At 38.6% G+C, this 194,695-nt stretch carries 164 protein-coding genes, 1 other RNA gene, 5 pseudogenes and 1 riboswitch (1 of these 171 running past the window's edge); of the genes and pseudogenes, 139 read left to right on the plus strand and 31 right to left on the minus strand.

What is annotated here, in order from left to right:
- From ACIQ0C_RS05265 to ACIQ0C_RS05280, 4 genes are all read left to right on the plus strand, one after another.
- Positions 1-926: the 3' portion of a UxaA family hydrolase gene (locus tag ACIQ0C_RS05265; protein WP_403057717.1), read on the plus strand. Its footprint begins 580 nt before the window's first position; the window shows 926 of its 1,506 coding nt (coding positions 581-1,506); the start codon falls outside the window, past its left edge; it ends in the stop codon at positions 924-926.
- Between the two features lie 44 nt (positions 927-970).
- A complete protein-coding gene (locus ACIQ0C_RS05270; protein WP_403057720.1) occupies positions 971-1,984 on the plus strand; it encodes a zinc-binding alcohol dehydrogenase family protein in 1,014 nt (337 codons plus the stop codon).
- A gap of 66 nt (positions 1,985-2,050) precedes the next feature.
- Positions 2,051-3,538 (plus strand): tagaturonate reductase, encoded by a 1,488-nt coding sequence (locus ACIQ0C_RS05275; RefSeq protein WP_403057723.1) that lies wholly within the window; start codon positions 2,051-2,053, stop codon positions 3,536-3,538.
- 321 nt (positions 3,539-3,859) lie between these two features.
- On the plus strand, positions 3,860-4,564 hold the full coding sequence (locus tag ACIQ0C_RS05280; RefSeq protein WP_402837435.1) for a TerC family protein: 705 nt from the start codon (positions 3,860-3,862) through the stop codon (positions 4,562-4,564).
- Positions 4,565-4,755: 191 nt separating this feature from the next.
- Here ACIQ0C_RS05280 and ACIQ0C_RS05285 read toward each other — a convergent pair whose 3' ends face one another.
- On the minus strand, positions 4,756-6,237 hold the full coding sequence (locus tag ACIQ0C_RS05285; protein WP_403057726.1) for an aldehyde dehydrogenase family protein: 1,482 nt from the start codon (positions 6,235-6,237) through the stop codon (positions 4,756-4,758).
- 507 nt (positions 6,238-6,744) lie between these two features.
- Here ACIQ0C_RS05285 and ACIQ0C_RS05290 point away from each other — a divergent pair.
- The 8 genes from ACIQ0C_RS05290 (at position 6,745) to ACIQ0C_RS05325 (ending at position 19,285) form a co-directional block, all read left to right on the plus strand.
- Entirely contained in the window at positions 6,745-8,577 is a 1,833-nt protein-coding gene (locus tag ACIQ0C_RS05290; protein ID WP_403057729.1) for a sigma-54-dependent Fis family transcriptional regulator, read from the plus strand.
- A 242-nt stretch (positions 8,578-8,819) separates the two neighbouring features.
- Positions 8,820-9,965, plus strand: coding sequence for a histidine kinase N-terminal domain-containing protein (locus tag ACIQ0C_RS05295; protein WP_403057732.1), 1,146 nt, complete (start codon positions 8,820-8,822; stop codon positions 9,963-9,965).
- An 804-nt stretch (positions 9,966-10,769) separates the two neighbouring features.
- On the plus strand, positions 10,770-12,182 hold the full coding sequence (locus ACIQ0C_RS05300; RefSeq protein WP_403058091.1) for an amino acid permease: 1,413 nt from the start codon (positions 10,770-10,772) through the stop codon (positions 12,180-12,182).
- A gap of 232 nt (positions 12,183-12,414) precedes the next feature.
- On the plus strand, positions 12,415-13,167 hold the full coding sequence (locus ACIQ0C_RS05305; RefSeq protein WP_403057735.1) for a hypothetical protein: 753 nt from the start codon (positions 12,415-12,417) through the stop codon (positions 13,165-13,167).
- A 269-nt stretch (positions 13,168-13,436) separates the two neighbouring features.
- Positions 13,437-14,432, plus strand: a complete 996-nt coding sequence (locus tag ACIQ0C_RS05310; protein WP_402837426.1) for a cation diffusion facilitator family transporter — start codon at positions 13,437-13,439, stop codon at positions 14,430-14,432.
- Between the two features lie 167 nt (positions 14,433-14,599).
- A complete protein-coding gene (locus ACIQ0C_RS05315) occupies positions 14,600-15,343 on the plus strand; it encodes a Cof-type HAD-IIB family hydrolase (protein ID WP_403057738.1) in 744 nt (247 codons plus the stop codon).
- A gap of 169 nt (positions 15,344-15,512) precedes the next feature.
- The gene (locus ACIQ0C_RS05320; RefSeq protein ID WP_403057741.1) at positions 15,513-16,511 is read left to right on the plus strand and encodes an NAD(P)H-dependent flavin oxidoreductase; all 999 of its coding nucleotides are present in this window, start codon (positions 15,513-15,515) and stop codon (positions 16,509-16,511) included.
- A 410-nt stretch (positions 16,512-16,921) separates the two neighbouring features.
- Entirely contained in the window at positions 16,922-19,285 is a 2,364-nt protein-coding gene (locus ACIQ0C_RS05325; RefSeq protein ID WP_403057744.1) for a YhgE/Pip family protein, read from the plus strand.
- Between the two features lie 227 nt (positions 19,286-19,512).
- Here ACIQ0C_RS05325 and ACIQ0C_RS05330 read toward each other — a convergent pair whose 3' ends face one another.
- The 3 genes from ACIQ0C_RS05330 to ACIQ0C_RS05340 form a co-directional block, all read right to left on the minus strand.
- Entirely contained in the window at positions 19,513-20,112 is a 600-nt protein-coding gene (locus ACIQ0C_RS05330; RefSeq protein WP_402837418.1) for an exonuclease domain-containing protein, read from the minus strand.
- A 171-nt stretch (positions 20,113-20,283) separates the two neighbouring features.
- Complete coding sequence (locus ACIQ0C_RS05335; RefSeq protein ID WP_403057747.1) at positions 20,284-21,165, minus strand: helix-turn-helix domain-containing protein; 882 nt, start codon at positions 21,163-21,165, stop codon at positions 20,284-20,286.
- 604 nt (positions 21,166-21,769) lie between these two features.
- Positions 21,770-22,396 (minus strand): CAP domain-containing protein, encoded by a 627-nt coding sequence (locus tag ACIQ0C_RS05340; RefSeq protein ID WP_402837414.1) that lies wholly within the window; start codon positions 22,394-22,396, stop codon positions 21,770-21,772.
- Between the two features lie 421 nt (positions 22,397-22,817).
- Here ACIQ0C_RS05340 and ACIQ0C_RS05345 point away from each other — a divergent pair, with 421 nt between their 5' ends.
- The 11 genes from ACIQ0C_RS05345 to ACIQ0C_RS05395 all read left to right on the plus strand — a co-directional run bounded on the left by ACIQ0C_RS05345 (position 22,818) and on the right by ACIQ0C_RS05395 (position 32,640).
- Positions 22,818-23,075 carry an FAD-dependent oxidoreductase gene (locus ACIQ0C_RS05345; protein WP_403058094.1) on the plus strand — a complete coding sequence of 86 codons (258 nt, stop codon included), beginning with the start codon at positions 22,818-22,820 and terminating at the stop codon, positions 23,073-23,075.
- 100 nt (positions 23,076-23,175) lie between these two features.
- Positions 23,176-23,541 carry an FAD-dependent oxidoreductase gene (locus tag ACIQ0C_RS05350; protein WP_403057751.1) on the plus strand — a complete coding sequence of 122 codons (366 nt, stop codon included), beginning with the start codon at positions 23,176-23,178 and terminating at the stop codon, positions 23,539-23,541.
- A 132-nt stretch (positions 23,542-23,673) separates the two neighbouring features.
- Positions 23,674-23,859, plus strand: a complete 186-nt coding sequence (locus ACIQ0C_RS05355; RefSeq protein ID WP_403057754.1) for a hypothetical protein — start codon at positions 23,674-23,676, stop codon at positions 23,857-23,859.
- Between the two features lie 139 nt (positions 23,860-23,998).
- Entirely contained in the window at positions 23,999-24,577 is a 579-nt protein-coding gene (locus ACIQ0C_RS05360; protein WP_403057757.1) for a GNAT family N-acetyltransferase, read from the plus strand.
- Between the two features lie 154 nt (positions 24,578-24,731).
- The gene (locus ACIQ0C_RS05365; protein WP_402837408.1) at positions 24,732-25,166 is read left to right on the plus strand and encodes a DMT family transporter; all 435 of its coding nucleotides are present in this window, start codon (positions 24,732-24,734) and stop codon (positions 25,164-25,166) included.
- Between the two features lie 702 nt (positions 25,167-25,868).
- The gene (locus ACIQ0C_RS05370) at positions 25,869-27,503 is read left to right on the plus strand and encodes a peptide ABC transporter substrate-binding protein (protein ID WP_402837406.1); all 1,635 of its coding nucleotides are present in this window, start codon (positions 25,869-25,871) and stop codon (positions 27,501-27,503) included.
- Between the two features lie 133 nt (positions 27,504-27,636).
- Positions 27,637-28,566 carry an ABC transporter permease gene (locus tag ACIQ0C_RS05375; protein ID WP_402837404.1) on the plus strand — a complete coding sequence of 310 codons (930 nt, stop codon included), beginning with the start codon at positions 27,637-27,639 and terminating at the stop codon, positions 28,564-28,566.
- A complete protein-coding gene (locus ACIQ0C_RS05380; RefSeq protein ID WP_403057760.1) occupies positions 28,566-29,495 on the plus strand; it encodes an ABC transporter permease in 930 nt (309 codons plus the stop codon). Before ACIQ0C_RS05375 ends, ACIQ0C_RS05380 begins: the two co-directional genes overlap by 1 nt.
- 56 nt (positions 29,496-29,551) lie before the next feature.
- Positions 29,552-30,565 carry an ABC transporter ATP-binding protein gene (locus ACIQ0C_RS05385; RefSeq protein WP_403058097.1) on the plus strand — a complete coding sequence of 338 codons (1,014 nt, stop codon included), beginning with the start codon at positions 29,552-29,554 and terminating at the stop codon, positions 30,563-30,565.
- Positions 30,566-30,578: 13 nt separating this feature from the next.
- Positions 30,579-31,571, plus strand: coding sequence for an ABC transporter ATP-binding protein (locus ACIQ0C_RS05390; protein WP_403057763.1), 993 nt, complete (start codon positions 30,579-30,581; stop codon positions 31,569-31,571).
- Positions 31,572-31,785: 214 nt separating this feature from the next.
- Positions 31,786-32,640 carry a crotonase/enoyl-CoA hydratase family protein gene (locus tag ACIQ0C_RS05395; RefSeq protein ID WP_402837399.1) on the plus strand — a complete coding sequence of 285 codons (855 nt, stop codon included), beginning with the start codon at positions 31,786-31,788 and terminating at the stop codon, positions 32,638-32,640.
- A gap of 221 nt (positions 32,641-32,861) precedes the next feature.
- On the opposite strand, the gene ACIQ0C_RS05400 is transcribed toward ACIQ0C_RS05395, so the two are convergent.
- Positions 32,862-33,062: a cold-shock protein gene (locus tag ACIQ0C_RS05400; protein WP_029714163.1), complete on the minus strand. Its 201-nt coding sequence runs from the start codon at positions 33,060-33,062 to the stop codon at positions 32,862-32,864.
- A gap of 184 nt (positions 33,063-33,246) precedes the next feature.
- A pseudogene (locus tag ACIQ0C_RS05405) lies at positions 33,247-34,203 on the minus strand (D-2-hydroxyacid dehydrogenase).
- A gap of 119 nt (positions 34,204-34,322) precedes the next feature.
- Here ACIQ0C_RS05405 and ACIQ0C_RS05410 point away from each other — a divergent pair.
- The 5 genes from ACIQ0C_RS05410 to ACIQ0C_RS05430 all read left to right on the plus strand — a co-directional run bounded on the left by ACIQ0C_RS05410 (position 34,323) and on the right by ACIQ0C_RS05430 (position 39,751).
- Positions 34,323-34,871, plus strand: a complete 549-nt coding sequence (locus ACIQ0C_RS05410) for a GNAT family N-acetyltransferase (protein WP_403057766.1) — start codon at positions 34,323-34,325, stop codon at positions 34,869-34,871.
- Positions 34,872-35,090: 219 nt separating this feature from the next.
- A complete protein-coding gene (locus tag ACIQ0C_RS05415) occupies positions 35,091-36,548 on the plus strand; it encodes a CoA-acylating methylmalonate-semialdehyde dehydrogenase (protein WP_402837395.1) in 1,458 nt (485 codons plus the stop codon).
- A gap of 71 nt (positions 36,549-36,619) precedes the next feature.
- Positions 36,620-37,960: an aspartate aminotransferase family protein gene (locus ACIQ0C_RS05420; RefSeq protein ID WP_403057769.1), complete on the plus strand. Its 1,341-nt coding sequence runs from the start codon at positions 36,620-36,622 to the stop codon at positions 37,958-37,960.
- 284 nt (positions 37,961-38,244) lie between these two features.
- Positions 38,245-38,859: an NUDIX hydrolase gene (locus tag ACIQ0C_RS05425; protein WP_403057772.1), complete on the plus strand. Its 615-nt coding sequence runs from the start codon at positions 38,245-38,247 to the stop codon at positions 38,857-38,859.
- A 94-nt stretch (positions 38,860-38,953) separates the two neighbouring features.
- The gene (locus ACIQ0C_RS05430; protein ID WP_403057775.1) at positions 38,954-39,751 is read left to right on the plus strand and encodes an endonuclease I family protein; all 798 of its coding nucleotides are present in this window, start codon (positions 38,954-38,956) and stop codon (positions 39,749-39,751) included.
- 62 nt (positions 39,752-39,813) lie between these two features.
- Here the strand turns inward: ACIQ0C_RS05430 and ACIQ0C_RS05435 are convergent, their stop codons facing one another.
- The 3 genes from ACIQ0C_RS05435 to ACIQ0C_RS05445 form a co-directional block, all read right to left on the minus strand.
- Positions 39,814-40,872 carry a lactonase family protein gene (locus ACIQ0C_RS05435; RefSeq protein ID WP_403057778.1) on the minus strand — a complete coding sequence of 353 codons (1,059 nt, stop codon included), beginning with the start codon at positions 40,870-40,872 and terminating at the stop codon, positions 39,814-39,816.
- 143 nt (positions 40,873-41,015) lie between these two features.
- Complete coding sequence (ade, locus tag ACIQ0C_RS05440) at positions 41,016-42,779, minus strand: adenine deaminase (RefSeq protein ID WP_403057781.1); 1,764 nt, start codon at positions 42,777-42,779, stop codon at positions 41,016-41,018.
- A gap of 25 nt (positions 42,780-42,804) precedes the next feature.
- Positions 42,805-43,290, minus strand: a complete 486-nt coding sequence (locus tag ACIQ0C_RS05445; protein ID WP_402837383.1) for a nucleoside deaminase — start codon at positions 43,288-43,290, stop codon at positions 42,805-42,807.
- 227 nt (positions 43,291-43,517) lie between these two features.
- On the opposite strand from ACIQ0C_RS05445, the gene ACIQ0C_RS05450 reads away from it, so the two are divergent.
- The 10 genes from ACIQ0C_RS05450 to ACIQ0C_RS05495 all read left to right on the plus strand — a co-directional run bounded on the left by ACIQ0C_RS05450 (position 43,518) and on the right by ACIQ0C_RS05495 (position 50,701).
- Entirely contained in the window at positions 43,518-44,420 is a 903-nt protein-coding gene (locus ACIQ0C_RS05450; RefSeq protein ID WP_402837381.1) for an AEC family transporter, read from the plus strand.
- Between the two features lie 263 nt (positions 44,421-44,683).
- Complete coding sequence (locus tag ACIQ0C_RS05455) at positions 44,684-45,094, plus strand: hypothetical protein (protein ID WP_403057784.1); 411 nt, start codon at positions 44,684-44,686, stop codon at positions 45,092-45,094.
- Between the two features lie 439 nt (positions 45,095-45,533).
- Positions 45,534-46,262 carry an amino acid ABC transporter ATP-binding protein gene (locus ACIQ0C_RS05460; RefSeq protein WP_403057788.1) on the plus strand — a complete coding sequence of 243 codons (729 nt, stop codon included), beginning with the start codon at positions 45,534-45,536 and terminating at the stop codon, positions 46,260-46,262.
- A gap of 22 nt (positions 46,263-46,284) precedes the next feature.
- Entirely contained in the window at positions 46,285-47,112 is an 828-nt protein-coding gene (locus ACIQ0C_RS05465; RefSeq protein ID WP_402837376.1) for a transporter substrate-binding domain-containing protein, read from the plus strand.
- Positions 47,113-47,219: 107 nt separating this feature from the next.
- Positions 47,220-47,858, plus strand: coding sequence for an amino acid ABC transporter permease (locus tag ACIQ0C_RS05470; RefSeq protein ID WP_402837374.1), 639 nt, complete (start codon positions 47,220-47,222; stop codon positions 47,856-47,858).
- A gap of 14 nt (positions 47,859-47,872) precedes the next feature.
- Positions 47,873-48,523 (plus strand): amino acid ABC transporter permease, encoded by a 651-nt coding sequence (locus ACIQ0C_RS05475; protein WP_034307000.1) that lies wholly within the window; start codon positions 47,873-47,875, stop codon positions 48,521-48,523.
- Between the two features lie 491 nt (positions 48,524-49,014).
- Complete coding sequence (locus ACIQ0C_RS05480) at positions 49,015-49,296, plus strand: DUF4190 domain-containing protein (protein ID WP_402837371.1); 282 nt, start codon at positions 49,015-49,017, stop codon at positions 49,294-49,296.
- Positions 49,297-49,406: 110 nt separating this feature from the next.
- Positions 49,407-49,727 (plus strand): type II toxin-antitoxin system HicB family antitoxin, encoded by a 321-nt coding sequence (locus tag ACIQ0C_RS05485; protein ID WP_403057792.1) that lies wholly within the window; start codon positions 49,407-49,409, stop codon positions 49,725-49,727.
- 312 nt (positions 49,728-50,039) lie between these two features.
- Positions 50,040-50,462: a nucleoside 2-deoxyribosyltransferase gene (locus tag ACIQ0C_RS05490; RefSeq protein ID WP_402837367.1), complete on the plus strand. Its 423-nt coding sequence runs from the start codon at positions 50,040-50,042 to the stop codon at positions 50,460-50,462.
- Positions 50,463-50,572: 110 nt separating this feature from the next.
- Positions 50,573-50,701, plus strand: a complete 129-nt coding sequence (locus tag ACIQ0C_RS05495) for a hypothetical protein (RefSeq protein ID WP_402837365.1) — start codon at positions 50,573-50,575, stop codon at positions 50,699-50,701.
- 398 nt (positions 50,702-51,099) lie between these two features.
- Here ACIQ0C_RS05495 and ACIQ0C_RS05500 read toward each other — a convergent pair whose 3' ends face one another.
- On the minus strand, positions 51,100-51,843 hold the full coding sequence (locus ACIQ0C_RS05500) for a L,D-transpeptidase family protein (RefSeq protein WP_402837363.1): 744 nt from the start codon (positions 51,841-51,843) through the stop codon (positions 51,100-51,102).
- 225 nt (positions 51,844-52,068) lie between these two features.
- Between ACIQ0C_RS05500 and ACIQ0C_RS05505 the strand changes: the two genes are divergently transcribed.
- A complete protein-coding gene (locus tag ACIQ0C_RS05505; RefSeq protein WP_403057795.1) occupies positions 52,069-52,521 on the plus strand; it encodes a YueI family protein in 453 nt (150 codons plus the stop codon).
- A 191-nt stretch (positions 52,522-52,712) separates the two neighbouring features.
- Here ACIQ0C_RS05505 and ACIQ0C_RS05510 read toward each other — a convergent pair whose 3' ends face one another.
- Positions 52,713-53,780 carry an AI-2E family transporter gene (locus ACIQ0C_RS05510; protein ID WP_403057798.1) on the minus strand — a complete coding sequence of 356 codons (1,068 nt, stop codon included), beginning with the start codon at positions 53,778-53,780 and terminating at the stop codon, positions 52,713-52,715.
- 604 nt (positions 53,781-54,384) lie between these two features.
- Positions 54,385-55,653, minus strand: a complete 1,269-nt coding sequence (locus ACIQ0C_RS05515) for an L-lactate MFS transporter (protein WP_403057801.1) — start codon at positions 55,651-55,653, stop codon at positions 54,385-54,387.
- A 688-nt stretch (positions 55,654-56,341) separates the two neighbouring features.
- Here ACIQ0C_RS05515 and ACIQ0C_RS05520 point away from each other — a divergent pair.
- On the plus strand, positions 56,342-57,430 hold the full coding sequence (locus tag ACIQ0C_RS05520) for a branched-chain amino acid aminotransferase (RefSeq protein WP_402837354.1): 1,089 nt from the start codon (positions 56,342-56,344) through the stop codon (positions 57,428-57,430).
- A gap of 40 nt (positions 57,431-57,470) precedes the next feature.
- Here ACIQ0C_RS05520 and ACIQ0C_RS05525 read toward each other — a convergent pair whose 3' ends face one another.
- Complete coding sequence (locus tag ACIQ0C_RS05525) at positions 57,471-58,157, minus strand: response regulator transcription factor (RefSeq protein WP_403057804.1); 687 nt, start codon at positions 58,155-58,157, stop codon at positions 57,471-57,473.
- A gap of 140 nt (positions 58,158-58,297) precedes the next feature.
- Here ACIQ0C_RS05525 and ACIQ0C_RS05530 point away from each other — a divergent pair, with 140 nt between their 5' ends.
- Both ACIQ0C_RS05530 and ACIQ0C_RS05535 read left to right on the plus strand, forming a co-directional pair.
- Complete coding sequence (locus ACIQ0C_RS05530; RefSeq protein ID WP_403057807.1) at positions 58,298-59,185, plus strand: R2-like ligand-binding oxidase; 888 nt, start codon at positions 58,298-58,300, stop codon at positions 59,183-59,185.
- A 125-nt stretch (positions 59,186-59,310) separates the two neighbouring features.
- Positions 59,311-60,522, plus strand: coding sequence for an iron-containing alcohol dehydrogenase (locus ACIQ0C_RS05535; RefSeq protein WP_402837348.1), 1,212 nt, complete (start codon positions 59,311-59,313; stop codon positions 60,520-60,522).
- An 87-nt stretch (positions 60,523-60,609) separates the two neighbouring features.
- Here the strand turns inward: ACIQ0C_RS05535 and ACIQ0C_RS05540 are convergent, their stop codons facing one another.
- Positions 60,610-60,864 (minus strand): alpha/beta-type small acid-soluble spore protein, encoded by a 255-nt coding sequence (locus tag ACIQ0C_RS05540; RefSeq protein WP_403057810.1) that lies wholly within the window; start codon positions 60,862-60,864, stop codon positions 60,610-60,612.
- A 199-nt stretch (positions 60,865-61,063) separates the two neighbouring features.
- Here ACIQ0C_RS05540 and ACIQ0C_RS05545 point away from each other — a divergent pair, with 199 nt between their 5' ends.
- From ACIQ0C_RS05545 to ACIQ0C_RS05580, 8 genes are all read left to right on the plus strand, one after another.
- Positions 61,064-61,798: a YqcI/YcgG family protein gene (locus tag ACIQ0C_RS05545; RefSeq protein ID WP_402837890.1), complete on the plus strand. Its 735-nt coding sequence runs from the start codon at positions 61,064-61,066 to the stop codon at positions 61,796-61,798.
- Between the two features lie 211 nt (positions 61,799-62,009).
- A complete protein-coding gene (locus ACIQ0C_RS05550; protein ID WP_403057813.1) occupies positions 62,010-62,636 on the plus strand; it encodes an FMN-dependent NADH-azoreductase in 627 nt (208 codons plus the stop codon).
- A 116-nt stretch (positions 62,637-62,752) separates the two neighbouring features.
- Positions 62,753-64,549 carry an oligoendopeptidase F gene (gene pepF / locus ACIQ0C_RS05555; RefSeq protein ID WP_402837888.1) on the plus strand — a complete coding sequence of 599 codons (1,797 nt, stop codon included), beginning with the start codon at positions 62,753-62,755 and terminating at the stop codon, positions 64,547-64,549.
- Between the two features lie 233 nt (positions 64,550-64,782).
- Positions 64,783-67,029 (plus strand): AAA domain-containing protein, encoded by a 2,247-nt coding sequence (locus tag ACIQ0C_RS05560; protein WP_403057816.1) that lies wholly within the window; start codon positions 64,783-64,785, stop codon positions 67,027-67,029.
- 282 nt (positions 67,030-67,311) lie between these two features.
- Positions 67,312-68,310 (plus strand): LLM class flavin-dependent oxidoreductase, encoded by a 999-nt coding sequence (locus ACIQ0C_RS05565; RefSeq protein ID WP_403057819.1) that lies wholly within the window; start codon positions 67,312-67,314, stop codon positions 68,308-68,310.
- Positions 68,311-68,403: 93 nt separating this feature from the next.
- Positions 68,404-69,426: an LLM class flavin-dependent oxidoreductase gene (locus ACIQ0C_RS05570; protein WP_403057822.1), complete on the plus strand. Its 1,023-nt coding sequence runs from the start codon at positions 68,404-68,406 to the stop codon at positions 69,424-69,426.
- Positions 69,427-69,518: 92 nt separating this feature from the next.
- Entirely contained in the window at positions 69,519-71,267 is a 1,749-nt protein-coding gene (pabB, locus tag ACIQ0C_RS05575) for an aminodeoxychorismate synthase component I (RefSeq protein WP_403057825.1), read from the plus strand.
- 100 nt (positions 71,268-71,367) lie between these two features.
- A complete protein-coding gene (locus ACIQ0C_RS05580; RefSeq protein ID WP_403058100.1) occupies positions 71,368-72,699 on the plus strand; it encodes a D-serine ammonia-lyase in 1,332 nt (443 codons plus the stop codon).
- 330 nt (positions 72,700-73,029) lie between these two features.
- Here the strand turns inward: ACIQ0C_RS05580 and pdxR are convergent, their stop codons facing one another.
- Positions 73,030-74,424: a MocR-like pyridoxine biosynthesis transcription factor PdxR gene (gene pdxR, locus ACIQ0C_RS05585; RefSeq protein WP_403057828.1), complete on the minus strand. Its 1,395-nt coding sequence runs from the start codon at positions 74,422-74,424 to the stop codon at positions 73,030-73,032.
- 134 nt (positions 74,425-74,558) lie between these two features.
- Between pdxR and pdxS the strand changes: the two genes are divergently transcribed.
- The 24 genes from pdxS (at position 74,559) to ACIQ0C_RS05705 (ending at position 98,963) form a co-directional block, all read left to right on the plus strand.
- Positions 74,559-75,446 (plus strand): pyridoxal 5'-phosphate synthase lyase subunit PdxS, encoded by an 888-nt coding sequence (gene pdxS / locus ACIQ0C_RS05590; protein WP_402837333.1) that lies wholly within the window; start codon positions 74,559-74,561, stop codon positions 75,444-75,446.
- 1 nt (position 75,447) lies between these two features.
- A complete protein-coding gene (gene pdxT / locus ACIQ0C_RS05595) occupies positions 75,448-76,047 on the plus strand; it encodes a pyridoxal 5'-phosphate synthase glutaminase subunit PdxT (protein WP_403058103.1) in 600 nt (199 codons plus the stop codon).
- A 145-nt stretch (positions 76,048-76,192) separates the two neighbouring features.
- Positions 76,193-76,939 (plus strand): SDR family NAD(P)-dependent oxidoreductase, encoded by a 747-nt coding sequence (locus tag ACIQ0C_RS05600; RefSeq protein WP_403057831.1) that lies wholly within the window; start codon positions 76,193-76,195, stop codon positions 76,937-76,939.
- A gap of 173 nt (positions 76,940-77,112) precedes the next feature.
- Positions 77,113-77,700: a TetR/AcrR family transcriptional regulator gene (locus ACIQ0C_RS05605; RefSeq protein WP_403057834.1), complete on the plus strand. Its 588-nt coding sequence runs from the start codon at positions 77,113-77,115 to the stop codon at positions 77,698-77,700.
- Positions 77,701-77,887: 187 nt separating this feature from the next.
- A complete protein-coding gene (gene ssuE, locus ACIQ0C_RS05610; protein ID WP_249597777.1) occupies positions 77,888-78,421 on the plus strand; it encodes an NADPH-dependent FMN reductase in 534 nt (177 codons plus the stop codon).
- Between the two features lie 279 nt (positions 78,422-78,700).
- A riboswitch (SAM riboswitch) is annotated at positions 78,701-78,809 on the plus strand.
- A gap of 156 nt (positions 78,810-78,965) precedes the next feature.
- A complete protein-coding gene (locus tag ACIQ0C_RS05615) occupies positions 78,966-79,109 on the plus strand; it encodes a YezD family protein (protein ID WP_072273036.1) in 144 nt (47 codons plus the stop codon).
- A gap of 169 nt (positions 79,110-79,278) precedes the next feature.
- Positions 79,279-79,995 (plus strand): phosphoadenylyl-sulfate reductase, encoded by a 717-nt coding sequence (locus tag ACIQ0C_RS05620; RefSeq protein ID WP_402837324.1) that lies wholly within the window; start codon positions 79,279-79,281, stop codon positions 79,993-79,995.
- Positions 79,996-80,024: 29 nt separating this feature from the next.
- On the plus strand, positions 80,025-81,173 hold the full coding sequence (sat, locus tag ACIQ0C_RS05625; RefSeq protein WP_403057837.1) for a sulfate adenylyltransferase: 1,149 nt from the start codon (positions 80,025-80,027) through the stop codon (positions 81,171-81,173).
- Between the two features lie 43 nt (positions 81,174-81,216).
- Positions 81,217-81,816, plus strand: coding sequence for an adenylyl-sulfate kinase (gene cysC, locus ACIQ0C_RS05630; RefSeq protein ID WP_098185935.1), 600 nt, complete (start codon positions 81,217-81,219; stop codon positions 81,814-81,816).
- Positions 81,817-81,832: 16 nt separating this feature from the next.
- Positions 81,833-83,458, plus strand: a complete 1,626-nt coding sequence (locus ACIQ0C_RS05635; protein ID WP_403057840.1) for a nitrite/sulfite reductase — start codon at positions 81,833-81,835, stop codon at positions 83,456-83,458.
- 20 nt (positions 83,459-83,478) lie between these two features.
- A complete protein-coding gene (locus tag ACIQ0C_RS05640; RefSeq protein ID WP_034306935.1) occupies positions 83,479-83,694 on the plus strand; it encodes a DUF3906 family protein in 216 nt (71 codons plus the stop codon).
- 19 nt (positions 83,695-83,713) lie between these two features.
- Positions 83,714-84,490, plus strand: a complete 777-nt coding sequence (gene cobA / locus ACIQ0C_RS05645) for a uroporphyrinogen-III C-methyltransferase (protein WP_403057843.1) — start codon at positions 83,714-83,716, stop codon at positions 84,488-84,490.
- Positions 84,490-85,251, plus strand: coding sequence for a sirohydrochlorin chelatase (locus ACIQ0C_RS05650; protein ID WP_403057846.1), 762 nt, complete (start codon positions 84,490-84,492; stop codon positions 85,249-85,251). The genes cobA (ACIQ0C_RS05645) and ACIQ0C_RS05650 overlap by 1 nt, the downstream gene beginning before the upstream one ends.
- Positions 85,232-85,864, plus strand: coding sequence for an NAD(P)-binding protein (locus ACIQ0C_RS05655; protein WP_403057849.1), 633 nt, complete (start codon positions 85,232-85,234; stop codon positions 85,862-85,864). Before ACIQ0C_RS05650 ends, ACIQ0C_RS05655 begins: the two co-directional genes overlap by 20 nt.
- A gap of 152 nt (positions 85,865-86,016) precedes the next feature.
- A complete protein-coding gene (locus ACIQ0C_RS05660; protein ID WP_402837310.1) occupies positions 86,017-86,916 on the plus strand; it encodes a sulfite exporter TauE/SafE family protein in 900 nt (299 codons plus the stop codon).
- A 1,061-nt stretch (positions 86,917-87,977) separates the two neighbouring features.
- Positions 87,978-88,496: a mismatch-specific DNA-glycosylase gene (locus ACIQ0C_RS05665; protein WP_403057852.1), complete on the plus strand. Its 519-nt coding sequence runs from the start codon at positions 87,978-87,980 to the stop codon at positions 88,494-88,496.
- Positions 88,497-89,089: 593 nt separating this feature from the next.
- Positions 89,090-90,103: a glycoside hydrolase family 15 protein gene (locus ACIQ0C_RS05670; protein ID WP_403057855.1), complete on the plus strand. Its 1,014-nt coding sequence runs from the start codon at positions 89,090-89,092 to the stop codon at positions 90,101-90,103.
- Between the two features lie 246 nt (positions 90,104-90,349).
- A complete protein-coding gene (glgB, locus tag ACIQ0C_RS05675) occupies positions 90,350-92,290 on the plus strand; it encodes a 1,4-alpha-glucan branching protein GlgB (protein WP_403057858.1) in 1,941 nt (646 codons plus the stop codon).
- Complete coding sequence (locus tag ACIQ0C_RS05680) at positions 92,290-93,456, plus strand: glucose-1-phosphate adenylyltransferase (protein ID WP_053535126.1); 1,167 nt, start codon at positions 92,290-92,292, stop codon at positions 93,454-93,456. Before glgB ends, ACIQ0C_RS05680 begins: the two co-directional genes overlap by 1 nt.
- Before the next feature lie 17 nt (positions 93,457-93,473).
- Positions 93,474-94,580 carry a glucose-1-phosphate adenylyltransferase subunit GlgD gene (glgD, locus tag ACIQ0C_RS05685; RefSeq protein ID WP_402837302.1) on the plus strand — a complete coding sequence of 369 codons (1,107 nt, stop codon included), beginning with the start codon at positions 93,474-93,476 and terminating at the stop codon, positions 94,578-94,580.
- 16 nt (positions 94,581-94,596) lie between these two features.
- Positions 94,597-96,033 carry a glycogen synthase GlgA gene (gene glgA, locus ACIQ0C_RS05690; RefSeq protein ID WP_403057861.1) on the plus strand — a complete coding sequence of 479 codons (1,437 nt, stop codon included), beginning with the start codon at positions 94,597-94,599 and terminating at the stop codon, positions 96,031-96,033.
- A 125-nt stretch (positions 96,034-96,158) separates the two neighbouring features.
- Positions 96,159-97,664, plus strand: a complete 1,506-nt coding sequence (gene cls / locus ACIQ0C_RS05695; RefSeq protein WP_403057864.1) for a cardiolipin synthase — start codon at positions 96,159-96,161, stop codon at positions 97,662-97,664.
- A gap of 75 nt (positions 97,665-97,739) precedes the next feature.
- Positions 97,740-98,495, plus strand: a complete 756-nt coding sequence (locus tag ACIQ0C_RS05700) for an exodeoxyribonuclease III (protein ID WP_403057867.1) — start codon at positions 97,740-97,742, stop codon at positions 98,493-98,495.
- 63 nt (positions 98,496-98,558) lie between these two features.
- A complete protein-coding gene (locus ACIQ0C_RS05705; protein ID WP_403057870.1) occupies positions 98,559-98,963 on the plus strand; it encodes a cytosolic protein in 405 nt (134 codons plus the stop codon).
- 303 nt (positions 98,964-99,266) lie between these two features.
- On the opposite strand, the gene ACIQ0C_RS05710 is transcribed toward ACIQ0C_RS05705, so the two are convergent.
- Positions 99,267-99,788: a DUF2179 domain-containing protein gene (locus ACIQ0C_RS05710; RefSeq protein WP_034306915.1), complete on the minus strand. Its 522-nt coding sequence runs from the start codon at positions 99,786-99,788 to the stop codon at positions 99,267-99,269.
- Positions 99,789-100,025: 237 nt separating this feature from the next.
- Between ACIQ0C_RS05710 and ACIQ0C_RS05715 the strand changes: the two genes are divergently transcribed.
- The 3 genes from ACIQ0C_RS05715 (at position 100,026) to ACIQ0C_RS05725 (ending at position 101,719) form a co-directional block, all read left to right on the plus strand.
- Entirely contained in the window at positions 100,026-100,370 is a 345-nt protein-coding gene (locus tag ACIQ0C_RS05715) for an avidin-fold protein (RefSeq protein ID WP_403057873.1), read from the plus strand.
- Positions 100,371-100,397: 27 nt separating this feature from the next.
- Positions 100,398-100,967, plus strand: a complete 570-nt coding sequence (locus tag ACIQ0C_RS05720) for a histidine phosphatase family protein (RefSeq protein WP_403058105.1) — start codon at positions 100,398-100,400, stop codon at positions 100,965-100,967.
- A 71-nt stretch (positions 100,968-101,038) separates the two neighbouring features.
- Complete coding sequence (locus ACIQ0C_RS05725; protein WP_403057876.1) at positions 101,039-101,719, plus strand: NAD(P)H-binding protein; 681 nt, start codon at positions 101,039-101,041, stop codon at positions 101,717-101,719.
- Positions 101,720-101,966: 247 nt separating this feature from the next.
- Here ACIQ0C_RS05725 and ACIQ0C_RS05730 read toward each other — a convergent pair.
- Positions 101,967-102,161 (minus strand): annotated as a pseudogene (locus ACIQ0C_RS05730) (DUF4180 domain-containing protein); the annotation flags it as partial.
- A 500-nt stretch (positions 102,162-102,661) separates the two neighbouring features.
- On the opposite strand from ACIQ0C_RS05730, the gene ACIQ0C_RS05735 reads away from it, so the two are divergent.
- The 5 genes from ACIQ0C_RS05735 to ACIQ0C_RS05755 all read left to right on the plus strand — a co-directional run bounded on the left by ACIQ0C_RS05735 (position 102,662) and on the right by ACIQ0C_RS05755 (position 106,632).
- Positions 102,662-103,078 carry a BlaI/MecI/CopY family transcriptional regulator gene (locus tag ACIQ0C_RS05735; RefSeq protein ID WP_402837286.1) on the plus strand — a complete coding sequence of 139 codons (417 nt, stop codon included), beginning with the start codon at positions 102,662-102,664 and terminating at the stop codon, positions 103,076-103,078.
- Positions 103,078-103,929: a M56 family metallopeptidase gene (locus ACIQ0C_RS05740; protein WP_403057879.1), complete on the plus strand. Its 852-nt coding sequence runs from the start codon at positions 103,078-103,080 to the stop codon at positions 103,927-103,929. Before ACIQ0C_RS05735 ends, ACIQ0C_RS05740 begins: the two co-directional genes overlap by 1 nt.
- A gap of 72 nt (positions 103,930-104,001) precedes the next feature.
- Complete coding sequence (locus ACIQ0C_RS05745) at positions 104,002-104,430, plus strand: DoxX family protein (protein WP_403057882.1); 429 nt, start codon at positions 104,002-104,004, stop codon at positions 104,428-104,430.
- 416 nt (positions 104,431-104,846) lie between these two features.
- Complete coding sequence (locus tag ACIQ0C_RS05750; protein ID WP_403057885.1) at positions 104,847-105,272, plus strand: VOC family protein; 426 nt, start codon at positions 104,847-104,849, stop codon at positions 105,270-105,272.
- 697 nt (positions 105,273-105,969) lie between these two features.
- Complete coding sequence (locus ACIQ0C_RS05755) at positions 105,970-106,632, plus strand: hypothetical protein (RefSeq protein ID WP_403057888.1); 663 nt, start codon at positions 105,970-105,972, stop codon at positions 106,630-106,632.
- A gap of 245 nt (positions 106,633-106,877) precedes the next feature.
- Here ACIQ0C_RS05755 and ACIQ0C_RS05760 read toward each other — a convergent pair whose 3' ends face one another.
- Complete coding sequence (locus ACIQ0C_RS05760; RefSeq protein WP_403057890.1) at positions 106,878-107,531, minus strand: 2OG-Fe(II) oxygenase; 654 nt, start codon at positions 107,529-107,531, stop codon at positions 106,878-106,880.
- A 505-nt stretch (positions 107,532-108,036) separates the two neighbouring features.
- Here ACIQ0C_RS05760 and ACIQ0C_RS05765 point away from each other — a divergent pair.
- Positions 108,037-108,606 carry a kinase gene (locus ACIQ0C_RS05765; RefSeq protein ID WP_403057893.1) on the plus strand — a complete coding sequence of 190 codons (570 nt, stop codon included), beginning with the start codon at positions 108,037-108,039 and terminating at the stop codon, positions 108,604-108,606.
- A gap of 63 nt (positions 108,607-108,669) precedes the next feature.
- Here the strand turns inward: ACIQ0C_RS05765 and ACIQ0C_RS05770 are convergent, their stop codons facing one another.
- From ACIQ0C_RS05770 to ACIQ0C_RS05780, 3 genes are all read right to left on the minus strand, one after another.
- Complete coding sequence (locus ACIQ0C_RS05770) at positions 108,670-109,458, minus strand: HipA family kinase (RefSeq protein ID WP_403057896.1); 789 nt, start codon at positions 109,456-109,458, stop codon at positions 108,670-108,672.
- A 787-nt stretch (positions 109,459-110,245) separates the two neighbouring features.
- Positions 110,246-111,334 (minus strand): glycosyltransferase, encoded by a 1,089-nt coding sequence (locus ACIQ0C_RS05775; RefSeq protein WP_403057899.1) that lies wholly within the window; start codon positions 111,332-111,334, stop codon positions 110,246-110,248.
- The gene (locus tag ACIQ0C_RS05780) at positions 111,334-111,807 is read right to left on the minus strand and encodes an NUDIX hydrolase (protein WP_403057902.1); all 474 of its coding nucleotides are present in this window, start codon (positions 111,805-111,807) and stop codon (positions 111,334-111,336) included. Before ACIQ0C_RS05780 ends, ACIQ0C_RS05775 begins: the two co-directional genes overlap by 1 nt.
- A gap of 337 nt (positions 111,808-112,144) precedes the next feature.
- Between ACIQ0C_RS05780 and ACIQ0C_RS05785 the strand changes: the two genes are divergently transcribed.
- From ACIQ0C_RS05785 to ACIQ0C_RS05835, 11 genes are all read left to right on the plus strand, one after another.
- Positions 112,145-112,741 carry a serine/threonine protein kinase gene (locus ACIQ0C_RS05785; RefSeq protein WP_402837266.1) on the plus strand — a complete coding sequence of 199 codons (597 nt, stop codon included), beginning with the start codon at positions 112,145-112,147 and terminating at the stop codon, positions 112,739-112,741.
- Positions 112,742-113,828: 1,087 nt separating this feature from the next.
- Positions 113,829-114,446 (plus strand): hypothetical protein, encoded by a 618-nt coding sequence (locus tag ACIQ0C_RS05790; protein ID WP_403057905.1) that lies wholly within the window; start codon positions 113,829-113,831, stop codon positions 114,444-114,446.
- An 879-nt stretch (positions 114,447-115,325) separates the two neighbouring features.
- Positions 115,326-116,231, plus strand: coding sequence for a UTP--glucose-1-phosphate uridylyltransferase GalU (galU, locus tag ACIQ0C_RS05795; RefSeq protein WP_402837262.1), 906 nt, complete (start codon positions 115,326-115,328; stop codon positions 116,229-116,231).
- Position 116,232: 1 nt separating this feature from the next.
- The gene (locus ACIQ0C_RS05800; RefSeq protein WP_403057908.1) at positions 116,233-117,552 is read left to right on the plus strand and encodes a UDP-glucose dehydrogenase family protein; all 1,320 of its coding nucleotides are present in this window, start codon (positions 116,233-116,235) and stop codon (positions 117,550-117,552) included.
- A gap of 382 nt (positions 117,553-117,934) precedes the next feature.
- Positions 117,935-119,440 (plus strand): glycosyltransferase, encoded by a 1,506-nt coding sequence (locus ACIQ0C_RS05805; RefSeq protein ID WP_403057911.1) that lies wholly within the window; start codon positions 117,935-117,937, stop codon positions 119,438-119,440.
- Positions 119,427-120,608, plus strand: coding sequence for a hypothetical protein (locus ACIQ0C_RS05810; RefSeq protein ID WP_403057914.1), 1,182 nt, complete (start codon positions 119,427-119,429; stop codon positions 120,606-120,608). The genes ACIQ0C_RS05805 and ACIQ0C_RS05810 overlap by 14 nt, the downstream gene beginning before the upstream one ends.
- A 390-nt stretch (positions 120,609-120,998) precedes the next feature.
- Positions 120,999-122,003: an NAD-dependent epimerase gene (locus ACIQ0C_RS05815; RefSeq protein ID WP_403057917.1), complete on the plus strand. Its 1,005-nt coding sequence runs from the start codon at positions 120,999-121,001 to the stop codon at positions 122,001-122,003.
- 350 nt (positions 122,004-122,353) lie between these two features.
- Positions 122,354-122,659, plus strand: a complete 306-nt coding sequence (locus ACIQ0C_RS05820; RefSeq protein WP_403057920.1) for a hypothetical protein — start codon at positions 122,354-122,356, stop codon at positions 122,657-122,659.
- The gene (locus tag ACIQ0C_RS05825) at positions 122,656-123,918 is read left to right on the plus strand and encodes a glycosyltransferase (protein WP_403057923.1); all 1,263 of its coding nucleotides are present in this window, start codon (positions 122,656-122,658) and stop codon (positions 123,916-123,918) included. Before ACIQ0C_RS05820 ends, ACIQ0C_RS05825 begins: the two co-directional genes overlap by 4 nt.
- A gap of 346 nt (positions 123,919-124,264) precedes the next feature.
- Entirely contained in the window at positions 124,265-125,995 is a 1,731-nt protein-coding gene (locus ACIQ0C_RS05830) for a phospho-sugar mutase (protein ID WP_403057926.1), read from the plus strand.
- Between the two features lie 1,443 nt (positions 125,996-127,438).
- A complete protein-coding gene (locus ACIQ0C_RS05835) occupies positions 127,439-127,825 on the plus strand; it encodes a DUF192 domain-containing protein (protein WP_403057929.1) in 387 nt (128 codons plus the stop codon).
- Positions 127,826-128,417: 592 nt separating this feature from the next.
- Here the strand turns inward: ACIQ0C_RS05835 and ACIQ0C_RS05840 are convergent.
- Together ACIQ0C_RS05840 and ACIQ0C_RS05845 are read right to left on the minus strand one after the other, a co-directional pair.
- A pseudogene (locus ACIQ0C_RS05840) lies at positions 128,418-128,969 on the minus strand (DUF418 domain-containing protein); the annotation flags it as partial.
- Between the two features lie 226 nt (positions 128,970-129,195).
- Complete coding sequence (locus tag ACIQ0C_RS05845; RefSeq protein WP_403057932.1) at positions 129,196-130,386, minus strand: MFS transporter; 1,191 nt, start codon at positions 130,384-130,386, stop codon at positions 129,196-129,198.
- Positions 130,387-130,684: 298 nt separating this feature from the next.
- Here ACIQ0C_RS05845 and ACIQ0C_RS05850 point away from each other — a divergent pair, with 298 nt between their 5' ends.
- The 9 genes from ACIQ0C_RS05850 (at position 130,685) to speD (ending at position 139,096) form a co-directional block, all read left to right on the plus strand.
- Complete coding sequence (locus ACIQ0C_RS05850) at positions 130,685-130,900, plus strand: hypothetical protein (RefSeq protein ID WP_402837240.1); 216 nt, start codon at positions 130,685-130,687, stop codon at positions 130,898-130,900.
- Positions 130,901-131,269: 369 nt separating this feature from the next.
- Positions 131,270-131,668 carry a hypothetical protein gene (locus ACIQ0C_RS05855; protein WP_403057935.1) on the plus strand — a complete coding sequence of 133 codons (399 nt, stop codon included), beginning with the start codon at positions 131,270-131,272 and terminating at the stop codon, positions 131,666-131,668.
- A gap of 70 nt (positions 131,669-131,738) precedes the next feature.
- Positions 131,739-132,200 (plus strand): flavodoxin, encoded by a 462-nt coding sequence (locus ACIQ0C_RS05860; RefSeq protein ID WP_403057938.1) that lies wholly within the window; start codon positions 131,739-131,741, stop codon positions 132,198-132,200.
- A gap of 1,101 nt (positions 132,201-133,301) precedes the next feature.
- Positions 133,302-134,477, plus strand: a complete 1,176-nt coding sequence (locus ACIQ0C_RS05865) for an acyl-CoA dehydrogenase family protein (protein ID WP_403057941.1) — start codon at positions 133,302-133,304, stop codon at positions 134,475-134,477.
- Between the two features lie 205 nt (positions 134,478-134,682).
- Positions 134,683-135,837, plus strand: coding sequence for a betaine/proline/choline family ABC transporter ATP-binding protein (locus ACIQ0C_RS05870; protein ID WP_403057944.1), 1,155 nt, complete (start codon positions 134,683-134,685; stop codon positions 135,835-135,837).
- Between the two features lie 12 nt (positions 135,838-135,849).
- Positions 135,850-136,503 (plus strand): ABC transporter permease, encoded by a 654-nt coding sequence (locus ACIQ0C_RS05875; protein ID WP_402837220.1) that lies wholly within the window; start codon positions 135,850-135,852, stop codon positions 136,501-136,503.
- Positions 136,504-136,514: 11 nt separating this feature from the next.
- Positions 136,515-137,432 carry an osmoprotectant ABC transporter substrate-binding protein gene (locus ACIQ0C_RS05880; RefSeq protein WP_403057947.1) on the plus strand — a complete coding sequence of 306 codons (918 nt, stop codon included), beginning with the start codon at positions 136,515-136,517 and terminating at the stop codon, positions 137,430-137,432.
- A gap of 17 nt (positions 137,433-137,449) precedes the next feature.
- Positions 137,450-138,112: an ABC transporter permease gene (locus ACIQ0C_RS05885; protein ID WP_403057950.1), complete on the plus strand. Its 663-nt coding sequence runs from the start codon at positions 137,450-137,452 to the stop codon at positions 138,110-138,112.
- A 147-nt stretch (positions 138,113-138,259) separates the two neighbouring features.
- Positions 138,260-139,096 carry an adenosylmethionine decarboxylase gene (speD, locus tag ACIQ0C_RS05890; protein WP_264897294.1) on the plus strand — a complete coding sequence of 279 codons (837 nt, stop codon included), beginning with the start codon at positions 138,260-138,262 and terminating at the stop codon, positions 139,094-139,096.
- A gap of 24 nt (positions 139,097-139,120) precedes the next feature.
- On the opposite strand, the gene ACIQ0C_RS05895 is transcribed toward speD, so the two are convergent.
- Positions 139,121-140,146 (minus strand): YeiH family protein, encoded by a 1,026-nt coding sequence (locus tag ACIQ0C_RS05895; protein WP_403058107.1) that lies wholly within the window; start codon positions 140,144-140,146, stop codon positions 139,121-139,123.
- 133 nt (positions 140,147-140,279) lie between these two features.
- Here ACIQ0C_RS05895 and ACIQ0C_RS05900 point away from each other — a divergent pair, with 133 nt between their 5' ends.
- The 11 genes and pseudogenes from ACIQ0C_RS05900 (at position 140,280) to ACIQ0C_RS05950 (ending at position 155,852) form a co-directional block, all read left to right on the plus strand.
- Positions 140,280-141,173, plus strand: coding sequence for a selenium metabolism-associated LysR family transcriptional regulator (locus ACIQ0C_RS05900; protein ID WP_403057955.1), 894 nt, complete (start codon positions 140,280-140,282; stop codon positions 141,171-141,173).
- A 238-nt stretch (positions 141,174-141,411) separates the two neighbouring features.
- Positions 141,412-142,317: a hypothetical protein gene (locus ACIQ0C_RS05905; protein ID WP_402837210.1), complete on the plus strand. Its 906-nt coding sequence runs from the start codon at positions 141,412-141,414 to the stop codon at positions 142,315-142,317.
- A gap of 499 nt (positions 142,318-142,816) precedes the next feature.
- Positions 142,817-143,443: a metal-dependent hydrolase gene (locus ACIQ0C_RS05910; protein WP_403057958.1), complete on the plus strand. Its 627-nt coding sequence runs from the start codon at positions 142,817-142,819 to the stop codon at positions 143,441-143,443.
- A gap of 223 nt (positions 143,444-143,666) precedes the next feature.
- Positions 143,667-144,110 (plus strand): C40 family peptidase, encoded by a 444-nt coding sequence (locus ACIQ0C_RS05915; RefSeq protein WP_403057961.1) that lies wholly within the window; start codon positions 143,667-143,669, stop codon positions 144,108-144,110.
- 388 nt (positions 144,111-144,498) lie between these two features.
- Positions 144,499-146,628, plus strand: coding sequence for an ATP-dependent Clp protease ATP-binding subunit (locus ACIQ0C_RS05920; RefSeq protein ID WP_403057964.1), 2,130 nt, complete (start codon positions 144,499-144,501; stop codon positions 146,626-146,628).
- Between the two features lie 385 nt (positions 146,629-147,013).
- Positions 147,014-148,900 (plus strand): annotated as a pseudogene (gene pulA, locus ACIQ0C_RS05925) (type I pullulanase); the annotation flags it as partial.
- A 178-nt stretch (positions 148,901-149,078) separates the two neighbouring features.
- A pseudogene (fdhF, locus tag ACIQ0C_RS05930) lies at positions 149,079-152,042 on the plus strand (formate dehydrogenase subunit alpha).
- Positions 152,035-152,724, plus strand: a complete 690-nt coding sequence (locus ACIQ0C_RS05935) for a helical membrane plugin domain-containing protein (protein WP_403057967.1) — start codon at positions 152,035-152,037, stop codon at positions 152,722-152,724. Before fdhF ends, ACIQ0C_RS05935 begins: the two are co-directional and overlap by 8 nt.
- A gap of 413 nt (positions 152,725-153,137) precedes the next feature.
- Entirely contained in the window at positions 153,138-153,641 is a 504-nt protein-coding gene (locus ACIQ0C_RS05940) for a PCYCGC motif-containing (lipo)protein (RefSeq protein ID WP_403057970.1), read from the plus strand.
- A gap of 179 nt (positions 153,642-153,820) precedes the next feature.
- Positions 153,821-154,792 (plus strand): UV DNA damage repair endonuclease UvsE, encoded by a 972-nt coding sequence (uvsE, locus tag ACIQ0C_RS05945; protein WP_403057973.1) that lies wholly within the window; start codon positions 153,821-153,823, stop codon positions 154,790-154,792.
- Positions 154,793-155,279: 487 nt separating this feature from the next.
- The gene (locus ACIQ0C_RS05950; protein ID WP_403057976.1) at positions 155,280-155,852 is read left to right on the plus strand and encodes a tyrosine-type recombinase/integrase; all 573 of its coding nucleotides are present in this window, start codon (positions 155,280-155,282) and stop codon (positions 155,850-155,852) included.
- A 494-nt stretch (positions 155,853-156,346) separates the two neighbouring features.
- On the opposite strand, the gene ACIQ0C_RS05955 is transcribed toward ACIQ0C_RS05950, so the two are convergent.
- Positions 156,347-157,057, minus strand: a complete 711-nt coding sequence (locus ACIQ0C_RS05955) for a Dph6-related ATP pyrophosphatase (RefSeq protein ID WP_403057979.1) — start codon at positions 157,055-157,057, stop codon at positions 156,347-156,349.
- Positions 157,058-158,001: 944 nt separating this feature from the next.
- Here ACIQ0C_RS05955 and ACIQ0C_RS05960 point away from each other — a divergent pair.
- The 5 genes from ACIQ0C_RS05960 (at position 158,002) to ACIQ0C_RS05980 (ending at position 162,525) form a co-directional block, all read left to right on the plus strand.
- A complete protein-coding gene (locus ACIQ0C_RS05960) occupies positions 158,002-158,676 on the plus strand; it encodes a GntR family transcriptional regulator (RefSeq protein ID WP_403057982.1) in 675 nt (224 codons plus the stop codon).
- 14 nt (positions 158,677-158,690) lie between these two features.
- Complete coding sequence (lhgO, locus tag ACIQ0C_RS05965) at positions 158,691-159,908, plus strand: L-2-hydroxyglutarate oxidase (RefSeq protein ID WP_403057985.1); 1,218 nt, start codon at positions 158,691-158,693, stop codon at positions 159,906-159,908.
- Between the two features lie 27 nt (positions 159,909-159,935).
- Positions 159,936-160,277 (plus strand): DUF3870 domain-containing protein, encoded by a 342-nt coding sequence (locus ACIQ0C_RS05970; RefSeq protein ID WP_403057988.1) that lies wholly within the window; start codon positions 159,936-159,938, stop codon positions 160,275-160,277.
- Positions 160,278-160,606: 329 nt separating this feature from the next.
- Entirely contained in the window at positions 160,607-161,545 is a 939-nt protein-coding gene (gene glaH / locus ACIQ0C_RS05975; protein ID WP_403057991.1) for a glutarate dioxygenase GlaH, read from the plus strand.
- Positions 161,546-161,763: 218 nt separating this feature from the next.
- The gene (locus tag ACIQ0C_RS05980; protein ID WP_403057994.1) at positions 161,764-162,525 is read left to right on the plus strand and encodes a uracil-DNA glycosylase family protein; all 762 of its coding nucleotides are present in this window, start codon (positions 161,764-161,766) and stop codon (positions 162,523-162,525) included.
- A gap of 606 nt (positions 162,526-163,131) precedes the next feature.
- On the opposite strand, the gene ACIQ0C_RS05985 is transcribed toward ACIQ0C_RS05980, so the two are convergent.
- On the minus strand, positions 163,132-164,250 hold the full coding sequence (locus tag ACIQ0C_RS05985) for an NAD(P)/FAD-dependent oxidoreductase (protein WP_403057997.1): 1,119 nt from the start codon (positions 164,248-164,250) through the stop codon (positions 163,132-163,134).
- A gap of 173 nt (positions 164,251-164,423) precedes the next feature.
- On the opposite strand from ACIQ0C_RS05985, the gene ACIQ0C_RS05990 reads away from it, so the two are divergent.
- The 3 genes from ACIQ0C_RS05990 to ACIQ0C_RS06000 all read left to right on the plus strand — a co-directional run bounded on the left by ACIQ0C_RS05990 (position 164,424) and on the right by ACIQ0C_RS06000 (position 166,195).
- Positions 164,424-165,017 carry a branched-chain amino acid aminotransferase gene (locus ACIQ0C_RS05990; RefSeq protein WP_403058000.1) on the plus strand — a complete coding sequence of 198 codons (594 nt, stop codon included), beginning with the start codon at positions 164,424-164,426 and terminating at the stop codon, positions 165,015-165,017.
- A 240-nt stretch (positions 165,018-165,257) separates the two neighbouring features.
- Entirely contained in the window at positions 165,258-165,494 is a 237-nt protein-coding gene (locus tag ACIQ0C_RS05995) for an MBL fold metallo-hydrolase (protein WP_403058003.1), read from the plus strand.
- Between the two features lie 17 nt (positions 165,495-165,511).
- Positions 165,512-166,195, plus strand: a complete 684-nt coding sequence (locus tag ACIQ0C_RS06000) for an MBL fold metallo-hydrolase (RefSeq protein WP_403058006.1) — start codon at positions 165,512-165,514, stop codon at positions 166,193-166,195.
- Positions 166,196-166,394: 199 nt separating this feature from the next.
- On the opposite strand, the gene ACIQ0C_RS06005 is transcribed toward ACIQ0C_RS06000, so the two are convergent.
- Both ACIQ0C_RS06005 and ACIQ0C_RS06010 read right to left on the minus strand, forming a co-directional pair.
- Positions 166,395-168,002 carry an FMN-binding glutamate synthase family protein gene (locus ACIQ0C_RS06005; protein WP_402842123.1) on the minus strand — a complete coding sequence of 536 codons (1,608 nt, stop codon included), beginning with the start codon at positions 168,000-168,002 and terminating at the stop codon, positions 166,395-166,397.
- Positions 168,003-168,119: 117 nt separating this feature from the next.
- The gene (locus ACIQ0C_RS06010) at positions 168,120-169,214 is read right to left on the minus strand and encodes a CdaR family transcriptional regulator (protein WP_403058009.1); all 1,095 of its coding nucleotides are present in this window, start codon (positions 169,212-169,214) and stop codon (positions 168,120-168,122) included.
- A 313-nt stretch (positions 169,215-169,527) separates the two neighbouring features.
- On the opposite strand from ACIQ0C_RS06010, the gene ACIQ0C_RS06015 reads away from it, so the two are divergent.
- From ACIQ0C_RS06015 to ACIQ0C_RS06030, 4 genes are all read left to right on the plus strand, one after another.
- The gene (locus ACIQ0C_RS06015; RefSeq protein WP_402842117.1) at positions 169,528-170,673 is read left to right on the plus strand and encodes a glycerate kinase; all 1,146 of its coding nucleotides are present in this window, start codon (positions 169,528-169,530) and stop codon (positions 170,671-170,673) included.
- A 4-nt stretch (positions 170,674-170,677) separates the two neighbouring features.
- Positions 170,678-172,024: a GntP family permease gene (locus ACIQ0C_RS06020; RefSeq protein ID WP_403058012.1), complete on the plus strand. Its 1,347-nt coding sequence runs from the start codon at positions 170,678-170,680 to the stop codon at positions 172,022-172,024.
- Positions 172,025-172,180: 156 nt separating this feature from the next.
- Complete coding sequence (locus ACIQ0C_RS06025; protein WP_403058015.1) at positions 172,181-172,528, plus strand: PadR family transcriptional regulator; 348 nt, start codon at positions 172,181-172,183, stop codon at positions 172,526-172,528.
- Complete coding sequence (locus ACIQ0C_RS06030) at positions 172,515-173,504, plus strand: HAAS signaling domain-containing protein (RefSeq protein ID WP_402842114.1); 990 nt, start codon at positions 172,515-172,517, stop codon at positions 173,502-173,504. Before ACIQ0C_RS06025 ends, ACIQ0C_RS06030 begins: the two co-directional genes overlap by 14 nt.
- 147 nt (positions 173,505-173,651) lie before the next feature.
- On the opposite strand, the gene ACIQ0C_RS06035 is transcribed toward ACIQ0C_RS06030, so the two are convergent.
- Positions 173,652-174,185, minus strand: a complete 534-nt coding sequence (locus tag ACIQ0C_RS06035; protein WP_402842111.1) for an IseA DL-endopeptidase inhibitor family protein — start codon at positions 174,183-174,185, stop codon at positions 173,652-173,654.
- 662 nt (positions 174,186-174,847) lie between these two features.
- Here ACIQ0C_RS06035 and ACIQ0C_RS06040 point away from each other — a divergent pair.
- The 5 genes from ACIQ0C_RS06040 (at position 174,848) to ssrS (ending at position 179,811) form a co-directional block, all read left to right on the plus strand.
- Complete coding sequence (locus tag ACIQ0C_RS06040; RefSeq protein WP_403058018.1) at positions 174,848-175,240, plus strand: sporulation protein; 393 nt, start codon at positions 174,848-174,850, stop codon at positions 175,238-175,240.
- 22 nt (positions 175,241-175,262) lie between these two features.
- The gene (locus ACIQ0C_RS06045; protein ID WP_403058021.1) at positions 175,263-176,144 is read left to right on the plus strand and encodes a mechanosensitive ion channel family protein; all 882 of its coding nucleotides are present in this window, start codon (positions 175,263-175,265) and stop codon (positions 176,142-176,144) included.
- A 472-nt stretch (positions 176,145-176,616) separates the two neighbouring features.
- The gene (locus tag ACIQ0C_RS06050) at positions 176,617-177,825 is read left to right on the plus strand and encodes an MFS transporter (RefSeq protein WP_402842167.1); all 1,209 of its coding nucleotides are present in this window, start codon (positions 176,617-176,619) and stop codon (positions 177,823-177,825) included.
- 173 nt (positions 177,826-177,998) lie between these two features.
- Positions 177,999-179,501 carry a UDP-N-acetylmuramoyl-L-alanyl-D-glutamate--2,6-diaminopimelate ligase gene (locus ACIQ0C_RS06055; protein WP_403058024.1) on the plus strand — a complete coding sequence of 501 codons (1,503 nt, stop codon included), beginning with the start codon at positions 177,999-178,001 and terminating at the stop codon, positions 179,499-179,501.
- Positions 179,502-179,624: 123 nt separating this feature from the next.
- Positions 179,625-179,811, plus strand: a non-coding RNA gene (ssrS, locus tag ACIQ0C_RS06060) — 6S RNA.
- 151 nt (positions 179,812-179,962) lie between these two features.
- On the opposite strand, the gene ACIQ0C_RS06065 is transcribed toward ssrS, so the two are convergent.
- The gene (locus ACIQ0C_RS06065; RefSeq protein WP_403058027.1) at positions 179,963-180,505 is read right to left on the minus strand and encodes a ribonuclease H-like YkuK family protein; all 543 of its coding nucleotides are present in this window, start codon (positions 180,503-180,505) and stop codon (positions 179,963-179,965) included.
- 946 nt (positions 180,506-181,451) lie between these two features.
- Here ACIQ0C_RS06065 and ACIQ0C_RS06070 point away from each other — a divergent pair.
- The 4 genes from ACIQ0C_RS06070 (at position 181,452) to cobA (ACIQ0C_RS06085) (ending at position 188,187) form a co-directional block, all read left to right on the plus strand.
- The gene (locus tag ACIQ0C_RS06070) at positions 181,452-182,657 is read left to right on the plus strand and encodes a nitrate/nitrite transporter (RefSeq protein ID WP_402842099.1); all 1,206 of its coding nucleotides are present in this window, start codon (positions 181,452-181,454) and stop codon (positions 182,655-182,657) included.
- Positions 182,658-182,708: 51 nt separating this feature from the next.
- The gene (gene nirB, locus ACIQ0C_RS06075) at positions 182,709-185,075 is read left to right on the plus strand and encodes a nitrite reductase large subunit NirB (RefSeq protein ID WP_403058030.1); all 2,367 of its coding nucleotides are present in this window, start codon (positions 182,709-182,711) and stop codon (positions 185,073-185,075) included.
- Positions 185,076-185,137: 62 nt separating this feature from the next.
- Positions 185,138-187,288, plus strand: a complete 2,151-nt coding sequence (gene nasC / locus ACIQ0C_RS06080) for an assimilatory nitrate reductase catalytic subunit NasC (protein WP_403058033.1) — start codon at positions 185,138-185,140, stop codon at positions 187,286-187,288.
- Between the two features lie 128 nt (positions 187,289-187,416).
- Positions 187,417-188,187 carry a uroporphyrinogen-III C-methyltransferase gene (gene cobA / locus ACIQ0C_RS06085; RefSeq protein WP_403058036.1) on the plus strand — a complete coding sequence of 257 codons (771 nt, stop codon included), beginning with the start codon at positions 187,417-187,419 and terminating at the stop codon, positions 188,185-188,187.
- Positions 188,188-188,361: 174 nt separating this feature from the next.
- On the opposite strand, the gene ACIQ0C_RS06090 is transcribed toward cobA (ACIQ0C_RS06085), so the two are convergent.
- Positions 188,362-188,688, minus strand: coding sequence for a MerR family transcriptional regulator (locus tag ACIQ0C_RS06090; RefSeq protein WP_403058110.1), 327 nt, complete (start codon positions 188,686-188,688; stop codon positions 188,362-188,364).
- A gap of 204 nt (positions 188,689-188,892) precedes the next feature.
- Between ACIQ0C_RS06090 and nirB (ACIQ0C_RS06095) the strand changes: the two genes are divergently transcribed.
- From nirB (ACIQ0C_RS06095) to ACIQ0C_RS06110, 4 genes are all read left to right on the plus strand, one after another.
- Complete coding sequence (nirB, locus tag ACIQ0C_RS06095) at positions 188,893-191,307, plus strand: nitrite reductase large subunit NirB (protein ID WP_403058039.1); 2,415 nt, start codon at positions 188,893-188,895, stop codon at positions 191,305-191,307.
- A gap of 17 nt (positions 191,308-191,324) precedes the next feature.
- Entirely contained in the window at positions 191,325-191,642 is a 318-nt protein-coding gene (gene nirD, locus ACIQ0C_RS06100; RefSeq protein ID WP_403058042.1) for a nitrite reductase small subunit NirD, read from the plus strand.
- Positions 191,643-191,864: 222 nt separating this feature from the next.
- Entirely contained in the window at positions 191,865-193,481 is a 1,617-nt protein-coding gene (locus ACIQ0C_RS06105) for a family 14 glycosylhydrolase (RefSeq protein ID WP_403058045.1), read from the plus strand.
- A 625-nt stretch (positions 193,482-194,106) separates the two neighbouring features.
- Positions 194,107-194,532 (plus strand): OsmC family protein, encoded by a 426-nt coding sequence (locus tag ACIQ0C_RS06110; protein WP_403058048.1) that lies wholly within the window; start codon positions 194,107-194,109, stop codon positions 194,530-194,532.
- Positions 194,533-194,695 lie beyond the last annotated feature (163 nt).

Below are 194,695 nucleotides of genomic sequence, written 5' to 3' on the forward strand. Positions count from 1 at the left end.
CAGCAGGGGTTTTAGTTGTAGGATTAGGGTGTGAGAACAATCAAATCGAATCATTTAAAGAAGTCATAGGTGAATTTCCTCCTAGTCGGATTAAATTTTTAAAAGCCCAGGAGGTTCAAGATGAACTGGAGAGCGGCTTACGTATATTGGGGGAATTAGTGGAATATGCGGAAGGGTTCGTACGCCGGAACGTACCGGTTTCAAAGTTGAAAATCGGCTTGAAATGCGGGGGTTCCGATGGTTTTTCAGGCATTACAGCTAATCCGCTGGTTGGTGCGGTTTCCGACCTTATTGTAGAGAATGGAGGGACCACGATATTGACAGAGGTGCCTGAGATGTTTGGAGCGGAAACGATATTGATGAACAGGGCAAGAGATGAAGAAACCTTTAATAAAATCGTTGGCCTTATTAATGATTTCAAACAGTATTTCATTCGTCATGATCAAGAAATCTATGAAAACCCTTCGCCTGGAAACAAGGAAGGCGGCATAAGTACATTGGAGGAAAAATCACTTGGATGCACACAAAAAGGGGGCCATGCCACTGTAGTGGATGTAAGACCATATGGAGAACGAGTGGTGAAGCATGGTTTGAATTTAATCAATTCCCCTGGAAATGATTTGATTTCGGTGACGGCTTTGGCAGCAGCGGGCGCACATATCGTTCTATTCACTACGGGAAGAGGAACACCATTTGGTGGACCGGTGCCAACTGTAAAAATAGCTACGAATTCGGAATTAGCCGATGGTAAAAAGCATTGGATTGATTATAATGCCGGGCGGTTGATTGAAGGCAAAGAGATCGAGGAATTAAAGGAAGAGTTATTCCAATACATTCTTGAGCTTTCATCCGGTAAAAAGAAAACGAATAATGAAAAATTCGGATATAGGGAGATAAGCATCTTTAAAGAAGGTGTCATTCTTTAATAGTACACGGTTTCTATTAAGTTATAAAAAAGGAGTGTTATTCAGTGAAAAGTATCGTTTGTGAACAACCTTTTGAATTTAAGATGATCGAATTGGAAAAACCTTTTCCAAACTCAGGGGAAGCTTTGATTCGTGTGCGGCGTATAGGGATTTGCGGTACGGATATTCATGCCTATGGAGGTAATCAGCCCTTTTTTAGCTATCCTCGAATACTTGGTCATGAATTATCCGGCTTTATTGAGTCCATACCGGAAAATGAATCAGGGCTTAAAGTCGGGGATCAGGTATCGATCATCCCCTATATGGAATGTGGAAAATGCCTGGCTTGCAGAAGTGGAAAAACCAACTGCTGTACGGATATGAAAGTGTTGGGTGTACATGCTGAAGGAGGCATGAGTGAGTGGATTACGGTTCCTTATAATCATTTGGTGAGAACAGAGGGTCTCACACTTGATCAATCCGCAATGATAGAGCCTTTAAGTATAGGGGCTCACGCAGTTAGGCGCGCTGCTATTCATAAAGGGGAATTTGCGCTAGTAATTGGTGCTGGTCCAATTGGTTTGGGAGTCATGGCATTCGCTAAAGAACAGGGTGCGAAGGTGATCGCAATGGATGTAAATGATGAACGCCTTGCATTTGCTTGCAAATGGGCAAATGTCGATCATACTTTGAATGTTATGGAGAATCCACTGGAGAAATTAGCCCAATTGACGAATGGAGATATGCCAAGCGCGGTATTTGATGCGACTGGTAATGCTAAGTCAATGATGGACTCATTTAAATATCCTGCTCACGGCGGAAGATTGATTTATGTAGGTTTAGTTAAAGCGGATATTACCTTTAATGATCCTGAATTCCACAGTAAAGAGCTTACATTAATGGGAAGCCGTAATGCAACAAAGGATGACTTTGATTATGTCGTGAATACGCTGAAGAATGACAAACTGGATATGAGCCAGTTTATTACACACCGCACACATATGGATGAAATGATCAATCAGTTTGAAGGGTGGATAACTCCTGAAGCTAAAGTGATCAAGGCTATTGTCGAAATATAAGCATTAGGTATGCTGTTAAATCGTACTCTGAAATGGATATTTCAATAAGAAAGGAGTTCCTTGATCATGAACATAAATAATAGTCAACTAAAGCGTCTAAGTAAAGATACAAAAGCTGTCCAATATTCACATATGATGGATTTTCCCATAAAAGTATTGCAAATTGGGGAGGGGAATTTTCTTCGAGGCTTCTTTGATTGGATGATTTATGAATGTAATAAACAAGGTCATTTCAAGGGAAGCATTGCAGTTACCCAGCCTCGGCCCGCAGGAAAAGGGAAAATAGAGGAAGTAAAGCGGCAAGATGGACTGTATACATTAATGTTACATGGTTTTCACCAAGGGGAGAAAGTGGAACATACAGAGATCATTTCCGTTTTTTCGAAGGCAATTGATCCATATGAAGAATGGATGGAATTTTTAGCACTAGCAGAAAATCCTGAATTGGAATTTGTAATTTCCAACACGACTGAAGCAGGGATTAAATATCAGCCGATTCCTTTGGTAGAAGGAAAGCCGATTGAATCTTTTCCAGGAAAACTGACTGCTTTTTTGTATCATCGTTATCTTCATTTCAATGGAAATGCGAAAAAAGGAATGATCATGCTTCCATGTGAGCTTTTGGAGAGAAATGGTGATTCATTGAAGCAATGTGTTCTTAAGCATAGCAGGGATTGGGATTTACCAAAGTCATTCATTGAGTGGTTGGACCGGGACAACCTCTTCCTTAACTCGCTGGTAGACCGTATCGTTACAGGATTCCCAGCCAATGAGTCGGAAAAACTATTTGCGGCATGGGGATATAAGGATACTCTGCTAAATACGGCAGAACCCTACCATTTATGGGCTATTGAAGGTGACATTTGTATTGATCAACGTCTTCCTTTACAAAAATCCGGATTGAATGTGCGTTGGGTAAAAGATTTAACGCCTTATCAAATGAGGAAGGTACGGATACTTAATGGTTCACATACCTTGTTGGCTCCTTTAGGGATTTTATCTGGATTGGAAGAAGTAAAACAGGCAATCGATCATCCGGAACTCAACCAATTTCTGAGCAATGCCATCGAAAAGGAAATAATTCCTTCATTACCTTTTGATCAAAATGAGATGATGCTATATGGGGAAAGTGTTCTTGAGCGATTTAAGAATCCTTTTGTACATCACCTCCTGGCCGATATTTCGCTGAATAGCATTTCGAAGTTCAAGGTTCGTCTCCTGCCTACCTTAGAGGAATATCATAGGGCGAAAGGCAGGCTGCCCGACTGTATCGTACGAGGTTTTTCGGGCCTGATCCGATTTTACAAGGTTAATGAAATGAAGGGGAGTTATCTTGGTAAAAGCTTTGCGGGTAAAGACTATGTCGTTGAAGACGATATAAAGACAATTGAATTTTTCAGTGAACAATGGCTTAGTTATGAGAATGGGGAAATCCCGCTTAGACAATTGATAGAGGCGACCTTAAGTAATCAATATCTATGGGGGAAGGATTTGAGCGATATCCCGAACCTTGGAAACGAATTATGCCAATATCTAGAAGGGATGATTGACTGAAATTATCCTTTAAAAGGATTTAGGCAAGATTAATTTCATGAATATTCTCCCTATCTCTTATTTTTTTCTTTATTTTATTTGTATTTTTGGTATACTGAATTAGTGATATTTTTTCTTGGTAGTTTCCTAATGGAAAGATTTTAAAGAATTACATATTCTTTATTCCCGTGAAGGGGAGTAGCGTCAGGGATAACCTGAAATAAAGTCGTCATTACGTGGGAATCCCACCGGCTTTATTGGCCTAATTCATTTAGTGCTTAGCGAGACCTTTGCCATATATGGCAGAGGTCTCTTTATTTTTGTAAAAGGGAGGAAATTGTGTTGGATTTTTTAACAGGTGAATTCATTTCAGGACTTTTAGCGATCATTATGATAGATTTGGTTCTAGCCGGTGATAATGCGATCCTTATTGGATTGGCTGCAAGAAAGCTTCCAAAAGAACAGCAAAAAAAGGTGATAATATGGGGAGCGGTCGGGGCAATAGTGATAAGGATCATCGCAACGCTGCTGGTTGTTTGGCTATTAGAGGTGCCAGGACTGCATTTAATAGGGGGATTACTCCTCGTATGGATTGCTTATAAGCTCCTTATCGATGAAGAAGAACATGATGTGAAGCCTGCAGACTCGATGTGGGCTGCTATAAAAACTATCATTATTGCAGATGCATTGATGGGATTGGACAATGTCCTAGCTGTTGCAGGTGCTTCTCATGGTAACTTCACTTTAGTGGTAATCGGTTTACTTGTATCAATTCCAGTAGTGATGTATGGAAGCACTTTGATCCTGAAACTGATCGAACGCTTCCCAGTCATCATAATAATTGGTGCGGGAATACTAGGCTGGACTTCTGCTAAAATGATCGTAGCTGAACCCTTCATGCACGACTACTTTACAAATCCCTTCATTAAATATGGATTTGAAGCAATAGTGGTGATTGGAATCCTGGTAGCCGGAACTTCAAGACAGAAAAATATCGAAAAAGAAAAAGCAAACAGAGAAAAAATGCAAATCGAACGTAATGGATGATGGATACAAAAAGACCTTTCAAAAATGAAAGGTCTTTTCTTTTATCTAAGCCCTTTAAGTTACAAAACAAGAAAAAGGTGTACCAAAGTCCGCACTTTGGTACACCTTTTTGCGATTATTAAAGGGAACGATAACATGCATTCAATCACGATATCTGAGCCGAATGATCATATGCAGCGTTCACTCTTTTTTTAATTTAAGTTAATCCAGACACTTTTGACTTCCGTATAATTATCCAAAGCATAACTGCCCATTTCCCGACCGATTCCACTTTGTTTATACCCGCCAAATGGAGAAGCTGCATCAAAGGCGTTATAGCAGTTTACCCAAACTGTACCTGCTTTTAATTCATTAGCCACATAATGGGCTTTTTTTACATCTTGTGTCCATAAACCTGCAGCCAATCCATATTCTGAGTTATTTGCACGGTTAATCACATCATCCAAATCATCAAAAGGCATGGCAGCTACAACAGGGCCGAAGATTTCTTCTTTAGCGATTGTCATTTCATCTTCAACGCCTGCAAATATTGTAGGTGTTACAAAATAACCCTCTCCTTGTCCGTAATTGCCCCCGGTAACCACCTCAGCTCCTTCAGACTTTCCTTTTTCGATATAACTGCCCACTCTCTCCAATTGTTCACTGGAAACCAAAGGCCCTATCTGGGTAGTTGGATCAAGACCCGCCCCTTGTTTAATGTTTTTTGCATGGGACACTAAGTCAGCCACCACGTTGTCATAGGATTTCTTTTGAATGTACAGGCGGGAACCGGCACAGCATACTTGTCCTTGATTGAACATGATGCCCATTAATGCACCGGGAATGGCTTTACTCATATCTGCATCCGGTAGAATGATATTAGGTGATTTACCGCCTAATTCCAACGAGATTTTTTTCACAGTTCCCGAAGCTTGGCGCATGATCATTTTTCCTACTGAGGTTGAACCGGTAAAGGCAATTTTATCGACTTCTGGATGGTCTACAAGCGGTGACCCTGCTGTTTCACCAAATCCAGGTATGACATTGAGAACGCCAGGAGGAAAACCTGCTTCAAGCGCCAATTGACCTAAATATAATGCTGAAAGCGGTGTTTGCTCCGCTGGTTTTAAAACGATCGTACATCCAGTTGCAAGGGCTGCGCCTAATTTCCATACGGCCATAAGTAGAGGGAAATTCCAAGGGATGATTTGTCCTACCACTCCAACCGCTTCATGACGGGTATAATTGAAGTAATTCCCAGCAACAGGTATTGTTTGTCCTACTATCTTAGTGGTCCATCCAGCATAATAACGGAAGTGTTCGATTGCAAGGGGGACATCGGCATTAGTGGTTTCGCCAATTGGCTTGCCATTATCCAGGGTATCCAATTGTGCTAACGCCTCTTTATGTTCCTCCATGAGGTCCGCTAGTTTATAAATGAGGCGACTGCGTTCCGATGCACTCATTTTTTTCCAAGGACCGTTGTCGAAAGCCGTACGGGCTGCTTTGACCGCTTTATCTACATCTTCCGGACCTGCTTCACTCACAACCGCTAAAACCTTGCCGTTTGAAGGATCGAGAGTCTCAAAGGTTTTTCCTGAAGTAGCTTCCACCAATTCCCCATTTATCAAAAGCTTTTTAGTGCCTTTCAAGAATTCTTGCACCCGTGGATTAAGTTTAATAGTTTGTTCCATGTATAATACCCCTTTTCATTTGGATTTTAAGTTCTATATCTGTTTGGACAATGGCTCTAAGTAAAAGGATCAGGCATACTATTATGTTTTTTATACAATTCCCTTTGGCAGACTTGCAGCAATTCTGGATCTCTTTTAAATCTGGATTACTTGATTTCTTTCCCCCCTTTATCAAATGGAATCAATTTCTCGACATGTAATTATGCAAGACTTATGCCATAAACAAAAAACCCGATGAAATCAGCTAAAGAAGATGGTAGAGGGATATGGGAAGGTGCCTTACTGTTCCATATTGGAGCAGGCAGGTGTTCCAATATGGGACAAAAAAAGTTTAGTAGTTCCCTTTAGGCTGTTTTCATTTTGGTGAATATCTGAATTTTCTGTTATAATTAAATAGAATGAACGAACCCTGAATGCTCTGAAGCTTTGAATCACATAGAGTTTAAATGAAATTGAATAAAAAACAGAAGCCGATTTACTGGATTATACATACGGGAGGATTATTCAATGTCTGTTAATATAAGCGCGGATAAAGGAACCATACCGGCATTTATTCAAGAATCATGGCAGCGGTGCATTTCGAAGGGACTTCAGCCAAGCATGATGGATAAGGAAGATATGCTTGGTGCATTTGAGTTGGCTGAATACCACGATCGATATGCGGAACTCCTGTACCATTCTTCTCCCATTTTAGAAGAAGTTTATCACTCGATTAATGGTTTGGAGTCCATTTTATTACTTGCTGCTCCTGAAGGATATATCATCGAAACAGTTGGGGATCCAGCTTTCATCCGTCATGCAGATAATGTTTCCCTAAGGAAAGGGGCCAATTGGCTAGAGGAATCAAAAGGAACAAATGCAATAGGAACAGCCATTGTGGAGAAAAACCCTGTATTGATTCATGGCAGTCAGCACTTTCATCAGGATAACCATTTCCTTACTTGTGCCGCATCGCCCATTTATCACCCAGATGGGCACCTGCTTGGTGTTTTGAACTTAAGCAGTCATCAACAGAATTATCATCCTTTTTCCATTAGCTTAGTTCAGAGGGTGGCTGATAGCATCAAACAATCACTCTTATTGTCCCATACACAAAAAAGGGAGAAAAACCTTTATTTTATATATGATTCATACCCTGATCCGTTAATTACCCTTGATAAAGAGGGGAAAGTTACAGATCTCAATTCAGCGGCGTCACATGTTATCGGCACACTGGAAAAACCGGTATCGAATATTGTATCAGGAATAGACCCACTTGTTTTAGAACAGAGAGTTTCAATTAAAGACCAGGAGTTCTTGGTTCAAACCCTTGGCAAAAATATAGAACATCAATCATCCGTGATCGTGCGGTTAAAAAAACAGAAATTGATTGATGGATTAACAACTAATCGTTATCAATTTACCGATATAATAAGTAATGATCCGCAAATGAATCAAACCATATCCATTGCTAAAAGAGCTTCAGCGCTTGATATCAGCCTGCTAATCACTGGAGAAAGCGGAACGGGAAAAGAACTGTTCGCTCAATCCATTCATGGGTATAGCTTAAGAAGTGATAAGCCATTCATCGCCATCAATTGCAGCGCAATTCCTGAAAACTTATTGGAAAGTGAGTTATTTGGTTATGAAAAGGGTGCCTTTACTGGAGCAAAAAGCGGCGGGCATAAGGGGAAGTTCGAAGCTGCAGATGGCGGAACCTTGTTTTTGGATGAAATCGGGGACATGCCGCTTCAAGCTCAGGCGACTCTGCTCCGTGTGCTTCAGGAACGATGCGTGACGCGTGTCGGCGGACATGCTTCCATTCCAATCGATGTTAGGGTCATTGCTGCCACCAACAAAGACTTACAAAAAGAAATTGAAGCCGGAGAATTCCGTGCAGATCTATTTTTCCGCCTTTGTGGATTATCTTTAAAACTTCCAAATCTGAGGAGTCGTAACGATTTATTGCTGTTAGCAGAATACATTTTAGCGGATTTACCTTATAAGAGCGAACATACCGAACTAACTGACGAAGCAAAAACATTCATTTTGGAATATTCGTGGCCGGGAAATTTCCGTGAATTGCAAAACGTGCTCGGACAGGCTGCATTCCTAGCTGATAATGGCCCGATTACAAGAGACTTGTTTGTTGCACTTTGTCCTGTTTCTTTCATTACAAATGAGGAAGGGGCAAATGCCGATCGAGAACCAAGAAACTTTCAAGAACAAGAAACCCAACTTATTCGACATGCATTGGAACGAACAAATGGAAATATCAGTAACGCCGCGAAACAACTTGACATCGGCCGAAATACGCTTTATAGAAAAATGAAAAAATATGGAATCAACTTTCAAAGGTAATAGTTTCTTAGTATATAAAAAAAAGATGAATGATGAGTTTGTTTTTTATGAAAATCTCAGATTCCCGACCTGATTTGGTCGGTTCTTTGTTATTGCAAGTAACTATCATACCTTGTCTCCTTATAAGCTATATTTCACCTGAAAAACAATGAATAATGAAGTGCAGGAAATCAAAATCTCATTTAGAATGATGTAATTGATATAGTATCTAAAATTCCGTAAGGGGATGTGTGGTCAATAGTATGGAGTTGTCATCTGAACATAAGAAGTATAAACATGTATTGATTCAATATTTGGAAGAAAATGAATCTGTGTTTTTAAATGAATGGAACGAGACTATTAAGATCAATGAAATAGACCCCTACAAAGAAAAGATTAAAGAAAATGGTTATGGGATGTACTCACTGGTCATCCAAACGTTCAAGGAGGTACTCTCTGAAGATGTGCTGATAAAATTGGCTTACCAGGTTGCAAAAGAACGTCTTGAAGCAAATATCAACATTGGGGATTTTCTTTATAATATCAATTTGGGGAGAAATATCATAATCAGAAATCTCTTTGGTGCAAATGTCCCAATTAATTATATGCAGAAATTCATTAATGACATCAACTTGCACTTTGATACGTTCAGCTACCATGCAGTAACGAGATATACGAATCTTACAAATGAAGTGATTGAGGAAAAAAAGTCTTATATTAGTGAAAACCACAAAGATAAATTAGCGGTACTCGGTCAGATATCATCAAGCTTTGTACATGAGTTCCGAAACCCTCTAACAGCTATCATGGGCTTCAATAAATTACTGAAGAGGGAGAACCCGGGCTTAAAATATTTGGATATCATTGATTATGAATTAAATCAGCTGAATTTCAGGATAACCCAATTCCTCCATACCTCTAAATCAGATTTTAATGAGGAACAAAGAGAGGAAATTTCAGTGTTAAAGTTAATTGAAGAAATACAAGAACTGACATATGCAAATATTGTGGATGCCAGTGTTAATGTGGAAATAGATATTTATCCAAACTTCGTCATGACAGCGAGCAAGGATGGGTTAAAACAAGTGTTCTTGAATCTATTTATAAATTCGATTGATGCCTTAAAGGATAAGGAACATCCAAGAATTTTGAGGATTAACTCTTTAATTGAGGCGAATGAAAGAATAATTAGAATTTCAAATAATGGACCGGCCATTGCCAGTGAATTGATCGAATCTATTTTTGAACCCTTTGTCACAACGAAAGAGTTAGGAACGGGAATTGGGTTATACGTATGTAAAAAGATCATTGAAAGTAATGATGGATATATGAATTGTGACTCCAATGAAAATTCAACCACATTCAGCATCCATTTCCCTAAAGTACAGAATGAATTTATAAGGGTTTAATACATATCATATAGTGACTTTACATTTAGCATTATATACATATCGATATTTTTCGAAGCATATACGCAGATCTTTGATTAATAGGGAAGGGATTCCGGCTCTGCCGGTATTTTACATAAAACCATTCTCACTGAAAATAAATATATGGAAGATGCCAAGAAATCATAATTTGGTTTTTAGCATCTTCTTTTTATCTCTGTTATTTTTTAGTATGTATATTTGTCGAAATGAAAAAAGAAAACAGTTAAATTGTCATTTTTTAATTCGATTGTGAATCAAAAAGGGTCAATAATTAGTATATGAATCAATAAATATATTTATGATGCAATAATGAATCGTTTTGGATTCATAAAAGCGTTAAACCCTAATAAAATAACTATCCTTTTTTTGGCATGGATATTGCTTTTATTATATATGTATAAAATTTTAGTGAGAGAGGGTGCTTTTATAAAAAAGAATAGTGAGGTAAAGAAAGAATAGAGCTGGGTAACTATATTTTTACATAAAAGGACTTCACTCAACAAAAAGCGAAAGTGCAAAATCAACAAGGTCATTGTACTTTCCGTGTTTTTAGTTGAGGGGCTGATGTAGTAAAGAGGGAGTATAAATAGAAAAGCATTACGGTTAATAGAATATACGCTGTGCAATATACATATAACGATTGTGAATTTGGCCTAATTAAAACTATTGATGAAACGGGGATAGGACTGTAAACATTGTTTTTGAATGAAAGATTTCTACTAGGTTACCCTTGAGTAGTGGTTTACTGCTTACGAAACGGTAAATTGACAGTTTTAAAGGATGGTGACAATAGTGGCACTTCAAACAAATGAATTGAAACATGGTCTCAAGACCAGGCACGTCACAATGATTTCTATTGGCGGGGTAATTGGGGCAGGACTATTTATCGGAAGCGGAACAATAATTGATTCAGCAGGACCTGGTGCTATTTTATCTTATATAATCGCAGGATTGATGATTGTGCTTATTATGCGTATGCTGGGTGAAATGGCTGTGGTAAATCCTGATAGCGGATCCTTTTCAACATATGCACATCAAGCATTCGGTCCTTGGGCCGGTTACACGATCGGCTGGTTATACTGGTTCAACTGGGTAATCATCATTGCCATTGAAACTACGTTATTAGGTACTATGATTCATGATTGGTTTCCTGGTATACCTATGTGGGCTGCCAGTCTATCTTTCCCTATATTAATGATGATTACGAATATCTATTCAGTCAAAGCTTATGGGGAATTTGAATACTGGTTAGCTTTCATGAAAGTGGCTGCCATTGTAATATTCCTCATCCTGGGTGCGGCCATGATATTTGGATTTGTTCCGGGATTTGATTCACCAGGCCTTTCAAACATTACTGGAGATGGAGGATTTTTACCAAAAGGTTTTCTGCCTGTCCTTCTTAGTGTGATATTCATTACTTTCTCTTTATCGGGAAGTGAGGTAGCTGCCATTGCTGCAGGAGAGTCTGAAAACCCTGAAAAAAATATTATTAGAGCCATAAACAGTGTTGTGTGGCGTCTCCTTCTTTTCTTTGTTGGTTCAGTGACCGTGTTGGTTCTCGTAATTCCCCAAGGGGCAGAAGATTTACTGAAAACCCCCTATGCAAGCGTATTTGACATGGCAGGCCTGCCGGCAGCGGGTCAAATCATGAATATCGTAATCTTCACTTCATTGCTTTCTGTTTTGAATTCAGGACTATATACAAGCTCTCGTATGTTATATTCTTTATCAAAAAAAGGTGATGCACCGAAAATCCTTTCCCGAGTGAATAAACGGGGAATCCCGATTTGGGCGTTAATGGCAAGTGTTTTCTTTGCTTATGTGTTCACGACTTTTAAATTTGTTTCTCCAGATAAATTGTTTGCTTTTCTCGCAAACAGCTCTGGAGGAGTCACGATGATCATGTATATCTTTATCGCCTTTTCTCATCTATATTTACGAAAAAAGACCGAAAAAGAAAATCCGGGGACACTCAAAGTGAAAATGTGGCTTTTCCCTTATTTAACCTACGCGACCATTGCCGTATTATTTATTATATTCGTTGCTCAGGCGTTTATTGATTCCATGAGATTGCAATTCTTTCTTACAACCCTTCTCACGATTCTAGTTATTGGGTCATACTTTTTGTTTTATCATAAGAAAAACGTAATTACTCCTGAACGAGAAGGAAACCTAAAAAAAATTCACGTTAAGTAAGGGCAAGGGATGTAGTCGTTTTTGTCCGATTATAGAAAGAAATGATTGACTATTCAAACAAAAAGGCTGCTCTTAGTGGGCAGCCTTTTTTCTGCTTCCTTTTATGGGGGCATTTAAGCTTGATTGTAACCGTGACTGCCATCCCCTCTGAACAATTATGATACTCATTCATTTGCAACTTTGAAATCCTTTGCTAGAATATAATCTATAGAAAAGATTAGGAGTGGTGACTGTGGCTGAAACTCCAGCTGAAGATTTGATTCATTATATTGCACCAAAAGGAGAGTATGTCCCTTTTTTGGATGATACGGACTATATCGCTAAAGGATTGGAATGGAAATTATTCACTGCCCGTTCGGTTAAAAGGGAACTATTATATAAAAGCGGCAGTTTTCAAGCAAAAGTCAAATTGGTTGGTTATGAACAATATGGAAATGGTCTTGACACTATAGTCGTTGAATTTGAAAATGGTAAGCTTAGCTGCATTCACCCTTCTTATTTAAAGGAAATGCAAAGCTCCAGTTTCGGAAAAGAATTGTTGAGTGGACCGGTTTCCGAAACATCCGCAGATTCAAATGATAGTGATCAGGTGATGGAAGCACCAATTACGGAAAACTCCGATCAGCTAAATGAAGAACCCAAAAAAGCAAAAACCAAAACTAAAAAGACGACAGCAAAACCTAAGTTGGACTTGCCTGCGGAGAAAGTGCATTTCACCGCGACTGTCAAGGAGTTCACTGCGAAAATGAACCATTTCACTGGAGAAGAAGATGAAGTCATACTCTTGGAGAATGTCAAAGTGACAACGGAGCCTGAATTGACTATTGGCGATGCTTGGTGTGGATATAGCAAGACATTAAAAAAAGCTGAGCTCGAAGAAGGAGACGCAATCGAATTTGATGGAAAAGTGGTCGACAAAAAATACAATAAAGAAATACGCTATAAAGTGAATAATCCATCTAAGTTAGTGAAAAAGGAAGGATAACGCTTGAAGTTATTGGATGATATGGAGTAAGCCGCAGCTTACTCCTTTTTTTGTTGCAGTATTCAGTCTTCTAATGAATGCTTTTCATTGTGAACTTATTAGAATAGATGCGTCCACTCCTGGAATATATTCGTTTGTGGGAGATACAACTTATAACCATTCTCCAATCGTATAGGTTGGGGTTTGAGTTTTGTGGTTTCATATTTTCCGGTGTTGGGGATAATACATTATGATAATGAATTAATAAAAAGATTAGGGGGGATTTTTAGATGAAAGAATTATTTCGGTTATTGAAACAAGGTAATAAATCGGCGTTCATTGCTGCCTGTGTGAATAGTATCATCGCTGTGCTAAAGGGGATTGCCTATTTCATGACGGGGAATGTCGCTATGTTTGCTGAAACTTTACATACTTTGGGCGATGCTGCGAATCAGTTTTTCGTCTTCATTGGTTCCGCACTTAGTAAAAAGTCACCAACTGATCGATTCCCAGATGGTTTTGGACGTTTGGTTAACCTTGTATTACTAGGGGCAGTATTGGTTGTCGGGATCATGTCCTATGAAACGATTAAAGAAGGGTTCCATCACATTTTGCATCCTGCAGAATCAACTGGTATCCTTATTAACTTGTCCGTCCTTTCGTTAGCGGTTGTGCTCGAATCATATGTATTATTTAAAGCGATGAAAGAAGTGGTACATGAAACTGGAATCGAAGCTAAAGGAGCAGCCGTCATATTCAAGAGCTTCTCTGGTTTAAAAAGGGCAAAACCGGCGACGAAATTAGTATTCATGGAAGATATGGTAGCGACCGGTGGCGGAGTACTCGCGATAATTGCCATTTTATTAGCAAACTTCACGCCTTTCATCCAAGCGGAAGGAGTTGCTTCCGTCATGATCGGTCTCGGTATGTTCTATGTTGTTGGAAGGGTTTTTCTTGACAATGCTGCAGGTGCTCTTGGGGAAGCCGATATTGAAATGCGGCAAAAAATCGGAACGATGGTCATGGATGATCCAGATGTAAGGGATATACAGAAACTGGCCGTAATAAAAGAAGGGGAAGATTTTCATGTTGAACTTGAAGTTGAACTTGATCCCCATATTTCAATCGAACAGGCGGACGACATAAAAGATCGGCTGTTTAATCAGATTTTCAAGGAAAGAGGGGTAACGGATGTCATTATAGAATTTGATGAAAATGATGGTGTCCCAAAATGGGAAGGTCAGATAAAAAAAGAATTGAATGAAATGAAAAAAGACAGGGAGTAGAAATAATGGCAGAATGCTAAGTGTCATGATCAGGATATTTGTTTGATTATAAAACATGACACAGATGTTAATGCCTGTTTAATTCATCACTTACTTTCCTTGGGTATGCATTATAAGCTATCATGGACTTAGTTACATAAAGAAGGATTATGGAAGGGTGAATAAGAATGGAGAAACAAGATATTAAGCTAGTTGCACTTGATATGGATGGCACGCTTCTCAATAAGGCTGGAGAGATATCTGACGAAAATCGGAGAGTGATAAAAGAAGCCGAAAATCAAGGGGTTTTTGTGGTATTGAGCACAGGAAGATCCTATGCGACATGCAGTGATTTTGCAAAGTCAATGGAACTTCAATCATACCTCATTACAGTAAACGGAAGCGAAATTTACGATAATCAAGGAAAACTGGTGGAAAGGAATATCGTCGATAGTGAATCCATACAATGGATGTGGGAATTAAGCCAAAAACATGGTACACATTTTTGGGCAATTAGCTGCGATAATATTTACAGGGCTGAAATGCCTGAAAAAATCCATGATTCGCAATGGCTTAAATTCGGTTTTGATACAAATGATGAAAACATCCGCCAAATCATCATGGATGAACTGGTATCAAAAGGAACCTTTGAAATAAGCAATTCAAGCCCGACGAATATTGAAGTGAATGCCATGGGCGTCAATAAAGCGAAAGCGATAAAGCTCGTATGTTCATTGCTCGATATTACCATGGATAATGTTATGGCAGTGGGTGACAGCCTTAATGACCTTGCGATGATTTCCGAAGCAAAAGTGGGTGTGGCAATGGGAAACGCCCAGGAAAGTGTGAAAGAAAAAGCAGATTGGATTACAGCGACAAATGAAGAAGATGGTGTGGCTAAGGCCATTCGTAAATGGGTGCTTTCAAATTGAATCGAAACTGTATATGGGACGTATTCCATATACAGTTTTTTTGAAATGGAGCTGCATGACAATTAAATTTTAGCTGCTGAATTAATTTCTTGAAAATTGTGTCTTTTAGAAGTATGATAATCTAGTAGTGTTATATTTTGGTAATATATTAATTATGGGAGGTTTAAGGATGACTAGTAGTTTGCCTGAACAGTGGTGGAATCAATTATCTTTACCAGTTATCTCAGCACCTATGTTTTTAATATCCGGTCCTGAGTTAGTGAAAGAATGCTGTTTGAATGGGGTGATCGGCTCTTTTCCAGCACCGAATGCGCGGCCGATAGAGGTCCTGGATCAATGGATGGGTGATATAAACGACACATTGATTGCAGCAAAGGATAAAGAACCAGGCTCAAAGATAGCTCCATGGGCAATGAATATGGTTGTTCACCGTACATATAGCCGGCTTGAAGATGAGTTGGAATTGGTCAAAAAACATCAGCCTCCCATCGTCATTACATCATTAGGTTCACCAATACATGTGGTGGATGTCGTACATAGCTATGGCGGGTTGGTCTTTTCGGATGTCAGCTCTGTGGATTTTGCAAAAAAAGCTGCGGAGTCAGGTGTGGACGGATTGATCTTGGTTGCAGCGGGAGCAGGCGGTCATGCTGGTGAGATAAATAGCTTTGCTTTCGTGGACAGCGTAAGGACATTCTGGGACGGAATCATTTTGCTTGCCGGATCCATCAGTACTGGTCACAGTATCTTGGCAGCTCAGGCGGCAGGAGCGGATCTTGCTTATATGGGTACACGTTTTATCGTGGCGAAAGAGAGCAGGGCAAATGATGAATATCGTGAAATGCTTGTCGATTCTGACCATGATGACATCATTTTGACTGATGCATTTTCAGGCGTTAATTGTAATATGCTTAAACCGAGCATCAGAAAGGAAGGATTGGACCCAGAACAATTGGCCAAAAAAGAAAAAGTCGATTTTGACAGCATGTCCAAATCATCTGAATCTAAAGCGTGGCGTGATATTTGGTCAGCAGGTCATGGTGTAGGTGCGATTAAAAAAATAGATACCGCTGCAGGCATCATAAAACAATTAGAAAAAGAATATCAGGAGTCTTTGAAGAAACTGACCGGGCAGGCGGAAAAATTAAAAGGAATTATATCAAAATGATATGAAAGCGCTTCATTTAGTTATGCTAATATAGCTAATAAAAAGGGTATCCATTATGGATACCCTTTTTTTATGTTATATCAGAGCTAATTCATGATAAAGTCTTAATCAGCTTAAAAGGCAATCTAAATAGGTTTTAACGTTAAAAACAGTAAATATAGGATGTAAGACTGTGAAAAAATATTGATAAAAAGAAAGATAAATGTTATATTGTTTTCGTGATAATGACCAAATGAACAATTTGGTCATAAATTATTGATTGTTTAAAAGTAATATGTATTTAGGTGAAGATGAAGAATGTTAAATATTTATTGCAAAAGCAATAGACTTAATTTTGTATTCTTCAATCCGTTCTCACCGAGATAGATTAAATAAGCGGCATATTCGTCGTATAGGAGGGCTTGGTAGGCGTGTTAAAATCTTTAAAGGGTGAATTTTTAGCGATAATAAAACATCCTATGATACTCATTTCCATAATAGGGATCATACTGATACCTTTATTATATAGCGGCACGTTCCTGTGGGCATTTTGGGATCCATATGGTAAGGTGGACCAATTGCCTGTAGCCATTGTCAATTTGGATGAGGGGGCGGAGTTCAATGAAAAGGAACTCACAATAGGAAAAGATTTAGTCAAGGAGTTAAAGGAAAAGAAGGATTTCGATTGGCATTTCGTCAGTCAAGAAGAAGCTAATGAAGGACTGGAAAATCAAGATTATTACATGAAAATAGAAATTCCGAAAAACTTTTCGAAGAATGCAACGACCCTACAGGAGGACAATCCGAAAAAACTTGATTTAATTTATACATCCAATGAAGGGTTCAACTATATATCGACTAAAATAGGTGACGCAGCTTCGGAGAGAATCAAAGGGGAGGTTTCGTCAGCCGTTACGAAAACCTATGCTGAGTCAATGTTCGACAATTTGAACGAAGTGGCTGACGGACTCAAAAGTGCCAGTGATGGAGCTGGAGAATTGAAAGACGGAACGGATACAGTGAAAAACGGCTCCAGTGAACTTGGTGAAGGGATTATCTCAGCTAAAGAAGGTTCCAAAAAAGTGGATGAAGGAATTGATTCCCTTCATTCAGGTTCTGTCGAAATCCATGAAAACCTGGAAAAATTAGCTGAAAAATCAATGACCTTTTCAAATGGGGTCGGTTCTGCAGCTGCAGGATCAAAGGAACTTAATCAAGGGTTACAACAGTTCAGCTATGGTATTGGGCAAATGAAAGATGGCCAATCCGAGCTTTTGCAAGGAGCTAAGAAATCCGAAGCGGGAACTGATGAATTGGCCTCTGGATTGCAGCAGTCATTAGAGGGCTTCAATCAAATAGAAGAAAAGCTGCCCGCTTTGACTGAAGGGGCAAATGGTGTAGCTTCTGGTGCCGCTCAGCTTTCAGGTTCATTGTCTGAATGGAGCGCAGCATCGAACGAAGCAAAAGCGGGGGCAGCTGAAGTTTCGGTAGGTTTGGATGAGGTTATTTCAGGATTGAAACAACAATCTGAAGCTACGGATGATCCTGCAGAGAAAGAGCGTTTGGAGGGAGTGATTTCTTCTCTAACCCGCATCAGTGAAGGTAGTAAAGGGGTATCTGAAGGAGTAGGGAAACTATCGGCAAGTGCAACCGAAATTGCTAAAGGCTCAAATAGCCTTAGTGATGGGGCAAATCAGTTAGGTGAAGGCACAAGTGCGTTAAGCGGCGGTTTCACGCAATTGAAGCAAGCACAGGATAAACTCGCCAACGGGGCGAATGAACTGAAAAATGGTCAAGGTCAATTGGTGTCTGGTTTGACAACATTTGGCGATAGTATAGATTCAGCGCAGAGTGGCCTTGGACAATTAACAGAAGGCAGCAATAACTTGGTAAGCGGGCTTGATCAGCTTGAAGATGGCTCCAAGCAATTATCAAGTGGTACCTCACAGATTTCCGAAGGTTCGAAAGGTCTGGTTACAGGAACGGATAAGTTGAAGGAAGGTTCATCCAGCCTTACTAGCGGTATGGGAGAACTGGCGAATGGAGCCATCAAGTTACAAGATGGAATCGCAAAACTTTCAGATGGATCTGCAGAACTACATGACGAATTGAATGATGGGGCAAACGAAGCAGGCAAGATAAAATCCAATGAAGAAGTATATGACATGTTTGCAAGCCCAGTTAAAGTGGATAAATTACCAATTAATAATGTACCGAACTATGGCACTAGTTTTGCACCATATTTAATTTCATTAAGTTTATTTATCGGGGCTATCGTTCTGACGATCATTTTCCCGTTAAGAGATCCTGCTGTTAAACCTGCGAGTGGATTTAGCTGGTTTATTAGTAAATACAGCGTCATGGCACTCATAGGAATCTGTCAAGCTATATTGGTGGACTCGATTTTAATTTTAGGTCTTGGAATCAATGTTACGAGCCTGCCGCTGTTTTTTGCAGTAAGCATTCTTGCTAGCTGCACATTCATGGCAATCATTCAGTTCCTGGGTTCAGCCTTTGACAATCCAGGCCGGTTCATAGCATTATTGATTTTGATTCTTCAACTGACCAGCAGTGGCGGAACATTCCCAAATGAATTAGTTCCTGGCTTCTTGCAAGGATTCACACCGTTCCTACCGATGACTTATTCCATTAATGCTTTTCGTGCTGTCATCTCGACAGGAGATTATAGCTTCATGTGGCATAATCTTGCCATATTGGCCATATTCCTCGTTGCAGCATTAATATTATCACTTCTTTACTTTATTATTCGGTATAAGAAAATGAACGCGCAATAAATGAAAAACAGGAAGAAGCAACTGTATAATGATCAAAAAAACAGCGACCCAGAAGAGTCGCTGTTTTTTTGATAAATATCAGGTAATAAGTGAAATGCAGGAAAATAAAAGTGCCTCAAAAATTATAACCATCATAAAGATATGCATTCCTGTTCCATGGAATGGGCAACGGTTTGTTTGTGACAAAACATTGATGCACCATGAACAATAAGTAATTATTTAAACGGCTATACTCTTGTCTTTTGAGAAGCAGGGGCATATTTCTTCATTGGATTTTTTGCAATGACTTCCTTTAAATAAGGAAGGCCAGAAGGTCCTGGTTTTCTCATAAGTTCCATTAGGTAAGATATATCGTCCATAGCCCTGTGTGTTTGAAAATTGGTGATATTATGTGCCTGCAGTAATGTTAAGAGTTTACTATTCTCAAATCCATATTGCTTCCAAGGTACATTCCGCATCGTACAGAACCACTTTTGATCATTGATTTCCGGATACATTTGGTAGAGAAAACTTCTATCGAAAGATGCATTATGTGCGAAAATCGAATCGGTACGGGCAATGAAGGATTTAATTTTTTCATCGTGAAAACTTTTTCCTTCTACGGCGCTGTATGGAATTCCATGAATTCTGTATGCTTGATCATAATTCCTTCTTGCTCCATAGGAGAGAGGCTCCCTTAAAAATGATTCTTGATCGATAAAATTAATGATTTCCCCTGTTTCACTGCTGTATGTAAATAGTATAAGGGCAAGCTCGATAATTTCATCTGAAGAGGGACGTAAACCCGTTGTTTCTACGTCAAGCACTAAACCTAATCTATTAGACAATTTTTTTTCCTCCAGTTGGGTTACATTCTTCTATTATAGCTGACATAGAATGGCTATTGAAAGTATAATGATCGTTTTAATGATTTGAAATTGATTGAAGGTAAGGGTGAACTAACGACACTAAAAAAAAGATAGAGATTCCTTTTTTAAAGGAATTTCTACCTTTCATGTTCATATGCAGTGCATAATGCTTTCCAATTCTTGTTCGGCAATTTGTACGAATTCTTCGTTTTTTTGAAGACTGAAAATGTTCTTCGATTGCTTTATATAGTACAGTCCTTCTTCAGGTTGTTGCAGTTGTACCAGATTCCTACCAGTTAAGAGATGGAGTTCCGCATATAAATATAATGATTCTATCGAATTACAGATGTTGATTCCTTTAAGAGTATAATTTAATGATTCCTGATAAAAATGAAGTTCAGTCAATGTTTGTGCTAATCCATGAATGATCTTCACGATAATGGTACCTTCTTGATTCACATGGGGAATATTCTCGATAAATTCCAGTGCTTCATTGAAGATGGTGATGGCCTCTTCATAATTCTTCGTTTTAAAATGGATGATCCCGATACTATTTAAAACTTCTATTTCCTGTTGATGAAGTATGACCCGTTTACCCATGGTAATCTGAATGGCCTCATTCAATAATTCTATAGCCTTTTGTTTGTCATTGTACAAATAAAAAAAAGAGATACCTTCATGCCATTTTAAGAATTGATAAAATGATATCGATTTTTCCGGTGCAGTTGCCATTTCTTTTTGGACGATTTCATAAATTGCTTCATAATTGCGTGTCCGTTTGTATTTGTTAATCAAAAGTTTAATGGTTTCTATGTAATTATAAATCGGTTCATTTTTGGTAGTGAAGAAATACGGCAGGTCAACTTTAAGTTTATCCGCAAAAAGTGCCAATTCATCAATGGTTGGAGAAGTGATGCTTCTTTCATAATCTGACAGGGCATTAGGTTCACATATATCCTTAGCCAGTTCTTCTCTTGTAAGATTTTGTTTTATTCGTAATTCGTTGATAACAGAGCCAACCTCTATTTTCATTACAATTGCCCCTTTGTACCTATGTCTAGAATTCTATTTTAACATAATTTAATTTTTATCAGTAAGATTATTGAAAGATAGTATGATATAACTACTTTACGTGTATTCCTTGGGTTCCATCCAACTAAGTAATAATCAAGAACGTTTTCTTATTGAAGCGATCAAACTAAAATGACGTCTTTTCGATATAAAGTGAGGAAGGTATATAATCACGGATAATAGCAATCATTAGACTTGGAATATAAGAATGAATAAAAAGAGGCGGCAATCTGCCGCCTCTCAGACTTTAGACAAATTGGATGAAAATCGAAGCTAGTCTAAAGTTTTTTATTTTTAAAAAGTTGCAGTGGTTTCAGAAATCCACTCCCTTTCCGCCGACTGTCTGCCTGGCCTCCTTGACGCAAGCGTCTATGGTGTCTCGGCTAGCCAGTTATTCGGCAGGAGTGTCGCAAATTTCTTCAATCTAATGAGGTTCATTCCAAATAGGTAAAAATTCATGAAGAATAACCAAGTTTCCTTATATTATCATGGTCCGGGGTGAGTGCATTCCGAACCTCCTTTTGTCGACAAACTCAGAGGCGGTAATTTGCCGTCTCTAACGTTTTTAATTTCCAATGAAATGCTGGGTCCAATAGTGGGCGTATTTCCCTCCTGTTACATGCCCAATTCCAATATGCGTATAGTTCTTGTTAAGGATATTGGCCTTATGTCCGGGGCTGTTCATCCATGATTTCATGACAGCATCCGCACTAGGTTGACCTGCTGCGATATTTTCCCCTGCGTAATTGTAACTGACCCCAAAGGATTTCATCATTTCGAAAGGCGATCCATAACTGGGGCTTGTATGATTGAAATAATTATTATCCCGCATATCCTCAGATTTTAGAATTGCTACGTTGGATACGGCTGCATCCATTTTAAGTGAAGGAAGGCCCGATTTTGCCCGTTCTTCGTTCACTAAACTAAGGACCTGTTGTTCAACAGATTGACTTTCTTCGCGATTAACTGTGGTATTGGATGCGGGAAGATTTATGGTTTGTCCAATTCGAATTTGATTTGCATCGTTTATAGCGGAGTTCAATTTAAGTAGTTCGTCAATGCTGACATCATATTCAGAAGCGATTTTCGTTAAGGTATCTCCTTTTGCCACCTCGTAAGTATTGGCTCCCAAGGCAACTTTTGGAGATAAAAGGGATAGCGTCAGTGCTGATAAAAGGATGATTTTCTTCATTTTGATTCCTCCTAGTAGAATATCTGGATTGGAAGTATAGTATCCTATAAAAATAGTTTTGTGTAAAATTAGCTCATTCTCATTTTTTATCTGAATAGGAAAAAGGTATCGTAGGAGAACATATACTATACGGGTCCATATAACTTGGCAGTTTATATGGTAACTCAAAATCATAGGGCTTTTTGATAAATTGGAAGGAGGATTCACTGTAAAAAAAGAATCATTTTACGTTTGCGGGCCATGTTTGTCAGGGTAAATAATAAGTACATCAAAACGATATAGTTATATGTAACTAAAAATGATGGGAATAATAAATTATCTCAAGGGTGGAGCTGTATGGATTTAAAGGCTGGGGAAGTGTTTTGGAAAGATACATTTGAAGCTAAAAAATATCCAATGTTGGAAGAGGATCTTTCATGTGATGTTTGTAGTAGGGAGTGGTTCATCGGGGGCACACTGTGCCTATTTTTTGGCAGAGACTGGCCTGAATGTCGTACTGATCGATAAACAGGATATAAGTGAAGGGAGTACGGTTGCGAATACTGGACTTTTACAGTATTCAAATGATAAAACATTAACTTCCCTCATTCATAGTTTTGGAGAAGAAGCTGGGACTCGGCATGTTCAGCTTTGTTTGACGCCATTCGGACACTTGAGAACGAGGTTGTTCCAAGTTTGATTTTAAAAAATTAGAAAAAACTTATACTATACATCCGATACGAAGGATGTTTCTAAGCTTAAAGAAGAATATAGTAATCTAAAATCCCGCAATTTCCCTATTGAATATTATACTGAATATTAACCGGAAATTTTCGTTTCTGAAAGCAGGAGCGCTGGTTACAGGTAATGATGCTGAAATCAATCCTTATAAACATGCACACTTATTGATTGAAAAGGCTGTTTTGAAAGGCGTACGTGTCTATACAAATACGAAAATCAATGGAATGATATTAAAAGAGAATCAAACCCAGCTATTTACCGAAACGGGTCATACGGTACATGCACAGGCGGTCATCTTCGCAACTGGGTATGAAGCCCAAGAAGAAGTGAAGGATAAAAATGCAGTGATTCTCAGTTCATATGCCATCGCAACGAATCAAATGGGCGATGAAGCTAAATGGCATGATAATATGATGATTCTCTGAAACGGCACGGCCTTATTTATATGCAAGAAAAACTCCTGACAATCAAATTAACATAGGTGGTCTTGATGAATCAACTGGTAATCTAGATAAAAGGGATTCAATGATTTTGAATTATAGAAGCAGCTTGTCAATTTGTTTCCAGAATTAGAAAATCGGGTCTGTGCTGATTATTATTGGGGAGCTTTTTTTGGTGAGACCCATGATGGTTTACTGACAATAGGAATGTATCCGAACCATCCTAATTGCTATTTCTTATTAGGTTATGGCGGGAATGGGACGGTTTACAGTGTCATCCTTTCCCAAATCATCAGGATTTGATTACAAAAGGAGGAAATGAGGACTCGGCATTTTATGTTAAGGAAAGGAATTTTTCAAAAAGTATTATACATTAAGACAGGTATCTCTTCTTCATAAATAGAATAAAGTAGACAGCTGAATATACCGGGGGGATTCTTCGATGTGGTTTAAGGAATTGGAGACTGAAAGGCTGCGTTTAGTCGAAATAGGTCACCATCATGCTGAGAGTCTGTTTGAAATTCTCTCTAAAGATGAAGTGACCAAATATGATGGGATAGAAAGTTTAACTTTAGTTGAAGATGCCCGCCGCTTAATCGACTCGTTTAAAAGTGCTTATATAAACAAACGTGGGATGCGGTGGGGAGTCATTTTAAAGGATTCAGGAAAATTCATCGGTACTGTTGGCCTGCATCAATTGAGCCTTGCGAACAAACGCACCGAAATAGGATATGAAATCCATCCTGAATATTGGAGGAATCATTTTACGTTGGAAGCTGTCAACGAAGTATTGCGCTATTGTTTTGAAGAATTGAGACTGAACAGAATCGCAGCTTTAACTTTCAAGGATAATATTCCATCCAGAAACCTTTTGAAGAAATTTGGATTCAAAGAGGAAGGCAGTCTCCGAAGTTATCTATTTCTTCGCGAACAGTCGCATGATGCGCTGGTATTTTCCTTGTTGAGTACAGAGTATTGCCAGTTACGACATCAAAGTGTTCAGGGATCATATAGATTGTAGTTTGGTATATAACATTGCAGCTGGCGGATAGTGCCAGTTTTTTTATTTGCAGATGATTTTATATCAGTAAAGGACAATATACATAATTTTCATGTTAAAATGATATGCGAATTCATTAATCGGTCCGGTTGGACATAAAAAGGAGAAAATCATAGTGAAGATATTATTTCCGTTGCTTGCGGTCCTGGGCGGAATCACCATAGCCATACAAGGACAAATCAATGGTGGGTTAGGGAAAAAAGTGGGGGTTATTGAAGCTTCTTTCATTTCGTTTGGAATCGGGACACTTGCTTTATTATTTATTGTTTTGTTTGCGGGGAATGGAAATATTTCCGCTGTCGCGTCTGTACCTAAATGGCAATTGATCGGTGGACTGTTAGGGGCTATTTATGTCATTGTGATAGTATTGGTCGTCCCTCAGATTGGTGTGGCACCGGCTTTGGTCGGGGTTATAGCAGGCCAGATATTAATTGGGGCAGTCATTGACCATTTCGGTTTATTTGGAGGGATACGCATCCCATTAGATGCCAAAAAGGTGGCCGGAATTTGTTTGCTTTTCGTGTCATTATATTTATTTAATCATAAATGAGGAAGGGTCATTTTTCATTGGATTTGACGCGTTCATAAAGATGAGAAACTGGAATATCTCTATTCCTATATAGTTAATATCCATTATTCGGCAGTTGATTAAATAGAACTCTATATTTTATTGAGGTAATGCATTATCCTACTAAAATATATAATTGAAACAGGGATGGTTTCTAGGATAGTTGTCTTAGTAACCAACCTGACATGAATTATTAGAATATTTAGAAATAAATAGACGAGAGAACCTATATGAATACTGATATAGAAGTGTTTGGAAAAATCACTGGAAGTCGGAAGTCCTTTTTACATAAAATGAGTGATCATTTCTTTTTACCTAGCATCTAGATCGAATTGATTAGCAATTAATTACTATATTGTGAAAAAGTACTCATCGGTTTATTGATTTTTTGATTTATTCGTAATATACTTAAAATTCAACATCTTTAATTCGAGGTATAGTATCCTTAGCGAGGTTGAAATGAAGGTGACTTTTAACTAGTAAACTGCATTAATTGCTTTTTTTAGGTAGAAATTCAGATTTATGCAAACGGTTCGCTAATTGTTTTGGGTGAATTCCTGCAATGAATGCTTCTAACTTTCCTCGCACATTATATGTACTATACGGAAGATTAATAGGTGTTAGAAGGATAATCTCTTAAATGGGAATATTCTAAGAAAGATCAAAGATGAGGGGGAATATTTTTTGAAAAAGTCTAAATTTTCAGTGCTTGCTATTCTTATGGCCATCATGCTAATGCTTGCGGCATGCAACGGCGGTTCGAAGGAAACTTCGAATGAAAAAGAAGGCGGCTCGGGTGACTCATCCGGATCAAAAGTATTAAACGTAAACAATTCAAGTGAACCTGGTTCGCTTCACCCTGCCAATGCTCAAGGAACTCATGAATCATGGATCCTTGAACACACGTTCGAGGGACTGACAAAGAAAACGGAAGAAGGCAAAATCGTACCTGGTTCTGCAGAATCATGGGAAATCAGTGAAGATGGATTGACTTGGACATTCAAATTGAAAGATGGTTTGAAATGGTCAAATGGAGATCCGCTTACAGCCAATGACTTCGAATATGCTTGGAAATATGCTTTGAAACCGGAAACAGCTGCTGATTATGCTTACCAACTTTATTACCTTAAAGGCGGGGAAGCTTACAACAGTAAGAAAGGGAAGGAAGAGGACGTGGGCGTAAAAGCGACAGACGAACATACGCTGGTGGTTACTTTGGAACAGCCTACACCATATTTCCTTGACTTGACTTCTTTCTATACTTTCTATCCAATCAATAAAAAGGTACAGGAAGAAAATCCAAAATGGGCTTTGGATGCAAAAACACACGTATCGAACGGTCCGTTCAAATTAACGGAGTGGAAACATAAAGAAAGCCTGAAAATCGAAAAGAATGAAAATTACTACGATAAAGATAAAATCAAATTGGACGCGGTTAACTTTGCTCTAATTGAAGATGAAAATACAGCATGGCAAATGTATCAGAGTGGCGAATTGGATATCGCTTATCCGCTGCCAGTGGACGTCCAAGGTCAATTGGTTAATTCAGGAGACAAAGAATTCAAAAATGGCGCAGAACTTGCCGTTTACTATTACAACTTTAATACGGAAGTAAAACCTTTCAACAATGCAAAAGTTAGGAAAGCGCTTTCGATGGCTATCGAACGTAAAAAAATTACCGAAAATGTTGCTCAAGGCGGTCAAAAACCTGCCTATGGAGTAATCCCGCCGGGCATTCCTGATGCAACTGGAGATTTCCAGGAAAATACAGGTAACCTATTTGAAGAAAACTTTGCCGAAGCCAAGAAATTGTTAAAAGAAGGTCTTGCTGAAGAAGGCATGAAAGAATTACCTGAGTTTTCAATTTTGTATAACACTTTAGATACTCATAAGAAAATTGCTGAAGCTGTTCAAGGAATGTGGCGCGATAACCTGGGTGTTGAAGTGACACTTGAAAATGCAGAATTCCAGGTTAAGCTTGATCGTGAAAAAGCTGGCGACTTTGAAATTTCCCGTGCAGGATGGGTTGGTGACTATGTTGACCCAATGACTTTCATGCTTTGGGAAACGGACGGTGCCTATAATGATGCAAATTGGTCTAACAAAGAATATGATGGTTTATTAAAACAGGCAAAATCCACAATGGATCCAAAAGAACGCATGGCTGCTTTACATAAAGCAGAAGAAGTTCTGATCGAAGAAATGCCGATCCTTCCGATTTACTTCTATACAAAACCATATATGGTTAAATCGAATGTTACTGGAGTTTTTGCTCCAATTAACGCATATCCGAACTTTATTTACGCGGATAAAAAGTAAGGGAAGGATAAAAGTGAAATGGGAGGTATGTCCGATTAAGGACATACCCCATTTTTCAATTGCGAATTTGAATATTTCATGAATTCATTTCCGTTTTCAACTTCTTAGAAAATCGATGATTGGGGTGATTACCATGTTGAGATATACATTAAACCGTTTTAAATGGGCGATTATTACTTTATGGGCTGTTATTACATTAACGTTCATCATAATGCATACGATTCCGGGAAATCCATTTGCGAAAGAAGGAGCCATGCCTCCTGCTGTATATGAAAACCTTCAAGTCCACTATGGGTTGGACAAGCCGTTGTTGACCCAATATGGGAATTATTTATTGGAAGTCGTTCAATTTGATTTTGGTCCTTCATTGAAATCCTCATCCATTTCCGTGAATGATTACATTTTGAAGGGATTTCCAGTGTCCTTGCACTTAGGGGCACAAGCACTGGTGATTGCCATCTTCTTTGGGCTGATATTGGGTGTCGTGGCTTCACTGAAAAGAAATAAATGGCCCGACTATTTATCAATGGTCATTGCCATCGTTGGAATTTCCGTTCCTAACTTTATCCTGGCGACTATTTTAATCAATTATTTTGCGATTCAATGGAATATATTCCCTGTTGCTACATGGGCGACATGGCAGCATACCATTTTACCATCCATTGCCCTTTCGATGATGCCGCTTGCTTTCATCGCGAGATTGATGCGGACAAGCATGCTGGAAGTAATGGGGCAGGATTACATTTTAACAGCGAAGGCCAAAGGATTGAAACGGAGCGGTGTCATAATCAAACATGCGATTCGGAATGCGTTATTGCCGATTATCACGATTCTGGGCATCCTTACGGCTAATATCGTGACAGGAAGCTTCATCATTGAACGTATTTTTGGTATTCCGGGCATGGGAGATATGTTCGTAAAGGGAATATCCAACAGAGACTACCCGGTCATTCTTGGTTCCACAATTGTGTATAGTGCGGTGCTTATCCTATTGATATTCATAGTTGATATAGCCTATACGTTGATTGATCCTAGAATAAAAGTGACGGGGGAGAAGAAATAATGGCAGATAAAGTGCATTTAACCAAAGATATGTTCCAACCCGCTGAAGGCAACTTTAAGGAAGCCGAAAAAATAGCCAGACCTACTGTTTCATATTGGTCTGACGTCTGGCGTCGTTTTAAAGAAAATAAGCTGGCGATGACGGGATTCATTCTTATAATCCTCTTGGTCTTGATGGCGATTTTTGGTCCGTATATTAACGGATATACTTATTATGGACAAGATTTCGAGAAAAAGAATCTTAGCCCAAATAGCGAGCATTGGTTTGGAACGGATTCATCAGGAAGGGATCTATTTACGCGAGCTTGGTATGGTGCGAGAATATCCTTGTTCATTGGATTGATGGCAGCGCTGATCGACTTTTTAATAGGGGTCCTTTATGGCGGGATTTCAGCCATTCGCGGTGGACACACGGATAATATCATGATGCGGTTTGCTGAGGTAATCTATGCGATCCCATACTTATTGATGGTTATCTTGATGATGGTCGTATTAAAGCCTGGTATTCTGCCGATCATCATTGCGATGTCGATTACGGGGTGGATTCCAATGGCGCGACTGGTACGGGGACAGGTTTTACAGCTGAAAGAGAATGAATATATCCATGCTGCAACAATCTCTGGAGCCAATACGAGCTGGACTTTAAGAAAACACATGATTCCAAATACAATGGGGCCGATCCTTGTCAATTTAACATTGACTGTACCCACTGCTATTTTTGCCGAAGCTACACTTAGCTTTTTGGGGTTGGGAGTGCCGGCGCCTCAGGCAAGTTGGGGAACATTGACAAGTGATGCCCTGGGAAGCATTCTGGTAGGGAACTTCTACCAACTTTTAATCCCTGCAATATTGATTTCCTTAACGATGTTCGCGTTCAATGTGGCGGGTGACGGATTGCAGGATGCCCTAGATCCAAAACTAAGGAAATAAATGAGTCCTAACATCTAACATAAAGATTTGAAATTACTAGAATAGGAGGGACGATGATGGAGAATCTTTTAGAAGTCAACGATTTACAAATCACCTTCCATACTTATGCAGGGAAAGTGCAAGCGGTTCGCGGTGTGAACTTTGAAGTGAAAAAAGGGGAAGCCGTTGCCATTGTTGGGGAGTCCGGATGCGGCAAAAGTGTTACAGCGAAATCTATCATGAGATTATTGGAAACACCTCCAGCAGAGTATGGAAAAGGGTCGATAAATTTTGGCGGTAAAAACCTTCTTAAAATGAGTGAAACGGAAATGCAGAAGATTCGCGGAAATGAAATCAGCATGATTTTCCAGGATCCGATGACTTCGCTCAATCCGACAACGAAAATCGGCAGCCAGATCATGGAAGGTATTTTAAAGCATAATAAAAACATGTCCCGAAATGATGCATACGAACGGGCGTTGGAAACGCTCAAACTGGTAGGTATTCCTCAGCCTGAAAAAAGGATGCAGCAATATCCGCATGAGTTTTCAGGTGGGATGCGCCAAAGGGCGATGATAGCTATGGCCCTTGCTTGTGAACCGAAATTGCTGATTGCCGATGAACCTACAACAGCATTGGATGTAACGATACAAGCGCAAATTTTGGAACTGATGAAAGATATCCAACGAAGAATGGATACTTCCATCATTTTGATCACTCATGATTTAGGTGTGGTTGCGGAAACTTGTGAACGGGTAGTCGTCATGTATGCAGGCAAGGTCGTGGAAACGGGTACGGTAGAAGCTATATTTTCAAACCCGCAGCATCCATATACAAGAGGTCTGCTTAAAACGGTGCCAAGGCTGGATATGGAAAAAACGGCTCCATTGGTTCCGATTATCGGATCACCACCGGATTTATTGGATCCGCCAAAAGGATGCCCATTTTATCCAAGATGTGAGTCAGCAATGAAAGTGTGTAAAGACCATGATCCAGAGCTGGAAGTAGTGGAAGAAGGTCAGACAGCCGCATGCTGGCTGCACCACCCAATGGCAAAGGCAGCACAGGTACAAGAACCTACTAATGTATAAAGGAGGAGAACCAATGGTTTCACTGAAAAATAAGGCCGTAAAAGTAAAGACAGACAACGAAAATTCTCCTCTTGTTGAAATAAAGAATCTGAAGAAGCATTTTCCTATTGGTTCTCAATCGCTGAAAGCGGTAGATGGTTTGGATCTCAAAATCTACCCAGGGGAAACTGTCGGTCTTGTAGGGGAAAGCGGTTGCGGTAAGTCGACTGCAGGTCGTACGATCACTCGGCTTTATGAACCGACAGATGGAGAAGTCCTCTTTCAGGGGAAAAATATTTTCGATTACAAACCCGGGGAAATGTCACATATCCGCCGTGAAATACAAATGATTTTCCAAGATCCCTACGCATCCTTGAACCCAAGGATGAAGGTGGAGGAATTGATTGGGGAACCACTTGCCATTCATGGGATATCAAAAGGTAAAGAGCGAAGAAAACGGGTGGAAGACCTGTTAAAGCTCGTTGGTTTAAGTCCGGAACATATCACTCGTTTTCCGCATGAATTCAGTGGTGGACAACGCCAGCGTATTGGAATTGCAAGGGCGTTGGCATTAAATCCTAAATTCATCGTTTGTGATGAACCAATCTCTGCCTTGGATGTTTCGATACAGGCCCAAGTGGTCAACTTATTAAAAGAGCTGCAAAAAGAAATGGGATTGACTTATTTGTTCATCGCGCATGATTTATCGATGGTCAAGTATATTTCAGACCGCATTTTAGTCATGTACCTTGGGAAAATGATGGAACTTTCGGATAGTGATTCTTTAACGAAAGATCCGCTACACCCATACACACAGGCCTTGCTATCCGCAGTGCCGATACCAGACCCGACTATTAAACGGGAAAGAATCGTACTTAAAGGCGATGTACCAAGTCCGATCAATCCGCCGAGCGGTTGTGTATTCCGGACTCGCTGCCCTAAAGCGATGGAGATATGCTCCAGTGCTGTACCTGAATGGAAAGAACAAAAACCAGGGCATTTCGTTGCTTGTCATTTATATTGGTAAACAAAAAAACCAGTTGCAAATGCGACTGGTCTTTTTTTACACATTTAAGTAAAATATTTTTAGAAAAGAGTGATTATCCTTCAGATTTAAATTAATAATCAGCATGTCAAAATAAATAACTAGGAATCTGAAAATAAAACATATAATATGTAATTATATGTAAAAATTAAATTCCGTTGAATGTTTCAATTTGTGAGAGAAGGAGGGAATGTTATTGTATTCCACGATAACTAGTGAAATCGTCGATCGGATCATGATTGTTACCCTTAATCGTCCTGAGAGAATGAATGCTTTCAATGAAAAGATGTGTGAGGAGATGATTCGCGCTTTTAATGAAGCGGATGAAAATGATGACGTACGAGCCGTCATATTAACTGGTGCTGGGGATGCTTTTTGTGCCGGGATGGATTTGGAAAAAGGTGCAGAAACGTTTATGGATCACACTCCTTTGGTTGAATATCGCGATGCAGGGGGAATGTTGTCATTACGGATTTTTGAGATGAAGAAACCTATGATAGCGGCCATTAATGGAGCGGCAGTCGGGATCGGGATAACTATGACTTTACCCATGGACATCAGAATTGCTTCAACAGATGCAAAAATGGGTTTTGTATTTGCAAGGCGGGGGATAACGATGGAGGCATGCAGCGGCTGGTTCCTACCTAGGCTTGTCGGAATGGGAAAAGCTTCCGAATGGATTTTTACCGGCAGGATGATTACGGCCAGTGAAGCATATGAGGGAAGGTTGGTAAACAAGATCGTCGAGCCAGACGAATTGATGTCTGCTGCAATGGAAATTGCGACAGACATTGCGGAAAATACATCTTCCGTCTCTGTGACGTTATCCAGGCAGTTAATGTGGTCAATGCTCGGTGCAAACCATCCTGTTGAATCCCACAAAATAGAATCGAAAATGATTCATTGGACCGGAAAACAAGCTGATGCATTAGAAGGGATCAAAGCTTTTCTCGAAAAAAGGAAAGCTGATTTCAAAATGAAAAGCAGCACTGATATGCCTCCGTTTTATCCATGGGGAACGGATCGAACATATGAAGCGGATAAGAAATGAATGAATGGTGAGGTCGAAATCCAGGGCTTCGGAAGTGCGCGATAATTTTTACTTTTCGGATAAATTAGGGTTTCTTTTCTTAGTGTGTTATACTAGGTTTACCATTTACTAAACTTGTTTCATGTTCCCTATTCCCTGTGAATAGGGTTTTTTTATGATTGCTTTTTCAATCAAAAAAAACAGACCCTACAAGTAGGGTCCGTTATATATTGTATTTAAAATTACGCTTTTTGAACGTTAGTAGCTTGGGGTCCACGTTGACCTTGCTCAACTTCAAAAGTAACTTCTTGACCTTCGTCTAATGATTTGAATCCTTCGCTTTGGATAGCTGAGAAATGTACGAATACATCGTCTCCGTTTTCGCGTTCGATGAAGCCAAATCCTTTTTCTGCGTTAAACCATTTTACTTTACCTTGTTCCATTGTTGTTGCCTCCTAGTGTGAATCCACACATTGTGTTACTACCCTTGCTCAATCATTAGACGAAAAGTTTTTCACTTATCAATCTTCCCGAACAAAAATAATTCTTTTTAAATATAACAGATAATGTCGGAATCTGCAAGCTTACAAGGGAAGATTATTTATGTACACAGACCATGAACATTTCTTAATACCCTTTTTTGTAATCAAGTAAATTTGTTGAAGGTGTTTTACCTTTTAAATAGTTCTTTAAATTCGGGATGAAAATATCCTGAATTAGCCTTTGGTCGTAAAATTCCGTATTTCCGGATGTGTGCGGCGTGATGATTACATTGCTCAACTCCCATAATGGGCTATTCTCAGGAAGGGGCTCCGTTTCAAACACATCAAGACCAGCACCTGCAATATCTTTGTCCTTAAGCGCTTGAATCAATTCGTTTTGAATGACGAGGTTTCCCCTTCCTATATTAATGAAAAAAGCGGAGTGCTTCATTAACTTGAATTCCTTTTTGCCAAACATATTCCTTGTTTCTGGGGTTAAAGGTAATGTCACGACAATATAATCACACCTAGGAAGAAGGTCATTCAATTGTTTTTATGTGAACATCTCATCGACAAATTCTTCTGATTTACCGGAATGGCGCATTCCCAATACGGTCATGCCAAAAGCCTTGGAAATTTTTGCGGTTTCCTTTCCGATTTTTCCGACACCGATGATTCCGATGGTCTTTTCATGAATTTCCTGCTTCATATGTGCGTGATGCCAGGTCTTTGTCTGTTGTTGCTTAATATATGTATCTACTTTTCTTGTTAAGGCAAGCATTAACGCGAAAATAGTTTCTGAAATGGGATACGCATGAACACCGTTTGCAGTTGTAATCTGAACATTCTTTTGTTCTAAATTTGCAAGGGGTAAGGCATTCACTCCGGCGCTCCATGTCTGGATCCATTTAACATCGCTTGCATCAATCGATACAGACATTTCCGCTTTCCAGCCTGCGATCACTTCTGCATCGGCAATATGATCTCTCCATTTTTCCGGAGATCTTCCAGTGATAACAGTCCACTCGGGGATCAATTCTTGGATCTTCTGTAATAAGAGCTCATTCAAATTTTGGCTAATTACGAGTTTTCTTTTTGACATAATTATCCTCCTGTTCATTTTTCTGAATTATACGTAAGTTTCGATAATATTTCAATTGGGAAAGCGATTGCTTAACAACCTTGCTATAATACTAATAATCAATGGAATGGGGTGTAATCATGAAAGTGAAAGAAATATATGGACAGCTGCCTACTATAGAATCAAAACGTTTGGTCATGAGGAAAGTCACCATGAATGATGCCGAAGACATGTTCGCTTATGCATCCAACAGTGAAGTTTCCCGTTACGTCACATGGGAAGCCCATCGTTCCCTATGTGATACTAAAGATTTTATCCGATTTATCCTACAAAATTATGAGGATAAGAAAATCGCTCCATGGGGCATAGAACACAAGGAAAGCGGTAAGTTGATTGGTACTATTGATTTTGTTTCATGGCAGGTTGATCATCATAGTGCAGAAATTGGGTATGTGCTTGCACCCGAATATTGGGGGAGTGGATATATGACGGAGGCAGCTCAAAAGATAATCGCCTTTGGCTTCGAAAGTATGAACCTAGTTCGAATACAAGCACGGTGCTTTGTTGAAAATTCAGGTTCAGAGCGAGTCATGCAAAAGGCTGGTATGTCTTTTGAGGGAATCATAAGAAAAGGAATGTTTGTTAAGGGAAAGCATCAAGACCTAAAGCTATATTCCATTATAAAGTGATGGCTGAAGTCAGCTGTTTAAAGGGAAAGTAATAAGGAAGCATACATCGGTTGTGAAAGCCTGAATTGCTGATCAAGATTATTATGAATATGGGAAAATCAAAAACAAACAATATGTGCAAATATTGAATCAAAAACTATACAAAACGTCTAATGTAAAAAGTCGATTTGAAAAATATAATGAAACTATGAAATCGTGTTGAAATGGAGGGTTTATTAAATGACAGTTATCAATGATGTAGAAACGTTGAAAAATTATATCGGTGGCAAATGGGTGGATTCCACAACTTCGAAACATGAACAAGTGCCTAATCCGGCAACAGGAGAAGCGTTGGCAATCGTACCCCTTTCAACAAAGGAAGATGTAAACCAAGCGGTGCAGGTTGCTAAAAAGGCGTATAAAGAATGGAAAAAGGTCGCCGTTCCAAAAAGAGCTCGCTTCTTATTCCGTTACCAGCAATTATTGATAGAACACTGGGATGAGCTTGCAAAGCTGGTCACTATCGAAAACGGAAAAAGCTATACAGAAGCATACGGTGAGGTTCAGCGAGGGATTGAATGCGTGGAGTTCGCAGCAGGTGCGCCTACCTTGATGATGGGCAGCCAGCTTCCTGATATTTCCCCAGGCATTGAATCTGGCATGTATCGTTATCCAATGGGTGTCGTTGCCGGGATTACGCCGTTCAATTTCCCGATGATGGTGCCATGTTGGATGTTCCCGCTGGCAATAGCTTGTGGAAATACGTTTATATTAAAACCTTCAGAACGGACACCGCTGTTAGCCAACCGTCTTGTGGAACTATTGACACAAGCTGGTGTTCCGGATGGTGTTGTCAATATTGTCCATGGTGCCCACGATGTCGTGAATGGGATTATGGAACATGAAGACATTAAAGCGGTATCATTTGTGGGATCCCAGCCTGTCGCAGAGTATGTATACAAAACGGCAGCTGCCAATAAAAAACGTGTCCAGGCTTTATCGGGAGCGAAAAATCATTCGATCGTCATGCCTGATGCAGATTTGGATAATGCGGTAACGAACATAACGAATGCAGCTTTCGGATCTGCAGGCGAGCGCTGCATGGCTGCGTCAGTGGTTGTTGCTGTAGGTGAAGTGGGAGATACGCTCGTTGAGAAATTAAAGGCTGCAGCGGATAACATCAAGATTGGAAATGGAATGGATAAGGACGTTTTCCTGGGACCAGTAATCCGTGATACTCATAAAAAGAGAACAGAACAATATATTGAAATCGGGGAAAAAGAAGGAGCTGTCCTCATTCGTGACGGCAGGAATGAAGGCGATCAGGAAAAAGGCTATTACGTTGGACCGACATTATTTGATCATGTTAAAACAAACATGAAAATATGGAGTGATGAAATTTTTGCTCCTGTCTTATCCATAGTACGAGTTAATACCCTTGAAGAAGCAATTGAATTGACCAATCAATCCGAATTTGCCAATGGTGCCTGCCTCTATACGGATAGTGCAAAAGCCATTCGGGAATTTCGCGAAGAAATTGATGCAGGGATGCTTGGTATTAACCTTGGGGTACCTGCGCCAATGGCATTCTTTCCATTTTCCGGATATAAGAGTTCGTTTTATGGAGACCTTCATGCCAATGGGAAAGACGGCGTGGAATTTTACACTAGAAAGAAAATGTTAACGGCAAGATACTGATAGGAAAAAGGGGGTCGGCGCAAATTGTGGTCGGCCTTCCTTTATACATCAATTTAGGAGGAGTGTAGCTTATGCAGGTTGAAAAACAGGGTCAGGATCTTAAAGCGATGGATGGTAAATATGTGTGGCATCATATGAAAGGGGCTGAACCCACCCCTGGGGCAATGGTGATTAAAAACGGGCAAGGAGCATGGATTACGGATGTTGATGGGAATCGTTTCCTTGATGGGATGTCAGGATTATGGTGTGTCAACGTTGGTTATGGCCGCACGGAACTGGCTGAAGCAGCTTACGAGCAGTTGAAGGAACTTCCTTATGCCCCATTAACGAATAGCCACATCCCGGCTATTAAGCTAGCAGAGAAATTAAATGAGTGGCTTGGTGGGGATTATATGATTTTCTTCTCGAACAGCGGTTCAGAAGCGAATGAGACGGCATTTAAAATTGCACGGCAGTATCATCAGCAAAAAGGTGAACATGGACGTTATAAATTCATTTCCCGTTATCGCGGCTATCATGGAAATTCAATGGGAGCCCTATCGGCAACCGGGCAGGCGCAGCGAAAGTATAAATATGAACCTCTCGCCCCAGGATTTCTTCATGTATCACCGCCAGATTCTTACCGAAATCCAGAGGATGAAAGCGGTGAAAAAAGTGCGGCGGAAATTGAACGTACCATTACTTGGGAGCTGAGCGAAACGGTGGCTGCGGTCATCATGGAACCAATCATCACTGGGGGCGGAATTTTGATGCCGCCCGATGGATATATGAAACGTGTCAAAGAAATTTGTGAGAAAAATGGTGTCCTTCTCATTTCGGATGAGGTCATTTGCGGGTTTGGCCGTACTGGTAAGAAATTCGGATTTATGAACTATGATGTAAAACCAGACATCGTAACAATGGCTAAAGGAATCACGAGCGCTTATTTGCCATTATCCGCTACAGCCGTCAAACGTGAAATTTATGAAGCGTATATTGGCTCAGACGTTTATGACCGCTTTCGGCATGTAAATACATTTGGCGGCAATCCGGCTGCCTGTGCCGTCGCTTTGAAGAATATTGAAATATATGAAAATGAAAAACTAATAGAACGGTCCAAGGAGTTAGGGCTACGCTTTCTGCAAGAGTTTGAAGAAATCAAATCTCATCCCAATGTTGGGGATATACGTGGGAAAGGTTTGTTGGTAGGCATTGAACTAGTGGAAGATAAACTGACAAAACAACCGATCGAAATTTCCAAAATCAATAAAGTGATTGCATCATGCAAAGAAAAGGGGCTGATCATAGGTAAAAATGGCGATACAGTAGCTGGTTTCAATAATGTCCTGACTCTTGCTCCCCCACTTAGTATAACGGAAGAGGATTTTTCATTCATCATAACGACGGTAAAGCGAACGCTAGCAGAACTATGAAAATAAGGATTAAAACCTGAATGTTCAATCAAATTCATTATGTACCAGTTGATACACATAATATGCTTTTTAAATGAGACAGCTGCGTTCAGTTTTAGCACCGTTCAGAACTTTGAACGGTGCTTTTTCTATGATCAAGGAAGAATAAGCGTTAAAGGAATCTAGTATGAATTAAAGGCAAGGTTTTGGAATCGTTTTCCTTGCTTAGTTATAGCAGATGTTCGAAAATGGAATGATAAGGAGTGGTAGAAAATCATTATTAACCGGCAGAAGAGGTGAGGGACATGAATAATGAAGATATAACAAAAAAACTAACATTACATATCCCTGAAATTTTAGGGAGTGGGAATTTTTCAAAGTATGCTGTATTGGTACCGCTTATAGAGAAAGAAGATGGAATACATGTTCTTTTCGAAGAGCGCTCACACAAACTGAGGAGGCAGCCGGGGGATATATGTTTTCCGGGCGGGAAAATAGACAAGCTGGATCATGATGAACAGGCGGCTGCCCTAAGGGAAACATATGAGGAACTTAATTTGCGGAAAGAAGATATCGATAATGTCTTTCCAATCGATTATTTGGTATCTCCATTTGGGATGATCGTCTATCCTTATGCAGGATTTGTTCGTAACCATCAACGGATAGTACCTAATCCAGCTGAGGTAGAAACCATTTTTACGGTCCCGCTATCCTTTTTCATGGAAAAACCGCCAGAAATTTACCATGTCGAATATAAAGTGGAACCGCATGAAAACTTCCCCCATGATTTAGTCGTTGGCGGGGAGAACTATAAATGGCAGCCGAAACAGATGGAAGAATATTTTTACTTATATAATGGCAGGGTAATCTGGGGAATGACGGCGAAAATCCTTACCCATTTTATTGAAATTCTTCGTTAGACCCTTCTAAAGCACCTTTTTTTTTCGGTCTATTTCTATTAAGCTTTTATTATGGTAAAAGTTAGGTTTTTAATAGAAACGGGGGGATGAGTGGATGAAGTATAGTTTTGAAGTACTTGAAAAAGAACGGGAAATGGCAATGGCTGCACTGGTCAACTTCAATGAAAACCGCGAATACTATGATGAAACCAAAGATCAGGAACTTAAGCTAGCATACTACAAAGATGGTTCCTTGGACCGGGAAGGAATGAAGGACCTACTTGTGGCAACCCATAAAAACCAGCTGAACTACTCACCGCATCGTCATGTTTACCCATGGGTGGACTTACAGGAAAATGGCCAGCTGAAAAGTCTGTATTCCGGTAAAGGGATGGATCCAGTACAAGTGATTGAGGAAGATATCCGTATACTGGATGTATTGTCAAGAGGTATTGAATCAACAAATTCGGAGAACATTCTCCTTAATTGTGAACATGTTGTGCCTCAATCATGGTTCGATAAAAAAGAACCGATGAGGGGGGATTTGCATCATTTGTTCGCCTGTGAACCAACGTGTAATAGCAGCCGGAGTAACTATCCATACCATGATTTTGAGGAGTATATCCCTGAAAGATCGGCTGCCGATATAAAAGTGGGTTGCGGGAAATCAGAAGAAGGTAAATTCGAGCCTGAATACGGAAAAGGAATCGTGGCGAGGGCAACTTTGTATTTTTTACTCAGATATGAGGGAATCATCGATAGCGGCAAAATCGACCTGGCACTCCTTTTGGAATGGCATAGGCTTTTTCCCGTCAGCACATATGAAAAACATAGAAACCTCGCTATACATGAAATGCAGGGTAATCGTAACCCATATATAGATTTTCCCGAAATGGCGGAGAAATGGAATTAAAGAAGGATATAAAAAAGAGGATTGAAGCTGTAGTACAAGCTTCAATCCTTTTTTATTATGGATTATAAGAATTTTACGCAAACAGGGAAGGGAACTTGAACATCTTTTTGCAATAATGTTAATTTTCCGTCATGTTCATTCCGGGCATATAGTGTCAAGTTTCCTGATTGTTCATTAGAAGCGATCAGGAATTTTCCGCTAGGGTCCAATGAAAAATCACGTGGCCAATGTCCTTCGGTTGAAACCAGTTCCACGAATGCCAGTTTGCCTGTTTCTTGATTGATTTGGTAAACGGCAATACTATCATGTCCTCGGTTTGCGGCATATATGAATTGCCCGTCATCAGAAATATGAATGGCGCTTCCTTGGTTATTTTCCTTGAAATCTTCCGGGACGGTCCGTACCGTTTGTAATTCAGAAAAACTTCCGGTTTGACTATCGAAGCTCAAAACAATGACTTCTGGTACAAGTTCTGCCATGACATACGCATATTTTCCGTTTGGGTGGAAGGTCAAATGCCGTGGTCCGCTGCCGGGAGCAACAGATAAGCTGTTTACTTCTTTCAAAACCCCATTATTTATTTTATATGTAATTACTTTATCTATTCCCAGGTCGACTACAGCAATGAACCTTTCATCCGGCGTGAAACCAGCGAAGTGAGTGTGTGCTTTTTCCTGACGTTCAACATTCGGTCCTTGACCTTCATGTTGAACAGTGGATGATACAGGCAAAGGGGTCGCATCGCCATGAAGCGGGTATGATTCAATCACGCCTTCTCCATAACTGGAAGTGATCAAGACCTGCTTCTTGCTGTCGACACTTATATGGCAGGAAGAGCCATTTGGTGTCAGTTGTTTGCCCAAGAAGGTAAGCTCACCTGAATCTTCATTAATTGAATAGGCTGAAACTCCGCCGCTGCCCGCTTCTTTTAAAATGGCGTAAAGATTCTTTTTGTCCTGGCTGATGGCGACATAAGTCGGATCGGTCAATTCTGCTGCAAGAACCGGTGTGCTGAGTTTTCCTTCTGCTGTATCTAAAGTAAATCGGTAAATACCTTCGCTGTTTCCTTTTGTGTAAGTGCCTATGTATCCAATAATGTTCTGTTGATCATGTTTTGCCATATTTATCTCCTCCAAGAAAGATTTGTGTTTATTTTTATTTTAACATAGATGAAATCCATATATCCTTTTCCCGGTTTATGTTGAGTTGGAACCTTTTTCTTTTAGAAATTTTTGGGGTGATAAGAAAAAAACCCGACTAGGGGTCAAATTAAATCGACTGGCTTTGAGGCTTCGATGGAAATATGCCTAAACTCAGAAACGGAAAATAAACCCTGATCCGTCAGTTTGATTTCAGGGATGACAGGTAACGCCAAGAATGCAAGTGTAAGAAAAGGGTTGAAATGACTGTTAGCACCGAGTTTCAATAGGGCTTCATCGATTTTTTTCAATGAATGAACCACATCCATATAATTACGCTCACTCATCAATCCAGCTATTGGAAGCGGAAGGGAAGCGAGTATTTCCCCATTTTGGATTACAGTCAATCCACCCTGCATTTTTTTGATTTCCTTAGCTGCCAGCAGCATATCCTGATCATTCGTACCGGCAATGATCAAATTATGTGAATCATGGGCTACTGTCGTGGCAATTGCACCTGATTTCAAACCGAGCCCTTTGACGATTCCCAGACCCATTCGTTTGGTCATATGATGCCGTTCAATAACAGCAAGTTTTAGATGATCAACATGTTCGGAGAACTGAAATAGACCATTATGATTAAGTGTGACCGATTCAATCGAATGCTTTGTAATCAAGCTGTTTGGAGTTATCTCAATAATATTAGCGAACTCAGTTTTTAAAGGTATCGCGAAATCTTCCCCGGTTATTTCATGAAAATGAACAGAGCGCTTCAACCCGTCATCAATAACCTCTTTCTCATCAGCTGGAAAGTTAAGCAAACGATTATTTTGAACCATTAGGTTTCCATCTTTAAAGACCGAGTGGATTATGACTGAATCAAGATCATCCAATAGAAGGAAATCTGCCTTGTATCCAGGTGCAATTGCACCTTGTTCCTTTAAACCAAAGCATTCTGCTGCATTAATGGTCGCCATTTGAATGGCGGTAATTGGCGGGACACCTGTCTTTATGGAAAGTCTAACGTTGTGATCGATACTCCCCTCAGATACAATATCGTCAAGGTGCCGGTCATCGGTGACGAATAAACAACGGCGGAAATTCTGCTCATTAATAACTGGAATCAGGTTAATTAAGTCTTTGGCGACGGTGCCTTCCCTGATCATAAGATACATTCCTTTACGCAGTCTTACTTTTGCCTCTTCCGCTGTAGTGCATTCATGATCCGTTTTAATGCCTGCACTCAGATAAACATCGAGCTGTTGTTCGGATAATCCAGCTGCATGGCCATCGATGCTTTTGCCAAGTCTGTTTGCATCGTATATTTTTTGCAGCATATCCTCATCTGTATGTGAAACGGCTGGGAAATTCATTACTTCGGCTAAACCAAGCACTCTCGGGTTTTGATAAAAGGAAATTAAATCTTCACTTCTTAAGACCGCACCGGAATGTTCAAACTCCGTAGCAGGCACACAAGAGGGCATCATGAAGTAAAAGTCAAAAGGAAGTTGATCGGATTGTTCGATCATATATTCCATGCCCTTTTTGCCAGAAACATTGGCAATTTCATGAGGATCTGCAACGATGCAGGTCACACCATGTAAAAGTAGGATTTTTGCGAGTTCATAAGGCCTGACCATCGATGATTCTATATGAACATGGCCATCAATGAAGGAAGGGGATACGAATCTTCCTGCAGCATCGATTTCCGAAATACCCTCATAACGCCCAATTCCAGCAAAGTAACCATCGGCGATCGCAATGTCGCCTGTATAGACATCACCATTGAAAACATCTATGATTTGCCCGTTCTTAATGACGCAATCCGCAGGTGTTCTTCCTGTTGCAACGTCAATTCTCCTTTTAAGCAAGTTTTTTTTCATATTCATAACCCCTTAGGCAATATATAACCGGTTAATATTTCACTTTTTCAGTATTGGTTTCCCATGTTCGGAAGGGTAAATCGTGGTCATTAAAAGACAATTGTTTCATTTTAATTGTGCGATTTTCCATTGGCAGGGCAAGTTCTTGGTATATAAAGTGATCATCAAAGCCAATAAGTGCAGCGTCTTCTTTAGTGCATGCGTAATAAATGGCTTTTGGACGTGCCCAATAAATAGCACCGATGCACATGGGGCATGGTTCGCAGCTAGTGTATATTTCACAATCTGTAAGCTGGAAGCTGTCGAGATTCCTGCATGCATCACGAATCGCCTGTACTTCGGCGTGCGCTGTAGGATCGTTGGCCGTTGTCACATTATTACATCCTCTGCCTACGACTTTGCCATCTTTTACGATTATAGCACCAAAAGGTCCTCCGTTCTTCGCCAGTACATTTTCATATGCAAGCCGAACAGCCATCTCCATGAATTTTACATCCACTAAAAAACACCCCTTCATATAGTAATAACCCCAAAAGTGTTAATGTTACGTTTTTTAACGTAAATATAATAAACAATATACCATATGCAATCAGAAATGGAATATTGTTTTCTGAAAATAAAGAAAAATCATTTTATGTTAGAATATATGACGTGCACTTTAAAGTGGTTTATAAGAATTTTTACAAATAATTATAAAACTGATATTGTTAGAAGAAAATCATTAAAATTATGAAGGTGATATGCATGGGTTTTTTGGGAGTTCTTTTACCGATATTCGGTATATTTGTTTTAGGGTTCATCGGTCAGAAAAAGTTTAAACTTGATACAAAATCGATTTCCACGATGGCATTATATTTAATGTCACCTTTTCTTGTATTCCGGACTTTTTATTCCGCAGAATTTACGATTAATTATTTTTACCTGTTCTTATTCACGATAGTACTTTGCCTATCTCTCATACTGGTAGTCTACATAATATCTTTTTTTCGCAATTATACAGTCACTGAAACAAGCGGCATGATATTGGCATCGGCCTTCATGAATAACGGGAATTACGGAACACCCGTCATTTTCCTGTTATTCGGAGCCGCAGGACTCGATTATGCAATCATCCTTATGGTGGGACAGCAGTTAGTGATGTGCACGATTGGCATATACTTCGCAGCAAAGGGCAGTCCGGAAGGTAACGGAGTTCAAACAGCAATTAAAGCGGTATGCCGGATGCCAATTGTTTATGGAGCTTTAGCAGGTACAGTATTTCAGTTCGTGAACATACCTTTAAGCAATTCGGTTATGGAAGCTATTAACCTTGTTGCAAACGCAGCAATCCCAACAATCATGATTACATTGGGAATGCAGCTGGCCAACATCTCCCTGAAAAAAATTGCCTATCGAAAGCTATCAGTTTCGCTTCTTCTTAAACTTGCCGTTTCACCAGCAATAGCCTTCCTGTTATCACTTGCCTTGCCAGTGGGTGAAATGGTCAGGCATATCATGATCATCGTAGCTGCCATGCCAACGGCGGCAAACACTACGATGTATGCGCTCCAATTCAATACGGAGCCTGAATTCGTTTCAAGTGCTACGTTCATTAGTACATCATTAAGCCTGGTTACACTTCCAATCATCTTTTTCTTCGTATTATAGAAGATTATGATTCTAATTATGTGGGCAAACTTATTATAAATACGAATCGGAGGTTTTCTACCTAATAAACTCGATCCGGCCAAATTATAAGCATGGCCCTTGATTACCAGATCTTGGTCTAGGTTCCCATCGCGGTTAATGAACTTATGGCCTTGCATTTAGGTGTTATTAAAAATGATATTCAACAATTTCATTTAATATTAAAGAGTGAGCTTGTTAAACAGGCGTTTTTTTAAATGCCTATATTTGATTGGAGGGGTTTTGTGTTCCAGACTGAAATTAAACTGATTAATACTGGAAAGATTGATGCCATACTAAAGGAAATCGTGCTGAAAACCTATGAAGAAGCACTGGAAGAAAAACTCTTGCTTTGCATGGAGTGCGGAGATGTCGATTTTTATATCGTGTATTCAAATAATGAGGAGCTTCAAGATGCGATTAATGAAAACTTTGATATTGATGAATATGGCGAAATCATGAAAATAGATGAACATCAGGAACTTATGGATGATTTATTCGATTATTTCTTAATCATACATAAGGAAAGTGATTTGTTTGATTTTTTTTCAGCAGGTCGATATACCCACAATGGGGAAATTCGTGAATCGGATACGGATATGCTGGCGCCAAAGGGTTTATATTCAGCTCCGTTTGAAGATGCGATAAAGGAATGATGAAAAAGACAGCAATTGCTGTCTTTTTGTATTCTTTAAACCTTATTCAGCTTTCGGGAAATAACTGACTTTTTACAAAAAGAGGGAATTTTTCCAAGGGGATATCAGTTTAAATTTATCATTTTTATGAAATATAGCAATAATATCATGAAATATGATATCGTTTGTAACAATTTAAAGTTTATATGGTAATTTTAAGAAATGTTATATATAATAAAAAATGAGAATATTGAATATATTATTTAAATTACTAGTTTAAAATAACAATTAAAATGGTCGCTTCACTATCAATATTGAAATATTGGGAAATAATATTGGAAGAAAGGATTATACATAAGATTTGATTCGAGTTAAGAGAATGCTATATTTACGCTTTTAGAATTCTGATAATTGTAAATTTTCAGTTTTACAAGAATGATTATGGGCGGGGTGCTAATTTATGATAGTTTTTGACCGAGTGAATAAGTATTATGGCGATTTCCATGTATTGAAAGAAATTAATCTTACAATCAAGAAAGGGGAAGTGGTAGTGGTCATCGGGCCGTCCGGATCAGGGAAAAGTACCCTGCTTCGATGCATTAATCGTCTAGAGACCATTTCGGAAGGATCCCTTTCAATAAATGGTTTAAATGTAGCGGATAAAAAAACGGACATAAACAAACTTCGTCGGAATATCGGCATGGTTTTCCAGCATTTTCACTTGTATCCCCATAAAACCGTGCTCGAGAATATCATGCTTGCTCCCAGGAAGGTTCTGGGGCAATCCGAAGAGGAAGCGAAAAAGGTTGCACTGAAGTATCTGGACAAAGTGGGGATTGGAGATAAAGCAAATTCATTTCCTTCCCAGCTTTCAGGTGGACAGCAGCAACGGGTTGCGATTGCCAGAGGTTTGGCAATGGGACCCGAAATCATGCTTTTTGATGAACCTACCTCAGCCTTGGATCCGGAAATGATTGGCGAGGTACTGGATGTAATGAAAGCACTTGCCCATGAAGGGATGACGATGGTGGTGGTTACGCACGAAATGGGATTTGCCCGTGAAGTAGCGGATCGAATCGTATTCATGGACGAAGGCAGGGTTTTAGAAGAGGCATCACCGGCTGAGTTTTACGCCAATCCTCGTGAAGAGAGGGCTCGTTTATTCCTTAGCCGTATATTAAATCATTAAATAAAAAACAGGGGTGAATTTCATGTTGAAGAAAAAGAAATGGTTAAAATTATCTTTGCTATCATTACTGGCTGTCATTTTATTAGCTGGATGCGGCGGGGGGAATGATTCCGACAAAGCTGAAGAGGGTGGAGGTAAAGGTAAGGAAGAAGATGTTCTCGCACAAGTGAAGGAAAAGGATAAGATCGTTTTTGGGGTGAAAAATGATACAAGGCTATTCGGATTGAAGAATCCTAGTACTGGAGAGGTAGAAGGCTTTGATATTGATATTGCCAAAGCCCTTGCAGCAGAAATCCTTGGTGATGAGAATAAAGTTGAATTTAAAGAAGTGACTTCTAAAACTAGGATGGCCTTATTGAATAATGGTGATATCGACGCAATTGTAGCAACTATGACAATCACGGAAGATCGTAAAAAAGAAGTTGACTTCACTGATGTCTACTTCGACGCCGGACAATCTCTGTTAGTCAAAAAGGGCAGCGATATCAAGGGTATTGATAGTTTAAAAGGGAAAAAGGTATTGGCCGTCAAGGGCTCTACTTCTTCCATAAATATCCGTGAAAAAGCTCCTGAAGCACAAGTGCTGGAATTTGAAAACTATTCCGAAGCGTTCGCTGCACTTAAATCCGGACAAGGGGATGCACTGACTACGGATGATTCCATCCTTTATGGAATGGCAGATGAAGATCCAAGTTATGAGCTTGTTGGTGGTACATTTACGGAAGAGCCTTATGGAATTGCCGTGAAAAAAGGAAATGCTGAATTTGTTGAAGAGTTGAATAAAGCCCTTAAGTCACTTAAAGATTCAGGCAAGTACGACGAAATCCATGATAAATGGATTAAACATTAAACATTTTAGCAAATGTATATGGGCAGCTGGCCTTGAATGACATTTGAACATTTGTCTGTGAGGATGAGCGTTTTGCTCATCCTTACTAGTTAAAGGAGTTGTATGCCGTGCTTGATTTCTCCATTTTAACAGAGAATCTGGATATGTATTTATTAGGCTTTAAAAATACGATCATGTCGAGTTTGGTCGCGTTGGTAGCGAGTTTGATTCTTGGTGTGCTAATTGCCATCATGCGGATTGCGCCAATAAAGCCGTTAAACTGGCTGGGTACCGTCTATGTCGAGTTCATTCGGAACATACCGTTATTGATCATTACCTTTTTTTTCTTTCTCGGTCTTAAACTAAGCGGTCTATACGCAGGGACATTAGCATTGACCATTTACACTTCATCTTTCATTGCTGAGGCAATTCGGGCAGGCATACTTTCCGTGCCAAAGGGTCAAATGGAAGCTGCCCGTTCTTCAGGTCTGACATATGGGCAGGCCATGAGACTCGTCATACTGCCGCAGGCAGTTAAAATAGTCATTCCTCCTTTAGGGAACCAATTTATCAATCTAGTAAAGAATTCTTCCATTTTAGCCGTCGTTGCAGGACTCGACCTTATGTACCACGGGGATTTGATTTCTTCAAGGACATTTGTCGTGTTTGATGTGTACATTTTTGTTGCAGCGTTTTACTTAATACTTACCATTCCTTTAAGTTTTGGCGTTGGTTATTTGGAAAAACGTCTGGCTAAGAGTAATTGAGGGAGGTATAAGATATGGATTTTGCAGGTGCCTATACACCAGATAATCTTAAGTTTTTATTAGAAGGATTTTGGGTAACGCTCCAGGTAGCATTTATATCCATTATTCTAAGTTTCATTATTGGCGGGCTTGTAGGTATAATCAGATACGCAAAAGTGCCGGTGTTATCACAAATATTAGCTTTAATTGTAGAAACGGTACGTAATTTACCTCTGTTATTAATAATATTTTTTACGTATTTTGCTTTGCCTGAGATACGGATTAAACTGGAAATCATACCAGCAGCCATTGTTGCCTTGACAATTTTCGAATCAGCCATGCTTTCTGAAGTCATCCGAAGTGGGCTAAAATCCATTGATAAAGGCCAAATGGAAGCTGCCCGTTCATCAGGCTTGAGCTATACACAGGCATTGATACATATTATTCTGCCCCAAGCGCTGCGCCGCATGGTTCCTCCCATTGTCAGCCAATTCATTTCTTTATTAAAGGATACCTCTTTAGCTGTTGTCATCTCTTTACCGGAGCTGACTCATCATGGTCAAATCATATATGGACAAAGTCAAAAGTATTTAATACCGATTTTGATCCTGGTGGCGCTCATGTATTTCATAGTTAACTATAGCCTTTCTTTGGTAGCCCAGAGACTTGAATTGAAACGCACCTAAAAAAACGACTCAGAAATGAGTCGTTTTCTACTTGACTGGGAGGTTCGGAAGTGTCTCACACCAAATCATAAAACAAGACTTGGTTTACTCCATGATTTTTTTATATATTAATTGGATGGAACCGCTAGTAGATTAAAGGAATTTGCGACACTCCTGCCAAATTACTGGCTAGCCGAGACCCCGCAGACGCTTGCTTTGATGAGGCTTGGCAGACAGTCGGAAAGGGAGTGGATTTCTGAAATCACCTGGAATGTAATTTAAGAAAAAACCGTAGGCTGGAATCACCTCGAACCAAGCACAATTCCATGTTATCCTTTATGTTTTTTAACTGTTTTATGAAAGCCCCAATATATTGAAGAGCTTGGCAGACCGCTGGTTGAAAGGGAGGGGCTTCTGGAATCAACTGGAATATTAGTGATGAATGTGTAACAAAAAATGAATCTTTTGCTTTTAATAACCGTATATATAAAGGAAGAAAGAAGGTGGGATATATGTCGGAAGTTAAAAGAAACAATAGCAAAGCGATTGTATCATTGATCATGGGGGTATTATCCCTGTTTATTCCATTCATCGGCATCATATTAGGTATTCTAGGGTTAATATTTGCATCGAAGAGTAAACAAGAAATTAAGCTTACTGGTGAATCTGGAAATGGTTTAGTGACAGCTGGAAAAGTGTGCAGCATAATTGGAATAATCTTGAATGTTCTCATGATACTGATTTTCCTAGTGTTTTTTTATTTCGTAGTTAATACGGACATATCAACCTATTGAATGTATGTATTAACTTGACAAACAAAGAAAAGTAAATTAAACCTATATAAAATGGAAATTCATGTTATAATTAGTATAAAAACCTAAATATTGTATGAAGGGATGATATTTTGACCATTCAAATCTTTGAGTACCCAGCCGTATTCTATTATGAGAAGCACCCGTTGATTATCGACTCTTTTTCCGTTCAAGTTTGTTTCCCGGATTTTAGGCGAGAAGGAATTATTTCTTCCGTTAGCGGCAAAAATCGGTTAGATGCCTTAGCTTGTGCTCAAGAACTGTTGGAATCCATGGTCGAACATTTTATTCACGATAAAAAAACAATCCCGGATGCTAGCGAAATGGAAAAGGTGAATCTGGATCGGGGAATTAATATATGCGAGGCTGCACCCTTCAGGATTGAAATAGAAAATATCACATACGAAAAATAAAAAAACCTTTCCGGTTAAAGGACAAGGTTTTTATTTTGGATTTCCTGAAATTCAATGAACAATTTGTAACCCGGAATGTCAGACCAGTACATAGTAAGGTGAAGTCGACGGTGATAATGATACCACTGCATAAAATATAAAGAACCATCATTTCCTGTAAAAGGAAAGATGGTTTTTTGTTTCGCTAAAATTTTTCCCTTTAATTATTTTTTATTTTTGGAGAAAGGATATTGCGTTCTTTATAACGAATAGGTATAGTATAGGTAACATAGGTAAAAAGTATCAATAGTTATATATTTTGGAGGTGTATGTGTGAAATATTATATAGCATCAGACGAAAAAAATTTGAAGCAAGTTAAATCATTGATCAAGAAATTGACTTCAAAAGGGTTTACTTGTGTGAATGACTTGAATTTAATTACAAATGATGAGAAAAACCAAATAACGGACGGCATTGGAGATTATGAAAAAAAGGGGATTGAGGAAGCCGATTTCATGCTGATTTTCCTAACGGCAGGAAAAGGTAATCTATATGAGCTTGGATATGCTTTATCTTTAAATAAGAAAATTATTGTGTATTCGCCTGAGAAAGACAATTATCATATTAATAAAAAATCAATATTTCATAATCTGCCCGAGGTAACAATCTGCAGCGGGACCTTTTATAAGCTGGTTAAGTTGATACATACGCTTTCTCCCGAAGGATCTGAAAAAGGTTCATTGAATCTTAAATAAATGTCAAATGTAAAATTTTAAGGATACCCACTAATAAAATTTCTTTTGACCGAAGTGTTTAATGGATTAAAAATGAGGGTAAAGACCATTAAAAAAGGGAGAGGACTGTTTTGGCCATTATTGATATCGACCAATTATTGTTAGCCACTGAAGCGATAGCAGAAGAGTCAGTTCCATTCCATCTTGATACATTTGACATCGATCAACTTTTAGATAAAACGGATAATTGGAATTGGTAAGGAAAAGCATGCCCAAAGAGGATATGCTTTTTTTATAGAGAAAATAACCTGATTGCCTGTATAAAAATAATACAAGTAATCAGGCAAGTGAGGATTTTTTAATGAAGTGGATAAAGTTAATACTTGCGTCCTTTTACGAATCCTAAAATCACAAACATCGAAATGGTGCCGATAACAAAAATTGATTTAATTGTTGTTACGAGAATATCATCGTACATTTGTATTACCTCCTTGTATGTAATGACAGTGCGATTATGATTAGCTGTTGATGTATAAATTATAACATAAAGTTAATAACTGATGGTGGAAAATTAAAACCGATATGGGTAATAATGTATTGGTTGTACAGTTAAAACATAAAAAAGATATCCTCTAATCAGTGGATATCGGTGAGAAAATTATTTAAGTCCTAGTGCTTTTTTTGTTTTTGGTCCGACGATACCATCAGAAGTAAGTTTTTTGGACTTTTGGAATTTCTTCACAGCCGCTTCGGTGTTTTTTCCAAATGACCCATCCACTCCTTTAGTGCTGTATCCAAGTTTAGTTAATCTTTTTTGTAGTTCGATTACTTGGGGGCCACTGCTTCCTTTCTTCAGGGTGGCGTTTGAATTTACCGGCAGGCTCACAGAACCGCTTACTTTATATCCATTCGTGGCAGCTATGTTGGCAAATGATTTATTCGAACTGGCAATCAAGACTACGGTGTTCATTCTCACCCTATCGTAAAGCCATTGAACATCATCGTTATACATACGAATACAGCCTGCACTTATATATTTCCCGATGGTTGTGGGATCATTATTGCCGTGTATTGCGTACGTATTACCTGGTGTATTCCTTGCATTGATCCCCAGCCACCTTTTACCTAGAGGGTTTTTTGGGTCTCCACCTCTAATGTTGCCTTTATAATAGGGACGATTCACAATCTTTGTCACTACTTTGAACTTTCCTTCAGGAGTGTAGGAAGCTTTCTTACCTGTCGCCACGATGAATACCCTCACCAATTTATCATTTTCGTAATAGGCAAGCTGATTATTGGTTTTATTGATGATAATCAGTTGTCTTGCTGCCGCACCTGAAGTATTACTGAACCCCAAAAAACTAAAGGCGAAAATCAATACAAATACAATTAATTTTTTCATGTTTTTCCCCGTCCCTCATTTAAGCAACCTACATTTACACATATACTATCCTATGCATGAAGTGAGGCTAAAGTGACATTTTTTTAAAATAAGGGTAGACTAATTAACTATGGGAAAAGTCAAACTTGGACCAAATTCTACTTTTATGCATGCTTAAAGAATGATGGGCACTATTTTTGGTCATATTACATACATTATTGAAGTGAAAGTGGAGGTGGGAAAGAATTGTCACGCCTAAACGTGGAGGACTATCTAGAACAAGGCATCCATGGTCCAAAAGAAATCAAGCCTGGTGAAAGAAGGGAATTTTTGGGCACATTACGGGAGAGGGTCGTAATCGTCCTAAAAAATAGCCAAGTCTTTGAAACGAATGTATATCCGGAGATAGAGCAATTGATGAAGCAGTATCCCCGTTCAAATTTGTTTTTAAATGGTCAGATGGACTATCAATATTTAGGGAAATATATAAAATTGGCAATGAGTCATAATATTCCGTACAAAATTGTCCTAAACAAAGATCATAACTCCGATTTGGGTCTAGTATTAGCAGAAAATAATGCCATAAACAAAGAAGAAATTTATATCGAGAAGAAAAATCATGTACAGCAAGTCATCAAAAAGAAAAGCTTCACAGCGTTTTTCAAACGCTGTGTTAAAAAATTATTTAAAAAACGTTGATACAGCCATCAACGTTTTTTAATTTTGTCTATAAAAGGCGGAATGGTCTATCCCAACCATGATAGTAAGACTAGGTTTTCCTCAAATTCCCTTTCTTTAGAGTTTGTCTACAGTCTGAAACGATGATAGAGTGATTTTTGTATTTATTTTTAAGCACTCTTTTAATTAAGTAAGTAGACAACCTTTCCTGTTTATGTAACCCTATTTCGTAACCTGTAAAACTTCCTGAAATTACCTATTATCGTTTTTACTACGGAATAAGTGGGGATAGCGATTAAAATGCCAGTGAATCCGTATATTGATCCAGCAGCAAGCAGCAATAAGATAATGGTAAGTGGGTGAATGTTAAGCCGTTTCCCCATAATATTCGGTGTAACCAAGTGCCCCTCGAGCTGTTGAACAACGGCAAGGACAATGAGTACTTTCACTGCCAGCCCAATGTCTTGCTGTAAGGCAATGAGAAGGGCGGGGATGATGCTTATTAGTGGACCAAGGAATGGTACAACGGTAAAAATCATGGCGAATAAGGCTAATACGAGTGCATAGTCGAGACCGATAATAAGGTAGCCAACATACATCAAGGTCCCAATGACGATTGATATGATGAATTGACCGATAATATAAGTGGAAAGTGCTTTATCGACGTCTTTTAAAATCTTGTTTCCCTCTGTTTCTACATCGTTCGGTATATATTTTAATAGAAATGGCCGTAATTTTTCTCCATCCTTCAAGAAATAGAATAGAATGAATGGTGTAATCACCAATACCGTTAAGACACTAGTGATCGTGGAAAAAATGGTATGGACATTCACGATGAGTTTTTCCGAATAATCTTTCAGATGCGTTACCGCTTTTTCTTTCAACTCTTCCATATTTACCATGCCAAAATCATTTTTTTCAATCATGACTTCAGATTCCTTAGAGAATTCCTTGACTTTGCTGGGGAGGTTTTCAGATAATTTTTGAAATTGGTCCACGACTACAGGACTTCCAAAGTAACTTACCATCCCAATCATGCTAAATATAATCAAAAACACGGTGAAGATGCTAGCTGACCTCGGGATAAATTCAGTTAACAAGTTAACGACCGGCCGTAGTATATAGTATAAAAGCCCAGCCACAATAATTGGGAAAAACATGGAAGCGATGACTTTTTGTAGCGGCAGTAGAACATAGTCAATCTTACCTAGTAAAAAAATAATTAAAATGATCAAAATGATCCCGCAAGCATATTTGAAAAACGGTTTATTGATCCACAAGACAATCCCCCCTAATTCCATCTCTTACTTAATTCCCTGATTTAGCTTAATGTTAAACTAAATAACTTGTTCAAATGTTTGGTGCAAAACATTTTATAAGAATGAACGATTATCATTCAACTTTAATTAGATTGTGCTGTTACAATTTTTATTCATAAAAGGAATACTACCTGAACACATGTTCATAAAGCTGGAGTTCGTATTTTTTAAATATTTTTGGAATTCCAATAGCTATAGCCGCAAAAAACGAAGTTAATATATGGAAAGCAAAACAAGACTCTCACCGTAAAATGAAGGACATATTTAAAAAATATATCGACCACATTGACGTTTACATGTTTTTACGGAACTAAGTCGATAATAAGGTCCACCTACTAGGATTGCACCGCTAATTGCCTTTCCCAGGACTGCTGCGTTTAAGTATAAGAACTGCTCACAACTGCTCCGGCAAAGAATCTGGTTGAGATGACCTAATCCATATATTATTCGAATGCCATAGTTCAAAAAGCACCGATACGGCCATAACCAATTAAAAAAGGCATCATCAAGGTAAATTCCGGTTAGGGAAGTTTACTTGATAATGCCTTTTTATAAAGGTTTTAAATTAGGATATTTTACTTAATATGTTCGTTGCGCCTTGTTTCTGTTCTCTTTGCATTTTTTTGATGTCTAGACGCAACCAGATGGAGATGGCGAATGCTATCGCAATTAATGCTGCGAAAACGTAGAATACCGGGATGTAACTATTCGTACTTTCCCTGATTGCAGTAACCAACATCGGGCCGCAAACCCCGCCTAGAGACCATGTAGTTAAAAGATAACCGTGGATGGCCCCAATTTCCTTAGTTCCAAATAAATCCCCGGCAAATGCAGGGAGATTTGAAAATCCTCCTCCATAACAACTAACGACCAGCAAGATGAGTCCTTGGAACAATAGTGTATTTGTAGTCGTTGGAAGTAAAAGGAACGCTCCGATTTGAATGATGAAGAAAATGATGAAAACATTTGGTCGGCCAATATAATCAGATGCTGCTGCCCAGCCAAGTCTTCCTCCGCCATTAAAGATTCCCATGATACCGACTAATGTTGCTGCACCTGCTACTGACAGCCCGACAACGTCTTGAGCCATAGGAGAAGCAACCGAAATCATCATGATCCCTGCACTTGTGTTGATCAATTTCATGGACCATAACATCCAGAAGTGTTTAGTTTTAACCGCTTCTTTTGCAGTTAATTGCCTTAGGTCTTTCTTTAGTTCTTTCTTACCGGACTCAATATCTTTCTTCATTCCTTCAGGCAGCCAGTTGGCTTTTGGAGGTGCAATATAGGATGCTCCTAAGAACATCAGTATGAAATAGCCTGCGCCTAAAATATAATATGTAGTATAAATGCCAACTGATTCCATAAGGCTTGCAGCGACTGGGGCTGTAATGAGAGCTCCGGCACCGAAACCTAATACTGCCATTCCTGTTGCCAATCCCCTGCGATCTGGGAACCATTTGACTAAAGTGGATACTGGAGAAATGTACCCGATCCCCATACCAAGTCCACTTAAAACCCCATAAGTCAATAGGTAGAGCGGAAGTGAATCGACCATTACTGCTAAACCGGAACCGGCTTGTCCTAAACCGAATAATACCGCAGCGACCATAGCTGACTTTCGTGGTCCATTTTTTTCTACGAATTTACCAAAGAAGGCAGCAGAAGTTCCTGCAAGCGCCATCATTATTGTGAATGCTAATGTTACTTCAGTCTCAGACCACCCCATAGTCTCAACTAATGGTTTTTTGTAAACGCTATATGCATATGCACCACCAATGGAAAGGTGAATGGCGATGGCAGATAAAGCGATTAACCATCTGTTTTTTGTCATGTTGTTACCCCTTTTCGTCAAAAATAAGAAAGTTGCATGTGTTTTATCTATAATATAGCGTTTTGCATGCGTTTTATCTATCTTGTGGGATAAGTATATAAGATTATTATTTAGTAGTAAACTACTAAATTGAATTTCATGAAAAAATTCCCTCTATATTCCATTGGATTAAATTTGGGGATGGCACTAAGAAAAACAATTTAATGAATCAGGATAAAATGTTATATTTCCTAGTCTTTTGAATATACATAAAAGCTTATATAGGGTTTCAGCTCTAAGTGCTATGGAGAAGCTGTGATCACCAACCTGTTGAACATCTTTTTATTTTCGATCTCCCAGGGTTAGAAAAAGGAAACGAAAAGTTCTACTTAAGGTACCGTGATGGAATAACCAGAATTATTCTCATTGGCTTTATTGTAATCACTTTGTTAAAATTAACCTTATATTCAGGATTTCAAGATAACTTAGCAAACGATGGAATTGATATTTTTTGAGAAGTTTCAGGAATAATTGATTCTTTTTTCAGGAATCATAGTCTGGATATCAAAAAAATCCCATTTATTTTAAAAAAATTCCGAAAATTTAGTCTTAAAGGCTTGAACTATGATTCCTGATAGGAGTAAACTAATTAAAGATAGATTTTATGGAAGTGAAATCTTGTAAATTTAATCAACAAGGGGTTTTGGTAATGAAGGAACATGACATGCAAATCACGCTTAGTACAACAAAGAAAGAAAAACCACAAGCGGAACAGCTTGAGTTCGGTAAGCAGTTTACCGATCATATGTTTATTATGGATTACACACAAGGGCAAGGGTGGCATGATCCAAGAATTGTTCCTTATCAACCGCTCTCATTAGAGCCGTCAGCTATGATTTTTCACTATGGTCAATCCGTTTTTGAAGGATTGAAGGCATATGCAACACCAGAGGATGAAATTATCTTATTCCGTCCGGAAAAGAATTTCCAACGCTTAAATAGTTCAAATAGCCGATTATGCATACCGGATATCGACGTTGATTTTGCGTTGAAGGCCTTAAAGACTTTAATTAGCGTTGATAAGGACTGGATTCCCCAGGCAGAAGGGACATCATTATATATCAGGCCATTCATTATAGCTACTGAGCCTTATCTGGGAGTTTCTCCATCGGATAAATATCAGTTCATCATCATCATGTCACCAGTGGGTTCGTATTATAAAGAAGGTATTCATCCCGTTAAAATTGCAGTGGAGTCAGCTTTCACACGTGCAGTTAATGGAGGTACAGGTGAAGCCAAAACGGGTGGTAATTATGCATCGAGCCTAAAAGCCCAGGAAGTATCCGAAAAGATGGGTTATGCCCAAGTTCTATGGTTGGACGGAGTGGAGAAAAAGTATATCGAAGAAGTTGGAAGCATGAATGTTTTCTTTAAAATTAATGGTGAAATCATCACTCCAGCTTTAAATGGAAGTATCCTTCCTGGTATTACTCGTGATTCCATTATTGAATTGCTGAAACATTGGGGTCTTCCCGTGTCGGAAAGACGCATCTCGATGGAGGAAGTTCATGAAGCCCATAAATTAGGTCAATTGGAAGAAGCCTTTGGAACGGGTACAGCCGCAGTAATATCACCAATTGGTGAATTTTTGTGGAATGGTGAAAAAATGATTGTTCAAAGCGGGGAAACTGGCGTACTTTCCAGAAAGCTTTATGATACACTGACAGGTGTCCAAACAGGCAAAGTTGCAGATGAGTTGAACTGGACTACGAAAGTTGAAGAAAAAGTGACTCTATGACTTAAACAAAAAAAACCTTCTTTGAAGGTTTTTTTTGTTTTCACATAATCATTTTGTGCCTTATGGCAACAGCGACGGCCTCGGTCCGGTGATTCACTCCCAATTTCCTGATAGCAGAAGAAATATGATCTCTGACAGTAAATTCACTAACGCTCATTTCATGTGCCATTTGCTTTAATCCCATCCCATTGGCTAAATATTGAAGGACCTCCACTTCACGCTTGCTTAGAAGGTAAGTGGGAGGGGCGGAATCAAATGTTGAACTGACAGCCAGTTTCAAATAATGGGAAAGTTTCATTAAATCATTTTTGGTAACTGGTCCGTTGGCGTGAATTGGGTCAACCAACACTAAACCGATGGCAAAGTCATTCACAATTATCGGAATGATAGCCAATGAAGAGATGGAAAATCTTTTAACGTATTTTGCAGGGATGGAGGATTTCGCATGTTGGATGGTTAAGTATATGGGTTTGTTATGGATGACTGCTTGGTGGATGGGGTATATATCATGAATATTTTCTCTAACATTATGTAATGAAAAGGTATCTTCACTTGTACATGCACATATTCCTTCACCCATTCCTGTTAAACATGAGTAACTGAATAAAGATGCTCGTTGAAATGAAAAAAAATCCACACAGCCTTTCACGATCATTTGTGATTTATTTGCCATATCTTTTTGTTGGGAAATCTTTTTAACATGATTCATCAGAGTTTCCTCAAGCATTCGACTTTATTCCTCCCTACATTTTCAGTACTAGGATAAATGCTACTAATATCTTACAATATAATGAAAACTCTTACAAATTAAAAAAATCCTTAGAGATTCAAAAAGTTCAAAGTTCATAATTTCAAGGAGGCATTACCATGAAAAGAAAGAGTTTAACGACCACCAGCAGAAGTTTTAGAGAAGATACCCTACCATTTAAACTTTACCAAAAGGCAAAGAAATTCGGTATATGGAATCCTCGAGATATTGATTTCAGCCAGGATAAAGAAGATTGGAAGTCATTTACTGATATTGAAAGGGAAGTGTTATTACGGATCATTTCCCTTTTTCAAGGCGGGGAAGAAGCCGTGACTTTGGATTTGCTGCCGCTCATAATGACGATAGCCAAAGAAGGCCGGATCGAAGAAGAAATGTACTTAACGACATTTCTGTTCGAGGAAGCGAAGCATATGGAGTTCTTTCGTTATACATTAGATCAAATTGGTGAAACGGGTGATTTGACGGTTTATCACTCAGACACTTATAAATCGATTTTTTATGAAATATTGCCTGAAACGATGGAGAAGCTTTTAACCGATCAATCCCCAGAAGCTTTGGCAGAAGCAGCCACTGTTTATAATATGTTTACCGAAGGCGTCCTTGCAGAAACTGGATATTTCGGGTTCTATCAGACTCTCGAAGCTAATAAAATGATGCCTGGTTTATTAAAAGGTGTAGGTCTTTTGAAGAAGGATGAATCACGCCATATTGCATATGGGACTTTCCTGCTGCAGCGAATCATCAGTGAACATCCACATATCTTTAAACAGGTTGAAAAGAGGATGGAGGAACTTTCACCACTGGCCATCACTTTAAATACGGAGGGATATGATCGGTTAGGAAATCCTTTTGGTAATGACCAACAAGCTGTATTGAATTTTACACTGAAACAATTATCAGTGCGGATGGAGATATTAGCCAGGGCAAAAGGGAAGGGGATTGAAGAGATCTATCAAAGTAACGAAAAGGAATATGGGGTTTTGTAATGCCGAAATAAGATACAAGCATACTGGGAGGTTTATATTTGTTAATGAATGGCCATCAGGAAATGTAAGCAATGTGAACTATCCTTAACTGCGAATATAGACTATTAAATCTGGGGTGAAACTTTATGAAGGTAAATGCTCATTCGAATTTTTGGTTAAGGTCTTCTGTTTACAGTGGCACTAACACTCGTTCACTCATTCCGGGCCTATTCAATGGTCTGGGGGCAAAAAGGATTCTACTCGTGAGTGATGTGGGCTTGGAGAATGCAGGCGTCGTTCAACAAGTTGCCGAAACTTTTGAACAGCAGAAATTAGGTGCCAAAGCTGAAATAGTTGGACAGTTTCTGGGTGTTACACAAGACGCAGCGAGTAAATGTGTAAACGAAGCATTGAAATATGCACGCGAAGTTCATGCCGATGCCATACTTGCCATTGGCGGAGGGAGTGTCATCGATACCGCAAAAGCATTGAAATACGGATTATATAAAGGAATTACGGATATAAATGATTCAATACCAAGCGGTTTTCTGTATGAGGGTTTTCCAAAAGCACAATCCATGAATATCCCGCATATTTCCGTAGCCACAACAGCAGGAACCGGTTCCGAAGTATCCCCGATCGCAGTCATATATAATGAACATAAAAAAGTCAAAATGAATATATACAATGTTTTTTTAAGTTCGGATGTTGCCATTCTAGATCCCGATTTAACAGTCGGACTGCCATCTGACATTACGGCGTATACTGGTGCCGATGCATTGACACATGCAATTGAAGCGATCATTTCACCTGCAGCGACATCAATAACCGATGCATATGCATATCAGGCCATTCGAGTTATTGAAAGAAATTTACCGAGGGCCGTAAAGGACGGAACGAATATTGAGGCTAGAATGGAAATGCTGCATGGAAGCATGATGGGAATCACTGCATTTTGCAGTGCATTGAATGCGATTCCGGTTCATAACTTTGCCCACGCATACGGGGCGTTATTCCGTATTCCGCATGGATTGGCCAATGCCGTATTACTACCGGTCGTCATGGAATCAACCCCCGATTTATATCTTCCAAAGGTCCATTTGTTAGCCGAAGCCTTTAGTGTAAAAATACAGGATGAAGATTCAAAAGGGATCTTAGCGAAAGTGGTAGAAAAGCTCCGTGTATTTCTATCTGATCTTGGGCTGCCCTCCGACTTCAGCGCCTATGGAATTAACCAGTCGGATATGGAAAGAATTCTGAAAGCAGTCGTGACGGATCCAGCTGCCGCTAATTACCCGATGTCAGAGGAATTAATAATGTCAGTTGTTTCAAGAGTTTCACCCGTGAGAATTAATTGACACTAAAAAAGCCAGCCTGTAAAGGTTGGCTTTTTTTGCGTTCTAACCTGTTTAATTCCATAATTTTTCATTCAAACATTACTCTGTTTAATGCTTTTTTCCTAAGTTTTCCTGTGCCATCTTTATAAGTTCCTTCACCATGCCTCCGCCTAACTTTCCGCCTATTTTTCCATTTTGCTTGGATGTCAGTTCACCGTTATAGTCTTTTTTAAGCGGTACGCCAATTTCTTTCGCTACTTCAAACTTTACCTCTTCGGGATTCGTTGTACCAGCGACTTTGGCTTTTAAATCATCAAGACCTTTTCGTGCTTCAGATACTAAAATTTTCCTTCTCCTTGCCATTTAGCAACACTCCTCCTATTTTTTTCTTAGGTTATCCTAATGTAAAGAAAATGATTAACCTGCAGATCGAATGTTTTTTTTATTGGAATCCAGCGATTATATAGGATAAACCTGATTGAATTGATTTGCCATTCTAAGAAGAAGTTTTAGTTTATTTAAAGCGGGTAACATATAATAAAACGATTTAAGGAGAAAAATGATGCTGACTGCTAATTCAAGTTTGTTAACAAAAGAAGATATGACAAATCCCGATCGAGTGCCGCAATGGCTAATCAAGGAATATCAAACATTCCATGATACAGTGACCGATAAAACCTTTCCTTGTTATTTTGGTATGAAAGCTGAAAATAAAGGGGAACTCCGTTATGCTTATATCACACAGAAAGATTGGTCCAATCTACCAAAAGCAGTGGAAAGCTTTCTTGATTTATTTCAGGAACCACCATATATAAGGCACGGCCTTTTCGTCTTTATGGAGCCTGAATCAATAGAGGGTGATATAGAATTTTACCGTAAAAGGTTTTGGGATATCCTGCAATACCTACATAAAGCGGATGAAAAACCTTGGCCAATTGAAAAGCCGAAAGATCCCGATCATTATTTATGGGACTATCATTTTGCAGGGGAACCAATCTTTGTCTTTGGTAATGCACCTGCTTATAAACAGCGTAAAACTCGCGATTTAGGAAATAGCCTTGTCCTTGGATTCCAACCCCGGATGATCTTTGAAGGCTTGGAAGGAACGGAAAAAGGCGGAATCATGTCGCGTGAAAAGGTCCGGGAACGAGTGGAGAAATGGGATAATCTTCCGAAACATCCTGATATCAGTCACTTTGGCGATGTAAATCATAATGAATGGAAACAATTTTTCATAGGGGATGATATAGAACCGATAAAAGGTAAGTGTCCCTTCCATCATAAAGAGTTAACTTAACCGTGAGCAAATCGCTCGCGGTTTTTTCGCTTCTTACTTAGGAAGCGGCGGAGATAAAAAATCCAGGCGCTGAAAATTAAAAAACATAATCCTTGCCTTATTGGATTTTCAGTTTTATAATGTGAAAGTACCAATTGCAGTTAATTCGAGATATATGGATTAAATGCTATTTTTATAAAAACATACAAAATTAACAATTGGGGGAACAAAGATGTCTAAAGTATTGTTTGTTAAATCAAATGACCGCCCAGCGGATCAAGCTATTAGTGTCAAAATGTATGAAACGTTTTTGAACGCATATAAGGAAGCAAATAGTAACGATGAAATAACTGAATTGGATTTATTTAAACTGAACTTGCCTTACTACGGAAACACTGCAATCACTGCCCTATATAAACGCAACCAAGGCATGGAATTGACTGAAGAAGAAGTGGATATTGCCGATATCGTGCAACAATACTTGAATCAATTCCTTGCTGCGGATAAAGTGGTATTTGCCTTCCCGCTCTGGAACGCAACAGTTCCGGCACCATTGGTAACTTATATTTCTTATCTTGCCCAAGCGGGAACAACATTCAAATATACAGCTGAAGGCCCTGTCGGCTTAGCTGGAGGTAAAAAAGTGGCTTTACTTAATGCGCGTGGATCCGATTATGCATTACCTGGTATGGATGCTGGCGAAATGGCAGAGAAATATGTAACGATGAATTTAAACTTATGGGGCATAAAAAACCCGGAAACAGTCGTAATCGAGGGACATAATCAGTACCCAGATCGCTCACAGGATATCGTTGCAGAAGGATTGGCGAAAGTTGCTGAAACTGCAGCAAAATTCTAATTTTAAAAAGGAAAACCAGTATGTATTTTTAGCATACTGGTTTTTCTATGCAGATTTTTCTGAAAGTCGATTATAATAAAGGGTAAGCTATAAGCATGAAAGGAAGTGCAGACGATATGCAAACGTTTAAATCACGCGACGAAATAAAAATAGAAGAAACATGGAATTTAAAGGATATTTACGAAGATCAGGGTAATTGGGATAAAGATTATCAAGAAGTCCTAAAGATGACAGAAAAGTTAAAAACTTACGATGGGCATATTAAGTCAGCTCAAGATTTGTTCGAGTATTTACGATTAAGTGAGGAACTTGGGTACATTTATAATAAGCTATATGTATTTGCCATGCTGCAAGCGGATCTGGATACGCGGGTAACCTCATCACAAGCATTGCTGGATCGAGCTGGTAAGTTAGGGCAGAAAATAAGCAATGCTTCTGCATTTTTCATGCCGTTTCTATTGAGCCTGGAAGAACACACATTAAAAGGGTACATAAATGAAATCGAGGGTTTGAAATATTTTGAGGAGGATCTACTGGATTCCTTCCGCTATAAAGCCCATGTATTAACGAAAGAACAGGAAGAGGTGCTTTCCCAAATAGGCGAAGCCTTTTCAGCTCCACAAAAAACGTTCGGGATGATCAACAATGCTGATATAAAGTTTGGGGAAGTTACGAATGAAGACGGCGAGAGGGTAGAGCTGACGCGAGGAATGTATTCCAAATTGATTGAAGATGATGATCGCGATAAAAGAAAAGAGGCCTATTTCGCATATTATCAGCCATATGTACAATTGAAGAATACAATCGCTTCCACACTTTCCACGGCAATCAAAAATAATGTGAATCTTTCAAAACTAAGAAATTATCCATCTGCCTTGGAAAAATCCTTATTTGGAGATCAAGTTCCAAAAGAGGTATATGATAATTTGATTATGTCTACTAAGCAAAATATTGGACCTATGCATAAATACATTCATTTAAGAAAAAAATTGCTGGGTGTAGAAGAATTGCGTGCTTATGATTTAAGTGTACCATTAGTCGAAGGGGCTAAAGAGGAGATTTCTTACGATGATGGTTTTTCCTTAATGTTGGAGGCACTGAAACCTCTTGGCGAAGAGTATATAACGATCCTTAAAACCTTTAAGGAAAACAGATATATCGACGTCAGGGAAACACCTGGAAAACGTTCAGGTGCTTACAATTTAGGACTTTATGGTGTTCACCCTTTCATCTTATTAAATCACCGTGATGATTTAGACAGCGTATTTACACTTGCACATGAATCCGGACATGGCATGCATTCATACTATAGCTCAAAATACCAACCGCAAATAAGTGCTGGATATTCCATTTTTGTCGCTGAAGTTGCTTCCACTGTGAATGAAATCCTTTTGATTCGCCATTTAATTAAGACAACAAAAGACGTTCAGAAGAAAAAACATTTACTTAACCATTTCATAGATAGTTTTAAAGGAACATTCTTCACACAAGTGATGTTTGCGGAGTTCGAAAAGATTGTACATGAAAAAGCTGAAAATGATGAACCTCTAAATGCCGAGGTTTTTAATACAGCCTATGAATCGATATTTCGTGCATATAATGGAGATGAAATAATTTTCGATGAAGAAGTGAAGTATGGCTGGTCTCGCATCCCACACTTTTATCGTCCATTTTATGTTTACAAATATGCTACTGGTTACGTTTCAGCCATTACGATCGCTGATAAGATCCTTTCTGGGGACAAAAAAACACTTGAAAGTTATTTGACCTTCTTGAAAAGCGGGAGTTCCGATTTCCCATTGGAGCTTCTTAAGAAAACAGGCGTAGATTTAACTAAACCTGATCCAATCGAAAATGCAATGAAGATTTTCAGTGATCTCGTCGACCAATTCACTGAGTTGACAGAAGGCTAATCTAAACCATTTCTTCCAAAAGAGCCCATGGTATGATGTTATAAAAAATGCTATAGTTAAAACATTGGCGTAGGAAAGGCCCAATCAATTTGATTGGGCCTTATTTTATATGCAAAAGAAACAGGTAATTCGCGAAAAAAGTGATGATGACAGCGTTATTTCCAACATCGGAGCCTAGCCAATGGGCCAGTTTCTTTGTACTACAATGGCATATTTTGTGAGGAAAGTGAAAAATGAATTCGACAGTAAATTATATAAAAGAATGGCAGCAGGCACTTCAACTTGAAATCCTGCATTTGAAAAAATATGGCAGCACAAAATACTTGGTTTCGAACGGCCATCTGCTTACAAGTGAAGGTTCCTTCAACTATTATTTTGAAACAGGTTCATCGGTAAAAATCCCTGTCGGTTCCCTCGTTCGATTGGAATGGGGAGGGATTAAACAGGATGGAAGGATCCTCTCATCGGAAGGGAAAAGTATAATCATTGTTTTTGATCGTTCGTTAGGCGATATCATCGGTGAAGCCTTTTTATACCATGATCCCTGGGAATTGCTGGAGCAATTGAACATCCGCTTGGATGAAATCAAGAGAAGTAAAAGGAAAAGGCTTCGGATCAAGCGCCTGATGGATCCGTCCATGCCGCAAAAACATCCTTTAACCGAAAAACAAAGTAGTGTGAAAGAATTATATGCCCGCTCGAAGTTCAATCCTGTCACTTTTGTTTGGGGACCCCCTGGAACAGGAAAAACCTATACATTGGCTCGTACAGTAGCCAATCATTATTTACAAGCTAAAAAAGTTCTGGTTTTGTCCCATAGCAACCAGGCAGTCGATGTTTTGATGGCTGAAATTTCATCATTCATTAAAAAGAAGGATCGTTTCAAAGAAGGCGATGTGCTTCGCTATGGATCTCAAATCGGTGAATCACTAGCTATCCATGATGATATTGTTACGGGGGAATTATTAGGTAAACATGAACCGACATTAATTAAAGAAAAAGAAGAGCTTGGCGAAGAGAAACGTCTATTAAAATATGACTTGGCAGGGTCCTTCAGTAAAAGGGATACAGATCAATTAATTGAGATAGAGAAAAAGCTGGCCAAAGTCTTGGAGAAAATCCGCCAAAAAGAGATTCAATTCGTAAAAGAAGCAAAAGTCATCGGGACGACCTTAGCTAAAGCAGCAAATGACGAAACGGTTTATCAAAAGGAGTATGATCTGGTCATCTTGGACGAAGCAAGTATGGCTTACGTACCTCAAGTGGCTTTTGCTGCGGCGTTAGCCAAGCATATTATCGTTTGTGGTGATTTCAAACAATTGCCACCCATTGCTTCGGCTCGTGATTCCCTCGTGAAACTATGGCTGAAGGAAGACATATTTCATCGGGCCGGTGTCGCCCAGTCTGTTGAAGAAGGAGAACTCCATCCCCATTTATTCCTATTAAAGGAACAGCGCCGCATGCATCCGGATATTTCAGCATTCACTAATCGTGTCGTCTATAACAATTTTGTTGGCGATCATAAAAGTGTTGCGACTAGCAGGGAGGGCATAATGCTGGCGGAACCGTTTGCCAATAGGGCAGCGGCACTTCTCGATACTAGCTTTGCAGGGGAATATTGCATCACTGAACGGACCTCCCACTCAAGAATGAATTTATGGCAATTGCTTTTATCTTTTCAGCTGATTCATGAAGCTTATGTGGGCGGGTCAAGGTCAATTGGTTATGTCGCACCATATCGGGCTCAGGCAGAATTGATGGAAAAACTATTGGATGACTTATATGAAAAAGAACGGCAAACGGCGGATATCATCGCTGCAACTGTACATCGTTTCCAGGGAAGTGAACGTGAAATGATGATCTTTGACACTGTTGATAGTTATCCGCAAAACAGGGCTGGAATGTTATTGACAGGGAGAGAAAGTGAAAGGCTGATTAACGTGGCCATAACAAGGACTAAGGGTAAGTTCGTACATGTATGTGACACTTCGTTTGTTAACAAACACGTTTATCGCAGTAAAACACTTCGTCAGCTTGTCGATCATCAAATTCAAAATGATCAGATTGTATCAAAGAAAGACATTGGAAAATGGGTTAACCACCAGCACCCGAAATTGCGATGGATGCATGCCCGTAAATTGGGGGATTTTCAGGAAGATATTGAATCAACAAAACATGGCATCGTTATCGCTGTACCGGATTTGAACAGTTTGTCGGAAGAATGGCAGCAATATTTAATAAAACGGAATCCAGCAGTGAAATTGACGATCATATCAGCAAAAAGAAACCCTGATATCAACCCGGATCATTTTATTTGTTCACCTATTTCCTTTTCCTTTATCATCTTTGATAATCGAGTTATCTGGCTAGGTTTGCCCGTAGAGTCCAATAATCGGGTTCATCCCCCATTTATAGCGGCTCGTTTGGATTCACAAATAATGGCGGATGAATTACTATCTCAATTCAAAAAAAGTGAATAGCTCCTGAAAAGCCCTTAAAAAGGGCTTTTCTTTTTAACATATATCCTTAAAAAGACCTCGATAGAATAAGCGACGATTACTTCAGTCCCTTACGTCATTGATATATTAAAACAAACACCTCGTTAGAATATACTAATTACTTATACTCCCCAATTTGGATTCATCTCCTTATATTTTTTGCTAAAGGCTGCAAACTAAAATAACAAAGCAAGCGTTTCAGGCGACTTTCGACTAATTATGATTTACCATTATGTTACGAAAGCCAAGAAAGGAGGTAACAAAATGAAATTGAGCATTTTGGATCAATCCCCAATTGCATCCGGACAATCAGCACAAGAAGCTTTGCAGGCTTCACTTCAACTAGCGCAAGAAGGAGATAGACTGGGTTATAGCAGAATCTGGTTTACTGAACATCATGATCTGCCGGGATTGGCCTGTTCCGTTCCAGAGGTTTTGATAAGCTATATTGGTGCACAAACAAAAAATATCCGGATTGGATCAGGGGCAGTACTGCTTCCACATTATAAGCCATACCGAATAGCAGAGACGTATAATATGCTAGCCACTCTTTTTCCAGGCCGGATTGATATAGGAATGGGACGTGCTCCTGGTGGATCTGCCGAAGCCACGATGGCCTTATCCGATAATTTTCTTCAGAATGTTTACAAAATGCCCGAACTTGTTCAAGAACTGCTGAATTTTATTAGAGATGAATTTCCGAATGAACATCCGTTTTCAAATGTCTCTGCTGCTCCTATCCCAATGGTATCACCTGAACCATGGATATTGGGAACAAGCGGAAAAAGTGCAAAACTTGCCGCTGAGAATGGAACTGCATACGCCTTTGGTGAATTCATGAGTGAAAATGATGGCGTGCAGAGTTTTCACCAGTACCGTGAGCACTTTCAAACAAAAGGGTTACTCAAAGCACCTAAAACGATTGTTACGGTATCGGCCATTTGTGCTGAAACGGAAGAATATGCGAAAGAAATCGCCCTCAGCAACACCCTATGGAAGATTCAAAGTGGACATGGGGCAATGAAGCAGGTTCCAAGTATAGAAGAGGTAAGGAATCATGAATGGACTGAAAAAGAAAAAACACAGATGGAAACCATGCATGAAAAATTGATTTTTGGTACCCCTTCACAAGTTAAGGATCGCCTATTGGAGATTCAGGAGAAATATCAAGCAGATGAAATCATGCTGATAACCATCACTCATAAGTTGGAGGATCGGCTTAATTCGTTTCGATTGATTGCCAGGGAAATCCTTAACAGTTAATCCCCTCGAGCATTTTGTGTGCATTTTGCGTGTATTTTCTATATGATGGCTTTGCGTCCAATTTATCATAATTGAAAGAAAGAAGATGAAGATATGAATGCTGATCAACATTCAAAAAAACTTAGCGACATTTCTTTTTCCGTTCTGGACCTAGCTTCTATTGTTGAGGGTGGTACAGTTTCGGGAGCTTTTAAAAATACAGTAGATTTAGCCAAGCATGTGGAGCAATGGAATTATAACCGGTTCTGGGTTGCAGAACACCATAGCATGCCTGGGATTGCAAGCTCTGCAACGTCAGTGCTTATAGGCTATGTGGCAGGAAAAACGGAAAGCATTCGCGTGGGTTCTGGCGGCATAATGCTGCCGAATCATGCACCGCTCGTTATTGCAGAACAATTTGGAACATTGGAAGCAATGTATCCTGGTAGAATAGATTTGGGACTTGGGCGAGCTCCGGGAAGCGACCAATATACGGCCATGGCACTCAGGGGTGATGTACGTAATAACGGTCAGGATTTTCCAGAACAATTGGCGCAGCTCCGTAGTTATTTGGATGCGGATTCTAAACATAATCGTGTGCGTGCCATCCCTGGGGAAGGACAGGACATTCCCATTTGGCTGCTTGGTTCAAGCGGCTTCAGTGCAGCATTATCAGCTCAGCTGGGATTGCCATTTTCATTTGCAAGCCATTTTTCCCCTGAAAATACCCAACCAGCTTTAGCTCGTTACCGTAATAATTTCCAACCATCCGATGTTCTCGATAAACCTTATGTCATGGTTGGTGTCAATGTTTTTGCAGCCGATTCTTCGGAAGAAGCACAAAGGATTGCTACATCTTATCAACAGCAATTCTTGAATTTGATCCGTAATACACCAGGACAACTTGCTCCTCCAGTTGATACGATGGAAGGCCTTTGGACAGAATATGAAAAGGCCATTGTCATGAAACAACTTAATGCCTCCATTATAGGAAACCCGGAAGAGGTAAAAGAGCAGTTGCAGACCTTTTTAGATGAAACCCAGGCGGATGAAATGATTATAAACTCTGCCATTTATGATCAGGATGCACGCCTTCGTTCTTATGAAATCATTGCAGAGGTTACTGGAATGAAATAAGTGTCAAAGAATGAGCTTGCAGATTCCGTGTCTGCAAGCTTTTTTGTAAAATACATACCGATTTACTTCATAAACAAAGTTAGGAGAGAGTAATGAAACGAGAAGATCCTTTATCCTTAATATTTCACTTCACAGATAAACAAGGTGATAGCAGGCCTCTATATTTTGCGAACCCGAAAAAAGTGATCACCGCCCATTCAATTGAGGATGTCCTTCCCCAATTCCAAAAAGTCCAGGAAGCGATCGAACAGGGGCATTATGCAGCGGGATATGTTTCCTATGAAGCGGCACCTGCTTTTGAAAAATCTTTTAAAGTAAAAGATGGAGCCCAAATGCCATTATTATGGTTCGGGATTTTTGATAAACCGGACGAGGAAATACCTGAAAAAATGACCGGGGCATTTAATTTAGCTGAATGGCAATCAGAAACGGATTCAAATACCTATCGTTCCGGATTTCAAAGAATAAAATCAGAAATCAAGAAAGGGAATACATATCAAGTCAATTATACGATGCGTTTGCAATCCCAGTTCGAAGGAGATGACTTCGCTTTTTTTGAACGTTTGAAAAGAGCTCAACGCTCGAACTATAGTGCCTATTTGAATGTGGGTACACATCGAATCCTATCGGCTTCACCCGAGTTGTTTTTTCGTTGGGAAGATGGTCAGCTGATTACCCGGCCAATGAAGGGGACGGTAAAGCGGGGAACGACACTGAAATTGGATCAGCTCAATGCAGAATGGTTAGCAGCCTCGGAAAAGAATCAAGCCGAAAATTACATGATTGTGGATCTGCTCAGAAATGATTTGGGAATGATTGCGGAACCAGGAAGTGTCGAGGTTCCACAGCTTAAGGCAATTGAAAAATATCCGACCGTTTGGCAAATGACATCCACGATTACAGCCGATACGAATCCAGGAACAACAATCATTGATATATTCAAGGCCCTTTTTCCTTGTGGATCGATAACAGGGGCGCCTAAAATTAAAACGATGGAGATCATCGCTGATATCGAGAATTCACCACGTGAAGTTTATTGCGGTGCAATCGGGTTCATCACTCCTGAATCCGAAGCCGTTTTTAATGTGCCGATTCGTACGGTCGTGATCGATAAGGAAACAGGGAAAGCCGAGTATGGGGTAGGCGGGGGGATCACTTGGGATTCCGAGTTATCGGAAGAATATGACGAAGCCTTTTTAAAAGCCAAATTATTGACGGTGGAAAGGCCTGCTTACAAACTATTGGAATCGATAAAGCTCAGCGATGGCGAATATTATTTGTTGAATGATCATATCGACCGGATGAAACGATCCGCTGAGTACTTCGATTACCGATTCTCTGAATTACATCTTAGAGATCGGCTCCAAAAGTATGCGGAATTAAACCACGGGGCGTTGCAAAAGGTAAGGGTATTACTACAAGAAAATGGTGAAATTGAAGTCTCCGGACAACCAATCAAGCCCCTTGATCCAGAATTTACGGCCATATTGGCTGAAGCTCCAATATCAAGTGCAAATCCATTTCTATTTCATAAAACCACCAATCGTGATGTATATGAAGGCTTTCAAATGAATAATCCCGACTTCCAGGATATTCTGCTTTGGAATGAAGAAGGATTCATCACGGAATTCACGAATGGAAATGTAGTGGTGAAGATAAATGGTGACCTCTATACCCCCCCGGTGGAAGCAGGTCTGCTTGCTGGAACATTTCGTCAAGAATTGATCAGGAAGAAGGAAATCAAGGAAAAACCCATTTCAAAAGCTGACCTCAATAACGCTGAGGAAATTTGGTTCATTAATAGTGTGCGAGGGAAATTAAAAGTGGATTTAACTTTCTAAGCTGATTATTCGTAAAAAAGTGAAAATTGTAATCTTTATTGCAGTTTGTTGAGATATAGTAGATGATGAATACTACTTTCTGGGAGGGACTGCTGTGGAGATGCATAAAATCGCAGGTTTATCGATTATCGAATTGAAAGCGCAAGACCCTATACTTACTAATTTGATGGAAATGAATGAAGTCTTCTGGACGAATCCGCATTACGGTAACAAACAAGAAAATCCAATCGTCCAAGCTGAACAAGTTAAATCGGCAGAAGAAAGATTAAATAGATTCGCCAATTATATAATTAAAGCATTTCCAGAAACCGAACCAATGAAGGGGATCATTGAATCACCACTAGTCGAGATTCCATTTATGCAAAAAAACTTGGAAAAATCCTATGGAACTAAAATGGCTGGGAAACTTTTGCTGAAATGTGACAGTCATTTACCTATATCTGGTTCCATCAAGGCACGCGGAGGTATTTATGAGGTCTTAAAACGTGCTGAGGAAATAGCAATGAAGCATGGTGGTTTAAAGCGGACTGATAATTATGGAGTACTTGCGAATGATGAATATAAGGAGCTTTTTTCAAAATATTCGATTGCTGTCGGTTCAACCGGCAATTTAGGAATGAGTATTGGAATAATAAGCGCTAAGCTGGGATTTAAAGTAACGGTCCATATGTCTGCAGATGCCAAACAGTGGAAAAAGGATAAATTAACAAGTCTTGGTGTCGTTGTAAAGGAATATGATGATGATTATAGTAAAGCTGTAGAAGAAGGCCGTAAAGAAGCATCATTTGATCCAAATTGCCATTTTATTGATGATGAAAATTCGGTGGATTTGCTGCTGGGATATGCAACGGCTGCAACTCGCCTGAAGAAACAACTGAAAGATTTGTCCATTACAGTAGACGAAGATCACCCTTTGTTTGTGTACTTACCATGCGGAGTCGGCGGCGGGCCCGGCGGCATAACATATGGGCTCAAGTTAGCCTTTGAAGATGATGTACATTGTTTTTTTGCAGAGCCGACACATTCACCATGCATGACGCTCGGATTGATGACAGGACTTCATGACAAAGTCTCGGTGCAGGACTTTGGTATCGATAATAAGACGGAAGCGGACGGTCTTGCCGTTGGAAGGCCTTCAGCATTGGTTTCCAGTATGATGACGACCATGTTAAGCGGCAGCTATACCATAGAGGATAGAAGGTTATTCGAACTGCTCAGGGAAATGGCAGAGACGGAAGGTCATTATTTAGAGCCATCTGCCCTAGCAGGAGCATTTGGTCCGATACAACTTTTGTCAGCTCCTGGAGGAAGGGAATATCTTATGGATCAAAAACTGCTGGATAAAATGAACCGGTCCACACATATCATCTGGGCGACCGGCGGGAGCATGGTACCGAAGGATATGATGGAACAGTATTTATCTAAAAGCTAAAAAAATCCCACAAGAGTGAAATTCTCAGACTGCAGGCAAACTCGAAGGAAAGCGAGTTTGCCTGCAGATTTTATTTAAAAACCGTCTCAGTTAACTTCAGGCGAAGCAGTCTGTCGTCCTAAAACGTGCTTTATTCGACCATCCAGAATTTTTTGACCGTCAACGCATTATTCGGATTCCGGAACATACATGTTGCGGTACACATTATGATTCCGTTCCCTTTCGGTCGACGTCAAACGGGGCCTTGGACCCAGACATTCAGTGGGAGTGAAGCAAATTTCTTCATTTCACTCAAACTAAAGAAGTTCACGACAGTGAACTTCTTTTTCTTTATAAACCCCATGAGTTCAATAAAAGGTGAATAGCTTTTTCCAATTCGGATTCAGGGATCCCTGCAAAGCCCAATATGATTTTTGGAGAGTGTTCCTCAATTTTTTCGATTGAATATGTCGATAGTCCATAAATTTTAATATGATTTTCCTTTGCCTTTTGAATAAGTGTCTGTTCATTCATGCCGTTCTTAACGATGAGGACGATATGCAATCCTGACCGTTCACCAATGATCTTTATTTGTTGATGGGGTTTAAACAGATCGATCACTTTATCCAACTTGCGACGGTAAACTTTCCGCATGCGATTCAAATGCTTTTCGAAATCCCCTTCCTTCATGAACTGTGTCAACACATGTTGATCAATCCGAGAAACGGTTGAATGGTAAAAAGACAATTCCTGTTGATGCATTTGTAACAATGGAGCGGGAAGAACCATATAACTGATCCGAATTGATGGCATCAATGATTTGGAAAATGACCCTAAATAAATCACCTTATCACCAGCATCCATACTTTGTAAGGAAGGAATTGTTTTTCCACTATAACGAAATTCACTATCATAATCGTCTTCGATAATATAGCGGTTTGCTGCACCTTGAGCCCAGTTCAACAATCGCGTCCGTCTGTTAACGGATAGGATCGTCCCATTGGGGAAGTGATGTGAGGGTGTGACATACACGACGTCGATCTTTGAATCTTCAATTTGGTTCACCTTTACGCCTTCTTCATCAATTTGCAGTGGATGGACTTCATTTGGGTAGCTGCGTAAAATCCGGTGAATCAAGTGGTATCCAGGATCTTCAACACCATAAATCGCATTTTTATCGAAAAGAAGGACAAGCTGCTGCAATAAGATTTCCATTCCTGCACCAATGATGATCTGTTCGGGAACGCATTGTACACCACGTGCATGATACAAATAATGGGCGATTTCACATCGTAATTCATATTCCCCTTGATTATCCCCTAGTAAAAGAAGATCTTGATGCGATTCATCGATTTTGCTTTTCATGTATTTTCTCCATTTTTCAAATGGGAAGTGTTCCGTGTCAATTTGGCTGGGATGAAAATGATACAGCAATTCCCCTTCTTTATGATTGCTTTTTTCCAAGGATACTTGGCTAGTTTGTGTATATTCCAAATCCTCGAATGTTTGAATATAGTACCCTTTTCTTGGTATGACTTCTACGTATCCCTCAGCAGTCAATTGTTCATATGCAGTCTCGACAGTATTTTGACTTATTTGAAGGAACTCTGCCAATTTCCGTTTGGAAGGGAGCTTCGTGCCGAAAAGAAGACGGCCATCTATGATTTCTTTTTTAATATGTGAATATAATTGTTCATACAAAGGTACTTCACTTAACCGATTTAAATCACAAGAAAGCATATTCATTTTGTTTCCACCTTTTAGAGAAATTTATTGCTGACACCATTAAATTTATTAAAACTGACACTTTCAATGCGGTCAACTATTTTTTATACTAAATCTAACAAATCTAAAAAATGCAAATATTAGGGGGAAGAGAAATGGAAAAATTATTAGGTACTGACACAGTAAAAAGAGGAATGGCACAAATGCAAAAGGGTGGCGTAATTATGGACGTCATTAACGCAGAACAAGCAAAAATCGCAGAAGCATCAGGTGCTGTCGCTGTCATGGCATTGGAAAGGGTTCCTTCCGACATCCGTGCGGCTGGCGGGGTAGCTAGAATGGCAGATCCGCGAATTGTCGAGGAAGTAATGAATGCAGTGTCCATCCCGGTCATGGCTAAAGCAAGGATTGGCCATATTGTTGAATCAAGGGTCCTGGAATCCATGGGAGTCGATTATATCGATGAAAGTGAAGTGCTGACTCCTGCTGATGAAGAATACCATATTCTAAAAAGTGATTTCACAGTACCTTTCGTTTGTGGCTGCCGTGATTTAGGCGAAGCTGCACGCCGTATTGGTGAAGGAGCATCAATGCTTCGTACAAAAGGAGAACCAGGTACGGGTAATATTGTGGAAGCCGTGCGTCATATGAGAAAGGTACAGTCACAAATTCGTAAAGTGAGCATCATGAGTGATGATGAATTAATGACAGAGGCAAAAAATATTGGAGCTCCATTTGAAATTCTAAGAGAAATCAAACGCACAGGTAAATTGCCGGTAGTTAACTTTGCAGCTGGCGGAATTGCTACTCCAGCAGATGCAGCATTGATGATGGAATTGGGAGCAGATGGCGTTTTCGTTGGGTCCGGTATTTTTAAATCTGAAAATCCGGAAAAATTCGCATCAGCAATCGTTCAAGCGACTACATATTTCACCGATTATGAGTTGATTGGCAAGTTGTCCAAAGAATTGGGCAGTGCAATGAAAGGCATTGATATTTCCAAACTAGCTCCGGCAGAACGGATGCAGGAACGTGGATGGTAATATGATAACGATCGGTGTTTTAGGATTACAGGGAGCGGTTGAAGAACACTTGAACCAAATCAAAGCTGCCGGCGAACAAGCGATTATAGTAAAAAAACCGGAACAGTTGCGGGAAATCGATGGCTTGATCATTCCAGGCGGAGAAAGCACGACGATGAGGAAGCTAATGGATCGTTATGGATTTATGGAACCGATCAAAACTTTCTTCGAAGGTAAAAAACCTATTTTCGGTACATGTGCTGGGATGGTATTGGCGGCCAATGAATTGACTGGCGATGAGGAGGCCTATCTCGGACTAATGGACATTTCCGTGAAAAGGAACGGATTTGGACGTCAACGGGAAAGTTTCGAGGCTGACCTATCCATCAAAGGAATGGAAGACCCTTATAAGGCAGTATTCATCCGGGCGCCATTTGCTGATGAAGTTGGAGAAGGTGTAGAAGTATTGGCTGTTTATGAAGAGAATGTAGTGGCTGCGAGACAAGACCATGTCCTCGTAAGTGCATTTCATCCAGAATTAACAGGTGATGGTCGCTTCCTTCAACTTTTCATTGAAATGGTGAAGACATCCGTAAGTAAGGTCGAATTGAAAACCTGCTAAACAAATGAAGCTGTCCTATTAATAGGACAGCTTTACTTTTGAAAGCTCAAAACTCTATAAAAATACATATTGCTTGAATTTACTATTCTTTACTTTTATAATAAATAAGTAAGTGATCACTTACTTATTTGAAATGGGAATGTATATGACAGCAAGAGTTGCAATTATTACAGGGGGAGCAAGCGGTATAGGCCGAGCCACATGCCTGAAATTCGCAGCAAAAGGGGACAAGGTCGTTGTTGCGGATTTTAATGAAGAAATGGGTCGGGAAACCGTTGATCAGATAACAGCTAATGGCGGAGTGGCCATTTATGTTAAAACGGATGTTTCTAAGCAGGAAGATGTTGAATCGTTAATCAATAAAGCAGTGGAAACATACGGAAGGCTCGATATCATGTTTAATAATGCCGGCATTGGTGCGGGCGGTATGATCCTAGACCAAGATATGGAAGGTTACTACAAAACGATTGGAGTGAACCAGCACGGAGTGGCCTTTGGAATCATGGCAGCAGGATGGAAAATGAAGGAACTGGGTAACAAGGGAGTCATTATAAATACCGCTTCTGTGTTTGGCTACTTAGCTTCACATGGGACTTTTGCCTATCAGGCGACTAAAGGCGCTGTAAGAATGATGACACAGACAGCAGCTTTGGAATTGGGTGCTTATGGCATACGCGTTGTGGGCATTGCGCCGGGCGGGGTTGACACTCCTATCATACAAGGTTATAAAGACATGGGAATCATCGATAAATTGAATGCAAGTCAAATGCGCGGTGAATTGATTAAGCCAGAAGCCATTGCAAATCCCGTTTATCTATTATCGTTAGAGGAAGCGGATGCGATCAATGGAAGTGTAGTCATGGTCGATGATGGCTATGCATCTTTTAAGTGATATTCATAAATAGAAAACATCGTCCCAACCAGACGATGTTTTCTATTTATGATATATGGGAATATTGAATTCTAATAGATCAAAGGTAATATTGACCGATTGATACCAGCGATATATCATGGGAAATAGATGGGTGAAACCGGTCTTATCTTTATAAAAGAAGGTTGATATTTTTGAAAAAAGGGCAGCAAACCAAAGAACGAATCATAAATGTAGCCCGGACTCTTTTTGCCACTAAAGGTTTTGACATGACAAGAACGAATGAAATTGCCTCTGCATGCAATGTTTCCGAAGCTACTATTTACAAATACTTTGACAGCAAAAAAGATTTGCTTTTGGCTACAATTACCCCTAATGAAAAAGATGAATCCGAAGATGGGGCTAGCCATCTATCCACGGATGATCTAGTGGAGAATCATGTTACCACCATGATAAAAAAAATTCTTGAAAATAAAGAACAGTTTTCGATATTATTTAGGGAAACACAATTCGATCAAGATATTTCAAAGCAATATGTAGATCAGATTTTCAAGCCAAATGCCAGGCATATTGAAATACAGAAGAGAATAGATAGCGGAGAGATACAATATATCTCTGATATTATTTTATTTAATGTAGGGATCATTTCTTTCACATTGGCTTTATCTACACATTATGAGATCCATCAACAAAAAAAGGAGCCATATTTTACTTCTGAACGAATTAAGAGCATTGCTCAACTTTTGGTATATGGTATTCATGGGAAACAGAATCATACATAATGAAACGGTCATATTTAAGGGCATGAGCATCAAGCCGTAAATATGACCGTTTCTTTTTTCATTAAGAGTAGATGTCCAGAGTGTAAGATTTGACTTATATTTTTCAGACAATTACGATAAATGTATACTTCACGAAATGCTTTAAGAAAATTTTATCTGGAAATCATGTAACATTGGAGGGTATCAAATGAGCGATATCGTGATTTTATCAGGAAGTCCGGCTATTCCATCAAGAACGGACATTTCACTAAAACATATTCAATCATTAGTCGAAAATGCAGGATTTACTACAGCTTATTTCTCGATTACGGATTTCACAGCAGATGATTTATTCCAAGGGAAATATAATAGCGAGGATATCTCAAAGCTTTCAGAGAGAATTCAAGCAGCCAGAGGAGTCATTATAGGTTCACCGGTTTATAAGGCTTCTTATACAGGTGTATTGAAAGCCTTGATTGATTTGCTGCCAGAAGGTGCTTTTAAGGGTAAGCCGGTGCTGCCAATCATGATTGGTGGAAGTAACAGGCATCTATTGGCGATTGACTATGCGCTTAAACCATTAATTTCAATATTAAAAGGCGAGCCGCTGCAGGGGATTTATTTTGTTGATAAGGAAATAGATAAACAGAATCCAGAAAACCCGATCAATGATTTGCATTTAATTGATCGCGTCCAGAGTCAGGTTCAAGAATTTGTAGAAGCGATACAGTTAAGAAATTAATGACTTAAATAAATTAATTCCTTCTATAAAAAGACTGAACCCTAGATATTTTTTTTAGAATAACACGAGTCAATAATAGGCCTATTAATGAAAATAGACTCATTTTTTTGGAGACTTTATCTAAAAAGACGAGTCTATTTTCGTATTTATATGAACATAAAATCATAAATTGAATAGTGTGTATAAAAATAACAGTTCATCCATAATATTAAACCAAGTTATTTTATAAGAAAACTCCATTGACAAGGATTAAATATATGTTAATATTTAAAATAATAAAACTTATCCAGAGCGACGGAGGGAATTGGCCCTTTGAAGTCCAGCAACCTGCATGATGGATGCAAGGTGCTACCTCCAACAAAATGTTGATCATTTTGGAAGATAAGGTAAAGATATTTACCTTGCGATCTTTCCATCATGGAAAGATTTTTGTTTTTTGTGAAAATTTTAGGCAGACCATAACAATGTAAGGTTGTATGGAATTATATAAATCTAAGAAATTTAAAATAAAAAATTCGCGGATTTTCTTAAAGGAGGAACTGGTTTGGATAAAGAGAATCAGCTTGAAGAAATTTTTGAACGACTTCAAGAAATGCTTAATTCAATGAAATATGGATCCATTACACTTATTGTCCAGGATGGTAAAATCATTCAAATGGAAAGAAATGAAAAACTAAGAATTAAATAAGGTATCTGCTGACTAGAAAAACTAGAGGCGGGTTTAACTGATATAAAGAGAGTATTGGTTAGATTCGTCTCTTTTTCCTAGATTCAAATAACCCGGGGAATATTACAACGGGAATTGATCAACAGTTACTCTAACCTGATACAGCAAGTTTTTAGAGGGGGCTACAAAGTTGGCTGCATTAATAAACTATGAAAATTTCAATACAGGGGACTTCCCTGTATTTCCTGAAGGCAGTGAGACAAAAGGTGCTTTGGAAGTTCTGCAATGGGCGAATGACCATTACGGAGACAAACTGATTTATGCTTGCAGTTTTGGTATTGAAGGCATCGTGCTTACGGATTTATTGGCGAAGGTCAATCCTTCGGCAAAAATAGTTTTCCTTGATACAGATGTTCATTTTGAGGAAACTTACCAATTGATCGAGGAAGTGAAGAAGCGATATCCGAAGCTTTTGATCGAAATGAAGAAACCTGACTTGACGCTTGAGGAACAAGCGGCGGAATATGGGGATGAATTATGGCTTAGAGATTCCAATAAGTGCTGTAACATCCGTAAAATCATTCCGCTAACTGATGTGCTTTCAACAGCAACAGCCTGGCTTTCGGGACTGCGGAGGGAGCAATCCGAAACAAGGGCTAAGACCGAGTATATCAATAAGGATAATAAGTTCAAATCAGTTAAAATATGCCCACTCATACATTGGACATGGAAAGATGTTTGGCGCTATGCCCACAAAAATGGACTTCCATATAATGTTCTGCATGATAATGGATATCCGAGCATTGGATGTAAAACGTGTACTGCACCTGCCTTCAATGCAGATGATTTACGGTCAGGCCGTTGGCAAGGAGCTCAAAAAACGGAATGCGGATTGCATTTATCTTAAATAAATAGATACCATAGGGGGAAATTAGCATGACAATCAGTATACCGCACGGAGGAACATTAATCGATCTTTGGGAACCAAAATATGATTTTAGTAAAATAACGAAGTCAATCGAAATCGATGAAATTGCTTTAAGCGATCTTGAATTGATAGGCACTGGTGCCTACAGCCCGATTAAAGGATTCTTTACAAAAAGTGACTATGATACAGTGGTAAAGGATATGAGGCTTAGCAGCGGACATGTATGGAGCATCCCGATTACGCTGCCTTTGACCGAAGAAACTGCAGAAAGCCTCACTATAGGTGAAGAAGTAACATTAACCCATGAAGGTGAAACATACGGGGTTCTCTCCGTTTCCGATATTTACACTCCAGATAAGCAATTGGAAGCTACATTGGTATATCAAACAGATGATGAGAAGCATCCTGGAGTGAAAAATTTATATAACCGCGGGGATGTATATGTCGGCGGGGAAATAAAGTTGATCAAGAGAATAGAGCGTCCGCTATTTCAAGCTCATTATTTGGACCCAGTCGAGACAAGGAAGGCTTTCGCTGAAAAAGGATGGGAAACGGTTGTCGGTTTCCAAACGAGGAACCCTGTTCACCGTGCACATGAATATATTCAAAAGACAGCATTGGAGATCGTCGACGGCTTATTCTTAAATCCTCTCGTTGGTGCCACTAAATCAGATGACATTCCGGCAGATGTAAGAATGGAAAGCTATAAAGTGCTGCTTGATAAATATTATCCTAAGGATCGCGTCTCCCTTGCAGTTTTCCCTGCTGCCATGCGTTATGCAGGACCTAGAGAAGCCATTTTCCATGCGATGGTCCGTAAAAATTATGGTTGCACCCATTTTATCGTCGGACGTGATCATGCGGGTGTGGGCGATTATTATGGCACATACGATGCTCAAAAAATCTTCGGGAATTTTAACGCAGATGAGTTAGGAATCACGCTATTATTCTTTGAACATAGTTTTTACTGTAAAGCATGTGGCAATATGGCTTCCGCTAAAACTTGTCCGCATGGCAAGGAAGACCATGTCATCCTGTCTGGAACGAAGGTAAGGGAAATGTTGCGTAATGGAGAAATTCCTCCAGCAACCTTTAGCCGTAAGGAAGTCATCGAGGTGTTGATCGAAGGTCTTAAAAAAAATGAAGTTTATAACTGATTGGACATAAATGGAAGGGTCACATGAAGAGGGGGATTATCAAATGAGTAAAAGTACGAATGTCACATGGCATGAGACGTCATTGACCAAGGAGCACCGACGGAAGCAGAACGGGCATGAAAGCACGGTTCTATGGTTTACAGGACTATCGGGGTCCGGAAAATCAACGATTGCAAACGCGGTCGCTAAAGAGTTATACAATCGGAATATTCGAAGTTATGTTTTGGATGGTGATAATATCCGCCACGGCTTAAATAAAGATTTAGGTTTTTCTGAAGAGGATAGAACGGAGAATATTAGAAGGATCGGTGAGGTATCCAAGTTATTCGTGGATAGTGGGCAGTTCGTATTGACCGCTTTCATATCACCTTTCAGGGCAGATCGGCAGATTGTACGTGATTTACTCGAAGAAGGGGAGTTTATTGAAGTATACATAAAGTGTCCGATCGAAGAGTGCGAAGTGCGTGATCCAAAAGGGCTTTATGACAAGGCCCGTAAAGGCATCATTAAAGATTTTACCGGAATCGACTCTCCATACGAAGAACCTGAACGACCGGAAATCATTTTAGAATCCGACCAATACAGCATTGAAGAGTGCGTTGAACAGGTAATCGGCTATTTGACAGCAAAGAAAGCGATTTAATCAAGGAGGAAATGTAATGGTTTACGAAAAATTTTGGTCGGAAAATCCACTAATCGCTAAAAATAAAACGGAAATCTGGAAATTGGAAAAAGACGGCTTGAAGATATTTGATGATATTCCACATTACGCAGCAAATGGTTTTGATTCCATCCCTAAAGAGAAATGGGATATGTTCAAATGGGCAGGTCTATACCTGCAACGGCCTAAAGAAGCTGGTTATTGGATGATGCGAGTCGTTATTCCCGGAGGTATCCTGACTTATGATCAACAAATAACTCTAGCTAACATCGCTAAAGATTACGGGAGGGATGTATATGACATTACAACCCGTCAAGCCATTCAATTCCACTGGCTGACCATCGAACAAGTCCCGGATATCTTGAGTCGTTTGGAAAAGGTTGGATTGACTACGGCTGGTGCTTGTGGTGATATAACACGTAATATCATCGGTAATGCACTGGCAGGCATCGATCCTGATGAACTTTTTGATACACGCGAGGTACTTTATGATGTATTTGAGTATTTCCGCCTTAACGAAGACTATTCGAACCTTCCGAGGAAATATAAAATGTCCATAAGTGCCAATATCCATAATGCTTCAAATGCTGAAATCAACTGTGTTTCATTCAATCCAGCCACTAAAGAAATTGATGGGGTAACGGAAGTTGGTTTTCATGTTAAAGTAGGCGGGGGGCTTTCCTCCGTCCCGATGCTGGCAGAGGAACTTGATTTATTCATTTTACCTGAAAAAACAGTGGAAGTGGCGGCCGCCATCACGACGATATTCCGCGACTTTGGGTACCGTGAAAAGCGTCATCGCTCGCGATTGAAATTCCTTGTCGCTGACTGGGGCCCTGAACAATTCAAGGAAAAATTGCTGGAATACACCGGTCCGCTTCCTGAAAAGGGAGAAAGTGCGGTGAAGGGATGGAATGCAGGGTATTTCTACGGCATCCATAAACAAAAGCAAGATGGTCTGAACTATGTTGGAGTCAACATACCAGTTGGTCGTCTAAATCCAGACGAAGTGATTGAGTTTGCCGAACTTGCAAAAAAATATGGAAATGGTGAAATCCGTAACTGTAATTCTCAAAATCTAATCATTCCCAATGTGCCGGATGCTAAACTTGAGGAATTAAAGCAGGAAGCCATCTTCGAAAGATTTCCATATCAACCAAAGAAATTCATTGGTTATTCCGTTTCTTGTACAGGCATCGAGTATTGCAACCTGGCGCTCGTGGAAACGAAAAACCGAATGAGGACCATTTCTGAATCACTGGACAAGGAAATAGAACTTGATGTACCTGTAAGGATGCATATGGTCGGCTGTCCGAATAATTGCGGTCAAAGAGCCATCGCCGAAATAGGGCTGCAAGGCATAAAAATGAAAAACCAGGATAAAAAGATGGTCGAGGCTTTTGAAATATACGTTGGAGGAACGCTGAATGAGGGCGGGAAGTTCAATGAAAAACTTAAAGGAAAAGTGGAAGCTGAACAGCTCCATCAAGTTTTGAAAGAAATGATCCTATTTTTCAAAGAAACAAAACTTCTATCCGAAACCTTCCTCGATTTTGTGGAAAGGGTAGGGGTAGACGAATTACAACGTAAACTTGATGATATATTAGCGGAAGTGGCCGTTTAATAGGGGAAGGTAAGCATTTCATGAATCTATACCGTTTTGAAGTCACTATCAAGGAAAAACCAATTCATGTCATCATTGTTGCCGATTCAGATGAAAAGGCGTTTGAACTTGTTGATATCGAGCTGGAAAAGCATTATTTGAAAATGCCTGAAGTGGATGACATCTCACTATATGAAAAAAGGAAAATTAAAAATGGAGCAGGTTTCGTTTTATCGGAATTCGAAACAATTCTCTAAGGGAAGGCAGGATGCAAAAATGGGGAAAGTATATCTAGTAGGAGCCGGTCCCGGAGATCCAGATTTAATTACATTAAAAGGATTAAAATGCATCCAAGAAGCTGATGTCATTTTATATGATCGACTTGTCAATAAAGAACTTTTGAATCATGCAAAAGACGGTGTCGAGCTGATTAATTGCGGGAAACTGCCGGATTATCATTTGTTGCAGCAGGATACCATCAATCGGTTCCTCGTTAAATATGCAAAAAAGGGAAAAATAGTCACCCGCTTGAAAGGCGGCGATCCATTCGTCTTTGGAAGAGGCGGTGAGGAAGCGGAAGCCCTTGCCCAAAATGGCGTGAGCTTTGAAATCGTACCAGGAATTACGGCTGGAATCGCTGCTGCAGCCTATGCGGGAATTCCAGTTACACATAGGGACCATGCTTCATCATTTGCAATTGTTACCGGTCATCGGAAAAAAGATGAAGAGGATAATATCAAGTGGAAATCCCTTGCAAAAGGAATCGATACATTAGCCATTTATATGGGTGTTAAAAACCTGCCATATATTCAAGGAAAACTTTTGGAACATGGAAAAAGCCCAGAGACTCCGGTAGCCCTTATTCATTGGGGTACATTAACAACGCAAAAAACAGTTGTCAGTACATTGGCTAAAGTAGTGGAAACCGCCAATAACGAACAAATTTCGAACCCTTGCATGATAGTCGTGGGAGATGTCGTCAATTTACGGGAAAAAATCAAATGGTTTGAAGGAAAACAAACCGAAAATTTGTTGGCGAATGAGGCCTTTTAATGGAAGCCATTTTATATATTTGCCATGGCAGCCGTGTTAAAGAAGCTTCAGCCCAAGCCATTGATTTTATTAAAGTTTGTATGCAAGCACAGCCCTATTCCATTCAAGAGTATTGCTTCTTGGAATTGGAAACCCCTACGATTGAAGAGGCCTACGAACGATGCATCCAAAAAGGTGCGACGAGAATATTGGCCATTCCAGTTCTATTGCTGACAGCTGTACATGCAAAACATGATATTCCAGTCATATTGAATAAAATGAAAGAACGGTATCCTGCAGTTGACTTGAAATACGGAAGGCCGATTGGTGTCAGTGAGAAAATGGTTGACATTTTAGTGGAACGGTTGGAGGAAACAAATGCAAGTGTTACGGAGGATTCCTTGGTTTTATTGGTTGGAAGGGGCAGCAGTGATCCCGACGTGAAAAGGGATTTGTCTCGATTGGCCGATTTGCTAAGGAGCAGGTTTCCAAAAATCCGGGTGCAAGAGTGTTATTTGACAGCTGCCACACCAAGCTTTGGAGAAGCATTGGAATTTGCAGAGGAATCTCGATCAAACCAAGTATTTATCATTCCTTACCTATTGTTTACCGGTCTCTTAATGGAGTCGATTGAAAATAGTATGAAAAAGCTCCAAAAAAAGGGGAAGCAAAAAATCATACTTTGCCGATATTTAGGTTATCACCCAAAGATTGAACAAGCAATATCGGAACGAATTCATGAAGTGAGTGGGGAGGGAGCCTATGTATCCAATTACGCTTAATATCGAGAACAGAAAGTGTGTCATCATCGGCGGTGGTAAAATAGCTTACTTTAAAGCGGGCCCCTTATTGGAAGCTGGTGCTGAAGTTACCGTCGTAAGCCCCGAAATATGCACAGGTTTTCAACTGTTGGAGAAAGAAGGTAAGATTCGGGTCTTACTTAAAGAAGTGGAAGAAACTGACTATAAAGATGCATTTTTAATCATTGTTGCTACCAATTCTACTGAAGTAAATGAACGAGTTTACGAGAACGTATCCGAAAGTCAGTTGGTTAACGTAATCAGCAATCATGAGTTGGGTAATTTTCATATACCGGCCACATTGAATAGAGGCATGCTTTCCATAAGTGTTTCTACCAATGGAGCAAGTCCAACGCTCGCAAAAAAAATACGGAATGACCTAGGTAAAGTATATGATGAATCATATGAAGAATATCTTGAATTCCTTTTTGAAGCAAGAATGATTATAAAGAATGGGTCATTTTCAAAAGAAGAAAAGTCTAAATTATTGAAAGATTCAATCGAGGATATTTATAAATATTCCTTAAAAGAAAGATATCGTTTTTTAGCTAGGCTTTTACCAGTAGAAGCTGAAGAAAATATATCATTGGGCTGATCAGAAAAACTGAAGGCACCTAACCAACATGTCATTTCATTTTGGTTAGGTGCCTCTTTGTGTCTTAAAGGAAATCTAAATGATTTATACAGGCAAACGGTACCATCGGGTCGATGATATAGGTTCTATTTTAGTGAAAAAAGGGGAATGTCATGAAAAAGTTAATCGTTTTGGCCTTTATCGGGTTTTTAGCCCAATTAATCGATGGTTCGCTTGGAATGGGGTATGGAGTGAGTTCCACGTCCTTATTGTTGACATTCGGGATTGCCCCTGCAGTAGCATCAGCATCCGTTCATTTATCGGAAGTAGTGACAACAGCAGTATCCGGAGCTTCACATATAAAGTTTGGGAACGTGGATAAAAATATGGTCTATCGCTTGATCATTCCAGGTTCTGTTGGTGCATTTGTAGGTGCATGTTTCCTGAGCAACCTGCCAGCCGAATTAGCAAAACCGTATATTGCCATATTTTTATTTGGTCTTGGTGTATACGTTTTATTCCGCTTTTTATTTATTTTTAAACCGTCAAAGGAAAATGAAACCGTAAGGCCATTGACCGCAAAACAATCCATTCCGTTAGGTCTTTTTGCAGGCTTTTGTGATGCAACAGGCGGAGGCGGTTGGGGACCGATTGCAACGCCCGTTTTATTGTCAAAAAAAGGCATGACGGCGAGAAAAGCCGTAGGGACTGTAGATACGAGTGAATTTGCCATTGCTTTCTTCGGTAGTCTTGGTTTTATCATTTCGCTTGGATGGGAAGCTGTCAATTGGCTTTGGGTCATTGCGTTGATAATTGGTGGAGTGGTTGCAGCACCAATTGCTGCCTGGCTCGTCAGGATGCTTCCTGCTCAATTAATGGGTGTTTTAGTGGGTGGTTTCATTATATTAATTAATGTAAGAACATTATTAGCTACATGGATTCCGATTGAAGCCCATATATACATCTATACTGGCATTGTAATTATATGGCTTTCTGGGATTCTTCTTACCATCAATAAGATGTCCAATGCGAGAAAACATGATCATATCGAACACCGGCAGAATGTTTCCTGATTCCCGAGTTTGAAAGAGTGAATTTACACAAGAAGCATATTCTGATGCGTAACATAAAAAACTCGTAGGTATTTATGTACCTACGAGTAAAGTCATTTGCCAAATGGAATTCGACTATTAAGTTGCTGCGGTTTTAATAATGGATCTTTATCCTATTTAATTGATTCATTTATTTCCTGGACCCATTTATCAATCTGTCTTAATAAACGAGAGACTTATCCCTCCAATATATCTATGTAGTTTATCTCCTAACAAAGAATCAATAGTTCCCCCTTACTATAGTCAGCCATCGTGAGAGATTTGAATAATTTTAGAATAGAAGCAGAACCATTAATTCATGGCCTTTTTCTGTTCAAATGAGTGAATTGCACTTTCATATAATATAAAAGGAGGAAATATTTCTTTTACTCTATCGAATTTAAATCCTGCCCGTTTGAACATCGGAATTTGATTGATGTAGCTTATTCACCGTCCCGATATTCCCGAGATCTCCCCCAGAAATAATGGGTCTTTCGCATGCCATTGCTTCCCCAAACCCTCCCCGTACCTACAATTGTTCTGCAGTGCACTAATACATTTTTTGTTGCCAGTGAAATGAATGAGCTCTTTCTTACTTGAAAATTGGAGGCACGCAGCCACATTCTAAATGTCCTTTAGCTGTCTGTCATTTCCAATAATGAGTACATGAAAATTGCGGATATCCTTTAATTTTAGATCCCTGCAAGCTTTGAAAAACATGCAGACTTTTGCTTGATGCCGGGGCATGGGAAAAATCTATTATCGATTCCATTTAAACTGGAATATTCTTTGGGGGAAATTCACTAACTGCCACCATGGCATCCTTTTAATCCGATTTATGGTAGTTTGTCCCATGTAGAGTGAAGGCGAACGTAATGTTTTAGGAGCAAGAGGTCTTCAATATTCAATTTGACAGGTCTTCATCCATATTATGGAGCCATCAACGTTCATTCTTTTTAAACCGTATTTAGTTTTTAAAGGTAGTTAAATATTTTTCAGTTTTGTACAATGATTAAATAGCAAAATTGAAAAGGAGTTTTAAAATGGAAGGCATCCCTGATCATTTAAAGGAAAATTTGGATATATTGTTCGTAGGTTTCAATCCAAGCATTCGCTCAGGCGAGACTGGTCATCATTATGCGAATCCAAACAATCGCTTTTGGAAAATCCTCTTCGAGTCCGGGCTGACACCGCGGAAATATGAACCAACTGAAGACTCGTCATTGCTGGATATAGGTTATGGTTTTACCAATATCGTTTCCAGGCCTACAAAAGGCGCGGACGAAATCACTAAAGAAGAGTACATAAAAGGAAGGAAGCTATTAAAAAGGAAAATTGAAAAGTATAAACCTAAACTTGTCTGTTTTGTAGGCAAGGGTGTCTATCAGGAATATCGTCAATTACGAAAAATCTCTTGGGGGCTGCAACAAGTACCTTCATCGAATGAGACCATGGAATTCGTTGCCCCTTCTTCCAGCGGTTTAGTTAGAATGCCGATAGAAGATATCATCGAAATATATAGTGAGTTGCCAATTCTGCTTGGTCAGCTGAAAAGCAATTGAAGGAACTTATTAAAACAAGGGTGGAATATATGAGTCAGGATAGTGCTTAATGGAAAAACGATGGCTTTCCGAGGTCAATGTTGGTGAAGGCTTTTGGCAAGTATAAAGGATAGTATACCTACTTTATTGGGATACCTAAGTAACGGTTTTGCTGCGGGGTCGTCGATAGGGACTTCGATTGTAACTTTCATACCTAGAGTCGGTCCTTTGGTGCTGCTAGTAAAATGCAGTCCTGAATGGGGCATCGATTGGCGTGCTTTTCTTGATGATATTACGAAATTTCTTTTAATAATTACTAAACATTTTAATGATAGGCCGATATAACCAGTAATGGATTTCCGTTACTGGGTTTTTATTTCCCAAGAAGGATATTTCAATTTCGGTTAGGCAAATGACGCATTTTAATGAACATTGGAAGCTTGATTATCAAAAAGGGCAGTGATTACATAAACTAAGGTGAATGTACTTCTGAAAAATTGTTTTGGTTAGCTGAATTGAAAGCGCTTCTAATTGAAAATGAAACAACAAACGTTTAGAAAATGGGAGTCTGTCAACAATGGGAATAAGCAAATAACTATGGAGGTGCTCAATTAATGAATGTGAATGGTGCACTAGAGGTTCTTGATCGCATGCGGCTGCCTAATGGCGCATATACGGCAAGCGTTTCCGATGATTATAATTATGTCTGGATAAGGGATGTCGTTTATACAGTAATGCCTTTTATAAATGATCCATCCAAACGTTACGAGAAAGCATATCATGCTTTATTCGACTTATTTCAATCCTATGAGTGGAAGATAGATATTCATACGGAACAGAAACCCCAGTTTCTATTTGAACATATCCATGCAAGGTATTCCATTGAGCTTAAAGAACTGCCCGATGAGTGGGGCCATGCCCAGAATGATGCGATAGGGGCCTTTTTATGGGGTGTCGGTGAAGGATATAGGCATGGTAAAAAGGTGATGAGAAATCAACGTGATTTACAAATTGTTCAAAAGTTGGTCAATTACTTGGAATGCCTGCAATATTGGCAGGCGGAAGATAACGGGATGTGGGAAGAAAATATAGAAATCCACGCTTCAAGCATAGGTGCATGTGTTGCTGGATTGAATTCAGTCAAAATGCTGGTCAACGTCAAGGATGAACTGATTAAAAAGGGAGAAGAAGCCCTTCGTTTCTTGCTTCCAAGGGAAAGTTATTCAAAAGAGACGGATTTAGCCCTTTTATCCTTAATTTATCCTTATCGGCTGGTAGACCGTGAAATAGCACTTAAAATATTGAAGAATGTCACAGAGCGCCTTGAAAGAACAAATGGTTGCATTAGATATGAAAAGGACCTTTATTATAATGACGGTCAAGAAGCGGAATGGTGTTTCGGGCTTCCGTGGTTGGGCTTATGCTACCTTGAACTTGGCATGATGAACAAAGTTAAGGAATATATAGAAAAAACGAAAATGATCATACCGGATAATTGGGAAGTACCCGAATTATATATAGGGGGCAGTAATATTCCAAACAAGAATACTCCTTTGGCATGGTCAGTATCATTGTCCTATTTATTTTTGACGAAGACTTCCATGATTCGAACTGAACAAATAACATGAAGCATTCATACATGATACCTTAGAGCTCTTTCCAATAAATGGGGAGGGCTTTTATTGGTATAATAATATTTTTACAATAAATGTATATTTTCCTCAAAAAAATGTTTTAATTTACAAAAAAACGGCTATTTATAACAATATCTTCACCTCCATTTGAAGGATTAATATCATTTTCATCGAATATATATAATAACTGGGGAAGGATGGGTAAAATACTATCGAGTTAATACTGATGGAGGGGTTTTATTGAGTACAATTATTGACCAGCTACAAGAGATTTATCCAAGCGATTTCGATTTGTATTTGTTTCATGAAGGAACCCTTTATGAAAGCTATAAAATGCTTGGGGCACACATTGTAACATCATTAGGTAAAGAAGGAGTACGCTTCGCCGTTTGGGCCCCCCATGCCAAGCAAGTTTCAGTAGTCGGTAATTTTAATAATTGGGACGGAAAAGATCATGCGATGAAACGGATCGAGCGATCAGGTATCTGGGTGTTGTTCGTACCAGGACTACAAGAAGGGGAACTCTATAAATACGAAATACATACACCCGGAAATAAACGAATCCTAAAAGCCGATCCATATGCCTTTTATTCGGAAGTCAGACCAAATACAGCCTCGGTCATCAAAAGGCTGGATAATTTTGAATGGCAAGATTCGAAGTGGATAGCTGATAGGAAAAAGGAAAATATTTATCATAAACCCATGTCCATTTATGAAGTGCACCCAGGAACATGGAAACAGAAAGAAGATGGCGAGTTTTATTCGTACCGTGAATTGGCTGATAGATTGATTGATTATGTGATTGATAATAGTTTTACACATATCGAAATCATGGCCATAATGGAACACCCATTTGATAAATCGTGGGGATACCAAGTCACTGGCTATTATTCCGTAACCAGCCGGTACGGCTCACCGGAAGATTTTAAATATTTAATTAACCTTTGCCACCAAAAGGGCATAGGTGTAATCCTTGACTGGGTTCCCGCCCATTTTTGTAAAGACGCGCATGGACTTTCCCGTTTTGATGGTACTCCACTCTATGAACCAATTGATAACACTAGAGCAGATCGCCCGTTATGGGGGACATACAATTTTGATTTTACAAAACCAGAAGTAATCAGTTTCCTTATATCAAATGTAATGTTTTGGATGGATGTATACCATATTGATGGGGTCCGTGTCGATGCGGTATCGTCAATGGTTTACTTAAATCATGATAATCCATTGCCGGTCAAGCTGAAAAACCAGTTTGGCGGTGAGGAAAACCTGGAAGCCATACAATTTTTACAAAAACTTAACGAAGTGGTTTTCAAGAGGTATCCCAATGCATTAATGATGGCTGAAGAAGCAACAGATCGGCCACTTATAACTTCTCCTACCGATATAGGCGGCCTAGGCTTTAATTACAAATGGAATATGGGATGGACCAACGATATCCTTCGTTATATGAAACTTGAAACAAATGAAAGGCCATATCATCATAACCTCTTAACATTTTCATTTTTCTATGCTTTTTCAGAAAATTTCGTCTTGCCCTTTTCACATGATGAAGTGGTTCATGGCAAGAAGTCATTATTGAATAAGATGCCAGGTGACTATTGGCAGAAGTTTGCGAATTTACGGTTACTCTTTGGGTATTTCATGACGCATCCTGGAAAAAAGCTGCTATTCATGGGAGGTGAATTTGGCCAGTTCATAGAATGGAAAGATGAGGAACAATTGGATTGGCTGCTTTTGGAATATGAATCCCACGAAAAGCTGGCATATTACTTCCGTACCCTTCAGGATTTTTATAGGCAAACTTCCTCCCTTTGGAGACTGGATCATGTCCAGGAGGGTTTTGAATGGATCGATCCGAACAATAGTGAACAGAGTATCATTACCTTTATGAGAAAAGGTAAACGTAAAGGCGATTATTGCATTATTGTCTGTAATTTTTCTGCACAGGCTCATGCTCAGTATCAAATAGGTGTACCATCCCAAGGCAAATATATAGAAGTTTTCAGCAGTGATTCAGAAGCTTTCGGAGGATCGGGTCAGATCAATGAAGAACCCATTAATGTCAAAAAGGAACCATACCATAATCAACCATTCAGCATGGAAATAACTGTACCTCCATTAGGCATTTCTATTTTTATGAAGCAAACAAAAAAAAGACGGGGGAGAGTGACCGAATAATGGGAGCGAAAAAATGGATAGCAATGTTATTGGCAGGAGGCCAGGGTTCAAGGTTAGGTGAATTGACGATCGGTTTGGCAAAACCGGCTGTTCCCTTTGGCGGTAAATATAGAATCATCGATTTTCCATTAAGTAACTGCACTCATTCTGGTATAGATACGGTTGGGGTACTGACCCAATACCAGCCATTGATTCTAAATGATTATGTTGGTAATGGCAAAGCTTGGGACCTTGATTTGGATGTTGGCGGAGTTTCCGTACTTCCCCCTTATCAAGGGAAAGAAGGTGGTGAATGGTATAAAGGGACGGCAAACGCTGTTTATCAAAATATCCAATACATTGATAACTATGATCCGGAACATGTACTGATCCTCTCTGGTGACCATATTTATAAGATGGATTACAGTAAGATGCTGGATTATCACATCGAAAAAAATGCAGAGGCAACAATAGCTGTCATTCAAGTGCCGTGGCAGGAAGCAAGTCGTTTCGGAATCATGAATACCAATGATGATGATAAAGTCACACAATTTGATGAAAAACCAAAGTATCCAAAAAGTAACCTCGCTTCCATGGGAGTTTACCTTTTCAATTGGAAAACCCTAAGACGGTATTTGATAAATGATGAAAAGGATGAAAATTCTTCCAATGATTTTGGCAGCAACATCATTCCAAAGATGCTTGAAGATCGAAAAAAGCTATATGCCTATCGTTTTAATGATTATTGGAAAGATGTTGGAACGGTCGAAAGCCTTTGGCAGGCACATATGGACTTATTGGAGGATACGCCAAATTTCCAGTTGGATGATCAGCAATGGAAAATTTTTGCCCGTAATGCAAATCATCCACCGCAATATATATCACCGGATGCCGAGGTCAGTCAGTCGCTTATCAATGAAGGGTGCATGATACATGGGAACATTGAACATTCGGTTTTATCCTATAATGTACAGGTGGGCTATGGGTCAACCATAAAAGATTCAGTCATCATGCCTAATGTCACGATTGGTGAAAACGTTCATATAGAAAGAAGCATCATAGCCAGTAATTGTGTTATAGAAGATGGTGCCGTAGTTGGCAACTCAGCGGTTACATCCGATATTACCTTAATTGGTGAAAATCAGACCATTATCAATCCAAACAAAAAAAAGATCACTCTTAACTAGAAAAAGGGGAAGATGCTATGGAAAATGTGTTGGGTATTATTAACTTAATCAATGAAAGACAACATTTAAAAGATCTGACTGCTCACCGTAATGTAGCATCTGTGCCATTTGGTGGACGCTACCGTTTGATTGACTTTACTATGTCGAATCTCATTAATGCAGATGTATCAAAAGTAGCCGTTTTTCCTAAAGAAAAGTATCTCTCAGTTATGGATCATCTTGGCTCAGGTAAAGAATGGAACCTAGATCGGCGTTCAGGAGGCTTATACATCTTGCCCCCTATCCATCCGGATGAAACGGTAACAGGCGATATGAAGCAATTCTATGATCATCTCAGCTTTTTCGAACGTGCAGAGGCAGATACTGTCATCATTTCCCCTGGAAGCCATGTATGCAAATTGGATTTTAATGAAGTGCTTGATTATCACAAAAAACATAAAGCGGATATCACGGTGGTATATAAGGATTATGTAGGGGAATTGATTGAAAAACCAATCTATCACACCTGCTCGGTGGATTCGGATGAAGACATAACCGACATTAGTTTTTATACCATCCCTAGACCTGGTGACCATGTTTGTCTAGAAACCTTCATCATAAGTAAAACGCTATTGGTGAACTTGATCAAAAGTTGTGTTGCCAGTGGGGAATATGACTTTTTGAAAGACGCTGTGAAAGCAAATCTGCATCGTTTTACCGTCAAAGGCTATAACTTTACTGGAGATATGCCATTCATCCATTCCATTGAAAGCTTTCATGCCAGTAATATGAATTTCCTGAACCCATCGGTAATCCGTTCCTTCTTCGGGGATACTTGGGATGTTTATACAAAAATCAAACATGAGGCACCGACCAAATATTCAAGTTCTTCGAAGGTTACCAATTCATTGATAGCCAACGGTTGTGATATTGAAGGGATTGTCGAAAACAGTATACTCTTCCGTGGGGTAAAGGTGAAAAAGGGTGCGATAATAAGAAATAGCATCATCATGCAAAAAGGCGTGATTGAAGAAGGAGCCATCGTTGAAAATATCATAACTGATAAAGAAGTGAGAATTACTAGTGAAAAATCAGTTATTGGTTTAAAACAGCCTACTGTAATAAAAAAAGCGGAAGTAATTTAATAGAGGAGGTGCGGCAATGAATGTTGTATTTGCTGCTTCAGAATGCGCCCCTTTTATAAAAACGGGAGGGCTCGGAGACGTTATAGGCGCGCTCCCGAAAGCGCTGAAAAAACAGGGAGTCCATGTAAGTGTCATCCTTCCTAAATATGGGGATCTTCCTAACCAATTCAAACAGGAATTGGAACATATGACGAGTATTGAAGTTCCTGTTGGTTGGCGCCAGCAATTTTGCGGCATCGAAAAACTTGTTGCTAACGGAATTACATATTATTTTCTGGATAATGAATATTATTTCAAAAGGCATGGTAGTTATGGTTTCTTTGACGATGGCGAAAGGTTCGCCTTCTTTTCCCGTGCAATTTTAGAGGCATTACCCTATTTAGAAGAAAAACCGGATGTCATACACTGCCATGATTGGCAAACGGGCCTTGTCAGCGTTTTGATGAAAGCCCATTATCATAACCATCCATTCTATCAGGATATTAAAACGATATTTACCATACATAATTTACGCTATCAAGGAGTTTACCCTAAAGCTGTATTAGCTGAATTACTCGATTTGAGTGAATTATATTTTAATATCGATGGTCTTGAATTTCATGGGAATGTAAGTTATTTGAAAGCCGGCTTAGCTTTTTCTAACATCGTCACAACTGTAAGCCCAAGTTATGCGGAAGAAATTCAGAGTCCTTATTTTGGGGAAAACCTGGATGGGTTTTTACGAAAGAGAAATGGTGACCTTAAAGGGATTATCAACGGAATTGATTATGAGGATTATAATCCTGCAGCAGATGAACATCTTGCTTTTCCATTCGATTCTTATGCGGATAAGATGGAGAATAAACGTCAGCTACAGGAATCGTTGGATCTTCCTGTCAATGAGGACGTCCCGGTTCTATCAATGGTAACGAGGCTTGTTGATCAAAAAGGAATAGATCTTATTCTCCATGTTTTTCATGAAATTATGAACCAGGGAGTTCAATTCATTCTTTTAGGTACGGGTGATGAGCAATATGAATCGGCATTTCGTCATTTAGCTGACCAATATCCAAATCAGGTTTCAGTCAATACATATTTTGATGAGGGTTTGGCAAGAAGGATATATGCAGGTTCTGATTTATTCCTGATGCCGTCACAATTCGAACCATGTGGTATCGGCCAACTCTTGGCATTGCGTTATGGTACGCTGCCTTTAGTGAGGGAAACTGGCGGACTTCGTGATACGGTCATACCTTATAATCAATTTACCGGTGAAGGCAACGGCTTCAGTTTTACGAATTATAATGCACACGATATGCTGCATACAATTGAGCAATCTATAGGTCTGTACAAATTCCAGCCGAAAAGATGGAGGAAAATGGCCGAAAATGCAATGAAGTTAGACTTCAGTTGGACATCATCTTCTTTAAAGTATATTGAGCTGTATGAAAGTTTGATTCCTGTCATGAAGTGAATTGGATAGGTAATACACAAAGCACTTGCGAACATTGTTTTCGTAAGTGTTTTGTTTCTTTTACCATCAAATATGGGTATATGTTATTTATATATAAAATATTGCTGCGTAGGAGAATGAAAAAGATGAAAAGAAGAAGAATGGAAATTGTATTTTTATTTATTTTAATCGCTTCAGTTTATATGATCCTGTTCACTCAAGTTAGCTTCGACGTGAAGCTATTTTTTATTGGATTATATATTTTGGTCATGTTTATTACCCTATTTTCACTCATGCTCGAAAATAGATTTGCCCACGAGACACTTTTATGGATGTATGTGCTTTTGTTTTTCCCGGTATTTGGATATGTATTTTATCTATTCTCAGGTCAGCTCTATTTAAAGGGGTATTTATTCCGAAGTAAAAGGAAAAAAGATCGCGAAGAATGGAAGAGTCTTGTCACACAGGTATCATCTCCAGATTTATCGTTCTTGAATGATCATCAGCGATCATTCGCAGCTTTTGCCAAAAATGCATCTGAGACCACCATTAGTACATCATCGGAAACGGAAGTATTGAAAAATGGCAACGAAACGTTTACAGAAATCATAAAACAGTTAAAAAAAGCTGAGAAATTCATCCATATTGAATATTACATTTTTCGTTCCGACAGGCTTGGTACTGAAATTATAGATATCCTTATTGAAAAAGCAAAAAATGGTGTGGAAGTTTTATTCATTTTTGATGCGGCCGGCAGTTTAAGCCTATCAAATAATGAAGTTAAACGGATGAAAAATGCAGGGATACAAGCCTATCCATTTTCACCATTAAAACATGGTTTTTTCAATCAAAAATTTAATTTCAGAAATCACCGTAAAATCATCATCATAGATGGGGAAGTTGGCTTTGTAGGAGGTTTAAACGTAGGAGAGGAATATTTAGGCCGAAATAAAAACATTGGTTTTTGGAGAGATACACATATGGTCCTTAAAGGTGAAGCGGTATATATGCTTCATACTGTTTTCCTCTTGGATTGGGAATATGTCAGCGGGGAAGATGTATTGCAAGAACGTCCAGAATTCAAGAATAAAGTGGTACAAGGGGATGGAGCTGTCCAAGTGGTAGCAAGCGGACCTGATACACAACAGGGAATCATGAGTGATTTTTACTATTCACTTATCACGAACGCCACAAAATCAATTTGGATTGCAAGTCCATACTTCGTACCGAATCAAGCGATTAAAGCAGCAATTAAACATGCCGCAATTAAGGGGATACAAGTTAGGCTTATGGTTCCGGCAGTAAATGATGGGTTTTTAACCCAATACGGGAGTCGCTCCTATTTCGGTGAGCTGCTTCAATTCGGCGTTGAGGTATACTCATATAAAAAAGGTTTTCTACATCAGAAACTTATTATCGTAGATGGTGATATGGCTTCCATAGGGACGGCAAACATGGATATGAGGAGTTTCCATCTGAATTTTGAAGTGAATGTCTTTCTTATGGGCAGCCGTACCATTGAAGATCTCATCATTCATTACAAAGAGGATATGATGGACAGTGACAAACTGGATCCTATCGGGTATAACGATCGTGGTTTACTGGAACGTTCAAAAGAATCATTTGCCAGATTGTTTTCGAATGTACTCTAATGGGAAAAAAAGCAGATAAATAGTATAGTTGAAATGTAAAGAAATTAATTGGCCATAAGGAGAATTTAAGAGAATATGAAATTGGTTTCCTGGAATGTAAATGGAATTAGGGCTTGTGTTAAAAAAGGATTTTTAGATTATTTTAAAGATGTGGATGCAGATATTTTTTGCCTTCAAGAAACTAAGCTTCAAGAAGGGCAGATTTCACTTGAGTTGGAAGGTTACCATCAATATTGGAATTATGCACTGAAAAAAGGATATTCAGGTACAGCCATTTTCACGAAGGAAAAACCGCTTTCTGTGAAATATGGTGTAGGAGATCTGGATGAGGAGCCGGAAGGCAGGATCATAACACTGGAATTCGAGGGTTTTTATATGGTGAATGTTTATACCCCCAATGCAAAAAGGGATTTATCAAGGCTGAATTACCGTCTCGAATGGGAAGATGAGATGATAGGATATCTTAAGGAACTGGACTTGGTGAAGCCGGTTATCTTTTGTGGGGACCTTAATGTCGCCCATCAGGAAATCGACTTGAAAAACCCAAAACCCAATATTGGGAATTCCGGTTTTACAACTGAAGAACGTGGAAAGATGACTGAATTACTTGATTCAGGGTTTATCGATACATTTCGCCATTTTAATCCAGACCAGGAAGGGGCCTATACTTGGTGGTCATATATGGCAAAGGTTAGGGAGCGGAATATCGGATGGAGAATCGATTATTTTATTGTTTCAAAACGTCTGGCGAAATCTTTAATAGAGGCTGACATTCACTGCGATGTCATGGGCAGCGATCATTGCCCGGTCGTCTTGGAAACAAACCTCTAAATGGAATAAATCCGGTTAAATGGGGATAATAATGGTTATCCATATTCAACAGGAGGTTCAATTATGAACACATTTATCGTGGGCTTTCATCAAGAAGATAATGTAGACAGCATGCAAGTGCAAAAATTGACGTCGGCTGAGTTTGAAAAAGCGACATCACGCGGTTTTCGCAGGTTATTTGAACTGGATACAAATATCGGTTATTTTGTATTTTTTGATGCTGAAGATGATGAGGGTGATTTATCCCATCTAGTTTTACAGTATGAAGAAGATAATCAGGATCCAAGTGATTGTTACTCCTTTACTAAAAATGATTTTTATGAGTTCATGGCACTTTATTTACAAGGGATGGATGAAGTGGAAGTGGAGCATGAAGAAGAGGATGACAATGAAGAGTACGGGCCAATCCACCATCTTGCCCATTTGATGTTTCATATTGTTGAAGAAGGAAAATCCGTTAAGCCTTAATGGCCGAGCAATGAAATGATAGGTACTTGTGAGCTTTGTGACAGGGATGAGATATAACAGACCATCCATCATTTAACCGATATCCTATCTCTGTAAATCTTGTCACAAACAGATTCACGCATTGCATTCAAACCGAGAGCTGGCCATCCGACTCAATACCGTACTTTTGTAAAAGATGATGAAGCATAAAAAAATACGTAAAGTGGATTAAAAAACAACCGGTAACGAGGGCAGTGAAGATTAGAAAATCAAAACGAAATATAGCAAAAGCCCATCTTTTTAAGATGGGCTTTTGCTTTTCATTCAGCTTGCTTTATTTTTCAACCGATCCAATAAAAATCCACCTTTAAAATAACGTGGTTCATATGAAATGATGAAAGCCTTAGGTTCAAACTTTTCAACGGTTGCTATCAATTCTTGTTCCCGATTGCGTTTTGTCAAGATTTCCATACGATAACGGTTGCTATCCCTGCCCTCGCCCGTATAAAGAGTTACACCAAATCCGTTGTTCCTCAATGTGTCTACCAAATGTTCATTTTTGGTTTGAGTATTAACGGTTACATTAATAAAACCGATGGCAAGTTTTTGCTCAATTTTCGTACCAAAAATTATTCCGATTCCAAAACCGACCGCATATACAACCATGGCGAGTATGCTTTGGTCACCGCCAAATACTAGGGATAATCCAAAAACGTAAATTAACATTTCTGCGATACCCAGTATCGAGGCAAGTATGGTAATATTTTTTACTAAGAAAATGGTTCGCAATGTGTAAATCGGAACATAAATAAGTTGTAATAGTAGAATCAGAAGTATTTCTTTCACTTGAGCACCTCACCAAAATCTTCAGTTTGATTAGACGTAACTTGGGGATTGTTCATTCCATAAGTAACATCTTCCATAATCTAACCACATCATAATAGGGGAATTCAATGGGGAATATTATGTATTTTTTGTGTAATTTCCATGGATACAGAAATAAAATTCTATAAGTTTTTTCAATATTCTTTTTTTTGTTAATTTGGTATCATTATCCTTATTAATTCATATGGGGGAATGATGATGTTTAATTATGATGGTCGGATATTCAAAGCTAAAGTCAATTCTGAAAATGGAGAAGTGTCAGGAAATACTACCTTCCATTATTCACAAGACGGCTCAATTCTTTCAGCAAGTTATCAGGGGGGAGAGATTGTTAAAGGGACTTTAATAGGGCTTGTCAATCTGGATGGAACTCTGGAATTCAGGTATAATCATATCAATGAAAAAGGGGAAATTAGAGGAGGCAGCTGTCTTTCCACCCCTGAAATGCTGCCTGATGGAAGGATACGCTTGCATGAAAGATGGAAATGGTCAGATCTTGAACGGAATGAGGGACATTCCATCATAGAAGAAGTGAAAAAATAATAATCTACTTAGAGGGGTTTGAGGACAATTACTACTATTTGTTTAGTGCGGCATGGTCAAACAGAGTGGAATGCACTAGGGAAGCTGCAAGGTCAGACTGATATTCCTTTAAATGAACTCGGAAAGATACAGGCACGGCAATGTGGTGAATTTTTGTCAAAAGATGATTGGGATGTAATTATTTCAAGCCCTCTAAAGAGGGCAAGGGAGACGGCGGATATCATTTCGCACTATATTGAAGTCCCGGTTATTGAAAAAATGGAATTCATTGAAAAGAATTTTGGCGTCGCTGAAGGAATGACAGCAGCGGAAAGGAAGTCTGCATTCAGGGATAAAGATTATCCTGGTCAGGAAAATCAGGAATCTTTACGAAACAGGCTGATGAATGGGCTCCAGGAAATTCAGAAGGAGTATCCTGAGAAGAAAGTTATACTTGTAGCACATGGAGCCGTCATTCATTTTATTTTACGCTTGATGTCAAACGAGTCAATCGTATCCAACGAAATGCGCTTGTTCAATGCATGTTTGAGTACGATTAGATTTGAAGTTGATTCTTGGATAATTGATGATTTCAATAAAGTAAATCATTTATCTTAGTCCTATTAAGCTAGGTTAGAGTTAAAAAGGATATGGTTGATTGAGGAGCTAATTATAGAAAGAAGGAAATCATGACTAATAAGACGGCATTGATATTAGGCGCTACTGGTGTGGTAGGCACCCAGTTGGTTAAAGAGCTAAGCAACAGCAAAATCTATAGTGAAATCCATTTGTTGACAAGAAGAGTAATGAAACTCACTGATCCCAAATGCATAGGACATGTTGTGGATTTCGATAATTTATCCAAGTATGCCCATTTGTTCAAAGTCACCGATGTTTTCATTTGTTTGGGTACAACGATCAAAAAGGCTAAAACGAAGGAAGCTTTTCGTAAAGTGGATTATGACTATGTAATTGAAGCAGCTAAAATGGCAAAGACATCCAATGTTGATAAATTACTCGTCATAACGGCCATGGGAGCCAATTCCAAATCAAAGTTCTTCTACAATCGCGTTAAGGGTGATGTTGAAGGAACACTACAACACCTGGAATTGAATGCAGTACATATTTTCCGCCCTTCCTTACTTCTTGGAGAACGCAAGGAATTCAGGGCGGGAGAAAAGATTTCTGGGCTGCTAAGTACTTTTGCAAAATTTGTATTTGTGGGCCCTTTACGCCCATATCGTGCAATAGAAGCAAACAAAGTAGCTGCTGCGATGTACGCTGCAGCCCAAACGACGGCAAAAGGATATCATTTTTATGATTCTGCTGAAATAGAGGAACTTGCCCAAAGGGTTACTATTATTTATTGAAACGAGCCCCAGTAGGCTCTTTTTTTTATTTAAAAGAAATTTTGATCCTCTCTTAAAAGTGAAAAGGAACATATGAACATTTCAACTAAAAAAAGGGAAATGGAGTGGAATAGAGGTGGAGAACCAGAAGGGCATGGTAAAAAGCTAGTCCAATAGGTTTAAGTTGCTTCTATTAGCTAGAGTTAGCTCAATGAGAAAACCGGGCAAAAAAACCCCGGTCTTTTTTGAGAATTTTTTTTGTTAATGTTTATAGTTCTTTAGACAATTTATCAATCGCTTCTTGTTCTGATGGAACAAAAAATCCATTGTTCCCTTTATTACACTAATAAAGAGAAATCTTTCGTAAGATGAAAAATCCCCTATGATTAATTTGGTAGTTAGCAAATTTTTGAAGGATCCCTCCTGCAAGTTTTGTAGTAAGCTTAAAAAAATCTTCTGAAATTGCTTCTTAATACCCCAGCTGCGCTGCTACATAATCTGGCCCAATAATTGGATCAGAAAGTACTGTGTGTTCCTTTCAGAATACTATCTATATTAAGAAGCTCAAGACACATTATAATTTCACAAATTGATTTACAGACTTCCTTCTTTATAAAGATTTTTAAATTTGAGGAAATAGGGGCCAAAGGATTACTATTGATTATTGAAACATGCCTGCAAAAGCCGAGGTTTCAGACTGTAGTCAAACTCGAAGAAAAGCCAGTTTGCCCGCAGTTTTCATTTATAAACGTTTCCGTTGATTGGAGCGGGTGTTCGAGACTCCTGCGGGGAAAACGAGTCCAATGGAGACCCCACTCGCGTAAGGAGTTCCGAGGAGGCTCCCGGACCGCAAGCGGAAAGCGAGCCGAGCGCCTGGAGTGGATATCAACGTTCTAATTTTCCGGATGAAACTTGATTGTAGAGGTGATTTCCACTACAATTTGTAGTGAGAGGTGGGAAAGGATGAATATTAAAAATTTTAAATATGATGAAGTCGGACTGAATCGTTTCTTTGGTCCATTGGAAGCTAATATCATGGAATATTTATGGGATAAAGATGAACAAAGCATTAAAGCGGTTCAACAATCATTGGAACTTGACAAACCTATCAATTTCAACACGGTAATGACCGTCATGAATCGTTTAGTTGAAAAAGGCTTTCTTGAAAAGAGGTCTGAAGGAAGGCTTTCATTATTTCGCCCGGTGCAGTCCAAAGAGGAGTTTTTAGAAGAGCAGTCAAAGAAACTGACTGAGAACTTGCTGGATGAATTTGGTGGGGCGGTCATAAGCCATATGCTGGATGCCATGAAAGACGCTGACCAAGGTTTAATTGAAAAATTGGAACAAAAAATTCAATCGTTAAAAAAGGATAAATTATAATGTGGAAGAGAAAGTCTTATTTTGTGATAAGCCTGAGTCTTTTAATTGCCTGTGTAGTATGGTGCCAAATGGGAGCGTTTTTAGTACACATCTTTTTTGGTGTGAATATTAAAGCTAATTTTTTAAAATTTTGTTTTAGTTTATTCAAGGAAGATTCAGTATACTACTTTGTGGTCGTCACACTGCTCAGTATAATAATATCCTATAGTATATTGAGCACCTTTTTTAAAGTTACAGAGCAATATTTCTTATCCAGAAGGTTTAAACAAAAGCTTTTTCTTTCAAAAAACGTTGATATGACAAAAAATATAAATGAAACATTCAATCGGGTCAACAATGATATCTTAGTTGTGAACGCTGAACAGCCTCTTGCGTTTACACTTGGTTTCAGGCGGCCTTTCATTGTGTTCAGTACTGGTTTAATTCGATTACTGGACTTTGATGAACTAGAAGCGGTAGTGGAGCATGAAGCCTTTCACCAAAAGAAATATGATCCATTGGTAATCTTTATTTTAGAGTTGATTTCAGATGCGTTATGGTTTGTCCCGCTGGCAAAATGGTGTCATAAAAATTACAAAATAATAAGTGAATTATCAGCCGACGAAAATGCGATTAATAAAATGGGGACCGAATTAGGTATAAGTGCCGCTTTATTGAAGTTAATTAAACATGGTTGCACTGATAAATCCTCTCCTGTCCTTGTTCATTTCTCGAATGAATCAGTTAACTATAGACTTCAGCAATTAATTGATCCCAATAAAACAATTCCTTTAAGGGCTGAAACTACCACGATTTTTGTTTCTATTTATGTTTTGGTTATATTGTTAGGAATGACTATAGTGATTGTCTGATGACTTTCACTTGATTTTATTACCACATTACACTACACTTTGTAGTGTAAAATAAAAAAAAGGAGATGTGTCATGAATAAACAAGAAATCGGTACCTTTTTATTAAGAGTTATGTTGGGAATTTCATTTTTCTTGCATGGTCTGTCAAAATTCAAAGGTGGATTGGATAACACTTCAGGATGGTTTCAAAGTATAGGAATTCCGGGATTCATGGCCTATGTAGTCGGTTTTATTGAATTGGTTGGAGGAATTGCTTTAATAATTGGTCTTGGTACAAGAATAATTTCTGCTCTCCTTGTATTCATCATGGCTGGTGCAATTGTTTATGTGAAATTCCCAGCAGGTTTTTTGGGGAATGGCGAAGGCTCAGGGTACGAACTGGATCTCGTTCTTATGATTATCGCATTTCACCTACTATTGAATGGAAGCCGATTCCTATCTATAGACTCTAAGTTACCAAACCTTAAAAAAGCACAAGATTCAGAAATGATAGCAAGTTAATTAGATTTAAACGAAATCACAATAAATTAAACACTTTTTAAACAGTCTTGAGGTATGATAACGGTAATCTTCTGGGATCATACCTTTTTCATTTCACCTTGTTCTTGTTTGAAATGCTTCTTGGATTTTAAAAACCGATAATAAACAAAATCAAATTTTGGTGATAAATAGTAGTTTTCCTGAATGGATCATCGTGAAATACCTTGACAAACAAACCACCTTGGAAATTTCAATTCAACGTTAACAAAAAAATTTGAAGTTTTCAGTAGATTTTCATTGACGAACACGTGTTCTGTGTTATAGAATACAATCATGGGTAATAATGGTATAGTGATTATTGCCATTGTCAGCTCATAAGGAAGCTTGGAAATTTCCCGAGCTAAGAAAAAAAACAAAGCAAAAGGAGTTATTTAATTATGACCATGCGATTATCTCCATATTTAATGATGAACGGAAATGCGAAGGAAGCGATCCAATTTTACGAAGAAGCATTGGATGCAAAAGTCCTTTTTAATCAAACTTTTGGGGAAATGCCAGAAAACCCTGAATTTCCTCTGCCAGAAGAAGCAAAGGGTCTTGTGGCACACGCAATGTTAAAGGTTGGGGAAACGGACCTCATGTTTTCCGATACGTTTCCAGGTCAAACCAGTCAGTCTGGAGATCAAGTTACGATCTGTATTTCAATAAACGATATTGAAAAATCAAAACGAATCTTTGAAACTTTGTCTCAAGGCGGAGAAGTGAAAATGCCGCTGCAGGAAGCTTTTTTCAGCCCCGCTTATGGGATTGTAACAGACAAATTCGGTGTAACCTTTCAAGTTTATACAGAGGGTCAACAATAATTTTCCCTAGTTAAATAATAACAGCTGCTACCTTGGTTACTTTTAGTTGCAACTGTATTTTGTTGAATAAATAAAACCCAATTTCTCATTTATATCACTGAGAGATTGGGATTTTTAATATTAGTATATATGATATCTCATCGCATTTACTATGCTGCCAAAGTTCACTCCACACGGTAGCATAGTATGTAAGGTGATTTGACGTCTATGTAATAGGGCATTCAGAAAAGTTCCAAATACCCCTTTCTGCGTATTCTTCACACTGTCCCTTGACCATGGATTCCATTTGAAAGTATTTATATTGCTCCTAATAACCAACTCCACCATGGATATCATGATTACATAGTTACCGATAATTTTTTCTGGTTCCACACTTTAACTTTGATATCTTATCGTTATCTCTCTGTGATATTCGTCATATATTCTTCATCTGTTTGTTCTTTGTTTAGAATATGGCTATGCTATTATTTAAAACATTGGCAGTCATATTAGCCGTATAGTGTATAAAAAAATATTCCTTTTAATAGGCTAATCATTCGAAGTGGCATTTCATTGCGTAATAAGGGGGAAGGGGAACAACGTGAACACAGATCAAGCTTTCGACCTGTTAAAGGATGCAGGAGTATCAGAAAGCAGCAGCATACAAACTGTTAGACGCTGGCTTCGTGAAGGTAAGATTAAATATGAGGGAGGAAGCGTGAATAGAAAAACCGGATACCTAATGGATGACACAGACCAAGCATTTGAAATGTTAAAAGATGCAGGAATAACAGAAAGTAATAGCATACAGACTGTAAGGCGCTGGCTTCAAGAAGGTAAGATTAAAAATGCGGGCAACGGAAAGAGGAGCACTGTATACATAAGCGATGAAACAGCTTCAAAGCTGGCAATAAATGATTTTATAGATAAAAACAAGGACGAAATCATACACCGATTAAAATTGAAAATACAAGCTCAAGATAAGCATATAGAAGGAATCGAAGAACTTCATGAGACTGCAAAAAGAATATTGATTCAGCAAAGGGATATGTTCAAAAAGGAAGTTGCCATACTAAAGAATGAGAAAAGTGAATTGCAAAATGAAACTAAGGATTTATTGAAAGAAAATATTGAATTACGTAATGAATTGATAAAATTAAAAGAAAACATCAGAAACAATTACAATATGGACTCCGCTGCTCAATCAAATGATTATAGTAAAAAGTTAGGGCTTTCTAAAATGGCGAGCAATAAAGAAGTGTTGGCTGAATATAAAGGGTTATTAAAAATAACTCATCCAGACCATAATGGCAACGCAAAGGTTTTTCATTACATAAAGACTGATTACGATGATTTTAGAAAGAGCATCAAAGGTAAATGAATAGTGATTAAATACAAACAAAGTATTTTTTTATCAAACTTAAAAATTCTAGGGCAATAGTATATTTTGAAACGAATTGATTGTTTAAGGTAAAGACCTCCCGGAAATTTTGGACTTCAAGGGAACATTCTTATTTTGACTTTTTCGTGTGGACATTTTAAATAAAACAGATTCCAAATGAACAATAGGTGCCATAGTTTATTTGGCACCTAATATTGAGGCTTATAAAGTCTATCGTTTACACATTATAAGAGATTTTTTTGTCTCCTCATCCATTGTGTTGCAACCCATTTTTCACCAGTGATAACTGGCGCTCCACCATGTAAAGTTAGTTCGTTTAGGTTATTATCGTTGTAGAAATATTCGAAGTACACAGCCATTCCCTTACACGGTGACACTGAAAAATTCACTTTCGGAAAAAAGGTTTCCCCACCATGCTCCACATCATTTAAGTACAAGATGATTGTGCTAATTCTATTATTTTTTGCTGCTATACTTGAAGATGTAAAAAAATCAAAATGAGCTTTATACTCTTGTCCTGGAGTGTATTTAAGAATTTGAATACCTTCTCCATGTTCAATGGGTATATTCATGATTGTTGATATCCTTTTTTCAATTTTGGTAATGATGTCATATTCATTTTCTTGAAAAAACATGCTGCTGCTTGTTCTTAATTCATTTACTTCGTGCGTAACTCCAATTTTGGAACGATGCATTTTGTCTTTTGACAATTCAATAAGTCCGTCACATTCTTCGTCACTCAAAACGTTTCCTAAAACTACAATTAGAGGTTCTTCTAGTCTAGCAATTACATTAATTTCTCTGTCTTCCGTTTTGATTTTATTTCCATTATGATTAAAAATAGTTTGTTCTTTACTTATTTTATTATCCACTGTCAACTTTCATCGACTCCCAAAAGAATGAATTTTCTGAACCATTAGTTTAAATTATCTCTGTAAGCGTTTTCCTATTTTGATTATACCATGAACATTGTTATATAACTGTTTCTTATTTCCGCTACCCGCTAACAATGCTTCGTATCATGAGGTCGACCAGTAAAAATTACTGGATGAACTGGCGCTTGACTATAGCAAACTTTTATTTTTTACATAAAATATAGTAAGCACACACTATGAACCAGTCTCTTTGTATAGATTTGTATTTTCACTAAAATCCCCTTTTATTATAGAAGGGCTTTTACAAAAACTGTTTTTATTAAGCTATTCTTTCAACCCTATAAATCATTAATGGAAGACGTTTACTTTCAGAATGTGTCACAATGATAAAGGGGCAGAGGTTCGTCACCAATTATCAGCAGTACGGAGCTGTTCAAGAATCTTAGAGATAAAGAAACAAAGGATAAAAAGTAATAGTACGATAGGGTATGTAAAGGAGTGATGTAAAGTGGAGGACTTTAAATCGATCTGTGTTACTGAAGGAATTAAAAAAGTAAATGTAATAAAAAATCCAACGTCGTTTTCGCTGATTGGAAAGGGGGCGCAAGGGGCCGTTTTTAAAATTTCTTCAGACAAATGTGTGAAAATTTGTGCAAAACCAGAATATGCGGCTAAAGAGGGAAATGTATTAAAAATTGCACAGGAGTCTCCCACTATTCCACGGCTTTATGAGGTGGGGCATAACTATATTATTATGGAATATCTTGAAGGGCCAACTTTATTTCAATATTTAGAATCTGGAGGGATCCTATCCGAAAAATTGATGAGGCAAATTCTTTTTGTGCTAAAAGAAATGAAGCGTTTAAAGTTTACCAGATTGGATGCCGATTTGCGCCACATTATTGTAACTAAGGGAGAGGAATTAAAAGTAATAGATCATTATAGCTCCTATACAAGGATTCGAAACAGGCCAGAGTTGATATTCAAAGGCTTAAAAAAGTTGGGTCTATTACCATTGTTTTTGGAAGAGTTAAAAGAAATGGATCCCGAATCCTATATGGAATGGAAAGATTTATAAATAAAAAAAGTAACTCCTTTAAAGCAAATAAGGAGTTACTTTTTTCTGTGGAAGAAACTAGCGTTATTTTGGATTGCTATGATGCTGGATGATACGTTCAACGATATCAGGCAATTTATTTTTCTGTTCTAAAAGAAACTTGTAGAGAGCTTCTCTATCCTTTGTTTTCACTTTCCACTCTTTAGGGATGGATTCGATCACTTGATAGATCGATTTGTTCGGCAATTTCACTATTTTTTCTATAAACGATGTAAGCTCTTTGTGATCATCGAGAAGAGAGAAGGCCCATTTATAAAAAGGCCAATGGTAGTTATAAACCGGTGTTTCACTTAGCGTTTGAGCAGACCATTGGTAGCGTCCTGGAAAAACTCTGCCATGATCAATCATATGGACATAATAGCCGCCATCACTGAGATTTTCCAAAATGACATTCATCGTACCACGGTCAGAGTTATTCACCCATTGGTCGAATACCGTTATACCGGCAAGCATATCTCGGTTTTTAACATCCGTCTTAGTGGGAGGATTTTCTCTAACATTCTCGAAAACTGTACTGTTTTTAATAAAAACACAGCCATATTGGTATCCAGAACTATAGTTGTGTTTAGTGGATTGTAATTCAGGAGTTTTCTTAATGAATTCTTCCGGTATATATACAAGATCAAATGGGATAACGGGAAGGGAAAGGAGCTCTGCCAATTTGCCGATAAGGTATTCATTGACCACTTCCTTTTCTCTTCCTTTCTTAGTATCGAACCACTTCACGACATATTCTTTACCATCGCTGAAAAGAATGACATGTGCAGTTCCCCCCCTTAATGTTTGTACATATCGAACTGGATATTTTGTCATATCACTTTGTCTCCTTTAAAAATATTTGTCTAGCTCTTTTTCATTTTTACCTTAGCTTTTTTATTAACCATATTGCTTCTGCATTGATTGATGAAATTGGTTATAAGGTTCGATAAATGACTATTTCTGTTCTAAAAGGAATTTGTACTGTGCTTCACTTTCCTCCTTCGAGACTCCCCACTCTACAGGGATGGATTGGGTAACTTCATAGTTAATTCGTTCTGGAAGGGATAAGATTTTTATCCAAATGATGTTCATTGAGCATGGAGAAGGCCCCCATGGGTACGTTTGTTGATAAAGGATTCAGTTTCTGAGAAAGCGTTTTTGCAGACCACTGAGTCCACTAGGAAAAAATGTTAGGATAAAAAAAGCCGCCTTTACTAAGCTGAATTAGAAGGAAAATGTTTATGGTTTAATCGATTTTATTCACCTAAAGATCGAATACCACCAATCGGCAAGCATATTGTGTTTTTCTTACGTCTTTGATGCAAAAGCTTTAAATATTTCATCTAGTACAATACTGTTTTCTATAAATAAACACATAGATTGGCATCCTGAACTAAATTTGTTAGGAATATACTTATGATTGCGTCTTGGGTATATACTAGTCCGAAGGGGACAAAAGGGAAGGGAAGGAACATTGCTAATATACTGCTCACATACTCAATTACTAGTTCATTTCACTACATACTTTTTACCGTCGCAAAAATAATGTCATGTAGCGTTCCACCAATTAATTTTTTTTACGAACTCAACTGGAATTTTGGACTGAACCATTGTTTCCATATCAATTAACTTCGTTGTTTTTTTCTATTAAGCTGTATAGCCTTTGTTGTTCGATGATTTGTTTATTCAAATCAAAATTTTCATCAATTACCTGTCTTGCACTTCTGGTATATCTCTTCCATACTCTTGGATGACTAAGGAAATATTTTATACCTTGAGCCAATTTTAAATCATCTTTCTCAGGAACTAGGTATCCTGTTTTTTTATGCTCAATCAATTCCGGGATCCCTCCGTGAAAGGTGGAGATGACTGGTAAACCGCTTGCCATGGCTTCTTTTAATGCATTGGGTATCCCTTCTACATCGCCATCTTCGCCCGTTTCACTGGCAAGGCAAAAGAGATGGGAATCACTTAATTCCTTGGAAATTTGGTTAGAATCCATTGGCCCCCTAAGAAAAACATGTTCGTTTAAGTGGTTTTCATCAATGAAAACTCTTATCTTCTCTTCATCTTCACCTGTCCCAATGATGTGCAGTGTCGTTCTTGGGTATTCCTGATGAATCCGTTGAAAAGCCTTCAAAAGCGTAAGAAATCCTTTTTTCTCGACAAGTCTGGCTACGGACAAGATTCGGATTTCTCCTTCCTTAGGTAGGGTACGTTGGACAAATGGGTATAAATCTAAATCCAGCCCCCCATACAGTACATGTATTTTATCTTCTTTAAATCCTAATTTTTTTAATTCATCTGCAAGAAAATGGCAAACTGAAAAACAAGCAGCCCCATGTTTTACCAAATTTTGATATCGTAGGACATTTTTGCGAAATCTCTTATATGTTTGCGTGGAAGAATCACGTCCTCGAAAATGTACAACCAAAGGAATATCATACTCTATTGCTGTTGGTAAAATATCGATGGAATGTTTCCCTTGATGAGCGTGAATCACGACGACATTTTGCTCCTTAAAGAAGGCTCCAAGGTCTTGAATTTCGTTCAAATTATAATAATGTTCAAACTGAAATTGAACATTGTTACAATTCGGGTAAGGTCCTATAACAATAGGACGATATTGATCCAACATAATGATCTGATTGTACATAAATCCTTGATTTATTTTTATAGGTTCCCTAATGTAAAAAGCGATTGTCTTCACTATTTCAATCCCTTTCTTCTCTCTAAAATCAAATTTTCGATAAAACTTTGAAATATTTGTCGATCTCGTTCAGATAGATCTTTCGGAAAAGCGGACCATTTAAAAAATTGTACTTTTTGTATTTCTATATCATCAGGTTTTAAATCTCCGCTGAGTATTTCTTCGGTAACGTAAGCAATGTTGACTGGAAAGTATTGATCACCATTAGGCAGCTCCGTAAAATAGTCCTTCCCTGAAAAAACACCAATTAATTGGAGGTTGCCGATGTTAATTCCTGTTTCCTCCAAAATTTCACGTCTGCAGGCTTCTTCCGCAGATTCTCCTAATTCGATGAAGCCGCCTGGCAATTTCCACATTTTTTCGGATTGTACCATCAGAAAACGGCTGTTCTGATCGATAACCAAAACGGTGACTCCAGTAAGTATCAAAGCTCTAGTTCCAACGAGAGCACGTAAATCTTCAATGTATCCCATCTCAAGTCTCCTTCTGATCATTTCGTTACTGGTTAATGCTCTTTTATAGTAAATGCAAAATAGAAAAGATTCGAAACGGACAAGTACATATATTTGTTTGTTTTTTGTAAAGTTCTTAATTGTATGTGCATGAGCATAAGACACTGAATAAACGCTGGGAAAAGCATTCCTTAAGAGAATAATGGATCAATTGCTAATATCTCGTACTTAAGAAGCCAGGAAAAGAAGGTATGACTTAATTTTGTGAAAAAGTGTTATTAACCTAAAGCAACTAATCGATGATTTCATATTATAGATATTATGGTTGTCCAAAAGTAGAAAAGAGGTGGTAGATTAGATGAATGATTTTAAATTAATAAAGGTTGAGAGAATAGAAAAGAACGGTAAAAAGGAACTTCTTATTCATAATCCGACCACATTAAAACTAATTGGGGCAGGAAGTCAAGGTGCAGTTTTTCAGCTTGATGAAGATATTTGCGTAAAAATTTATGTCAATCCCAATGCAGCAACAAAAGAGGGGAAAGCACTTGAAGCAGCGAAGGAAACCCATATTGTTCCGAGGTTATATGAAGTCGGACCAAACTATGTAATTATGGAATATTTAAAAGGTCCCAATCTAAAAGATTATTTGAAAGGAAAGCAAGATATTCCCGAATCGTTTACAGAACAAATCATAATGATTCGAAAGGAACTAAAGAGAGTTGGATTTATTAGAATCAAGACCTCAATCGGACATTTTGTTGTAACAAAGGGAAATGTGCTGAAAGCCATCGATCATTCAGATGGCCTCACAATGAATGATCCATATAATCCAAAGATGTTTCGTGATCTAAAGAAATTGGGGTTATTGGATACATTCCTGAAACAAGCAAAGAAAATCGATCCTGAATCGTATGAAGAATGGCAGAAAAACATCGACTTCAATGCGATATAAATGAGAATATGCGAAATTGGGTGCTTCAAAGAATTAAAGCGGCCCAGTATCGCAAAAAATGCATGATGATTCCTACAAAACCAATGATGCTGTACAAGCAGGGAAACTTAAAAGAGGAAAGTCGAACCCTTAACGTAAGGGGTTCGACTTTTTAGTTTGGAATTCTCCCAGACTATAAAAATTGCGAAATGGGCGGAAAAGCATCATAACTCCCATTCGCAAAAGTGCATGTTCGGCGGTTATAAGTACAAATTACAATATTCGTAAAATCATTTTTACAACCAGATAACGATTTTCCATAATAAAGTGGTTTTTTTGATTTTTTTTTGGAAGATGGTATAAGTTTAACGTCTACACATGACAAACGCTCAGTCATTCAAAGGCTTGTTGAATAACTATAGAAAGAATGGTGATAGTTGTTTATCTATAAAGATCTCTGTCTATGCAAATAAGAAAATCGGAAACCTCATGTATGGTTTCCTAACTAAAAAGAGGTGAATCACTTTCAAACATCCCTAAATTGGACACCAACCATTTCGATTAAGACTGCTTAGACTGGACCATTCTTTGGGCTTCCATTACTCTTGAAGAATCAGACCTCGCTCCCAGCATCAATGCTTATGTCAGAAAGCTTCAAGTGTTTTAAGGAGAAACCAACTAATAACTTCATTGATTACGGTGAATCAGTTGTTGTCCTTGCTTTAACTTTCACGGCAACCAGCTTAACCTTCCTGTTGTCCGAGTAGCATTTTGAAAATGACGAGTCAAGGAACTTACCGAAACCCTGGTATGTTAGGTGCTACTCCTACGTTTTCTACCAATGTGGACAATACAATAAAAAATCAAGGCCATTGCTGTAATTATAATCGGAACGGCAACGGCAGCACATTCATGTCAACAACAACACTAGGAAATGGTGAAATAACTATCTCCGATTGTCCTTATACTGATTCTGCAACGAAAGCGATTTACTAGAAACATAAAAGGTGAATGCAATGTCAATTGAGAAGACGATTTTTCCAACTACACAATATGTAATTCAAGTGTGCCTCCATAACCAATAAATAGTGAAAAGGGTGGGAACCTAATGGGTAAATATGATCAAACAGATAATCACAGGGAAGACAATAAGAAGAAATATAGCCATATATTGGAAAATATTCAAGTCCAACTCCAACTCCAAGAAAAACAACAGAAGGAGCTTCAGGTTCAACTTCAGAATCAGTTAATTAAACAACAAAATGATACTTTAAATAAAATCTTACAAGAAATAACGAAGATTTCACAACCACTGGAAAACATTCAAGACCAACTCCAACTCCAAGAAAATCAACAGAAGGAACTTCAGGTTCAACTTCAGGATAAATTATCTAAACAACAAGATGAGCATTTAGATAAAGTCTTACACGAAATATCGAAGCGTTCACAACCACTAGAAAACATTCAAGTCCAACTCCAAATCCAAGAAGAACAACAGAAGGAACTTCAGATTCAACTTCAGAATCAGTTAATTAAACAACAAGATCAAACTTCAAATAAAATCTTACAAGAAATAACGAAGATTTCACAACCACAACCCCTCTTATTAAAATCGCCTTTTAGCATAATCGATTCCCTTGATTTAGATGTAGAAAAAAAGGCGCAAATTGCGATGTTTATAGCTAATAGCAGTAGTGGTAATAAAAATGAAGATGAGACTAAATAAAGAAGAGGCTGTTAAAGCCTCTTCTTCTTTATTTGAAAATTCCCATTGAAGGTCGTTATCACAGTATTTGCCATTCCTATCCGTAAAATGTGCATTCTAAATTATTTAAGACTCTTCAAAAGGTAAAGAAACCAACTTCAAAGATATCGAAGTAGTGGGTGTAGGCGTGTTCCTGCAGAAATCGAAACCTTTGCGTCGATGGCTCCCATGGGAACTAGCCGATGGTTGCTAACGGAATGATTCATTAGAATTGTATCCAATATGCCAAGTTTTGCTCTTCATGTACGGAGAAAGTAATAGTGTTGCATTACCCTCTACAAGGATGATAAGAATTGTTGCTTTAGGGGTAGTTAATCATATTCTATAAACTATATCCATTCAACATAGATCGTAGCTCTTAAAAAACCTCCCCTTTTTATTTGAAGAATCCCCCCCTCAAAAGCATGAATACAGACCATCATATATTATGATCTAAAGGGGAGCGGAAAGGATTAGTCACTAAAAACTGGACCTGCGATACCCATTATATAAATCTAAGAAATTGTTGCTCTCATTTCTGACAGCTGGAGTTTTTCATAGAAAGAAAAAAGGAAATCGTTTAGTCTACTGAATCGCAAAAAAGCTCCACAGTGGTTTATCCGAACCGTATATCGACCATTACAGCAAAACCAAGGTAACTCCATTACATAAAAAGTGTAATGGAGTTTTTAATTTGGACTAACCTACAAGTTGCGACGCCCGGCCGCGGCCAGAGTGGGATTCTCACATGTATAGCCTACTGGTCCCTTAAATAAAAAAGGACTAATTGGGCTACTAACTAGACCGGAAGTTGTCCTATTGCATATAAAGGATTAATGAATGACAAAAGGGAGGCAGCTTATGAAAATCCGAAAGGCCATTATTCCGGCCGCAGGTCTAGGGACCCGATTTTTGCCTGCAACTAAAGCTCAGGCTAAGGAAATGCTGCCGATTGTTGATAAACCAACGATTCAATATATTGTTGAAGAAGCAGTAGCTTCAGGTATAGAGGAAATAATTATCATAATCGGTAGAGGTAAAAGATCAATAGAGGATCATTTTGATAAATCCTATGAGTTGGAAGATGCACTTTTAAGAAAAAATCAGCTCGATATTTTAGAGGAAGTTCAGAAAATATCTAGTTTGGCAAATATCTATTATGTCCGCCAAAAGGAACCGATGGGGCTAGGACATGCAATACTCTGTGCTAAAAGCTTCATTGGAAATGAACCTTTTGCCGTTTTGTTAGGGGATGACATCGTTATGTCTAAAACACCTTGTCTGAAACAAATCATCAGTGTTTTTGAGTATTGCAACAGTTCCGTCGTAGCTGTTCAGAATGTTCCAGAAAAGGATGTCAGTAAATATGGAATTATTAAGCCAAAAGGGACAATGATTGAGCCAAACCTTTTTCATATCGATTCTTTGGTGGAAAAACCGAAAAGGGAAGAGGCTCCTTCCAGATATGCGATAATGGGGCGTTATGTTTTAAGACCTGAGATTTTTGACACACTATCAAAGCTTCCGGTTGGACATGGCAATGAATTACAACTTACTGATGCCATAAATGAGCTAAATAAGCAGCAGGCCGTATTAGCATATAACTTTGAGGGAAACCGATATGATATTGGTGATAAAGTTGGATTCATTAAGGCAACAATAGACTTTGCTTTGCGCAGGGATGATATAAGAGACGAGGTACTTTCCTATTTAAGGGATGTAAATAAGAAAGAAGACCTTCAAATTATAAAGAGAGAGCCTGAATAATATGAAAATAGCTGTTTTGGGTACAGGTTATGTCGGGCTGTCCACTGGTGTCTGTTTGTCAGAAATAGGTCATAACGTCATTTGTATCGATACAGATGAACAGAAAATTAAAAGTCTACGTAAAGGGATTTCTCCAATATATGAACCGGGTCTGGAGAATTTGCTTACTCAAAATGCTGCAGCGGGTAGACTGCTATTTACTACATCTCATCGAGAAGCGCTAAATGGTGCCGAGATTATCATCATTGCCGTAGGAACACCGCAAATGGAGGACGGGGGAGCAGATTTATCTTATATTGTGCAAGCCGCGAAGGATATTGCTGCGAACCTGGTACAGAGTTCAGTAGTCGTTATAAAGAGTACCGTGCCTGTTGGTACGAATGATTATATTAAAAGCATTATTGAAGAACATTGTAACGAAAGTGTCAATTTTAATATGGTTTCAAATCCAGAATTTTTAAGACAAGGGTCAGCCGTCATGGATACGATGCAAGCAGATCGAATCATCATCGGTTCTGAAAATGATGAAGCTGCTAAGAAAGTACAAGAAATGTATCGTCCGTTAAATGTACCATTTATACTAACAAGCATTCGAAGTGCGGAAATGATTAAGTATGCATCTAATGCCTTTTTGGCGACTAAGATTAGCTTTATCAATGAAGTTGCCAATTTATGCGGAGTAGTAGGTGCAGATGTTAAAGATGTAGCAAAGGGAATGGGAAAAGATAAAAGGATCGGAGAAGCTTTTTTACAGCCCGGCATTGGTTATGGAGGGTCTTGTTTTCCAAAGGATGTTAAAGCGTTGCTTCATACTGCCAAGTTAAATGGAGTACAGTTTTCCCTGTTAAAAGAAACAGTTGCAATCAATGATTTTCAGCAGGAAATCCTAGTAACGAAAGCGAAAAATCGCTTGGGGGATTTAAAAGGGAAAAAGGTTGCAATGCTTGGTCTCGCTTTCAAGCCAGAGACAGACGACATGAGGGAAGCGCCATCAATCAAAATTGCACGTTCATTAACCAAACTTGGAGCAGAAGTGGTAGCTTATGATCCGGTTGCAATAGATAATGCGAAGAACATATTAGGGGATACAATCAGATTTGCCAGCTCAGTCCGAGAAGCGGCAGTGAAAGCGGATGCTGTATTTATTGTTACCGAATGGAATGAGTTTAGACATTTAGATCTGGAAACATTGGTGAACACAATGAGTCAACCGCTTGTTTTTGATGGAAGAAATTGTCTTGAAGAAAATCGAATCAGAGCGTGCAAGAAAATTGAATATTACCCAATAGGTAGACCAGCAATTTTTATTGGCAAGACATAAAGCGAAAAATATTTTCAAAACACTTCAGTAGATCAAACATGATTTTTTGAAAACGTATAATAGGTTTAAACTGGCGATGGAGCACCTTTGATAGTTCTTGGGTGCTTTTTTATATTTCTTAAATAGAAGAAAAATCTTTAGCGACTATTTAAAAAACCTTAGATCAACATCAACTATTAACATGTTGTATTTATTATCATTGTTTGCAAATGAACTTGTGTCATGGCACTTACTTCAATCCAATTGTATTAGGCAAACGCATACTCACTGCCATTTAGCTTTACTGTATGTTATTAGTCCATGCGTACCTATACAGTCCTGCATAATATACTTGAAACGGTCCAGGAAATTTGCTTACTATGCATGAAAGGAGAACATTTACTTGCACACAGTTATGCATTTGAATTTAAGAGTTGATCCGACCCAATATATCTCACAGATTAGAGAAGTTCCTGATTATGATTATATTCATATGGTACGACAACCTAAGTATATGATAGATCTTTCCCTTTTAAATGAGAAGGTTCATTATCTCAATGAAGTTTTCTCACCAAAAGAATATGTGAAAAGAAATAATATCTCCCTATTACATGCTCACCATGGCCAATTAGGGATGTTATTACTTCCTTTTAAAGAGGAAACAAACCTTCCGTTGGTAACAAGTATTAGAGGCAGGGATGCAACCCTTGCTAATCAGCCCATTGGGTATTTAGATAACATGAGAATGCTATTTGATCGAGGTGAGCGTTTTTTTCCAGTTTGTCAGTATTTAGCAGATAGGTTAATTGCTTGGGGTTGTCCTTCAGAAAAAATTAGAGTGCTATATGGGGGCGTTGACCTTAACGAATTCAAATACCGGGCTCCACATAAAGGGGACACTCAAAACATTTTATCCATCGGCAGGTTGGTGGAAAAAAAAGGACATCATATCTTAATGCAAGCTTTCCAAAAAATCAGAGGGAAATTTCCAAATGCAACCTTGACGATTATCGGAAGAGGAGAGCTTGAAGAATATCTCATTTCATTGGCAAATCAACTTAATTTAGGAGACTCATTTCGTTTATTAAATCATCTCCCTAAAGATCAAGTACGAGAACAAATGACCAATGCAGATATATTTTGCGCCGCGAGCTTAGAAGCTGCCAATGGAGATGTAGAAGGGATACCTAATACATTAAAAGAAGCCATGGCGATTGGGGTACCTGTGATTTCGACCAATCATGCCGGCATCCCTGAATTAATAACAAATAACAAAGAAGGGGTTTTAGTACAAGAAAACAATGTAGATGATCTGGCAGATGCTCTTGAATTCATGCTAACTAACAGGGGAATTTGGGAAACATATACAGTAGCGGCTCGTCAAAAAGTAGAACAAAACTTTAACCTCGTCCAACAACTTCAACAACAAGCTGAATTTTATGATGAACTTGTAGCCCCTTATAAAGTAGGTAAACGATATTTAGTAACACATCGCCAAATAGATAAAAAAATCCTTAAGGAGGCTCCACAGCCTCAACAGCAAGGTAAGTATGATGGCGAAACAACAGCGCCTAGAAAAAAAGCCGAATTAGCCAGAAAAGCCCTTATTTATATGCAACAGCTACAACAGCTTCAAGGGCATCAAGAACTTCCACAGCTACAACAGTTACCGCAGCTTCAAAAGCAGACTAAAGATAAAGTTAAAGATGAACTTGTAGCATCTAATAAAAATGAAAAAAAAGCTAAAATCCAACCGAGAGCTAAAGTTAATGATGAAAAAATAGCTTATCATAAAAAAGAAAAAAAGGCTCTTAAAGCCGAAAAAGTCAAAAAAGCCCTTTATAAAATTCAAAAGTTACAACAGAAGGCCCTAGATGAGCAGTTAGGAGGAGATCATGGAGGATTTTAAAACCATTACTGTCACCAAAGGTGAAAAAGCTTTGGAAATTCACAATCCAACTAGCTATTCGCTGATTGGAATGGGTGCTCAAGGTGCAGTGTTTCAACTTTCAGAAGATAGATGTGTAAAAATCTATTCAGACCCTGTACAAGCGAGAATGGAGGAAGAAGCTCTCGAAGCTGGAAAACATCTACCCTTTATGCCTGTGGTATATGATACAGGACCAAACTATATAGTTATGGAATATTTTAATGCCCCGACCTTAAAAGAATATCTGAGAAATTGTACGTATATCCCTGATTCTATAGTAAAGAAACTTCTCTATATATTAAAGGAATTAAAACAAGCAAAGTTCACCATGATAGATGCCCCCCTACGCCATATTTTTGTCGTTGGTAATGAGGAACTGAAGGTGATTGACCATGTTAATTCCTTTAAAAGGATGCATCCTGTACCATTAAAATTATTAAGAGATTTAAAAATAATCCTTTTAAAGGACTCGTTCCTAGATCAAGTGAAAAAGCTTGAACCGGACATCTTCAATGAGTGGGAGGATTATTTCAATCAAAATAGTTTGGACTTTAGAAACATTCCAGTCCTCTCAGGAGGGTCAGGTAATGGAGTGAAAGTGGATAGCGCTATAACACAAACACTCATAGGAAAAGGGCATCAAGGTGCTGTTTATCGAGTTTCTGAAGAGACATGCGTCAAACTTTACGGAAAAACTGAACATGCAAATCAGGAAAAAATGGTTCTTTTATCAAGTCAAGACTTGCCTTTTATCCCGAAAGTCTTTGAAACAGGACCAAATTATATATTAATGGAATATCTATCAGGACCAGATTTAAATACGTTTCTTAAAAAACAATCTGTACTTTCCAAGGAAATAACAAAACGAATACTCTATATATTAAAAACAATGGAAAAATCAGGTTTCAAACAAATTGATGCCCCATTACGGCATATTATTGTAACCAAGAATGGTTTTAAATTAGTCGACCATGTGTACTCGTTTTCACGTGAACAAAAAAGACCTCTCGAGTTATTTAAGGATCTGCGAGAAAGAAATTTTTTAGATTCCTTTTTAGAACAAGTGAAGGCGATAGATCCTGGTACGTATGCTGAATGGACAAAAACACCAATCCCATTAGATGAAAATGAAAATACCCTTGTATAGTCATAGTTATGTAACTGGAATCTCACGAAAAAATGCAAAAAGGTTTTACGCCTAAAAAGGAACATATCAAAACCGGTGATGATTTCGTTTACACCGGTTTCCAGGATGGTAGCTTAAACTCCCTTACGTAAGTGCTAGTTCACAGCGGGTATAAGAGTGAAAAACTCATGAGACTTAAAGCGAAAAGGATTCATGTCATTGGTGGATTACGAATAAAACGTATGTCTCTCCAATGAAAATTTTGAGTTTAGCTCCTCTTTTTATCCGCCTTAATGAATTTTGTTCTGTTGGTGTAAAGGATCGAAAGAATCAATGTATAAATAATGATTAGTAAGTGTTCCGGAAAGGTGTCAAAATCCTAATGTAATAGAAAGGATTGGAATTAATGCTATGAACATTTTAGTAACAGGGGCAGCAGGATTTATTGGTTTCCATTTAACACAACGTTTGTTAGCCCTAGATAACAATGTTATTGGAGTAGACAATATTAATGATTATTATGATGTTTTTTTAAAAAACAATCGACTGAAGATATTAGAAGAAAACCCTGATTTTGAATTCCACAAAATGGATTTGTCAAATAAAGAAAAATTAAATCAATTATTTAAAGACAGAACCATTGATATAGTCATCAACTTAGCAGCTCAGGCTGGAGTACGTTATAGCATAGACAACCCGGATTCTTATGTTAATTCCAACCTGGTTGGGTTTGTAAATATCTTAGAGGTTTGTCGACACAATAACGTCAAGCACTTAATTTATGCATCCTCTAGTTCTGTATATGGCGCAAATACTAATATCCCCTTCTCAACCAAAGACCCAGTGGATCATCCAGTAAGTTTATACGCTGCCACTAAAAAGTCTAATGAATTAATGGCTCATACTTATAGTCATTTATATAATATTCCAACCACAGGACTCCGTTTCTTTACGGTGTATGGTCCTTGGGGGAGACCTGATATGGCTTATTATTCCTTTACTAAAAATATAATTGAAGGAAAAACAATAAAGGTTTTTAATAATGGAGATATGAGAAGAGACTTCACTTATATTGATGATATTGTTGAAGGAATAGTCCGATTACTTGATAAACCACCGGTTCATAATATTGGATGGGATAGAGCTAACCCTGATTCAAGTTCAAGCTATGCCCCGTACAAAATTTATAATATCGGTAACAATAAACCCATAAAATTAATGGATTTCATTAACACATTAGAGAAACTAATTGGCAAAAAGGCAAAAATAGAATTATTACCAATGCAACCCGGAGATGTTAAGGAGACATATGCAGATATTGCCGATTTGCATGCTGATGTGGGGTTCCATCCTTCAACAACAATAGAAGAAGGTTTAACTCATTTTGTAAATTGGTACAAAAAGTACAATAAATAAGGAAAAAAGAAGTAGTGAATTTTAAAAAATGGGATATTAATGGATAAAAAATAAAAGATGGAATCTCTGCTTGTTGTCAAACTACAATGTTGCATAATGAAAAAATATAATATGGTATAGGTGAAGTTTCAATAACATTTCAAACCATTAAACGATCCACCCTCAACTTAGCTGTCATAGACACCATTTTTTTTATGAAATCTGAAAATTGAAAATGTCTATTCGATATTAGTAGATTTGAAGTGTATATGACAGTACTGTTCAATATATCAAAAGTTTAATGTATAAAGACCCCAAGTAAAAAACATTAACTAAAAATTTTGTAAGTAATTAAAGGAGAGAAAACTCCATTGGAAGTTCTTAATGAGTATGATTTGTCAGATTTTCTCATGACATCCCTTAAACGAAATTCTATAAAAGATCCTCTATTCAAATTAAATCCTCTGTTTGAAAACTACTTTAAAGTTTGTTCTGAAGACCTACCATACAAATACATTTATAAAGCCGATTCTATGTTCCCACATGAATTTCACAAGCAAGTGAAACAAATTGTAGAACAAAGAAATCTGAAAAAATCAGGAAATTATCATGAACTTTTAGCAGAACGTGAAAAGAGCAAATATGAATTTCTTGTTAAAGGGACTGAGTTGGGATGAAAACCATTGCTTTTTTTGTAAGTGAAAACATTAAAACACACCAACGTTTTATATATAATCAAATCGTAAAAATAACTAACTATCGCTCAATCGTAATCGGCCCATTCGACAATACCGACCGTTCAGAATTCCCTTTTGAAAACTACTATAATATAAACAAAATTAAAGATCTAAAAAAGTTCTTCGAAGAACAAGATATCATAGCCATTCATGCTCATCACGGATCACACGGACAAGAGATTTTACCTGTATGTGAAAAATATAATATTCCTTTGATTGTTAGCATTAGAGGACGAGATGGTTCGGCCAGACCGGAAATTTTCGAAAAAAATGCTAAGCGATATTCAGCATTAAATAAGCATGGTGCATACTATTACCCTGTATGCCAATATCTTGCAGAAGGATTAAGAAGGTTAGGAATTCCGGCTAAAAATATGCATGTATTATATGGTGGTATCGAATTAGATCTTTTCCCCTATTCTAACCGCACTCTTCCTATAGAAGGCGAAATAAGAGTCCTATCTGTAGGTAGACTTGTAGACAAAAAAGGATTTGTTACTCTTATAAAAGCATTTAAACGCATTTATACACAATATCCAAATGCTAGACTGCATATTATTGGAGCAGGTGAAGATGAGAAAAAAATTAAATCCGCCATTACAGAATATAACCTTAAAGATGTTGTGATTCTTAAAGGAGCTATGGATTCAAAACAGGTTTCGAACGAATTGAAAAAAGCTCATATCTTCTGTCTAGCAAGTCAAACAGCTAAAAATGGTGATATCGAAGGCATTCCTAATGCCTTAAAAGAAGCAATGGCTAGCGGTTTACCTGTCGTTTCCACTCGACACGCGGGAATCCCCGAATTAATTGAACACCAAAGAACAGGATACCTAGCTCCAGAAAAAAATGATATCGAATTAGCGAAAGGCATACAATTCTTTTTAGAAAATCCAGATATTTGGAACGACTATACGGAAAAAGCACGGAAAGTAATTGAAGAAAAATTTGATGTCAATAAACAAATTATTGAGCAACAAAGACTATATTCTCTTGTTAATACAACGAAAGTGGAAACGGAACCAAAAAAGAAAACGAAAGCGGAAACGGAAAAGAAAAAGAAAAAGGAAAAGTATACGCAAACGGTAACAGAAAAGAAAAAGAAAACGAATACGCAAACAAAAACGAAAAAGAAAACGAAAGCGGAAACGGAAACAATAAAGAAATCGAAAACGGAAAAGAAAAAAAAGAAAAAATAAATCAAGTAGGGAGTAAGTGAAGAAACAGGTATAACGATTGTGGATTACAATTTCTAAAAGCTTTATCCTCTTCTTCCAAAGAAGTAATGAAGAATAAATGACACTCTTCCAAAGTACTGGTTTGGAAAATGAATATATCGTAACCAACTGCTTTGGAAGGAGTGCATTTGGCGATTCTACACCTTCCGTTACAGGATGAACAAATACTAAAGGAAGCTATGCTTTAGGAACGATGGCTTTTAGATTTCATATTCAATTGATAGCTTGTAATGATGTGTACTACGATCAAAAAGAAAAAATGCCGGACAAGAGAAAAAACAAACAGGCAGGAAGGAGCTGTATTTTCATGGACTGGAAGTCTTTATATACTATATGGACAAATTATCCCAATTTAAATAATGAAATGCGTTTAATGCTTGAAGAAATGAAGGATGATGAAATATCACTTGAAGACGCCTTTTATAAAAATTTGGAATTCGGGACAGGTGGTATGCGAGGGGAAATTGGTCCAGGTACGAATAGGATGAACATTTATACCGTACGAAAAGCGACTGTAGGACTTGCTGAATATATTCAATCGTTTGGAAACGAGGCAAAATCCAGAGGAGTCGTAATTGCTTACGATTCAAGACATAAGTCTCCCGAATTTGCATTGGAAGCAGCCAAGACTTTGGCAACAAAGGGAATTAAGGCTTATTTATTTGATGAATTACGGCCTACCCCACAGCTCTCTTTTTCGGTACGTAAGCTGAGTGCATTTGCCGGTATCGTCATTACAGCAAGCCATAATCCGCGTGAATATAATGGGTATAAAGTGTATGGTTCAGACGGGGCACAGCTACTTCCTGAAGCGGCGGATCAGGTCATTGATTACGTGAACGCGATTGAAAGTGAGCTTTCCATTGTAGTGGAGGAAGAAGAAGTCTTAAAGGACAGAGGGCTCATTCAAATCATTGGGGAGGAGCTGGATACGGCTTATAATGAGCATTTGCTCACTATTCCGGAAGATTCAAAATTGGCAGATGAAATCGATGTAAAGCTCGTGTTTACACCGCTTCATGGTACAGCCAATAAATCAGTAAAACGCGCTTTGCATGATCTAGGATATCGAAATGTCCAAATTGTTAAAGAACAGGAAATACCTGATGCTAATTTTCCTACTGTTAAAGTGCCTAATCCAGAGGAACATGCTGCTTTTGAACTGGCCATTGCGCTTGGAAACCGTATTAATGCTGATTTATTGATTGCCACCGACCCGGATGCGGATAGGCTCGGAATTAGCGTGAAGAATAATGCTGGAGATTATGTCGTATTAACAGGCAACCAAACAGGCGCTCTCTTTTTAGATTATTTAATTTCACAAAAACAAAGGAAAGGGAGCCTTCCTCATAATGGAGTCGTATTAAAGACCATCGTGACTTCGGAAATAGGACGGGCGATTTCTGAGCAAAATGGTTTAAAAACCGTAGATGTTTTAACTGGATTTAAATACATTGCTGAAAAAATCAATGAATACCACACAAGTGGAGAACATTCTTTCCTGTTTGGCTATGAAGAAAGCTATGGATATTTAATCAAAGATTTTGCTCGGGATAAGGATGCCATCCAGGCTACTATTCTGGCAGTGGAAGTCTGTGCCTATTACAAAAAGCAAGGTAAAACGATGTACGAAGGTTTACTGGATGTTTTCAATAAATATGGATATTACTTGGAAGATTTACGGTCGTTGACTTTAAAAGGAATTGAAGGTGCCAAGCAAATTCAGGCGATTCTCAATGAATTCCGGGAAAATCCACCAGCTCAAATCTCTGGTCAACAAGTAGTGGTTCAAGAGGATTATCTCAGCAGTAAAAAATACATGTTTGGGCCAAATAGGGAAGAGGAGATCAAGCTCCCAAAGTCGAACGTTTTAAAATACTTTCTTGAAGATGGGACATGGGTATGTTTACGACCTTCCGGAACAGAACCTAAAATTAAATTTTATTTCGGTGTTCAAGGAAGCTCGATGAAGGAAGCTCAGGAGAAATTATCAAGCGTTACGAAAGACTTCATGAGAAGTATCAATAAAAGGCTTTAAAGAAGGACTCTCATTCAGAGATTTTTGTAAAAAAACCAGGGTCAGCATTCATTATGTAAAGAAATGCTGACCCTTTTTTGTCCATCAATGGATTAGTGCTCCATTCTAAATCTAGCACCTAGCCTTTCAGTATCAAAAATACCCTTCTTAGAAAACAAGATCCCTTTAGCCCTTCGTGGTGAAGGGGGTATATCCAAACATGGGTAGGGCATCGGGGGCTTATGCGGATATGTATGACTATTCGACATCAATTGGAATATTGAGCATATAATATACTATTCCATTCCACCAAATCCCCCTATGATAGTAGCCTTGCTGATACCGTATGACGTTACGTAGTACAGTTGTACAGGTCCTGGGATGGACCTTATGAAAGGTGCTAAATAGGGAGGATTTTTTTAAGGATCCTCATCAGCGCTCATGTTGAGGCATTTCCCAATGAGAAAAGCTGAACAGTGACTTAAAAGATGAAGTCTTAAAAAGTAAAACAAGAACATTTAACATAATACATAATCGAACATTCAAACAAAAAAACTGCCTTTGTTAACTAGGGCATAGTAATGTTATAAAGATATATTTTAGCGGGGAACCCCGAACGGGTTCCTTATGGTGTCTCTAACACTTTCCAGGGGACTTGCCGAAATCAATTAAAGAACTAAAGTATCCGTTACTCAGTCCTTCGAGGTGCTATTCGGACAGCAGGTTTGCTTGATTCATTACAGTTATTCCAACCGTATAGGACGCTAACGTAATCCATTTAATGGGCATATGAGGTATGAGAAATAGTTACAAAGGAATAATGCACGGCAACCGCGGCTGGACATTAAGTGAACCCTTCATCAGTAGAAAAGAGAACTTTGTTTATAGTCGTAATAGGAATGCGGTATAACAAGGTGCTTTGGTCACAAGAGGCATGTCCTTTAATGAAACGCCATTAATTTCATAAACGAAATTGCCTAATTTGATTTTTGCACCTTCAAGTACATTTTTAATTTGATCATGCTTTTTAGCTCGTTCTTCAATAATGCTACTGCGATATGGAACAGGCTCTCGCATTCTCGCTGATTTCAATCAGGGATAAGCTTCGCCTCAACACACATGGCATTATTACTTCATCAGGGACAATAGGTTTTGTGTTAATTACTAAAAACTCTCCATTTCTTATTTTAGTTCATGAAAGACTCCAAAAAACACCTGTGCTTTTATATACAGTTGCTGTGATTATCGAAAACAGAGTATTAAATATAAAAGCCATAGAATAAAGTATTAGAAGCGAAATGGACCTTGCTTAGTTATTATTTCAACTGTATTCGTTTTATCTCCAACTTTCTTTTTATTATTTATAAGCAGAGAAGGAAAGTTGATGACTTTTAAAAAGGAGTTCATAAGATAGAAACTTTCTTTTTTTCGAAAAACGTCTATTCCCTGCGAAGGTGAGTGAACATGAAAAATAGAATTAAAACAAAAATGATAAAAATACTCAGTGGAAACAAGGTAACTAGATTAAATGTTCAAGTTGCAGATACTCAAAAAAAAAGAGAAAAGGGCTTGATGTTTGTTAGCAAATTACCGGAAAATGAGGGGATGTTATTTGTGTTTTCAGAAGAAATATATGGTGGCTTTTGGATGAAAAACACATTTATTCCTTTATCTATTGCTTTTCTTGATTCATATGGGAAAATTCTAAAAATACTTGATATGGAGCCTTGTATAGAGGATTATTGCCCTACGTATGATCCGGGACTTTATTATTATTATGCGATTGAAGTGAATCTTGGATGGTTTGAAAAGAATCAAATAAAAGAAGGGGACTATGTAAAGTTTAATTGAATTTATATCACCTTACCTCTAGTTCTTAGAGGTGGATTTTTAAAAATGGGTATTTATTATGTTAATGATACTACTAAAATTGTGAATAATTTCATTTAAACTCAAAAGGTGTTTTACTTCATTACCGGGAGCTGTTCAGCAGCTTCTTTTCTTATACAACAAGAGTGGCAGGTTTCTTGAAGAAGGAATATCATATTTAGATCATAATGAGGATAAAATAACCAAAATAATTGTAAGTGCTGTTTATGTGAAACAATTTGTTTTGGGGATATTGTTATATTAACTTTTGATATTTCTCCGTTATTAACAAATGCTACACCTATGTCCTTGTAGTGGTGGAACCGCAACATAAGTAATGAGGTTTTTAAATTATGCCAAGCTAAATGCATATCGTCATTAAGAATTCAAAAGAAAATTTGACAGGATGATTATTAAATTTAAATCGGAGTGGTAAAGAAATTTCTCCAAATGATCTATTGCTATGTATGAAAAAAATGTTCTAAATGTGGTATTACATTTTTAGTATTTTAATATAATGAAGTAGATGAATAATAAAAGAAAACCGTACTTAAATGTTCGGTTTTCTTTTTGATTATTGATGTTTATATACTAATCGCCTTAATGAAATTTCCAATGGACCATACAGATTATTTTTTTCTAATAAAGTCGCCAAAACGACAGAAAGGACCCAAATTCCTACTGCTAACATAGCAGCTATACCGTTACTCACACGCCCTCCTAAATCAAGTGCTACTGGTGATAGAAATAGAACAAGCATTGCCTCATTCCAAACATAAAAAGTTAATGAACGTTTCCCTAAAGCCATTAAAGAATGGCTCATGAACCCAGGATTTATTAACCTTGCCCCAATCCATCCAAAGATGGCGGCATAGGCTAGTCCTCCGGCGATTCCTGTTAACATGTGCAGTCCGGATATTAAACCTGCTATAAAGAACCTAGGGTGCCACACGCTCCCTATAAAGGATAAAGGCAACGCTCCTAGGAATGAGACAGTCAACCCAATAATAGTTATGAAATAAAGTGTTCTTAAATGCTGTTCAGGCTTTGTTAATAACTGATATCTAGCAATCCACATTCCAGCCAAAACGGAAGGAAGAATGGGGAACATTAAATGAATCATGATAATTTGGGAAATACTTCTGGTTTATTGAAATATTTACATAATGTTTGTTTTTGTATCTTAATCCCGAAAGTCATTCGACTTGGATACAATATCGAATTTAGACTTGATCTGCGTCGTTCATCCCCTAATTTTACCTAGGCTATATTACTGTTTATTAGGATCTTGTTCAACCCATGGGAAGCCATGCAGCAAGAAAAGATCTTTCATTGGCGTTCGTACTTTTCTCTTATGCTGGCTTCTTTTGTTTCTGGTCTAAGCGATGACTTAGGAAAGTTAGAAGACTTGCCAAGATAGCAATCAGCCCGCCCACCAATGTTACACTCATCAAATTTCCCTGATGGTATACAATTCCGCCTAATGCGGAACCAAAGGCGATACCGACATTGCTTGCCACTGGCATCAGTGAAGCAGCCAGTCCTGTAGCTTTAGGTTGATAAATACCGGCTAGGTCTATCAAATAAAGCTGGGTAGATGTTGTTAAAAGGATGGCCATTAATGACATCAAGCTAATGTTAACCAAGCCAAAGATAAAATTATCTGTCGACCAATATAAACTGATCAGAACAACTGCTTGGACGAGGAAGACAAACCTAAGGCGCCCGATGGCATTGTAGCTGGCAATTTTACCAGCGAGTATGTTGCTGAAAATGGAAATAAATCCGTAGCCAAACAAGATCCAACTGATTGAACCACTTGGTGCTTCCATTCCTTTCAGGATCGGAACAAGATACGTATAAACGGCATACGTCGCTCCAAATCCAAGCGATGGGATGAAAAAAGCCATTAAGATTCGTGGGTGTGTTAACAAAGAAAATTGATCACGCATTGAACTTCGAAATGGACTGTGCATAGTAGGCAAAATGAAGAAAGATGCCAAAAAAGCAATTCCACCGAGAAAAGTCGTTAACAGGAAGGTTGCATTCCAGTCGTACCTTTCAGCGATGACAGTGCCAATTGGTACTCCGATCACGTTTGCAAGAGTAAAACCACCGAAAACGAATGATATAGCAAGTCCACGTTTTGCGATTGGCATGTTTTCACTGGCAACAATCATGGCAAGAGAAATTAAAACTCCTGTTGCAATCGCAGTCATCATCCGAAGTGCAAGGAGCATGACGTAGGTCGTCGAAATCACGCACAAAGCATTCAGGATGATGAACGAACCTATCAAAAACAACATCCATTTCCGTTTTGGAAAATGGCTTGTTGCCGACATAACAAGCGGTGTGGCAATGGCAAACGTAATGGCAAACGCAGAAACGAGTGTGCCTGCTTTTGCATTTGTTATATGGAGACTCGAGGAAATATCGGTTAAGATCCCGACGATAACAAATTCGCTTGTCCCGAGAACAAATGTTAATAAAGTAAGTGTTAAGATGAGCAGCCAATGCCGCTTGGTTAATTCTGTGGTGTGCATAAATACCTCTTTCCTAGATGAATGTAAAAGTGTCAACAGGGTGGAAAAACAATCTAACTATCATACCATAAAACATTTTTATGAGGAAAACCCTTGCATAGTTATCGTTGATTATTTCCTGCTAAAAAAGCTTGTACCTGAATCATTCACTAATTTTACCGTAACCTGTTATGTTAGAAAACAAAAAAAGAATTCTAAACGGATTAATAAGGAAAAGCATAAGGGTAACAAGTTAATAAAAATTTAATACTCTATATCAGGGAGAAGACATAAATCAAACAAGAAGGATGGGATCCTGATGGTTGATGAAAAAAAACGGGAACAATGGAAAAAGAAAGTTATGGATAATCTGAAGAGGGAAGCTGCCAAAAATATCATAGCAATAACGGGAGACCTAGCAAAATTAGATGCTAAAGTCAATAATACTTACACTGTATACATCAAGGATGGAAGGATGATAAAGAAACAAACAAATGGGAAGTGTGTTGTCATTAATGGAAAAACGATAAAATAGTTGTATAGCGTAAAAAAATACTCTGGGATGAGATATTCTCCAGAGTATTTTTTTGTACTAGGCAGCAGTAGCTAGGCATCTATTTTCAAAGCAACAAAACAAAAATAAGAAAACTTGGCAAAAACAGATTGACAATGATAATCATTATCACATAAAATACTAATTGAAAATGATTATCAATTTCGATTAGTTATCTTCATGTTAATATAAAGATTTCCGAATTTAAAAAGGTGGGACCAGGAAAAAATTAAAAAATGAGTCAACCCAACAGAATAGACGGTAACTCTGCCAAAAAACAGACTGACCGACAAAGAAGCAAGATTAAAGAAGAATTCAAAAAAACTGAATGTGAGTGAAGGAGGAACACCTATGGATAAAAATTTTACAATATTAGAACCTTTTCAGAATGAAGTAAGCTGCTGCTGTCCGAGTCAAAGGCACCAACATATAATTGAGTTTCTTCAAGGAGATGTTTGGACAATTACAAACGAACGGAAGTACATTGATTGCCTAGGATGGCACTTTTTAATAGTTGTCAACAACGAGTTTCAGTTTTTTTTGCACGCGGAGGATATCGAGGAACTGTATTCCAAGGGCAGCATTTGCTCCATTTTGGATTTGAACCTTAAAATTAACCATTTGAGTTTTAAAGTAAACGAAGCACTCGATGCACATGATAGGGAGTCATTTCTTTCATTTGCCGATGAACTGAGCAACGTACAAAAAATAAAGAATAAAATGAACTCTGCAGATGTACATGCTTTTTAAGAAAACAAGTTTCATGTACTTATAACATAAAAACAATAAATCGTTCGAGTTGTTGGAAGGGGAACTTATCATGTTTAAAATCATTATAATTTTTGCCAGTATGAGTGGAAATACAGAAGAAATGGCGAATGCCATTGCAGAAGGAATCACAGAAATCAGTGATATGAGTATCGAAAAGTTAGATATAATGGATGGTCCTGAAGCTTCCATACTTGGAGATTACGATGGGATCATATTAGGAGCATATACGTGGGGAGACGGAGAATTACCGGATGATTTTTTAGACTTTTATGAGGAAATGGATCATATTGATCTAACAGGAAAGAAAGCTGCGGTGTTTGGTTCCTGTGATTCATCTTACCTACAATATGGTGCAGCCGTAGATATTTTGACCGAAAAACTAAGGGAACAGGGTGCTGTTATTGTCCTGGAAGGGTTAAAAGTAGAATTAACCCCAGATGATGAGGATATCATAAACTGCCAAAATTTTGGAAGGGAATTTATAAAGAATAGTTTTGTCACTTCAATTTAGAATTTGAAATTTTATGAGGAAAGAGAGATGAAGGGAATGATCGGTAAGGAACATCGGATTTGCATTGCTACTTTAACTGATTACCATTTACAAGATTTTATAAGATGTCCTTATCAACTTTACTTTTTTCATATAGAAGGAAAAATCACAACTCAATCGGGTTGGAGGAAGATGGTTCAATTTGTGGCTAGCCAAGTTGTAAGTCGATATTATAAACTTCTCCCAATAAGTCAGACGACTAAGAAGGTTTAGGAATTGATACACACGAAGAAATGAACCTTTTATTTAATAATATGATTTCGGTATTTTGTGAAAAGGCATTTGGTCAATTACCGGAAGGAATAGAGATATTATCGCTTATGGAAGGTAATATAGAAACTTATATTTCCAGCCATGAATGATGTTTCGAATGGATTGGAATACCTCGGCATAATCAAGAATCTTTTACAAGAACCCAAAAAGTATTTGAATTAACGGATTCCTTAACAGTTTGCTAAAGGTGTTCTTATCAAAAAAGAAGTTATGAAGGATTTAATATAAACCATGAAAGATTTACTAGTCAATAATCGTGTTTAGAAAACCTGGAATCATTGTCTGTATTATTAGGAATTACGGTTTATTAAGGAGAAAAGAAACGTTAATAGATTTTGCCTAATTAACAGAATCAGAGAAAAATCCTTCCAAAAAGCTTTTGGGGGGTTATTGGGCATGGCCCAAAATAGTAATCGTAAGGACATGCCATTAGGTGGTTTATTGCTTTAACGGAGGCTGTTACAGCAACAATTGTATTAAGCAAAAAAGCAATCAAATTAGAGTGTGAAAAGCAATCTTGTCTAATTATTAAATGTTTATATTCCAAGAATAACCTCGACAGAATATATGATAAAACCAAATGAAAGGCAGTTAAGTAATAATCAAATAATTTAAAATGGTAAAAAATAGATTTTTAAAAGGGAATTCCAAACTTTTGTTGAACATGAATATTGTGGAACATTTTATGTGCTTGAAATTGTAACCGTTTACATCATGACCTTCAACATATTTAACTTGATCATGGCAGTGATTATAAGTACAAAATCATTAGAGAATGGAGGTTAACCCATGGCTAGCACGATGGCAATAAATAAAGATGATTCCCGTTCCTTCCTAACGGAAGAACACTTATTATTTAAACAATCAATTCGTGAATTTCTCGCCAAGGAGGCTGTCCCCTTTTATGATCAATGGGAAAAAGAGGGGGAAATACCTTGCTCGTTTTGGGAAAAGATAGGAGATAATGGATTTTTATGTCCATGGATTGAAGTGGAATTCGGGGGAATAGGAGCAGATTTTGGATATTCAGTTGTGCTGGCAGAGGAATTGGAGATGGTTGGATCAGCCTTAGGAGGAATATCAATTCATTCTGACGTTGTAGCCCCTTATATTGCCTCATTCGGAACAATAAATCAAAAACAAAGATATTTACCAAAGTTCATTACTGGAGAAATGATTTCTGCCTTTGCATTGACAGAGCCGGAAATGGGATCGGAATTGGCTGATATTCAAACCACAGCCATCAAGAAAGATGGGTATTATGTTGTCAATGGAGCCAAAACGTTTGTTACAAATGGCTTTAAAGCTGACTTCATGATAGTAGCATGCAAAACAGATCTTAATGCTGTTCCCCCCAAGGACGGAATCAGTTTACTGCTCATTGATAAAGATACACCAGGGTTATCACCGGGAAGAAAGCTTAGTAAATCAGAACAGGGAAACTCAGGCACAGCTGAACTATTTTTCGATGATGCTTCAGTTCCAGTTGGCAACCTCCTTGGGGAGGAAGGGAAGGGCCTTTCATATATCATGCAAAAAATGCAGCAGGAAAGACTAATGTGTGCAATCAGGTCTTTAATGGCAGCGAAAGACATGCTTCACTTAACGATGAATTTTATAAAAAGACAAAAAGCGTTTGATAAGAAAATAAGTAAATTTAAAAATGCACAGTTTACCATTGCTGAAATAGCGACAGATATTCATCTGGGAAGAACGTTTATTGATGGGTTGATCTGTAAACATATGACTGGGGAGAATATCATAACTGAAGTATCGATGGCTAAACAATGGATAACGGAGATGTCTAAGCGAATATCTGATAAGTGCATGCAGTTACATGATGGTTACGGTAGTATGGGTGACGATAAAATTGCCCGGCGTCATCGGGACATTCCTTTGTCAACATTCTTTACAGGGACAGATGAAACCATAAAAACCCTGATTGCTAAAAATATAGGGTTTTAATTCATCTTTAATACTATATAGCTATCAACTGCCTCGGTTAAAACGGGGCGGTTTTTTTACCATTTTTTCAAAATAAATACAATGAACTAGTTTTTATAAAAAAATGTTTATACAGTTTACCTTATGGGTACAAGAGACTGTGCATATGGAAAATTAATATTTTTGTAAAATTTGTAATTGTATGCGAATGATGGAGGTGCTTTTTATGTTAAAAATCGAAAATGTATCGAAAATCTATAAGGGAGGGAAGAAAGCTGTAAAAAATATATCATTGGATATTAAAAAAGGGGAGTTCATTTGCTTCATTGGTCCGAGTGGATGTGGAAAGACAACAACAATGAAAATGATTAACCGTCTTATCGAACCATCTGAAGGGAAGATACTTATTAATGGAGAAAATATTTTGGATAAAGACCCAGTTGAGCTAAGAAGACAGATCGGGTACGTTATCCAGCAAATCGGACTTTTCCCTCACATGACTATTCTTGAAAATATCACCCTCGTTCCAAAACTTCTTAAATGGAATGAACAGAAGAAAAAGGAACGCGCACTGGAATTGCTTAAGCTTGTCGATATGGGACCCGAATACCTGGAAAGGTATCCCTACGAATTAAGCGGCGGGCAGCAACAAAGGATAGGCGTTCTCAGAGCACTCGCTTCCAATCCTCCACTCATTTTAATGGATGAACCTTTTGGCGCACTAGATCCAATCACCCGCGATGCCCTTCAGGAGGAATTTAAAAATCTGCAGCGCACACTTGATAAAACAATCGTTTTTGTTACGCATGATATGGATGAAGCCATTAAGCTAGCCGACAAGATCGTCATCTTAAAGGCTGGTGAAATCGTCCAAGTGGGAACACCGGATGAAATCCTCAGAAACCCAGCCAATGAGTTTGTTGAAGAATTCATCGGTAAAGATCGTTTGCTTCAAACAAGACCCAATGTTGAGTTGGTTGAACAAATCATGAGTCGAAATCCAATATCCATTACAGAGGAAAAATCCCTTACCGATGCTATTGCGATAATGCGCGAGAAAAGGGTCGATTCTTTACTTGTGGTCGATGAGCAAAATGTTTTGAAAGGGTTCGTAGATGTTGAAACGATCAGTGAATACCGAAAAAAAGCTAAATTTATCAGCGAAGTCATCAATACTGATGTCTATTCAGTGAAACAGGATACTTTAATCCGCGATTCCGTTCAAAAGATTTTAAAACGAGGTTTCAAATATGTGCCTGTAGTTGACCAGAATAAACATTTGGTCGGAATTGTCACTAGGGCTACATTGGTCGACATCGTATATGACAGCATTTGGGGAGAGGAAGAAAATCAAGTGGCAGAAATAGTAGAAATGTTTTAGGAGGTATATGAGATGGAAACAATGCTCGATTTTTTACAAACGAACTGGCAAGAATTGATATATAAAGCATGGGAGCACTTATATATTTCCATGATCGCTGTTTTCATTGGAATAATAGTCGCTGTACCACTTGGGATTATGTTGACGCGAATGAAAAGGAGCGCATCGATTATAATCGGAATTGCAAACATTATGCAGACACTGCCGAGCCTAGCGGTCCTTGCCTTTTTCATTCCTTTCCTCGGCGTTGGGAAAACACCCGCAATCATTGCGTTATTTTTCTATTCCGTTTTACCCATACTCAGGAATACATACACAGGCATTAAGGGCGTAAATGAAAATCTGCTTGAATCCGGACGCGGCATCGGGATGACAAGCTGGGAGAGGATTCGTCTGGTTGAATTCCCGCTTGCACTTTCCGTCATTATGGCTGGTATCCGTACGGCATCCGTCTATTTAATTGGATGGGCCACCTTAGCTTCCTTTATTGGAGGCGGAGGACTAGGAGATTACATTTTTATCGGTTTGAATTTATACCAAACAGAATATATCATCGCTGGTGCAGTTCCGGTAATCATCATGGCTATCCTGGTTGATTATGTATTCTCGATCATAGAACGAAAAGTCGTACCAAAAGGGTTGAAAGGTATGAAGGAAGTTGCTTGAGGAGGATTACCATGTATAAAAAAATAAGAAGTACAATTTTATTGGCCCTTTTAGTTTGTTCATTAATGATCACCGGCTGTTCTTTGCCTGGTTTAGGATCATCTTCTGAAACTACTGTAAAGATCGGTGCCCAAAGCATGACCGAATCCGAAATCCTGGCGAACATGATCGCTCAACTCATTGAAAGGAATACGGAACTTGATACGAAAATCATCAAAAATCTAGGTTCGAATTTCGTTCAGCAAAAAGCGATGGAGACAGGTGATATCGATATAGCCGCAACTCGATATACAGGGACTGATTTAACGAGTGTCCTGGGACAGGAAATCGAAAAGGACCCAGTAAAGGCGATGGAAATAGTTCAAAGGGAATTCAAAGAACAATATGGGTTCAAATTTTTTGATTCTTATGGATTCGATAACACGTATGCCTTTACTATTTCAAATGAATTGGCTGTGGAAAAAGGATATAAGAAAATATCGGATCTGGAAAAGGATGCAGATAATTTAAGATTAGGTGTGGATAGTGCTTGGCTTAAAAGAAAAGGGGATGGTTATAAAGGGTTCGTCGATACATATGGATTGGAATTTGGGGAAACTTATCCGATGCAGATTGGCTTGGTATATGATGCAGTCAAAAATGGCCAGATGGATATTGTCCTTGCATATTCCTCAGATGGACGGATTAAGGTTAATGATTTGAAGCTTTTAGAAGATGATAAACAGTATTTCCCTCCATATGACTGTTCACCGGTCGTTACCGAAGAATTGTTGGAACGTTATCCTGAAATTGAAGAGGAACTTAACAAGTTAATTGGCGAAATCACTACTGAAACCATGCAGGAACTGAATTATGAAGTTGATGGGAACTTGAAGGAGCCATCGGTCGTAGCATCGGAATTCCTTGAAGCACATAAATATTTTGAATAATTGGGAGGTGCAAACTAATGGAAACCTTGCAACAGCTGGAAACCTATTATTCCCAAAATTGGATGTATGTACTCACTGAATTCTATCGCCATTTTTTAATGTCTGCTTATGGAGTGTTATTTGCAGCAATTGTAGCCATCCCAATAGGCATTTTCATCGCGAAACATAAGAAATTGAGTAATTGGGTATTTTCGATAACGAATGTCATACAAACCACACCAGCATTGGCTATGCTTGCACTCTTGATGCTAGTAATGGGCTTAGGAACAAATACGGTAATCTTATCATTGTTTTTATATTCCTTACTGCCAATCCTGAGGAACACTTATATCGGAATTACAAGTATAGATCATGCTTATTTAGAATCTGGAAAGGCAATGGGAATGACAAAGCTCCAGTTACTAAGAATGGTCGAACTGCCATTATCTCTATCTGTCATCATGGCTGGCTTACGTACAGCGCTTGTCGTTGCAATCGGAGTAACTGCTGTCGGTACATTCGTAGGGGCAGGCGGACTCGGGGATATCATTGTCAGGGGAACGAATGCTTCAAATGGAACGGCAATCATACTTGCAGGAGCAATTCCGACGGCATTGATGGCCATTCTCTCAGATCTTTTACTCGGATGGCTGGAACGGATTCTTTCACCGATAAAGAAGAAAAAAATTCATACTGTCTAAAACTGAAGCCATTGCATGTGAATGCAATGGCTCTTCCTTTGCTTACCGATAAGAAGTCAGAAGCTTATACTGGCAGACTTAGTTTTTTATTTCAGAAAAAGGGTAACTATAAGGGTAGTCCTAAAATAAGTATAAGGGGAATCAATCATGAAACTTACACCTGAGCAGCGTATTGAACTGCATGGCTTTAATAATCTTACGAAATCTTTAAGCTTTAATATGTATGATATTTGTTACACAAAAACCAGGGAAGAAAGGGAGGCCTACCTGGATTATATCGATGAACAATATAACGCAGAGCGGCTTTCGAAGATCCTGCACAATGTTGCGGATTTAATAGGGGCACATGTTTTAAATACGGCCAAACAGGATTATGTCCCTCAAGGCGCCAGTGTAACCATTCTTGTTTCAGAAGGACCTGTCGTCGAAGTACCTATGGAGACTTATGAGGAATCACCAGGGCCTTTACCTGATAATGTGGTCATGCAACTGGATAAAAGCCATATTACCGTACATACATACCCTGAATACCATCCAAATGAAGGCATTAGCACATTCAGGGCCGATATCGATGTCTCTACTTGTGGAGAAATATCACCCCTTAAAGCCCTTAATTATCTTATTCATTCCTTCGATACCGACATTATCACGATCGATTACCGAGTAAGAGGTTTTACGAGAGATAAAGATGGGCGAAAATTGTTCATTGACCATGATATTAATTCCATTCAAAACTATATTCCCGATGAAGTAAAAGGTTTATATGACATGATTGATGTAAATGTATACCAGGAAAATATATTCCATACAAAATGTAAGCTGAAAAGGTTCGATATTAATAATTACTTATTCGGTTATACAGAGGAAAAGCTGAATAAAGAGGAAAGGCAAGAAATTATAGAAAGGCTTCAAACGGAAATGGATGAAATTTTTTATGGTGCCAATGTTCCACATCCAATAGAAAAAAACAAGCATGCCGATTAAGGGATGCTTGTTTTAATTGAAAAGTTAATTTAAATGGAAAGTCTGAACCAATACATACCCGAGGCAAGTCAATAATATAGAGCCGATCAGTCCAGCTATAAAAGGTTTACCGCCATATTTCCTAAAAGTTACAAGGTCAATATTCAATCCTAGTCCTGCCATGGACATAGCCATGAGGATATAGGAAAGCATAACAAGTTTTTCGGCTAAAGGTTCAGGAACTGCACCTGAAGAATAAATGGCACTTATTAATAAAAATCCAAAAATGAACCACGGCATCTGAATGGACTTCCAGGAAAATTTCTTTCCGGTAACAGTTGATCGTCCTTTCCAATTCATGGCGAATCCTACCAAAATCGCAACGGGAATAAGCAGGGCCACCCTAGTCAATTTGACCACCACAGCCAAGTCGACAGACTCATTTCCCCCTGGTGCTGCCGCAGCGATGACGTGAGCAATTTCATGGAGTGTCGCACCCGAAAAAATACCATATCCTTGATCGGATAACTCCAATAATGGATATAGGATCGTATATCCGAAAGTGAAGGTTGTACCTAAAACAGCAACCGTCGCTACAGCTATTGCGGTATCTTTTTCTTTTGCTTTTATTTGGGAGGAAATAGCCAGGATGGCAGCAGCTCCACAAATTCCCGTTCCGCAAGCTGTCAATAGGCCAAGCTTTTTCTCAACTTTAAATAGGCGGGTCAATCCATAAACTACTAATATACCAAATACAAGACTAATGGCACCAACTGCAAATGTTTTCGGACCGGCATTAATAATATCCTTTAGGTTCAAGCGCATCCCCAATAAGATAATGCCCACTCTCAAAAGGACTTTACTTGAATAATTTGTCCCTGCAACGGCGTAAGCTGGGACACCGATTAGTGATTTCCAAACAACACCAATCAGTATCGCAATGACTAACTGTCCCATTATATGAAGGAATGGAAGCTCTGCTAAGTATTTTGCTGCAATGGCAATTAGCAAAGTCAATGCTATTCCTTTTGTAAATCCATGTTTTTTAGTTTCAACTTTTATTTGTTCCAGTGTGATCACTCCATCTATGTTGATGCTTTAACTTTAAAACTTAATTAAAAATAAGTGAAATATATTTTTGCTATTTCAATGATTACTTCTACTTATGATAAAATGAAACGCATAGGTAGATAGGGAGGTAACAATGGATCCGTTAAAAGTATTCGTAACCGTAATCGAACAGAAAAACTTTTCAAGAGCAGGGGATCTTCTGAACCTGTCGCAGCCAGGAGTCAGTCTTCACATAAGGAATCTGGAAAATGAGTTAGGGACGAAATTAATTTATCGTTCCCCCAAGCAAGTTCAAATAACAGAGCCGGGAAAAATTTTGTATAGACATGCAAAGCAAATGCTTAATCATTATGAGACAGCGAAAAGGGAAATAAATGAATTTAATAACGTGGTTAGCGGAACGATGAAAATAGGTGCAAGCTTCACGATAGGGGAATATTACCTTCCAAAAGTATTAGCAGAATTTGCTGCTCAATATCCGATGGTGGACATACAAATCATCATCTCGAATTCAAATGATGTCATTCAAGGAATCCGTTCAAATAAGCTTGATATAGGCTTGATTGAAGGTGAAACGGATTATAAAGATATAGATGTAAGGCCATTCATGAATGACGAGATGATTGTGGTCGTTCCCCCGGATCATCCACTTTCACAGATGGATCTCATCGAGGGCAATATGCTCCAAAACCAAACATGGGTACTTAGGGAGCAAGGGTCGGGAACCCGTACATATTCCGAAAAACTTTTGAGCAGTCTCGAGTTAAACATAAAGAAAACCTTTATTTTCACCAGTATTCAAGGAGTGAAAGAAGCTGTGATGGCTGGACTCGGCATTGCCTTGTTATCCCGATTGACTGTACAAAAAGAATTGAAATCCAATGAATTGAAAACCTTTCATTTGAAAAATGAGCCCATTATAAGACCTTTTTCGATCGTGAAAAAGTTGGACTTCGAAGCATCCAAAGCCATGGATTTGTTTCTAAGGAAAGTCGAAGAATTTGCGATAAAGGGCCGTCCTAAATAAAACCTGAACATTTGCTCAACCTTTCATTTTTACTGTAGAGGGTTGGGCATTTTTAACGACGAATTATTATTAATTTTAATGAAAACGTCGAAAGTAATTTGGAATATGTCAATGATTAAACGAATTTTACGTATTTTAACATAATTGCAAACATATAAATTAAATAGGTAGTCTCCAGGAAATTCTAAGTCCCTGTAGACTTTTCCTGATATTAATAATCTTAAAAGGAGCAACCACATTGGCTATAGAGGAGCAGAAAGATAAACGGATTTCTGTTTTCGACAGGATTATAGGATTCATGCCAAAATTTTATGTGATTGGGACAATTTTAATTTTTGTTTATACACTAGTTGCGATGGCTCGTTTAGGTATCCAAACTTTGAAAAATCCTGAAGAAACCACTGTACCTGCCCCCCCTGTTTCTCAGGGATTTGAACATACATTGATATCGTTAATCATCGAACCGATCGTAACGTCTGAATTTTATCAAATCATCTTTAACACGTTATTCCTTTACCTAGTTTGGATATTGCTTTTCCTATTAGCCCCAATTGCTTTTTACCGTTTAAAACACTTTAAATTTTTTAATATCGAGATTGAAATTGAAAAACAAGATGCTGCCGTTTATGAAGTATTCAGCATGAGCAGTTCAAAAATGAAATTTGCAGCGTATTTAACATCCGAGGAATTTCAATTGGAGATATCAGAGGAAATTGCCAACAGCAAGGACTTTAAAACACCATTACTCTATACACTGGACTGTGCCGTGGATTTTTATTCCGATCAATTAGGTCTTTCCTTTACCTATGATATCTATACCCTGAACCAGTTTAAAAAAGCAAAGCTGCCTAAATCAATCAAAGCGATGCTTGATAAGTCCATTCAAACCGGCGATCCGTGCATTACGAATAAAAGCAATAGCGATAGTGAATATTACAAGAATTTTCTTATCCATTATTTCGAAAACATGGACGGGAAATTCGTCACTGTCTTAAATAGTTATCAAACTGAATTCGATACTTTCGATAAATCATTGCTTAAGATTCTGCAAAACGTCATATACGATTACTATTTACAATATAACTATATTTACGAAGCGAGCGAGAAGCTGGAAAAGAATGAAACCATTTCACCTAATAATTAAAAAAACCACCCTACAAGTGGTTATTTTTTTTGGAAAGGTGATTGTTAATTATATTTTGGACAATTTCATTGTTCCCAATGAGCTCAGACGATTTATTTACATGCTTTTCCCGAAAATCCATGTTCTTTATTTTCTTGGACTTTTTCCCGTTTTTAAAATTATTGAAGGCATTTATAAAAGCTATCTGAATCACTCCCCTTATAGATTAGTATATTCATATTTTGGATAAAATTTCATGAAAAACTTCAATTTACAGAAAAATATTTTGCGGATTTAGAGTGATGAAAATTTCCTAAACAAAGAAATTATGGATATTTATAAGAAGTGTTTTGAATGTACGACCAGGGTGTTTTTTTCCTCTAATTACTGATTACTATAGCATTATTTATAAGAAATAAAGAAATTTTCCCCAAAATGTTGTATAGTTAGTATGCAGGGATTCGAACAAACATTCGTTTCTTGAAAGCAGATTACTTCTTAGAGGGACAGGAGAGAGACAGTGAACGGTACAGCACACATGGCTTTAGGGGCAACAGTTGGATTTTTGACGGCAAACACACTTCAAACAGATCCAACCACCACTTTATTCTTGGTGGGCATCGGTGGGGTTTCAGGGCTTATGCCCGATATGGATATTGATGGGAAGTTAAGTAATAGGATTACCTTTTCACATAAGTTTATCCGGACGATAGCCCAAACGATTGGAATTTTGATGATCATTTATAGTATTTTGGAAAGCTCTGAAACGGAAAAGTGGATCGGTGTAGGGGCAGGAATCGGAATCATCATTATATCATCATTCATTAGGCAAAGGCATATGCTGACCTTGACTGGATTAGCGGTATTAGGAGGCGGTTTATCTTTGCAGGAAAGCTGGTTATGGCTGTTGGGAGCCTATTTTATCCTGGCATCTTTTACACCACATAGAAGTTATACCCATTCGATTGCCGGTATCGCTTTCTTTGGCATCATTGCCTTTCAATTCGAAGCCTTTATGGGGATTGACGGAATTTTCACCACTTGTATATTAGGATACATAAGTCATTTAATCGCAGATTTGAAATGTTTACCTTTTAATAAACGTGGGGTGAAATTATTTCTTCCATTTTTCTCAAAAGAATTTTGACAGTGGTTTTTTACCACTGTTTTTTTTATGAGGAAAAGCTAGTTTTATTAAAGGTACTTTTACATAAGTTGAATGGACCCATCATTCGACTTATTTTTATGTTTTATATGGTCATTCTTCCTAAATCTACTAAATGTAACATATTTGTAAAGGTCCTGTGATGCGAAAGATATGCTTCTTCTAGTATATTAGGTTTAGCAGATCACATCAGGGGGTAAATAGTTTGTTCAAGAAAATTGTCGTCGGATTGTCATTGGCTATAATTCTTGTAACCGCATCATTTGCTGTGGACCAAGTGGAAGCTGCTTCATATCATACAAAAGCGATTAAAGTGGCTAAAAGTGAATTGGGTACAAAATATAAAATGGGTGGAATTTCTTCATCAGGTTTTGATTGTTCGGGATTAGTGAAGTATTCATATCAAAAGGCTGGTAAGAATTTACCAAGAACTGCTGCTGACATATATATAAAAGGTAAGAAAGTTAAAACCCTGGAAAAAGGTGACTTAATGTTTTTTGCACCAAATAAAGCGAAAAAACCTACACATGTGGCCATATATGTTGGAAACAAAGAATTTATACACTCTTCATCATCTAAAGGAGTGTCCTACGCTAAAACCAATAATACCTATTGGAAGCCAAAGTATATTGGTGCGAAACGTATATAATAGAAGAAAATCAACCTTAATATAAAAAACCAAGAGACTTAATGAAGTCTCTTTTTTGTTTTTAAAAATAAGAGTGGATGAGTCATTTTCACAAGACTATGATTAGTCTTGAAAAAGTTGAATTGGTGTTGTGTTAAATAGAGTAGGTTATCGAGCCCTGAAATGGGTAATCAATAATATGAAGCATTGATAGAATCATTTTATTTGACTGGAAATGGATAGTTTAATATGCTAAGCAAACCAAATCGAAGGAATTTCTTTTTTATTGCAAAAAAAATCCCAGACAAAATTATTGAAAGTCAAAGAAGGTCAATGTATAATAAAGTCAGAAAGTCAAAGAAGGTCAAAGATTTATTTTCAATTCAATTTTTTAAAGGAGGAGTACTACATGCTTTGTGAAAAATGCCATGTAAACCAAGCTAATATTCAAGTTCACCTAAATATGAATGGTCAGGAGCATGATGTGAAACTGTGCTCCACTTGTTATAAAGAAGAGAGAAACAAACTTGGAGCAGCAATGGGCGGAATGGATATAGGGAAGTTCCAATTTAACGGAACTCCAAATTCATTCAATCCATTTAATTATAATAATGTACCAAAACCGAATTCAGCTGAACAAGGCGAGGACGGAGGATTGCTTGAGGAGTATGGCCGCAATTTGACCGATGCTGCTAAAGCAGGACTTATTGATCCGGTAATCGGACGAAATGAAGAAATCAAGCGCGTCATTGAAGTTCTAAATAGGCGCAATAAAAATAATCCAGTTTTAATCGGTGAACCTGGTGTCGGTAAAACGGCCATTGCTGAAGGTCTTGCTTTAGCGATTGTTGATGGTTCTGTGCCCGTTAAACTACGTAATAAGCTTGTATATATGCTTGATGTAGCGTCCCTTGTTTCGAATACTGGAATTAGAGGGCAATTCGAAGAAAGAATGAAGCAATTGATCAGCGAATTACAGGAAAGAAAAAATGTCATTTTATTCATCGATGAAATTCATCAACTGGTGGGCGCTGGTTCAGCCGAAGGATCAATGGATGCAGGAAATATCTTGAAACCTGCACTTGCACGCGGCGAACTTCAGCTTGTCGGAGCAACCACTTTATCCGAATATAGGAAAATTGAAAAAGATGGTGCCCTTGAAAGGCGCTTCCAGCCTGTACACGTTAATGAGCCGACAACGGCAGAAGCACTGGTCATCTTACGTGGATTAAAGGATAGTTATGAATCTTATCATGGAGTAACATATAGTGAGGAAGCCCTAAAAGCGGCTGTTGAACTCTCAAACCGCTACATTCAAGACCGATTCCTGCCTGACAAGGCAATAGACTTAATGGATGAAGCTGGTTCCAAATTGAACTTGACCATCGAAGACGGCCAGGTAGAAAACATGAAAGAACGACTGGCGCAAATTTATAAAGAAAAAGAAATGGCATTGAAAGAAGAAGCATATGAAAAAGCTGCCGTTCTACGTGATGAAGAAGAAAAACTGGAAAAGTCATTGCAAGCAGGGGAAGATGCAATTAAGCCAACCGTTACCGTTGAAGACATTCAAAATATCATCGAACAAAAGACTGGTATTCCTGTAGGTAAGCTCCAAGAAGATGAGCAAGAAAGAATGGTTCATCTCCAAGCGGAGCTGATGAAAAAAGTAATCGGTCAGGAAGAGGCTGTCAAAAAGGTTTCCAAGGCCGTTCGAAGAAGTCGTGCAGGGTTAAAATCCAAAAATCGTCCTACCGGTTCTTTCCTTTTCGTTGGTCCGACAGGAGTCGGTAAAACCGAATTGGCGAAAACTCTTGCTGAGGAATTGTTCGGGGATAAGGAAGCGATGATTCGTCTTGATATGAGTGAATTCATGGAGAAACACAGTGTTTCTAAATTAATCGGTTCTCCTCCTGGATATGTAGGCCATGAGGAAGCTGGACAATTGACGGAAAAAGTTCGCCGCAAGCCTTACAGTATCATCTTATTGGATGAAATCGAAAAGGCACATCCGGATGTAATGCATATGTTCCTGCAAATCATGGAAGATGGACGCTTAACCGACAGTCAAGGCCGGACCGTTACTTTTAAAGATACCGTGATCATCATGACGAGTAATGCTGGAGTCGGTGAGAAACAAAAAGTAATGGGATTCGGTACAAGTTCAGCCGTGGAAGAGGCTTCAATCCTACAATCTTTAGGCAGCTTCTTCAAACCGGAATTCTTGAACCGGTTCGATAGCATCATTGAATTCTCGGCATTGAAAAAAGAAGATCTTCTGCAAATTGTTGATATCATGATTCACGAGCTAGACGAAACACTTGCTGCAAATGGTTTATCTTTAGAAGTGACCAATGAAGCGAAACAAAGGCTAATTGAACTCGGGTATCACCCAACTTTCGGAGCGAGACCGCTCCGCCGTGTTCTTCAAGAACAGCTCGAAGACGGCATCACTGACTTTATCTTTGAGCAGCCTGAAGTTAAGGACTTCACTGCAATTGTTGAAGATACCTCTGTGAAAATTATTAAAACACCATAAAGAGTACTAGAAATGCCTCCAAGACCGTAAAACTGTTATGGAGGCATTTTTTTCTTTTTTTGGATTATTCTCATTAAACGATAAGTAAGGTCAAGCTAAATGACCTGAACTTTCGATTATTAAATATAGATTTCTGAATTTTTCGCTTAACTTGCAGATTGAATGTTTTGATGGGTAATGCCTGTGGAATCATAACATAATGGAAGATTCGCTCATGATTATAAAAATTAATAATTCCTGTTCTAAAATGGGAATTTCAATGGAGGAATGACCTATTAAAGATTCACTTTCTTATTTTGAAGAGGAAAATAAAAATAATCGAAAACCGATGGATGATGAAACGGAAAATCAGTTGGAATCCCTGCCGATTGTCAATATTAATCCGATAAACCCGTCAGAATTGGATAATCTATATTTCTATGAAGGCACAGATTTAGGGAATTCCTATCTTAAAGATAAAACGGCATTCCGATTATGGGCACCACTTGCATCTGAAGCTAAGCTAGTTACTTATAAACATTGGGATGATACAGATGGAATGGAGATTCAAATGGTTCGTTCGGAAAAGGGGACCTGGACCATTGAGCTGAACGGAGATCAGGACGGATTGATTTATACATATAAAGTGAGAGTGGGTGAAACCTGGAGTGAAGCCGTGGATCCCTATGTTCGCGCAGTTACTGTTAATGGCATTAAAGGGGTCGTGATAGATTTAACTGATACGAACCCAGAAAGGTGGACACGGGATAAACCACCTCTCGAAAAAGCTGAGGACATAGTCATTTATGAATTGCATACACGGGATTTATCGATTCATCCTGAAAGCGGAATCCATCATAAAGGTAAATTTTTAGGAGTAGTTGAAGTCGGAACCAAAGGTCCAGAAGGAGCGAAAACGGGTCTTGATCATATTAAAGATCTAGGTGTTACCCATGTTCAGTTCATCCCGATATTCGATTTTGCTACAGTCAATGAAATGAAATTGAATGAACCACAATATAACTGGGGATATGATCCACAGAATTATAACGCTCCCGAGGGCTCTTATTCGACTGATCCGTATCAACCAAAAGTCAGGATCCGGGAGTTAAAGGAAATGATTCAAGGTTTACATGACCACGGGTTACGAGTAATCATGGATGTTGTCTATAATCACGTTTATTCTGTGGCGGATTCAAACTTCCATAAACTCGTTCCCACTTACTTTTTTCGCTATAACGCCGACGGCACCTTATCTAATGGAACTGGTGTAGGAAATGACACCGCGTCTGAACGTAAAATGATGCGCAAATTCATCGTTGAATCCGTAACCTATTGGGCGAAGGAATATAATCTTGATGGTTTCCGTTTCGATTTAATGGGGATTCATGATGTGGAAACGATGAATGAAGTGAAAAAGGCACTGTCAGAAATTGATCCGACCCTCATTGTTTTGGGCGAAGGCTGGGATATGGATACCCCCTTGGCCAAAGAGCTGAAAGCAAATCAAAAGAATGCCTTTAAAATGCCTGGAATCGCTCACTTTAATGATGCAATCCGTGATGGTTTAAAAGGCTTTGTAATGAATGAACATGATAAGGGATTCGTGAATGGCAAACCAGGAATGGAAGATATTATAAAAAAAGGAATCGCTGGTGGTTTGAAATATAATGAAGATATCGCAACATATCAAAGACCGGATCAAGTGATCAATTATGTTGAAGCACATGATAATTATACTTTATGGGATAAGTTGCTCATCACTAATCCAGATGCTACAGAAGAAAAACGGAAACAGATGCATAAATTAGCTTCGGCAATTGTCTTACTGTCACAGGGAATTCCAATGATACATGCTGGACAAGAGTTCATGCGCACGAAAGATGGAGATGAAAACAGCTATCAATCTTCGGATTGGATTAACAGGTTGGATTGGAAAAGGAGAGCGGAGTTAGATCGGGAAGTGGAGTATATGAAAGGGCTGATTTCTCTCAGGAAAAATCATTCTGTTTTTAGGTTAAGCACACCCGAAGAAATTGATGAGCATCTACAATTCATTGATGCCCCGCCAAATGTGGTTGCATTCACTTTAAAACATAAGGATTATAAAATGGCAGTGATTCATAATGCAAATTGGGACGCGATAACCATTACTCTTCCCCACGAAGGGAATTGGTCCGTTTTAGTGGATGGTCAGCGGGCGGGCCTGCAAGAAATTGATAGGATTAAAGGGAGTCAGATAACCGTTGCCCCTTTAAGTTCGTTTGTGTTGAAAGCAAACTCTAACCAATGATAATAAAGTCGAAGTGACTGAATACTAAGTCTCACTTCGACTTTAGTTCATTTTCTGATATGAAATTGGTCAAATGAATTCTTCCATTATTTACTTTCACAAGTTTGAGAAAATTTGTGTGAGGGTAGAAAATACCAAATGATGAATTTTATCGTTTTTTAAGAGGGGAGCGATTATTTTGCCAGAGAAAGTGCATATAAAAATCAATGGTGCTGAGACCAGTCTGGAACGGAATCAAACAATATTACAAATGCTGACGGATAGCTCAATTGAAGTCCCGAATGTTTGTTACCACCCTAGCCTAGGGCCAATCGAAACATGTGATACATGTTTAGTGAGCGTTAATGGAGAGCTAGTAAGATCTTGTTCCACCAAGATCAAGGATGGGGATGAAATTGATACAGTTGGACCAGATGTAAAAGAAGCGCAGGTCATGGCAATGGACAAGATATTGTATAACCATGAGCTTTATTGTACGGTTTGCGATTATAATAACGGCACTTGTGAAATACACAATACCGTAAAGGAAATGAAGGTAAATCATCAAAGTGTTCCTTTTGATCAAAAACCCTATGAAGTGGATCGGACGAATCCATTCTATCGATACGACCCGGATCAATGCATCCTTTGCGGCCGTTGTGTTGAAGCTTGTCAAGATGTACAGGTCACTGAAACATTGACTATTGATTGGGAAGCACAACGCCCGCGTGTCATTTGGGATGATGATGTTCCAATCAATGAATCTTCATGTGTGTCATGTGGCCATTGTTCCACCGTTTGCCCGTGTAATGCAATGATGGAAAAAGGGATGGAAGGTGAAGCCGGATTTTTAACCGGCATCGCTAAGCAAACTCTTCGGCCAATGATAGAAATTACAAAAAATGTTGAAACGGGTTATGGTTCGATTTTAGCGATTTCAGATATGGAATCCGCCATGAGGGATGCCAGGATCAAGAAGACTAAAACGGTTTGTACATACTGTGGGGTAGGATGCAGCTTTGACGTTTGGACCAAAGATCGTAAAATCCTTAAGATCGAACCGCAAGTGGAGGCACCTGCAAATGGAATTTCAACTTGTGTAAAAGGGAAATTCGGATGGGATTTCGTGAATAGTGATGAAAGACTCACAAAACCTTTAATTAGAGAAGGGGATGCGTTCAGAGAAGCTGGATGGGGAGAAGCCCTTGAATTGATTTCCCGTAAATTCAGCGAAATCAAAGATTCTCACGGTCCGGATTCGATGGCTTTCATAACTTCTTCCAAGTGCACCAATGAAGAGTCTTACTTAATGCAAAAACTGGCAAGGGGAATCATCGGCACCAACAATGTGGATAATTGTTCACGGTATTGTCAGACTCCAGCGACTTTAGGACTATTCAGAACGGTTGGATATGGCGGAGATACAGGAGGCATAAAGGATATCGAAAAGTCCGAACTTGTATTGATCATAGGTTCCAATACATCCGAATCACACCCCGTTTTGGCTACAAGAATCAAACGTTCCCATAAACTAGGTAAGCAGAAGTTGATAGTGGCAGATATCAGAATGCATGAAATGGCTGAACGTTCCGACCTATTCATCCAGCCTGCTCCGGGATCGGATATCATCTGGCTGTCGGCCGTGACTAAATATATCGTCGACAAAGGTTGGACAGATAAAGACTTCATCAAAAATCGTGTAAATGGAATGGAAGAATACATCAAGACTTTAGAACCGTACACGTTGGAATATGCAGAAAAAGTAACAGGCGTAGCTAAGGAAGATTTAATTACGTTGGCAGAAGCCATTCATGAAGCGGGAAGCTTTGTTTCGCTTTGGGCCATGGGCGTTACCCAGCATGGGGGAGGAAGCGATACAAGCACAGCAATTTCCAATTTATTGCTCATAACGGGCAACTACGGTAAACCTGGAACAGGTACATACCCTTTACGCGGACATAATAATGTACAAGGGGCCAGTGATTTTGGCAGTATGCCCGATCGCTTGCCAGGCTATGAAAAAGTAACGGACGAAAAGGTACGCGCGAAATATGAAAACATCTGGGGTGCAAAAATACCAGAAAACCCAGGTCTTAATAATCATGAAATGGTCGAAGGGATTCATGGAGGTACCATCAAAGCAATGTACTTAAAAGGTGAAGATATGGGTCTGGTCGATTCGAATATCAATCATGTCCATGAAGCATTTGAAAAACTGGACTTCTTTGTGGTACAAGATATCTTCTTGTCAAGAACGGCTGAATTCGCGGATGTCGTCCTTCCGGCAAGCCCAAGCTTTGAAAAAGAAGGTACTTTCACGAATACTGAACGCCGTATACAACGTCTGTATTAAGTCTTTGAACCGCTTGGCGACTCAAAGCCTGATTGGCAAATCATAATGAATGTGGCTAATTCGTTGGGAGCGGGTTGGAATTATGGTCATCCAAGTGACATCATGGATGAAGCAGCTAAACTATCACCATTATATACTGGAGTAAGTTACGAACGCTTGGAAGGTTATAACAGTCTTCAATGGCCAGTTGCTTCAGATGGTAAAGATACTCCATTGTTATTCACGGAAGCTTTTCCTTTTCCTGATGGAAAAGCAAGGTTATTTCCAGTCAAATGGACCAAACCGATTGACTTTGGGGATGAGTTTGATATCCATGTGAATAATGGCCGCTTATTGGAACATTTTCATGAAGGAAACATGACATATAAATCAAAAGGCATCACTTCCAAAACTCCAAAAGTCTTCCTTGAGGTATCCCGGGAATTGGCAAAAGAAAGAGGACTTAAGGATGGCACTCTTGTTCGGCTCACTTCACCGTATGGAAATGCAAAAGTGCAATGCCTGATAACTGATCGTGTAAAAGGTAAAGAAGTTTATCTGCCGATGAATGATTCAGGTGACGGGGCAATCAACCAATTGACAAGCAGTTATTCAGATAAAGATACTGATACTCCTGCCTATAAGGAAGTTCAAGTAAAAATGGAAATTCTCACGGTCAAAGGAGACAATCCATTGCCGAGCATCAACCATCGTAATGGGAATCCACAACCGCAGATGGGTGTACAAGTACAAAAAAAATGGGCCCGCGAAGATTATATTTTCCCTGGTGACCTCTTAAAGATCAAAAAGGAGGAGAGGAACAGTGGCTAAAGCGACAAGAGTGATCAATCGAATCAGCATTAGCGATGAAGAAAGAAGAAAAATCGAACTCGAGGATATCGAGCGAACCCTTTTGGAAAATAAAGAAGTGATTAAAGAAACGTTTGAAGTCATGAAGGGCATGCAGGATCGTGGGATATTATCAATGGTTAACAGCTTGTTGAAGGAAGGGGACAAAGTGCTGAACATTCTTGTCAAAACAGCGGACACCCCAGAAACGGCAAATACGCTGAAAAATCTCCTTCTCATACTCGGAACGTTAGGGACACTGAATGTTCAGCAGCTTGAACCTCTTATCCTCAAAGTCAACTCAGGGATTGCCCGTGTGGCCGAAGCTGATAAAACGCCGGAAAAGCCAAGCTATTTAGCTCTACTGCGTTCCCTGAATGACCAAGAAGTCAAACAAGCGATGACTTTTCTGATGACCTTCCTTAAAGGAATGGGAGAAGATACAAGCGATTTAGAAAGAACCACCCAATTACCAGAGAATCAGCATTTGCATAAAACGAATGAAACAGCGGACATAGAACGGCCGACGTCCAGAAAATCCTACGGATCGAGTATACCCAGTAAAGGCGGAAGAGGAAAAAAACGAAACACCAGCTGGTTTTGGATTGCAGCAGGAGTTTCCCTCGTAACCATTTCCGCTCACTTTATCGAAAGTAAGAAATAGGGACCTCGGTCGTTCGTATTTGGAATATTGAAATGTTAGTAAAATCGTGAACAATATGGAATTTATCTTGAATGATGGTGACGAATTTCCACCAAAATATTTAAGCCGATGATTCCCTTATAGGGAATCATCGGCTTTTTTCGAAAGGTAAGTGAGGCAATAAATTTCTGACTAAACTATTAATAATATATTTTAAGTCATTCATTAGTGAACCGTACATATACACACACTTAATCAAAAAGGGGTGAAAAGTGAGAATAGGGTACCTCATGCGTTTTTCTTAAAGTGTGGTTAATACTCTAAAAATATGCACCAAGTCGTAATGTGTCTAGATACTTGGTGGATCCTTTTTCTTGTATAAACGCATTCAGTGCCATAAAATGGGGGTATCAAATTGATCAAGGAGTGTATAAATGAAGCTAAAATTAATGACCATCACTTTGGGGATCTGTTCTTCATTAATACTTTCAGGTTGTTCAAGTGAAGAGGAAAGTGTTGTTCAAAAAGAAAGCCATCATGAAGGACATTCAGAGCATACGGTATCCGGGGATCTTCAGGAGGAGACCGGCAGTAAGAAAATAGCACCGGATTTCTTAGCTGAAAAACCAGAGGATATGAAGACAATTTATTTAGCTGTTGCACAGAATAAAGATTTACTAGAAAAAATACCATGTTACTGCGGTTGCGGAGAGTCGGCTAACCATAAGAATAATTATGATTGTTTTATCCATGAAAATAAAAAAAATGGTGAAGTGGTTTGGGATGACCACGGGACAAGATGCGGAGTTTGCTTAGAAATTGCTGCTCAATCCATATTGGACTTGAATGACGGTATGAGCGTCAAAGAGATCCGGAATAAAGTCGATGAAAAGTATAAAAGTGGATACGCCAAACCGACTCCGACCCCTGAAGCGTAAAGGGGAAAAAGCATGAAATTCTAGCGTGAAAATGATATTTGGAAAAATGGCTTTTGCCCGATATTCATTCGGAAAGAGGCCATTTTTTAATTTTTTTAGGGAGGGTTGCTTACATATATAATATTGATTGCAAAGGGGAATACTTCCAATAACCATAAAACCGTAAAGGAGCTATCCCATTGACATTAATCCGCCTTGGTTATGTAGCCATGAGTAATCATGTTCCAAATTGTTCACCATCCCAAACGATGACTTTTGCTCATTTTTCGAAAATTAAGGATAGGGATGCCGCGATAAGGAAGCTCGAACGCATTTCAATTTCCAATCTTCATAATTGCTGGCGTTTACTGATTCATAACGAAGCAAATAATATTCAGTTCTTTCGGCTTTCTTCAAAGCTTATCCCTTTAGCCAATCATCCAGAAATTCCAGAATGGGATTACATCGATCCAATTTCAGAAGAACTGGCAAAATTAAAAACTTTCCTAACGAACCACCCAAAAATAAGGATAGATTTTCATCCAGATCATTTCGTCATCTTGAATAGTACAAATATCGATATTCTGAAGACATCATTAAAAACATTAAGGATGCATCATACGTTATTGAAAAAAATGGGAGTGGATCCCGAGCATCGCTGTGCTCTGCATGTCGGCGGCGGTTATGGCGAGCATGTACAGGCATTAGAGCAGTTCATCCATAATTGGGGTTTGATTCCTGACTCGATTCAAAGAATGGTCATTCTTGAGAATGATGATACTACCTATACTTTGTCTGAAACCCTTTATTTATGTGAGAAATTGGGGATTCCCATGGTTTTTGATTATCACCATTACCTCGCACATCAGTTACCAAGTGAAGATTGGAAAGATCATTGGAATCGAATATTAAATACATGGAGTAATTCGAAGCTACCTCCTAAAATGCATATTTCAAGTCCAAGGTCCGATAAAGAATTTCGAGCACACGCTGACTTTGTGGATACAGGAATGTTCATGGAATTTTTGCAACAAATAAAGGGAAGCTTACCACAGCTGGATTGCATGATTGAAGCAAAACAAAAGGATGGAGCACTTTTCCAATTGATGGATGAGCTGAAAAGTTACAAAGAAATAGAGATCATAGATGATGCCAGTTTTTATATTCATTAATCAATCGGTATGATTTGACAAAGAGGGGATGCATACGTTTCCCTTTATCAAATGAAGTTGTTTACATAACACAATTATCGTTAACATATGGATGTGTAATAAAGGGAAAGGGAAAGGGGAAGTCATTACTAATATTGATAGGATGAATAATGATTTATACATTTTTTTACAAAGGTCATAAAAATGACAAAAAAACGACCTTCATATTGCGGTTTTAAAGCTATTGTTTGAAATACATAGAGTCTTGATTCCTGATTGAATTAAAATCGCTCTATGAGGCTATATAGGCGGTTAATGGCAGTGAATAGATTATAGGAGTTTCATAGGAGGATTTACAAGAATATTCCGAATGTAACAAAGGACCTCTATTGATACATTCGAAAGCGCGTTAAATCAAGGTTTATAGGCCTATCAAAATGTATAAAACTTGCCTTTTTTCAACCTGTTCACGTACAATGAAAGAAGGTGAAAGGGGAATGAGCCAATCATGCAAGCAACCTCTCAAAGAATTAAAAATGTCCAACCGATACGCAGGTTGGATCATATAGAAAAGATGAAAAAATCACTATTAAAATATTGCAGCTACAGGGATTATATGATGTTTTCAATCGGGATAAACATCGGGTTACGTATAGGGGATCTTTTACAATTGCGGGTGAAAGACATTCTTGAGGGTACGCATATAGTCATTGTGGAGCAAAAAACAGATAAAATTAAGCGGTTCCTTGTCAATCCTCAACTTCGTAAGGAAGTTAGGAAATATGTCCGCAAAACGAATCTGAAAAATGAACAGTATTTATTTCCGAGTCGAAAAGGTAATGGTCCAATCACCAGGGTACAGGCCTATCGGGTCTTGAACAAGGCGGCTGAAATGGCAGACATTCCAGATGTCGGTACACATACCCTTCGAAAAACTTTCGGCTATTTGCATTACCAAAAATTCAAGGATATCGCTTTACTGCAACAAATCCTTAATCATTCCAACCCTAAAGATACGATGATTTACATAGGACTCACACAGGATTTAATGGACGAAACATTGATGGATTTCTATTATTAACAACTCCTGTATTACTCATCATTCATTTATTGATATTACAGTCTTGTAATAGGGAGTTATTCCAGTGCAAACATTATGACAATATATCTGAATGCACAGAGGAAACGGGTTTTACTAGTAATTGGACAGGGTATTAACTCAATCGAGTGACTTCTAAAAAAAGAATAGAATATAGTCTTTTTTTGTTAAGGATATCATCCAGTAGGGTTTCCGTAATAAACCGAAGTTCTTTTCAAACAATATATTAGAAACATTTATACTTCTGAATGTCTGTTATTTTACTTATTGAATAAATAATGGAACAGTAGTTATCAAAATGTAAGGAGTCTTCACAATGGGGTACTATAATAATATTATGTTAACTGCTATTGACCGTTTTTCCTCCTGTCAAAAAAAGGATTCCGCCATCTGAACTTCACCCCAATTGTTAGAGAACATGTAATAATTGGGGCGAAGTAGAGAATGCTTGCAAGGAATTTGGGTAATTAGTTCGGTTATAAGGTACTCCTATTCGTTATATGATCTAGCTCCAAAGGTAAAAAAGCATAGTTCCCGTCCTTAATAATCTCACATTTACGAACTGGAATTGGCTGTTTAAAAATAGGCCCATCAATTACTGTTGTATGAAACTCTCCGCCTTCTCCGCAAGGGTCAATGCCGCGAGCTTCAAGTTCCTTCACGTATTCAGGGGTTAACTTTCGTCCTAAATCGCCCTCTCGCATTCCCAATGATAAATTAACGGTTACAATGATCGTTACGAATCCAAGATTCATGAACTCTTCGACAGCTTCACGATGGTTCATTTCCCATAAAGGCATTCCAAGCTTCAACCCGGCATTCTTCGTGACCTTATCATGCCAACAGCCATGGGCAGGCATATCCAGGTCTCCAGTTACTAACAGTTCAGCTCCTTGATTTTTAGCTTGTTCTAAAAGGCGCATAAATACTTCTTCATAATCAGTCCAACTGGCAGCTGCAGTATATACGGGCAAACCTATAGATTCAGCTTGGGCATGAATGAGTTCCGGAGGCATTCCGTGGGATCTGGAACGTTTTCCTTCCTCCTCCAGCATGACAATCAGTCCTACAGCTTCTCCAACCTTCATTGCTTTATATAAGGCTAAGACACTATCCTTTCCTCCGCTGAAAGATGCTATGAATTTATGCGCGTGAGCACTATTTTTCCAATCGATTAATTCTGCCATTCATATTTTCCCCTTTATTCTAATGACTTTTTTCCGATTTCATATTTTATAATTGATGTTTCATAACTATATTTGTTTGATTTTATCACGGTTGGAGCTTGCAGATAAGATATTAATGTATCTTGTTACAAAAAAAATTGATGAATAAAGGAATGTTCATCCCAGAGAAACCACTACATAATGAACTGAACAGGATAAGACATATTGCAAAAGGAGGAATCTTTACAAAGGCGAGGTAAAAAGGCATGAGTCCCGGTGGGTGACCGGGTCCTTGTCTTTATGGCTAGCAAAATAAAGTCTCTACCTTTATCGATCACTAAATATAATAGGTTCTTTTTATAAATTATTTAACTGCAATATGTATTTCCACTTTTCCATCAGGATAGTACATTTCAAAATTTCTTCTTCAGCTGCCATATCTTTTTCCAAGCTTCACCAATGGATTGTTCATCTTATAAACATTCAAACACAGCGTATTCTTGATTTGGTATGACAAACTTTTCATTCGAGACAGGTGTTTCGGCGGCTATAGCTAAAGTGTAATCTCCACTATAGTTACTTTCGTACTGATAGTAGATTCCATATTTCACTTCATTTTCAATTTTATGATCACTTGTTTTTCTCCAAAGGGATCCGATTTTCTTTACTCATTAATTAGCAACTCCTTATTTGTATACATTTGGATATAGCAATGATGATACCGTATTCAAAAAAGTTGAACAGATTGTTTGGAATTTTGAATTTAATGGTCATTGAAAGAAATACAAAGTAGTTTAAATAGTTAAATATAAACGTGCGGTCCAAAATGAAGTAGATGTTTACCTTACGTATTGTATCCAGTGTTTTTTAAATTGGATACAATTTATTTAATTTTCAGTATTGTAATCGCTTTATGAAGTTGATATAGTTTAAATTGTATCCAATATCGAAAGGTGGACGCTGGATTGGATAATGCTAATTCTAAAAGAGATAAATCTACAATCGTTAAAAATGTAACGAAAAGCCTTAGGAAAGCGATTTTGAATGGGACGTTGAAAAAGGGGGAGCGACTCATCCAAGAGGAGTGGGCAGATCGACTGGAAGTAAGCAGAATGCCCATTCGTGAAGCACTTACACAACTTCAAATGGAGGGGTTGGTGGAGATGGTTCCTCATAAAGGAGCAATCGTCACACCGATTACCCGGGATGATATTGAAGAAATTTATCATACCAGGTCTCTGCTTGAAGGCCTTGCAGTAGAAAAATCGCTTCCTTATTTAACAAAGGAGGATAAAGAAAAATTAAAGGGTATTTTGATTGAAATGGAAGGAATACAGTTATCTGATGAAACCAATGAGCATTATATCCTTTTAAATTCGGCTTTTCATGAAACCCTCCGAAAAGGGTGCCCATGGCCAAGAGTTCATAAAATGGTAGAAACATTGGGTATCTCACCCATTGCGCCAAATTTGCTGATTGATTATTACCCAGAAACGCAACGGGAACACCGGATGATATATGAAGCGGCACTAAGAGGAGATCCTGCAGAATTAAGGGCAGCAGTAGAATTTCACATCTTACGGACTAAAAACAATTTAATTACGTATATGGAGTTGCTGAATAATAAAAATCATCAATAAAAGGAGTGTTAATTGTGTATGATTTCGCAATTGTTGGTGGGGGAATTGTAGGTTTATCGACGGGAATGGCACTTTATCAGCGTTTTCCTAATGCTAAAGTGGTAGTCATTGAAAAAGAGGCTGTTGTGGCAAATCATCAAACGGGGCATAACAGCGGCGTCATCCATTCAGGAATTTATTATAAACCAGGCAGTTTCAAAGCACGGTTTGCCCGCCAAGGAAGCAAATCAATGACGGAATTCTGCCGGGTGCATGGAATTGAACATGATATTTGCGGCAAGGTCATTGTTGCAACAAAGCCAGAAGAGTTGCCCCTTCTAGATGATTTATATTCACGCGGTTTGCAAAATGAGCTAGCTATACAAAGAATCGGTGTGGAAGAGTTAAAGGAAATTGAACCACATGTTAATGGACTTGGAGCGATTCGTGTCCCGCAGGCTGGCATCGTCAATTATCGTCAGGTAAGTGAAAAGATGGCGGATATCATCCGAGGCTACGGCGGTGAAATCAAGCTGAATACAAAGGTTGAGAAGATTGATGAGGACTTTGATGATGTCATCATCGACACGAACAATGGTACCTTAAAGGCAAGGATGGTCATTAATTGCGCAGGGTTGCACAGTGACCGTATCGCAGCTGCTGCGGGGTATAAAACTGATATGAAAATTGTCCCGTTTCGCGGCGAGTATTTTAAATTGAAGCCCGAAAAGCGCTTCCTTGTCAACCATTTGATCTATCCGGTACCTAACCCGAAATTCCCATTTTTAGGTGTTCATTTCACGCGGATGATAAGCGGGGAGGTAGATGCCGGTCCAAATGCAGTACTAAGTTTCAAACGGGAAGGTTACAAAAAAACCGACTTCAATGCGAAAGATTTAACTGAAGTTTTAAGCTATAAAGGTTTTTGGAAGCTGGCTAGTAAATTCATGAAGGAAGGGATGGATGAATATGTCCGTTCTTTTAGTAAAAAGCAATTTACGAAAAGCCTGCAGGAGTTAATTCCGGAAATTCAAGAAGATGATTTAATCCCTGCACCTGCTGGAGTCCGGGCACAGGCATTACAGGATGATGGTAATATGGTGGATGATTTTCATATTATAATGGGGAAACGGACCATTCATGTATGTAATGCACCTTCACCTGCTGCAACAGCATCAATTGAAATTGGAAAAGAGGTTGTTAACCGCATTCCGGAACAATCACACTTATTGGAAGCTGTATTGACAAAATAAAATTCGTTATAGAGAGGAAGAGGCTTCATGTTCAATGGTAAAACAATTTTTATTGCAGGTCATGCACGTTTACCTCAAGGGATGGCAGCGAAAAGCGTCTTTGAAACATTGACCATCACTGCAGAAGTCGATGCTAAATATGGGGTTGTCCTGGAGGCTTCTTGTACACTGGCAACAGAGCATGGCCGGGAATTTATCGGGCGTTTATTAAAAGGAATCAGTTTAAATGATGGAGTTGATGAGGCGATAGAATCGATTACATCTTATTATCGGGGGAAAGCGGCTAATGCATTGATTGCTGCCTTGAAAGACCTGGATCTCCATTTTCAGCAAATTAAAGCAGGAGAAAAAACGAAACTATCAAGTTAGTAATATGATTTATCAGAATAATTTGTAAAAGGTGTTGACATTTTTACGAAAAAACGTTTTAATGTAATTAAGCCAATATTATGACATTAACACCTTTTGAAAAATACCTTTTCAGAATCGTGTAAAGATCTAAATGATTGGTAACAGGAAAAATAAATCATACATAAACTGCATATTCGCTGTGACTCTATTTGCATAGAGCAGTGAAGTGAATATAAGCCAGTTGTACATGTTGAATTCCTATTTTATTTGGGGATCATGTGCGACTGGCTTTTTATATTTCCCGTTAACTTTGTCACCTATATTACAAATAACAGGAGGAATCATTCATGAACATTGCAGAAAAAAAGAGAGCGAAGTTTGAAAGGAAAACAGAAAAATACGAGGTGAAAGTTCACCCTCAATCCAGCCGTTTATACCATATTGAAATTTCAAAAGAGGCGATTGCCGCTTTTTTAGAAACGGTATCCAAGGATAATCAGTCTGTTCAACATCTGGAATATACGCCATATGCACGAATCATCATTGCTTCATATCTTTTGGATCAAGTGGGGGAAGACTTTGGTGAATTGCTTCGTAACATCGTTCATGATCGGGAATCCGGCGGCTTCACCCTTGGCTTGGAGGGTGTCACGGAGAATACAGATGAATATGTCATTTTTGCAACGGCCATTTCATACTTGCTGGGCACTCCGAACCATGATTCCATGTCAGGGAAATATTATGCCCGCTTTAGTGTTCAAGACACGGATAGCAGTGATTCATATTTGCGTCAGGCTTATCGTTTATTTACACTTCATACGGACGGCACCTTTGTAGATGAACCAACGGACTGGTTACTGATGATGAAGATGATCGAACAAAATGCACGCGGTGGCGAATCACGTTTATTGCATTTAGACGATTGGAAAGAGCTTGATATGTATGTAAATCATCCATTATCCAGCCACAAATTTACGTATAAAGCTCCAAAAAGCAAGAACGTTGATCAGGAAATTGAAAGATTGACTTTCTTCAATCATAATAACCAACCTGGTGTATGTTTTATCGATCAATTTGTCTATCCTGAATCAATCGAACAAGCCAAATACTTGCGTGATTTATCCAATTCATTAGAAAGCGATGATAGTGTACTTGAACTTGAATTGCCTGTTGGAGATTTAGTTGTTGTCAACAACATATTCTGGCTTCACGGCCGCGCTGCATTTGAAAAAGATCCGAACCTGAACCGTGAATTACTTCGCCAGCGCGGAAGATTCAATCAATAATTTCATTTTGTAAACCCAAACATTTTTTTCATCCCCAAATACCATTTTTAAGATAAATTCTTTTCAATCCAAGGGTTGGAAAGCAATTTATCTTTTTTTTGAGAGGGCTAAGTTTTACTTATGGCTTCAACAAGATTCATATTGCCCCTATGTTCGGTGGCAAATCTGAATTTCTGATATACTGATATGGCCAAAGAAGAAAGAGGGGATAGTATTTTATGGGGATCGCTAATTTTTCTAATTTTACGCAATTTAAGAACTTAATCAATGCTTTACCTGCTGCCTATACAGATGAAATGATACAGAGCGAACAATTTTTGCTTGAAAGAGACGAAAAGAAAAAAATCGAAATCTACTACGCACCTTTTGAATATGTAAATGAACAGGCCAAAGTGGTAATTGTCGGAATAACTCCTGGTTTACATCAAATGAAAAAATCTTATTCTACCGTAATTAATGCAAGAGGGCACATACATAACGATGAAGAGATTCTGCACGAAGTAAAAAAGAATTCCAGTTTTGAAGGAACGATGAGAAAAAATTTGGTTCTAATGTTGGATGAGCTTGGATTACACACATACTTAAACATATCATCCTCACTGGATCTTTTTAACGAAGCAAGTCACCTCGTTCATACTACCTCTGTTTTAACCTATCCAGTTTTTTATAACGGAAAAAACTATAGTGGAACAACTCCGAACATTTTAAAGACCGAGTTGCTTAAAAAAAATATAATGGAAGGCTTTGCTACCGAAATAGGTACCATTGAACGCCCACTTATTATTCCTTTAGGCGTTAATGTTTCGAAGGTCTTGAACTATTTAGCGGGTCAAGATTATTTGGACGCCAATAAGATACTTCTAGGATTTCCACATCCATCCGGAGGAAATGGTCATCGTCATAAGCAGTTTGAAACAAATAAAAAGCAAATGAAAATGATGTTACAGCACTATTTTTCTAAGGAAATGACCCTAGGATAAAGAGGAAGGCTGTTTGCTCCATGAAACTTATATAGTATAGAATTCTATAATTCATCTATTAGTGTTAAAAGTGAAATTAACTATTTACTAGTGATATTTTGGTGATTATAATAAGAACGAATGTTCTTAATCATAGGAGGCATTAACATGGATGAATTAGAGGAATTTTTAAAATCACTCACTATTGAAGAGTTAAAGGTTATTTATGAAGAAGTAAGTGAACCTGATATTAATAAATAGATGAAATAATTTTGAAATGGAGGATTCTTATTTTTTTCATTTCAAAGAACAGATTACTTTATTCATTGAGATTAAAGTAACTGAACCAACAACAGTCAAGTTTGGGATAATGATATGGTTATATGTGGCTCCAGTAATTTCCTTAGAGAAAAATCATACTTTAACAACGATGTTTGATGCGTATGCATATATTGTTCAATGGTACATAGATATTTGCGGAATTAATTAATAAATCTGTTCGAAAAAACAATTTATAAATCAAGGACCGATTAAAGGTCCTTGATTTTTTATTAAGGAACATTTGAAAAAACTGACCTGGTAATTTTCAGATCAGTCGAAGTTCATTCAGCAAGAGGTAATGGGAAGTTAGGTATATAGCGCACCTCTTATATCATAATTTTCGATATCGATCTCAATTTTTCTGTCAAGTGCGAGGTTTGCCAATAGTGAGCCTATATATGGGCCCATTGTTAAACCAGAAGCCCCAAGGCCATTGGCTACGATTATGCCTCCCCAGCCTGGTAAAGGTCCCATGACCGGAAGGAATCCCGGCGTGAATGGCCGAAATCCGACCCTCGCTTCAACAAACGTACTATCTGTCAAACCAGGGGCGGTTTGCAAGGCTTTGTTGAAAACTTCCTGCATCCCTCCTGCGGTCATTCGGTTATCGAAAACTTCCGTATTTTCATGAGTCGCTCCCGCAACGATTTTATTATTATCAAAAGCCAAAAGATATTGATCACTTGGAGGCATGACTACAGGCCAGTTATTCGTATTTTCGTTTGGCATTTCCAGATGAATGATTTGAGCCTTTTGGAAGGTGACTTGAAAATTCAGGCCCAGTGGTTTCAGTAATTCCGGTGCCCAAGCGCCAGCACAAACAATCACCTTATCAGCAGGAATGAAATCATCTCCAAGTGTTACACCAGTCACTTGAGTACCGTTATATGTAAGTATAGCCTCTCCATACTTAATTTTTGCACCGTATTTTTGCGATGCCCTCAATAAGGAATCACGTAGTGCGCGTCCATCGACCCGCGCGGCACCACTCACATGAACGGCTGCAAATTCACTGGAAAGAGGCGGGAAATAGGCACGTGTTTCCTCTGCGGAAAGTAATGTGATAGCCCCCATCTCCGGTGCATCTTCTTTCCGTTTTGCCGCCCGGTTCTTCATGACATTAAGTTTAGCTTCATCTGTATGTAGACTTATGGCCCCGACTTGGGCATAACCAGTCTCGGTTTCCCCGTCCCGTTCAAGTTCTTCAATTAAACCGGGATAAAAAGCCGCACCATTTTTGGCAAGGAGATACCAAGCTTGGTTGCGCCTTTGCGATATCCACGGGCAAACGATTCCTGCAGCTGCAGATGTTGCCTGACCGATATCTTGTCGGTCAATAATGATCACTTCAACCCCTTTTTTAGCCAACTGATAGGCAGTGGAAGCTCCCAAAATCCCTGCACCAACTACAATGATTTTTTGCATTATTCAACATCTCATTTCTCTCATATGTATAAACGCTTACCACTACTATATCGAAGACACGAAATGATTGCTATAACTGATATTGTAATTTTTTTCACAAAGTTATTTTATCTATACTGAATATGCTATGATTGAAATTGCGAGAGCTTGAAAAGATACTAGGAGGACATATCATGCTAAAAAAACAAATGGAATCATACATATCGAAATCCGTTATCGAAAAAAAGGTTGAGTTGTTTAAAGTAGAAAAGGATTATGTAGAAAAGCATAAATTAATCGCCGAAGATATCATTATAGTGGAAAAAGAAAATGCATCCCGTTTTACAGATGCTTATATGGAGCGAAGTAATAAAGAGAGCGAAGAATTAATCTCTGAAGAAAACTCTGCATTTTTATCACAACCGATCGAGTATTTGAAAAATAACAAAGATGAATTCCTTTACTTTGAATCACAATGGTTCGAATTAATTGGTGTTGAGGCACTTTCGTTAGAAGTCGATGATGTTTTCGGTACATATAACGCGATGTTTGGATTGAAATTCCAGAAAAAAATGGGAGAAGTGTTAAAATCTTATTTAACCAAGGAACTTCAAGAAGGAATTGGGTCGTTCAGTTTAATGTTTAACCAGGGCGAAGGGCTATGGGATGTGAATTTTGCCTTGGATAACATTAAAGGGTTTCGAGAAGACATGTCATTGGAAGAAGCTTTTCATTTAATTTATCATTTTCTTTTTATCCTTGTTCAAACAAGCGAGGAAGATATGTAAATCGAGGTGCCGCCATTAATTTTAATGGCGGTTTTTTTAATTCATGAATTAAATCATTGCCCCTAGGCTATGGCTTCTGGACTTTAATCGAATGGCTCTGGATAATGATTAAAGGAACTTGAAAGAATTCGTCGAATTGATAATGATATATCCTTATTTAATAAACTTAAATGTTTTGTTTTTAGCAATTTCGATTTTTGGTTCATGTAAATGTAGCTACATCGGAAGGGGAAGTTATACTTGCTGAATGAATTGAAAGTTACTCAAATTACCGTTCCATTGCCTTTTAGGTTGGACCATGTCCATTGTTTCTTAGCGGAAGGTGAAAAAGGATGGACTATCATTGATGCGGGATTAAATAACAAAACGACAAGGGATTTATGGAACCCAATTATCGAAAAACACGATATTACCGATATTATCATCTCACATTATCACCCAGATCATTTCGGTATGCAGGGACATTACAACAATTGACCAATGCGGATGTATGGATGACAGAAGTGGATGAAAATGCGGGAACTACGTATTGGGAAGCCGATTCGCTGAATTTGCTTAAAGAAAATTACAAGGCATGTGGTATGGAAGAAGATGTCGCCGTGGCCTTATCCAGTGACGAAAGCGGATTCATGCCACAAGTAAAACCCTATCCTACTGTAAATCATCATCTTGAAGAAGGAATGAAGCTTCATTTTGGCAAATATGAGTATGAAGTGATTTTCACTCCGGGTCATTCTGATGGCCTGGTTTCCTTATATAATAAGAAAAAAAGCGTTCTTTTCTCGACAGATCATATATTGCCCAGGATATCTCCAAATATTTCTTATTGGTTTAAAGGTTTCAGCAACCCATTGGAAGAGTTTTTTAATTCTTTGAAAAAAATAAAAAAGCTGGACGTTGAATATGTCATCCCTTCACATGGGAAACCGTTTCAAAATGCCAATAAAAGAATTGTTGAATTGTTGGATCATCATCAAGACCGGTTGCATTTAATTCATGAAAACATGAAAGAGCCGATTTCTGTAAAAATTGCTTGCCAGATCTTATTTGGAAATCTGTCCATTCACGAAACCAGATTTGCTGTTGGTGAAACATTGGCACACCTCGAATACCTTCTTTTGAATGACCAATGCAGAAAGTTTAAACGTGATGGCAAATGGTATTATCAATCCATCTGATATTTTGAATAATCCCGAATTTTGGCTAAAGCCGCTTATATTATTGCCGCTTATGTTTATTATCGCTATGGAAAGCTAATGTGGAAGGGGAGGCAGGGGGATATTCGTTAACATGCCTGATACATTTTGGCAGATTATAATGGCTTCATTGATTGAAAAAGAAAAAACCACCGCCCATCATACTTTGGCGGTGGTTTTTTCATTGCCTGGATCCTATTTGTCCATTAACTTCTTTCATAATGTCTTCAAGGGATGTGACAATTCCTTTATCGTCCTTATAGCTAATGTGCTTAGGTTGAAAATGGATAGGCGAATCTAAACCAGCAGCGGCTGAGATTCGAAATAATCCTTTTCTAAGGGTAACAAGAAAGTTAACCACCCGGTATTTCTTTTCATCGATGACAAGTGCTTTTTGCAATTCCGGATCAGTGGTGGCTACCCCGACAGGACAAGCATTGGAATGGCATTTCATCGTCTGTATACATCCTATCGCTATCATGAAACCTCGAGCTATGTTAACGAGGTCCGCTCCCATGGCAAGAGCTATCGCAATTCTATCAGGCGTGAACAATTTACCGGAGGCAATGATTTTAACCCGATTGCGGACACCGTATTTTTCCAGTGTCGATACTAAAATCGGCAAAGCGGATTTTATCGGCAACCCTACGCTATCGATCAATTCCTGATATGAAGCACCCGTGCCGCCTTCACCGCCATCCAATGAAATGAAATCCGGACCTTTCCCGGTTTCTTTCATGTAGCTAGCAAGCTCTTCAACACTGTCAGTGCCGCCGATGACCATTTTGATACCGACCGGAATTCCTGTATGTTCCCTGATTTTTTCGATAAAATCGCACATGGATTTTACATCATTGTATTGATAAAACCGATTCGGACTATCAATCGCTTTGTACGGAGTGACCTTACGGATTTCAGCGATTTCCGGATTCACTTTTTCAGCATCGATATGCCCTCCGCGAGTTTTGGCACCTTGAGCCAATTTAATTTCAAATGCTTTGATTTCGGGTATTTCACTTTTTCTTTTTAACTCATCCCAATCCATTTCGCCGAAACTGTCACGAACTCCAAACATGGCTGGACCGATTTGCATGATTATATCGACACCGCCGATTAAATGATAAGGGGATAGTCCGCCTTCACCTGTATTCATCCAGGTGCCTTTTGCTGCAGCCAATCCCTCAGAAAGCGCAGTGATTGCATTCTTCCCCAATGAGCCATAACTCATGGCGGACATGCCGATAAGACCTTTTAGTCGAAAGGGATTCTTAGTGTTAGGGCCGATGATTACGGCATCTTCATCATCCAATAAGAATGCAGAGGATACTTCATCTTCCCATTTTTCTTCCCGTTGTGAGAAAAGCGGGTCTTTCAATAGAATGTATCTTTTCGTCGTCACTTTAGTTTCACGATCATATTTTTCTTCTTCGGCCAATTTTGGAAACATGCTATTTTTAACAAAGAAGCCTTCCTCATCAAAATCTCGTTTTGAGCCAAAACCTATTACATCCCGTAAATATTTTGAACTTTTCACCATATGTTCATAGTCATCGCGGGAAAAGGGTTTTCCTTCGTTATCACTGTTAAACCAATATTGCCGCATCTCAGGTCCGATTTTTTCCAGAAAGTATCGTATTCTCCCAAGCACGGGGTAATTCCTTAAAATTGCATGGTGCTTCTGCATGCGATCAAAGAAAATCATATAAAGTAATAGTAAAGCCAAAACGATGATAATAATGAAAATAACGGTAAATCCAAGGATAATTAAAAGATTTGCGATGCCACTCATTCAATCCCTCCTGATATGCAAAAAAATCATGTATTTTTAATCTACTCGGTAATTCGATCAATTATACAGAATTCCATTGCAAGGCTTAAATAGGGATAGAACTAAATACAATATCTTTCAATTTCCCCTTTTCGATTGGCATACCCAAATGGCTAACTGTAAGGTTATGGCATCTTGCAGCATCTGTGGATTATATCCGGTAATTTCCTTGATTTTTTTTAATCGGTATATAAGGGAATTACGATGGATATACATTCTTTTTGCACATTCCCCGATATTTAAGTTACTAAGGAAAAATTGTTGCAGTGTCTCAATCAACTTTTCGGATAAGCTTCCTATAATCCTTTCCTGAAATTGCTGTTTCGTCCGTTCATCTATCCTTTCCAACAGAGCTTTTGTTTCCACATCAGTATATCTTGTTAAAGCTAGATGGGCTTCACCTAGTAAAAGTGCTGTTTCAGCTTCGCGGAAAGAGTGGACTATGTATGATTCCTTAATAACAATAGAGCCCAAACCGATTCGTATAACAAAGCCTTTTGCTTTTAATCGCTTGATGGCTGTAGCCAGCCTTTTGTCAATGTTATTTCCGCTAAGCGCCGTAGTGAGGATGAAAACCCGATTCACATTCAGGAACCCAACAAGGGCTTGTTGTATACCAAAAACAGATTCAGTCATTTGAATCAGTTCATTCTTATTTAACGGATTTAATTTCATTTCCATCACCCCCACTTGATAGGGAGGTTCTAATTTCATTCCAATCCGTTCAAGTCTCTGATCAATCGAATGCTGATCGATATCTTCCTTTAATAAGTCTTCAAATACCAATTCTTTCAAGTGTTGTTTCCATTCGAGTTGTTCCGCCATAAAAGCTTGATGAAGCATCATTTCCGTTATCATTTTCACCAATTCGCCGAATTCCAAAAGTTCAGTCGGATCTCCGGTGATCCCGATGACGCCTATAATTACATTTTGAAAATTAATAGGCAAATTAATTCCAGGAAGAACATCGACCCATTGATGATGATCATTTTCGTGAATGATTAAAGGCTTTCCCGTTTTCAGAACTTCGATTGCTCCTAAATGCAATTGATCGATGCGTTCATGATTTCCGGAAGCGATGATGATTCCTTTATCATCCATAATATTAATATTTCTGTTAAGTCTATTGGTGGTTTGTTTGACAATTTCCATTGCAATTTCATGGGTCAGCATTCAAGTCATCCTTCTAGAGTTTTTTTATTTGGTTATCCAGTTTGTGCTAACAGAATGGTCATCATGTTTCATGCAAACAAGCTATGATTTTTCATGTAAAGGGGGATTGTCGATAGTTTAAGCCTTTAGCTATCTTGCAGTTTAGGAAAATGAAAAAAACATAAAAATTTCCAGAAGATCATTTTTTCTATATAGTATAGCTAAAAAAATCAAATATGTCATACTAATTTTCGTTTAGAATGAACGATGATTAAAATATTTCTGAAGATTATAATTAAATTAATATAAAAATATATTCAAAGGGGAACTGAGCATGAAAATTGTTATTGCACCAGATTCCTATAAAGGAAGTTTATCAGCAACAGATGCTTCAAAAGCAATCGAGCGAGGAGTCAGGAAGGCATTGCCGGATGCGAAGACAGAATTGGTTCCAGTGGCGGATGGCGGGGAAGGCACGATGGATAGCCTTGTTACAGCAACAAATGGTCGAAAAGTTGATGTGACTGTTAAAGGACCTTTACTTGAAGATGTTCAGGCAGCATATGCAATCTTGGGCGATCAAGAAACATGTGTAATTGAAATGGCTAGCGCATCCGGTCTATGCCTAGTCGATCCAGCTGAGTTGAACCCATTGATCACTACTACATACGGGACAGGGGAGCTTATTCAAAAAGCATTGAATGATGGCTGTCGAAAGTTCATTTTAGCGATTGGTGGAAGCGCTACCAACGATGGCGGTGTCGGTATGCTCCAGGCTTTGGGAATGAAGGTGTTTGATGAAGAAGGTAAACCTCTGGGATACGGAGGTGCCGAATTATTGCGGATATCAGACATTAATACGGAGGATTTTGATTCGAGAATAGCAGAATCCGAATTTTTAATTGCCTCGGATGTCCAAAATCCGTTAGTCGGCCCAGATGGGGCATCAAGTGTATTCGGACCTCAAAAAGGGGCGACTCCAGACATGGTTGAAATGCTTGATAAAGCTTTATCATCATGGGCTGATTTGGTGGAAATAAAAACTGGCATACACTTGCATGATAAAGCAGGTGCTGGTGCTGCAGGAGGAATTGGAGGTGCATTTCAAGCCTTTTTCCGTGCAGATACAAAAAGGGGCATCGATATTGTCATGGAGTATACGAAACTGGGTGAAAAACTGTCCGATGCCGATTGTGTCTTTACCGGTGAGGGACAAATCGATTGCCAGACTGCTTCAGGCAAAACACCAATGGGAGTTGCACAAGAAGCCAAAAAGCATGGTATTCCGGTATTTGTTTTGACTGGGTCGATCGGAACAGGTATTGAAGTTTTATATGAACACGGAATAACTAGTGTTCATAGTTTGGTGAACGCTCCTATGCCTTTAAAGGAAGCTATGGAAAGAGGAGCTGAATTGTTGGAAGTTTCAGCCGAACAAGTAATGCGGACTTTTTTGGCAGCAATCAAGAATAGGGGGTAATCTTATGTTATTTATTGTTTTGGCCATCGGCGTGTTCTTAATTGTTTTTGCGACAACTAAATTCAAGCTTCATCCGTTCTTATCGCTTCTATTAGGAACTTTATTTGTGGGTTTTGCTTCTGGAATGCCTCTGGATCAGATCGTTGAGAATATCAACGGCGGTTTTGGCGGACTGATGACGAGCATTGGACTGGTAATCGTTTTCGGTACGATAATCGGAACCATTTTGGAAAAGGCCGGGGCCGCATTACGAATGGCCGAAGTCGTATTAAGGATTGTCGGTCCTAAAAGACCGCAGCTTGCCATGAGTATGATTGGCTTTATCGTATCCATACCCGTTTTTTGCGATTCAGGTTTCGTTATTTTATCGAGCTTAAGAAAAGCATTGGCAAGACGCGCTAAAGTAGCGGTTGCTTCCATGTCAGTTGCACTTGCAACCGGTTTGTATGCGACACATACACTTGTACCTCCAACTCCAGGGCCAATAGCCGCAGCCGGGAATATCGGAGCGGACGGTTACTTGGGGACGGTCATTTTGATAGGTCTCATTACGGCCATTCCAGCTGCACTTGCTGGTTATATATGGTCAATGAAAGTAGCGACCAAGATAGATGTTGAAGATGACCGAAGTGACCTGGATTACAATTATGATGAAATTGTCCGTTCATTCGGCAAGATGCCGTCTGCCTTTCAATCATTTTTACCGATCGTTTTACCGATTGTGCTGATTGGAGCCAGTTCTGTATTAACGCTCTTTGGTACAGAGGGAGGGATCGCCGCATTTTTCGTATTCTTGGGCCAACCGGTCATTGCATTGCTCGTCGGAGTAATTTCAGCTCTGACATTGCTGCCTAAGTATGATGAAGAAACATTAACAAACTGGATAGGAACAGCCTTATTGGATGCCGCGCCAATTTTATTGATCACCGGGGCTGGCGGAGCATTTGGTACCGTCATTAAAAATACGGGGATTGCAGATATCATCCAAAGTTGGGAAATGGGCAGCGTATTTAGCGGTTCCTTGTTCCTTTTGGTTCCGTTCCTGATTGCTGCAGGATTGAAAACGGCCCAGGGTTCTTCGACAGCATCCCTGGTCATCACTTCATCTTTGATTGCCCCCATGCTTCCAACTTTGGGTATTGAAGGGGCTGTTCCTCTTGCATTGGTAGTCATGGCTGTTGGAGCTGGTGCGATGACTGTAAGCCATGTAAATGATAGCTTCTTCTGGGTGGTCACCCAATTTAGCGGGATGAAAGTGACGGATGCCTATAAAGCTCAAACGATGGCAACCTTAATACAAGGAGTGGTCACGATTATCACGACGATGATATTGTGGGTCATTCTTGTGTAAGAATAATAGAAAAAAGAGAAGCGTAAACCGCTTCTCTTTTTTATGCTTTAAATAAAATATATTTTCATTTTCATGTTGGTGTAAGAACTAAAATAGTGTATGATGCATAGTATAAGGTATGGTGTACGTCACATAGTATAGAGAAGGGGTGATTGGATGAGCACTTTACTGAATTCATTAACCACTGAGCTACGCAGAGGCACTTTGACGTTAGCTGTCCTAAGTCAGCTCAAAACTCCACAGTATGGGTACTCGCTTGTCCAGCGTTTAGAGAAGTCTGGAATTACCATTGATCAAAGTACTTTATATCCTTTGCTTCGCCGCCTTGAAAAACAAGAATTGGTGACCAGCAGCTGGGATACTTCTGAAAGTAGACCGCGCAAGTACTATTCTTTAAGTGATTATGGGGGAGAAATCTTCACTCAGTTAAAGGATGAATGGGAAAAAACTTCTCAAGAGCTTTATATATTATTAAAAGGAGAGGGAGAAGATGGAGCTGATTGAACTTTATATTCAGGAAGTGACCCGAAGGCTGCCAGAAAAAAACCGGGCGGATATTGCACTTGAGCTTCAATCTACAATCGAAGATATGCTTCCGGAGGATCATACGGAGCAAGAAGTGAAAGCTGTACTTTTAAAATTAGGAGATCCGGTTACACTGGCTAGTGGTTATCGCGATCGGCCAATGCATCTGATCGGGCCTCGTTATTATGATGTGTATATCAGTCTGTTGAAAATGATTTTACCAATCGCTGCAGTCATTTCACTGATCGCATTAGTAGGGGATAATCCGTTTCGGGATACGGGGAATACGGTTATGGAAGCAATTTTAAAAATAATCGGGAAAGGAATTTCAGGTATCATCAGTACAGGTATCCAAGTGTTTTTCTGGTTAACGCTTTCTTTTGCCATTGTAGAACGGTTGGATACTTCAAAAGACCAGTCGCCTTTAACAAAAGACTTGAAACCATGGACACCGGAAAACTTAAAAGATATTCCGAACATTTCAAAGAAAAAAGCGGTTCCTATGATTGAGGTTTTTGCAAGTTTGTTAGGCCTTTCTGTATTCGCAGCCCTTTATTTCAATGCAGCAAACCTCTTAGGTGTCTATGAAAAAAGAAATGGCAGTCTCATTTTCGTGACACCTTCTTTTAATCAAGATGTATTGAATTCCTATTGGCTGCTGGTTTCTTGCATCGTTATCATTGGGGTGCTCATAGCGATATATAAATTATTTTTAAGACGATGGACCCTGAAATTAGCTTTATTTCATGCAATATACCAGCTGTTGAGCACTCTGACTTTCATCATCATCATAAGTAATCCTGATTTATTGAACCAGGAATTCCTTGCATACCAAAGAACACTTTTCTCAATCGATGAATGGAAAGACTCGATTTACTGGGGTCTTATACTCATCTCCATTTTTTTTGCTGCCTACGATTCCTATCAAGGTTTCCGCAAGGCAAAAATCCGTTAAGGCACAGCATCCTAGCTGTGTTTTTTTGTTTGAATGTTTTGTGAAAGGTGAGCTGATACAAGTCTGAAAGCAAAAAAAACACCTCATATGTCATATAGTTTTTAACTAACTATACAGCATATGAGGCGTTACATTTAAACCAATGTTTTATTGAACTGCATCGAACTGATTGACTTTCCAAGTAGATCCGGCCTTATAAAAGGTGACCGTTCTTTTTACTGACTCACCATCGACTGTAGGTACAGTTAAATTGTATGACCTAACGTTCAGTTTTTGATAGACCAATTTAATTTTTGCTTTTTTCCACTCTAACATGCTATAGCCGTCTCCGACTGGACGGGCTAATTTCCCTTTATGGGTAATGTAATTATATTTAGTCAGCCCTTTTTCAACTGCATTATTAGTAAATGTCTCTGCTAAGTAGGTAGTCAATTTATCTTTTGTATTAAACTCTTGGCAAAGGTATGAATACTCTGTCCCTTTATAATTAAAAGTTTTTTGTGAACATGAATGGGTTTTGTACCCATGTAAAGCATTCCAAAAATGTTTACTGGCATTATCGGCTATCTTTAATGCATTTGCGTCAGACAAATTCTGTGATGTCGTTTTTGCGGTAACCTGACCACTTAATGTGAAAAATAAAATGATAATGGATAATAGCATACCTAAAAATTTTTTCATATCTTATCTCTCCAATCCCTAATAGGATACTTATGTAACGAAAATTTAATTAATATTACGATTGTTACATTTATATTACAACATGTTCAGCATAAGTAAAAGAGAAAACTTGTTAATTTTTAAATATAATTTTAGGTTTTATTAAATATTCATAGTTTGTTCACTTTATTATTTTTGAAAGGAGCGTTCAGCGATTGTTAAATAGAAGGAGCTGTTACATCCTTCCTATTCCACCAACTGGCCTTTTTAAAACCTAGCAGTTCATTCTTTCAATAACCGGACAAGTTAATTCATTATATTTTCTTTAATATCCAGATATGTACAAAGAACTCGATTTTCCCGGGTAGAGCCCGAAAATAAATATAAAGGTTTGACAAACTTTCTAATTCTACCGTATTATAAATTATATACTTGAATACATTCTCCAAAGGGGAGTAGCTTTTACAACAATATCGTCATTACGGAGCTCTTTGCTCTCGGTGTTGTTGGCAGCATATTGTTGTTAGCCAGACCTTACCTATTGGTAAAGGTCTATTTTCTTTTAGTAAACCTTTACCAAAATGGTAAAGGTTTTTTTGTAGTCCGGATTATGTAGCCCTAAGGAAATGTATAAACATGTGGTTTTAATAGAAAAACAAATAAAAATAAATGGAGTGTATTCTTTGATACTTAGAAAATCTTTGTTACTTTTAGGGATAGGTTCTGCACAAATAGATTTAATCCTTCCGAAAAATACGTATAAATCTGGTGAATGCATAAACGGATATTTTTTGATTAAGGGTGGTACTCTTGCGCAAAGAATAAGGAGGATTGAATGTGATTTGATCATGGATACTCATTCTACGGGAATGGAAGAGATCCTTAAAACGAGCACCATTTTGTCTTCAAGGGAAATAAATTCAGGGGAAATCAATGAAATTCCTTTCAACTTTTGTCTGCCTATATTGAAGGAGCCATATAAGCGAGGGGTTTCCTATCGTCTTAAAACGAGATTAATCCTTGATAAAGGGATAATAGGCAAGGATGATGACTGGATTTTAATCGATTCTGAATAAACGTGAAAATGGAGGTGGGAACATGAATGTCTTGGAATTTACAGAACGAGCTATGGATTATTTGGAAGAATTTTTAGTATTGAGGCTTTTCATATTGGCTTTACTGCTATTGGCGGTTTATTACATTTTGAATAAACTGGTTGAATGGTTCTTTAAACGATCCAATTTTTTCGACGAAGAAGTCGAAAAAACAATACAGGGGGTTACTCGTTCTTCTCTTAGGTACGGTATTTCCGGGCTTTTCCTTATATATTTGATCGGACAGTTTATCGACCTAAAAGGAATTTTAGCTGGAGCTGGTATTTTAGGCGTCGTGATCGGATTTGCGGCTCAGCAAATGCTTAAGGATATCTTATTAGGATTTGTAAGGCTGTCAGATAACGAATTCCGGGTTGGGAATTTTGTGACCTTTAATGGGACAAGTTCCGGGACGATTGAGGAAATTGGAATCCGGTTCATGCAGATCAGGGAATGGTCAGGAAAATTGCTGACCATCCCACACAGTGAAATCAGGACGATTCAAAATTTTAATAAAGGGAGGATGCGAATCATTGAACGCATTACAGTAAGTTACCAAGAAAACCCTGAAAAGGTAAAACGGCTGTTGGAGGATATATGTATTATCTGTAATGATAAGTATGGTGAAAGCCTTCTACGGCTAGAAGATGGTACACCTGAAGAGGATTTTAGATACATAGGCATTACGGATTTAAACCCGAATCTAAAATATGTTGGATATGAACTATGCATAGTGGGACTTGTGAAACCTGATGATTACTTTGAAACATCGAGAAGCGTAAGGTTTGAAATGATGACTGCTTTGCATGAGCATAAAATTCTAATGCCATCTTCCCATTTGCTTGTACAGGGAAATCCTAATCAAGAACGTTTATTGGAGAACTGAAAAGAAGATTACATTTGCTTGGGATAATCGGTAACAAAGGGCAGAAGCTATATTCAGCGACAGTCCATTGGAGCTTAAGGATATTTAAGGGCTTTCTTTTAAAGGAAGTCCTTTTTTATATAAGAAAATTGAACAAACTCATCCCGAAAAATAGTTTTATTTTATTAATTTCCCGCTTGATTTATCAGATTAAATAAATTATTATGGAAATAACAAAAAATGGAAGGGTGACCTTTAAACAATGATCATTTAATCCTATTTTTCAAGAAAAAATGCGTGCTTAAAACGAATTTTTTTCTGGATAGGATTAGTCTGTACATTAAAATACAAACAAAGATCATTGTGTTCCTTCGATTAGGGATATTTTGCCTTTTTAAATTTGTATTGTACTGCCTCCTGTCCAGATAATTCACAGGAGGTTTTTATATTGACGAATAACACATCTGAAACATTAAATAATAAGGAACCTAACATTTTTAAAAATCGAGTATTTCGGGCCATTATCTTATCAGGGTTGTTTTTACAAATAGGGATATGGGTACGGAATTTTGCCGTTTTGTTATTCGTCATGGAGAAGACAAATGGAGATGCCTTTGCCATTTCCATGATATCAGTAGCAGAATTCGCACCCATTTTTATTTTTTCATTTATTGGAGGGACGTTTGCTGACCGCTGGAGTCCGAAAAAAACGATGGTTTGGTGTGATATTTTAAGTGCAATATCCGTGTTTGCTGTGCTTATCTCGCTAATCTTCGGCAGTTGGAAAATGGTATTCTTCGCAACTTTAATTTCGGCGATACTTTCTCAATTTTCTCAGCCATCGGGCATGAAGCTATTTAAGATGCATTTGCCAGAAAGTCAAATCCAGACAGGGATGTCCGTTTATCAGACCGTCTTCGCAGTATTTATGGTTTTAGGTCCGATTCTCGGTACATTTGCCTTCCAATCTTTCGGGATAAACATCTCGATTGCGATTACTGGCCTGGCGTTTCTACTTTCAGCTGGCGCACTCGCCTTTCTTCCGAAAGATCGCAAACTGAATGAGGGGACAGCAAAAACAACGTTATGGCAGGAAATGAAAAGCGGTGTGAGCTACGTTTTGCGAAAAAAAGAACTAAGTTTGCTTGGTTTATGTTTTCTGGCAGCTGGACTCGGACTGGGTTTCATTCAGCCACTCTCGATATTCCTTGTTACAGAACAACTGGAATTGCCTAAGGAAAATCTGCAATGGTTATTTATGGTGAATGGGTTTGGTATGATTATAGGTGGAGCCGGTGTAATGATTTTTGCCAAAAAGGTGGCACCTCAAAGATTATTAGCTTTCGGAATGCTTGTGAATGCCATTGGATTGGCGGTTATGGGGCTTTCAACAAATCTTTGGATAACACTTACCGCCGAGTTCTTTAACGGGCTAATGCTTCCTTGTATCCAAATCGGGATCAATACATTGATATTGCAGAGGACCGAGGGCGAATTCATCGGAAGGGTCAATGGAATCTTAAGCCCATTATTCACTGGATCGATGGTGTTGACCATGAGTGCGGCAGGCGTGCTGAAAGAGCAATTTTCACTCGTCGCCATATTCGAAACCGCCGCTTTCTTTTTTATTATAGGAATGTTTTTCATTTTGCCGTTGTACAATCAGAAGGGCGAAACAAAACCTCTGGAAATTCAATCATAAGTATCTTGCGGTGTGCCAACACCCAAATACAGCTATAGCCATAAGAAAAGCAGCCAATTTTGGCTGCTTTTCCTTCTTTTTTCCTCTTACTGTCATTACAACTAACAAATTCTGGATTGACAATTATTTTGGGAGTACTGGTTAATACTAAAAAAATCAGGTGAATAGCTTACATGAAAAAAGGAGAAAAGTTAATGATCCTTAAAGACATATTGAAAGAAGCAATAAACGGGGATTTGCCGAAGGACGTTGAACATATATCCGTCACAGGTGTAACCGATAACTCTAAAGAAATAAAAAAGGGATTCCTTTTTGTTGCCGTAACCGGATATAAGTCCGATGGCCATAATTACATCAATGATGCAATTCGCTTAGGGGCATCAGCTGTGATTGGCAATCGCGATATTAAGGGATTGGAAGTTCCTTATATAAGAGTGGAAAACAGCCGTAAAGCATTAGGGCAAATCGCCAAAAGGTTTTATGGAGATCCCAGCAATCAAAAAATAATGATAGGAATTACGGGCACAAATGGAAAAACCACAACTAGCTATATGCTTCAGCAAATCTTAGAAGAGAATGGGGTAACCTGTTCAGTCATTGGTACGATACAGCATATCATCAATGGAAACAAAGTCGATTCCCATAATACGACTCCAGGTACCATGGAATTGAATTCGTTGCTGGCTGCAAGTAGGGACATGGTTGTCATAATGGAAGTGTCTTCACATGGATTAGCTCAATACCGTTTAGAAGGAATTGAATTTGATTTCTGTGTCTTCACGAATTTGTATCATGACCATCTCGACTTCCATGGTACGATGGAGGATTATTTCCTTGCAAAATTACTGCTTTTTGAAAAATTGAAACCTAATGGCCTTGCGATTATTAATGGAGATGATTTCTGGGGCGGAAAACTACAAGAATACCTATGGGAGAAGAATGTCAGTGCCTTTGTTTTTGGAAAATCCAATCGCTACGATTTAGCCATCACCAATTATAATACTGCAACGAACCCCTTTATTTTATTGAATGAGAATCATGACTTTGTGAAAATTGAGTTACCTTTACCTGGACTTCATAATTTATATAACGCAACAGCTGCGTATTCCGTAGCGAAGATGTTTCCAATTTCAAAAAATGAAATTCTCACTTCACTGAAACGATTTTCCGGTGTGCCAGGAAGGTTTGAAATATATAAGAAAGAATTTGGGCCGACTATAGTCATCGATTATGCACATACTGCAGATGCCATTCATCACATGCTTCAAACTGCCAAAGAGTGCGGGGCCAAAAAGATTTATCATATCTTTGGTTTTCGGGGTGGACGAGATACAACCAAAAGGGCGGAAATGGTTAAAGTATCATCGGAACATAGTGATGTTTCGATTTTAACAATGGATGATCTGAATTCGGAGGGAATTGAGGTGATGGAATCCAATCTAAATAAACTGCTTAGCGATTACTCTGCTGGAAATGGGAAGGTTATTCCTGATCGCACCTTTGCTATCAAGGAGGCGTTACAAGCAGGTAAGGAAGGGGATTGGATTATCATCACAGGTAAAGGAATTGAAATGTATGATCAAAAATTCGGACTGCCTACCATTTCTGACAAAGAAACGGTATTATATCTGCAAAATAAGGACAAAGGGGATTTTATCGGTTATTTTGATCAATAGTTTGATTCTAATGAATGTTATTATAAAGGACTGATTCGGCGTTAATTTTACCTAGTAAGCCATAGGTTATTATATGGTGATTATTAACATTGTAACATTTGACGATTTCAGGTATCATAACAATACAAGCTGCACTGTTCGTAATGATAATAAAGTTTTAACCTTTAAGCTGTAATAGGGAGTTTTATATTGAAACAGGAATGTTATGCCTCGTCACTGACTTGGACAACAGGATTTTTTCTGCAAACACCCACTTTGAGGAGTGGTGGTTTAAAACTTTCTTACTGAATACGGCAATCGCGGCTTATATCTTAAAATGTTGAAGCCGGTCTCGGTCTGAGGCCGGTTTTTTGCTTGTATGTACTTGCTTTGCAGTCTGAAAATCTCCAGACCATTTTGTTCTATCAGCTTAAAAAGTCCAGTTTTGATTCCATTGGCTAATTACATGTTTTGTAATACATTCACTCTTGTTTTGTATACCGGTTGGCATAACTTGAAGCGACGAAAGCATCGGGTTTGATTTTTGGTTGCACCCCCATGGATTCCATCCTGGCTACCATTTCTTTTACAAACTCACTAGTTTTGTTTCGCTTTCCAATCCCGATATCAATGTGCCCTTCCATTGTGAACGTTGCCCCTTGATATACAGCAGGCAGGACTATATCGATTAACTGATTTTTTCTTTCTTCCGTAAACAGCGATACGATTTCCTCTGTTAACGACAACTCTTGAGAAATACGTTCATGTAAATGCAGCATCCTTCTAGGGATCATCACTTTTCTTATACAACCCCATACACCATTTCCGACCTGCCGTATCACGATACCTGTAATAAAGACCGTATGTTTTTTATGTACTTGCGAATCTGTCCCGACCATTAATTGATAGTTACCGGAAGGATTTAATTCCATAAACTCAACAATATGAACGAATACCTCTTCAAATGACATATTTTTTTTCTGAAGGTTTTGAAACGGGATGTTCTGAAATGGATATTGCTTCATATTATTGCACCCAACCTTTCCCCGGATATAATCAAATTAATAAATATCTCATGGCCGTTCATAACACATCATATGAAGGAGGTCCTTGTTTCGTGCCGTGGGAAGAACCCGCAAGAAGAGGCAGTCATCATTTAAAGGTGTTCTCGCTGAATAGATATCACCTCAAGTTTTATTCCTTCTATTTTAAACAAAAAAGACTGTAGGCAAAAGAAGTTCTATTTTAATGTTAGGCTCTTTTCGTAAAGATTGTTGTTTTTAAAACGAAACTATTTAAGGTTGATTGGAGCGGAAGTGTGAGACTCCTGCGGGAGCAGCGGGACAGGTGAGACCCCACAGGCGTTTACGCCGAGGAGGCTCACCGCCCGCCCCGCGGAAAGCGAGCATCTGGAGGGGAAATCAACCACACCGCACTACTTGGTAAATAGCAACAAAGTATGTGAAAACAGCCTAATGTTAAAAAGAAGTTGATTGAAGCGGATGTTCGAGACCCTGCAGGTGCAATGGCGCCGCGGCCCCGGACCGCCCGCGGAAAGAGAGTGCCTGGAGTGGAAATTAACGGACAAATATTAAAACTGTAAACGAACTAATTATTGTCAGGTTTATCTACAGTCTGGAAGAGAAGCTTAAGCATTAGGCTTCTCTATTTTTTTATGGAGAATCTTCCAAAATGGTATGGGTGTTATCTTTTTGAATTTCTCCTGCCATATCTGAAAAGTTAAACAAGCTTGTAATTTTACATCACCTAAGTAAACCACAATATCGTTCGATTTATATAAGAAAAAGGAAATGAATTTATTAAATTTTGTCCAATAACTACTTTAAAGGATTCACATTTAATAACTTATAAAAAAGTGTGTGATGTTTTCTTACATAAACAAAGAAATCTTACTTATATAAGAGTAAAATAAACGAATATTCAATTAATAAAGTATTGGAGAGATGAAAAATGAAAATATCTGAATTGAAAAAAAGCGGTCATGCTCCGTCATTATTAGCTTCATTCCTTTATTTTGATATCAGTTTTATGATTTGGGTATTATTAGGTGCGCTCGGTGTCTATATTACAAAGGATTTCGGACTTTCCCCGGCTGAAAAAGGCTTGATTGTGGCTATTCCGATTTTGGGAGGCTCGTTTTTTCGAATCGTCCTTGGTTTTTTGACTGATCGCATCGGCCCGCGGAAAACCGCGATCGGCGGGATGCTTGTTACGATGATTCCGCTTTTTTGGGGATGGTTATTCGGAGAAAGTTTAGCAGAGCTTTATTTAATTGGAATTTTGCTAGGAGTGGCAGGTGCAAGTTTTGCTGCAGCACTTCCGATGGCTAGTCGCTGGTATCCCCCGCATTTGCAGGGTCTTGCGATGGGCATTGCAGGTGCCGGAAACAGCGGAACTCTTTTTGCGACATTGTTCGGGCCCCGTATTGCTGAATCTCTTGGCTGGCATAATGTTATGGGATTAGCTTTGATTCCTTTAACCATCGTGTTTATCATTTATATTTTCATCGCAAAAGACGCGCCATCTCAACCGCCGGCAAAACCACTTAAGGAATATTTCAACGTATTTAAAATAACGGACACTTGGTATTTCTGCATTCTTTACAGTGTGACTTTTGGGGGCTTTGTTGGGTTTACTAGCTTTTTAAGCATCTTTTTTGTTGATGAGTATGGGTTAACACGAATAAGGGCAGGGGAATTTGTTACATTATGTGTCATCGCCGGAAGTTTCTTTCGTCCCGTCGGAGGATTTATTGCCGATAAAATAGGTGGAGTTAAACTGCTTATGTTTTTATTTATCGGACTCACAATATGTATGTTTGGAATTAGTTTTCTTTTTTCTCTTACTGCCGTTACGATCCTTCTGTTCATCGGAATGCTATTTCTCGGTATGGGTAACGGAGCTGTCTTTCAGTTAGTTCCACAGCGGTTTTCTAAAGAAATAGGTTTTATCACAGGGATTGTAGGAGCTGCCGGAGGTGTTGGCGGATTCTTGGTTCCAAACATACTAGGTACGTTGAAACAGATTACTGGCACATATGCTACAGGATTTTTAGTATTTTCCGCAGTTGGAATCGTGGCGTTGCTTATCCTGGGCCTAGCCCAGCTTTCATGGAGAAAAACGTGGGTACTCGGAAAGAATTCAGTTAAGATCTAGAACTTTATTTACTTAGTTTGGCTTGTTACAGTACTTGTTTGGGGGGATAAAATGTATAAACAAAAACTGGTTTTAGTAGGGAACGGAATGGCGGGACTACGCTGTGTTGAGTCGATTATAAGTAAGGATCCGACTGCATTTGAGATTACTATTTTCGGAAGTGAACCACACGTTAACTATAACCGAATCTTATTGTCGACTGTGCTTCAAGGCAACACCACTTTTGAAGACATTACAATAAATGACCGAAACTGGTATACGAAGAATAATATCCAATTGTTCACAGGGGAAACGGTTATAAAAATCGATAAAGAGACCAGGAAGATAATAACAGACAAAGAACGGGAAGTTTACTACGATAAGCTGATAATTGCCACAGGTTCTGTTCCGTTTATTCTTCCTGTTACAGGTGTTGATAAAGAAGGCGTCATTGCATTTCGGACGATTGAAGATTGCCAAAAGATGATTGAAACTTCACGCAAACATAAAAAAGCAGTCGTCATCGGAGGAGGTTTGTTAGGTTTAGAAGCAGCGAGAGGGCTGTTAAACCTTGGTATGGAAGTGCATGTCGTTCATATTGCTGACTATTTAATGGAAAGGCAGCTTGATTCAACGGCATCGCTTTTGCTGCAAAAAGAGTTGGAAAACCAGGGAATGAACTTTCTTTTAAAAAAAGAAACACAGGAGTTAATCGGTACCGGGCGTGTAGAGCGCGTCCGTTTTAAAGATGGAACGGAGCTGGAAGCAGATTTAGTCGTAATGGCTGCTGGAGTCAGACCGAATATTCAGTTGGCCAAAGAAAGCGGAATTGATACAAATCGTGCGATTATTGTAAACGACTATTTGGAAACCAGCGTCCCAAATATTTATGCAGTTGGTGAATGTGCTGAACATCAAGGAATTGTTTATGGATTGGTTAAACCTCTATATGAACAAGGTGAAGTGCTGGCAAAGCATATTTGTAAGATGAAATGCAACGGATACCAAGGCTCGGTCCTTTCGACCCAGCTGAAAATATCAGGAGTTGAGTTATTTTCTGTTGGAGATTTCCTTGGTGATGGAACAACGAAATCTATTACAACTTTTGATGAATTGGATAGTGTTTATAAAAAGGTGGTTTTTCAAGGAAGAAAAATCATAGGTGCTGTGCTGTATGGAGATACAAACAACAGCTCAAGATTACTCGATAAGATTTTAAAGCGGGAAGAAGTATCGTCAGAGGAAAAGCGTGATTTGTTCCAATCACCAAGTACGGCTGGGGGATTGATCGCTTCGATGGCAAATCATGAAATCATTTGCCATTGTAATGCTGTTTCAAAGGGGGCAATCATTGAAGCGGTTCAAAATAAGGGATTAACAACAACGGAACAAGTTAAACAATGCACAAAGGCTTCCGGTTCGTGCGGCGGATGTAAGCCGGCAGTGACCGAGCTTTTGAACTATATTCAAAGTAATCTTTCTACTCAGGATGAGAAACAAACTGCATTTTGCTCCTGTACGACATTAACGGAAGATGAAGTCGTGTATAAAATGCAGCTACAAGACGTAACAACTGTCCAAGAAGCGATGGATGTCCTTGAATGGGAAAATACGGAAGGTTGTTCAACTTGCAAGCCTGCACTGAGCTATTATTTAGGAATGATTCATCCAGAGTACGAGATCAGACAGCAAACCCTTTTCATAAACGAAAAAAAGAATGCAACAGTTCAAAGTGATAACCGGTACTCTGTCATCCCGCAAATGTACGGAGGGATGACGAATGCAAAAGACTTGCGAAAAATTGCAAATGTTGCAGATAAATATGATATATCTCAGGTTGCGGTAACAAGTGAACAAAGGATTCATTTAATGGGGGTGAAAAAAGAAGATCTTCCAGGTGTGTGGGCCGATTTAGATATGCCGTTAAGTTCGAAATATGGTAACACCGTTCAAAACGTCAAAACATGTATAGGTGAACATGTTTGCTCTTGTGATAAACAGCAATCACTATTACTTGCTGTAGATCTGGAAAAAAGATTGGAGCAAGTATCAACACCATACCGTATAAAGTTGGGCATATCTGCTTGTTTGCATAACGGTGCAGGATCAACAACGAAAGATATAGGTGTTATGGGCATTGACAGGGGCTGGGAAATATATGTGGGCGGAAGCAGCGGTCGTAATGTACGTGCCGGTGAACTATTATGTGTAGCCGGGACAAATGAAGAAGCAATTGAAATCATCATCGGCTTTATTCAATATTATCGGGAAACTGCCAACTACTTAGAACGGACTTGGCAATGGATTGAACGAGTGGGTTTAATTCATGTTAGAGAAGTATTGTTTGATAGTGAACTTAATCGGCAACTATCTCAACGATTGGAACTGGGTAGATCAGGGAATGAACAAGTGGAACTTTATGATGTAAGACCTAGATAAACGGATAAATGTATGTACCCCATGAAAAAACAAAGAAATCCATGAGTAAAGGGTGAGGAGCCTTGACTGAATTATTATTAAAGTACTTCCGCACGAAGCAACAAGAGGTCCAATCAGAAAAACGATATGATTCACAATGTCCATTTTGCAGCATGCAATGTAAGATGCAGCTGTTGGAACAAACAATAGTGACAAGAAGAAAGTATACGACGGTTGGAAAAGATAATCCAACCTCAGAGGGGCGCTTATGCATTAAAGGAATGAATGCACACCAACACGCTTTGCATAAAGATCGAATTAAATACCCATTATTGAAAAAAAATGGTGAATTCGTTCGGATATCATGGGAGGAAGCATTAAGCCACATTAAGGATAATTTCAGTAAAATTCAAGCGGAAGATGGTGTAAATGCATTATCTGTTTATGGGAGTGCATCCATTTCAAATGAAGAAGCATATTTGCTTGGGAAATTTGCAAGAGTGGCATTAAAAACAAAGTATATAGATTATAATGGCCGTTTGTGCATGTCTGCAGCAGCCTCGGCGGCAAGCCAAACATTTGGTATGGACAGGGGCCTAACCAACAGCTTATCAGAGGTTCCGTTCACAAAGTGCATTATCTTGGCGGGCACGAATATTGCTGAATGCCAGCCGACAATCATGCCGTATTTTGAGAAGGCAAAACAAAATGGAGCATATATTATTGCTGTAGATCCCCGGGAAACAGCAACAACGAAAATGGCCGATTTACATCTAAAAGTAAAACCAGGGATGGATGCCGCCTTGGCAAACGGATTATTGAAAGTGATCATTGAAGAGGATTTTACTGATGAAGCATTTGTCCGCGAACGTGCAAATGGCTACACCGAAGTAAAAGAGTATGTTACATCATTAAAATTAGAGGAAATTGCGGAAATGACAGGGGTTCCTAGCGACCAAATTCAAAAAGCGGCTGTAATGTTCGGTAAAGAAGAATCAGGAATGATTTTTACAGCTAGGGGCGTTGAGCAGCAAACAGATGGTTCAGCTGCCGTCCGGAATTTTCTCAATATTCTTATTGTTACAGGGAAAATCGGCAAAGTGAATTCGGGCTATGGAGCTATTACTGGGCAGGGGAATGGGCAGGGAGCAAGAGAGCATGGCCAAAAGGCAGACCAGCTGCCGGGCTATCGCATGATTGAAAATGAGGAACATAGATTACATATTGCAAGATTATGGGGAATCGATGAGGCTGATTTGCCACGTAAAGGTGTCTCGGCATACGAAATGATACAGAAGATAAATGAAGGTGAAATTACCGGCATGTTTTTAATGTGTTCCAATCCGATTGTTTCCAATCCAAATGCTAACTTTGTCAAAAAGGCTTTGAAAAAATTAAAGTTTCTTGTCGCGGTAGACATGTTCGTTTCTGAAACTGCTAGATTGGCTGATTTGATTTTACCTACTTCGTCTTACTTAGAGGATGAAGGAACGATGACGAATTTAGAAGGACGGGTAACGTTGCGGGAAGCAAGTTTTCCATCACCTGGGGAAGTGAAGCATGATTGGCAAATCATTTGTGATATAGCAAAAGCTCTTGGAAAAGGGGAGTATTTTCCCTTTCAATCCGCAAATGAGATTTTTGAAGAACTAAGAGTGGCAAGCCGCGGGGGAACCGCTGATTATTATGGTATAACGTATGATCGATTAAGAAAAGAAGGAGGCATTTTGTGGCCATGCCCAACCATTGACCATAAAGGGACAAAAAGGTTATTCGAAACGTCTTTTGCCCACCCGGATGGAAAGGCGGCCATGGTTGTGGTTAATAATGTGCCTCTTGTTCCAAAAGAACAGCCATGTACGGATTTTCCACTTTATTTAACAACAGGAAGAATCATGTCACATTATTTAACAGGAGTACAAACGAGAAAAAGCTCATCATTAGCTGCAAGAAATTTTGAATCATATATGGAAATCCATCCGGAAACAGCAAAGAAATATCATATTCCAGACAATACTTTGGTGAAAATTGAATCAAGACGCGGAGGTATTGTTGTAAGAAGCAAATGGTCAGCAACCATTCGCCATGATACTGTATTCGTTCCTTTTCATTGGGCAGACTCCCAAAATGTCAATCGCCTCGTTTCACAGGATTTAGACCCGACATGCAAAATGCCTGGCTTTAAGGTCAGTGCTGTAAAAGTACATCCTATATTAGAGTTAACGTCTCATTAAGGGGAGGTTTACTTCCCGTTCATCATAATTTTTTTTGGTTTAATCATAATCGAATACTGGAGCCTTATCACACAGTATTCCATATCAAATGGGAGTTTACATGACTAAACAACAAAAGGGGATAAAGGATGGAAAAAGGTAAGGTCTATATTGTTGGTGCCGGACCTGGTGATCCGGACTTAATTACTGTCAAGGCAATCAAATGCATCGCGGAAGCGGATGTCATCTTGTATGATCGATTGGTAAATCGTGAATTGCTTTTATACGGTAAAACTGAAGCTGAATACGTTTATTGCGGTAAAGCGCCTGGTATACATTGTGTCCCTCAAGAGGACATTCATCAATTGTTAATAAGTAAATCAATGGAGAGAAAAACGATTGTTCGTCTAAAAGGGGGAGATCCTTTCATCTTTGGTCGTGGCGGTGAGGAAGCTGAAGTGCTAGCAAAGCACGGAATTCAATTTGAAATAGTTCCTGGAATCACTTCTGGAATCGCTGCGCCAGCTTATGCTGGAATTCCCCTGACTCACAGGGAATGGGGGAGTTCCTTCGCAATTGTCACAGGACACTGCGCGACCGGCAAACCTGATAACATCAACTGGCATCATTTGACACATGGTGTTGACACCATTGTTATTTATATGGGAATGAAAAACCTTCCTTATATCTGTAAACAATTACGCTCCTGCGGAATGAAGCCTGAAACTGCCATTGCAGTCATCGAACAAGGAACGACCGGTTATCAACGAACTATTACAGGAACAATCGATTCAATAGTGGCGATTATTAGAAGGGAGCAGGTTGCCAATCCCGCCATGATTGTGATAGGAGAAGTCGTGAATTTATCGGAGAAATTATCATGGTTTTCAGAGAAGACAAAGGATAAGGAGTTCGCTTAGAAAAGGAATGATTAGCTAGAAAACTTTCACTGTAATGAAAATGGAAAACTGGACATGAAAGTCATCATGTCCAGTTTAACAATGTTAACAGCAATTATAAAAAGGGAAGTGGAAATTTTGTCACGACTGAAATATGACATTGAAAGGCTAATAATTCCGGGTACATGGCGAAAATCAATTACGCAGGCCAAAGTGTGCATTTAATTGGCCCTGCAGCATTTTTTTTCGCATTTTTTCCTGTTCAATTTTTCTGTTCTCTTTTAACTTTTCCTGTCTAATTTCATTGGTTTGCACCCCATCCTCTATTTTATCAGCGATTTCCACTAATGCCTTGACGTCGGAAAAAGAGTATTTACGATTACCACCCTTAGACCTTTCGGGAAAAACTAGTTTTCTTTCTTCATAATACCGAATTTGTCTATCGGATAGTCCTGTTAATTCTCTGACCACTCCTATTGAAATTACTTTTCTGTCTATATAAGATTCTTTTTCCTGGACGATGAAAATCACCTCATTTTTGATTTATGCTGGATCAATAAGGATATTATATCCTAATTTTCTGAATATTTGTAACAAAAACTAACATTAATTATTAATTTTTAAAAATCATGTAAGATTATATAACACACTTGTTGTTATAAAAAGTGACCTCTCCTATAATCAAATACATAATCCTTTCAAAAAAATCTTACTGGAGGACAAAAAATGGCTAAGCAGAAATTGGCGCTCATTGGGAATGGTATGGCTGGAGTAAGATGTATAGAAGAAATTTTGAAAATTCAACCAGAAGGGTTTGAGGTGACTGTCTTCGGAAGTGAGCCACATCCGAATTATGATCGAATCCAACTATCGAATGTATTGCAAGGTGCTACGACGATAGATGATATTACAATAAATGATTGGAACTGGTATAAAGAGAACAATATTACACTTTTTTCAGGGGAAACGGTCACGAACATTGACACCACAAAGCAAATCATTTACTCAGACACTAATCGTGAAGTCGAATATGATCAATTAATTTTAGCTACCGGATCAATCCCTTTCATTCTACCGATAAAGGGGGCTGATAAAAAAGGAGTGACAGCCTTTCGAAATATTGAAGATTGCGAAAAGATGATTGAATATTCAAAAAGTAATAAAAAGGCTGCAGTCATTGGTGGAGGATTATTGGGGCTTGAAGCAGCAAGAGGGCTTTTGAATCTAGGTATGCAGGTAGATGTAATTCACCTTTCGGAATATTTGATGGATAGGCAGTTAGATCCAGCAGCAGGAAAAATGCTGCAAAGGGAACTTGAAAGCCAGGGAATGAATTTTTATCTTGGGAAACAAACTCAGGAGGTTTTAGGTGAAATTGACGTCAAAGGATTACGCTTTAGTGATGGCGAGGAAATCAGCGCTGATTTAGTGGTCATGGCAGTCGGGATTAAGCCAAATGTTGCAATGGCCCAAAATTCCGGCATCCCAGTCAATCGAGGAATTATCGTGAATGATTATTTGGAGACAAGGATCCCGAATATTTTTGCGGTTGGTGAATGCGCGGAACACCGTGAGATGGTGTATGGTTTGGTCGCTCCCCTATATGAACAGGGCAAAGTTTTAGCCAAAAGGATTTGCGGGCTGGAAGGAAAAACTTACGAGGGTTCAGTGCTGTCTACTAAGTTGAAAATATCTGGTGTTGATGTATTTTCGGCTGGAGAAATTTTCGAGGATGAACAAGCCAAATCAATCAAGGAATTTAATGAATGGAATGGAACTTACAAAAAAGTAATGATTCGAAATGGAAAAATTTCTGGTGCGGTATTATTCGGGGATACAAAAGAAAGCAATACCCTATTGAGCTTGATCAATAAAAATGCCGACGTTTCCGAATATTTAAATGCTGGAGCAAGTGAAACCAGTGTTAGTCTTGTCACGTCGATGTCACATGAAGAAATCATCTGTGGTTGTAATGGTGTAACGAAGGGTGATATTGTGACGGCTATCGAATCTAATGGTTTAACAAGCATTGAGGAAGTAAAAGGCTGCACAAGTGCTTCGAGATCATGCGGGGGTTGTAAACCGTTAGTCGGTGATATTCTCGAGCTGACATTAGGGGCTGATTTCAGTAAGTCAAACCAAAAGGAATCCATATGTACGTGCACCACTTTATCAAGAGATGAGGTTGTTGCTGAAATACGCGAAAAAAACCTGACCCATACTCGGGAAGTCATGAATGTTCTCGGCTGGAATACAAGTGATGGATGCTCGAAGTGTAAACCAGCATTGAACTATTACTTAGGCATGATCCATCCTGTTGAATATGAAGATGAAAAAGAATCCCGCTATGTCAATGAAAGGCTACATGCAAATATTCAAAAGGATGGTACATTTTCCGTTGTGCCAAGAATGTATGGCGGTGTCACTAATCCCGAGCAATTACGGAAAATAGCAAATGTTGCCGATAAGTATAATGTTAAGTTACTTAAGGTTACAGGCGGTCAAAGAATAGATATGTTCGGCGTTGAAAAAGAAGACCTGCCAAGCGTATGGGCCGACCTGGATATGCCTTCTGGATATGCGTATGGAAAAACGCTTCGAACTGTGAAAACATGTGTCGGTGAAAACTTTTGCCGCTTTGGCACACAAGATTCAATTGGGCTGGGCATTGCCCTGGAAAAGAAATTTGAACGTGTAGGCACACCGCATAAGGTGAAGATGGCTGTGTCGGCATGTCCTCGTAATTGTGCTGAATCCGGTATCAAAGATCTTGGTGTTGTCGGTGTTGACGGTGCTTGGGAAATTTATATTGGCGGCAACGGCGGTACCCATTTACGAGCTGCTGAATTATTTTGTAAAGTGAAAACAAGTGATGAGGTAATTGAAATAACTGGTGCATACATCCAACATTATCGAGAGACTGCCAATTATTTAGAGAGAACGTCTGTCTGGGTTGAGCGTGTAGGGTTCGATACCATTAAGGCGATTATTGACGATAAGCAAAAAAGGATGGAGCTTAACCGACGCTTGGATGAGGCCTTATCCGTATTGCAAGAACCGTGGAAAGAAATCATTGAGAGCGATGCGATCCAAACCGGTTTATTTCAAAAAGTGAAAATTCCGGCTATATCAAATAAATGAATATGGGGGAAGCCTAAATGGGGAATGCGCTTCAAAAGATAAAGGTTTCAACAGTAAATGGGATGCCAAAAAACCTGGGGAAAACAGTAACCATAGGCTCTCATGAAATTGCTCTTTTTCATTTAGCAAATGGTGAATTCCGGGCTATTGAAAATCGTTGCCCACATAAAGGTGGAGTTCTTGTGGAAGGCATCGTGAGTGGTGATCACGTATTTTGCCCGATGCATGATTGGAAAATCAGTGTCAAGAATGGAGAAGTCCAAAAACCTGATAATGGATGCGTAAAGACATTTAATGTTGAAATAGAAGATGGTAATGTTTATATAGTTTTATAAAGATATAGATGACCCGCTGCTCTGGATAGTCTCTTAGACTATCCATTTTTTCTTTATGGAGCTTTGAACTAAATTCCTCTGATGAAATAATTGATAAATATTTCCAAAACAAATATAATTTTTAGTAAAGCAATGACTTAAAAAAACAAAAAGAATGTAAGCGGTTTCGGTAATGAACTGAAGTTTAAACAAATAAAGTTAAAGGGGAAAGGTTGGCGTTTTATGAATAAATTATCTGTTGGTGTTTTTACCTTTATGCTGTATTTTGTTCCTTTATCAAATACACCTGGATTAGCAGAAGTAAAACCAGATTACAAGCTTTATGTGATGGCCCCATTGGGTGAAATAACAGATTGGGAGGCATTTAAAGCAGAGCTGACCCAGTTGAAGGAAAATGGAGTATATGCAATAACGACAGATATCTGGTGGGGATTAGTCGAGAGTAAAAAAGATAATCAGTTTGATTGGTCCTATTATAAAAAATATGGGGAAACAGTGAAAGCTTCCGGTTTAAAATGGGTGCCCATTTTGTCTACACATCAATGCGGCGGTAATGTGGGGGATGATTGCAACTATCCCATCCCTAGTTGGCTCTGGAAAAAAGACACTGCCGAAAACATGGCATTCAAGAGTGAAAGTGGTTTCTGGAATAAGGAAGTTCTTGCTCCTTGGTGGGAAGGGACAGCCGATCAGTACAATGAATTGTACAAATCCTTTGCAGAGAACTTTGCTGATAAGAAGGATTTAATAGCAAAAATATATCTAAGTGCAGGACCGGCAGGGGAATTAAGATATCCCTCCTACCAGAATGCCGATGGCTGGGATTATCCTGAGAGGGGACAGCTTCAAGTTTATACAGAAGGAGCAAAACGGGATTTCAGGCTTACCATGAGAGAAAAATATTCCACGATAAAAAAATTAAATGCTGCTTGGGGCAAAACGTATAAAAACTGGAATGAGATTCAGCCACCAGGAAATGGGGATGAATTTTTCACCAGGGGCGGAGCAATCGATACTAAATTTGGATACGATTTTATGCAGTGGTATCAAGGAGCACTCGAAAAGCATCTTGCAAAAATCTCGAAGTTTGCACATAAACATTTTGATGAAGTCTTTGGCGTGCCAATTGGAGCTAAAATCTCAGGAGTCCATTGGAAAATGAATGATCCAGTACTGCCGCATTCGGCAGAGTATAGTGCCGGGTATTATAACTATTCCCAATTATTGAATCAATTTAAGAAATCAAATATGGCCCTCACGTTCACCTGCCTGGAAATGGGAGATCAAGACGCACATACTGCACCGTCCTATAGCGCTCCCAAGACTTTGGTGACCCATATTGCCTCTTTAGCTAATGAAAAAGGAATTTCTTTAAACGGGGAAAACGCACTCCCTCTGATCAATAATGAATGGGGCTTTGACAATGTAGCAGAAATGGTTTTTAACCATGGTTTTGAGGGATTTACCTTGTTAAGGATGTCTTATTTATTCGACAATGAAGGAAATCCAACAAATGAGTTTAGGATGATGGCTGATAAATTGGAAGGCCAGTCGATTCCAGTTACATTCACAGTTGAAAATGTACCTGCCACACAGGGAGTTTACTTAATTGGGGACAGAGGGGAAATCGGCAGATGGAATCCTGAAGATTACGAATATAAACTCACTCAAAGTACAGAAGGCAGCTGGAGTGGAACATTTCGTTTAGCTGCTGATCGATTCTACGAATTCAAGTTCATCCTCAAAGATGAAAATGGCAATATTACTTGGCAAGATGGGGATAATAATAGTTATAAAACTCCTTTGAATGGAGAAGGAAACTATAAAACTTCATGGTAAATGGAGAAATGGTTTTGCAAGCTTAATGGTTTCTATCAAAGCATTTAAAACCCTCAAAAAACATTCCAGGTGATTTCAGAAATCCGCTCCCTTTCCGCCGACTGTTTGACAAGCCACATCAAAGCAAGCGTCTGTGGGTTCTCGGCTAGCGAGTTTTATGGCAGGAGTGTCGCAAATTTCTTCAATCTATTCAGGGGTTCATCCATATATTTTTAACTAAAAATACAAGAAGGATAACTAAGTTTACCTATAGAACATGGTTGCGCGAGCTTTTCGAACCTCCTTTTAATAAAAGTGTTTCAATCTAAAATATACAAAGTCGATTGGAGCGGTGTTCGAGACTCCTGCGGGAATGGCGCGTCCGGAGGCGTACTGGACGCAAGGAAAGCGAGTGCCTGAAGGCAACGTTCAAATTTTACAGCATGACTAACTTAGTAGGATTTGTGGGAAGAATATAAGGTATGGAAAGTTATCACAAGTTAGAGTATAGAAAATCCAGAAGCCAAGTGTTTCTTACTGACCCCATTGGGGAAATTTTTTTAATACTTAAATGATCTACATTTACATTAAATAAAAATACGGACTATGTTTAGAACAAAACAACAAGAAAGGGAGGAATTGATATATGAAGACAATGATTACATGGACAGGGGAAATGGCCTTTTCTGGCACAACTCCGTCGGGACATGAAATAAAGATGGATGCTGCCGAAGAAGCAGGTGGTAAAAATAGTGGAGCAAGACCCACAGAATTACTTTTACACTCTCTTGCCGGATGTACAGGAATTGATATAGTAATGATTCTAAAGAAAATGCGATTTGAAACAAATGCCTTTCAAATAGAAATAGAAGGGGCAAGGTCTGATAATCATCCTAAACGGTTTACCGATTTTCATATCCACTATTTATTGGAGGGAGATCTACCTGAAGATAAAGTGGTCCGTGCAATTCATTTATCCAAAAATACGTACTGTTCAGTGTATCACTCATTAAATGCCAACATTAAAATCAGCTATTCAATAAATGGTGTTAAAGGAAAACAAGACTTATAATGTGTAATTTAAGGGACTATCATTTAACAGAAAGTTTTTTTACACCCATATAAGAAAAACAGCCTCCATTTTTGTATGAAAATATCTTAGTAAAAAGCCATGCTAAAATAAACCCTCCATATTCACACTTTTTTTGAAGGGCGTAAATGTACTATGTCGTTAT

The organism is Peribacillus sp. NPDC096448, assembly GCF_044762675.1.
GTDB classification, from domain to species: domain Bacteria; phylum Bacillota; class Bacilli; order Bacillales; family DSM-1321; genus Peribacillus; species Peribacillus frigoritolerans_B.

Excerpts from the sequence above, each read along its gene's own strand:
- ACIQ0C_RS06015 (WP_402842117.1), top strand. The coding sequence starts at position 169,528 with ATGAAAATTGTTATTGCACCAGATTCCTATAAAGGAAGTTTATCAGCA.
- glaH (WP_403057991.1), top strand. The coding sequence starts at position 160,607 with ATGAACATTGCAGAAAAAAAGAGAGCGAAGTTTGAAAGGAAAACAGAA.
- glgA (WP_403057861.1), top strand. The coding sequence starts at position 94,597 with ATGAATGTTGTATTTGCTGCTTCAGAATGCGCCCCTTTTATAAAAACG.
- ACIQ0C_RS06065 (WP_403058027.1), bottom strand. The coding sequence starts at position 180,505 with ATGAAGCAATATCCATTTCAGAACATCCCGTTTCAAAACCTTCAGAAA.
- ACIQ0C_RS05430 (WP_403057775.1), top strand. The coding sequence starts at position 38,954 with ATGAAGTATAGTTTTGAAGTACTTGAAAAAGAACGGGAAATGGCAATG.
- ACIQ0C_RS06070 (WP_402842099.1), top strand. The coding sequence starts at position 181,452 with ATGAAAATATCTGAATTGAAAAAAAGCGGTCATGCTCCGTCATTATTA.
- ACIQ0C_RS05425 (WP_403057772.1), top strand. The coding sequence starts at position 38,245 with ATGAATAATGAAGATATAACAAAAAAACTAACATTACATATCCCTGAA.
- ACIQ0C_RS05670 (WP_403057855.1), top strand. The coding sequence starts at position 89,090 with ATGAATGTGAATGGTGCACTAGAGGTTCTTGATCGCATGCGGCTGCCT.
- ACIQ0C_RS05865 (WP_403057941.1), top strand. The coding sequence starts at position 133,302 with ATGGCTAGCACGATGGCAATAAATAAAGATGATTCCCGTTCCTTCCTA.
- ACIQ0C_RS05955 (WP_403057979.1), bottom strand. The coding sequence starts at position 157,057 with ATGGCAGAATTAATCGATTGGAAAAATAGTGCTCACGCGCATAAATTC.
- ACIQ0C_RS05635 (WP_403057840.1), top strand. The coding sequence starts at position 81,833 with ATGGTTTACGAAAAATTTTGGTCGGAAAATCCACTAATCGCTAAAAAT.
- ACIQ0C_RS06030 (WP_402842114.1), top strand. The coding sequence starts at position 172,515 with ATGGAGCTGATTGAACTTTATATTCAGGAAGTGACCCGAAGGCTGCCA.
- ACIQ0C_RS05515 (WP_403057801.1), bottom strand. The coding sequence starts at position 55,653 with ATGACAAAAAACAGATGGTTAATCGCTTTATCTGCCATCGCCATTCAC.
- ACIQ0C_RS05320 (WP_403057741.1), top strand. The coding sequence starts at position 15,513 with ATGACTAGTAGTTTGCCTGAACAGTGGTGGAATCAATTATCTTTACCA.
- ACIQ0C_RS06110 (WP_403058048.1), top strand. The coding sequence starts at position 194,107 with ATGAAGACAATGATTACATGGACAGGGGAAATGGCCTTTTCTGGCACA.
- ssuE (WP_249597777.1), top strand. The coding sequence starts at position 77,888 with ATGAGCGATATCGTGATTTTATCAGGAAGTCCGGCTATTCCATCAAGA.
- ACIQ0C_RS05830 (WP_403057926.1), top strand. The coding sequence starts at position 124,265 with ATGGACTGGAAGTCTTTATATACTATATGGACAAATTATCCCAATTTA.
- ACIQ0C_RS06105 (WP_403058045.1), top strand. The coding sequence starts at position 191,865 with ATGAATAAATTATCTGTTGGTGTTTTTACCTTTATGCTGTATTTTGTT.
- nirD (WP_403058042.1), top strand. The coding sequence starts at position 191,325 with ATGGGGAATGCGCTTCAAAAGATAAAGGTTTCAACAGTAAATGGGATG.
- nirB (WP_403058039.1), top strand. The coding sequence starts at position 188,893 with ATGGCTAAGCAGAAATTGGCGCTCATTGGGAATGGTATGGCTGGAGTA.
- ACIQ0C_RS06035 (WP_402842111.1), bottom strand. The coding sequence starts at position 174,185 with ATGAAAAAATTTTTAGGTATGCTATTATCCATTATCATTTTATTTTTC.
- ACIQ0C_RS05725 (WP_403057876.1), top strand. The coding sequence starts at position 101,039 with ATGACTAATAAGACGGCATTGATATTAGGCGCTACTGGTGTGGTAGGC.
- ACIQ0C_RS06010 (WP_403058009.1), bottom strand. The coding sequence starts at position 169,214 with ATGCTGACCCATGAAATTGCAATGGAAATTGTCAAACAAACCACCAAT.
- pepF (WP_402837888.1), top strand. The coding sequence starts at position 62,753 with ATGCAAACGTTTAAATCACGCGACGAAATAAAAATAGAAGAAACATGG.
- ACIQ0C_RS05860 (WP_403057938.1), top strand. The coding sequence starts at position 131,739 with ATGTTTAAAATCATTATAATTTTTGCCAGTATGAGTGGAAATACAGAA.
- ACIQ0C_RS05815 (WP_403057917.1), top strand. The coding sequence starts at position 120,999 with ATGAACATTTTAGTAACAGGGGCAGCAGGATTTATTGGTTTCCATTTA.
- ACIQ0C_RS06045 (WP_403058021.1), top strand. The coding sequence starts at position 175,263 with ATGAATGTCTTGGAATTTACAGAACGAGCTATGGATTATTTGGAAGAA.
- ACIQ0C_RS05550 (WP_403057813.1), top strand. The coding sequence starts at position 62,010 with ATGTCTAAAGTATTGTTTGTTAAATCAAATGACCGCCCAGCGGATCAA.
- ACIQ0C_RS05580 (WP_403058100.1), top strand. The coding sequence starts at position 71,368 with ATGCATAAAATCGCAGGTTTATCGATTATCGAATTGAAAGCGCAAGAC.
- cobA (WP_403057843.1), top strand. The coding sequence starts at position 83,714 with ATGGGGAAAGTATATCTAGTAGGAGCCGGTCCCGGAGATCCAGATTTA.
- nirB (WP_403058030.1), top strand. The coding sequence starts at position 182,709 with ATGTATAAACAAAAACTGGTTTTAGTAGGGAACGGAATGGCGGGACTA.
- ACIQ0C_RS05650 (WP_403057846.1), top strand. The coding sequence starts at position 84,490 with ATGGAAGCCATTTTATATATTTGCCATGGCAGCCGTGTTAAAGAAGCT.
- ACIQ0C_RS05950 (WP_403057976.1), top strand. The coding sequence starts at position 155,280 with ATGCAAGCAACCTCTCAAAGAATTAAAAATGTCCAACCGATACGCAGG.
- ACIQ0C_RS05920 (WP_403057964.1), top strand. The coding sequence starts at position 144,499 with ATGCTTTGTGAAAAATGCCATGTAAACCAAGCTAATATTCAAGTTCAC.
- ACIQ0C_RS05310 (WP_402837426.1), top strand. The coding sequence starts at position 13,437 with ATGAAAGAATTATTTCGGTTATTGAAACAAGGTAATAAATCGGCGTTC.
- ACIQ0C_RS05520 (WP_402837354.1), top strand. The coding sequence starts at position 56,342 with ATGAAGGAACATGACATGCAAATCACGCTTAGTACAACAAAGAAAGAA.
- ACIQ0C_RS05385 (WP_403058097.1), top strand. The coding sequence starts at position 29,552 with ATGGAGAATCTTTTAGAAGTCAACGATTTACAAATCACCTTCCATACT.
- ACIQ0C_RS05885 (WP_403057950.1), top strand. The coding sequence starts at position 137,450 with ATGGAAACCTTGCAACAGCTGGAAACCTATTATTCCCAAAATTGGATG.
- ACIQ0C_RS05410 (WP_403057766.1), top strand. The coding sequence starts at position 34,323 with ATGAAAGTGAAAGAAATATATGGACAGCTGCCTACTATAGAATCAAAA.
- ACIQ0C_RS05970 (WP_403057988.1), top strand. The coding sequence starts at position 159,936 with ATGTTCAATGGTAAAACAATTTTTATTGCAGGTCATGCACGTTTACCT.
- ACIQ0C_RS05790 (WP_403057905.1), top strand. The coding sequence starts at position 113,829 with ATGGGTAAATATGATCAAACAGATAATCACAGGGAAGACAATAAGAAG.
- glgD (WP_402837302.1), top strand. The coding sequence starts at position 93,474 with ATGGAAAATGTGTTGGGTATTATTAACTTAATCAATGAAAGACAACAT.
- ACIQ0C_RS05450 (WP_402837381.1), top strand. The coding sequence starts at position 43,518 with ATGGGTTTTTTGGGAGTTCTTTTACCGATATTCGGTATATTTGTTTTA.
- ACIQ0C_RS05705 (WP_403057870.1), top strand. The coding sequence starts at position 98,559 with ATGAACACATTTATCGTGGGCTTTCATCAAGAAGATAATGTAGACAGC.
- ACIQ0C_RS05940 (WP_403057970.1), top strand. The coding sequence starts at position 153,138 with ATGAAGCTAAAATTAATGACCATCACTTTGGGGATCTGTTCTTCATTA.
- ACIQ0C_RS05750 (WP_403057885.1), top strand. The coding sequence starts at position 104,847 with ATGACCATGCGATTATCTCCATATTTAATGATGAACGGAAATGCGAAG.
- ACIQ0C_RS05800 (WP_403057908.1), top strand. The coding sequence starts at position 116,233 with ATGAAAATAGCTGTTTTGGGTACAGGTTATGTCGGGCTGTCCACTGGT.
- speD (WP_264897294.1), top strand. The coding sequence starts at position 138,260 with ATGAAACTTACACCTGAGCAGCGTATTGAACTGCATGGCTTTAATAAT.
- ACIQ0C_RS05985 (WP_403057997.1), bottom strand. The coding sequence starts at position 164,250 with ATGCAAAAAATCATTGTAGTTGGTGCAGGGATTTTGGGAGCTTCCACT.
- ACIQ0C_RS06055 (WP_403058024.1), top strand. The coding sequence starts at position 177,999 with ATGAAAAAAGGAGAAAAGTTAATGATCCTTAAAGACATATTGAAAGAA.
- cobA (WP_403058036.1), top strand. The coding sequence starts at position 187,417 with ATGGAAAAAGGTAAGGTCTATATTGTTGGTGCCGGACCTGGTGATCCG.
- ACIQ0C_RS05770 (WP_403057896.1), bottom strand. The coding sequence starts at position 109,458 with ATGACAAAATATCCAGTTCGATATGTACAAACATTAAGGGGGGGAACT.
- ACIQ0C_RS05900 (WP_403057955.1), top strand. The coding sequence starts at position 140,280 with ATGGATCCGTTAAAAGTATTCGTAACCGTAATCGAACAGAAAAACTTT.
- galU (WP_402837262.1), top strand. The coding sequence starts at position 115,326 with ATGAAAATCCGAAAGGCCATTATTCCGGCCGCAGGTCTAGGGACCCGA.
- ACIQ0C_RS05525 (WP_403057804.1), bottom strand. The coding sequence starts at position 58,157 with ATGCTTGAGGAAACTCTGATGAATCATGTTAAAAAGATTTCCCAACAA.
- ACIQ0C_RS05780 (WP_403057902.1), bottom strand. The coding sequence starts at position 111,807 with ATGGGATACATTGAAGATTTACGTGCTCTCGTTGGAACTAGAGCTTTG.
- ACIQ0C_RS05400 (WP_029714163.1), bottom strand. The coding sequence starts at position 33,062 with ATGGAACAAGGTAAAGTAAAATGGTTTAACGCAGAAAAAGGATTTGGC.
- pdxR (WP_403057828.1), bottom strand. The coding sequence starts at position 74,424 with ATGAATATGCTTTCTTGTGATTTAAATCGGTTAAGTGAAGTACCTTTG.
- ACIQ0C_RS06020 (WP_403058012.1), top strand. The coding sequence starts at position 170,678 with ATGTTATTTATTGTTTTGGCCATCGGCGTGTTCTTAATTGTTTTTGCG.
- ACIQ0C_RS05360 (WP_403057757.1), top strand. The coding sequence starts at position 23,999 with ATGTGGTTTAAGGAATTGGAGACTGAAAGGCTGCGTTTAGTCGAAATA.
- ACIQ0C_RS05340 (WP_402837414.1), bottom strand. The coding sequence starts at position 22,396 with ATGAAGAAAATCATCCTTTTATCAGCACTGACGCTATCCCTTTTATCT.
- ACIQ0C_RS05880 (WP_403057947.1), top strand. The coding sequence starts at position 136,515 with ATGTATAAAAAAATAAGAAGTACAATTTTATTGGCCCTTTTAGTTTGT.
- ACIQ0C_RS05530 (WP_403057807.1), top strand. The coding sequence starts at position 58,298 with ATGAAAAGAAAGAGTTTAACGACCACCAGCAGAAGTTTTAGAGAAGAT.
- ACIQ0C_RS05665 (WP_403057852.1), top strand. The coding sequence starts at position 87,978 with ATGGAAGGCATCCCTGATCATTTAAAGGAAAATTTGGATATATTGTTC.
- sat (WP_403057837.1), top strand. The coding sequence starts at position 80,025 with ATGACAATCAGTATACCGCACGGAGGAACATTAATCGATCTTTGGGAA.
- ACIQ0C_RS05735 (WP_402837286.1), top strand. The coding sequence starts at position 102,662 with ATGAATATTAAAAATTTTAAATATGATGAAGTCGGACTGAATCGTTTC.
- ACIQ0C_RS05275 (WP_403057723.1), top strand. The coding sequence starts at position 2,051 with ATGAACATAAATAATAGTCAACTAAAGCGTCTAAGTAAAGATACAAAA.
- ACIQ0C_RS05475 (WP_034307000.1), top strand. The coding sequence starts at position 47,873 with ATGGATTTTGCAGGTGCCTATACACCAGATAATCTTAAGTTTTTATTA.
- ACIQ0C_RS05540 (WP_403057810.1), bottom strand. The coding sequence starts at position 60,864 with ATGGCAAGGAGAAGGAAAATTTTAGTATCTGAAGCACGAAAAGGTCTT.
- ACIQ0C_RS05535 (WP_402837348.1), top strand. The coding sequence starts at position 59,311 with ATGAAGGTAAATGCTCATTCGAATTTTTGGTTAAGGTCTTCTGTTTAC.
- ACIQ0C_RS06005 (WP_402842123.1), bottom strand. The coding sequence starts at position 168,002 with ATGAGTGGCATCGCAAATCTTTTAATTATCCTTGGATTTACCGTTATT.
- ACIQ0C_RS05335 (WP_403057747.1), bottom strand. The coding sequence starts at position 21,165 with ATGAAAATAGAGGTTGGCTCTGTTATCAACGAATTACGAATAAAACAA.
- ACIQ0C_RS05875 (WP_402837220.1), top strand. The coding sequence starts at position 135,850 with ATGGAAACAATGCTCGATTTTTTACAAACGAACTGGCAAGAATTGATA.
- ACIQ0C_RS05715 (WP_403057873.1), top strand. The coding sequence starts at position 100,026 with ATGTTTAATTATGATGGTCGGATATTCAAAGCTAAAGTCAATTCTGAA.
- ACIQ0C_RS05640 (WP_034306935.1), top strand. The coding sequence starts at position 83,479 with ATGAATCTATACCGTTTTGAAGTCACTATCAAGGAAAAACCAATTCAT.
- pdxS (WP_402837333.1), top strand. The coding sequence starts at position 74,559 with ATGGAAAAATTATTAGGTACTGACACAGTAAAAAGAGGAATGGCACAA.
- ACIQ0C_RS05445 (WP_402837383.1), bottom strand. The coding sequence starts at position 43,290 with ATGAAGGGGTGTTTTTTAGTGGATGTAAAATTCATGGAGATGGCTGTT.
- pabB (WP_403057825.1), top strand. The coding sequence starts at position 69,519 with ATGAAACGAGAAGATCCTTTATCCTTAATATTTCACTTCACAGATAAA.
- ACIQ0C_RS05565 (WP_403057819.1), top strand. The coding sequence starts at position 67,312 with ATGAAATTGAGCATTTTGGATCAATCCCCAATTGCATCCGGACAATCA.
- ACIQ0C_RS05480 (WP_402837371.1), top strand. The coding sequence starts at position 49,015 with ATGTCGGAAGTTAAAAGAAACAATAGCAAAGCGATTGTATCATTGATC.
- ACIQ0C_RS05680 (WP_053535126.1), top strand. The coding sequence starts at position 92,290 with ATGGGAGCGAAAAAATGGATAGCAATGTTATTGGCAGGAGGCCAGGGT.
- ACIQ0C_RS05375 (WP_402837404.1), top strand. The coding sequence starts at position 27,637 with ATGTTGAGATATACATTAAACCGTTTTAAATGGGCGATTATTACTTTA.
- ACIQ0C_RS05825 (WP_403057923.1), top strand. The coding sequence starts at position 122,656 with ATGAAAACCATTGCTTTTTTTGTAAGTGAAAACATTAAAACACACCAA.
- ACIQ0C_RS05655 (WP_403057849.1), top strand. The coding sequence starts at position 85,232 with ATGTATCCAATTACGCTTAATATCGAGAACAGAAAGTGTGTCATCATC.
- ACIQ0C_RS05380 (WP_403057760.1), top strand. The coding sequence starts at position 28,566 with ATGGCAGATAAAGTGCATTTAACCAAAGATATGTTCCAACCCGCTGAA.
- ACIQ0C_RS05600 (WP_403057831.1), top strand. The coding sequence starts at position 76,193 with ATGACAGCAAGAGTTGCAATTATTACAGGGGGAGCAAGCGGTATAGGC.
- cls (WP_403057864.1), top strand. The coding sequence starts at position 96,159 with ATGAAAAGAAGAAGAATGGAAATTGTATTTTTATTTATTTTAATCGCT.
- pdxT (WP_403058103.1), top strand. The coding sequence starts at position 75,448 with ATGATAACGATCGGTGTTTTAGGATTACAGGGAGCGGTTGAAGAACAC.
- ACIQ0C_RS05745 (WP_403057882.1), top strand. The coding sequence starts at position 104,002 with ATGAATAAACAAGAAATCGGTACCTTTTTATTAAGAGTTATGTTGGGA.
- ade (WP_403057781.1), bottom strand. The coding sequence starts at position 42,779 with ATGAATATGAAAAAAAACTTGCTTAAAAGGAGAATTGACGTTGCAACA.
- ACIQ0C_RS05570 (WP_403057822.1), top strand. The coding sequence starts at position 68,404 with ATGAATGCTGATCAACATTCAAAAAAACTTAGCGACATTTCTTTTTCC.
- ACIQ0C_RS05460 (WP_403057788.1), top strand. The coding sequence starts at position 45,534 with ATGATAGTTTTTGACCGAGTGAATAAGTATTATGGCGATTTCCATGTA.
- ACIQ0C_RS05295 (WP_403057732.1), top strand. The coding sequence starts at position 8,820 with ATGGAGTTGTCATCTGAACATAAGAAGTATAAACATGTATTGATTCAA.
- ACIQ0C_RS05465 (WP_402837376.1), top strand. The coding sequence starts at position 46,285 with ATGTTGAAGAAAAAGAAATGGTTAAAATTATCTTTGCTATCATTACTG.
- ACIQ0C_RS05545 (WP_402837890.1), top strand. The coding sequence starts at position 61,064 with ATGCTGACTGCTAATTCAAGTTTGTTAACAAAAGAAGATATGACAAAT.
- ACIQ0C_RS05850 (WP_402837240.1), top strand. The coding sequence starts at position 130,685 with ATGGTTGATGAAAAAAAACGGGAACAATGGAAAAAGAAAGTTATGGAT.
- ACIQ0C_RS05435 (WP_403057778.1), bottom strand. The coding sequence starts at position 40,872 with ATGGCAAAACATGATCAACAGAACATTATTGGATACATAGGCACTTAC.
- ACIQ0C_RS05420 (WP_403057769.1), top strand. The coding sequence starts at position 36,620 with ATGCAGGTTGAAAAACAGGGTCAGGATCTTAAAGCGATGGATGGTAAA.
- ACIQ0C_RS05390 (WP_403057763.1), top strand. The coding sequence starts at position 30,579 with ATGGTTTCACTGAAAAATAAGGCCGTAAAAGTAAAGACAGACAACGAA.
- ACIQ0C_RS05980 (WP_403057994.1), top strand. The coding sequence starts at position 161,764 with ATGGGGATCGCTAATTTTTCTAATTTTACGCAATTTAAGAACTTAATC.
- ACIQ0C_RS05290 (WP_403057729.1), top strand. The coding sequence starts at position 6,745 with ATGTCTGTTAATATAAGCGCGGATAAAGGAACCATACCGGCATTTATT.
- ACIQ0C_RS05315 (WP_403057738.1), top strand. The coding sequence starts at position 14,600 with ATGGAGAAACAAGATATTAAGCTAGTTGCACTTGATATGGATGGCACG.
- ACIQ0C_RS05700 (WP_403057867.1), top strand. The coding sequence starts at position 97,740 with ATGAAATTGGTTTCCTGGAATGTAAATGGAATTAGGGCTTGTGTTAAA.
- ACIQ0C_RS05990 (WP_403058000.1), top strand. The coding sequence starts at position 164,424 with ATGCTAAAAAAACAAATGGAATCATACATATCGAAATCCGTTATCGAA.
- ACIQ0C_RS05285 (WP_403057726.1), bottom strand. The coding sequence starts at position 6,237 with ATGGAACAAACTATTAAACTTAATCCACGGGTGCAAGAATTCTTGAAA.
- ACIQ0C_RS05810 (WP_403057914.1), top strand. The coding sequence starts at position 119,427 with ATGGAGGATTTTAAAACCATTACTGTCACCAAAGGTGAAAAAGCTTTG.
- ACIQ0C_RS05870 (WP_403057944.1), top strand. The coding sequence starts at position 134,683 with ATGTTAAAAATCGAAAATGTATCGAAAATCTATAAGGGAGGGAAGAAA.
- ACIQ0C_RS06000 (WP_403058006.1), top strand. The coding sequence starts at position 165,512 with ATGACAGAAGTGGATGAAAATGCGGGAACTACGTATTGGGAAGCCGAT.
- ACIQ0C_RS05845 (WP_403057932.1), bottom strand. The coding sequence starts at position 130,386 with ATGCACACCACAGAATTAACCAAGCGGCATTGGCTGCTCATCTTAACA.
- ACIQ0C_RS05500 (WP_402837363.1), bottom strand. The coding sequence starts at position 51,843 with ATGAAAAAATTAATTGTATTTGTATTGATTTTCGCCTTTAGTTTTTTG.
- ACIQ0C_RS05415 (WP_402837395.1), top strand. The coding sequence starts at position 35,091 with ATGACAGTTATCAATGATGTAGAAACGTTGAAAAATTATATCGGTGGC.
- ACIQ0C_RS05855 (WP_403057935.1), top strand. The coding sequence starts at position 131,270 with ATGGATAAAAATTTTACAATATTAGAACCTTTTCAGAATGAAGTAAGC.
- ACIQ0C_RS05345 (WP_403058094.1), top strand. The coding sequence starts at position 22,818 with ATGTTTGTAGTAGGGAGTGGTTCATCGGGGGCACACTGTGCCTATTTT.
- ACIQ0C_RS05785 (WP_402837266.1), top strand. The coding sequence starts at position 112,145 with ATGAATGATTTTAAATTAATAAAGGTTGAGAGAATAGAAAAGAACGGT.
- cysC (WP_098185935.1), top strand. The coding sequence starts at position 81,217 with ATGAGTAAAAGTACGAATGTCACATGGCATGAGACGTCATTGACCAAG.
- ACIQ0C_RS05740 (WP_403057879.1), top strand. The coding sequence starts at position 103,078 with ATGTGGAAGAGAAAGTCTTATTTTGTGATAAGCCTGAGTCTTTTAATT.
- ACIQ0C_RS06025 (WP_403058015.1), top strand. The coding sequence starts at position 172,181 with ATGAGCACTTTACTGAATTCATTAACCACTGAGCTACGCAGAGGCACT.
- ACIQ0C_RS05560 (WP_403057816.1), top strand. The coding sequence starts at position 64,783 with ATGAATTCGACAGTAAATTATATAAAAGAATGGCAGCAGGCACTTCAA.
- ACIQ0C_RS05660 (WP_402837310.1), top strand. The coding sequence starts at position 86,017 with ATGAAAAAGTTAATCGTTTTGGCCTTTATCGGGTTTTTAGCCCAATTA.
- ACIQ0C_RS05835 (WP_403057929.1), top strand. The coding sequence starts at position 127,439 with ATGAAAAATAGAATTAAAACAAAAATGATAAAAATACTCAGTGGAAAC.